Genomic DNA, 222,541 nt, shown 5'->3' on the forward strand with positions numbered 1-222,541 from the left:
GATTCAGTTGTTAAAGAGCGGGTGGTTGATCCTTTCGTCTCAACCGAGGCGCGCATTCTACAGCAGCCTCATCTTCCGTCAAGCTGTTTTTCGAAGTTCTTTTCCGAAGAAAACCTTTCTACTCAACCGCTTGCGCCTTCGATCACTTCTCAGCTCCTCGTCAGCGGGAGGCGAATTCTACAGCGTTTCAAACCACTGTCAACCGCCTCTTTCACCGCTTCCGATCACCTCGACCGAAGCACTAACAGGATCAAACCACCACCCTGTTAGCCCGGCGCATTCTACGCAACTTTCCCTGCTTTGCAACCCCTCTTTTAAATCTAACCTCTTGTTTTATAAGAAGTTTAAGGAGCCGCATACGCCTGAAGAGCTGCGCATTATAGGGACTACCAAACGAAGGTCAACCGATTGTTATGCTTTTTTAGCGTGACTGCGCAAGCACAGCTGACGGCATGGCACATAGAGTGCTTGACTGCTAAGCAGCCCGAACCGAGCCAAGTCGGATAAGCCGCCAGCCTCCCCAAAACATCTTCCATGCAAACAGATCGAGGCTTCTACTACCTTCTATATAGGTGCAATTTTACAAGCGCTCAGCCAAGTCCAGCCAGGGGGGCTAGCTAACCACATCCTCGTCAAGGAATAGATGCACTTGGAGAGCCTACGCAAGGGACTACACGCATACCTCTATCTATAAGAGCTTGGTCGCATTTCACATCGCAACGACTAGAGCGATTTGAAAATTGTCGTGATACGCTCCAGCACGTTACTCAGAAAAGTGTTCATGGGTTATGCGGCAGCCAAAGCGCTAGCGACCTATTGTCCATCAAACACTTTCTCGCTCGACTCTTCCTGATCAAGCGACCAAATCGTTCCATCGTATTAGAAGCGCGCGTCCTTCCTCCAATGGAAGAAGTCACTGCGCCCAGTTGCTTAAATCGCTGACGAGTGAGATCCATGGCGAATCGCGACGACTTGATCATCTGTGAACACTGCGACTGCGTGTTCATAAAAATTATCCTCGCCAAGCATCAAACATCGCTTTGCTCACGCTGCGGTGGCGTGCTTCAGCGCTTTAACGGCTTGTCGATCGAGCAGCGACTGGCGTTAACGATTACTGCAGCTGTGCTGTGGATATTCGCCAATTTCTACCCGGTTATGAGTATCAGCCTGCAGGGTTTGAAGAGCAGCGCCACCTTGTGGGATTCGGTCTTAGCACTCAGCCTCGGACCAATTACCTTCATCGCACTGGTGGCTGCTATTTCCATGATCATTGCGCCGATCATTCAACTGGTGCTGCTGGTCTGGGTGCTCGGCTTCGCTCTTTTCCAATGTCGCGCCCCGGGCTTTAGGTTGTGCATGCGTTGGCTCGAGTCGCTCAGGCCCTGGAGCATGCTTGAGGTATGTCTGTTAGGCGCCCTGGTAGCAGTGTTCAAACTGGCCGGCATGCTAGATGTATTGCCCGGCGTCGGCTTGTTTGCCCTGGCCGCGCTTAGCCTGTTGCTGATTCGCATCGCCGGGCGCGATGTTCGCGAGCTATGGGACATTCTATGAATACGCCCCCCGTTGCCCGCGATCTCAACCTTTGCCTTTGTCATGGCTGTGGCAAGACCTGCGATATCGCCCACCAACCTTCAGAGTGCGAGCGCTGCGGCGCTTCCTTGCACGCCCGAAAAATCAATTCACTGACCCGCACCTGGGCATTCCTGCTGGCGGCGCTGGTGCTTTACATTCCGGCCAACTTACTGCCGGTGATGAATACCAGCATGCTCGGTAGCGGCGCAGACAGCACCATCATGAGCGGCGTGCTGGAGTTCTGGCAGCACGGTGCATGGGACATCGCGCTGATCATCTTCATTGCCAGCATCGCGGTGCCAGGCGTCAAGTTCGTCGCATTAGCGCTATTGCTGGTTACCGCCCAACGCGGGAGTCTGTGGGCCCGCAGGGAACGCTCCAAACTGTACCGTTTAGTCGAACTCATCGGTTACTGGTCGATGCTCGACGTCATCGTGGTGGCCCTGGTGGCCGCTTTGGTGAAGTTCCACGCCCTGGCCGATATCGAGCCGCGATCAGGGATCCTGTTTTTTGGCTTGGTAGTAGTGTTTACGATGCTTTCGGCGATGAGTTTCGATCCACGCCTGATCTGGGATAAGCCAATAAACGAGGAGCACATGGATGCAGCCGCACGCCACTGAAGGAGCGCCAGCTCCCGGTCACGCCGTTATAAAGACCCGTCGATTCAGCGTTTCACTGGTCTGGATCGTGCCTATAGTGGCGGTATTGGTGGGTATTTCATTGGTCGTGCACAGCGTGATGCAGGAAGGTCCGACCATTACCGTGACCTTCAAAACCGGCAGCGGGTTAACCGCCAACAAGACCGAAGTCAAATACCGCAATGTGGTGATCGGACATGTATCCGACGTTGCACTGAGTCAGGATCAGAAGAGCGTCGATGCCACCATCAAACTGGCCAAGGAGGCTGAAAGCTTTACCCGTGAAGACTCACAGTTCTGGGTTGTACGCCCGCGAATCGGCGCGGGGGGAGTCTCGGGCATCGACACCCTGCTCTCTGGTGACTACATCGGTGCCGATATCGGTCAGGCCAGCACCCGCGTCAAACGATTTACGGGGCTGGAGAATCCACCGCCTATTACCTATGGCGAACCGGGTAAGCGCTTTACCTTGCGCAGCAAGGATTTAGGCTCGCTGGACATCGGCTCGCCCATCTACTTTCGCAGAATCCCGGTCGGACAGGTTGTCGCGTACGCGCTGGATGCTGAGGGTAAAGGCGTCAATATCGAAGTGTTTGTGCACGCGCCTAATGATGCGTATGTCACCGAGAACACCCGGTTCTGGAATGCCAGTGGCATCGACATAGATGTGGGGGCCAACGGGTTTGCGGTAAAGACCGAGTCCTTATCGTCCATTCTGGTGGGGGGCATCGCTTTTCGCGCGCCTGACTACAGCCCTGGTGATCAGCCCGCTGCCGAGAAAAAATCGTTCGAGTTATTTGACGATCAGCAGACCGCCCTCGCCCCACCCAACGGCAAGGCGCAGTACCTGAGCCTGCGCTTTGACCAGGCGTTGCGAGGGTTAAGGGTCGATGCGCCTGTCGAATTCCTGGGGGTAGAAATTGGCAAGGTGGTAGCAGTCAATCTGGATTTCGATCCCAAAGAGCGCAGCTTTCCGGTGGACGTGGGTATCTTGATTTACCCGCAGCGCCTTGGCGCAGCCCACACAAAAATGCTCAAAACCTTGAATCATGACCCAAATGATGAAGCCGCGGGCGTTCGGCTCATGGGCAGCTTTATTGAAAACGGCCTGCGTGCTCAGGCTCGCACCGGCAATCTGCTGACCGGCCAGCTGTACATCTCCCTCGACTTCTACCCGAAAGCACCAAAAGTCGTATTCGACCCCACTGCTCGCCCCGTGAGCATTCCCACTATTCCCGGCAGCTTCGAGCAGCTGCAAGAGCAACTGCAGGCCATGGTTGACAAGATCAGCAAACTGCCCGTGGACCGAATTGCCGGGAACCTGGACAGCAACCTGGTCGAACTGCGCAAAGTGCTGGGGCAATTCAATGCCAAGACCCTCCCTGGCGTTCAGACAACCTTGACCGATGTGAGCAAAACCCTGCAGTCCGCCAGTTCGACTCTTGCCGAGGACTCACCGCAACGGGAACAGCTGACGCAAACGCTGGAAGAGCTTGGGCGCATGTCACGCTCCCTGCGGGAGCTGTCGGACTACCTGGGACGGCACCCAGAGTCGTTGATTCGTGGCAGGCCAGACAACGCCGCCCCCTTACAGGCACCGGACAAATGAATACGGGAGCACCATTTATGCCCTTTGCGCACAAACTTATGCTGGCTACCGCGCTGCTACTCGGCGCGTGCCGCAGTGACCCGGTTCAGTTCCACACGCTGACCCCGGTCGAACCTGGCGGTGCCCGCTCGTCTGCCAGTGCCGAGGTGCAGATCGAGCTCATCAGCGTGCCGCCTCAAGTGGATCGGCAGCAGATCGTCATTCGGCAAAGCAACAGCAGCCTGGCAATTCTGGAAACTCAGTGGTGGGGGGCAAGCCTGGTAGATGAGTTGCGTAGCGCATTAGCGGATCGACTGCTGAATAGCAGCCCTGGGCGCAAAATGTCAGTGCGCCTGGATGTACAGCGCTTTGATTCGCTCCCAGGCCAATACGCACTGATCGACGTCAAATGGCGCCTGCGAGACCTTGGCGCAGGCGATGATGCCCTGCTCACCTGCCGCAGTATTCTGAAAACGCCAGCCGGCGCGAACATCGATGACATCGTCATCGCCCATCAAAACAACGTGAAACAACTGGCCGCTGACATTACCGAGGCCGCTAGCGATAACGCGGACAGCTGCCCAGCGAGCCCTTAAGCAGCTCGACGGCAAGGCAAGACCCTGGCCACTAAAAAACGATATTTACAAAGGAAGGTAATAGATCATGACGGCACAGCTCTCTAACGCACCAAAGTCCGCGAAATGGCGCTTCAAACTAGGTATCGCCATTCTTTGCTTGATGCCCACCTTGTGGTTGCTGGTGCCGATCGCGGCAGCGGCGGATGTGCCCGGCTCCACCATAGCGGCTATTACGGGCGCACTCTTCATCGTCAATAAGGTGCTGCTGCTGTTGGTCATCGCGGTAATGGGCAAGGCGGGGTTCCAAGAGCTCAAACAGCACCTGTTCGGCTACGTATTGAACCTTTCGCCCAGGGCCGAACTGGAGGTAAGCGTTACACGTCATCGCATCGGTTTGGTGATGTTCTGCCTACCGCTGCTGTCCTCCTTTCTTGAACCCTATATTGACGCCCTGGCACCCGGCTTGCGTCCCAATAGCTGGGCACTGCAACTCCTCGGCGATGTGCTGTTGATTGGCAGCTTCTTCGTGCTGGGCGGCAATTTCTGGGAAAAACTACGCGCGCTGTTTATTCGTACCGCGCGGGTCACTACCACCGATCCGGTCTGACCGCCCTTAGCCCGTCTGAGAAACCGCTGTAGTGCCGTTTGCCATGAATCGCATGCCACGCAGGTGCCGATATGCACGAACCACAAGACCCATCCGCTTCCCCTGAACCCGGCCTTAGCCCTGAACCGCCTTCTGAAAAACCTGCGCCGGCCAACCCACTAAGGCGCATTGCGCTCGGCGTGGCATTACTGATCGTCCTGTCGTTTGCGGTGTCCATCGTCATGGAGCGGCGTACGCCATCGACTTCGCAAGCCGTGGTGCAAGCCTATGTGGTGCAAATGGCTGCCGAGGTAGGTGGCCGAGTGACCGAAATAGCGGTACTTGACAACGCTCGGGTGAAGACTGGCCAAGTGCTGTTTCGCATCGACCCACAGCCTTACAAACTTGCCGTCAGCGAGGCTGAAGCGCGGCTCGAGGAAACCGGGCAGGCGTTAGGCGCCAACACGGCCTCAGTGGATGCTGCCCAGGCTCAGCTGGTTTCAGCCCGTGCCCAACGCGATAACGTGCGAGAGCAGGCCAGACGTATTAATCAGCTAGTCCAACGAGGCGTCTACGCCCGCGCGCGCCAGGACGAAGCCAAAGCTTCGCTAGACTCCGCCGAGGCCGCCGTGAGCAAAGCCCAGGCGGACTTGCAACGCGCCCGTCAACAGCTTGGACCCAAAGGCAACGACAACCCTCAATTCAAACAGGCACTGGCAGCGCTGGAGAAAGCACGTCTTGACCTGGTGCGGACCGAAGTTATCGCGCCGTCAGATGGGGTGGTCACTAATCTTCAGCTCGCCGTCGGTCAGGTAGTCAGTGCAGGTCAACCAGCGCTGACCTTTATTGACAGCGGTACCGTGTGGGTATCTGCCGCATTCAAGGAAAACAGCCTGGAACACGTGCACGCCGACAATCCTGCGGAACTGGTATTCGATCTGTTGCCGGGGCGCGTGTTTAAAGGTCGAGTGCAGAGCGTCGGCTGGGGCGTCGCGCAGGAAGGCAACAGCAACTCCGCACTGCCCTCGGTACGTAACCAGAGCGGCTGGGTGCGTGATCCGCAGCGCTTTCCGGTACGCCTGATTGTGGAAGAGCCCCATCCGGTGGGACCGCGTTATGGGTCACAGGTAACGGTGGTGATTTATACCGATGACAACCCTGTCACTAACTGGTTGGGAGCATTTAGCGCGCGCCTGGGGGCATGGCTGAACTATGTCAATTGACGGCCAGGCTCTACAGGAGCTGCGACGTGCCAAACGCCAGGGTCTGCGCGTTGCCCTCGCAGTAACTGCAGGCTTTTGCCTAGGCCTGACATTTGGCAGCCCTCTTCCGTTTCTAGCCCCTTTGTTCGCAACCCAGTTTCTGCTGGCTAGCCGCCGCCCACTGCCATTGCGCCAGGGACTGGTGACGATGCTGGTGATTATTCTGACTGGCGCGCTGTTGGTATTTTTCACCGGCTTGCTGGGCGAGCGGCCTTGGGTATTACTGCCCCTGCTATGGTTGTTTTATTTTGCCTGTTTCACCGCGCAAGGCCGGCAACAGGGAGGCGCCGGGCCGGCGCTGATGCTGGTGATCGCTATCGCGGTGCCAATGCTCGACATTGTCCAAAGCGACCTGGGCGAGTCCATCGTTCTGCTACTCGCCAAGGCTGTCAGTGGAGGATTGCTGCTGGCCTGGAGTGCGCATGCGTTATTGCCCGATTTCGCCGGTGACAACCCTGAGGATGTGAGACCACCCGCGTACGAGCTGGATCAGGTAACTCGCCAAGCCATGGCCAGCGCAGCGATTCTGCTGGCTATAGTAGCGCTGTGTTTAAGCGACCCTAGACTGGCGACAGCGATGGTAATCCCGGTCACGGTAGCTTCGCTGCTTAGCCAACTGGGGCCAGGTATGGGCAGCCGTGCGGCGCTTGGTTTGGTGATGGTCAACCTGCTCGGCGGAGTGGCGGCGTCCCTCGCATTTACCCTGTTCGAACTGCGCCCAACGTTATGGCTGGTGGCACTGATATTACTCTTTGCAAGCCTGCTGTTTGCTGGCAAAGCCGCCATGGGCAACACTGCAGGCAAGGTTTTTGGCGGTGGACTTATTACCTTCCTGATTCTCTTCGGGCTCGGTGTATCGCCATTGCCCACCAGTACCCCCGAACTTTTCACTACCCGAATTGCTTATGTGCTGTTCGCCATTGTTTACAGCATCGCCCTGGCTGCCTTGCTGTGGCCAAGGCCAAAGACATCCGAGCAAACAGTTCACACCTAGGGTTCAGATATTCAATGTCCAAGGATGAGGCGCGCCGATGAGCAGTTTTCCTTCGAGCACAGTACCTGGGTTGCTGGCCCTCATACTGAGCGCTACAAGCGGCTGCAGCCTGTTTGACGTGCACAACGAAATGCAGCAGGCCCGTCAGGATCTGGTGCTGATTGCCGGCCGATTGCACAGCAATGAATCCGGCCGCAGCGCGCTGGTGGCGCTACTTGATACGCGGGAAAAGCTCGTCACCTATCGCATTGCCGCGCCAGGCGAGGCGTTTTATTTCACTGAGGCACAAGGCGCCTATCAACTGCTTGCCTTCGATGACCGCAACGGCAACTTTGCTCTTGACCAGGAAGAGCCCCGCCAGTGGTTGCCAAACGCGCAAGGCGCTGCACTGCAGGTGCAACCCGATGACGCTGCTCGAGCCGATTTGAGTTTGGCCAATAGCATTCAATTGGCCTCCAACGATCTGGCACCGGCGCCAGCAATCGACTTGAGTCTGGAGGTGCTGCGCCATGAGCAGCCGCGCATTCGACGCAACTACCTACAACCAGTGACCTTTTCCGATCCGCGCTTCAACTTGGAAAACATTCAGCTTGGGGCCTGGCAGCCGCTGACCTTTTTGCGTGAAGTAGGCTACGGCCTTTACCTGCTCAAGCCGTGGGACAAAAGCAAGGAACCGATCTTTCTGGTGCATGGCATCAATGCATCACCGCAGGATTGGCAAGCCTTGGCAGAAGGTATCGATACCGAACGCTTTCAACTGGTACTGTTTCATTACCCCAGCGGCCTACCGTTGAACAACAGCGCCTACATGCTTAGTGTCAGCCTCCGTGATGTTCAGCGCCGTTATGCACCGGAGCGCATGCATGTGATGGCGCACAGCATGGGCGGCCTGGTTGCACGCCGCGCGCTGCAGATGTTGAGCGCGGATGAAGGCCAGGCACTCTGCCTCTTTATTACCCTCTCGACGCCGTGGGACGGCCACCCTTCTGCCACCTCTGGCCTGCAGAATGTGCCGCTGGAAGTACCAGTATGGAAGGATATGGCGCCAGGCAGCGCCTACTTGCAGCAGCTATTCACCAGCCCGCTTCCGGCCCACATCCACCAATGGTTGCTGGTTAGCTACGCGGGTAATAATCGGTTGTTGCCAGAGCCCAATGACGGCGTGGTACCGCTCTCCAGCGAACTACGCAGCGCCGCCCAAGACGAAGCCGACCAGCTCTACCTATTGAATGAAAACCACACCAGCATCCTCAGCAGCCGACGTACTGAAGAACTGCTTCAGCGCGCCCTGCAAAACTTGCCAGCTCAGGGATGTGAACGCTAAGAGTGCAGCTGGACTTTAAGCGCGCACTTAGAAAGTTTCGCTTGGTTCTGGCCTGAAGAGTCGGTCAGCTTAGAAATATAACGTTTTACCCACTCACCGTGATGTCGACGTAGCTTCCGCTGCAATAGTTATTGCGGCCAGAATGCGGAACGGCTGATTTAATTAATACAGCCACAGGTCAACCCGTAGTGAAGGTTTTAGTATTGGGAGCCGCGCAGGAGGGTAGTAGGTAAGCCATCATCAGTAACAACTCAGCTAGCGTTCAGGGACTTGGCTGCTAGCGTTGATGTCTTCATTCAATAGCCCTGGCGAAAAAAGCTCTCTGTACAGCTTTTCCAAGCCACCTCTTACTCCTCGTTTGCGATAACGCAAACTCCCATTACTCTAGAGCCAATGAGTCAATTTGAGGAGGCTGAATGCGCACACTATGGAGTAAGTATCGGGCGCTGCTTGAGAATGATTTGAACAGCAAGGTATTTGACAACATCAAAAACCTCCTGGTCTGCGCCCTGCTCTTTGCCGCTGGTACAAATGCAGTTCAGGGCAACCATCAAATTTTGCTGGGCCTATTTGCCATGAAGTTAACTGGATGGGGGATGATCGTCTTGTCGGCAATGCTGCTACTCCTGAATATCAGCGACGGTCTGCATAACTTGGCAAAACTGCGCTATCACGTACTTTTTCAGATTGCCCTGTTTGTCGCCTACCTTATTTTCTCCATTAGGGTAGTCGAAATCGTGTGGAGCTTTCGCGCAGCTTAACGTCCTTGGCAGCCATCAATCCCAATCTAATGATGTCAAATAATACGAACTTTAAAGTGCCGCACTGCCCACGTCCTACTCTGTTCACTCGCTTAGCAGAGTAGGATTTCGCTGATAAGAAATGTTGATCAGTTTTTGTGCAAAAAGCACAAACGAAAACGGCCCAAGCCGTCTAATGCTTGAGCCGTTTTTGAATTTGGTCGGGACGGAGTGATTCGAACACTCGACCCCTAGCACCCCATGCTAGTGCGCTACCGGACTGCGCTACGCCCCGACTGAGCTGAATCTGTTTCGGAACACCGAAAACGTCGCGAACTATACATTAAGCTTATGAAATATGGAAACTTTTTTGAGGTGCTCTACTTTCGAAGCACCAACAAAACATCCTCGAGTTCCGTGATCATCTGCCTAATGAGTTGCTTGTATTGAGTGGTGTCATCTTTGGCTTCATCGCCGGATAGTCGCTGCCTTGCCCCCCCGATCGTGAAACCCTGATCGTAGAGCAATGCACGAATCTGGCGAATCATCAACACATCTTGGCGCTGATAGTAACGACGATTTCCGCGGCGTTTTACCGGGTTTAGCTGAGGAAATTCCTGCTCCCAGTAGCGCAATACGTGGGGCTTGACAGCACATAGCTCGCTTACCTCACCGATCGTGAAGTAACGCTTACCGGGTATCGTCGGCAACTCGTCGTTATGACTTGGTTCCAGCATATGCCTCAACCCTGGCTTTTAGTTTTTGGCCTGGACGGAAAGTCACCACACGGCGAGCCGTAATCGGAATTTCCTCTCCTGTTTTTGGATTGCGACCGGGGCGCTGACGCTTATCGCGTAAATCAAAGTTGCCGAACCCCGAGAGCTTGACCTGTTCGTTGAGCTCCAGCGCTTGGCGGATCTCCTCGAAGAACAGTTCCACCAATTCCTTGGCTTCCCGTTTATTCAGGCCCAGCTCTTCATACAGACGTTCCGCCATTTCAGCTTTCGTCAGAGCCCCCATACGCTACTTCCTTAACGTGGCGTTGAACCTTTGTTCCAGGGAGGTGAGAATATTTTGTGTTGTGGTGCTCACCTCATCGTCATTAAGAGTGCGCGATGGATGCTGCCAGGTCAAGCCAACGGCCAGGCTTTTTCTATGCGGATCAATACCTTTACCGTGATACACGTCAAATAGCCTGAGGTCAGTGAGCCACTCCCCTGCCGTCTCTCGGATGTTGTCGAGCAAAGCTTCAGCTGCCACCTCACGATCAACCAGTAATGCCAAATCACGACGCACTTCGGGGAAGCGCGAAAGCTCAGTGAACTTGGGCATCTGACCCTGGGTAATCTCACTTAGCTGCAATTCGAACAGATAGACAGCTCGGTCCAAGCCCAGCGTCTTAGCCAGCTCTGGATGAAGAGCGCCAAGGAATCCGACCAACTGCCCCTCACGCTCAATTCGTGCGGTCTGCCCAGGGTGCAATGCAGCGTGTTCACCCGCCATGAAACAGAAACTACCCAATGCCCCGGCACTGGCCAATAGGGCCTCGACATCGGCCTTTACATCATAGAAATCAACATCATCTCGACCGTGGGCCCAGCTTTCCGGCAGCCGGTTACCACACACCACTCCAGCCAGCATCGCTTCCTGCTTCAACCCATCCAGCTGACCAACAAAGCGCAAACCGCTTTCGAACAGGCGAACGCGGGACTGCTGCCGATTGAGGTTGTGCTCTAAAGCACCTACTAACCCTGGCCATAGCGAAGAGCGCATGGCAGCCATTTCGGCCGAAATCGGATTGGCCAATAGCAACGGATCAACGCCCGGACTGAAAAGCTCGAACAGCTTGGGATCGATAAAACTGTAGGTAATGGCTTCCTGGTAACCACGCGCTACCAGCAGGCGTCGCAATGCAGGCAGCTCCACCGCTGCCTCGGCTTTCGCCTGAGGAGCCAGACGCGCCTGAGGATAACGAACAGGTAAACGGTTGTAGCCGTATAGCCGCGCCAGCTCTTCGATTAAATCGACCTCCAGGCTTATATCGAAGCGATGACTTGGCACCTCAACCTGCCACTGGCCGTCGCCAGCTGCCTTAACACCCAGGCCGAGAGCGATCAGCAAGCGTTCAATTTCTGCGCCATCCATTTTCAACCCGAGCACCTGCTCAATACGCTCGGCGCGCAATGAGATGGGAGCAATGCTCGGCAACGTATCTTGGTTAACCACCTCGATAATCGGACCTGCCTCGCCACCAACGATATCGAGCAGCAAGCCTGATGCACGCTCCATCGCCTGGCGCGCCAATTGCCAATCGACACCCCGCTCAAAACGATGCGATGCGTCGGTATGCAAGCCATAGGAGCGGGCCTTACCGGCAATCGCTATGGTGTCGAAGAAGGCACTCTCGAGAAACAGGTCGCGAGTTTTCTCATTTACGCCACTGCGTTCACCCCCCATGACGCCAGCGATAGCCAACGCACGCTGGTGGTCTGCGATAAGCAGTGTATCGGCGCGCAGACTGACTTCCTGGCCATCCAGAAGAACGAGCTTCTCGCCCTCCTCGGCCATGCGCACGCGAATTCCGCCGCTGATTTCAGCGAAATCGAATGCGTGCATCGGCTGACCGAGTTCAAGCATCACGTAATTGGTGATATCCACAACGGCATCAATGCTGCGGATATCGGCGCGACGAAGGCGCTCAACCATCCACAACGGCGTAGGTCTGGACAGATCGACGTTACGTACTACCCTGCCGAGATAACGGGGACAGGCCTGCCCAGCCAGCACTTCGACAGGCAGCCGATCATCATGAGTCGGCATGACGGAGGCGATGACCGGACGCTTCACCGGCGCCGCGTAAAGGGCGCCGACTTCACGGGCCAAACCTGCCAAAGACAGGCAATCGCCGCGATTCGGTGTTAAATCGACCTCAATGCTGGCATCGTCCAGATCGAGGTATTCCCTTATGTCCTGACCAACTGGGGCGTCCGACGGCAGCTCCATAAGCCCATCACTGTCGTCGTTGATCTGCAACTCAGCGGCCGAACACAGCATGCCGTTTGACTCGACACCACGCAGCTTGGCTTTCTTGATCTTGAAATCGCCTGGCAGCTCGGCTCCGATCATGGCAAATGGGATCCTCAGGCCGGGGCGCACATTCGGCGCGCCGCACACCACCTGGAAAGTCTCAGCACCATTGCTGACCTGACACACGCGCAACTTGTCGGCATCGGGGTGTTGCTCGGTGCTCAGCACCTCCCCGACTACAACCCCACTGAAAACTCCGGCGGCCGGGGTGACGCTGTCGACCTCAAGGCCTGCCATCGAAAGGCGCGCGACCAATTCGTCGCGGGAGACCGCTGGGTTTACCCAGCCACGCAGCCACTTTTCACTGAATTTCATTCCTGCTCTCCTAAACTGATCGGTTACGGTCGTGCGGCTCTAGCGAAATTGCGCCAGGAATCGCAGGTCGTTATCGAAGAACAGACGTAAGTCATTGACCCCGTAGCGCAGCATGGCCAAACGCTCGACACCCATACCAAAGGCAAAACCGGAATATTTCTCGGGGTCAATACCGGACATGCGTAGTACGTTCGGATGGACCATGCCGCAGCCCATCACTTCCAACCAGCCAGTCTGCTTGCACACACGGCAACCTTTACCGCTGCACATCACGCACTGCATATCGACTTCGGCCGAAGGCTCGGTGAAGGGAAAGAAGGATGGACGGAAGCGCACACCCAGTGGCTTCTCGAAGAACACCCGCAGGAACTCCTCAATGGTGCCCTTGAGGTCGGCAAAGCTGACGTTCTCGTCGACCAGCAGGCCTTCGACCTGGTGGAACATCGGCGAGTGGGTGATATCGGAATCGCAGCGGTACACACGCCCCGGGCAAACGATGCGGATCGGCGGCTGCTGGGATTCCATGGTGCGCACCTGTACCGGCGAGGTGTGGGTGCGCAGCAACATGTTGGCATTGAAGTAAAAGGTGTCATGCATCGCCCGGGCCGGATGGTGGCCAGGGATATTGAGCGCTTCGAAGTTGTGGTAGTCGTTTTCCACTTCGGGTCCTTCGGCGATGCCGTAGCCGATCCGGGTGAAAAACTGCTCAACGCGCTCCAGAGTCCGGGTAACCGGATGCAGGCCGCCAGAAGTCTGGCCGCGCCCAGGTAGGGTCACATCGATGCGCTCCGCCGCCAGCTTGGCACTCAATGCAGCCCCTTCAAGAGTCACCTTGCGGCTGTTCAGGGCTTCCTGAACCTTGTCCTTGGCGGCATTGATCAGGGCACCGGCTTGCGGACGCTCTTCCGCCGACAGATTGCCCAGGGTCTTCATCACCTGAGTCAATTCGCCTTTCTTGCCCAGATAGTGAACCCGCAACTGCTCCAGGGCACTCACATCGTCGGTGTGGCTAACGGCCTCAAGCGCTTGCGAGACCAGCACATCCAGATTTTCCATTTACAGACTCCAGATACGAAATAGGGGAAGAGCTTGAAGGCTCTTCCCCTATTGGTGACGTTCAACACCGGGCGAGCCCGGTGATTGTCGGGGACTTAAGCCAGAATGGCTTTCGCTTTCTCGACAATCGCAGCAAACGCCGCTTTTTCGTTCACTGCCAGATCAGCCAATACCTTACGGTCGATCTCGATGGACGCTTTTTTCAGGCCAGCAATGAAACGGCTGTAGGACAGACCATTAACACGAGCACCAGCATTGATACGAGCGATCCACAGGGCGCGGAACTGACGCTTCCTTTGACGGCGGTCGCGGTAGGCGTACTGGCCTGCCTTAATCACTGCCTGCTTGGCAACGCGGAATACGCGCGAACGCGCACCGTAGTAGCCTTTAGCGAGTTTCAGAATCTTTTTGTGACGCTTGCGAGCGATAACGCCGCGCTTTACACGAGCCATGAATAATTTCCTCTATCTTGACCGGATTATCGAACGCGCAGCATGCGCGCCACTTTTGCTACGTCGGACGGATGCACCATGGTGCTACCGCGCAGTTGACGCTTACGCTTAGTGGACATCTTGGTCAGGATGTGGCTCTTGAAAGCGTGCTTGTGCTTGAAGCCATTAGCGGTTTTGAGAAAACGCTTGGCTGCACCACTCTTAGTTTTCATCTTTGGCATGTTCGGATACTCCGCATTCAGTTGATAAACATAACCGCAAGGCCTGCCGTGCCCTGGTGGTTACTTCTTCTTTTTGGGGGCGATGACCATTATCAGCTGGCGTCCTTCCATCTTTGGATGCTGTTCAACGGTGCCGTATTCAGCAAGGTCACCTTCAACCCGCTTCAACAACTCCATGCCCAGCTCCTGATGCGCCATCTCACGGCCGCGGAATCGAAGCGATACCTTGGCCCTGTCCCCATCACTAAGGAAACGTACCAGGTTGCGTAGTTTTACCTGGTAATCCCCTTCCTCCGTCCCTGGACGAAACTTGATTTCTTTAACCTGAATCTGCTTCTGGTTTTTCTTTGCAGCAGCAATCTGCTTCTTCTTTTCGAAGATCGATTTGCCATAGTCCATCAGTTTGCAAACGGGGGGCACTGCATCGGCAGAAATCTCTACCAGATCCAGCTTGGCCTCTTCGGCCTTAAGAAGCGCGTCTTCAATTGACACAATCCCAAGCTGCTCACCCTCAGCGCCAATTAACCGAACCTCACGTGCCGAGATATTCTCGTTGATCGGGGCCTTCGGTGCAGCTCGTTTATCTTGTCTCATTTCACGCTTAATAATGATTACTCCAAATCTTGGCGACCACGCCGGGAAACCGCCTGCGCAAGAAATTCAGCGAATTGAGTGACGGGCATTGAGCCCAGATCAGCACCTTCACGGGTACGCATGGCGACAGTTTTCGTCTCAACCTCCCTATCTCCAATAACCAAGAGATAGGGAACCTTGAGCAAAGTATGCTCGCGGATTTTAAAGCCTATCTTCTCGTTCCTCAAGTCAGACTTGGCACGAAAACCGCTTTGATTGAGCGTTTTTTCCACCTCGAGGGCAAAATCGGCCTGTTTATCAGTGATATTCATCACCACGGCCTGGGTAGGAGCCAGCCAAGCTGGGAATGCACCCTCATAGTGCTCGATCAAAATACCGATGAACCGCTCGAACGAACCGAGAATTGCCCGGTGCAACATGACCGGCACTTTGCGGCTGTTATCTTCGGAAACGTAGCTCGCCTCCAGACGCTGCGGCATATTCGGATCGTACTGCAGCGTACCGCATTGCCAAGCGCGACCAAGACAATCAAGCAGGGTGAACTCGATCTTCGGACCGTAGAACGCACCCTCCCCCGGCAGATACTCCCAGGGCAGACCCGCTTCATTCAGCGCATTGGCCAGCGCCTCTTCGGCACGATCCCAGAACGCATCATCGCCCACACGCTTGGCCGGGCGCGTCGAGAGCTTCATCTTGACGTCGCTGAAACCGAAATCAGCGTAAACCTGCAAAGTCAGCTTGATAAAATCCGCCGCCTCTTTCTTAACCTGCTCTTCTGTACAGAAGATATGCGCGTCATCCTGAGTGAAGCCACGCACACGCATGATGCCGTGTAAGGCACCTGACGCCTCATTACGATGGCAGGAGCCAAACTCCGCCAGACGCAGCGGCAGCTCGCGGTAGCTCTTGAGCCCCTGATTGAATATCTGCACATGGCACGGGCAGTTCATCGGCTTGATTGCGTAATCGCGGCTTTCCGACTGAGTGGTGAACATGTTGTCGGCGTAGTTGCCCCAGTGCCCGGATTTCTCCCACAACACGCGGTCAACCACCTGCGGCGTGCGCACTTCCTGGTAACCGTTGTCGCGCTGCACGCCACGCATGTACTGCTCAAGCACCTGATAGATGGTCCAGCCATTGGGGTGCCAGAAGACCATGCCCGGCGCTTCTTCCTGGGTATGAAATAGATCGAGGCGCTTGCCGATCTTGCGATGATCGCGTTTCTCGGCTTCTTCAATACGCTGGATATAAGCCGCCAACTGCTTCTTGTCAGCCCAGGCCGTGCCATATACCCGCTGCAACTGCTCGTTCTTGGCATCGCCGCGCCAGTAGGCGCCGGACAACTTGGTCAGCTTGAACGCCTTGAGGAAGCGCGTATTCGGCACGTGCGGGCCGCGGCACATGTCGACGTATTCTTCGTGGTAGTACAGACCCATGGCCTGCTCATCCGGCATGTCTTCAACCAGACGCAGCTTGTACTCCTCGCCACGCGCGGTGAACACATCAATAACCTCGGCGCGCGGGGTTACTTTCTTGATGACGTCATAGTCCTTCTCGATCAGCTGCTGCATGCGCTGCTCGATTGCCGCGACGTCCTCCAGCGTGAAAGGACGCTCAGAGGCGATGTCGTAGTAGAAACCTTCTTCAATGACCGGACCGATCACCATCTTGGCAGTGGGAAACAGCTGCTTGACCGCATGACCAATCAAATGCGCACAGGAGTGGCGAATGATTTCGAGCCCTTCCTGATCTTTTGGCGTAATGATTTGCAGGGTTGCGTCGGCTTCAATCAGGTCACAGGCATCAACTAACTTGCCATCGACCTTGCCAGCTACCGTGGCCTTGGCCAGGCCAGCACCAATAGATTGCGCCACCTCGAGTACGGATACCGGGTGATCGAACGAACGCTGACTGCCGTCGGGAAGAGTAATGATGGGCATGGCGCCTCCTCTCCTAGTGGTGACCTCTACCAAAGGCCACATGGGTTGGGATGAGCCAGTAAGCGATTCGGCGGTATACCCGCCATACAGTGGCAGGAGCTTTTCAGCCAACCAAAACAGAACCGGGGTCACTGGAGGTTTTAAACAGCGATTAACCGCAGGGATGCTTGCAGAAAGCCAGGCTTGCTGGCAAGAACCCAATAAAAAAGGGCCGCCTAAGCGACCCTTTTTCTACCAAATCTGGTAGGCACGATTGGACTCGAACCAACGACCCCCACCATGTCAAGGTGGTGCTCTAACCAACTGAGCTACGTGCCTACGATGGGTGCGCATTCTACGGCCGCGCGAAAAACTGTCAATATGTTTTTTCCGCTAACTGCCTGAATAACTGAATTTTTTAGTGTTCTTTAGCGCGTTTAATATTTCGCACAGGCCACTAGCCGAGCATTTTCAACTCGGGTAGCATCCGCCCATTCGTAAAAAATAAAGAACAGAGGTTGCAAAATGGCGCACACGGCTTATCCACAATCCTATTACGCTGCTTCGGCCAACCTGACGCCGGCGCGCCCCGAGTTGGCAGGCGATGTCGAGTCCGACGTATGTATCGTTGGCGCAGGGTATACCGGCCTCTCCACAGCTATCGCCCTCCTGGAAAGCGGCTTCAGCGTCAGCATTGTCGAGGCGGCTAAGGTTGGATTTGGTGCGTCGGGTCGTAATGGCGGACAGATCGTCAACAGTTATAGTCGCGATATCGATGTGATCGAGCGCACCGTAGGTGCCAAGCAGGCGCACCTGTTGGGGCATATGGCGTTCGAGGGTGGACGTATCATCCGGGAGCGCATTGCCAAATATAATATTCAGTGCGATCTGAAAGATGGCGGCGTTTTCGCCGCCATCACGCCCAAGCAGATGGGGCATTTGGAAGCGCAAAAGAAGCTGTGGGAACGCTACGGCCATCGCCAGCTGGAGCTGATGGACACCACGCGGATTCGAGAAGTCGTGGCTAGCGACAGCTATATAGGCGGCATGCTGGACATGGGCGGCGGCCATATTCATCCGCTTAACCTTGCGCTTGGCGAGGCAGCAGCGGTCGAATCGTTGGGCGGGGTGATCTACGAGCAGTCCCCTGCGGTGCGCATCGAGCGTGGTACCAGTCCAGTTGTCCACACCCCGAAAGGCCGGGTGAAGGCCAAATTCGTGGTCGTTGCCGGCAATGCCTACCTTGGTAACCTGATCCCTGAGCTGTCGGCCAAGTCGATGCCCTGCGGCACCCAGGTGATAACCACCGAGCCGCTGTCCGACGAGCTTGCTAAGTCACTGTTGCCGCAGGACTACTGCGTCGAGGACTGCAACTACCTACTTGATTACTATCGCCTCAGTGGCGACAAGCGCCTGATCTTCGGTGGCGGCGTGGTTTACGGCGCACGTGACCCAGCCAATATCGAAGCGATTATCCGGCCGAACATGCTCAAGACGTTCCCGCAACTCAAGGACGTGAAGATTGATTACGCCTGGACCGGCAACTTCCTGCTGACCCTGTCGCGCCTGCCGCAAGTTGGCCGCCTGGGCGATAACATCTACTACTCGCAAGGTTGCAGCGGCCACGGCGTGACTTATACCCACCTGGCAGGCAAGGTGCTGGCGGAAGCTCTGCGTGGCCAGGCCGAACGTTTCGACGCGTTCGCCGGCCTGCCGCACTATCCCTTCCCTGGTGGTCAGCTGTTCCGCGTTCCGTTCACGGCGATGGGCGCCTGGTACTACTCACTGCGCGACAAGCTGGGCTTTTAACAGTAGCCAGATACGGCACCTAGACAGGTGCCGTATTGCCTGCCCATTTACAACTCAGCACTCGACCAGGTTTGCCTTGCCGTGCGCAACGCACGCTGCGCCGCCTCGGTGCGACCTTGAACCTGTAGCGCCTTAGCGGCCGCCAACCACCTGTCTTTTTCCGGATGAGCTGGCAACTGATCGGTTGATAGCAGCAACACCGACCAACGGCCCGCGTCCTCCCAGGCGCTATCAAAACTGGCAAAGCCCACTTCTCGGCGCCGCACGTTTCCTGAACGCAGCACCAGCGTTCGCTCTCGCTGGTCGTAGCCCACCAGTACGGCGAACTGCTCGCTCGAACCAAATGCCCCGCCCAACAAGACCAGCACCGGATTGCCAGCCGCAACCTGTTGCATAAGCGCATCCAGAGTCGCGTCCAGCGGATAGACCAACGTATCGTGAGATCGCGCAGCGCTTTCCACTCCCAGCCGAGCATCCTCTGTATCAGCCTGCCGGATACGTGACTCCAGTAGGCCGGGACTGCTGACGACGCGGCGCTGATTGAGCATCATCGCCAGCGCCGACGGAGCGCCGCGCTCGCCACTTGCCTGGAAAAACGGCACATCGCTTAGCTCCACCCGCTCAGCCAGCTTTCTGGTTTCAGGCAGCAACTGCGGGCTGCTCGCGCAGGCGCCGAGCATGCAGAGCAGCACGACAGACAACGGCCAAACAACAAACACGCGAAATGAACTGACCATCGATAATCTGCCATCCGAAATTTAGCCGCCAGCATATCGGGGTAACCGGTGTTAACCCAGTCGAACCTATAAAGACTGCCTAGCCAAAGCCGAACAAGCTGTCGCTTGAAATGAAACGGTCGCGGGCATTGCACCCTGAACGCTACTACTAAGGTTCACTCCGCTGCCGTCGGTCGGAAACACGTCATCCCTCTGTGATACCCCTCACCGAATGACAGCAGCGCGGGCAACCCAGCGACATATTCGACGGTCTGTTACCTGCGCATGGACTCCAGCCCTGCCTTCGCGCCCCCGGCGGCGCCTCGCTTTCTCCGCCTGAACCGATATGTCGACCTCGTTTCTGAGTCCGGCATCGACAACCTCCGTAACGATCGTGCAACACCGTACGAGCGATCAGCACAGCGCGACTGAAGGAACACTGATGAACACGCTTTTTCATCTTGCCTGTCCCGCTTTCCTAATAGGCGCCAGGCTTCCAGCGCATGCCGCGGGCTTGCGAATGTGCGTTTTCTCCGATGAGAACGCTGGCACATGCAGCCAAGTTAGTTGCTCACTGCGCGGTGGCAACGGCATCGTCAATTGCGACCTGGGCGCTTCGCGCACCCACCCCTGACCGCTTAGAGGAACTCACCATGTCAGCCAGATATCCTTGGACGCTGTTACTCGCAGCCGCCCTGGCCGCACCACTGACCGCCAACGCCCTGGACCTGCGGGTTACCACCCTTGCCGACGAAGACGATGGCAATTGCAGCACGGAGCACTGCTCGCTGCGTGAGGCAGTGTCTGCCGGCAACGCCGCCGGGCAAGCAAAGCTCTATCTGAAGGCCGGCGACTATCGACTTAGCCGTCAAAATGCGCTTGGTCCCGACGGTCGGATTATCGACGAGGACGCCAACCTGACGGGCGATCTGGATATCCGTGGTGAACTGACCATTGTCGGCAAGGGCCGCTTTCGCACCATCCTCTTCGGGGAAGCCCTTGACCGCGTGCTGGATGTACAGCCCGAGGGCCACCTGCAATTACGCGCACTGACCATTACCGGCGGTAGCACGCCGTTCCGCGGCGCTGGCATGAAAAATCAGGGCAGCACGAAACTGGTGGATGTGCTGATATCGGGCAACTTCACCGCCACCTCCGCCGTCGACGGCCAGGGTGGTGGTATCTACAATACCGGGAGCATGCTCATCCTGCGCTCTACGGTAGGTGCCAACCAAACTACCGGCAGCGAGTCCGGCACCGGTCGGGGTGGTGGTATCTACAACACTGGCGAGCTGTATATCCGCGAAAGCCAGATCACTACGAATCGGTGCAGTGACCCAAAGAACAGCGGCGAAGGCTGCGGGATTTTCAGCACCGGCCAGGCGGATATTGCGCGTAGCTACTTCTGGCGCAATGAAAGTTCTACCGGCAGCGGCGCTGCCATTCTAAACCATGGCCAGCTGCTTCTAAGCAACAGCACCCTGAGCGACAACAAGGGCACAGGCAGCAACAGTGCCGCCCTACAAAATGGCAGCGCGGGGGCAGACAACCGTGACGTCACGCTGAAACTCGTTCACACCACCATTGCCGGTAACAAGGCTCGCGGCCTCGCCAACGAAGCACGGGTGAACCTGCGCAACAGCGTGATAGCCGGCAACACGCTCGCCGGTCAACCAAGCAACTGCACCAACAGCGGCTCTGTTATCGGCTATCAGGCATACGGGCTGTTGATCGGCCTGGCCGCAGGCGACGGTTGCGCGGCTAGCCATTACATCCCTGACTCCAGCACCTTCATCAATCACCTGTATCCACTTTCCAGCGCGGGAGAAGGTACTGCCAGCACGCGCGTACACCGCCTGCGCCCAAGCAGCTTCGCCATTGATTCGGGTTGGGGCGCTTGCTCGAGCCACGACCAGCTTAGCGTGAGCCGTCCACGAGACGGCGATGGTGACGGTGTCGCGATTTGCGATCTCGGCGCCTACGAGTACTGATCCCTTGACGAGGAATGCCCATGTTCAGCTTTGACCGATACCACGTTTCACTGCTCATGCTCGTGTTGGCCGAACCTTTAACCGCTAACGCAGTGGATTTGTATGTCACCACCTTCGCGGACGACTACGATGAAGTCTGCAGTCTCGATCACTGCTCATTGCGCGAGGCAATCAATGCGGCCAACGGCTTGCCCGAGGCGCGGATCGCCTTGCAAGCCGGTGACTATATTTTGCAACGGCCACAGCTGCCGTCGCGCAACGAATGGCCAATACAGGAAAAAGACAACAAACATGGTGACCTCGATGTCACCGGGGACCTGCTGCTGATCGGCCAGGGTGCCGGCGTGACGCGGATCGATGCCAGGCAGATCGACCGGATAATGGAGCTTCATCCGGAAGGCCAGGCGCAATTACGCAATCTAACCGTTACCGGCGGAATGCAGATGCTCAACGGCGGCGGCATTCTCAATCACGGCGAATTGCGCCTTTATCAAGTCGAGGTACGTGGCAACCGTGTCAACGTCGAACTACCCTACCCGGCTGACTGGGCTGGTGCCGGCGGCGGTGTTGCCAACTTTGGCCAACTTAATGTGCAGCGTTCCACCTTTATCGGCAATCGGGTCTACACCGGCGAAAGCTGGCGTATGGGGACAGGCGGTGCGATTTATAACGAAGGCACGCTGCGGGTACGCGACAGCCTACTGAGCGGCAACATGGCCGCTGACTGGCACGAAGTAGGCCAAGGCGGCGGGATTTATAACGAAGGTACAGCCGACGTTGCGCGCACCAGTTTCCTGGGAAATTCGGTCTCGCGCAGCGGCATGGGGGCGGCGGTACATAACGTCGGTCAGTTCAAACTGGCCAACAGCACGCTGGGTAATAACCGCTCGACCGAGCGGGCCGCGTTTGAAAACGGTCACGCCTGGAGCAACAGCCTTAGCGGAAAATCACGGGCCGAGCTAATCCACGTCACGATCGCTGGAAATGATGGCTGGGGCCTCAGCAACCGCGGCGACGTTCTCATTCGCAACAGCGTCATCGCCGGCAATCGCTCCAGCGAATTCGGAGATGTGCGTAACTGCATCAATCAGCCCGGCATGATCGGCTTCTTAGCGCGCGGCTTGCTGATGGGCACAGATACCCGAAACTGCATCGCCGAAACCTACATCGCTGACCAAACCACCTTCACCCACCACCTGTTCGACCTGCAGGAAAATAACGGTAGCCAGCTATACCCGCTGCGCCGCACCAGCGCAGCGATAGACTTGGGCATAGGCAGTTGCTCCAGCCACGACCAGCGGGGCCTTGACCGCCCGCGTGACGGCAACGGCGACGGCGTCGCCAATTGCGATCTAGGAGCGTTCGAGCGCGCGCATCCCTAACGCCATCTTGCAGGTTGAGATGCATATGCGGGAGAGCTTGCCTGAAGCGGCCCGCCCCCATCTTCTGCTGGGATCGCCGCATTGAGTTGAGGCAAAACCGTCGGTTGTCGCGCCAAGCAATGCCTCCTGCGCATGCTTAGCGAAGCATGACTACTGCTGAATGCGGTCTCATGCCGTATATGCGGGCGCGGGCACTTGCAATCGAGCGGAAGGTTTCTTGGTAAACTCCACCGCCTTGGCTCCACCGAAAAATCTGCAGCCTGAATTGAATACGCTCAGTTCATGCGCCAGTCGTCCTTGTCCATCCTCGTTCATCAACAATCGACCTGAGCCAATGCCGCTTAAACCCCCATCAAGCCCAGCAAGCACGCCATTGTCCCGCCGCTTCTCCGTGGCGCCGATGATGGATTGGACCGACCGTCACTGCCGGTTCTTTCTCCGTCAGCTCTCGCGAAACGCCTTGCTCTACACCGAAATGGTTACCACGGGCGCGCTCTTGCACGGCGATACGGCGCGCTTTCTGCGCCATAGCGAAACCGAGCACCCACTGGCGCTGCAGTTGGGCGGTAGTGTGCCGAGCGACCTGGCGGCATGCGCCAGGCTTGCCGAACAGGCCGGCTATGACGAAGTCAATCTGAACGTCGGCTGCCCCAGCGACCGGGTGCAGAACAACCTGATCGGTGCGTGCCTGATGGCCCATCCGGGATTGGTGGCCGAGTGTGTCAAGGCCATGCGCGATGCGGTGAGCATTCCAGTGACGGTCAAGCATCGGATAGGTATTGACGGTCGCGACGGCTACGCAGAGCTCTGCGATTTCGTTGGTCAGGTGCGCGACGCCGGCTGCCAGAGTTTTACCGTGCATGCACGTATTGCGATTCTCTCCGGCCTGTCACCCAAGGAAAACCGCGAGGTTCCGCCACTCCGCTACGAGGTCGCGGCGCAAATCAAACGGGACTTTCCCGACCTCGAAATCATTTTGAACGGCGGTATCAAGACGCTGGAAGACTGCGCCCAGCATCTACAGACCTTCGATGGCGTGATGCTCGGGCGCGAGGCCTACCACAACCCCTACCTGCTTGCGCGCGTCGATCAGCAGCTGTTTGGCTCGACAGCCCCGGTAGCAAGCCGGCTGGAGGTCATGCAGTCGATGCGTGGCTACATCGCGGAGCACCTGAGCGAAGGCGGCAGCATGCACCATATCACTCGGCATATGCTTGGCCTGGGACAAGGGTTCCATGGTGCCAGGCGTTTTCGCCAGCTGCTGTCCGTCGACATTCACAAGACAGCTGAGCCGCTCGCCCTCTTCGACCAGGCGGCTCAGCTTCTCGACGGACGCTAAGACACCCTGCCAGTTCATGCGGGAGCGCACAGGCACGCGGCCACCAGTTGAGCCCCATCTAAGGCTCGGGTAAGGTCGGCTCATCTGCAACGACAAGGCTACGTCATGACCTCTTCCAAGCTGGATCAACTCAAGCAATTCACCACCGTGGTCGCCGACACTGGCGACCTTGATGCCATCAGTCGACTGAAGCCGGTCGACGCCACCACCAACCCCTCCCTTCTGCTTAAAGCGGCCGCCATGCCGCGCTATGCCGAGCTGCTGAAAAATGCAGTGGCCGCCAGCAAGGGCGACATGGATATGGCATGCGATCACTTTGGCGTGGCGGTTGGCCAGGAAATACTCAAGATCATTCCGGGGCGAATCTCCACCGAAGTGGATGCCCGCTTGTCTTTTGATACCCAGGCGACCTTGAATCGCGCCGAGCGCCTGATCGGTCTGTATGACCAGGCGGGCATTGGCCGCGAACGCGTGCTGATCAAGATCGCCTCGACCTGGGAAGGCATTCGCGCGGCCGAACAGCTGGAGAAGGCTGGCGTTCAGACCAACCTCACTCTACTGTTTTCCTTCGCCCAGGCCCAAGCCTGCGCCGATGCGGGTGCGTTCTTGATCTCGCCGTTCGTGGGCCGGATTTACGATTGGTACAAGAAAGCTGAAGGCCGCGATTTTGTCGGTGCAGAGGATCCTGGCGTGCAGTCGGTTACGCGGATCTACAACTACTACAAAGCCAACGCGTATCAAACCGTGGTCATGGGCGCCAGCTTTCGCAATATCGGCCAGATCGAGCAGTTGGCTGGTTGCGACCGTCTGACCATCAGCCCTGAGCTGTTGCAGCAACTGGCTGAGGACTCGTCCCCGCTTGCGCGCAAACTCGACGCTGGCAATCAGGCTGAAGCACGGCAGAGCCTGAGCGAAAGTCAGTTCCGCTGGGCTATGAACGAAGATGCCATGGCCACAGAAAAGCTGGCGGAAGGCATTCGTCAGTTCGCCCGCGACCAGGAAAAGCTGGAAAAGCTGCTCGCCACCAATGCCTGAATGCAAAACGGGGCGCCAACCAACGTTGAGCGCCCCGCTTCATCGCTAGCCGTAATCAGTGGTGTTCGAGTGCGTTAACCAGGTCGTGAAATGCTTCGCGATTGGATTCGTTGAGACCCATCAGGATGCGGTGCGCTTCCAGCACCTTGGCCCGCACCACTTCTTCTGACTGATCCTGCGATGGAAGGTCTGCCAGGCAATCTGGGCACGGCAATGGCGTGTCCACGATGTTGAATACCTGATCGAAGCCCATGGACTGAAGCAGGCGGGTGATATCGGCGTGCGTAGTGACCACGGTTGGCAGCAGACCAATCTTCTGCCGCGACAGAATGGATAATTTGGCCAGCAGGCCGAGCGTCGTGCTGTCGATGCTGCGGGTTTCCGTCAGGTCGATGACGATGGCGGAAAAATTCAGCGCGGTGAAAATCTTTTCGATCGTGGAATCCAGCGCGGAGCAAAGGGTCAGGCGCACTTCACCGACAAACTTCAGGACAAAGGTACCGTCCTGCTCAGCGAATTGGATTCGACCAGGGTTTGTCCCGAGGTTCATGCAAGGTTCCTGCTTAGCACCAGCAAGGCAATATCATCTGGCATATCGGTTAGGTTCGCCAGCCCGAATACATGCCGCAGACCATCTAGCGTGCCGCCTGCAGAGCTGACCAGTGTCGGTAGTATGGTCTCTTTTTCCTGCAAGGTGTCACCTGGCAGCAAATCGAGGATGCCATCGGACAACAAGGTCAGGCTGAACGACTCTGGCAGCGTAACGACGTGATCGGCGTATTCCGCCTCATTGAATAACCCAACCGGCAAGCCGCGCCCCTGGAGATACTGCGCCTGACCCTCGCTGTACAGAACCGGCAATGGCAGGTGGCCACCGATGCTGTAGGTCAGCTGCCCGCTCTGCTCATCGATAACGCCACCAAGCATGGTGACGTGCTTGCCGAGCTTGCAGTTGATCAGGCCACGGTTGATGTGGCCAAGGACTTCGGACGGTTTGAATTCCGGCAAGTTGCCGTTGCGTCGCGATTCGTAAAGCAGGCGCGTGGTCATGAATTTGAGCAGCACGGTGACAAAGGCCGACGACGCACCGTGACCTGATACATCGGCCAGGTAGAAAGCGACGCGACGCTCATCGACACGGAAGTAGTCGACAAAATCACCTGACAGGTAGAGCGACGGAATGATCTGGTGGGCGAACATCAGCCCGTCGACCTTCCAGGGCGTAACCGGCAGCATGTTCATCTGCACCTGCCGACCGGCGTTCTGGTCTTCCTGCAACAGGTGGAGGCTGGCTTGCAGTTCGCGGTTGGCGACTTCCAGCTTGTCCCGATAACGCTGATTTTCCTGACGCAGGTGCGAGCGATCAAGCGCGCGGCGCACCGAGTGCTCCAGCACCGCAAGGTCTTGCAACGGTTTGATCAGGTAGTCGGCCGCGCCAAGGCGCAAAGCCTCGACCGCATCGCTCATGACGCCAGCACCGGAGACCACGACCACCGGCGTCTGGGTGTCCAAGGCGTTTATTCGGCGAATGAGTTCGAGGCCATCGACCTGGGGCATACGCAGGTCGCAGATCACCAGATCGGGACGTTCCTGCTGGAACACTTCCAGACCCTGAGCGCCATTGCTGGCTTGTAGAACGTTGAAGCCGCTGTCTTCCAAATAGGCCGCAAGGCTTGCGCGCACTACTTCGTCATCGTCAATTATCAGCAGCGTGGCACTGGTTTTGTGCATGGGGTATCCAGGCAAACTGCGCCGGGTATTGGTTGACGTTAGCGCTAGGCCAACCACCTGAGCGCGCGTACTCGGTTCGCGTTAAGGCGCAGACGGTACTCCCATCCGCGCATCGATTCAAGCGTGCGCCGGTCGTCGCCAGGCGACTTTACACCTCAAACAGCGCAAGGTTATAAGGGCTGCAGGAGACACCCTATAACAAGAGGATAGCGTTCATGAGCCAAAGCGATCGCGCATACAGTGAAAAACGCGACTATATCCGCATGCGACTGGAAGCACCGGTCACCCTGCATCATGCCGGCAAGGAAATACCGGCGCTTTGCCTCGACCTTTCAAGTACCGGCATGCAGTTGGAAGCAGACTGCGCATTGCAGATGGGCGACAAGGTAAGGGTTCATATCGCCTCCGAACACAACGAGCTCAGCGGCCTCAATGCGGAAGCCGAAGTGGTGCGCGTGATCACGCTCGACGACGGCCGCCAATCGCTTGGGCTGGCAATCAGTTCGATGAGCTGATAACCCTGCCCACAGAAAAGGCGGCCCTGGGGCCGCCTTTTTTGTGGCTGATTTGCTTAGAAATCGTCTTCAACCTGCCCGTCCTGCACGCGGAACTCACGGTTCTGCAGGTACGCATTGCGGATGAAAATGTATTTGTCGCCACTGACCATCCGCTCGGCTGAGAGCAGATTGGCGCGGGCATCAACAATGTTTACCCCGCGGACAACATTGCGAGTCGGCACATGCTCCATGTGCGGGTACGGCGTCAGGTAGCTGTCCGGGATTCTCGCCCCGGCATCACGCACGGTGCTCGGCCCCATCAACGGCAGTACCAGATAAGGCCCGCTGCCCAGCCCCCAGGCGCCCAACGTCTGACCGAAGTCCTCATCGTTTCGCGACAGCCCCATCTGCTTGGCGACGTCGAAGAAGCCCAGCACGCCAAAGGTGGTGTTGAAAATCAGCCGACCTGAATCGACGCCGGCATTGTGAAACTTGCCCTGAAGCAGGTTGTTGGCCAGATTGCCGACGTCGCCGATGTTGGCGAAAACGTTATGCACGCCGTCTTCCAGAAACTGAGGGGTGACCGCCTGATAACCTTGCGCCAGAGGCTTCAGGCCATAGGTGTCGACGGTGTCATTGAAAGAAAAAATCGCACGATTGAAGCCTTCCCATGGGTCTTCCTCGGCAGCCTGCGCCGCCAGTGGCAATAGCGCCACATTGGCGCAGATAACCAATCGGCCCAGACGACTTAACCAGCTTGCTCCGATCACACGCATTGCGCTCTCCTTGAAATAATGTGGCAGCTCGAAGCAGCCCGACGGCTGCGCAGTATAAAGTCTGCGCCACTTAAAAAGGCAGCATAGCGGAGGAAGATGATGCAGGAAAAACGGTTACTCCATATTGCCCATGTTGCCGTGCGATGGGGCGACATGGACAGCTACGGGCATGTCAATAATGGCGTCTACATGCAGTACCTCGAAGAGGCGCGGGTTGGCTGGTTTGCCCGTATGGGCATCGAGATGAACAACGTGCCGCTCGGTCCGATCATTCTGCAGACCCTGCATACCTATCTGAAACCCGTGGTGTACCCGGCAACCGTGCAAATCGAGTTGTTCGCCGGCGCGCTGGGACACAGCAGCCTGGTCATTGAACACCGGCTTTCTACCCTTGAAGACCCCGAAGTCGCCTGTGGCGAGGGCTACTGCAAGCTAGTGTGGGTGGAGCACGCCCTGGGTCGCTCCGTTCCGTTGCCTTCTACACTGCGCAGCGCGTTGGCGCCTAATTAATGATCAGGCGTTGACTGGACGGAGCGCCAGACGCCGTGACACTGCATGCATCAGGCGACTGGCGAACTTATCACGGGACAAAACGCACCGGGGCCGAACAAGCAAAGCAGCGCTGCATGGATTACCCTGAGACTACGCGCGGACCTTTCGCCTCTGGCCAGGGTCCATGCAAATGCCTATCGAAAAAGGGAGTGTCGTATGCCTGCAAATCGTCTGCAGCAGCAATTGGATGAACTGCGCAATCAGTTGGCAGAGGATCAGCCCCTCAACGAAGAAGAGCGAGCCTCGCTGTTTGTGCTGACTCAGGAAATCGAATTGCAGCTGGCCCAACAAGCTGCATCAGCGCCAGATGCCACGCTGGTAGACGGTGTCAATCTGGCCGTCGAACGTTTCGAGGTCAGTCACCCGACCTTGGCAGGGACTTTGCGCAACATTGTCCAGAGTCTTGCCAATATGGGTATCTGATTCACCCGCATCGAAAAACCCCAGCAATTGCTGGGGTTTTTTATGTCACAGCCAACTGCGCGGGCGGCTACTGGCGCACCAGCCGGCGATTGTCCGGCAGGATCGCAGCCGTGCTGCGATAGGGATTGATGTCCAGCCCGCCGCGACGCACATAGCGCGCATACACAGTCAGGTATTCCGGTTTGAGCAACTCAAGCAGGTCAAGGAATATCCGCTCGACGCACTGCTCGTGAAAATCCGCATGCTGGCGAAAGCTCACCAGGTAAGCCAGCAAACTGGCGTGGTCCAGGGCTGCACCGCGGTACTGCACCACGACACTGCCCCAGTCCGGCTGGCCGGTAACCGGACAATTAGACTTCAACAGGTTGCTGTGCACGCTTTCCTCGATCCGCTGATCCGCATCGCAACGCAGTAACTCGGGCTGCGGTGTCGCGTAGTTGCTGATGGCCACGTCCAGCTCGTCGATACATACCCCTGGCGACGCAGCCACCCCCTCTGCCGCAACTTCAGTCAGGCTGCGCACCCTTACAGCCACAGGCTTGCCGGCCGCGGCGGAAAGATCACGCTCCAGCACGGCGACCAGCTCGGCCACCTCGGCGAATGCTGTCTGGTTGAGCGAGTTGAGGTACAGCTTGAAGGATTTCGATTCGATGATATTGGGCGAGTCCGCCGGGATGGCGAACTCGCCCATGGCTACTACCGGCTTGCCGGAGGGCAGCAGCCAGGACAATTCGAAGCAGTTCCAGAAATCTACGCCCTGGTAGGGCAACGTTTCGGCGCTAATTCCCAGCTCGGCCCATTTGGCCGCGCGCGGAATGGGGAACAACAGCGAAGGCGTGTAAGTGGCGATGTATTCACTGGATTTGCCCAGCGGGGAGTCTTCGGCAGCGGGATGCATGGAAATAACCTGATCGAGTCGAATAGAGGATGGCCGTTAAGCGAGCTCAGCCACCACTGCGGCAAGCGCCTGCGCCGGGTCGTTGGCCTGGCTGATCGGCCGACCGATCACCAGGTAATCGGCGCCCACATCCATCGCCTGACGCGGGGTCAGGATGCGCCGCTGGTCATCCTGTGCACTGCCGGCTGGACGAATCCCCGGGGTCACCAGTTGCAGCGTCGGGTATCCGACTTTTAGTGCCTGGGCTTCCTGGGCAGAACAGACCAGGCCATCCATGCCTGCCTGCTGGGCCAAACCGGCCAAACGCAGAACCTGTTCCTGCGGCTGGATATCCAGGCCAATTCCGGCCAGGTCGTCGCGCTCCATGCTGGTCAGTACGGTCACGCCAATCAGCAGCGGTTTCACCCCGGTCAGCTTGTCCAGGGTTTCCCGGCAGGCCGCCATCATGCGCAGGCCGCCCGAGCAATGCACGTTGACCATCCATACGCCCATCTCGGCGGCGGCCTTGACCGCCATCGCGGTGGTATTGGGGATATCGTGAAATTTTAGATCGAGAAACACCTCGAAGCCTTTACCGGCCAACGCCTCGACGATGTCCGGGCCGCAGCGAGTGAACAGCTCCTTGCCCACCTTCACCCGGCACAGCTTAGGGTCAAGCTGCTGCGCCAGTGCCAGAGCGCCAGCGCGGTTCGGAAAATCCAGGGCAACGATGAGTGGAGTCTGGCAGGCGGACATGGGCTGGGCTCTCGGCTAAACAAATTCGGCGCGCATTGTAGCGGAAGCCGTACACAATTGCCGGCTCGGCCGCCTAGCGCAGATACGCCTGCAAACGCGCCGCGCTGTCGCTGGCACAGTTGAACTGGACGTGCAGCAGCCCTAGCCAACCAGCCAGTTGCCGCAGATTCAACGCCAAGGCGGCGATGCCTGCTTCATCCAGCCCTGCAGCTTCCGTGTGCACGGCGTGTACGGCCAGACGCTGATGGGCGCGCTCGGCGCGCAGGTCTAGGCGCGCCGCCAGGCGCTCGTTGTGCAGGAACGGCAAAACATAGTAGCCATACACCCGCTTGTGCTGCGGCGTGTAGATTTCCAGGCGGTAATGGAAGTCGAACAACCGCTCGGTTCGCGCGCGTTCCCAAATCAACGAATCGAATGGCGACAGCAATGCGCTCGCGTCCACCTTGCGCGGCGTCTTAGGCTCGCCTGCGCAGTACGCTGGTTGCGCCCACCCTTGCACCATTACCGGCTGCAGCTCGCCGGCTTCCACCAGCTCGGCCAGGCGCGCCTTGCTCTCGCTGGCGTCCAGCCGGTAGTAATCGCGCAGGTCTTTTTCCGTCGCAACACCCAGTGCCTGCGCCGCGCGCAACAGTAACCGCCGCTGCGCATCGGCATCCTCAGGCACCGCGCTATTCAGGATGGCGCTTGGTAATACCCGCTCTGGCAGGTCGTAGAGGCGCTCGAAACCGCGGCGCCCCGCCACCGTCACCTCGCCCGCGGCGAACAGCCATTCCAGCGCGTGTTTCTCCGCACTCCATCCCCACCAGGCGCTGCTGCCCCCGGTTTTCTGGCCGAGGCTGCCTGCACCCAACGCACCCTGCTCGCGGACGGCCTGCAAGACACGCTGAATCAAGGCGTGCTGCTCGCGACCGAAGCGTGCCAGATGCCGGTAAATGCCCACGCCATCATGGGCCCGCTGCATGCGCCAACGCATCAGCGGATAAAGCGAAAGGGGCAGTAGCGAGGCCTCATGACCCCAATATTCGAACAACGCCCTGCGCCGCCCCTGACTCCAGGCCGCCTGTTCGAGCAGGGTGCGGTCGTAGGCTCCAAGGCGCGAAAACAGGGGAAGGTAGTGCGAACGCACCACGGCATTGACCGAGTCGATCTGCACTACGCCAAGCCGGTCTATTTGCGCAAGCAACTGGCGATGCGTGATCTCGCCGCGATCGGCACGGCCAAAGCCTTGCGCACGCAGCGCCAGGCGGCGTGCCTGGAGAAGGGATAAGGTCGTAGTCATGGTCACTATGCTAGCTGCACCCTACCGCCATGCCAGCCCGATTAGGCTTCAACTATCGGCTGTCATCGCAGCCAATGGGTGCGCATCAGCGGCTGGAAAGGTCTGGCGGAAGTTGAAGGCTCTGGCAGTAGGCCCCGCTGCACGCAGCAGTTCCAGGCGCTCAGCGGCTTCACCAACGCTGGGCAAGTGGCCTTGCGGCACCCACCAGAGCACCATGTGCGCCGCGCCCATTCGGTCGAACCATTCATTGCGGCGCTTGAGCATTTCGGCGTGGGCCGATCGGTAGACGTAGGCACGTAGCGCATCAAAGTCGCGCCACACCGACAGGTTGACCAGCATCTCGTCGCCAAACGGTCGTATTGCCGTCGCGTCCCCCGCCTCGTCCTGCAAGCGCCAGACAAACCCTGGGGCGGCATCGGCCAGTTCATTGATGCGCTGCAGATTGGCCACGAAGTCCGCCATACCCGGCGCTTCCAGCGGTTGTTTCATACTGGCGATATTCAGCTGCGCCAGGTGATAGTCCGACATGCCGCTGCTCCTTTCTGATAGCGGTTCAAGTAGTGCGCTAGCTGTCTAGCGCGATGCATAACGCCAGGCAAGCAGCTGGCGGCGAAACCAGGCGTGGTTGCTGACCAGCACGATGCCGAGCAATACCAGCAGCGCGCCGGCGACAAAATTGAGGCTCAGCGGCTCATCGAGTATCAGCACGCCGAAAGTCACGCCGAACAGCGGCGTCATGAATGAAAACACCGCCATGTTCGACGCCAGGTACCGGCGCAACAGCCAGAACCAGGCAAGGTAGCTGAGAAAGGACACCACAACGCCTTGCAGCAGCACGCTGGCGATACTTGTCGGCGTCCAGCGGATCGGCCCGAGCTGACCAATAGCCGCGGCGTACCCCAGCAACAGCAAGGATGCCACGGCGAGCTGGTAGAACAACGTCAGCGTCGGCGGCGCTTCGGACAACCGGGAAGCGCGCACCACCACAGTGGTCGCTCCCCATGCTATGCCGGCGAGAAGACCGAAGGCGTCGCCCAGCAGCATCTGCCGGTCCATGGTTGCCCAATCCACACCTGCGCCGAAGGCGATGGCAATGCCGGCAAAACATATGGCGATACCCAGCCATTGCAGCGGGCTCAACCGTTCAGTCCGCAACAGCAAGTGCAGGCCGAGTGCCGAGAATATCGGCGCGGTGTAGAGAAATACCGCCATGTGCGAAGCCGAGGTGGACTGCAGGCCACGGGCAATGAAAAAGAACTCCAGCGCGAACAGCACGCCTGCCAACACGCCGCCACGCCAGGTAGGTCCCAACCAGCCCTGCCAGTCGCGCTGCCAGAGCATCAAGGCGCCCACCAGCAGCGCGGCAATGCCTGAGCGCAGCGCCACTTGCAGCAACGGGGAGAATCTGGGGCAGCCAGCTTGATCGCCACCTGCTGGACACCCCAGATGGCGCACAGCAGCACCATCACCTGCAACAGATATACATCGGCGCCTTTGCGCATGACACTCATGCGACCACCGTTCGCTTAGCGACCATACTCTTTGCCGCCTCCTGTTTATCGTGCCAGCGGATCATCCCAGAATGGCCGCTCGCTTTCCTGCACTACATCGGCCCTACTCAGGCCGAGATCCTTCAGCGCTCCGTCACCGAGCATCGCCAGCTGCTGACGCTGCTCGTGCAACTGCCACCAACGCTTCAGTTGACGAGCCACCGCGCGCAACGCCGAGAGCGGCCGTACACCTTGGATACCCGGAGCACTGACCAGCACATAACCTTTTTGACCTTTCATCTCGCTGCCCTCCTTTAGGGATGGCAACAGTCTCTCGCCGGGCTTATGATCAATCCAACGAATGTTTCTTATGTCTTGCATCTCAGAGATTGATGAATGGCCAACTACCCGAATATCGACAGTGAGTTGCTGCGGACCTTTGTCGCAATTGCCGATTACGGTGGCTTCACCCGCGCCTCGGAGATGATCAACCGCACCCAGTCGGCGGTAAGCATGCAGATGAAGCGGCTTGAAGACGACGTTATGCAGCGTCCGCTGTTTCAGCGTGACGGCCGCCAGGTCAGCCTGACGCCCGAGGGTCAGATTCTGCTCGGTTACGCACGGCGCATCCTCAAATTGCATAGCGAGGTGCTGAACACCATGCGCGAGCCCCATATGGTTGGCTCGGTACGCATCGGCACTCCGGATGACTATGTCATGCGTTTTATGCAGGGCGTGCTCACGCGCTTCGCTCAGTCCTACCCCCTGGTGCAGGTGGAATTGCATTGCGAACCCTCGTTCGCCTTGCTGCAACGCCAGGACCTGGACCTGACTATCGTCACGCGCGAACCGGGCACTGAAATCGGCCAGTTGTTGCGCAAGGAGCAGCTGGTCTGGGCGCAGGCCCGTGACTCCAGTGTGCATACCCGGGAAACCCTGCCCCTGGCGATGTTCAATACCCACTGCTTTTGCCGCTCGTGGGCCTGCAACGCACTTGATGCGATGGACCGCGATTACCGAATCGCCTACACCAGCCCAAGCCTCTCGGCGATCATGGCGGCGGTCAGTGCGGGCCTGGCAGTCACCGCGCAATTGCGCAGCCTGATCACATCAGACATGAGCATCATCGGTGAAGCGGAAGGCTTGCCGACGATGCCGATGGCCAGCATCGTGCTCCTGCGCAACCCCAACAGTCAGTCCCAGGTGACCGAAACCCTCGCCGAGCATATCGTCGACGGCTTCAGACTCTAAGCCCAAGCAGTAGCGCGCACAACAATAGGAAGCCGGCAAACAGGGCGCGCAAGGTTCGCTCCGGCAAAGCATGGGCGAACCTGACGCCCAGGCTGATGCTCAGCAACCCGCCGATCGCCAGCGGTAACGCGAGCAGCCAGTCGACATGGCCGTGCACGCCATAGGTCACCAGGGTGACGGCTGTGCTGGGCGCCGCCAGCGCCAGCGACAAGCCCTGCGCAACCACCTGGGTTGCGCCGAATACGCTGGTCAGCACGGGGGTCGCCAGTACTGCCCCGCCAACGCCGAACAAACCGCCCAAAAGACCTGCACCGCTACCGAGAAGCGCCAGCCACGGCCACGGATGGCGCAGGTCGGTGCCTCCCGCTGCCGGGCGAAAGTACAGACGCGTCAGGTTGTACAACGCCAGCGCCACCAGGAATGCCACGAAGCCGATGCGCATGCGCTCGGCATCCAGGGTGACGGCCCAACCGGCCCCAAGGATGGCAAACAGAAAGCTGCTGGTCGCCAGCGTCAGTGCATAACGCAGGTCGATGCGGTTGCGCTGGTGGTAGCGCCATAGCGCCAACAGCACGTTCGGCACCACCATCACCAATGCGGTGCCTTGGGCCAATTGCTGATCAAGGCCGAACAAGACGCCCAGCGCCGGAATCGCGATCAGGCCGCCGCCTATGCCAAACAACCCGCCGAGGGTGCCGAGGATCACACCCAGGATCAGGTTGAGGGCAAAATCGATCAGGCTCATGGGCGGCTCCGCTGTCAGTAGCGGCATCCTAATCAGCTGTTAGTGACACGGAAACGCACAGCGACGCACAATCGCTATGCATATTTCGCACAGGCAACACACCATGAACCCCGATGCCCTGACTGACCAACTTAAGCTGTTTCTCGACGTGCTCGAGACTGGCAGCTTCTCTGCCGCAGCCCGCCGCCATCCGCTCACGCCTTCGGCCGTGGCCCGCAGAATAGATGCGCTGGAACGCTCCCTTGGCAGCAGCCTGTTCAGCCGCAGCACCCATGCGGTGCGTATTACCCCGGCGGGTCTGGCATTCGCCGAGCGGGCCAGACGAATAGTCGCGGAGCTCCACCTGGCCCGCGCAGAAGCAGTGTCCTTGAGCAGCGCGCCTGAAGGGCTGATTCGCATCGATGCGCCTGCCCCATTCGGCCGCCGTCATCTGGCACCGGTGATCGCGGAATTCCTCACCGCCTACCCAGGGCTGGATGTCCAGCTGCGCCTGATCGACAGTTTTGTCGACCTGCACGGCGCACATCTGGGTGAAGTCGATCTGGTCTTGCGCATCGGTCCGCTGGCGGACACGCGCCTGGTCGCGACCGCGCTCTCGCCAATGGTGCGGATACTCTGCGCCAGCCCGGATTATCTGACGCGGCGCGGCGTGCCCCGTTCGGTAAACGAGCTGAGTGAACACGACGGTCTGGATTGGGACAGCCTGGCGCCGCCCTATGCCTGGCGCTTTGAACAGGACGGCAAATTGCAGTTGTGCCGCCCCAAGCGTCTGCGCATGACCGCCAATAATGCCGAAGCGCTACTATTCAGTGCCTTGGCCGGCCTGGGTATCGCCCACCTGCCGACCTGGCTGATTAGCGAGTACCTGCTACGCGGCGAACTGCTGCCGCTGTTCTGCGAGAACGGTCTGCCGGCCCCCGAGCCCAGTGGCATCTACGCATTGCGCCTGGATCGGGAAACCGATTCGCGCAGCCGCCTGCTGCTGGAATTTCTCAAGACGCGCTTCGGTCCCGTGGCACCCTGGGATCTGGCCCTGCAGGCCGGTATGCAGCGGAGCTGATTTACGCCGGGCACAAAAAAGCCCGGCGCTTGGCCGGGCTTTCTATTCACGCTGAGCGCCAGTGTTAGACCGGGGCTTTAGCGCGCGATTTGTACTCGCCGGTACGGGTGTCGATTTCGATCCAGTCGTCGATGTTGCAGAAATCCGCAACCTTGACTTCAGTGCCGTTGCTCAGCTTGGCAGTCTTCATCACCTTGCCGGACGTGTCGCCACGAGCCGAGCCTTCGGTGTAAGTGATCTGGCGAACGATGGTGGTCGGCAGGTCGACCGAAACCACTTTGCCTTCGAAGAAGACGGCTTCGCAGATGTCGGTCATGCCGTCGACAATGTACGGCAGAACGCTTTCCAGGTCGTCCTTGTTCAACTCGTACTGGTTGAACTCTTCGTCCATGAAAACGAAGTTCGGCTCGCTGTAGTAGGAGTAGGTCACCGCTACGCGATCGAGGATCACCGGTTCCATTTTGTCGTCGGCTTTGTAAACAGTCTCGGTCGAGGAACCGGTCAACAGGTTGCGCAGCTTCATCTTGACGATGGCGCTGTTACGACCGGACTTGGTGAATTCGGCCTTCTGGATAAGCCAAGGTTGGCCGTCGATCAGAGCCACACTGTTGGGCTTCATTTCTTGTGCGGTTTTCATACTGGGATCCGGATTTGGATGGAGTTACAGAAATCTAGGCCGCGTATCATAGCCAATTTAGGTAAAACTGTGCCAGCGCCGCGGCAAGATCGCGCTGTGACGCCTGCTGCAGACACCAGCGTTCGGCGTGCAATGCGAGCGCTGGCCAGTGATCCTGCACCTTTCCCCAGCTGTCACCTGCCTCCTGCCCAGCGTTCCATGCATGCCAGAACCGGCCCAACGCATCGCTTGCCTCTGCCGGCATGTCCTGTTGATAAAGCTGCAGAAACGCGTCGAGTTTTTCCATGTGGGCGTTATCGGCCTGCTGGTAGATGTGCCAGACAAACGGCCGCCCCGCCCATTGCGCCCGTACGAACGAGTCCTCGCCACGCACCGCATTGAAGTCGCAACTCCAGAGCAGCCGGTCATACTCATCCTGGCTTACAAAAGGCAGCACCTGGATATGCAGGTTGCCGCGCCGGTGACGGTCGCGGACCTGCAGCTTGTCGGTTCCAAGCCACATCTGCAGGTCTGCCAGCACGCGCCCTTCCGGCACCAGTAACTGAATCACCCGACTATCACGCGTCAGTGCATCCAGCCAGCTCGCCAGCGCCTTGTTCTCGTAAGCGAATAAGGAAATCAGCCGCGCGCCCTCTAGCAGTTCAACGCCGAGGCTGTGCAGGAAGGCGTAACGTGCCAGCCGATCCGCTTGAAATGCCAGGCGCTGCGCAAGCAGGTCGCGCTCACGGAGCAAGCCGCCGCTGCCCGTGCTGAAACCGGGAAAGAAAAAGAATTTCTGCACGCCGTTTGACTGCAACGACGGTAGGCCATGACAACCCGCGACCCAGTCTTCAGCGCTGAGGTATTCAAGGTTGAGCCATAGCACCTTTTGCTTGCGCGCTGCCATGGCGGTGACATACAGCTCGGGCAGCTCGCACGCGAACGCCTCGATCACCACATCGGCAGGTTCAACCGGCTGCCAAGACTTCGGCCACTGACATACCCGAACGCCCTGCTGGATCTGCTGAGCGGCCTGCATATCCGCCTGGGGACACAAGCGAACAAATGCGGACAAATCGTCCACCCACAAACGAACCGCAACTTCATGTTCCGCCACCAGCTGCCGCGCCAGTCGCCAGGTCACACCGATGTCGCCGTAGTTATCGACAACGCTGCAGAAAATGTCCCAGGTCGAACGCATGCATATCTCCGATCTGATCGCGCGAGGGTCGCACAGACGCGCACGGCCCGTTCGAGCCTAGCAAAAGCCGGAAAGCAAAAAGCCCTGAAAACTTTTCAGTTATCAGGGCTTTAGCTGAATCTATCTGGCGGTGAAGGTGGGATTCGAACCCACGATACGATTTCTCGTATACACACTTTCCAGGCGTGCTCCTTCAACCGCTCGGACACTTCACCGGGTCTCGACGGACACTGCTGTCTGTCGAGGCGCGCTAATCTAGCCGAACAGCCCCCCAAAGGCAAAAGTTTTTTACAGAAGATTCATGTGCTTATGCCAAACGCTCGTCTTCGCTCGGCGGGCTTTCGGCAATCGGCCGGAAACGCTGCGACCGAACAGCAGGAAACCCACGGAAACGAACAGGCTAAAGCCAAACAGCCCTGCTACACCTTCTGGGCTCTGGCTTCGCGCGCTGACTGCGAGCAGCAACAAACCAAGCAACAATGCCAATACCGCGCCTGCTCGCCACAGGATCGCAAACCAACCAACAGGCTGCATGCCTTCGCTCCACCAATGTTATCGATGCGCAACCTTAGGTGGGGCCGCCCGCTGGTGGCCAATTACCAATGCCCATTACAGCGATAGCCATATTGAAGGCTGCGTGTCGGAGCCTAGCCTTGGCGGCTGACCCATCAGTCAGCCGCCGTGCTTTACCAAAGCCGTGCGGGTGAGTAACGTCTGCCCCACTTCAGCACAAGGAACCCCGCCATGAGCGAACTGATCGATTACCGGCTTGACGATGGCATTGCCACCCTGACCCTCAGCAACGGCAAGGTGAATGCCATTTCCCCCGATGTGATTGCTGCATTCAATGCCGCGCTGGATCGCGCTGAGCAGGACAAGGCCATCGTGATCATCACCGGCCAGCCAGGCATTCTGTCCGGTGGTTATGACCTTAAGGTAATGACCTCCGGCCCGCAGAACGCAATCGATCTGGTCGCTGCGGGCTCGACCCTGGCGCGGCGGATGCTTGCTCATCCGTTCCCGATCATCGTTGCCTGTCCGGGCCACGCCGTGGCCAAAGGTGCTTTCATCCTGCTGTCCGCGGATTACCGTATCGGTGTCGACGGCGCCTTCAGCATCGGTCTCAACGAAGTGCAGATCGGCATGACCATGCACCACGCAGGCATCGAGCTGGCCCGCGATCGTCTGCGCAAGTCGGCCTTTCACCGCTCGGTAATCAACGGTGAAATGTTCGACCCGCAGGGCGCTGTGGATGCTGGCTTCCTGGACAAGGTGGTGGCGGCCGATCAGCTTATGGCCACGGCGCTGACCGTTGCCCAGCAGATGAAGAAGATCAACATGAGCGCGCACAAGAACACCAAACTCAAGGTGCGCAAAAATCTGCTGGAAACCCTGGATCGGGCGGTCGAACTGGACAAGCAACACATGCTCTGACCACGCCTCGGCGCTCCATAGCCCGGCCCTCGCGCCGGGCTTTTTTGTCTGTGGATATCACACACTCCAGTCGCTCGGTGGCGATTGCCGTTCAGAGTGCACAGCCGTACACTGCGCGGCCTTTTTCCATGACGGTCGTGCCAGATGCTTTTCGTTCTGCGGATGTTGGCGATGGGTGTGCATTTCATTATCGCCGGCATTCTCGGCCTGCTACTGGGCCTGTGTCGCCCCTTCAACCCGGACAACAGCCGCTTGTGCGCGCGCATGTATTCGCTGCCAGCGCTGTGGCTGTTGCGGGTCAAGCTGATCACCGACGTCCAGCCGCTGCTCGACCATTCGCGTGCCTGCGTCATCGTCGCCAACCACCAGTCCAACTACGACCTTTATGTGCTGGGTCGGGTCGTGCCAAAACGCACTGTCAGCATTGGCAAGAAAAGCCTGAAATGGGTGCCGTTATTTGGCCAGTTGTATTGGCTGGCGGGCAATGTGCTGCTCGATCGCGGCAATGCCATCCGCGCCAAACGAGCGATGCTGACCACGACCGACACGCTCAGGCACAAAAACACCTCGATCTGGGTATTCCCCGAGGGCACCCGCAACCTCGGCGAGGGTTTGCTGCCGTTCAAGAAAGGCGCTTTCCAGATGGCCGTCGCAGCGGGTGTTCCGATCATCCCCGTGTGTGTCAGCAATTACGCCAAGTCGCTGGATGCAGGCCGCTGGAACAGCGGCCGCATCATGATTCGCTCGCTGCCAGCAATCCCGACCGAAGGGCTGAGCATGGCGGACCTGCCCGAGCTGATCGACACATGCAGAACGCGGATGGAGCATTGCATCGGCCAGCTGGATCAGCAGCTGGCCCAGCTTCCCTGATCAGCAAACCCGGCCCAGCGCCGGGTTTTCTTTGTCTGATCGGCTGCCGACGCAGCGCTCACCGTTACGCATGAGCCTGTACCAGCTAAGCTGCCGACAGACCGCAGCCACTGAAGGAGTACCCATGGGCCACGTCGTTGCCGCCGCCGTCTACAGCAAAGGCAGAAAAATCACCGACATTACCCTCGACGAAGGCATGCAATGGTCGAAGAGACCCGAGCATTTCGTCTGGATCGGCCTGCACGATCCTGGTGCCGAGGAGCTGACCAAGCTGCAACGCCAGTTCGACCTGCATGAACTGGCGCTGGAAGACGCCCTGCAGCGCCATACCCGGCCCAAGCTCGAAACGTTCGGCGATGCCTTGTTTCTGGTGCTCTACTCACCTTTCAAGGAGCACGGCGAATTAAAGTTCGCCGAAACCCAGCTGTTCGCCGGTTCCGGCTATGTCATCAGTGCCCGTTACGGCGACTCCGCGCCCTACTCCCAGGTGCGCCAGCGTTGCGAGGCGCGGCCTTTGCTGCTCGAGCACGGTGAGGATTTCGTGCTGTATGCGCTGCTGACGTTCGTCATCGAAAACTACCGACCCTTGATGGACGACTACTACGCCGAACTCGAAGAGGTCGAGCAGCATGTACTCAAGCGCCCGCTGACGCATGCCGATGTCGAACGCATTCAGGGCCTGCGCCGCGACCTGTTGCGCCTGCGTCGTTATATCGGGCCACTGGCGGAAATCTGCCAGGAACTGCAGCGCCTTGATTTCCCCTTCATCGACAAGAACATGCGGCCCTACTTCCGCGACGTCGCGATCCATGTCAATCGTCTGCTGGAGGACCTGACCGCATTGCGCGAGATGGCCGATCACGCCATCGAGATCGGCCTGCTGCTGGAGTCGTCGCGGCAAAGCGTCACCCAACGCAAATTTGCCGCCTGGGCCGCGATCCTGGCATTCCCCACCGCGGTGGCGGGCATCTACGGGATGAACTTCGAGAACATGCCGGAGCTGACCTGGCAGTTCGGCTACTTCGGCGTGCTGGGCGTGATCTTCAGCGGCTGCGTCGGGCTGTATGCCTGCTTCAAGCACTACGGCTGGCTATGACAAAATAGCCGTTCGATTCGCACCATAAAAAACCCGGCAGTTGCCGGGCTCTGCTCAGTCGACCAAGCCTGATCGACCGTGGGCAACGAAGCGCATCATCCACTCCGCAACGGTGTGGCCCTGATGGTCGTGCTCCAGGCTGCTGACACCCTTGTGGTACGCCGCCTCGCCAATATGCTGCTGGCGGATTTCCAGCAGCGCCTTGGAATAGGCATGGATGAACTCCGGATGCCCCTGGAAGCACAGCACCTGATCGCCGATGCAGTAGGCGGCAATCGGACAGAACTCGCTGGAGGCCAGCAGGGTGGCATTTTCCGGCAGGCGGGTGACCTGGTCCTGGTGGCTGATCAGCAGCGTCAGCTCTTCCAGCGCCGGCATCATCCACTCGGGGCGGTGATTGACGTTGTAACGATGAATGCCGACACCCCAGCCCTGGTGAGCTCGCTCGGCATGACCGCCAAACAGCAGTGCCAGCAATTGATGGCCGAAGCAGATACCGAGAATCTTGTCGCCGCGCTGGTAGCGCTCCAGCAGGTACAGTTTGAGCGTCTGGATCCAGGGTTCCGGGCCAAACGAATCAGCCTTGCTGCCGGTCACCAGATAGGCGTCGTAGCGCTCGCTATCAGGCGGGTAATCGCCCTGCATCACATTAAACACGGTGAAGGTGGCGGCGATTGGCTGACGGGCGAACAGCTCTTCGAACATGCGGCCGTAACCGTGGTATTGGTCAACCAGTTCGGGGCGGAGAACGTCAGTTTCCAGAATGCATATCTGCAACGGCATGGGGCGGATACCTGAAACGCGGCGGGTGAAGGGTTATAGGGCGCAAGCCTGCCTGCGCGCTGGCTATGTGGCAAGTGGCCCGCACACACCAGCGCACAATACCGACCAATTGCACCGCGCAGTGGCATGGTCGGCGCGACTATCAGCGCGCTCGATAATCACCATGACGGCCATTCACTTCTCGCGCTGCAGCCAGGCCGCGATCATCTGCTCACTGGCCAACGCCCACCGCCAAACTGGCGCAGATCGAATCGAGGACACCGCCATGAGTATCGCCCAATCAATTTCCAACCAGAACGTCTATGGCGTGACCTATGCCAGCATCGATGCCAACGGCATTCACTTCGAATCCGAGCTGGCCGTTCAGCTTGCCGACGGCAGCCTGACTACCCTGAAAATGCCGACCCAGCTCAGCGAGCGCCTGGCCATTCAAGACCTGCTGCGTAGCCATCAGGCGCGCTGAGTTGAGCCTGAAATACGAGGCGCGCCTGGCAGGCAGCAAGGTAGGGTGCGCTGTGCGCACCAGGCACCCGCATTAACGTTGATGTGGGTGCGCACGGCTCACCCTACGAAATCAGGCCCCTACACCTAGCACAGCTATGCGATGCCTGATCGCAACAGACTAGGGAAGCAGATCCAAAAAAGAACGGCCCCTGACGGAGCCGTTCTCATTGCGGCTATGGCGCTAGAACAATTCGCCCTTGGCTGCCTTGTCCAGCAGCAATGCCGGCGGCAGGAAACGCTCGCCGTACTGCTCAGCCAGGTACTGGGCGCGGGCGACAAAGTCCTTCACCCCGTACTGGTTGATAAACTGCAGCGCGCCGCCGCTCCAGGCGGCAAAGCCAATGCCGAAGATCGAGCCGATATTGGCGTCGGCAACCGATTTGAGCACGCCCTCTTCCACGCAGCGCACGGTTTCAATGGCTTGGATAAACAGGATGCGATCACGTACGTCGATCTGCGAGATCTGCGCGTCCGGCTTCTCGAAACGCGCTTTCAGCTCCGGCCACAGGCGCTTCTTGCCACCCGCCGGGTAATCGTAAAAGCCCGCACCAGCCGCCTTGCCCGGACGTTTGTACTCGTTGAGCATCAAGTCGATCACCGCAAACGCCGGATGCTCTGGGATGGATTTACCCTCTGCGGCGAGGTCCTTGATGGTCTGCTGACGGATATGGTTCATCAGGCTCATCGACACTTCATCGCTGATCGCCAGCGGCCCCACCGGCATGCCGGCCTTGCGCGCTTCGTTCTCGATCATCGCCGCGCTCACGCCTTCGCCCAGCATGGCCAGGCCTTCGTTGGTGAAGGTGCCAAACACCCGCGAGGTGAAGAAGCCGCGACTGTCGTTGACCACGATCGGGGTCTTCTTGATCTGCATCACGTAGTCAAAGCCGCGCGCCAAAGTCTCGTCGCTGGTGTGCTCGCCCTTGATGATTTCCACCAGCGGCATCTTGTCCACCGGGCTGAAGAAATGCAGGCCGATAAACTTGTCCTGCTTCTGCACCGCGTTGGCCAGGCCGGTGATCGGCAGAGTCGAGGTGTTGGAAGCGATCACCGCATCGCTCAGCGCCGCACGCGCGGCAGCGGCCGTGACATTGGCTTTGAGGTCACGATCCTCGAACACCGCTTCGATAATCAGATCGCAGCCGGCAAAGTCGGCATCGCTGACGGTGGGTTTGATCCGCGCCAGGATGCCATCGCGTTTATCGGCGCTCATCTGGCCCCGGCCGACTTTCTTCTCCAGCAGCTTGGCCGAGTAATCCTTGCCCTTCTCGGCGGCCTCGATGGAAATGTCCTTGAGCACCACCTCGATGCCGGCCACCGCCGACACATAGGCAATACCGGCGCCCATCATGCCGGCACCGAGCACGCCAACCTTCTTGGTCACGTAAGGCTCGAAACCTTGCGGGCGCGAGCCGCCGGCGTTGATTTCATTGAGTTGGAACCAGAAGGTGCCAATCATGTTCTTCGCCACCTGGCCGGAGGTTAGCTCGGTGAAGTAGCGCGCTTCGATGATCTGCGCGGTGTCGAAGTCGACCTGGGCACCCTCGACGGCGGCGCACATGATTTTCTCCGGCGCAGGGAAGCAGCCCTTGGTCTTGTCGCGCAGCACGCTCGGGGCGATGGCCAGCATCTGTGCCACGTTCGGGCTCGATGGCGTACCGCCGGGAATCTTGTAACCGGCGACATCCCAAGGCTGTTTCGCCGCCGGGTTGGCGGCGATCCAGGTGCGGGCCTTAGCCAGCAGGTCATCCTTGTCGGAGGCCAGTTCATGGATCAAGCCCGCCTTGAGCGCGGCATCGGGACGAACCTTCTTGCCTTCGGCCAGATACGGCAGAGCCTTTTCCAGACCGAGCAGGCGCACCATCCGCACCACCCCGCCACCGCCTGGCAGCAGGCCGAGGGTCACTTCCGGCAGGCCGAGCTGGATGCTGGAACTGTCCAGGGCGATACGGTGATGGCAGGCCAGGGCAATTTCCCAGCCGCCGCCCAGGGCCGCGCCATTGATTGCAGCCACCACGGGTTTACCCAAGCACTCCAGGCGGCGCAGTTGGCCCTTGATAGTGAGGATCATCTGGTAGAAGGCCGGCGCGTCGGCCTTGGTGACCTTGATCAGCTCATTGAGGTCGCCGCCGGCGAAGAAGGTCTTCTTCGCTGAGGTGACAATCACCCCGGCGATGGAATCCTTCTCGGCTTCCAGGCGCTCGACCGTCTTGCCCATGGCTTCGCGGTATACCGCGTTCATGGTGTTGGCGCTCTGGCCGGGCATGTCCATGGTCAGAACGACGATATTGTCCTGGCCTTTTTCGTAACGGATGGCGTCAGTCATTTCTATTCACTTCCCAAATGTCGGGGGAGCGCTTCAGGGGCGTCACGAGCGAAGGTCAGGCAAGGCGGAAATCATTCGGAAAGCGGAGTTTGCTGGTGCAAATGAGCATTTCCGGAGGATTTCCAACGCAGCATGGCCGAGCGCAGTAGCCCGTGATAGCTCCTTAAATACGTTCAATGATGGTGGCAATACCCATACCGCCACCCACGCAGAGAGTGGCCAGGCCGTAGCGCAGCTGGCGTTTCTCCAGCTCGTCAAGCAGGGTGCCGAGGATGGCGCAGCCGGTCGCACCCAGCGGGTGGCCCATGGCGATGGAGCCGCCGTTGACGTTGACCTTGTCCTCCGCGACGCCCATGTCCTTCATAAATTTCATCACCACCGAGGCAAACGCCTCGTTGACCTCAAACAGGTCGATGTCATTGACGTTCAACCCAGCCTTGGCCAGCGCCTTACGGGTGGCCGGCGCAGGGCCGGTGAGCATGATGGTCGGATCGGTACTGGTCACGGCGGTGGCGACGATACGCGCGCGCGGCTTCAAGCCCAGTTCCTTGCCCTTCTCAGCGCTGCCGATCAACATCAGGGCAGAACCGTCGACGATGCCGGAGCTGTTGCCCGGGGTGTGTACGTGGTTGATCTGCTCGACATGGCTGTAGACGCGCAGCGCGGTGCTGTCGAAGCCCATCTGGCCCATCATCTCGAAGCTCGGCTTGAGCTTGCCCAGGCCCTCGAGGGTGGACTCGCCACGGATAAATTCGTCGTGGTCGAGCAGCACGATGCCGTTTTGATCCGCCACCGGGATCAGCGACTTGTTGAACGAGCCGTCCTTGCTGGCGCGGGCGGCTTTCTGCTGCGAGCGCAGGGCGAAGCTGTCGACGTCCGTGCGGCTGAAACCTTCCAGGGTGGCGATCAGATCGGCGCCGATGCCCTGCGGGGTGAAATGGGTGTGCATATTGGTCGCCGGGTCCATCACCCAGGCGCCGCCGTCGGAACCCATGGGAATGCGCGACATCGACTCGACGCCGCCGACCACCACCAGGTCCTCGAAACCGGAACGCACCTTCATCGCGCCCATGTTTACCGCTTCCAGGCCCGAGGCGCAGAAACGGTTGAGCTGCACGCCCGACACGCTGACATCCCAATCGGCAACCATGGCCGCCGTCTTGGCGATGTCAGCGCCCTGATCGCCCACCGGCGTTACGCAGCCGAGCACGATGTCATCGACCTGGCTGGTGTCCAGGTTATTGCGCGCTTGCAGCGCCTTGAGCAGGCCGGCGATCAGGTCGACAGGCTTGACGCTGTAAAGCGCGCCATCTTTCTTGCCCTTGCCGCGGGGCGTGCGCACGGCATCGAAAATAAATGCTTCGGTCATGGCGTCCGGAACTCCAGGCTGGTGGCGCGCAGGCGCGCCTGTTGAGTTATACCCTTGCCACCATACGCCAGGGGTTTGCAGGCTCAATGACCGAAGTGCTCAGGCCCATTGACCACTCAGCTCAGACGAACGGTTCAGCACTGTGCAATCCGGATGCGGATGCTCTAGCTCAAGGTCCCTTTCATTCCCCCGTCTCGCTTTTCATAACTGTTGGTTCAGAAAACGGAGCCATTTAGAAACCAAGACTTCTATTACAGAGGTGGTCAGCGCCCTATGGTTAAAAAGCAGCCAAACAGTCACAGGCTTCAAAAGCGACCGTCGCCGGGTTTTGCCGGGACGGATTACAGCCCTATCCAGGCGATGCGGCCCCTATAGCAGTCTTCAGGGGCACTGCACGCCAATAAGAACAACAGGCAGGCAGCCATGTTCAACCGTCCGAAAGTTCGCCAAGCGAGCCTTATCGTATTTGCCACAGCGCTAATCCTGATTGTGCCGAACCTGAGCCGTCTGGTCAGTTAGCACTCTCCATGCCCCAGCGTGGACGGGAAATACTTGCTCTCGCACCTGATTCGTTGACCAGGCGCGGCTATGCTATGCGCCACCCAGCAAGCGCGACGCCAAAACCGCGCGGCCCATCAGGCGGAACCCTCTATGAAGATACCCGGACTGCTATCGATCCTGCTGCTCCTTGGCGGTGCAGCTCAAGCCGCAGAACTGAGGCTGACCAGCGGCTCGACCGAACGAACATGGCAAACCGAGGAGTTGCTCGGCCATCCCCAGGCGCAGCAAATCGAAATTGCCGAAGACGTCAGCTACCGCCGCACCATGAGCTACCGCGCGGTGCCCCTGGCGTCGCTGCTTGAGGGCGTCGAAGCGGGCGATCATCTGCAGGCGGTGGCGCTGGACGGTTTCGCTGCAGAGCTGCCAGCAGCGCTATTGCTTGGCAAGCGCGGTGCGCGGGCCTGGCTGGCGATTGAGGAGCCGACGCGGCCCTGGCCGCCACTGGCGCCAGGCAAACCTAGCGCGGGGCCGTTTTATCTGGTCTGGCAAAACCCCGAGGCCGGTCAGGTCGGCCCTGAGCAATGGCCCTATCAGCTGGCGCAAATCCGCACCCTGGCGCCGGTGGCCGAGCGTTTTCCCCAATTGCTGCCGGCAACGGACGCCGACGCACAGAGCCAGGCAGGCTTCGCCCAGTTCCAGAAGCATTGCATGGCCTGCCACCGCCTCAACGCCGCCGGGGACTCGGCGTTCGGTCCGGACCTGAACATTCCGCATAACCCCACCGAATATTTCGCCGGCGATTTTCTCCAGCGCTATATCCGCGACCCGCAGAGCCTACGACGTTGGCCCCAGGGCAGAATGCCGGGCTTCAGCGAAACGCAATTGAGCGACGTCGAGATGGCGCAATTACTGGCCTACCTCAGGCATATGGCGAAGCGCAAAACCACCGCCGAATAGCCCAAAAACGCGCGCTGCACGCACCGCAAGCAAAGCGGTCCGCCCGCTTCGGTAATGCGCCAATGGCCGTCGCCCCTGATCAGCCAAGCTGAACTATTGAAGCTGCAACCGACCGAAGAACTGGAACGTCATTTTTTGGCGAAGGTCATGTGGGCGTGAGCACGCCCCTCCAGCGGAGGTCGTTATACCAATGGAAAATTGGGAATTCTGGCTCAATCGAACCCTTTGGATAAACATCGCCATCGTGGTGGTCGCCACGCTGGTGATCTACACGGTGATGCGCACCCTGGTCGGTCGGCTGAGCACCCACATGGCCGCCTGGGCAGAAAAGCGTCGCAAGCTGGTGTACCGCCTGGTCGCCGAGATTTTCCGGCAGACCAGCCGCTTTCTGCTGTTCGCTTTCTCTCTAATGCTCGCGCTGAAACTGGTCGAGCTGTCTGACAAGTGGGAGTCCGCCCTCAGCCATGGCTGGTTCGTGGCGCTGTCGCTGCAGATTGCCCTGTGGTTCGACAGCGGCATCCGGCTGTGGGCCAACAGCCTGTTGATCCATCCAGACGGCAGCGTGCGCAACCCGGTGACGACCACCATCATCGCGATCATGGTGCGCCTACTGGTCTGGGCGATCATGCTGCTGTCGATCCTCGCCAACCTCGGCGTGAACATCACCGCGCTGGTCGCCAGCCTCGGCGTTGGCGGTATCGCGGTGGCCCTGGCGGTACAGACGCTGCTCAGCGACGTATTCGCGTCCTTGTCGATCGGCGTCGACAAACCATTCGAAATCGGCGACTTCATTGTGTTCGGCGCCGTGGCCGGGACCATCGAGCACATCGGCCTAAAGACCACGCGCATCCGCAGCCTGAGCGGCGAGCAGGTGGTTTGTTCCAATGCCGAGCTGCTGCGCCAGACGCTGCACAACTACAAGCGTATGAACACGCGACGCATCGTGTTCAAGTTCGGCATCACCTACGACACCCCGACCGAGAAAGTCCGCGAAGTCAGCCAACTGGTGGCCGATGTGGTCAAGGCCGTGCCGGACACCAGGTTCGATCGGGCCCATTTTCTGTCGTTCGGTGAATATGACCTGACCTTCGAGGTGGTCTACATCGTCCTGAGCTCGGACTTTAACAAGTACATGGATATCCAGCAGGAGATCAATCTCAAGTTGTTGGACGAGTTCCGCCAGCGAGACATCCAGTTCGCCTTCCCGACCCGCAGGCTGGAGTTTGTCGGCGGCAATTTCCCCGAGGTGCGTGTTGCCGGTTTACCCGAACAACAGCCCGAAGAAAACCGCCCGCAACGGCTGAGAACGAATTGAGCGCTGCCGGTTGCTCCATGATTGACAGGCCGCTTGAGCGCAGTGGACCCCAATGAAAGAATCCCACGATACAGCCGCTGCGCAGGCCCAGAGCGTGGTGGATTGCCTGATCATCGGCGGTGGTCCCGCAGGGCTGACGGCGGCGATCTACCTGGCGCGCTTTCATCGCAGCTGCGTGTTGATCGATACCGGCCCGAGCCGCGCATCCTGCATTCCGCGCTCGCACAATTACCCCGGCTTTCCGCCAGGTATTACCGGCGAGGATCTACTCGCCAGGCTGCGCGACCAGGCACTGCATTTCGGCGCCAGTCTGCAGCAAGGCTGGGTTGAGCGCATCGAGTCGCACACGCAGGGGTTTCTGGCGACTTACAGCGGCGGCAGCCTGATTGCCCGACGGCTGATCCTCGCCACGGGCATCGACGATACCCTGCCGGAGGTTGGCGACGTCCAGACCGGCATCAGTGACGGGCGAATCCGGCTATGCGCGATCTGCGATGGCTACGAACTGGATGGCGACAACGTCGCGGTGTACGGCGAAGCTGAATGCGCGATTGACCACGCCGTGTTTCTGCGCACGTTCACCGACCGGGTCACGGTGGTGGTGCATGGTGACGGCCGCGCCTGCGAAAAGGCGCTGGCTCACGCGCAGCGCTATGGCATTCGCATGATCGCCGACCGCGTCGCTGCCATGCGGCTGACTGAGAACCAGGTCGAGATAACCACCTGCGAGGGCGAGCGGCATCGGTTCGATATCGTTTATCCGAACCTGGGAAGTCGAGTCCGAGACGGCTTACCGCGTGCCCTGGGCGTCGAGTTTGACGACGATGGCAACCTGCGGGTCGATAGCCATCAACAGACGTCAGTTGAAGGGGTGTACGCAATAGGCGATCTGGTGCCGGGCCTCAAACAATTGAGTGTCGCGACCGGCCAGGCCACCCAGGCGGCTACGGCCGTGCACAACAGCCTGCCAATCAACCCCTGGACGCCGAACCGCGCTGGCCGAGACAAAGGCTCTAAACAAATCGACCAGTCGTAGACTGGTCGATTACTGTTGCAAGGTGAATCAGGGCCGCTGGCCTTTGACTTCCTGCGTCACGCCCCAGCCATCCAGAGTTCCGCCAAGCGGAATCACCACCGACTCCATGTTGTGCTCGAAGTCGCCGATGCCTGCGTGGGTTGCGTACATCACCTTGCTTACCTGCAAGTGCCAGGCGCCGTCGTCGCGCTCGGTCACCAGGGCGTGCAAGGATTCACCGCGAAAATTTCTGGTCGCCATGCGAGCCCGCTCCTCATCCGGGAATATGGCGTAGAACTCGATTGGATGGACACTGGCGAAATCGAAACCACCTTCCTTCATCCGCCGTAAAACTCCGTTGCCGACATCATCGTGCAAGGCTGTGCTCATGCTGAAACCCTCCTCAGGCGATGGATGAATTAACAGGTCGAAAGCCCCGGCCGATGCCGCTACCGATGTGCTCAACGCCCCGTGAACCGCGTTCCCATTGCAACCGCCAAAACCGCAGCGGTGTCACGGCGCCCGATTGCGACGCCGCCCGAGAGTCAAGCAAGTAACTGCTTGATGTGTCATAGCCGATCCTGCCAGGCAAGTCGGCTTGCCGGAGGGTTATTCAGGATGAATAACCCGTAGCCGTCATTAGCAGACTAGCGCGGTACTGGCCGTTTTGCCCGCTGAAACATCCACTTGTTACATCCGCTCGCACATTCTCCGAGGCGCATCCTTCGAAGCTCCGCCAGTGCGCGAAGGTTCTGCTACGCCCTGCTCGCGGAGAAAGCTCACCACTTCGTCCAGGGCGAAATCCGCCGCATTGAGCATGCCGGCATGTGCCTGAAATACATGCCACAACGCCGGATAACGTTGCAGCTGTACCGACACCCCTGCCGCAATAGCTTTTTCGGCGAAGCGCAAGCTGCCGTTGAGCAGCAATTCGTCCTCGCCGACCTGCAGCAGCAGAGGAGCCAGGCCATGCAAGTCGGCAAAAAGCGGCGAAATGGCCGGATTTTCGGCGCCTGTATCTGGCGGGCAATAGAGCCGCGCTGCTTGCTCGATCCACAAGGGGTGAAGCAGCGGGTCGCCCGCGGGCGGGCTATGCAGCTGCTGGCGAGTGAAGTCGGTCACGGGCGAGAAGCACACCAGCGCCGCCGGTTGAGGCAACCCGAGTTCGCGCAGGCCCAGGCTGGTGACCAGGCTGAGATTACCGCCCACCGAGTCGCCGCCGATGGCGATTCGTTCAGGCGCATAACCGGCATCGAGCAATGCTCGATACGCCCCCAGGGCATCGTCGCGCGCCGCCGGAAAGGGAAACTCCGGTGCCAGGCGGTAATCCAGCGCACAGACTTCGATCTGCCCGCGTTTGGCCAATTGGCCACAGATCCCCCGGTGGGTATGCGGTCCGCCAATCAGATAACCACCGCCGTGCAGATAGAGCAGTACGCCGCCGCTGGCGTGCTGCGGCCGATGCCACTCGCATGGCCGACCGCCCAGTGTGGTCGTGCTGCGGCTGACACCGGGTACACGCGGGGCGACGGCGGTCAGCAGGTTGATCACCGCGCGCTGCCCGCCAATCGGCATCGGCGGGCGTACCAGGCCACGAAACAGCAGGCGCAACGCGGCGCGCAAAACCCACCGTGTGACAGCCTGGTCGGCGACCGGGGCAACGAACTCAGCGGGTACATTCATAGTCGGCCAACTCCGGGGCGCGGGTGATATGTCGATAACTGAAGGTATAGCCAGGCCAGTTGTTGGTGTGTTTGCCGCTGTCATTGCGGTACCAGCTGTCGCACCCCTGGGCCCAGATGGTGCGCTGCACGGCGGTCTGAACCTGGCGGTTGAATCGCAGCTGGGCCTGCGGCTTCACATCGAGGTAACGCAGCGCTCGCTCGCGCAACGTCTCGATGCAGCTCAGCACGTAGCGAAACTGGCTTTCGAGCATGTAGATGATCGAGCTGTGGCCCAGGTTGGTATTGGGTCCATAGAGCAGAAACAGATTGGGAAAACCGCTGACGCTGATGCCCTTGTAGGCCTCGGCGCCCTCCTTCCAGCGCTGGTTCAGCTCGACCCCATCAAGGCCGGTGATCTGCATCGGCGCGAGAAACTCCGAGGCGGCGAAGCCGGTCGCGAAGATCAGTACATCGCATGCATGCTGATGGCCGTCCGCCGTGACTATGCCGCCTGCGTTGACTTCACGAATGGCCTCGCTGACCACCTGCACGTTTGCCTGCGCGAGCGCCGGGTAATAGTCGTTGCTGATCAGGATGCGCTTGCAGCCCATCGGGTAGTCCGGCTCCAGGCGCGTGCGCAGCTCGGGGTCGGCAATGTGGTCTGCAAGGTGGCGGATAAACCCCGACCGGAACAGGCCCATCAAGCCCGGAAAGTTGATGAACGCCAGTGCCCGTAATTCATGCTGAAGGTACTTCAGGCCACGATCGATTCGTTGCAGCCAGGGCCAGCGCCGCTTCAACGCCACTTCCCAGCGTCGGTACGCACGGTCCGGCTTGGGTAGTACATAGGCGGGCGAACGCTGGAACAGCTGCAAATTTGCGACCTTGGGCTGAATCTGCGGCACGAACTGGATCGCCGAGGCGCCCGTGCCGATGACCGCGACGCGCTTGCCGGAGAGGTCGAGGTCGTGGCGCCAGCGCGCGGAGTGAAATGCCTCACCGGCGAAGTGCTCGATACCGGCAAGCGGCGGATACGCCGGTCGATTGAGCTGACCACAGGCGCTGACCAGTACCTGGGCGCTCAGCTCCTCGCCATTGGCCAGCTTGATGCGCCAGAGCGCGGCGGGCGCGTCGAAACGGGCGGCCACCACCTCGCGGTTGCAGGCGATGTGCCGGCGCAGCGCGTAACGCTCGACGCAGTCCAGCAGGTACTGCTGGATTTCCGCCTGGGGCGCGTATTTGCGGCTCCAGTCGGCTTTCGGCGCGAAGGAAAACGAATACAGATGGGAAGGCACATCGCAGGCCGCGCCCGGGTAATCATTGTCGCGCCAGGTGCCGCCCACCTCGGCAGCTTTCTCTAGCAGCAGAAAATCCTCGATGCCGGCCTGTTTCAAGCGGATCGCCAGGCCCACGCCGGCGAAACCACTACCAATGATCACCACGCGCAACGGCGCTGTTGACTCGGAACCGCTCATTCTCTTCTCCAACCGCAGTGGTGCGGATGGAGGAATGCTACGTGCCGAACGCCGCAGCGTTTATGGGATAGCCGGCCAACTTATTGTGACTTTCGGACACTGGGTCGCCCAGCAGCGCCATGCAGTGGCAGCATTACCAGAACTTCCACCAACGCTTCGGCCGGGTCACCTTGTTGCCGGTGTAGGCCTTTTGCGAATACTTGGGGAATTCGCCGAATATCTGCGGCACCCGATAGTTCTCAGGGCTGTAGCCGGCGTCCAGCGCCTCCTGGTAATAGCTGTCGAACAAGGCTTGCAGGTCCTTGCGCGGATGCTCCATGACCTGCCCGTCGAACCAGTGCTGGCGGCCTTCCTGCTGCAAGCGCGGCAAAGCCAGGTAGTGGGAGAACTGGGTGCCCATGTCCGAATAATGCAGGATCTTGATGCGCTCAACGGGCGTGTTCTCGCCGTCGATATTGTTGTACTCGGTATCGAACGGCTGGATGACCTCGCCGTTGACCTTGTAGTACTTCTTCAGCTGCTGGTGGATTTCCGGTCGTCCTTTGAGCTCATCGATCGGCGGCAGATGCTTTTCAGCTGCAGCGCAATCCCACATGGACACGCAGAACCGCCACGACTGCTCGCCGCCCTTGGCCATCACCACCTTGCCCGGCTCGAACGACAGGCTCCACAGCTCGGCCAGGTCGCACAGCACCATGACGTCGGTGTCCATGTAGATCGCCTTGCCCTGGTACCCGCAAAACGCCGGAATACCCCAGCGGAATCCGGAAAACGGCGTCGTCCAGGCCTCGGTCCGCCAGCCTTGCTGCTGCTCGGGGTTGGAGTACCAGAAGGAATCCGGATTGCGCGACAGTTGCATCCAATGGATCTCGACCGGCATCGAGCAGTGCTTACGGATGCTGTAGTCCAGCACCATCATCTGTTCCAGGTCACAGTCGTTGGGGTCACAACCAACAAATACCTTGATCACTTCCTGCATGGCCGAAACCTTTCCTTGCCTGTACGTAGATTGGGTAAACGACGTCTGCGCCGACTTTGCAGCAGCCTTGAATTGCGCGGGTACGCTAAAGCTTTGATGGCGGCAGATCAAGCGCGGCCCGGCGTCACCGACGGGCGTCCCCCGCTCGCCTTGTTGCGCCGGATGCTCAACTTCAGGCGCTGTGGCATAGTCGCTCATCCATTGTGAGATTCGGTCATCGCATGACGCCTACCTGGCCCGCGCGCCGCAGCATCACCAGCGTGCAGCTACTCACGCAACTCGGCCTCGACCATGGTTTGAGTATCGAGCGGTGCCTGCGCGACACGGGGCTGGACGCGCTGCAACTGGCCGACCTGCAGTGCGAGATCGGCGCCAGCCAGGAGCTGCAGCTGGTGGCCAATCTGGTCACCGCCCTGCCTGACGTGGCCGATCTGGGCTTGCAGGCAGGCTTGCGCTATCAACTCACCACGTACGGTATCTGGGGTTACGCCCTGCTCAGCAGCCAGAGCTTTCGCCAGGCCGCCGAACTGGGCTTGCGCTACCTCGACCTGACCTTTGCCTTCAATCAGGTAAGCCTGAGCGAAGACGCCCATCATGCCCATCTGGACCTCGATGCCAGCGCCATCCCGCCGGCGCTTCAAGATTTTCTCGTGCAGCGCGATGCCATGGCGGTGCTGGTTATCCAGCGCGAGCTAATCGGCGCGGCCGTGCCGTTGCGCCAGGTGCAACTGCAGATGGCAGCGCCGGCGGACAGCACGCCGTTTATCGAGCGCTTCGGCGTACTGCCGGAGTTCGCCTGCGCCCGCAACCGCCTCAGCTTCGACCGTGACCTGCTTGACCGCCCTCTGCCGCGAGCCAACCCGAACAGCGCGCAGCTCTGCGAACTGCAATGCCAGACGCTGCTGGCCAAGCGCCGCGTACGCAGCGGCCTGGCCGGGCAGATTCGCGATCGCCTGCTCAGCCGCCCCGGGCGTCTGGCGGACATGGAAAGCATCGCCACTGAGCTGCACATGAGCTCGCGCACCTTGCGCCGCAAGCTGGAGGACGAAAACAGCAGCTTTCGCGCGCTGCAGGAGGAAGTCCGCCAGGCCCTGGCCGAGGAGCTGCTCGGCACCGGCGGCCTGACACTCGAAGAAATCGCCGAGCGCCTCGGCTATGGTGAGGTGTCCAACTTCATCCATGCCTTCAAGCGCTGGAAAGGCACCACCCCAGGCCTCTACCTCAAGCAGCGCCTGCGCTGAACTGGCGCTAGCGCCAAACTGCTGGCAGCTCAGGAATCACTGGTGGGGCTTGGCAAACGGCTGGCGCAGTTGTCTCAGCAGCTGCACCATCGAGTCGCCGAAGCGCGTTGATGGTGCTTGCGTCAGGCCCGCCCCGCCCCACCTGACACAGGCCATACGCCACCATCCAGTACTCCATACAGGCGTCGCCCTGGCGCCGCCTCAACCGCCATGCCGCCGGTGAAGCTGCCGAACGCCGGTAACAGGCTGACGTGCGAATCCAGGCAGAAGCACGGCAGGCGCACGCGCTGCCGGCCGCGTCCGCGGAGCTGGAACACCGGGTGGATATGGCCGGCCAGCACATGCCGGCTGGGGTGTGGATGGGGCTCGTGCTGCAACGCGAACGGCCCGAGCAGATAGGGCTCGGCCACCACCTCGATGCGCAACGAAGCAGGCGCATCACCCGCGCTGCGGTCATGGTTGCCGCGCACCAGGAGAATCTCCAGGTCGGCATGGCGATCACGCCAGGCCTGCAGCGCCGCCAATGTCGCGGGCGCGTGAGATTGCCGGGCATGCAGGAAGTCGCCGAGGAAAATCAGCTGCCGACAGTGATAGCGCTCCAGCAGCGCATCAAGCCGGCGCAGGTTTTCCGCGGTGGTGCCGCTGGGTACCGGCTGTCCCAGAGCGCGATAGGCCGCTGCCTTGCCGAAATGGATATCGGCGATCAGCAGCGCTTCGGCGCCCGGCCAGTACAGCGCCTTGTCGGCCAGAAGCCACAGTTCGGCATCGGCAATGGTTACCGCCAGTTCGGCTGGGTGCACGTCGATGGGTTACTCCTTGTTGATCGCGTCGAGCGCCTTCTGCGCTGCGGTCTGACGCGGGCGACCGGTCTTGCCCTGGCGCGGGCTGCGTTTGCGCGGTGCATCGCGCTCGACGCTGACGCCCGCACTCGGCTCAGCGCGGTAGGCGCCGGGCCCTGCGGCTTTTTCCAGATCGAGGACCATGCGCGCGATGCGGTCGGCGAGTTTCTCCGAACTGAGGCTTTCGCGAAAGCGTTCCACCAGCAACGGGAACGCCAGTGGCGTCGGCCGCTTCACCTGCTGCACCTGCAAACGCCGGCCTTGCAGGCGCAGCAAGGTGCGTTCGAGGTGCTCGACATCCAGCTCCTGACGCAGCACTTCTTCCTGGGCCTGGCTCAGCAACAGGTTATCCGGGTCGTATTTCTTGAACACCTCAAAAAACAGCCCGCTGGACGCCTGAACCTGCCGGGCGCTCTTGGCAGCGCCGGGGTACCCGCCGAACACCAGCCCGGCGATCCGCGCGATTTCGCGAAAGCGCCGCAACGCCAATTCGCCGGCATTCAGGCTGCCGAACACGTCCTGCAGGAGGTTGTCGCTGCGCAGCAGCTCGACGTTGAACCCGCGCGACCAGTCCACCTCGGTGGCCGACAGCAGCTCGAAGCCGTAGTCGTTCACCGCGATAGAGAAGGTCACCGGCTGCATCTGGCTCATGCGCCAGGCCAGCAGGCTGGCAAGCCCCAGGTGCACGTTGCGGCCGGCGAACGGGTAGACGAACAGGTGCCAGCCTTCGCGCGAGTGCAGCACCTCGGCAAGCAGGGTCGTCGGGCTGGGCAATGTCGACCAGCTCTGCTGCACCTGCAGCAACGGACGCAGCAGCTGCATTTCCGGGCCATCGAAATGCCCTTCGCCGGCGGCGCCAAAACGTGCGACCACCGCATCCGCCAGTTCGCTGGACAACGGCATGCGCCCGCCATTCCAGCGCGGCACCGCAGCCTTGCGGCCCTGACCACGGCGCACATAGGCGGTCATGTTTTCCACCCGCACCAGCTCCAGCAAACGGCCGGCGAACATGAAGCAGTCGCCGGGACGCAGCCGTGCAATAAAAGCCTCCTCGACATTGCCCAGGGAGCCGCCACCACCGCCCTTGCCCCAGAATTTCACGGCGATGCTGGCATCGCTGACGATGGTGCCGATGCTCATGCGATGGCGCCGCGCCAATGCCGCGTTTGGTACTCGCCATACGCCCTGCTCGTCCGGCTCGGCGCGTTGGTAATCGGGGTACGCGGTCAAGGAATGGCCGCCGTGGCGGACGAAGGCCAGCGCCCAGGCCCACTCCACCTCGTTGAGGTCGCGGTAGGCCCAGCTGCTGCGCACTTCGCTGAACAGTGCATCGGCCCGGAACCCGCCACCCAGGGCCATGCTGACCAGGTGCTGCACCAACACATCGAGGGGCTTTTCCGGCGACTGGCGGCCTTCGATCTGCCCCGCCGCGACTGCATCCTGGGCGGCAGCAGCTTCTATCAGCTCCAACGCATGGGTCGGCACCAGGGTGATCCGCGACGTACGGCCTGGCGCGTGGCCGGAACGGCCGGCGCGTTGCAACAGGCGTGCGATGCCCTTGGCCGAACCGATCTGCAGCACACGCTCCACCGGCAGGAAATCCACCCCCAGGTCCAGGCTGGAGGTGCACACCACGGCTTTCAGGCGGCCCTGTTTAAGGCTCAGCTCGACCCAGTCGCGCACCTCGCGCGACAGCGAGCCATGGTGCAGGGCGATCAGGCCGGCCCAGTCCGGGCGCGCGTCGAGCAGCGCCTGATACCAGACCTCCGCCTGCGAGCGGGTGTTGGTGAACACCAAGCTGGTGCCGCTGCCTTCGAGCTCGGTGAGCACCTGGGGCAGCATGCGCAAACCCAGATGCCCGGCCCAGGGAAAACGCTCGAGACCCGGCGGCAGCAAGGTGTCGATGCGCAGGTCCTTGGCCTGTTTGCCCTGCACCAGCCGGCCAGCACCGTCGGGCACCAGCACCTCCAGCGCATGGGGCTGATTGCCCAGGGTCGCCGACAAGCCCCAGACGATCAGCTGCGGATTCCATTGCCGCAGCCGTGCCAGGGCCAGCTGCAACTGCACGCCGCGTTTGTTGCCGAGCAGTTCGTGCCATTCGTCCACCACCAGCATGCGCAGACCGGCAAACTGCACCTCGGCATCGCTGCGAGTAAGCAACAGGGTCAGGCTCTCCGGCGTGGTGATCAGCGCGCTGGGCAGTTTGCGCGACTGCCGCGCGCGTTCGCCGCTGCTGGTATCGCCGGTGCGCAGGCCGACCGTCCAGGCGATGTTCAGATCATCCAGCGGCGCCTGCAGGGCACGCTGGGTATCGGCGGCCAGCGCGCGCATCGGGGTAATCCACAGCACGCTAAGCGGTGCGGCGGCCGGTTGGCGCTTGCGCGGCTGACCGCTGGCGGTGGTCGGTGCCACCGGCTTGGCGAATCGGTTAAGCGCCGCCAGCCACACCGCATAGGTTTTGCCGGAACCGGTGGTGGCGTGCAGCAGGCCGGATTCGCCCTTGCTGACGGCCGCCCAGACGGTTTTCTGGAAGGGAAAGGCTTTCCAGTTCTGCGCCGCGAACCAGCTGCTGGCGACACTCATGCCCGCAGCAGCTCCCCGGGGCTCATTGCAGCAAATCCTGCAGGATCGCCAGGGTGTCGGCGTCCTCGACGGTCTTGTCGTGGCGCCAGCGCAACATGCGCGGAAAGCGCACCGCAATGCCGCTCTTGTGCCGCTTTGACAACGCGATGCCTTCGAAGCCCAGCTCGAACACCAGGCTCGGTATGACGCTGCGCACGGGGCCGAACTTCTCGACCGTGGTCTTGCGCACGATCGCATCGACCTTGCGCATTTCCTCGTCGGTTAGCCCCGAATAGGCCTTGGCGAAAGGCACCAGGGTGCGCTCGCTGGCGCCGGGCGGACCGTCCCACACGGCGAACGTGAAGTCGGTGTAAAGGCTGGCCCGGCGGCCATGACCACGCTGGGCGTAAATCAGTACGGCATCGACGCTGAACGGATCGACCTTCCACTTCCACCACACGCCCATGTCCTTGGTTCGCCCAACCCCATACAGCGAATCGCGCGCCTTGAGCATCATGCCCTCCACACCCAGGCTGCGAGACGCACTGCGCTGCTCGGCGAGCGCCTGCCAGCTAGCGCCTTGCAAAAGCGGTGACGGCATCAACTGCGGGCTGGCGCAGGCGGCGATGACCTGTTCCAGTTGCTCGCGTCGCTGGTATTGCGGACGGCTGCGCCAATCCGCGCCCTGCCATTCCAGCAGGTCGTAGCCGAGCATGGCCACCGGTACATCTTCCAGCAGCTTCTTGCTCAGGGTCTTGCGACCGATCCGCTGTTGCAACAGGGCAAACGGCTGAATGCCAGGGCGCTGCGCTGCGTCCTCGCTGTCCGTGGCTGCGCTGTCAGGGGCCGTGCCAGCTTCGATCATCAACTGTGGCGGCTCGCCTTCAGCGTGCGGTGCATGGCGCCAGACCACCAGTTCACCGTCGATCACCGTGCCGTCCGGCAGCCGCTCGACCAATCCCTGCAGTTCGGGAAAGCGCTCGCTGATCAGCTCCTCGCCGCGCGACCAGATCCACAGCTGCCCGTCGCGCTTGACCAGCTGCGCGCGAATGCCGTCCCACTTCCACTCCACCTGCCAGGCGTCAACTGCGCCGAGCGTTTCTTCGAAGCGCTCCACCGGCAGTTGCAAGGCGTGGGCGAGAAAGAACGGATACGGCTGGCCGCCGCGCTGGGCGTGTTCATCACTGGATTCGGGGGCGATCAGCTTCAGGTAGCTGTTGGCGCCCGGCCGGTGCGACAGGTCGGTGTAGCCGACCAGGCGCTGCGCCACGCGCTTGGCGTCTAGCCCGGCCAGGCTGGCGAGCGCGCGGGTCACCAGCAGCTTGGACACACCGACGCGGAAGGCACCGGTGATCAGCTTGATGCAGACCATCAGCGCCTGCCGGTCGAGCTGCGCCCAGAATGCCGGCAGCCGCGCAGCCAGTTCTTCCGGCGGCAGCCCGCGCAGCGGCAACAGCTTGTCCTCGACCCAGGTCGCCAGGCCATCGCTGGATTCGTGGCTGGACTCGGGCAGCAATAGGGCAATGGTTTCAGCCAGATCGCCAACCGCCGAGTAGCTTTCCTCGAACAGCCACTCCGGTAGGTTGGCGGCGTCCATCGCCAGCTCGCGCAGCACGCGTGACGGCACCAGTTGGCGCGGCCGCCCACCGGCGAGAAAGAACACTGCCCAGGCGGCGTCGGAAGGGTTGGCGGCGCGAAAGTAATCCTGCATGGCGGCGAGCTTGGCGTTGCTCGAGGTGGTTTCATCGAGCCGCCCATAGAGTTCGGCAAACGCCTTCATTCGCCCACCTGCGCATCGGCCTCGGCGCTTGCCGACGCTTGCGTATTGGCGTCTTCCTCGTCGCCGTATTCGGTCTCAAAGCCCTGGGCATCCAGGCCCTTTTCCCGCAGGTGGCGCACCAGCACGCTGACCGAGCCGTGGGTGACGAAGACCCGCTCGGCGCCGGTTTCAGCGATGGCCCAGTTCAATCCTGGCCAGTCGGCGTGGTCGGACAGCACGAAGCCGCGGTCGACGCCGCGCCGCCTGCGCGTACCGCGCAGCATCATCCAGCCACTGGCGAAGGCGTCGCTGTAATCGCCGAAACGGCGCATCCAGGTGCTGCCGCCCGCCGAGGGCGGCGCCAGGATCAGCGCCTCGCGCAGCAACGGGTCGCCCTTCTTGAAGTCGCCGGCGTACTGGGTCTGCGGAATCCGCACGCCGCCGTCGCGGTACACCCGGTTGAGCGGCTCCATCGCGCCATGGGCGAGAATCGGCCCGATGCTGTCGTCGATGCCATGCAAAATCCGCTGCGCCTTACCGAAGGCATAACAGAACAGCACACTGGCACGGCCGGCCGCCTGGTTCTGCTGCCACCACTGATTGACCCCGGCGAAGATCTGCGCCTGCGGCTGCCAGCGATAGATCGGCAAACCAAAGGTCGATTCGGTGATAAAGGTGTGGCAGCGCACCGGTTCGAACGGCTCGCAGGTGCCGTCGGGCTCGACCTTGTAATCGCCGGATGCGACCCACACCTGCCCCTGGTATTCCAGGCGCACCTGGGCGGAGCCCAGCACGTGACCGGCAGGATGCAGGCTCAGGGTAACCCCGTGATGGTTGATGCGCTCGCCATAGGCCAGGGTCTGCAGGTTGATGTCCTGCCCCAGCCGTGCGCGCAGAATACCTTCACCAGGCGCGGCCGCCAGGTAATGCTGACTGCCCCAGCGGGCGTGGTCGCCATGGCCGTGGGTAATGACCGCACGCTCGACCGAGCGCCATGGGTCGATATAGAAATCACCGGGTGGGCAATACAGACCTTCGGGGCGGGCAATGACCAAATCCATAAACTGCCAATAGTCCTGTGCGGGATGACGGGCGTCTGTGTGCTTATGACTGGCGAAGCGGGGAAAAGGTTGGAGTATTCGCAGCGCCACGCGTGTGGCTGTCCCTGGGCAATCTGCCCGCCGCACCGCGCTGGAGCAAGCCTCAGCAAAATCCGGTAAAGAAAAAGGGGCCCGAGCGGCCCCTTGTCTTGAGCGAAATCCGCTCAGTCGTTGCTTGGCTTGTTGATCGCCTGCAGTACGTATTGCGGCAGGGCGAATGCGCCGATATGGACTTCCGGGTTGTAGTAGCGGGTGACGATGCCACTGCCGGCGAAACGCTGACGCAGGGTATCGAGCGGCAGCTTGCGGTAGTCGGCGTCGGTGGCACCCCAGGCGAACGTCATGGCGCCGCCGATGTAGGTGGGAATCGCGGCCTGGTAGAAGTGCCAGTCGGCGAACAGCCCGAGCATGCGCCCGGCAGTGGTCTGCACGCCCGACAGCTGCATGAACGGCGTGCCGTTCTGGGTCACCAGGATGCCGCCGTCATTCAGGCAGCGGCGGCAGGCCTGGTAGAAATTCTCGGAGAACAGCACTTCGCCCGGACCGATCGGGTCGGTGGAGTCGGAGATGATCACGTCGTACTTTTCTTCCGTGGTGGCGACGAAGCGCATGCCGTCGTCGATCACCAGGGTCAGACGCTCGTCTTCGAATGCGCCCTTGGAATGGTTCGGCAGAAACTCCTTGCACATCTCGACCACGGTGGCGTCGATCTCGACCATGGTGATGTGCTCGACGCTGTCGTGCTTGCACACCTCGCGCAGCATACCGCCGTCGCCGCCGCCGATGATCAGCACGCGCTTGGCCAGGCCGTGGGCCAGGATCGGCACATGGGTGAGCATCTCGTGGTAGATGAACTCGTCCGCTTCGGTGGTCTGGATCACCCCGTCCAGCGCCATTACCCGGCCCATGCGAGCATTCTCGAAAATCACCAGATGCTGATGGTCGGTGCGCACTTCGTGCAGCAGTTCGTCCATCCGAAAGCACTGGCCGTAGCCTTCATACAGCGTTTCTTGGTAATCGCTCATGGGTGGTTCCCCCTGATAGCCGAAATTCGGTAAGGACGCCGTATTGGAGCCCAGCCCTAAAGAAAGGTGCGCATTCTACGTTGCCCTCCCCAGCAGGTCGAACCCGAGGGCCGAAGCAAGTTCGAAAGCCAGTTTCGCGCTGACAAACTTGCCGGCGGCGGCTATCGTCGCGCCATGAACGATGCCCTTCCCCCTCCGGTTGTCCTCGCTTACCAGCCACCCTGGTCCTGGCAGCAGTTCCACGCCCATTACGCGCTGCGCGCGTTGCCCGGCATGGAGCGACTGAGCACCGACAGCTATTGCCGCAGCTTTCAGCTCGATGGCGTCAGCGGCTGGTTCTGCGTCCAGCCCATGCAGCAGCAAAACGCCTTGCTGTTGCACCACAGTTCCTCGGCCAGCGCCTGCCTGCCGGCGCTGATCCAGCGGGTGCGACGGATGTTCGACCTGGACGCCGAGCCTTTGCGGATCGCTGCGCACTTCGCCAACGACGCTCATCTCGCCCGCTCGTTTGCCAGCCACCCCGGCCTGCGTCTGCCGACCGCATTCGAGCCGTTCGAGCAGGCGGTGCGCGCCATCGTTGGTCAGCAGGTTACGGTCAAGGCCGCGGTCACCATCACCGGGCGGCTGCTCAACCGTTTCGGCGAGCCGTTACCGGCTGGCGCGTCCAGCGAGGCCGTGCAGCGCCTTTTTCCCAGCCCTCAGGCCATCGCGGCAGCGGACCTGACCGGGATCGGCATGCCGGGAAAACGGGTGCAGACCCTGCAACATTTTGCCGCGCAGATCGCCAGTGGCGAGCTGCTGCTCGATATGAGCCAGGGCAGCGCACAGCTGATCGAGCGGCTCTGCGCGCTCCCCGGCATCGGTCCCTGGACCGCCGAATACATCGCCCTGCGTGCGTTCGGCGAGCCGGATGCGTTTCCCACCAGCGACCTGGGCCTGCTCAAGGCGCCGCTGTGGGGCATGGGCGGCATCAGCGCCAAGCAATTGGCCGTGCACGCCGAAGCCTGGCGACCGTGGCGCGCCTATGCGGCCGTGCACCTGTGGCACAGCAGCACGGCGCAGGCGAATTCGGTGCCAAATCTCAGCGAACCCTGAAGCCGACTGAGGGGTCACAGCGATAGAGCCTCGCTGGCTCTGCGCCAACCCTTTCACCTCGAAGCCAAGGATTTTGCCCCATGTCCCAGGACCCTTCCGTTGCCATCAACGCCGAAGAAGTTGCGGCTTTTCGCGCCAGTGTGCTGTCGAAACTGACCTATTCCGTCGGCAAAGACCCCGAGCATGCATTCGATCACGACTGGTTCGAGGCGATCGCCCTGGCCACCCGCGACCGGCTGGTGGACAAGTGGATGGATCACACGCGCAGGGTCTACCGCGACGGGAAAAAGCGGGTCTATTACCTGTCTCTGGAATTTCTGATCGGCCGGCTGCTGTTCGACAGCATGAGCAACCTGGGCATCGTCGACGTGGCCCGAGCCGCGCTGGATGACCTGGGCGTCGACCTGGACCGCATCCGTCGTCTTGAGGCCGACGCCGCGCTGGGTAACGGTGGTTTGGGCCGTTTGGCCGCCTGTTTCATGGAAAGCATGGCGACCCTGGGCCTGGCCGCCCACGGTTACGGCATTCGTTACGAGCACGGCCTGTTCCGCCAGGCGGTGGTCGATGGCTGGCAGCTGGAGCAGACCGAAACCTGGCTGGATTTCGGCAACCCCTGGGAATTCGAGCGCCCCGAGGTGACCTACCTGATCGGCTTTGGCGGCGGCGTCTCGGCCAGCATCAACGCCCAGGGCGAACCCAAGCACTACTGGAACTGGGCCGAAGGCATCCGCGCAATCGCCTATGACACGCCGGTCGCCGGCTGGCGCGGTGCCGGGGTGAATACCCTGCGCCTGTGGCGTGCCCGCGCCGAAAGCGATTTTCACCTCGAGCGGTTCAATGCCGGCGACCATATCGGCGCCGTGGCCGAAGAGGCGCGCGCAGAAAGCATCTCGCGGGTGCTCTACCCGGCCGACAGCACCGAGGCCGGTCAGGAACTGCGCCTGCGCCAGGAATACTTCTTTGTCGCCGCCTCGCTGCAGGACCTGCTGCGGCGCCATATCAAGCAGCACGATGGCGTGCACAACCTGCCTGAATACGCGGCGATCCAGCTCAACGACACCCACCCGGCGATTGCCGTTGCCGAGCTGATGCGCCTGCTGGTCGACGTGCATGACATCCCCTGGCCTAGGGCCTGGGAGCTGACCGTCGCCACGCTGTCCTACACCAACCACACGCTGCTGCCGGAAGCCCTGGAAACCTGGCCGGTGGGCCTGATGGAGCGTCTGCTGCCGCGGCACATGCAGATCATCTACCTGATCAACGCGTACCACATCGATGCACTGCGCGCGCGCGACATCCACGACTTCGAGCTGTTGCGCGCAGTGTCGCTGATCGAGGAGGACAACGGCCGTCGCGTGCGCATGGGCAACCTGGCGTTCCTTGGCTCGCACAGCATCAACGGCGTGTCCGGGCTGCACACCCAACTGATGCGCAAGACCGTGTTCACTCATCTGCATTCGCTGTACCCGGAGCGCATCAACAACAAGACCAACGGCATCACCTTCCGCCGCTGGCTTTACCAGGCCAACCCTGAGCTCACTGCGCTGCTGGTCGAAGCGGCCGGCGAAGAGCTGCTGGACAACCCGGAAACCCTGCTGAGCAACGTCGAGGCCTTCGCCGACAAGCCCGTCTTCCGCAAACGTTTCGCCGATCAGCGGCGGCTGAAGAAGCTGGAGTTGGTGCGCGTCGTCGAAGAGCGGATGAACATTTCCCTCAACCCCGACGCGTTGTTCGACGTGCAAATCAAGCGCATCCACGAATACAAGCGCCAGCTGCTCAACCTGCTGCACACCGTGGCGCTGTACCAGGCGATGCGCGCCGAACCGGCCACCGACTGGGTACCGCGGGTGAAGATCTTCGCCGGCAAGGCGGCGGCCAGTTATCACCAAGCCAAACTGATCATCAAGCTGGCCAACGATATCGCCCGCACCGTCAACGACGACCCGACCCTGCGCGGTCAACTCAAGGTGGTGTTCCTGCCCAACTACAACGTCAGCCTGGCCGAGGTGATCATCCCCGCGGCGGACCTGTCCGAGCAGATCTCTACCGCCGGGCTGGAAGCGTCCGGCACCAGCAACATGAAGTTTGCCCTCAACGGTGCGCTGACCATCGGCACCCTGGATGGCGCCAACGTGGAAATGTCCGAGCTGATCGGCAAGGAGCACATGTTCATTTTCGGCATGACGGCCAATCAGGTGCAGGCGCGCAAGCTGGCCGGGGAGTACAACGCCGAGTCGATCGTGCAGGAATCGCCGCGCCTGAACGAAGTGCTGCAAGCCATCCGCAATGGCGTATTCTCGCCAGACGATCCAACCCGCTACACCGCGCTGGTCGACAACCTGATCGCCCACGATACCTTCTTCGTGTGTGCCGATTTTGATGCCTACTGGCATGCCCAGCGCCGCGTCGCCGATTACTGGCGCTCGCCCAAGCTGTGGTGGCGCTCGGCGGTGTTGAATACGGCGCGGGCCGGCTGGTTTTCCTCCGACCGCACCATTCGCGAATACGCCCGCGACATCTGGAAAGTGCTCGACTGAGATCGGCCGACCAGGCGCGGTAAACAGGAGAGCCGCGATGCATTACCGCTACCACGAGAGCCCACTTGGCCGTCTGTTGCTGGTGGGCAGCGGCGCCGGGCTGCACAAGGTGCTGATGGATATCCAGGACAGGCCCTGGACCATCGGCGACGACTGGCAGCCGGCGCAGGCCGAACTGGATGTCGCCTGCCGTCAGCTCGACGAATATTTCAGTGGCCGGCGTACCCGGTTCGAGCTGCGCCTGGCGCCAAAAGGCACGCCATTCCAGCAGGCAGTGTGGCAGGCCCTAGTCGACATTCCTTACGGCCAGACCACCAGCTACAGCGCGCTGGCCGCGAGGATCGGACGGCCCCAGGCGATTCGTGCGGTGGGCACCGCGAATGGCGCAAACCCAATTGCGGTGATTGTGCCTTGCCATCGGGTGATTGGCGCCAACGGCAGCCTGACCGGCTACGCGGGCGGACTCCCACGCAAAAGCCTGCTGCTGAAACTGGAAGGCCAGCGTCAGCATGAGCAGGTCGAGCTGGCGCTGTAACCTGGTGCTGCTACCTGATGCGGTAAGTGCAGCAAGCGCCGTGCTCAGGGCGCGGCGATGCGTCCGAGCAAAGTGGCCGGCGACGTCAGCGGCACCGCCAGAATCAGCCCTTCGCCAGATGCGGGATAAATTCCGGTGAGTGCAGTGATATTGACCTGATGCGAGACCAGCACCCGCGTCGCGTCCTGCTCCAATCCATTGATGTGCTCGAGCAGCTCCTCCGTCTGCTGGCTGGCCCGCGCCCGTGTGGCGAAGAACGAATCCAGCGCCGGTAGCGGCTGAACCGGGCCAAGGTCCATCTGCGTGGCGGTGTCGCGGGCGCGGCACCAGCGGCTGCTGTACAGCTGCAGTCGTTCGAAGCGCTGCGCCCGCAACAGCTCGCCCCAGCGCCGGGCTTGCTCGCGGCCACGGGCATCGAGGTTGCGTTGGCTGCTGCAGTCGTCCAGGCGAAAATCCGCCGGGTCGCCAAATCCGGGGGCGCTGGCGTGGCGCAACAACAGGATTGCCCGGCCATTGCGCAGTGCGTCCCAAGCTGCTGCCTCATCCGCAGCGTATACGCTGGAAAGCAGCCCGCCGCACAGGCTCAACGCGAGCCCGAGCAGCCCAGCTGCGAAGCGCTTCATTGCTTAGAACTTGACGTTGCCGCGCGGCCCCATCAGCGCCCAGATGATCAGACCAACCACCGGCAGGAACAGGATCAACAGCACCCAGAGCACCTTCTTGCCGGTATCCGAATTGCTTTTGACCACATTGATGATGGCCCAAATGTCCAGGGCGAAAATGATCAGACCGATCAAGCCATTGAAACCGCTGCCCATGGTGACACTCCTTTGAAAGTTGTTTTTAGAAACGGACCTTGATCCGCGCCCGGCAGGATGCGCCCTAATCGTTCAGGTTGCTACGGGGTCGAATTGCAAGGAATTGCACATCGCCAGTTGCCTCTAGCGCGGCGGCATGGCATGGGCCCGCGGGCCCATGATGAACCAGTTGAAAACGCCCAGTAGCGGGAACAGCAGAATCAGGCTCACCCAGAGCACTTTCATGTTGCGGCTGGTGTTGCTCTTGAGCACGTTGTAGGCGGCCCACAGGTGCAACGCGAGCAGCACCAGCGCCAGTGCGGCATACAGCAGATCCATGGGTGCTCCCGAAACAGACCGTTTAGCCTTCGATAGCGGCTGCGGCCGTCTGGTTCCGCCTATCCGGCGGCTCAGAGCCGGTCGAGGTCGATCACCGCGAAACTGGCAACGGTGTCATGGCCTGGCAGCTCGCCGCCCTCCCGGGCAACGCCGAGGGTACGCAGCCCGGCCTGCTGGGCGGCGTCGAGTTCTTCGACGATATCGGAGAGAAACACAATCTCGTCAGCCGGTACACCGATCGCCTGGGTGATGCTGCGGTAGGAACCAGCCTCGCGCTTGGCCCCGCTGCCGGTGTCGAAATAGCCGGAAAACAGCGGCGTCAGATCGCCGGCCTCGGAGCAGCCGAAGATCAGCTGCTGGGCCTGTATCGACCCCGAGGAATACACATAGAGCATATAGCCCTGCTGCTTCCAGCGCTTCAGCGCTTCGACGGCGTCCGGATAGACATGCCCCTTGAGCTGGCCGTTCTGATAACCCTGTGCCCAGACCATGCCCTGCAGCGCTTTCAGCGGCGTAGCTTTGCGGTCTTCGGCGATCCACTCCAGCAGAATCTCGACGACCCGCGCGGTATCGGCGGTTGCTTCGCCTGCCTGGCCGCGTACCGCTGCCAGTTGCTCGGCGACCTGAGGCTGATCGGCATGGGCCGCGACGAAGTCCGGCAAGTGCCGGGCGGCATAGGGAAACAGCACATCGAAGACGAAACTCACCGCGCTGGTGGTGCCTTCGATATCGGTGAGAATGGCTTTGATCGGCATGGGGTCCCCCGCAGATTAGGTCGGATCAATCGTCCAGACGCGGAAAGCGGCTGGCGACCTCTTCACCGGTGAACTGGGCGACCCAGCCTTCGGCATTGTTGAACAGGCGGATGGCCACGAAGTGCGGCTGCTCGCCCATGTCGAACCAGTGCCGCGTGCCGGCTGGTACCGAAATAAGGTCGTTCTTCTCGCACAGCACGGCGTAGACGTAGTCGTCGATATGCAGGGTAAACAGCCCGCGCCCGGCGACGAAGAAACGCACTTCGTCTTCAGCGTGGCGGTGCTCATCGAGAAACTTGGCACGCAGCTCGGCTTTCTGCGGGTGGTCGTGGGTCATGCTGACAACATCGACGGTGACGTAGCCGCGCTCGTTCATCAGCGTGTCGATCTGCGGGCGGTAGGCGGCAATCACCTCGTCCGGACTAGCACCCGGGGCAATGGGCGCGCTGGCCTGCCAGCGCTCGAAACGCACACCGACCTCGGCCAGGGTGCTGGCGATGTCTTCCAGGTGGGTCAGTACCTTGTTCGGCAGATCGGGAGAGGACTCGTGGTAAACGGTCAGGCTGCTCATGCTGGGCTCTCTTGGTCAGGTCATTGCAATGCGCGCAGTTTCAGCTCGCACTCGAATAGGAACTCGAAGGCTTCGATCTGGCGCAGCGCGTCGCTCATCTGCGCGCCCCAGGTGTACAGCCCGTGGCCACGAATCAGGTAGCCGACGCAGTCGGGATGGGCGTCCAGCCAGGGCTGCACCTTGCCAGCCAGGCGGGCGATATCCTGATCGTTGTCGAAAATCGGCACCACGACCCGAGATTCGTGGGTGGCGACGCCGCTGAAGGCCTTCTGCAATTCGTAGTCTTCGAACGTCAGCGCCTCGGCCTGGCTGAGGCGCGACAGCACCGTGGCATTCACCGAATGGGTGTGCAACACCGCGCCGATTTCCGCCTTCCAGTTGTACAGCTGCGTGTGCAGCAGGGTTTCCGCCGAGGGCTTCTTTCCAGGCTCGAGGCTCTGGCCGTGCATGTCGGTGGCGAGCACGTCATCCACACCGAGCTGGCCTTTGTGCTTGCCGGAAACCGTCAGCAACGCCTCGCTGGCGGACAGGCGCAGTGAGTAGTTGCTGCTGGTGGCTGGCGACCAGCCACGCTGATAAAGAAACTGCCCGGCCTCGACGATCTGTCGGGCCAGCTGTTCGCGGGTCGAGCTCATGGCCGCTCCTCTTGTATGCGGGTGGCGGTGATAACGGCAGCCGTCAGGGCTACCAGGCTGGCGATGGCAAACGTCCACGCCGGGCCGAGGGTGTTCCAACTGTAACCGGAATACAGCGCGCCCAAGGCACCGCCCACGCCAGCCAGGGCGGCATAAAGCGCCTGGCCCTGGCCCTGCTGGCGATCGGCAAAACTGCGCTGGACAAAATGAATAGCCGCCGCATGGAAACTGCCGAACGTCGCCGCATGCATCAACTGCGCGAACAGCAGCACCGTCAAGTGATCGGCGAGATTGCCCAGCAGCAGCCAGCGCACAGCGGTAATCAGAAAGCTGGCGAGCAGCACCGTGCGCAGCGAATACCGAGCGAGCAGCTTGGCCATCAGCATGAACAGCACGATTTCGGCCAGCACGCCGAGCGCCCATAACTGGCCGATCAGGCCGCGGGAATAGCCGAGCGCTTCCAGGTGCAGGGTGAGAAAGGTGTAGTACGGGCCGTTGCTCAGCTGCATCAGGCCAACGCTCAGGTAGAACGCGAGGATGCCAGGCCGGCGCAACTGGCGGATGAAGCCGCCCTGCCCCAGGGTATTCGGACGCATCTGGGGTTGTGCGCTGGGCACCCACCAGCTGCTGAGGACGATTCCGCCCATGATCAGGATCAGCGCCCAGGGGTAGGCGTCCAGGCTGAGCCGCTCGAACAGCTGGCCCAGGCCGACCACGGCGACGATGAAGCCGATGCTGCCCCACAGCCTTATCTGGCTGTAGCGGGTTGCCTGTTCCTTCAAGTGCGCCAGGGTGATGACTTCGAACTGTGGCAGTACCGCGTGCCAGAAAAACGCATGCAAGGCCATGATCAGCGCCAGCCAGGCGTAGCTCTGGCTGATGAAGATGCCGGCGAAGCACAGCAGCGTGCAGAACGCACCAAAGCGCACGATCGCCAGTCGCCGGCCACTGTAATCGCCCAGCCAGCCCCAGATGTTCGGCGCGATGCAGCGCATCAGCATGGGAATCGCCACCAGTTCGCCGATCCGCGCCGGCGAAAACCCCAGGTGGTCGAAATACAACGCCAGGAACGGCGCGGTGGCGCCGAGCAGCGAGAAATAGAAAAAGTAGAAGCCGGATAGGCGCCAATAGGGCAATGCCGTATTCATGCCGTAGCCTGGGTCGATAGCAGCGATACCCAGGAGATTGCTTGTTGGGTATCGCTGCGCTCAACCCAACCTACGCTGACCTTCACAGCTGCGGCAGCACCGGCGTTGCCACCCGCACATCGGCGTTCTGCGCGCGGTGGCGCAGCAGGTGGTCCATCAGCACGATGGCCATCATCGCCTCGGCGATGGGCGTTGCGCGAATGCCGACACAGGGGTCGTGACGACCTTTGGTGATGACGTCCGCCGGATTGCCGTCGACATCAATCGAACGCCCCGGGGTAGTAATGCTGGAGGTTGGCTTCAGGGCCAGGTGCGCCACGATCGGCTGGCCGGAAGAAATACCGCCCAGGATGCCGCCAGCGTTGTTGCTGAGGAAGCCGGCCGGGGTCATCTCGTCGCGGTGTTCGGTGCCGCGCTGGGCGACGCTGGCGAATCCGGCACCGATTTCCACGCCTTTGACCGCGTTGATGCTCATCAACGCATGGGCCAGTTCCGCGTCCAGGCGGTCGAAGATCGGCTCGCCCAGGCCAGGCATCACACCTTCGGCGACTACGGTGATCTTCGCGCCAACCGAATCCTGGTCGCGGCGCAGCTGGTCCATGTAGGCTTCCAGCTCGGGCACCTTGCTCGGGTCGGGGCTGAAAAAGGCATTCTCCTCGACGCTGCTCCAGCTCTTGAACGGAATCTCGATGGGCCCGAGCTGGCTCATGTAGCCACGCACGACGATGCCCTGGGTCGCCAGGTACTTCTTGGCAATGGCGCCCGCGGCCACGCGCATCGCGGTTTCGCGGGCGGAGCTGCGTCCGCCGCCGCGGTAGTCGCGGATGCCGTACTTGTGGTGATAGGTGTAATCGGCATGGGCCGGGCGGAACAGGTCCTTGATCGCCGAGTAATCCTTGGATTTCTGGTCGGTATTGCGGATCAGCAGGCCGATGGCGCAGCCGGTGGTCTTGCCTTCGAACACCCCGGCGAGGATTTCTACCACATCGTCTTCCTGACGCTGCGTGGTGTGGCGGCTGGTGCCGGGCTTGCGCCGGTCGAGGTCGCGCTGCATGTCTTCCAGGGACAGTTCGATGCCCGGCGGGCAACCGTCGACGATGGCGACCAGCGCCGGACCATGGCTTTCGCCGGCCGTGGTGACGGTAAACAACTTGCCGTAGGTATTGCCGGACATTGCAGGAACTCCGCGAAAATCAGCGCTGGGCGCAACTACGCTTGCCAGCGCAGCCCCACCCCGACTTAATGAAGGCCGCGAGTATACCCGCGGCGCCCGTGCAGTTCACCCCACGAACCTTGCGCCGCCGTGCGCGTCCAACCGACTCCCATTTAGAAGCTAACTGCTGAAGTGCCTGCCTATGTTGTCGCGTCTCCTGCCTGTTGTCCTGCTGCTGTGCGCCGAACTAACGCAGGCAGCTTCAAGTACCGTCCTGCAACGTCCGATGCAGTTGCACACCAGCCAGGGCGTGCTGCATGGCACCTTGCTCCAGCCGCGCAGCGACGAGCCGGTCCCGGTGGCCCTGCTGATCGCCGGTTCCGGGCCGACCGACCGCGACGGCAACAACCCGGCCGGCGGCCATAACGACAGCCTCAAGCGCCTGGCCCAGGCCCTGGCCAAGCATGGCATCGCCAGCCTGCGCTACGACAAGCGCGGAGTCGCGGCCAGCCGCGCCGCAACGCCGGACGAGCGCGACCTGAGCGTGGCCCGTTACGTCGACGACGCGGCGGCCTGGGGTCAGTTGCTCAAGGCCGATGCGGCGTTCGATCGGTTGATTCTGGTCGGCCACAGCGAAGGCGCACTGATCGCCAGCCTGGCGGCACCCGAGGCGCAGGCCGATGGCGTGGTCAGCATTGCCGGCAGCGCTCGGCCAATCGACCAGGTGCTGCGCGAACAACTGCATTACCGCCTGCCGCCTGCCCTGCTGGCGCACAGCTATCGAATCCTCGACAGCCTGGTGGCTGGGCAAGCTGACGCGGCCGTGCCCGATGAGTTAAAGGTGCTGTTCCGCTCAAGCGTACAGCCGTACCTGATCTCGCTGTTCCAGCACAATCCCAGCGAGGCCTTCGCCCGACTGCAGGTGCCGGCGCTGATCGTCCAGGGCAGCCACGACATCCAGGTCAGTGTCGGCGATGCCCAGGCGCTGAAAGCGGCCAAGCCCGATGCGCGCCTGGTGATCGTCGACGGCATGAATCACGTCCTGCGCATCGTGCCCCTCAATCTGCAGTCGCAGCTGGCGTCCTACGACAACCCCAAGTTGCCACTGGCAACGGGGCTGATCACGCCTATCGTCGAGTTCATTCAGCGTATTGGCACAGTGCCAGCCTCCAGCGGCGGATAAAGCGGCCGATAAACCGGCTGCTAGGTCGCGCACGCCTGGCATCGCGCACAGGACCGCTCCCATGACCGACACTCCCGCTCCTTCATCCGATGGTCTGGCCGAAGCCGACGACCAGGCCGTGGCCGAAAAACCGCACGCATGGGCGGAGCTCGCCCCCGAGCAGTTTCGGCTATTGCGCCTGGCGCCCTTGCAGGTGGACCGTGATACCGGTGCGCGCCCCCTGCGCTTCGTTCAACTGGGCCGCGTAGCGCGCCACAGCAGGGAGCTGAGCCTGCTGCGCCTGACCATCGACCTGCCGGGCCAGCGCGTGCGCAAGGAACAGAACGTCCTGGAGGTGTGGCTTGACCATCGCCTCAAGGAAGCCCGCTTCGGCCCCGAGAAGGGTCTGCAGATCGAGCCAGCCAACCGCGGCCTTGGCCGCTTCCTGCTGGCTCAGGGCATCGCCTGGGCACGGCAGAGCTGTGCGCATTACAGCGTTGAAGGCGGGGCGCTGCCGGCCAAGGATGCCCTCAGCGAAGGTGCGCGCATACGCCGCGACCAGTGCCTGCAGGCCCAGGGCTTCAGCGTGGAATACCTCGACCCGCTGCAGCTGAAAGCCCGCTACGGCGCCCCGCGCGTCGGTGCTCTGCACGCCGACTGGCACAGCGAGAAGGTCCAGGTCGTCAACCTGCTCGATGCCGCCAACATGCTGCAGCAGGCCGATCAGAACCTGCGCGAGCAGGATGTGACCATTCGCAAGCTGGAGGAGCGCATCAACCGCTTCAGGCGCGAGGATGGCAGCCTGCGCTTCACCATCACCTGCCTGATTGCGTTCTGTATTTTCCAGGCCGGCCTGCTGATCTGGATCGCAACGCGCTGAGCCAGCCGCCTAGCCGTTGACTCGCTGGCGGAACAGTGCCTGATGCTCGCGGCACTGCTGGGCCGCGAGCAGGAACACGCCGTGACCGCCGCGCTCGAACTCGAGCCAGGTGAAGTCGACCTCCGGGTACAACGCCTCGACGTGAACCTGGCTGTTGCCCACCTCGACGATCAGCGTGCCCTTCTCGCTCAGGTGATCCGCCGCTTCGGCCAGCATGCGCCGCACCAGGTCCAGACCATCGGCGCCGCAGGCGAGGCCCAGTTCCGGCTCGTGCTGGTATTCGGCCGGCATGTCGGCGAAATCCTCGGCGTCCACGTAAGGCGGATTGGAGACGATCAGATCGAAGCGCTGGCCCGGCAAGCCGGCAAAACCGTCACCCTGAACGGTGTAGACCCGCTCATCCAGACCGTGCCGTTCGATATTGCGGTTGGCCACTTCAAGCGCCTCGTACGACAGATCCCCCAGCACCACCTCGGCCTCGGCGAACTCGTAGGCACAGGCAATGCCGATACAGCCCGAACCGGTGCACAGGTCGAGAATTCGCGCAGGCTCCTGCGCCAGCCAGGGCTCGAAGCGCTGCTCGATCAGCTCGGCAATCGGCGAGCGCGGAATCAGCACGCGCTCATCGACGATGAAGGGCAAGCCGCAGAACAGCGCCTCACCGAGCAGATACGCGGTCGGCACGCGCGCCTCGATGCGGCGTTCGAGCAGCGCTTGCAGGTGCAGGTGCTCATCGTCCTGCAGACGGCAGTCGAGGTAGGCGTCGGCAATTTCCCAGGGCAGATGGAGCGCGCCCAGCACCAGCTGACGCGCCTCGTCCCAGGCATTGTCGGTGCCGTGGCCGAAGAACAGCTCCTCGCCATGGAAACGACTGACCGCCCAGCGAATGTAGTCACGGATGGTGTGCAGGCGATTGGTGGTTAGATCGGTCACTTAAGCGGCTCCAGGCAAGATTGGGCGCATTCTAGCCCATGCCCCTGGCGCGCTCACCCGCGATCCCCGCTTACCTGCGATCCCTATGCCTCGAATCGTCCACGCAACGCAACTTTGGTCACAGAGGTTCACAGGTGAGCGGCAGGGGCGGACAATGGCCCGAGTCGTCCGCCTACGCGAGGAGCCTTTCATGTCCCATCCGCACACCATGTTCCAGCTAACCGGCCGCGGTCACGCGCCTGCCAGCCTGAGCAATGCGACCTTGCTGATCATCGACGCGCAGGAGGAATACCGCAGCGGCGTTCTGCAACTGCCGGGCCTAGATGCGGCGCTGGAAGAAATCGCCAAACTGCTGGCAGGTGCGCGTGCCCTGGGCAGTTCGATCATCCATATCAGGCATATGGGCATCCCCGGCGGCCTGCTCGACCCCAGCGGCCCGCGCGGCGGCCACTTGCCGGAAGTGGCGCCACTGCCTGGCGAAGTCGTGGTGCAGAAACGCCTGCCGAATGCTTTCGCCGGCACCGAGCTGCATGACCGCCTACAGGCGATGGGTCACCTGGACCTGATCGTCTGCGGCTTCATGAGCCATTCCAGCGTCAGCTCCACCGTGCGCGCCTGCAAGGATTACGGTTATCGCTGCACCCTGGTGGACGCCGCCTGCGCGACCCGTGACTTGCCGACGGCGGAAGGCGGGGTAATTGCCGCTGCGGACATGCACCGGGCCGAAATGATCGCCCTCGCCGACAACTTTGCTACGCTGGTAGCGCGCGCCAGCTCGCTGCTTTGAGCATCCGGGCGGCGCCGGCTGCTCGCAACGCCGGGTTTAATCCGGGCAGCGCCAGGAACCCCACCGCGACCTGTGGGTCATACCGCCGATACCCACAGAGGAAATCGGAATGAAGTCATCCGATGGTTTTGATGCTCGCCGCCTGCGTCCACGCGGCCCCCGCAACTGGCGCATGCGCCTTGCAGCCGCGCTCGCGGCACTGTTTGCCTGCTTTGGAATTTTATTGGCGATGGCCGGTACAGCCACCCTGCTCGGCCGTCCCGCCTCACTCGGCGCCCTGAATGATTCGCCAGTCGCCGCCGTGGTTCTGGTGGCGCTGGGTGTGTTGCTGCTGTGGATTGGCATCATCGGCTGGCGCCTGTTCCGCCGTCGCATGCGCCGCACCAGCGACCTCAACATGGCCCCGCACCTGATGAAGAAACGCAACTGATCACACCCCACGGCAGTCAGCGCCTGCCGCCTTGGTTACACTAGCGGCCTTCGCGGAGGCCACTATGCAAGACGACCCTAAAGACGATGACGAAAGCGCACTGTTCAAAGCCGAGCTGCGCGGCGTCAAACCGATCAAGCACGACCGCGCCGACACCGGCAAACCCAAACCAAACCGTGCGCAACTGGCCACCCTGCGCCAGGCGGCCACGGCGCGGGTGGATTCGGTCAAGGTTGACGGCCTGTCTGATCAGTTCGTTATCGACGTTGGCGCCGAAGATCCGCTGTACTGGGCAGCCAACGGCGTGCAGGAAGGCCAGATGCGCAAGCTCAAGCTGGGCCAGATCAGCTTCGAGGGGAGCCTCGACCTGCACGGCATGACCGTGGAAAAAGCCCGCGACACGCTCTGGGAATTCATTGCCGAAGCCAACAAGCTGGAAGTGCGTTGCGTGCGCATCACCCATGGCAAGGCCGTGCGCATGGACGGGCGCAAACCGATGATCAAAAGCCACGTCAACACCTGGCTGCGCCAGCACCCGCAAGTGCTGGGCTTTACCTCATGCCTGGCCAAACATGGTGGCACCGGCGCGGTGTACGTGATGCTCAAGCGCACCATGATGGACGGCCGCGACGAATAAACTGCGTTTGTTAGCGGTGCGGGAAACGCGGCGTGTTGGCCTCGTGCTCGACGCGCAGGCCGTTCACCATGAACGCCACCGCATGATAGAACCCCACCAGCATCAGGCATTCGATCAGTTGGTCCTCGCGGAAATGCTCGCTGAGCCGCTGCCACAACCCGTCGTCCACTGTCGAACCAGCGTGCAGGCTGTCGGCCAGGGCCAAAAGCGCCTGTTCTTCAGCGCTCCATAGGCTTGCGTCAGGGCTGGCAGCGCAGGTATTGGCAAGTTGTTGCGCGCTGAAGCCGGCCTTGCCGTTGAACACCGCCACATGCACGCCCCATTCGTACTCCGCATCGCAGAGAGCCGTGGTGCGCAGGATCAGCAACTCGCGTTCACGCACGCTGATGCTGCCGGGGTCGAGCAAGCCGCCAGCGAGGAAACGCTGCAAAACCCGCGGGTTATGCGCCATGCTGCGAAACAGCTTTAGCGGCGGTACGCCGGGCGGCATTATGCGATCGAACGCTGCTTGAATCTCGGGCGCAAAAGGCGGTGGCGCGGGTTGAATGCGTGGGTTGTTCATAGGCAAATCTCCCATCGAACGTAAGCTACGGAAAAAGTAGCAAAGCCACTGTAGTTCGCTACTAAAAAAGAAGCAAGGAGATCGAATGAGTAGTGCAAAACCTGGCCAGCGGGTTCGTGGCTCCAGCAGCGGCAGGCCGATCATGGCCTTGCTCGACCTGCTCGGCAGGCGCTGGAGCCTGCGTGTCCTGTGGGAGCTGCACCAGGCGCCGGCGAACTTTCGCGAGCTGCAAAGCCGCTGCGAAGGCTTGTCGCCCTCGGTGCTCAACACCCGCCTGAGCGAATTACGTGACGCTCGATTGCTGGATAACGGCGAGCGTGGCTATCAGCTTTCGCCGCTGGGCGTCGAGCTGATCGACAAGTTCCTGCCACTGACACTCTGGGCCGAACACTGGGCCAGCAATCTCGAAGTACCGACGGAAAACTGAGGCGATCTCTTGCCAGCCCGACGGCAGCACCCTACCCTGCGCCTCTGTTTATATCCGTCAGTGCCTCAGGAAGATCATGTCCCTGGAACAGAACTACAGCGCGATTCTCGGTCAACTCGGCGAGGACGTGTCCCGCGAAGGCTTGCTCGATACCCCCAAACGCGCCGCCAAAGCCATGCAGTACCTGTGCCGCGGCTACCAGCAAACCCTGGAAGAAGTTACCAACGGTGCGCTGTTCAGCTCCGATGCCAGCGAGATGGTGGTGGTGAAGAACATCGAGCTGTATTCGCTGTGCGAACACCATCTGCTGCCTTTTATCGGCAAGGCGCATGTCGCCTACATTCCCAGCGGCAAGGTACTTGGCCTGTCGAAAGTCGCACGCATCGTCGACATGTATGCGCGCCGCCTGCAGATTCAGGAAAACCTCAGCCGGCAGATCGCCGAAGCGATTCAGCAGGTCACCGGTGCGCTCGGCGTCGCTGTGGTCATCGAAGCCCAGCACATGTGCATGATGATGCGCGGTGTCGAGAAGCAGAACTCCTCGATGGTCACCTCGGTGATGCTCGGCGAATTCCGTGAAAACGCGGCCACCCGCAGCGAGTTCCTCAGCCTGGTCAACAATTGACCGACTGATCAGCGATAAAGAACCGGCCTTGTGCCGGTTTTTTTCCGGCTGTAGAGCTGCCAGGCTACTTGAAAGGTGCGCGCGGCCTGGTTCGCAACGGGTCGAGCAAAGACGCCAGCCCGTTGTGATCGATTTCCTGCATCAACGCCAGGAGCCGGCCAATTTCCCCGGCGGGAAAGCCTTCGCGAGCGAACCAGTTGAGGTAATTGCCCGGCAGGTCTGCAAGCAGACGACCCTTGTATTTACCAAAGGGCATTTCTCGGGTCACCAGCAATTGCAGGTCTTCAGGTTTCATTCGCTACTCGATGGCGCGCCGTGGAAGGTATGAATTATGCCCAATCGAGGCGCCGAGCAGCAGGGTTGCCACCCACGCGCAGAGAGCAAAGTCGGGTAAGCTGCGCGCCCTCATTCGTTCACTCAAGGTTTGCTTCAGCATGATTATCAAGGCACTCAGGATCGGCCTAGGCCAGTTGATCGTCTTTCTCGACTGGATCAGCCGTCCGGCCAAACTCAAGCGCAGCCCCACCGCTCAGGCCGCAGTCGATCAAGCCGCCAGCGGGCTGGCGCTGTATCAATTTCATGGGTGTCCGTTCTGTGTAAAAACCCGGCGTACCTTGCACACACTTAATGTGCCGGTCGCATTGCGCGACGCCAAGAACGATGAGCAGCATCGACAAGCGCTGCTGGAGCAAGGCGGCAAGATCAAGGTGCCGTGCCTGCGGATCGAAGAAAATGGTCAGAGCACCTGGATGTACGATTCCAAGGTCATCATTGCTTACTTGAACGAGCGTTTCGCGTCCGTGTGAAAAGTCACTGCGCCAGGTGCCCTGGCGCAGTGAACTCAGGCCTTACTTGATGAAGTCATGGCCCCAACGGTTGACGTCACGTACCGACTGCTGCTGACGCAGGGTCGCGCGCGCCTCTGCGGTCGCGGCGATTTCGTCATCGATGATCTTGGTCGACATTGACAACCAGCTGGTTGCGAACGCAATCGCGTCACCGTGCAGCTCCAGCGCCTCGATATTGATGTTGGTCATGTCATCACAGGCACTGTGGTAGCACGGATCGTACGGTTGGTTGGCCGCTCCACCGTAGTTCTGCGCCTGCTCTTCGGTTTTGATACCTTCCGCGCCCGTGAACAGGCCACCGAACGGAATGCCTTCTTCGAAGAACTGTGCATAGTCGGAGCGGAAGTCGATTTCCGTACCTTCAGACGGCGCGCCGCGCAGATGGAAGTACGCCTGGAACAGACGCTCGATGGCGCCCGAGCCCGGAGGGCCCATCAGGTCGAAGCTCGAACCGTCACCGTCATAGATGAAGTTCGCGGAGTTAGGCGAACCGATCATGTCGATGTTGAGGTAGGCCTTGATCTTCGCCTTTTCGGCGTCAGGCAGCTCGCTGGCGTAGAAGGTCGAGCCGACCAGGCCGGACTCTTCGGCGCCCCACCAGGCGAACCGCACCTGATTGACCGGCCGCGCTTTGCTCATCAGCACCGCCATTTCCAGCAGCGCAGCGCTGCCCGAGCCGTTGTCGTTGATGCCGGCGCCTTCGGCAACCGAATCCAGATGCGCGCCGACCATGACCACATTGTCGGCGTTGCCGCGACGGGTTTGCGCGATCACGTTGTGGGTCTCGGTGCGCGAGCGCTCAACGTCCGCCACCATGCGAACCTGCACGCCCTCGGTGCCCACCCAGCCAGCGCCGATGTCGTAGGTGGTGAACAGCACTGGAATGCCGCCTGCGTAGGTGTCACCCAGGGTGGCGTTCATCAGGCCCTTACGGTCCTCGGTGTCGCCCTGGTTGAACACGATGACCCCTGACGCCCCAGCTGCCGCAGCGTTTTCGGCCTTGATCTGGAAGGCGCAGGTACCGCGCTGCAGCAAGGCAATCGAGCCACTCGGGAAGCCTTCGAAGTCTTCCACTTCGCAACCGCTGCTGGAGGTGTTGCCTGCACCCAGGGCGACATCCACGGCAACCACCGGGGCGGTCACGTCGCCGGCTTCGGTCTGCGACAGGTAGGTGAAGTCCTCTTCCCAGGTGAAGTCGACCGGCTGCGGCGTTAACGCGCTCAGCGTGCCTGGCCCTTTCGGCTCATAGGAGGTGAACGGGAATGCCTGGATGGTCACCTTGTATCCAGCGCGTTCAAGGGTGGAACGGACATAATCCACCGAGGCCTGGTAGCCCGGCTGCGCCGCGGCGCGGTTACCACCATTGGTGGTGGCGATGTCTTCAAGCTTCTGCAGGCGCGTCACCACATTGGTGGCGTGCATGCAACGCGGTAAGCCGATCGGCGTGCTCACCAGCAGCGGCGATTTGCAGGCCGAGGCATCGTATTTGCCTGGGGTCCAGAAATCGTTGTAGAGCTGACTTTCAGGTGATGCCAGTGCGGCTGAGGAAGCGGCCAATGCTAGAGATCCAACTACCCGACGAACATTGTTCTTTTTCTTCATGGGAAATCATCCTTGGACGAATATTTGTTGTAGGCAGGCCGTCTGTGGCGTTCGCCACTGTCCCCTACAGCGCTCAGCGGACGCGACCATGAGCACTTGACTCGTCATTTCCCGTTTCGGTTCTGGCTGTTTTTCAAAATATTGCTGCACTTGGTCGGATTTGTGGGCTTCGTCAAAAGATCGAGCAATTTGCAGCGAACTGCGCCGTATTGGTCTAAGCGGGCCGCTTCAGCAGCCCGGCAGAAACCGCTCTATTGCGCCACTTGTACCTCGGTAACGACAAATTTGCTGCCCTCTTGCTGAGCAACGAAGTTCACCTTGTCGCCTACCATCAAACCGTCCAGCAGTGCGTCGTCGGCAACCTGAAAGACCATCGTCATCGGCGGCATGCCGAGATTGACGAGGGGGCCATGGCGCAGCGTGAGCTTCTGATTGACCACATCGACTTTGCGCACTTCCCCCTGGCTCATGGCAGCGGCCCTATGGGCGGCTGACGGCATTTCATGCTGGCTGGCGAGCGCAGTGCAGGCCAGGGTGCCGCCCAGAACCAGCGCGATGAGTAACTTTTTCATGTCGTTCTCCTTTTGGTTGATTACTCGACTACACGAATCCGGCCGACCATGCCGGCCTGGTAGTGGCCGGCGATCAGACAGGCGAAATCGAAGTCGCCGGCACGGTTGAAGGTCCAGATGATCTCGCCACTCTGCCCCGGCCCGACATGGGCCATATAGGGCTCGTCATGCTGCATGCCCGGAAACTTGACCATCATCGCCGCGTGCGCATCCAGATCCGCCTGAGTCCCCAGGACGAACTCATGCAGCAACTTGCCCTGGTTGCGGTGTACAAAGCGGATTGTCTCGCCCTGCTTGACCTCAAGTTGGTCGGGGCTAAAGCGCATCTGGTCGCTCATGCCTATTTCGATGGTGCGGCTGACCTGCTCAAGGTCACCGGCAATACCCCAGGGTTTCTGCTCTTTGACTACGTCAGCGCTGTGCTGCGCAGTGTGTTGTTCGCTATGGGCCAGCACGGGGCCGCTAAGCAGCAAGCCCGCCAGGGCGAATGCCAACGGCAAATAAGCTGTCTGTTGCATGGGTCTACCTCCTCAATGGCCAGCATGGCCGCTAGGTTTACGCACTTGCACTTCGACCGGCTCGCCAGGCGGCTGCTTGAGCGGCATCGACTGCCCGCCGGCCTCGCTTGAACGCGCCGGCTTGGCCAACTCCCCTTGCCACTCATAGGCCACAGTGCCGGCCGGGTGCTTGAACCAGCCTGGGTTGCGGTAATCACCTGGCGCTTGGTCCTTACGTACCTTGAGCACAGTAAACATGCCGCCCATTTCCACCGACCCGAAGGGGCCGTCACCGGTCATCATCGGTGCGGTGTTGTCCGGCAGCGGCATCTGCATTTCCGCCATATCCGCCATGCCGCGTTCGCCCATGACCATGTAATCGGGGATCAGCTTGGCGACCTTGCGGGTCATCTCGCGGTGATCGACACCAATCAGCGTCGGCACGTCATGGCCCATGGCATTCATGGTGTGGTGGCTCTTGTGGCAGTGCAGGGCCCAGTCGCCCTCCTCATCGGCAAGGAACTCAACCTGACGCATCTGCCCCACCGCGATATCCGTGGTCACCTCCGGCCAACGCGAGCCCACTGGCGTCGGCCCTCCATCGGTACCGGTCACCTCGAACTCGTGGCCATGCAGGTGGATCGGGTGGTTGGTCATGGTCAGGTTGCCGACGCGCAGGCGCACCTTGTCGTTCTTACGCACCACCAGCGGGTCGATGCCAGGGAAGATGCGACTGTTAAAGGTCCACAGGTTGAAGTCGAGCATGGTCATGATCTTCGGCGTGGCCGCCCCGGGCTCGATGTCGTAGGCGTTAAGCAGAAAGCAGAAATCCCGATCCACTTCGCTAATCAGTGGGTGGTGCTCCTTAGGATGGGTGACCCAGAAGCCCATCATGCCCATCGCCATTTGCACCATCTCGTCAGCATGCGGGTGGTACATAAAGGTGCCGGGGCGGCGCGCGACGAACTCGTAGACAAAGGTCTTGCCCACCGGAATCGCCGGCTGGGTCAGCCCGGCGACGCCATCCATACCGTTGGGCAGACGCTGACCGTGCCAGTGGATGCTGGTGTGTTCAGGCAGCTTGTTAGTAACGAAGATGCGCACCCGGTCGCCCTCCACTACCTCGATGGTCGGCCCCGGCGACTGGCCGTTATAGCCCCACAAATGGGCCTTGTAGCCCGGCGCCAATTCGCGCACTACCGGCTCTGCGACCAGATGGAACTCCTTGACGCCGTTGTTCATCCGCCACGGCAGGGTCCAGCCGTTGAGGGTGACCACCGGGTTATAGGGCCGGCCGTTCTGCGGTTGCAGCGGCGGCTGGGTGTCGGCGCTGCCCTGGGACACCGCCTCAGGTATGCCGGCCAGGGATACCCGGCTGACCGCCGAGGTGGCGACAGCGGCAGTAATCGCGCTGGCACCGAGGAAGAAATCACGTCGTGAAACCATGGAAAATAGTCCTTGATCAGTGCCCGGCGGGCTCGTCGGTGGCCGCCATAGCCGGCGTACTTTGTGACAAGCGGGGCGATGACAGACTGGGCGCGCCCAACAGGGCCATATCCAGATCGGCTTTGGCGATCCAGAAGTCGCGCTGCGCCTGCAAATAGCCATCGACCGCGAGGATTTGTTTGCGCGCATCTGCCAGCAGCTCGAAGGTGCTGATAAACATGCCGTTGTATTGCAGGACATTTTCCTCGGCGATACGCGCGCGCAGCGGCAACACCTCATCGCGGTAATGCCGGGCAATGTCATGGCTGGCCTGGTAACCCAGATAGGCCTCACGCACCTGCGAGCGCGCGTTGATCGCCGTGGCGGCGGCGCGATTAAGCATCTGCCGGTACTGCGCCTCGGCCTTGGCCACCTTGGCCCCACTCCAGTCGAACAGCGGCAAGTCGACGCTGATCTCGTAGCCACGCTGGGTCGGTTCCTCATTGGAGCGGTTATTCACTACGCCCAGCTCCAGCACGTTGATGAAACGAGTGGTCTTGCTCAGTCCCAGGTTGCTGGCCAGCCGCTCGGCGTCCAGGCGCACGGCCTGGATATCCAGACGCTGAGCCATGGCCAGGCGCTCGACATCCGGCAACTGCTCAGGCTTAGCCGGTAACTCGGGCAAGCGCTCGGGCAAGCGGAAATCGATCTGCTCGCCCCACAAGCCGAGCAAGCGGGTCAGTTGCTCGCGGCTCTGCACCCGGGCCTGTTCAGCGCGGATCAGGTTCAGCCCCGCATCGGCATAGAAGCTTTGCTCCTGGGCGCGCTGCAAGGTGCTGTAGTTGCCCACTGCGGCCAGCCGCCTGGCCAGCTCGGCAGAGACTTCAGCCGACTCCATCACCTGGCCCATAAAGCCCAAACTCTCCTGCGCCGCCACCGCGCGGTACCAAGCTTTGCGCGTCTGGCTGGCCAGCTCGAACAACACCAGGCTGGTCTGCCGCTGCATCTGCTCGAAGCGCTTGGCCTCCATGCCGGAGGTCAGCGGCATGGCAATCAGCCGCGCCAGATTGATATGCAGGCCGCGCTCGTATTCCACCTCGCTGCCCTTCTCCAAACGCCCGAAGGAAAAGCCCGGATTGGGGATACGCCCGGCCTGCACGCGCTCGGCTTCACTGATGCCCAGCGCATCGAAGCTTGCCTGCAAATCGCGGTTATTCAGCAAGGCAACCTGCACCGCGGCATCCACCGTCAGCGGCTCGGCCAGCAACTCGGCAACCCGTTCGGCCACCTGGCTGCGCTGCTCCGGGGTTTTCACCCAGGTCACCTGTTTGTCCAACTGCGCCTGGCTGGCCTGCTCGACCTGAGTAAAACCACCATCCTGGCTAAAGCTGACGCAGCCGCTCAGTAGAACAGCCATTGCGCAAAGCCCGACGCGGCTCGTCATGCCACTCGATTTAGTGATGGCCATGGTGCGCCTCCATGGGCTTGGTCGGCGGCTGCGCCGGGATTGCCTGGGTGTCGGGCTCCTGGGCATACGGCTCTTGGGCATAGGTGCGCCAGCCACCGATCCGGCCGACCAGCTCATTGGCCTCGCGCCAGTCGTGCAGCGGCTGCTCGCTAAAACCCTGATAGGCCTTGAGTGGCGATTGATAGTGCAGAGCCGGCGTGGCGGCCTGGGCGTCCAGCGGGTCGGGCGACTCGGCCCAGCTGCCGACCGGCAGCAGCCATGCCAGGCAGATAAACGCCTGCCGGCGGGCAAACAGAAAATGCTTCATCGAAGAGTCTCGCGTGCAGCGGCGTTGCCTGCAGCGCGCAGACAAACACCGACCAATAGCTAAATACGCGTTACGCAGGCCTGGGCAGCAACTGCGCCAGGTGCGTCAACGCACGGTTTGGCTTAGGCGAGAAACAGGCGTGGGGGTCTTTCGGGGGTTTCGGCGATAAAGCCGACAAACTGATCCAATCGCGCCAAAGACGGCTCGACCGCTTGCAGCGGAGAATTGCTGGCAACCACCGTGCTCAGGGCCACCGCACCGACACAAAAGGCGCAGAGGCTGCACAAGCTGTTATCGGCGGCAGACACGGACTTGCTGGAAGTGTCGCTGGCGTGATGTTCGCCATGGGCAGATGCCTCAGCCGGCTGAGCCATGACCATCGCGCCGGGATGATGCGCCGCCATTTGCGGATCAACTTGGGCCATCGCCCCGCTCTGCTGGGTTACCGCGCATAACTGCATACTGATGGCCGCCATGCTCTGCGCCGGGAGGGCGAGCATTAGCATCCAGATCAGAGCGGTACGCAGGGTTTTACGCATGGTGCGCGTGTGTCTTCAGCACAGTTGATGGGTCGGATTATCCACCCAATAAACCATTTGTCCATGCCCGAGCATGGGCAAATGCGCCCATAGCTGGCTATGATCGGAGCCCATGACCAGCACACCACCCTTGCGTCAACCCTGCCCACCCGGCGTCTGCGACTGCGGGCGCGAGCAGTTGCTGGAGAGTGCCGCCAGCGATGTGCGCATCCTGCTGCTCACGCGCATGGAGGAAAAGCGCCTGCTGGAGCGGCTGGAGAACCTTGAAAGCCTGGCGGACCTGGAGAAGCTGCAGCGGCGCATCTATGAGCAGCTCGGCGTGCGCGTCGCCATCGCCCCAGGCTTCAACGAAGTGCGCAGCATGCGCGGCATCGCGATTCAGATCGATGAGCTGCCAGGACTGTGCCGCAAAACCCGTCAGGCCATCCCCACTGCCATCCGCCGTGGTTTGGAAAAACGCCCGGAAATCGCTTACAGCCTGCTCAACGCCCACGACTTGCTGCGCGATGCGTGATCGAATGCCGGCACCAGGCCGACCGGTGGCTGGGATGCTCACTGGCGTAACAGGCCATGTGCCCGGCGCCATGCACAAATCTTCTAAACCGCTGGCGCCGTGCTGTGTAGTGTCGGGGATCAATCCCCGTCCCGCAGGTAGGCCATGAGCGCGCAGAACTGGATCGATGTCGCCCACGACCACGACACGGGCATCGAAACCTTGCGGGCCCATTTCGTCGGGCACGCCTATGACCCGCATTGGCACGACAGCTACCTGGTCGGCGTCACCGAGCAAGGCGTGCAGCAGTTCAATTGCCGGCGGGCCAGGCACCAGAGCACGCCGGGGCAGGTCTTTCATCTGGAGCCAGGGGATATTCACGACGGCGAAGCACCCATTGCCGATGGCTTCACCTACCGGATGCTCTACCTTGATCCGCGCTGGCTGGAACGGGAAATCGGCGCGCTGTTCGCCGAAGCGCCAGCCAATAGCCAGCTGAGCTTCGCCAGCACCCTGACCCACGACGCGCGCCTGGCCCAGGCCACCAGCGCGGCGTTCCACTGCCTGCACCATCGCGAAATGCGCATGCTGCGCCAAAGCGCGCTGGATGCATTGCTGACTCAGTTGACCGGGCACCTGCACTGGCGCCAGCGCTACCGCGATGACCCGCGGTTGCCGCAAGTGGCGCTGCGCGCGCGTGAATACCTGCACGCCAATATGCAGCAGGATATTGGCCTGGACGTTTTGAGCCAGGTCTGCGGAGTTGACCGTTTTCGTCTCAGCCGCGCGTTCAAGGCCGCCTTTGGCCTGGCCCCGCATGCCTACCTCGTGCAATTGCGTCTGGCTCACGCCCGGCGTCTGCTGGCAGCGGGAAGCCAACCGGTGGAAGTCGCCATGACGCTCGGCTTTGCCGATCAGAGCCACCTCGGCCGCTGGTTTCTCCGCGCTTACGGACTGACGCCTGCACACTACCGCGCGCGCTGCACGAAGCTTCCAGACGCGTAAGCGGTGGCAGCTGAAGATCGTCGCACTCGATCTTCATTGGAACATGCCGCCATGCTGCACGCCGTATACGACCTGCTGCCCTTTATGCTGTTCGCCTTTGTCGCCTCCATCACGCCGGGGCCGACCAATATCCTGCTGCTCAGCACTGGCGCCCGCCACGGCTTCAAGGCCACCGTGCCGGCCATTCTCGGCGCCTGCCTGGCCGCAGCCAGCATCGTGCTCGTCGTGGGCAGCGGCCTGGGTTACTCGCTGACGCAAGTGCCAGCCGTGCAAACGGCCATGCAATGGCTCGGCATTCTCTGGCTCAACCACATGGCATGGCAGCTGTTTCGCAGCCCCGTCGGCGACGGGGCCTCTCCCGCCACCGATAGCGACATGCCGCGCCTGGGGATCTTCGGAGCGGCCGGCCTGCAGCTGGTCAATCCGAAAACCTGGATGATGGCTATGGCGGTTGCCAGCGTATTTGCCGGCGACGGCAGCGAGCGGCAAAGCCAGATGCTGCACCTGTCGCTGCTGTTTCTGCTGATCGCCCTGCCCTGTCTCGGCGCCTGGGCCTTGCTGGGGGCTGGCTCCAGCCGTTGGCTGCGCTCGGCACTCGCCATGCGCCGCTTCAATCGCGGCATGGCGCTGTTGCTGCTGGTTTCGGCGTGGCTGAGTCTGTGGGTTTAATGCGCTTTTTTTGGCGACCCTGCAGCCTGCGATCGGATTTGCAATACACCATTCGGCCGATGTCTGCTAAACCCATCGTGTCCTAAGGTGCCTCGCGTCGGCACAAGCCGACGGCGCTGGCGCCTCTAAAAATAATAAGACAGCAGGAGAAAGGCTCGATGCTCGGTAACGCCACCGACTCACGGGAAACACTCTCTGCGCGACGGTTCAACGTTCGTTACGACGAACAGGAAACGCCGCGCATCTGGGTGAACGACGATGTCTTCCTCACCCATTGGCTCAACGCCTACTCGATGACCATTCCCGACGGTGAAACCTTTATCGTGCAGACGATCAAGAAGTTTCTCGAGCGCATCGAAGACCCGACGCTGCTTCAGCAGGCGCGGGGGCTGATTGGCCAGGAACTCTCCCATTCCCGCGGCCACGAGCAATTTCTCGATGCGCTGGAGCGCCAGGGTTTCAAGTTACGAACCTTCCGCCGCGTCACTCGCTTTATCTCGTTCAAGCTTCTCACGCCGACCTCGACACCACGGCAACAGCTCGCCTTCGTGGTCGGGGTGGAGCGCATCAACGAGCTGTTCGCCGAAATTACCCTGGGCAGCGGCAAACTGGCCCGGTGCGATGCCCATGCCCGCGCGTTGTACGAGTGGCACTTCGCCGAGGAAATCGAGCACAAGGCCGTCGCCTTCGACGTTTACAAGGCGGTCGAGGGCAATCGATTCTGGCTGGGCTACGGAGTGGTCATGGCCTACCTGGTCAACATGAGTTACCTGGCACTGGCCTGCGCCACCTTCCTGCGCCAGGACGGGCAGCTGTTTCGCATCGCCACCTGGCGCCGGGCGTTTCGCTACTTCTTCCGCGACGAGCGCTTTCTGCCGCGCATGACCCGGGGCTGCCTGGAGGTGCTCAAGCGCGACTTCCATCCCGCTCACAGCGACAACTACGCGCTGGCCGAACACGTCCTGAGCAGGCGGGTGATTCGCGTCGACATGGCCGAAACCCAGGCATCCGGGGGCTGAGCAGATGCAGCGTGCCTCCTCAGCGCTGGTCCACGACTTCGCCGCCCCGGTGTCGCATGCGCAGCTGTGGCGTTTGCTCACCCGCCACGGCAGCAGCGCCATGGCCTACTCCTCGCTGCAGCCCGGCGCCGCGCACTTCCTCGACGAGCAACTGGGCTACCTGGCGTATATCCCGATCAGGCATCCGCTCTACGCGCCGCGCGGCATGAACGTGGTCATCGGCGACCCTATCGCGGCGCCAGCCGACGTCGAACGCCTGCTCGATGCCTATCTGGCCGAAACCCGCGCAGCGTTGACGGTGTTTCTCGACATCGGCAGCACCTTCGCCGATGTGCTGAGCGCCCGCGGCTATCCGGTGAACGAGTTCGGCGTCAATTCAATGATCGACCTGCGCGGCTTCGACCTCGCTCTGCGCGGCAAGCAGTACAGCCACCTGCGCCGCTGGCGCAACAAGGCCCACGCCGAAGGCATCGAGGTCCACGAGGGACGCCTTGGTGAACTGGGCCGCGAGGAGCTGGGCGAACTCAACCGGGAATGGCTCGCGCGCAAAGGCGGCCACGACCTTGCCGGCCTGACCCGGCCGCTGGTGCTCGAGGATGAAGACGACGTTCGCTACTTCTGGGCTCGGCAACAGGGTCGCCTGCTCGCCCTGGCCGTGTTCGACCCGATGTACCGTGACGGGCGCATCACCGGTTACCTGCACAACGCGTCGCGGGCACTCAAGGACGCGCCGAACGGTACCAACGACGCCATCGTGCTTCACGCCATCGGCCAGTTCCAGGCCGAAGGCAAGGACATCCTCTCGCTGGGGCTGTCGCCCCTGGCACTGAAGAACGGCGAGCGCTACCCGCACAACCCCGTGGTGGCCTGGGCGTTCGATTTCATCTATCGCCGGTGCCCGTTCATCTACCCCTGCCAAGGCAATGTGTTTCACAAGGAAAAATACTGCGGCCGCCAGGAGGCCTCCTTTATCGCCGGCATACCGGCACTCAACCTCTACCACTTGCTGGGAATCCTCAAGGCGCTGCGGGCGCTGTAATGCAGGTCCCGCTGCCAACAGGCACGACATCACGAGGCACGGCCTATGTCTGTACAGAATTCGCATGAACGAACCATCCGCGCGCAGCTGCACGAACTGGCGCAACGCTACGCGGTGCCCCACCCTCTGCGCACAACCTGGCAGCTTGCGTCCACGCTGATTCCGCATTTCGCGCTGACCTACCTGATCTACCAGAACTGGAGCGGGCCGATCTGGATTACGGCCGCGTTGCTGCTGCTCAACAGCCTGTTCCTGTCGCGCACCTTCGTGCTGTTTCACGACGTCATGCACGGTTCGGCGTTCCGCTCCAAACGGGTAAGCGACGTGGTCGGCTCGCTGATGGGCCTGCTGATCTTCATGCCGGCCCACCACTGGCAGTACGAGCACAACTTCCACCACGGCAGCACCAACGACCTCTCCCGCACCGGCATCGGCGACATGCCGCTGCTCACCGTCCGCCAGTACCAGGCGCTCAGCCCAAGACGGCAGTTCTATTACCGGGTCCTACGCCATCCCTCCTTCCTGTTCAGCCTTCATGCGTTCTACAAGTTGCTGATCTTTACCCGTGTCGTCGCCGACAAGCGCTGGCCGCGCCATGTTCATCTGTCCGTGCACCTCACCAACCTGGCGCTGCTCGCCGCGGCGCTCGGGCTCTGGGCCACGGGCCTTGGCCTGGTGGTGCTGATTCAGCTGCTGAGCTACGCGCTTGGCACGCCGATCATGCTGTTTCTGTTCTACATCAATCACCACTTCGAACAGTCGAGCTGGTATCGAGCGGACGCCTGGAACTTCGTCGACAGCGCGCTGCATGGCTCCTCCATCTTTCTGTTCCCGCCGGTGTTGCGCTGGTTTTCCGCCAACATCGGCATTCACAACGTTCATCACCTCATGCCGCACATACCCAACTACCACCTGGAACGCTGCTGGAAGGACAACGACCTCTTCGCCAACTCCCACGTGATCCCCTTCTTCGAGGGCTTGAAAGCGATGCGACTCAGGCTGTGGGATGAGAGAACGGAGCGCTATGTGGGCAAGGAAGGTTATCGCTTCCCATCCGCTAGCGAAGCTGCTGATCCTGCTTCTGAAGCGTCTCCCGCGTAAGAATCGACAACGCGCGCACGATGACTCGACCCTGTTTGGATCGGCTCAAACAATCGGTACCGCTCAATGTACGGCGATGCAGGCAGGTGAACGATACGGAGCTCGTCGCTGAAATCCTGCAACAGGTCAGTGAGTTGCCCAGTTACGGTTACCGTCGGGTCTGGGATTGCTGCGCCGCACCCGTGAAACCCAGCTGCTGCCTGCGGGTTTACCGGGTTGTGCGTGATCATCGCCTTCTGCTTGAGCGCCGAATCAAGCAGCCCGGAGTGCCACGTCGCACCAAGGCGGTATTGCCGTGCAACCAGCGATACGCGGTAGTGCTCGAGTGGTGTTGAATTTTGTTGGGATGGCGGGCGAACCTGAGCGTGACCTTCGCCTTGGACTGTTGTGATCGAGAGGCCATCTGCTGGGTGACCAGTCAAGCAGATACGCACCTGCTCGCCAATGCTGCATGTTAGCCACGAACGATTGCATCAGCGCTTAACGCCCCCAATAGATGCGTTAAAAGACCAAGTGTGGCGGCGGTTTCTTCCCGCCTGGCAACAGGGTGAGGTGGCTATAATGCGGCCTCGAACCCGCCACTGGCCCAATCCATGGACATTGATCTCGCCCGCACCTTCCTCGAAATCGTCCGTGGCGGCAGCTTTATTGCAGCGTCCCAGCGCATGCACGTAACCCAAACCGCGATTACCGCGCGCATCCAGAACCTGGAGAGTCAGCTTGGCTGCAAACTGTTTGTGCGAAACCGCGCGGGGGCCAAACTGACCGCCGACGGTGAGGTTTTCGTCGTGCATGCCAACCATATGGTACTGACCTGGGAAGCCGCGCAACGGGATCTGCCCCTGGTCAAGGGCTATCACAATATTCTCCACGTAGGCGGCGAGGTCAGCCTCTGCAACCCGTTGATGCTCAACTGGGTACGGGCCTTGCGCGAGGGCATTAGCACCCATGCCGTGCGAGCAGACGTTGGCGATGCTCAGCGCCTGTTGCACCAGTTGGAAGTGGGCACTCTGGATGCGGCTCTGGTTTACCAGCCGAGCTATTGGCCAAGCCTGCAAGTCGAACAGTTGCTGGAAGAAAAACTGATCCAGGTTTACCTACCCGCCAATCCAGAGCCGTATATCTACATTGACTGGGGCGAAGCGTTCCGCCGCCAGCACGATGCCGCAATGCCGGAAAAAGCCAAGGTATCCCTGGGTTTCAACCTTGGCCCATTAGCCTTGCAATACATCCTTGAACATGGCGGCAGCGGTTACTTTCGCACTCGCGTGGTGCAGAGCTACCTCGACAGTGGCGTCTTGGCGCGGGTGGAGAAAGCACCAGAGTTCAGCTATCCGACCTACCTGGTGTATTCCCGCGAACGGGATTCAGCGGTGCTGCAGCAAGCTTTTGCCCTGCTACGCGAAGTTGTCAGAAGCGATACGGACTGGTCCCAGCGCTGGGACCCAATGATCTGATCCACACACGCCGGGGATGACCGGCCGCAATAACCGGATTTCAGCCCAGATGGGCGATCAGGTCTCGGTGCAAGGCCGTAATCAGATCCGTCTGGGTCACGATGCCCACGAGTTCGCCCTCCTCCACTACCGGCAAACAATGCAGCCCCATGCTCGACAGCAGTGGGATCAGCTCGACCACATGGGTATCGCTGTCCGTCGAGATCGCCGGCTGGCTCATCACCCGGTTGACAGGCATGTTGCCACGCCCAGGAAACTTGAGCCGGCGAGCCCTGCGTGAATGACCGAGCAAGTCAGTCAGGCTGACCACGCCGACCAGTCGCCGCTGCTCGTCAAGCACCGGCAGGCTGCGTACATGGTGGTGCTCGAATAGACGCAGCGCCTGGCGCAATGTGGTGTGCGGCGTCACGCTGCGCACATCCAGGGACATGATCTGCCGGGCGCGGATATTACCCATGCTGCGCCGCAGCGCGTATTTCTCGGTGGTACGGATAAGCTGCTCTAAATCCTCGCGGGTCACGTCGATAAACTCACCCATATCTTCCAGGGCATGATCGAGGTCGCCGGCAGTAATACCGACGCGCTCCTGCGGCGTCAGGTCTTCGGTATTGTGCGGTTTGCCGGCAGGCACAGCGTGTGCCCGTGGATAGCGCACCCGGCTCAGATTGTTGTACAGCAAGGCACAGGCCAGCAAACAACAAGCGTTGAGCATCACCGGGTAGATGATTTGCCAATCCAGGCCGCGAATATGCCCATCACCGATGGCCACGCAAAACGCCACCGCGCCACCCGGCGGGTGCAGGCAGCGCAGCGGGCACATGAGGATCAGGGCCAAACCGACCGCAGCACTGGCACTAAGCAGAGAACTGCCAGTGAAATGCACAACTGATAGAGCCACCACCGTCGCCGTGAAGTAGCTGCCGATAATCGACCAGGGCTGCGCCAGCATCCCGGAGGACACCGCGAACAACAGCACCGCCGAGGCCCCCAGCGGGCCGACCAATTGCGCGGCCACCGTGGGGCCGAACAACTGATGACAGAGCCAGGTAGTCAACAACACGCCCAGCCCCGCACCCATCCCGCCACGTAGCCACTCGCGGGGATGCGTGTTCATCGACTGAGGGACGAAAGCGTGGAGACAGTTCAGCAGCGCAGAGCGGGGTTGTGTCATGGTTCTGTGCATCATGGGGTGAGAAAAAAGGGCTCACACGCGTAAGCCCTGAAGCGTGCCAAGGGGTCAGGCACGGGTCCCCTCCGTGGGTATGGAAACTCAGGATTCAGGCATCCCAGCTGCTCGCTCGCGGACACATCACTGGCTCTGCCAGCGGCTCCACTACCCGTTCGCAGACGCGTCCGGTGGCGGCAGTCATGTTGCGCGCCGCCAGTGCGTCATCGGCGAAAGGCAGCAGTGCGGCTTGCTCCAGCTCATCGCATGAGCTCAGACCGATGCAGTAATAAAGACCGCTGCAGAACACCACGAGTCCAAGAATAAACATCAGGCTTGCACTCCAATCGGCTCGTGTATGGCGCGTTCGCTGGAGCGGATGGTCATCCAGGTATTCCAGGCCATCAACAACATGCCACTGGCAAAGATCGCGCCGCCCACCAGCCGCACGATATAGCCTGGATGGCTGGCCTCAAGGGCCTCGACGAAGGAGTAAGTAAGGGTGCCGTCCTCATTGACCGCACGCCACATCAGGCCCTGGGTAATGCCGTTGACCCACATCGAGGCGATGTACAGCACGGTGCCCAGGGTTGCCAGCCAGAAGTGCGTGTTTATCAAGCCGATGCTGTACATCTGCTCGCGGTCATAGAGCTGGGGAATCATGTGATACAGCGTGCCGATGGAGATCATTGCCACCCAGCCCAAAGCCCCGGCGTGGACATGGCCAATGGTCCAGTCGGTGTAGTGCGACAGGGCGTTGACGGTCTTGATCGCCATCATCGGACCTTCGAAGGTCGACATGCCGTAGAACGCCAGCGAAACCACCAGAAAACGCAGGATCGGGTCGGTGCGCAACTTATGCCAGGCACCCGACAGCGTCATCATGCCGTTGATCATGCCGCCCCAGCTGGGTGCCAGGAGGATGATCGACATCGCCATACCCAGTGTCTGCGCCCAGTCCGGCAAGGCGGTGTAGTGCAGGTGGTGCGGGCCAGCCCAGATATACAGAGCAATGATGGCCCAGAAATGGACGATGGACAGCCGGTAGGAATAGATCGGCCGCGCCGCCTGTTTGGGCACGAAGTAATACATCATGCCGAGGAAACCCACAGACAGAATGAAGCCCACCACACTGTGCCCGTACCACCACTGGATCATTGCATCGGTGGCACCGGAATAGATCGAGTACGACTTCAGTAGGCTGACGGGAACCGACAGGTGATTGACCACATGCACCATGCCCGTGACGATGATGAATGCCCCGTAGAACCAGTTGCCGACATAGATGTGCTCAACCGTACGCCGCGCGATGGTGCCAAAGAACAGATAGGTATAAGCCAGCCAAACGATGGCCACCCACAGGGCTATCGGCCACTCCATCTCGGCATATTCCTTGGAGGTGGTGATGCCTAATGGATAACTCACCAGCATGGCCACGATTGCAGCTTGCCAGCCCCAGAACACGAAGCGCGCCAGGCCGTCGGAAACCAGCGAAGCCCGACTGGTGCGCTGCACCACATACAGCGAAGTAGCAAACAGCGCCCCGCCACCGAACGCAAAAATCACCAGATTGGTATGAATCGGTCGAATACGCCCGAAACTGGTCCAGGGCAGGCCGAAGTTCAGTTCCGGCCAGACCAGTTGCGCGGCGATAAACACGCCCATGGCCATGCCAAGAATGCCCCAGAGCAATGTCATCAGCGTGAACTGGCGGACAACTGCGTAGTTATAGGCAGGAGAAGGACGGGTATCGTCGGTAGCATTCATTATCAGAAGGTCCAAAGCACGGAATACGCGGCAAAGAAACCTGTCGACGCGATTTTGCAAAGCGATCACGTAGCCGCAGAGCGCTTACAAACAAGCTCGCTAGCGCGTGATACTGGCTTCTCGGTTAACAGGGGCGCGTAGTGTGCTGGGCCTTATATATAACAACAAACTAATAATATTAGGATTTTAGTTCACCATTAATGCACTAAAAGAATTCCATTTTCTGCCAACAGGCGTTCCTGCCACGCAATAAAGCCATGCCATGGGGCGATCTAGCTAATTTGCCAACGACATCGCAGCGCTGACATCGGGAGGTACTTCTATTTACCCCGTCCCGCCAGGATGCGCGTTGCTCCCTGGGTTTTCTGGCAATACCAGATCACGCGGCTGACCCCTCGGGTAATCGCGACGTAGGCCAGGCGCAGGCTCTCGTCCTGCATGGCCTGGTCGTAGCTGTTCTGGAAGAACCCCGAGTAAGCGTAGAGCGCATTGCGCAGCGGATGCGGCTCGGCCGGCATGCAGTCGTCGACGATGATCGCCACCTCGGCCTGCAGGCCCTTGGCGCGGTGAATGGTGTAGGCCTTGACCGGCAGTTTGGTGCCCCCCGGCCGTTCAGCCAGTTGTGCCTTGATCTGTTGCAGCGGCTCGTTGCGCCGACTGAGGATCAGCACCGCGGTCGGCTCGCGGCTGTTGCGGCTGGCGACATGCGCGCACTGGGCCTGTATTTCCCTGAGCAGCTCCGGCAACCGCGACTTGCAGTCGAAACCCGACACCAAGCGCACGCCATGATCGCCCACCTGCACAGCCTTGCAGGCCTGGCTGAGTTTCGCCTGTTTGTAGGCAACGCCTGCAAGCACCGCCTCGCCATCGCGGATGATCGGCTCGATGGAGCGGTAGTTAGTGGCCAGGGTCAGCACGGCACTGGCCTTCGCCCGACCCTTGCCCGGAAAGTGCTTGTCGAAGTCCATGAACAGCTCCGGCGAACTGCCGCGCCAGGCATAGATCGACTGCCAATCGTCGCCAATGGCCATCAGGCTGACCGCCTGGCCCTGGCGCACCTGGGCGCGGTGCACGGCCTGCAGCCACTGCACGATCTGCGGGGAGATATCCTGGAACTCATCGATCAGCACATGCTGCAGCGGCGCCAGCACTTCGCCCGCAATGCCCTGCGCGCCCGCATTCAGGCGCTCGGTCAGGGCGTGAAAGGCACCGTTGAAGGTCATCAGCCCCTCGGCGCGTAGGCAGCTTTCAAGGCTGCTCCAGAACAGCACCAGGGCTTCGATAAAGCAGCGTTCCTGGGCGGAGCAGGCCAATGCCTGGACCCGAATCTGATCGATGCGAATACCGATGCTTTCGATAAACCCGGCCTGGGCGTAGAACGCTTCGAATAGCGGCACGGCGTTGAACTCGCCCTGCAGTTTGAAACCATCCAGCGGCGCTTTGGGCACCCGCTTGGCGGGCGCATCAGACAGCGGTGGCGCAGGCAAACCCAGCAGACGGTGCACGCGCTCGCGAAACTCTGCCTGCTCGGCGTAACACTGCTGGTAGGCCTGTTGCAGCAAGCGCCGCTGCGCCGGGCGCAAACTCGCGGCGGTCAGCGGGTTATCCAGCTCGCCGGAGGCAGCCTGGCGGTCGTCAAGCTGCTCGAACCAACGAGGGCCACTCAACGCCTGACGGGCCATCACACCCATGGCCGAGTGGAAGGTGCGCACGCAGTGGCGAGCCTGGGCAGCATCGAAGGGATAGTGAAAAAACCGCAGCACCTTGAGCAACTGTTCGCGCAGCTGTGCGCAAGAAGCGTTGGTGAAGGAAATGACCGTCAACTGCTCGGGCTTGATGCCCAGATGGCAGAGCATGAACACCACCCGCAGCACCAGGGTGGTGGACTTGCCAGAGCCTGCGCCGGCGAAGATGCGGGTCAGTGGCTGGTCGGCGAGAATCATCGCCCACTGTTCGTCCGATGGCGCGCTGATCACCCTGGCCTTCGCCGCTTCGGCAACCTTGGCGCGCATGGCTTGCACCTGCGCTTCGGTAACCTTCAGCAGGCCTGAGCCGTAGATCGCGCCGGCGGTTTTCGTTCGGGGTTTGGCGGGTTTCTTGGCGCCGCCGGCCTTGGGCTTGCGCGCACCGGCCGCACCCTTGCTCTGGCGCGCACGGGGTTTGGCCTGGGCGGTGGCGGCTTCGCGTTCGGCTCGCAGGTAGGCGGTGGTCCGTGGAAAGTAGCGCGCCAGGGCTCCGGAAAGAAGCCGCTTGTAGCGCTCGACAGCAGATGACATGTAATCGCCCGAATGAGATAGGGCCTTGAATGATAAGTGCTTTTAGCCGTCGACAGGCAAGCGACCGACGAGACTGCTGACACCCTCAACAGGCGCCAGCAGCGGCGACGGGCGGCGCGCTGTCACTCCAGCATGCCGACGTGCTGCGGATGGCTGGCCACCCGCGCAAGCCAGGCGCGAATCGCCGGGTAGGCGCTGAGGTCGAAGCCACCTTCATCGGCCACGTGGGTGTAGGCATAAAGCGCGATATCGGCGATCGAATACTGCTCGCCAACCAGGTAAGACGTGCGCTGCAGCTGCTTCTCCATGACCTTCAAGGCCTTGTGTCCGCGTACGTGACAGGTGTGATATTCCTCGCGGCGCTCCTCGGGCATGCCCTGATACAGCTGGATAAACCGGGCCACCGCGACATAGGGTTCGTGGCTGTACTGCTCGAAAAACTGCCACTGCAATACTTGAGTGCGCAGGCGCGGCTCGCTCGGCAGGAACTCGCTGCCGTCGGCGAGGAAGTTGAGAATGGCATTGGACTCCCACAGGCAGGTGCCGTCTTCCAGCTCCAGCACCGGAATCTTGCCGTTGGGGTTTTTCGCCAGAAAGGCTTCGCTCTGGGTTTCGCTCTTGAGGATATCCACGGCCACCCACTCGTAGACGATGCCACGCAGGTGCAGCATCAGCTTGATCTTGTAGCAGTTGCCCGACCGGTAATCGCCGTAAACCTTGTACATATCACCCTCCTCCCGAATAGTTTGGAACCGGCAGCTAGCTCGCGTGCGCCTGACGAATCACCGCGGCCAGGCGCTTGAGGCCTTCGCTCAAGCGCTCCGGCGCCACGTGGCTGAAGTTAAGCCGCAAATGCCCGGGGTTGGCGTCCGGTTCGATAAAGAACGGTTCGCCCGGCATAAAGGCGACGTTCTGCGCCAGCGCCGGTTTGAGCAGCGTGCGGGTGTCCAGCGGCTGCTTAAGCGTCAGCCAGAAAAACAGCCCGCCCTGGGGAATCTGCCAATCGGCCAGGTCACTGAAATGCTCCTCCAGCACTGCCTGCATGGCATCGCGGCGGATACGGTAGAAGTCGCGCAGCTCGGCCAGATGGCCACGGTACTTTTCACTGCCCAGCCACTGCAGCGCCTGCCACTGGCCAATGCGGTTGGTGTGCAGGTCTGCCGACTGCTTGAGGCGCAGCAGGTAGGGGAACAGATCCGGGGTAGCGATCAGATAGCCGACCCGCAGGCCCGGCAGCAGGGTCTTGGACACGGTACCGGTGTAGATCCAGCTGGCTTTCTGCAGGCGGCTGACGATGGGCGTGGCGCTGCCGGCATCAAACACCAGCTCGCGGTAGGGTTCGTCTTCGATCAGGGTCACGCCGAACTCGTCCAGCAGCGCCGCCACGGCATCGCGCTTGGCTTCGCTGTAGCGCACCGCCGAAGGGTTCTGGAAGGTTGGAATCAGGTAGGCGAAGGCCGGCTTGTGGTTTTCCAGGCGCTGACGCAAGGCGTCGATCTGCGGGCCATCAGCCTCCTGCGGCACGGCGATGCAATCAGCACCGAACAGCTGGAACGCCTGCAATGCGGCCAGGTAGGTCGGCGCTTCGAGCAGCACTTCGGTGCCTGGGTCGATAAACAGCTTGCTGGCCAGGTCCAGGGTCTGCTGCGAACCGCTGACGATCAACACCTGACTGGCCTCGCACGGCACGCCGAGGGCACGGGCTTCAGCGGCAATCGCTTCGCGCAACGCCGGCTCGCCTTCGCTCATGCCGTACTGGCCCATGCTGGCCGGCATCTCGGCCCACTCGACCTTTGGCAGCATCGGTTCGGCCGGCAGGCCGCCGGCGAAGGACATCACCTCGGGGCGCTGCGCCGCGGCGAGGATTTCACGAATCAGGGAGCTTTTCAGGCGGGCAACGCGTTCGGAGAAGGCCATGCAGATCACCGGCAAATAAAAATAGGTCAAACTGTTTGACTGAAATACGCTTTCAGCGAAACTACGACACCGACAGCGAATACGTCAATAGGCTTGACCTTAATGCCTGATCTGAAAAACTTCACCACCCAGCAAACCGCCATGGAAGCCTTCTTTTTCGGCTACCAGGCGTTTACCGCCAAGGCCGACGAAATGCTCGCGCGCCGTGGCCTGTCGCGGGTGCACCACCGCATCCTATTCTTTATCGCCAAGTACCCGGGCCTGAGCATGAAGGAACTGCTCGGCTACCTAGGCGTGAGCAAGCAGGCGCTGAATACCCCGCTGCGCCAGCTGCTGGAAATGGGCCTGGTGGAAAGCCAGACCTCGGTGGACGACAAGCGTAAACGCCTGCTGGGTTTCACCGCGGAAGGCGCAAAGCTGGAATTGGCGCTGCGCCGCGAACAGGCCAAGTTGCTGCAGCGCGCGTTCGCCGAAGCGGGTGAGGATGCCGTCAGCGGCTGGCTGCAGGTCAATCAGGCACTCGGCAGCACCCGACAGCCCAGTGCCGATGCAGGCTAGGCGACCTGTCGCCGTTGCTCGGCGGCTGCCTGAAAAAACACCCATGCCGCTGCCACGCAGCCACCTATCAACGGCAGCATCGCCACCACCACCAGCACCACGGTCGCCAGCATGAAACCGCCGATCAGCTCCAGCCAGGCCATCAGCCTGAACGAGGGGTAGACGTTCTGCACCTGGCGCAGGCGAATGCCCATCCAGGTCACCAGTGCGCCGTTGATGGCAACTGCCGCAAAGTAGCCGAACGTCTGCCAGTTTAATTGCTCGAATACGTCCTCGCCCCAGAGCAGATCGAGCAGAACCAGCAGCAGGCTCGCTAGCACTACCGCCCAGACGGAGCGATGCAGGTTCTCGGCGGCAAACCGCTGCTCGGCAAAGCGCTTGAGTTGCAGCAGCAGGTAGCAGCCGAGCAGCGTCAGCAACGGCCCGAACCAGGTCGTGAACGTGTCCTCCAGCGCTGACTCGTCGCGGATGCTGGCGGTAAAGGCTAACCCCAGCACCAGCACGGAACCGAGCGCGTAGACCAGATTGAGGTACGCCATCAGTTGCAATCGCCCTGGGCTCCAGGCCTCGAGACGTTTGATGGCGTGCTCGTCCACCAGGCTGACTGTCGGGGCGGCGTAAGGGTTGTCGGGCTGAGCCATTGCGAATCCCTGCAGGTTGTCCATTGAAGTGGCGAGCCTAACCGCTCAAGCCTGCGGCGCCAATCGACTGTATCGCTCGATGCGCATCTGGCTGTACCGCGACGTCGGCCGGCGCTGCCCTTAAGGTGCATGCAACACCTGCGAGCGCCCGCCCATGACCACCGAACTGCTGATCGCCTTTATCGCCTTTGCTTTCGTCACCTCGGTGACGCCTGGGCCGAACAACATGATGCTGCTCGCTTCCGGGCTGAACTTCGGCCTGCGCCGCAGCCTGCCGCACATGCTCGGCATCAGCCTGGGCTTCATGGTGCTGGTGATGGCAGTCGGCTTGGGCCTTGGCCAGCTGTTCGAGCAGGTGCCGCTGCTCTACAGCATCCTGCGTTACGTGGGCGCGGCCTACCTGCTGTACCTGGCGTGGAAGATTGCCAACGCAGGCGCCCCCGATACCCAGGCCGGCGAGCGCGGCAAGCCGTTCAGCTTCCTTCAGGCCGCGGCCTTCCAGTGGGTCAACCCGAAGGCCTGGGTCATGGCCATCGGCGCGATCACCACCTACACGCCGCAGGAGAATTTCCTGGTCAACGTGCTGCTGATCGCCACGCTGTTCGCCCTGGTCAACTGCCCCAGCGTGGGCCTCTGGACGGTCGCCGGCAGCCTGTTGCGCAACTGGTTGAAAAACCCGCGGGTGCTGCGTGGCTTCAATATCGGCATGGCGCTGCTGCTGGTCAGCTCGCTCTACCCGATCTTCGCCGATGTGCGGGGAGTGCTGTAGATGGCCGACACCCGCCTGCGCCCGCTGGCCGACACCTCGACCTCGGCGGTGGTCGCCGGGTTTATCGCGATGCTCACCGGTTACACCAGCTCGCTGGTGCTGATGTTCCAGGCTGGTCAGGCCGCCGGGCTGAGCAGCGGGCAGATTTCCTCGTGGATCTGGGCACTGTCGATCGGCATGGCGCTGTGCTGCATTGGCCTGTCGCTGCGTTACCGCGCGCCAGTGATGATTGCCTGGTCGACGCCGGGTGCGGCGCTGCTGGTGACCAGCCTGCCCGGCGTGCCCTATGGTGAAGCGATTGGCGCCTACATCCTGGCCTCGGGGCTGATCGTCATCATTGGCCTGACGGGCACTTTCGACCGCCTGATGCGACGCATTCCCGGCTCAATTGCCGCAGCGCTGCTGGCCGGCGTGCTGTTCAAGATCGGCCTGGAAATCTGCGTGGCCGCCGAACAGCAGCCCTTGCTGGTGGTGGCAATGCTGCTCGCCTACCTGCTCGGCAAGCGCCTGCTGCCGCGCTATGCGGTGCTCGCCGCGCTGGTGGTGGGCTGCGTGCTGGCGGCGGTCATGGGCCTGCTTGATTTCACCCACTTCGAGCTGCAACTGGCCACTCCGGAATGGACCACGCCGAGCTTCTCCGTTGCCGCCGCAATCAGCATCGGCATTCCGCTGTTCATCGTCGCCATGGCTTCGCAGAACCTGCCGGGCATGGCCGTTCTGCGTGCCAATGGCTATGACGTGCCGGCCTCGCCGCTGCTCACCACCACCGGCCTGACCTCGATGCTGCTGGCGCCGTTCGGCGCCCATGGGATCCATATGGCCGCGATCAGCGCGGCGATCTGCGCCGGCCCGGAAGCCCATGAAGACCCGCGCAAGCGTTACACCGCAGCGGTCTGGTGCGGCCTGTTCTACGGCATTGCAGGAATCTTCGGCGCCACGCTTGCGGCGCTGTTTGCCGCCCTGCCCAAGGCGCTGATCCTGTCGATCGCGGCCCTGGCGCTGTTCGCCTCGATCATTGGCGGGTTGACCCAGGCCATGAGCGAACCCAAGGAGCGCGACGCGGCGCTGATCACCTTTCTGGTGACGGCCTCGGGCATGAGCCTGTTCTCGGTTGGCTCGGCGTTCTGGGGGATCGTTGCCGGCCTGGCGACACTGGCGATACTCAAATGGGGCAAGCGCGAGGCGTAAGCCGTACTCCCCTCTGCATCCCTGCAGATCTTAAAAAAAAGCGCCCTGGGCGCTTTTTTATTGCCGAACAAAACATTCAGCGCTCCGCAGCCAGCTGCTTACCGTGGGCAAGGTTCACCCACCAGCCAAATGCTGCCGCCGTGAAGAACATGATGATGCTGTAGATCGCCGCGGGAATCGCCATGGCCGGGTTGTTCAGCAGCATCGGGCTGAGCGCCAGGGCGATGGCCAGGGTGCCGTTGTGAATGCCGATCTCCATGCCGATGGCGATCGCCTGGCGCAGGCTCAGCTTGAGCAGCCGCGGCACGTAGTAGCCCACCGCCAGGCTGATCAGATTGAACGCCAGGGCAGCGCCACCCACGATTGGCGCGTAGTCGAGAAACGTCTGCCAGTCCTTGGCCACCGCAAGCAGAACGATGACCAGCAGGAACAGCGCCGAAACGATCTTCACCGGCTTCTGCATGCGCTCGGCAAAGCCCGTGAAGCGGCTGCGAATCCAGATGCCGATGGCAACCGGGCCGAGGACAATGGCGAACACCTGCATCACCTTGGCAAATTGCAGGGGGATCGCCTGGTCACCTTCCATGAAATGGGCCAGCGACAGGTTGACGATCAGCGGCATGGTCAGCACCGCGATCACCGAGTTCACCGCAGTCAGCGTAATGTTCAAGGCCACGTCGCCATGGGCCAGATGGCTGTAGAGATTGGCCGTGGTGCCACCTGGCGAGGCGGCCAGCAGCATCAGGCCCACCGCCAGCGCAGGCGCCAGACCGAACGCCTTGGCCAAAAAGAAACACACCACCGGCAACAGCAGCAGCTGGCAGACCAGGCCGATCAGCACCGGCTTGGGAAACTTCACCACCCGGGCGAAATCCGCCAGGGTCAGCGACAGGCCCAGGCCGAGCATGATGATGCCCAGGGCCGCAGGCAGAAAATAGATCAACAGGGGGTCGGCAGTCATGGCGGCGCTACTCCAGGTGAACGCGCAGGTCGGGCAAGAACGGCAGGCGATTCTTGCCCAGCGCAGCGGCGCGCCGCAGTGACTTTGGTGGCCAATCAGGTGAGCATGGAAACCACCTACAAAAAAGGCGCCCAGAGGACGCCTTTTTCGGTGCTAACCGTGTTTTAACGCCGGCCGACCGACGTTCAGCTTCCTAGATCGCCGTGGCACCGCCGTCGACGGCCAGCGCCTGGCCAGTGGTGAAGGCGGCGTTGTCGCAGCACAGGTAGAGCACCGCGGTGGCGATCTCCTCGACCTTGCCAATGCGCCCTACCGGGTGCATCGCGGCGGCAAACTCGGCCTTGCGCGGGTCCGCCTCGTAGGCGCGACGGAACATGTCGGTATCGATTACCGCCGGGCATACGGCGTTGACCCGCAGTTTCTTCTTCGCGTATTCCACCGCAGCGGATTTGGTCAGACCGATCACCGCATGCTTGGAGGCGGCGTAGATGCTCATCTTGGGCGCCGCGCCCAGGCCGGCGACCGACGCGGTGTTGACGATGGCGCCACCACCCTGGGCCAGGATCAATGGGATCTGGTGCTTCATGCACAGCCACACGCCCTTGACGTTGACGCCCATGATGGCGTCGTACTCCGCCTCGCTGCCCTCGGCAAGCTTGCCCTTTTCAATCTCGATGCCGGCGTTGTTGAAGGCGTAATCGAGGCGCCCGTAAGCCGCAAGAGTACGCTCCATGAGCACCTTCACTTCGGCATCGCGGGTTACGTCGCAGCGCACGAACAACGCCTCGCCACCCGCAGCGCGGATCAGCTCGACCGTACCCTCGCCCCCTTGCACATCCACGTCCGAGACCACCACCTTGAGGCCTTCATTGGCGAACGCCTGCGCAGTGGCGCGGCCGATGCCCGCAGCGCCGCCAGTTACCAGGGCAACCTGGCCGGAAAAGGTGAAACTCATGGGTATGTCCTCGCGAGGGTTGGGGTCGATACGAAGTCTAGCCACCCGCTTGCGGCTGAGGCAGCACTATCAGGCTGCCAGTGATGGCTTCATCCAAAATAATGATTAACCACCCCAGGGCGCTATCACCCCAATGGATTAACCTTCATTCGAATACCGGGCAACGCTTGCCCAGCGGCCGGCAAAGGTCTATCACCAGGCTTTCCATTTAACGAGTAGCCCGCCATGAACGCCCCAATCAACCGTCAATTCCTCCTCGCCCAGCGCCCGGTAGGCCTGCCTAGCCGGGAAACCTTCAGCTATGTCGAGACCGCCCTTGGCGAACCCGGCCCTAGTCAGGTACTGGTGAAAAACGCCTACCTGTCCCTCGACCCGGCGATGCGTGGCTGGATGAATGATGCCAAGTCCTACATTCCGCCGGTCGGTCTCGGCGAGGTGATGCGCGCCCTGGGCGTTGGCGAAGTGATTGCCTCGCAGCACCCCGACTTCGCCGTGGGCGACCACGTAAACGGCGCCCTCGGCGTGCAGGATTATTTCCTCGGCGAGCCCAAGGGCTTCTACAAGGTAGACCCCAAGCGCGCGCCGCTGCCGCTGTACCTGTCCGCCCTGGGCATGACCGGCATGACCGCTTATTTTGCCCTGCTCGATGTCGGCGCGCCGAAAGCCGGTGAAACCGTGGTGATTTCCGGCGCGGCCGGTGCGGTCGGCAGCATTGCCGGACAGATCGCCAAGCTCAAGGGTTGCCGCGTGGTCGGCATCGCGGGTGGCGCGGACAAGTGCAAGTTCCTGATCGACGAGCTGGGTTTCGACGGTGCCATCGATTACAAGAACGAAGACGTGATCGCCGGCCTCAAGCGCGAGTGCCCGAAAGGCGTGGACGTGTACTTCGATAACGTCGGCGGCGACATTCTCGATGCCGTGCTCACCCGCCTGGCCTTCAAGGCGCGGGTGATCATCTGCGGCGCGATCAGCCAGTACAACAACAAGCAGGCGGTCAAAGGCCCGGCCAACTACCTCAACCTGCTGGTCAACAGCGCGCGCATGGAAGGCATGGTGGTAATGACGTATGCCCCGCGCTTCGCCGAGGCGGCTGCGGAGATGGGCGGCTGGCTGGCTGCTGGCAAGCTGAAATCCAAGGAAGACATCGTCAGCGATCTGACCACCTTCCCGGAAACCCTGCTCAAGCTGTTCAGCGGCGAGAACTTCGGCAAGCTGGTGCTAAAGGTGCGCTAACGCGCCGCCAACCCGAAAAAATCATATGTTTATCGTAGGGCGGACATGCCGCAGGCTTGTCCGCCATCTGAGCTGCTGCTGGTGGACAAGGCATCGCCATGTCCACCCTACGCAAGCGTCTCGGGCGCTAGATCGCTAGCAACTCCTCATCCTTCTGCTTAAGCGGCCGCCAGCGGCGCAGCAGCATATACAGCGTCGGAATGACGAACAGGGTGAAGAAGGTACCGACCAGCAGGCCGCCAACGATCACCAGGCCGATCTGCTGGCGGCTTTCTGCACCGGCACCGGTGGCGATCGCCAGCGGCAACGAGCCGAGCACCATTGCCCCGGTCGTCATCAGAATCGGCCGCAAGCGCTGCACCGATGCCTCAATGACCGCCGCACGCACTTCATGGCCCTTGCGCAGCAGCACATTGGCGAATTCGACGATCAGAATGCCGTGCTTGGTGATCAAGCCAATCAGGGTGACCAAGCCGATCTGCGAATAGATATTCAAGGTGCCACCGAAGATCATTAACGCCATCAACGCCCCGGCCATCGACAGCGGCACGCTGAACAGAATGATCAGCGGGTCGGTGAAGCTTTCGAACTGCGCCGCCAGCACCAGAAAGATGAACGCCAGTGCCAAGGCAAATATCAGCGCAATGCCGGAACTGGACTCCTTGAAATCCCGGGAAATACCGGTGTAGTCGTACTGGGTCTCGGGTGGGAACACATCGCGGGCGGTGTTTTCCAGGTACGCCAGCGCTTCGCCCAGGGTATAGCCGCTGCCGACGTTGGCGCTCACCGTCACCGCACGCAGCTGGTTGAAGTGATTGAGCTCGCGCGGCGATACCGTTTCCCGCACGTCGATCAGGTTGGAGAGCTGCACCATGCTCTCGTCGCGGCCGCGCACATAGACCCGGTCCAGATCGCTCGGATTGCTCCGGTCGATGCCTTCAAGTTGCACCATCACGTCGTACTGCTCGCCGTTCTGCTTGAAGCGCGTCACCTGACGGCTGCCGAATAGGCTTTCCAGGCTGCGGCCGATGGTGGCGACATCGGTGCCGACCGAAGTGGCCTGCTCGCGGTTGATCGCCACCTTGAGCTGCGGTGCGTTGAGTTTCAGGTCGCTGTCGAGGCTTTCCAGGCCCGGGTATTCGCGCAGCGTATTCAACAGTTCGTCCACATAACCCTGCAGCTCGGCGTATTCCATCGACGAACGAATCACCAGGTTGACCGGCTGGTTGCGCGAACTCTGCCCCAGCGGCGGCCGGTTGACAGGGAAGGCCCGCACGCCGGCAATTTCCTGGAACTTGGGCAGCAACTGATTGCGTATCTCGAACTGGCTGCGCGTGCGCTCGGCCCAGTCTTCGAGCTTCATGAACGAGATGCCCTGGGCCACGGTCGGGAACCCGGCGATCACCATGTAGCGGTTGGTTTCCGGGATTTCCGCATAGGCGGCCTCGATTTCCTCGGCATAGCGACCGGTGTAATTGATCGTGGCGCCATCGGGGCCATTGAAGATACCCACGATGGTGCCGGTGTCCTCAGTAGGTGCAAGCTCCGACTTGAGGGTGGAAAACAGCAGCAGGCAGGCCACGATCGTCACCAGCAACACGCCCACCACCAGTACCCAGGCATTCAGGGCACGGGCCAGCAGATGCTTGTAGCGGTACGTCAAACCGTCGAGAAACCCTTCGATCAGGTTGTAGACCCGACTGTGCTGCTGGTTGGCCTGGTGCGGCTTGAGCAGCAGCGCGCACATCATCGGCGTCAGGGTCAGGGCGACGAAGCCCGACACCAGCACCGCGCCGGCCAGGGTCCAGGCAAACTCGGTGAACAGTTTGCCCGTGGTGCCCTGCATGAAGCCGATCGGGGCAAACACCGCGGCCAGGGTCATGGTCATGGCAATGACCGCAAAAGCGATTTCGCGGCTGCCGGTGAGCGCCGCCTGCAGCGGTTTCATGCCCTCCTCAATGTGCCGGTGGATGTTCTCCAGCATGACGATGGCGTCATCCACCACCAGGCCAATGGCCAGCACCATCGCCAGCAGGGTCAGGGTATTGATGGTGAAGCCCATCAGCGACATCAGGGCGAACGCGCCGATCAGCGAGACCGGAATGGTCACCAGCGGAATGAGGGTAGCGCGCAGCGAGCGCAGGAAGATGAAGATGATCAGGATGACCAGCGCCACCGCTTCCCAGATGGTGATGAAGACGTTGTCGATGGACTCGCGGATAAACAGCGAGCTGTCGTTGGCGACCGCCATCTGCATGCCTTCCGGGAGCAGTTCGCGTACATCGGCCATGGCTGCGTTCAGGCCATCGGAGATGTCCAGCGGGTTGGCCGTGGCCTGCTTGATCATGCCCATGGATACCGCGGGCTTGCCGTTGTAGCGGACGATGCTGCGCTCGTCTTCGGCGCCGATCTCGGCGTAGCCGACATCCGCCAGGCGCAGCAGGTAGCCACGGGAGTCATCGAGAATCAGCTGATTGAATTGCTCGGCGGTGTTCAGGTCGGTTTCCGAAAGCACGGTGAATTCGCGCTCTTCGGATTCGATGCGCCCCGCAGGAATCTCCACGTTCTGCCGCCGCAGCGCGTTCTCGACGTCCTGCACGGTGAGGTTGTGCGCCGCCAGTTTCTCCGGGTCCAGCCAGATGCGCATGGCGAACGTGCGCGCACCGCGGATCTGCACTTCGGATACGCCGGGAATGGTCTGCAGGCGGTCCTTGACCACCCGCTCCAGCACGTCGGTGATTTCCATCGCGCTGTAGCGCTCGCTGTAGAACGCCAGCCAGATGACCGGCTGGGCATCCGCTTCGACCTTCTGCACGATGGGCTCGTCGATTTCATCGGGCAATAGCCCGCGAACCCGCCCGAGACGATCGCGCACATCATTGGCGGCTTCATCCGGGTTGCTGCCCAGGCGGAACTGCGCAGTAATCTGGGTGTTTTCGGAGCGGCTGATGGAGCTGACGAAATCCAGACCATCAATCCCGGACAGCACGTCCTCAATCGGCTGGGCGACCTGCGACTCCATGATTTCCGGACTGGCGCCGGGGTAGATGACGTTGACCGTGACGATCGGCACGTCGATGTTCGGGTACTCGCGCACAGCGAGCCGGTCGTAGGCCATCAGCCCGAGCAGCACCACGATCAATGACAATACAGTGGCAAATACCGGCCGCCGGATGCAGATATCCGACAGCGTCATGGCGCGCTCTCCACCGCCTTAGTGCGCACCGCCATGCCTTCGCGGACTTTCTGCCAGCCGGCGCTGATGAGGGTTTCATTGCCCTGCAGACCCTCGCGAATTTCAACTACGCCGTCCATGCGCTTGCCGATCTTCACAGCCCGCAGTTCGACCTTGCCGTCCACCACACTGTTGACGAACAGCTGTTCGCCGACCGGCATGATCGCTTCCTCGGGGATCACCAGGGCATTGGGACGCTCGGCGAGAATCACCGACACCTTGACGAACTGGCCGGGGTTTAGCCGGCCTTCGGAGTTGTCGAGGGTGGCGCGAATCGCCTGGCTGCGCCCGGCTTCGTCAAGGCGCGGGTTGATCGCGGAAATCTCACCGTTGAAGCGCTCGCCCGGATAGGCATCCAGGCTGATCTCGATGACCTGGCCGACGTGTACCTGACTCACCGCTTTCTGCGGAATGCGAAAGTCGACCTTGAGCGGATCAAGCACCTCCAGGTTGACGATGTCCTGTCCTTCGCTGAGGTAATCACCGGGGCTGACCTGGCGAAGGCCGAGCACGCCGTCGTAGGGGGCGACGATCCGGGTCTTATCCAGGCGGGCCTGGGACAACGCCAGGCTGGCACGCGCCGCCTGCTGCTGCGCGCTGGCCTCGTCAAGCGCCTGGGCATTGCTGGCGCCGCGCTTGAATAGCATCTGTGAGCGCTGAAAGTTCTTCTCGGCCAGATTGAGGTTGGCGCGCGCCTGGGCGAACTCGGCACGGGCGATCGCGTCATCCAGGCTCACCAGCAACGCGCCGGCCTTGACGGCCTGGCCCTCGCGAAAATGCAGCTCGGCCAGGCGCCCGGCGATCTCCGGGCGAATCATCACCGACTCGTCCGAACGCAATGAACCGAAGGTCACCAGCTCATCGCGTACCAGGGTTTTCTCCGCTTGTACGACCTCGACCATCGGCCCTTCATTGGCCAGAACCTGGCTAGCCAAAACCTGAGTTCCAGCCAGGCAAAGCAGCCACAACGATGCGCCAAGCCATGCATGCGGACGGGAAAACATATACAACCCCTAATCGTTTGTAGAGGCCGAGTTTAACGGCGGCCCCGTGCTATCAGCCGTTAAAAATGTTTCCCGATATGAGCTTCAGATGCGCACTACTGACGCATACCGCGACCGCTGACCAACAAGCGTATGCACACGCCATAGAGCACCGCCGTGGCGACCAGCATGAAGGTGATGGCGACGCCGATGCGAATATCCGACACGCCGAGAATGCCGTAGCGGAAGGCGTTGACCATGTGCAGCACCGGGTTGGCCAGCGACACGGTCTGCCAGAACGCCGGCAGCAGGCTGATCGAATAGAACACCCCGCCCAGGTAGGTCAGCGGCGTCAGGACAAAGGTCGGGATGATTGAAATATCGTCGAAGTTGCGCGCGAACACCGCGTTGATGAAGCCGCCGAGGGAGAAGATAGTGGCGGTGAGCAACACCACCAGCACCGTCACACCCAGATGATGAACCTGCAGTTTGGTGAAAAACAGCGACAGCAACGTCACGATCAAGCCGACCGCCAGGCCACGCAGTACGCCGCCCACCACATAGCCGGTGAGGATGATGTGCGGCGACACCGGCGAGACCATCAGTTCTTCGATTGAACGCTGGAACTTGCTGCCGAAGAAGCTCGACACCACGTTGCCGTAGGAGTTGGTGATCACCGACATCATGATCAATCCTGGCACGATGTATTCCATGTAGCTGAAGCCGCCCATGTCGCCGATCTGCCGGCCGATCAGGTTTCCGAAGATGACGAAGTACAGAACCATGGTGATGGCTGGCGGCAGCAGGGTTTGCGGCCAGATGCGGGTGAATCGGCGGATTTCCCGGTAGACGATGGTGCGCAGCGCCACCAGGTTGGCGGCCCATTCGGAATTCAGATAAGCCGTGCTCATACCGCCACCTTGCCCAGGTTCTTTTCGACCAGGGAGACGAACAGCTCCTCCAGCCGGTTGGTTTTATTACGCAAGCTCTGCACCTCGATGTTCTGCAAGGCCAGCTGACGGAACAGCTCGGTAACGCCCTGGGCCTTGTCGACCTGGACTTCCAGGGTGTGGTGATCGAGCAGCTGAGCCGGATAGCCGATCAGTTGCGGCGGCACCAGCAGGGATTCTTTCAGGTCGAGCAGAAAGGTCTCCACGTGCAGCTTTTTCAGCAGCTCTTTCATGCTGGTGTTTTCGGCGATCCGACCGTGGTCGATGATGCCGATGTTGCGGCACAGTTGCTCCGCCTCTTCCAGGTAATGGGTGGTGAGAATGATGGTGATGCCCTGCTCGTTCAGCTCGCTGAGGAAGCTCCACATCGAACGGCGCAGTTCGATATCCACCCCTGCGGTCGGCTCATCGAGAATCAACAGACGCGGCTGGTGCACCAGGGCGCGGGCAATCATCAGGCGACGCTTCATGCCGCCGGACAGCTCGCGGGACGGTACGTCGTGCTTGCCCCACAACCCCAGCTGGTTGAGGTACTGCTCGGCGCGCTCCTTGGCGATTTTCGCCGGGATACCGTAGTAACCGGCCTGGGTCACGACGATGTCGAACGCCTTCTCGAACTGGTTGAAGTTGAACTCCTGGGGCACCACGCCCAGGCAGCGCTTGAGCGCCGACGGTTGCCGATCGAGGTCGTGACCGAACACGTTCACCGTGCCGCTGGTTTTGGTCACCAGGGTGGAAAGAATGCCGATGGTGGTGGATTTGCCGGCACCGTTGGGGCCGAGCAAGGCGAAGAAATCGCCCTCGGCCACATCCAGATCGATGCCATGCAGGGCCTGAAAGCCATTGTTGTAGGTTTTAGTCAACTGGCGGATGGACAGAGCAGTACTCATAAAAAGTGCACAGACCTAGGTAGGAAACAAAGAGGGTTGCGTCACATGCTCGGCTAAGCCGCGCAAGTCTAGCGTTTGAACCCTGACTGGCGCAGCCCGTTCCGGCATAAATCACGGCGAGTGGCAGAGGCGCAGCCTACCAGTGCAGTCGGCGGAAGAAACCCCGCGAGCCTTGATGATGTTAATCGAGCTCATCTATAAATCGCCTCCGCTTGCCAGCATGATCGCGGATTGTGGCGGGATATTTCAGCGAACTCCCCCAGCGCCAGGCGGTCACTATCGGGGAGCGGTTGGGCCGGAACCTCTGCAGCGGAATAATGCGCGGCACCGCTGCAGGCTAAACCCACTGCCTGATTCTCTTCGTTACGGCTCAGCCACACTTCACCGCCCTTGTCGCCCTGGCTGGCGACTACGCTTGTGACGGTGCTTTTCCGCACCGTCATCATGGAGGATTCCGCATGCTCGCTGTCTGGTTAATCGTATTGGTGCTCGGCACGGCCTACCTGGCCCATGTGCGCATGGCGCCGCTGCCCGCTGTCGGCATCGTCGCCGCCTACCTGCTGCTGATGGGCGCATTCGGCGATGCACCCGCCTGGTTGATGGTCATCCTGTGGCTGCTGGTGGTCGCGGTGGCCCTGCCGCTGGCCTTTCCCGAGCAACGCCGCAAGTTGTTCAGCGCGCCGATGTTCGCCTGGTTTCAGCGCGTGCTGCCGCCAATGTCGGAAACCGAGCGCGACGCAATCGAGGCCGGCACCGTCTGGTGGGATGGCGAGCTGTTTAGCGGCCGGCCGAACTGGGACACCCTGCTGGCCTACCCGCGAGCGCAGCTGACGGAAGAGGAACAGGCCTTTATCGACGGCCCCACCGAAGAACTCTGTGCCATGGTCAGCGACTGGCAGATCGGCCAGCAGATGGATCTGCCACCCGAAGCCTGGGCGCACATCAAGGCCCACGGCTTCTTCGCCCTGATCATCCCCAAGCAATACGGCGGCAAGGGGTTTTCTGCCTATGCCCATTCGCAGGTGGCGATGAAACTGGCCACCCGCAGCGGTGACCTGGCCTCCACCGTGATGGTGCCCAACTCCCTCGGCCCCGCGGAGCTGCTGCTGCACTACGGTACTGAGGAGCAGCGCAATCACTACCTGCCGCGCCTGGCCAGCGGCCAGGACATCCCCTGCTTCGCCCTTACCGGCCCGCTGGCCGGCTCCGATGCCGGCGCCATGCCGGACAGCGGGATCATCTGCAAGGGCCAATGGCAAGGCGAGGAAGTCATCGGCCTGCGCCTGACCTGGGAAAAGCGCTACATCACCCTGGGTCCGGTCGCTACCCTGCTTGGGCTGGCCTTCAAGGCCTACGACCCCGATCACCTGCTTGGCGACGAGGAAGACCTGGGCATCAGCCTGGCACTGATCCCGACTGAAACCCCTGGCGTGGAAATTGGCCGCCGTCACCTGCCACTTGGCGCGGCATTCATGAATGGTCCGAACTCGGGCAAGGACGTATTCATTCCGCTCGACTACCTGATTGGCGGGCAGGCGATGCTCGGCAAGGGCTGGATGATGCTGATGAACTGCCTGTCGGTCGGCCGTTCCATCTCCCTGCCCGCCGTGGGCACGGGCGCGGCCAAGTTCACCAGCCTGGTGACTGGCCAGTACAGTCAGGTACGCGAGCAGTTCAATGTGCCGCTGGCCGCCTTCGAAGGCATCCAGGAAGCCCTGGCGCGCATTGGCGGCAACGCGTGGCTGATGGACAGCGCACGCATACTGACCGCCAATGCGGTGGATCTGGGTGAAAAACCCTCGGTGTTGTCGGCCATCCTCAAATACCACCTGACCGAGCGCGGCCGCGAGTGCATCAGCCATGCGATGGACGTGCATGGCGGCAAGGGCATCATCATGGGGCCGAACAACTACCTCGCGCGGTCCTGGCAGGGCGCGCCCATCTTCATCACGGTGGAAGGCGCCAACATCCTGTCGCGCAACCTGATGATCTTCGGTCAGGGGGCGATTCGCTGCCATCCTTACGTACTCAAGGAAATGGCCCTGGCCGGACGCGAAGACCAGGATCAGGCGCTGCTCGAATTCGACGACCTGCTGCTGCAACACATCGGTTTTGCCGTCAGCAATGCCGCCAGCACCTTGATTCTCAGCCTCGGTTTCGGGGGGTTCAACAGCGTACCCGGCGATAGTTTGGCGCGCCCGTATTTCCGCGCCCTCAACCGTCTCGCTGCGGCCTTCGCTCTGCTCGCCGACACCAGCATGATGCTGCTAGGCGGCGAGTTGAAACGCCGCGAACGGCTGTCCGCCCGGCTGGGCGACGTGCTCAGCCATTTGTATCTGGCATCGGCGGCGCTCAAGCGTTATCACGACCTCGGCCATCCAGAACACTCCCGCGTGATGCTCTGCTGGGCCATGGAAGAAAGCCTCGGTCATGCGGAGCAGGCACTCGACGAGCTGCTCAGCAACTTTCCCTCCAGGCTGCTGGGCTGCGCCCTGCGGGTACTGGTATTCCCCTTCGGCCGTCGCCACAACGGGCCTAGCGATGAACTGGACGCGCAAGTGGCGGCGATCATCGGTCGCGACCGAGGCGATCCTGCCCTTGAAGAGTTGCTCACCGGTTGCTACCGGCCGCAAGCCGAACAAGACCCTGTGGGCGCATTGCAGCACGCCAAGGATCTGCTGCGTACCGCCCAACCGGCTCGCAAGAAGCTGCACCAGGCGCTGAAAGCTGGCCAGCTAAGCGAGCTGCCAGGGCAAAACCTGATCGATGCGGGCCTCGTCGCAGGGACGCTGAGTGCGGACGAGGCCAACAGCCTGCGTCAGGCCGAAGCTGCGCGGCGCGTAGTGATCGACGTGGATGATTTCGCCAAGGATGAAATCACCCTCACCCCGGGGCAGATTCGCTAACGCGGCGCGTTCGCGGGCTGGATAACCCATCGGGACAGCGGGCGCACGGAGCTTTATACTCCGGCGCCCGTTTTTCCTTGAGAGCATCGTCATGGCCAACGCCCACCTCGATCATCACATCGCCCTGCTTAATCACCTGCGCACCATCCTGGTTGCCCTGGGTGAGGCCGAACAGATTCTCGACGACAGCCATGCGATGTACCTGGAGCGTTACGACGAGCTGCTGGCCGAACTGCCGGACAACCCGGAAGCCAGCCTCTACCTCGGTCAGGATCTGATCAGCCAGTTGTTCCAGCGGTACCCGCAGATTGCCCACCTGGTACCGCGCGACCTGCTCTGGTTCTTTGGCGGCGACTGCCTGCACTTTATGCCGGATGAGGAGATCGAGCTGTACCAGGCCCTTGAAGACCGGCGCTTCTATGCACTGGAAAATGACGAACCGTTCGACTGGAACCAGGAAAAACAGCTCCTGGCGATGCCTGCACAAGGCAGCAAGCACTGAATCAGCAGCCCGCGGTGACACGTGCGGGCCTTGCTCCCATGATTTTTTCAGAAATCGCAGAAACGAAAACGCCGCTCAATGAGCGGCGTTTTCGTTACTTTCTATTGAAAGAAAAATGGAGCGGGAAACGAGACTCGAACTCGCGACCCCGACCTTGGCAAGGTCGTGCTCTACCAACTGAGCTATTCCCGCGTTTGCAACATGCTGCAGCCAACTGAGCTGCAACACTGTAATGGCGTCCCCTAGGGGACTCGAACCCCTGTTACCGCCGTGAAAGGGCGGTGTCCTAGGCCACTAGACGAAGGGGACCTGGAACTTTTACCAGCCTGCCGGCCGGTTGATCCAGACGCCGCTTCAAAGCGACGCCTGTAGAACTTGGAGCGGGAAACGAGACTCGAACTCGCGACCCCGACCTTGGCAAGGTCGTGCTCTACCAACTGAGCTATTCCCGCAATATTGCGCCACTGCTTTATAAAGTGGCGTCCCCTAGGGGACTCGAACCCCTGTTACCGCCGTGAAAGGGCGGTGTCCTAGGCCACTAGACGAAGGGGACGCAGCCCGGAACATGTGTCTACTTTCCGGCTTCCGACTCACCGCCATAGGCTGTGCGCTAGAAGTGGCGCGCATTCTATGTAGCCTTGCGGTGGTCGTCAACCTCTCTATGATTTTTTTCAAAATCAATAACTTCAGGCCAGATTAGGGCGTCGAGCTATCGGCTTGCCGGGTAACGCACTACACTCCGAGAAAACCAGCGCCGGAGAGATTGGTCGATGTCCCCACTCGTAATTACGTTGTTGATCGTAGGCGGCATCTTCATTCTGATCGCCATCGCATACATCAACAATATGGTCGAGAACAACAAACTCGAAAAGGCGCGCCTGAAAGCCGACCTGGCTGATCGGGTTCGCCGCTGCGCTGATGTGTCCGACGCATTGCCCGGTCAGTTGGTAAGCCCGCAACTCAAGCTGATGCTGAGCCGCCTGCAACTGCACTTCAACGAGCGCTTGCTGCTTCTGGACAAGAACAACGCCCAGTTCAAGGCCAAGGTTGGCGAGCTGCAGCGACTCATCGCCCTCGGCGAATCGATACCAGTCAGCAACCCGCCACAAAAGATCATGACCGAGGCCAAGGCCAAGGAAGTGCGCTTTCAGCTCGAAAACCTACACAACCTGATTACCCGCTCCGCTCGCGACGGCGTGCTTGCCGCCAAGGAAGCCCAGCATTGGGTGAAGGAAGTCCAGCACATGCTGGTTCAGTTACATATCGAATTTTTCAGCAACCTGGGACTGCAGGCGGTTCAGCAGAACCAGCCTGGTCAGGCACGCCTGGCATTAGAGCGCGGCGTGCAGTACCTGCGCAAGCAAGCCGACCCGGCTCGCTATCAGGCGGACCTGCAGCGCATGGACAGCCATCTGGCCCGGGCCAACGCCATGGTCCTGGACAAGAGCCAGCCCGCATCTGCCGGGGAAAGCGAGCTTACCCAGGGACTCAGCTCGCTGGAAACCGAAGAAGACTGGAAGAAAAAGACCCTCTACGACTGATCGCATGCCTTCGCCATATCCGCCCTGCCTGTCCTTCTATTGACTGGACCTTCTATTGATTGGAGAAACCGATGAGCGTAACGCTTTACGGCGCCCCGCTGTCGCCATTTGTACGGAAAGTACGGCTTGTCCTTGCCGAGAAAGGTATCGCGTACCAGCTGGAAGTTGTTCTGCCGTTTGGCCAGCAGCCCGACTGGTACCGCGAGCTCAATCCACTAGGACGCATCCCGGCGTTAAAAGATGGCGACCTATGCCTCGCGGACTCCAGCGTGATCTGCCAATACCTCGACGACCAATATCCCGATCAGGCGTCATTGCTTGGCCACAGCGCCGAACAGCGCGCCCAGGTGCGCTGGCTGGAGAAATACGCCGACTATGAGCTGGCGCCCCTGAGCACCTTCACCGTGTTCCGCAATCGCTTGCTGAAACCGAGCATGGGTCAGGAGTGCGATGAGCAGGCCGTACAACAGGCATTGACCGAAAAGCTGCCGCCACACTTCGATTACCTGGAACGGACCCTGGGTAATGCCGATTACTTTGTCGGAACCAGCATGACGCTCGCCGACCTGGCATTCGCTTGCCAGATGGTCAACATGGAGCATGGCGGTGAGACCCTCGATGCGCAGCGCTGGCCCAATCTGGCCGCGCTCTATCAGCGCATCAAGGCGCGGCCGACGATGCAGGACATCCTGCCGCGCGAGCAAAAGACTGTAGCCAAGATAAGCGTGCCGCGCTGAGCGCAACGGCTTGGCGGTATCAGCAGTCGCTCGACTGCAGAAAGATGGCCGCCAAACGCTCGATGCCCGCCTGATCCGCCGCTGTGAAGCGCGCGGTTTTCGGACTGTCCAGATCCAGCACCCCAAGCAAACGCCCCGCCTTGACCAGCGGCACAACCAGTTCGCTATTGGACGCGCTGTCGCAGGCGATATGGCCGGCGAACTGATGCACGTCGTCGACCCGCTGGGTTTCCCGCGTGGCCGCAGCCACGCCGCAGACGCCTCGCCCGAAGGGAATGCGGACGCAGGCCAATTTGCCCTGAAACGGCCCCAGCACCAGCTCTTCGCCGCGCGCCAGGTAGAAACCCGCCCAGTTCAGGTCCGCCAGTTCCTGAAACAGAAACGCCGAAAACTGCGCGGCGTTAGCGATGAAATCGCGCTCGCCGGCGAGCAGCGCTTCCAATTGCGCCGCCAGCAGCGAGTAACCGTCCAACCCGCGCCCCGTGTGTTGTAGATCAATCATGCTGAGGTTCCCAGTAGCTTTAGCCCAACCCATTGGCGGGCGAATTGATAGGCGCAGCGGCCGTTGCGATTGCCCCGCCCGAGTGCCCAGCGAATGGCAGATTTCTCCAGTTCCTCATCCCACGCCCAGATGAGCCCGACCTGCGCTGCCTGAACCTCGACCCAGTGGCGTACCACATCGAGAAAATGTTCCTGGGTGAAGGGGTAGAAGGACAGCCACAAACCAAAGCGATCAGACAGAGCGATCTTGTCCTCCACCGCTTCGTTGGGGTGCAGTTCGCCGTCAATCATCTGCCAATGCTCGTTATCGCTCTGCTTCTCAGGCACCAGGTGCCTGCGATTGGAGGTGGCGTACAGCAGCACATTTTCTGGCGCGCGCTCCAGCGAGCCATCCAGCACGCTCTTCAGTACCCGATAATCGCCCTCGCCTGCCTCGAACGACAGGTCGTCGCAGAACAGCACGAAGCGCTGCGGCGACGCGCTCACCAGCTCGACGATCCTCGGCAGGTCGGCCAGGTGATCGCGCTCGATCTCGATCAGGCGCAGGCCCGCCGCGGCATGCTCGCTCAACAGCGCACGTACCAAGGATGACTTTCCGGTGCCCCGCGCGCCCCACAGCAACGCGTGATTGGCCGGCATGCCCTGAACGAACTGCCGGGTATTGCGACTCAACTGCTCGCGTTGCTTATCCACCCCGATCAGATCATCAAGACCAATGTCCAGGCTGATCTGCAACGGTTGCAGAAACCCGCTGCGGCCCTCACGGTGCCAACGTGCAGCCAGGCTCTGCTGCCAGTCCACCACGGCCCTTGACGCCGGCAACAAGGGTTCGATGCGGTCGAGTACGCTCTCCACACGCTGCAAAAAGCTGTTCAAACGCGAATCCACGGTTTGCTCCTTGGGTTGCAAGCCTGTGACAGCCTATGCCGACAGGCGAAACAGATGGGCTATGCTTGGCGGGCGAATGAACACAGGAACGTTTGTCATCCATGGATATATCGCTTACCCAACGCCTGTCGTTCAAACAGGCCAGCCTTACCGTTCTGGTAGCGTTTATCCTCGGCACTGTACTCAGCCTGATCCAAGTCGGCATCGATTATGCCAGCGAAGACGCCTCGATTGACCGCGAGATTCACGCGCTGATCGCCATCAGCCACAACCCCGCCGCGCGTATTGCCTACAACATCGATGGTGAACTGGCCCAAGAGCTGGTGCTTGGCTTGCTGCGCTCGCCAGCGGTAATCAGCGCGCAGATCATCGACAACAGCGACCTGGTACTGGCCAGCGTCAGCCGTCCGCCGATGGAAAGCGGCTATCGGGTATTCAGCGATTACCTGTTCGGGGAACGCCGGCATTTCGAAGCGCCGCTGTTCGTCAGTCATTCGCCTGAAGAAGCGCTCGGCCGGCTAAGTCTCGAAGTCGACACCTTCGCCTTCGGCAGTCACTTTCTGCGTCGCTCCATGCTAACCCTGGCGACTGGCTTCGCGCGCACCTTAGCGCTGTCGCTGATTTTGCTGGTGCTGTTCTATTTCATGCTGACCAAGCCGCTGGTCACGGTTATCCGAGCGCTCAGCGAACGCGATCTGCGCACGCCCAACCATGCCAAACTGCCCTGCCCGAGTGGTCATGAGCGCGATGAGATCGGCATTCTGGTGAAGGTCGCAAACCAGCAGCTCACCAGCATCAACACGGAAATCGAGCAGCGCCGCGATGCCGAAGACCGCCTGACCCAGTACCTCGGCGAGTTGGAAAACATCGTCTCAACCCGCACCAACGAGCTGAAGAACGCCAATGCCCGCCTGACCGAAACCAACCTGGCCATCGAGCACGCCCGCCGCGATGCGGTTGAGGCCGCGCAGGCCCGCTCGGCCTTTCTCGCCAGCATGAGCCACGAGATCCGCACCCCGCTCAACGGCCTGCTCGGCATGCTGTCGCTGGCACTCGACAGCCAGTTGAACAGCGAACAGCGGCAGCAGCTGTCGATTGCCCATGACTCCGGCAAGATCCTGGTCGAGCTGCTCAACGACATCCTCGATCTGTCGAAATACGAAGCGGGCCAACTGGTGTTGGAAAGCATCCCGTTCGATCTCGGCAGCCTGGTTGAGGACACGGCAAGCCTGCTCTCCCAAAATGCGAGTTCTGCAGTCGAACTCACCTGCCTGATTGACCCGCGACTGCCCGACCATGTGCTCGGCGACCCGACCCGGGTCCGCCAGATCGTCAGCAACCTGTTGTCCAACGCGCTTAAATTTACTCGCTCAGGCCGCGTCGATGTGCGGGTGAACGCGATTCCGGGTGGCGCGCAGTTGATCGTCAGCGATACCGGCATCGGTATCGCCGAGGAAGCGCAAACCCGTATTTTCCAACCGTTCGCCCAGGCCGGAGCCGGCATAACCCGGCAATTCGGTGGCACGGGTCTCGGCCTGGCACTGAGTCGCCGGCTGTGCGAGGCGATGCAAGGGCAAATGAGCCTGACGTCCAGGGAAGGCGTCGGCAGTCAGTTCTGCGCCGAGCTGCCGTTGCCCGAGCATACGCCGGCACAACCGGTGCCGAAGCTGCGGGGACGTGTCGTCGCGCGCGTCGCCAGCCATTCGGGCCTGAGCGAGCTGCTGGACACCCTGCTGCCACGCTGGGGCCTCGCGTATCAGCCTCTGAATAGCGATGACGAACTGCCCGCTACGGCCGATCTGCTGATCTGTGACAGCACCGAAGGCCTCACCGAACTCCGCGCGCGGCATCCATTGCCGTTACTGGTCATCAGCTCCCACGGCGACTTCCTGCCAAGCGAGCAGGCCCAGGCGCTCGCGCCATTCGAGCAGATGGCCCGGCCACTTTCCCGCAAGTGCTTGCTTCAGGCGCTCCACCGCGCGCTCGACCTGCCCGAGGAAGGCGCCACAGCGCCCGCTCCGAGCGAGCCGCAGGTAAGGCCGCAGGCGCAGGTGTTGCTGGTCGAAGACAACCCGGTCAACCAGCTGGTCGCCAAGGGCATGCTGGTCAAGCTCGGCTGCGACGTGCTGATTGCCAACCATGGCGGCGAAGCACTCAGCCAGCTCGACCAGAAGGTATTCGACCTGGTGCTGATGGATTGCAATATGCCGGTGATGGATGGTTATGAAGCCACCCGCCGCATACGCCAGGATGCGCGCTTCGCCCTTATGCCCGTCATCGCCTTGACCGCCAACGCGCTGGCGGATGAACGCGAGCGCTGCAAGGCGGCCGGAATGAACGATTACCTGGCCAAGCCGTTTCGTCGCGAGGAACTGGCTGCCCTGCTCGATCAATGGCTACCGGTCAGCGCGGCGCCATAAACCGCTCGAGCAATTGGCCAACGCGGTCGCGCAACTCGCCCAATTCGTCCAGATTTACGCCGTGCTCGCAGAGTAACTGCTGCTTGAGCGGCAGTACCCGTTCGCGCAGTGCCTGCCCGGCGTCGGTCAGGGCCAGGTGCACTTCTCGCTCGTCCGCGCTGGAGCGCTTGCGCAAGAGCAGGCCCAACTGATCGAGACGCTTGAGCAGCGGGGTCAACGTGCCCGAGTCAAGCAACAGCCGCTCGCCCAGCGCCTTGACCGTCGGCAAGGCCGGCGGCTGGCGCTGCCATTCCCACAGCACCAGCATCGCCAGGTACTGCGGGTACGTCAGCCCCAGCTGATCGAGCATGGGCTTGTAGCCACGGATCACCGCACGCGAGGCGGCATACAGCTTGAAGCACAGCTGGTTGTCCAGCTGCAGCGCTTCATCCAGAGCTAACGAGGGCTTGCTCATTTCAGCAACGCTTCGATCTCGGCAGTCAGCTCTTCAGGCTTGGTGGTCGGAGCGAACCGCTTGATCACCGTGCCATCGGCGTTAACCAGAAACTTGGTGAAATTCCACTTGATGCCCTGGCTGCCAAGCAGGCCAGGCGCGCTTTTCTTCAGGTTGACGAACAGAGGGTGGGCGTCGCTGCCATTGACGTCGACCTTTTTGAACAGCGGAAAGGTCACGCCGAAATTCAACTCGCAGAACTCGCTGATCGCGCCCTCGTTGCCCGGCTCTTGCTTGCCAAACTGGTTGCAGGGGAAACCCAGCACCACCAGCCCCTTGTCCTTGTAGCTCTGCCACAGTGCTTCCAGGCCTTTGTACTGCGGGGTGAAACCGCACTTGCTGGCAGTGTTGACGACCAGGGTGACCTTGCCGCCGAAGTCGGCCAGGGTCTTTTGTTCGCCTTTGATGGTGGTGCAGGGAATGTCGAAAATCTGATTAGTCATGTTGGAACCCCAGCAGGAAAAGAGGAGCAACAAGATAGCCATCAATTAAATTGCATGCAATTTAATTGATGGCTATTTATCGGAAATGTGGCCCGTTCTGAAACGGGCCGCGGATTTTTATCGAATACAGAGTCGCAACCCGAGGGCTCAGGCTTTGGGAACCAGCTTCAACGATGCCGAATTGATGCAGTAACGCAAACCAGTCGGGGCCGGGCCATCCGGAAAAACATGGCCAAGGTGGGCATCGCACTTGGCGCACTTCACTTCGATGCGGTGCATGCCATGGCTGAAGTCATCCAGGCTGGCAATTGCCTCTTTGCTCACCGGCTGAAAGTAGCTGGGCCAGCCGCTGCCGGAATCGAACTTGGCGTCGGAGTCGAACAACTCGGCGCGGCAACACGCGCAGTGATAGATGCCGACGACCTTGCTGTCGTTGTACTCGCCGCTGAAGGCACGCTCGGTACCGCCCAGGCGGCAGATATGAAACTGCTCCTCAGATAGCTCTTCGCGCCAGGCTTCCAGGGGTTTTTCCAGCTTATCCATGGTCACAATCCTCAATAAAAACGCCAAAAGCGTTATTCAACATCACGTGGCAACACCCGACGAAGCACCGACGACCTGCAGGGTGGTGGCCATGGATGGCACGTCACAAGAACGCCGGGAGCGCTTTTGCGCGTAAGCCCCAACGGGGTGAAGCACATGGATGTGCTGAGCACAAAAAAGCCCGACCAGTACCTTTGCCGGGACCGGGCCGCCACGTATGATTCGACCCCAGTCTGTCACCGGCGTTACAACCTGCCAAGGCTTGGCTCGGCCAGCCTGCCAGGGTAAGCGGCGCTTTCTTCTTCGGGACCCTCTCCATGCAGTTCAGCAAATCGAACAAGCTCGCCAACGTCTGCTACGACATTCGCGGGCCGGTGCTCAAGCACGCCAAACGCCTGGAAGAGGAAGGCCACCGCATCCTCAAGCTGAACATCGGCAACCCGGCGCCGTTTGGGTTCGAGGCACCCGAGGAAATCCTTCAGGACGTGATCCGCAACCTGCCCACCGCCCAGGGTTACAGCGACTCCAAAGGCCTGTTCAGCGCGCGCAAGGCGGTGATGCAGTACTACCAGCAGAAGCAGGTGGAAGGTATTGGTATCGAGGACATCTACCTCGGCAACGGCGTCTCCGAGCTGATCGTGATGGCCATGCAGGCGCTGCTCAACAACGGCGACGAGGTGCTGATCCCGGCACCGGACTATCCGCTGTGGACCGCCGCCGTGGCGCTGTCCGGCGGCAAGCCGGTGCATTATCTGTGCGATGAACAGGCCGGCTGGTTTCCCGACATTGCCGACATGCGCGCCAAGATCACCCCGAATACCAAGGCCCTGGTGCTGATCAACCCGAACAACCCCACCGGCGCCGTGTATTCCAGAGAAGTGCTGATGGATATCGTCGAACTGGCGCGCCAGCACAATCTCGTGGTGTTCTCCGACGAGATCTACGACAAGATTCTGTACGACGAAGCGCAGCACATCTCCACCGCTTCGCTCGCCCCCGACGTGCTCTGCCTGACCTTCAACGGCCTGTCAAAGTCTTACCGCATCGCAGGCTTCCGTTCCGGCTGGGTGGCCATCTCTGGGCCCAAGCAGCGCGCCCAGAGCTATATCGAAGGCATCGACATCCTCGCCAACATGCGCCTGTGCGCCAACGTGCCGAGCCAGCATGCCATCCAGACTGCATTGGGCGGTTACCAGAGCATCAACGACCTGGTACTGCCAAACGGCCGCCTGCTGGAGCAGCGTAACCGCACCTGGGAGCTGCTCAACGACATTCCCGGGGTCAGCTGCGTCAAGCCGATGGGCGCGCTGTATGCATTCCCGAAGATCGACCCGAAGGTCTGCCCGATCCATAACGACGAGAAGTTCGTGCTGGACCTGCTGCTTTCGGAAAAACTGCTGATCGTTCAGGGCACCGCGTTCAACTGGCCGTGGCCAGACCACTTCCGCGTGGTCACCCTGCCGCGGGTGGACGAGCTGGAAATGGCCATCGGCCGAATCGGCAGTTTCCTCAAGACCTACCAACAGTAACCGGAGCTCCCATGAGCCAGGGCAAACGCTATCTGCTGACCGGCGCCAGTTCGGGGATTGGCGCAGCGCTGGCGCGCGAGCTGGCCAGCCGCGGGTACGACCTGGCGCTGGCAGCGAGGCGTGAAGACAGCTTGCAGACGCTCGCCGCCGAGCTACGCTCGCGCTTCGGCCATCAGGTTGCAGTGTTGCCGCTGGATGTAACCGACTATGCGGCCTGTCAGGACGTCGTAGGCCTGGCCGCCAATGCCCTGGGTGGGCTCGACGGACTAATCGCCAATGCCGGTATCGCCCTGGTTGGCAAAGCCGGCGGCGGGCACTTCGAGCGCGTCAGGCTGACCCTAGAAACCAACCTGATCGGCGCGATCGCCTGCCTGGATACAGCGGCCGCCTATTTTCGCCAGCAAGGCCACGGGCACCTGGTCGCCATCGCCTCGGTCGCCGGCAAACGCGGCCTGCCCCACAGCGCCGGATATTCGGCCAGCAAAGCCGGGCTGATCAGCTACATGGAGGCCACCCGCGCCGAGCTGCGCGGCAAGAACATCGACACCACCCTGCTGCTTCCGGGCTTTATCGACACGCCACTCAACAGCGATATGGCCAGTCGACCGTTCCTGATCGGTGTCGAACGCGGCGCTCGACTGATCGCCACCCATATCGACAAGCGCGCCAGCAGTGCCTATGTCCCCGGCTGGCCGTGGGCCGTACTGGGCCGCCTGCTGCCTTACCTACCCACCTGGATGATTGCCAAGTTCTGATGGACCTACAGATCGACGATTTCTACAAAGACGCCGCCGCTGGCCTGCTGACGCTGTACCAGGGCTTTCCGCGCAAGATGGCGCTGTACGTGGAAGACCTGATCGGGCGCGAGGAGCCGGATGAGTTCGGCCTGCCCACGCCGCGCCACCAAAGCTGCCTCGGCGCCTTGCTGTGGTTGGCCGAGGAAGGCTATATCCGCTTCGACTCGACCATCGGCTACGACGCACTGGACCAGGCCGTACTGAGCGAGAAAGGCTTCCTGCGCCTGACCCGCGGCGTGCCCCATGCCCTGCGCGAGGGCGAAGCGTTACCACCGAGTGTAAGACGAGTACATGCCACCCTCGCCTATCAACTGCGTGAGGCACTCGAGCAGCGGCATGGCGAGCGCGTCGCCCGTTTGACTCGTCTGCTGTTCGAGAGCCCTCTAAACGGGGCAAGCGACACAGTTTGAAATAGTCCCTCGGTTGAATAGCCAGGGGGCGCGCCCTTATATAGCCGCCATATCAAGCTAGTCCTATCCCTTGAGGAGTCGTTCCACACCATGATGCGCATTTTGCTGTTCCTGGCTACCAACGTAGCGGTGTTAATCATCGCCAGTATCACGCTGAAATTGCTTGGCGTAGACCGTTTCACCGGTCAGAACTACGGCAGCCTGCTGGTTTTCTGCGCAGTTTTCGGCTTTGCCGGCTCGCTGATTTCGCTGTTCATTTCCAAGTGGATGGCGAAGATGAGCACCGGCACCCAGATCATCACCCAGCCGCGCACCCGCCACGAGCAGTGGCTGTTGCAGACCGTCGAGGAGCTGTCCCGCGAAGCCGGTATCAAGATGCCGGAAGTGGGTATCTTCCCGGCTTACGAGTCCAACGCCTTTGCCACCGGCTGGAACAAGAACGACGCGCTGGTAGCGGTCAGCCAGGGTCTGCTCGAGCGTTTCTCGCCGGATGAAGTGAAAGCCGTACTGGCCCATGAAATCGGCCACGTTGCCAACGGTGACATGGTCACCCTGGCGTTGATCCAGGGCGTGGTGAATACCTTCGTAATGTTCTTTGCACGGATCTTCGGCAACTTCGTCGACAAGGTCCTGCTCAAGAACGAAGGCGGTCCCGGTATCGGTTACTTTGTCGCGACCATCTTTGCCGAGCTGGTCCTTGGCATCCTGGCCAGCATCATCGTCATGTGGTTCTCGCGTAAGCGTGAATTCCGCGCCGACGAAGCAGGTGCACGCCTGGCGGGTACCGGCGCGATGATCGCCGCGCTGCAGCGCCTGCGCGCCGAACAGGGCGTACCGGTGGAGATGCCATCCAGCCTGACCGCGTTCGGCATCAACGGCAGCCTGAAGAACGGCCTGGCCGGCCTGCTGATGACCCACCCGAAGCTGGAAGACCGCATCGAAGCGCTGCGTCAGTTGCGCTAAGCCCCGCGGCGATGAAAAAGGCGACCTTCGGGTCGCCTTTTTGATGCCTGAGAATCAGCCCTTGCGTAGTCGGTAGACCTGCTCCTGCAGGCGTTTCAGCCCGCGTTCGACGAACTTCCAGTTGTCGTCCAGCACGTCGCTGGATTCGACAGGCTCGATCTTCCAGGCGCTCGCCAACAGGTCCTGCACTTCGTCCGCTTCCACCGCGAACGGCGGTCCGTTCATCAACGCCTGATCGTATACCAGCGTCACCAACAGGCCCTGGCACCCGACCGGCAGTAACTCGTTCAGATGCGCGACATAGCGCCTGCGCATCTCCGGCGGCAGCGCGATCAGGGCAGCGCGGTCATACAGCGCCACGCACTCACCCAGCTGTTCCGCGCTAAGGGCAAAGAAGTCGCCGCAATAGATCTCCAGCGCGCCGGCACGATAGAGCGTCAGCTCACCCTGCTGGCTGATCTGCGGCTCAAGCGCATGCTCGCTGAAAAACGCCTCGACCGCGGCTTGCGCCAGCTCGACGCCAACGACGCGATAACCCTGGCCAAGTAGCCACACCATGTCCAGGCTCTTGCCGCATAACGGCAGCAGCACGCGCGCCTGTTCGGGCAGACCCAGGGTTGCCCAGTAGCGTTGTAGATAAGGATTGACCTCACTCGCGTGAAAACCGATTTCACCGCGCGCCCAGCGTCTTTGCCAAAATTCCGCGTGCATATCACCTCCTGAACGATTGCCCGGCCATGCTGGCGGAAAACCCCATGCAACACCACCGAGGTGGTGACCCATCGATTTGACTGATCATAGCTGTAGAGTATTTGCGCTATTTAGCTGCGGCTAATCGATCGAAAATGACGTATCACTTGGAGATCGCCATGCTGCCCAGCCTCTTTATTTCCCACGGTTCACCCATGCTGGTCCTGCAACCAGAAGCCAGCGGCCCAGCCCTGGCGCGTCTCGCAGCGCAGCTGGAAAGACCACGGGCGATTGTTGTCGTTTCAGCCCATTGGGAAAGCCATGACCTTCGGGTGGGTACCGCCGCGCGGCCGCCGACCTGGCATGACTTCAATGGCTTTCCCGCCGAATTGTACCAACTGCGCTACCCGGCAGCCGGTGACCCGGCGCTGGCCGCTGACATCCTGCATCTGCTGAATGATGCCGGCCTGCCGGCGCAAGCGGATCCGCAGCGCCCGCTCGATCACGGCGCCTGGGTACCGTTGAGCCTGATGTACCCACAGACCGATATCCCCGTGGTACAGGTATCGCTGCCCAGCCGACTGGGGCCAGCCATGCAGAGCCGCATCGGCCAGGCGCTGGCACCACTACGGGCGCGCGGCGTGCTGCTGATCGGCTCCGGCAGCATCACCCACAACCTGGCCGAGCTCGACTGGCAGGCTGGCCCCGACGTGATCGAACCCTGGGCCAAGGCGTTTCGTGACTGGATGGTGGACAAACTGCGCGAGGACGACGACGAAGCACTGCTGGACTACCGCCAGAGCGCGCCGCAAGCCAGACGCAACCACCCGAGCGATGAGCATTTGCTGCCGCTGTTTTTTGCCCGTGGCGCTGGCGGTCGTTTTCAGGTCGAGCACAGCGGCTTCACCCTTGGCGCACTGGGAATGGACATCTATCGCTTTGGCTGATGATTAGCAGCCCGCAGACCGAGCGCTGGCCTACCGTCGACGACCTGACGAGGCTAAGCTCGCGGCACCGACGACCGCGACGGAAACACCATGTCCCTCAACGCCAAGCCTTACCTGCAAAGTGTATCGATTCGCCCGGAGACCGATCTGTCGAGCCTGGCCTACCCCTATTGCATTCCGGCCGTCCGGCAGATGGGCCGGCTGGAGTTTCATCCCGACGTCACCTTTTTCGTCGGCGAGAACGGCAGCGGCAAATCGACGATCCTTGAGGCGATAGCCCTGGCACTTGGCTTCAGCCCCGAAGGCGGAACAAAGAACTTCCAGCTGCAGACGGTCCAGTCGGTGTCTGCCCTGCATCGCGACCTGCGCCTGACGCGCAGCTACGCCAAACCGAAAGACGGCTACTTCCTCAGAGCTGAAAGCTTCTTCAACGTGGCCACCTACATGGACGAGGTCGGTTATCTGGGTGGCTATGGCGATAAATCGCTGCATGCACGCTCGCACGGCGAAGCGTTCATGGCGTTGCTGACGCACAAGCTGCGTGGCAAAGGCCTTTACCTGCTCGACGAACCCGAGGCAGCACTGTCTCCCAGCCGCCAGCTTGCGGCGCTGTCGGCAATTCACCAGCTCGCCCGCGACGACTCCCAGTTCATCATCGCGACCCACTCACCGATCCTGCTGGCGTATCCCCACGCGAAGATCGTTCGCTTCGACGAGACCGGGCTCAGCGAAGTCGCCTATGAGGAGACCGAGCACTACCTGGTCACCCGCGATTTCCTCAACAACTATCCGCGGCGTCTGGAGCAGCTGCTCGACGATGACTGACCGCGCGCCAGACCGGCAAATCGCAGCCACAAAAAAGCCCCGCATCACGACAATGCGGGGCTTTTCAGTGACTCAGCGAATCAATCTTCGCGATAGCGACGCAGCTTCAGCGGCTTACCACCGACGCGGGTGTCTTTCAGCTTGGTCAGCAGACGCTCAAGCCCGTCTTCCGGCAGCTCGACCAGGCTGAAGCTCTCGCGCACCTGAATGCGACCGATGGCTTCGCGAACCAGACCGCCTTCGTTGAGAATCGCGCCCAGCAGGTTTTTCGCGGCGATACCGTCACGCGCGCCCAGCGCGGTGCGGCAACGGGCGCGGCCTTCAGCCAGCGGGATCGGTGCACGACGCTCGCGGCTGTCGCTACGCTCAGGGCGATCGGAACGCTCGCTGCGCTCACGCGGCGCGCTGCTCGGCACCAGCGGCTGCTCACGCTGCAGCTCGTCCAGGGTCAGGGCCTGACCATTGGTTGCCTTGCGCAGCAGTGCCGCAGCCAGGGCGCGCGGGGTGCAGCCGATTTCAGCGGTCAGGCGGTCAAGCAGATCGCCATGGCTGGCTTCGGCATCAGCCACCAGCGGCGCCAGGCTCGCGGTCAGCTTCTTGATGCGCGCGTCCAGAACCTGCTGAGCGTCAGGCAGACGAACCTCGCTGACCTTCTGCCCGGTAACGCGCTCGATCACCTGCAGCATGCGGCGTTCACGCGGAGTCACCAGCAACAGGGCGCGACCGGTACGACCCGCGCGGCCGGTACGACCGATACGGTGCACGTAGGATTCCGGATCGTAGGGCATGTCCACGTTCATTACGTGGGTGATGCGCGGTACGTCCAGGCCACGGGCGGCAACGTCGGTGGCGACCACGATGTCCAGGCGACCGTCCTTGAGCGACTCGATCACGCGCTCACGCTGGTTCTGGGCGATGTCGCCATTCAGCGGTGCAACCTTATAGCCCTTGGCTTCCAGCGCGGAGGCCAGGTCCAGGGTGGCTTGTTTGGTGCGGACGAAGGCGATCAGCGCATCGAATTCTTCGACTTCGAGCAGGCGCAATACAGCAGCGTGCTTCTGGTCGGCGTGCACCAGCAGGTGAGCCTGCTCGATGGCAGTCACAGTCTGGGTCTTGGTTTCGATCTTGACGTGCTTGGGGTCGCGCAGGTGCTTTTCGGCAATGGCGCGGATCGAATGCGGCAAGGTGGCCGAGAACAGCACGGTCTGGCGGGTTTCCGGCATGGCCTTGAAGATCAGCTCCAGGTCATCCATGAAGCCGAGTTTGAGCATTTCGTCAGCCTCATCCAGCACCAGGTGCTGGATGGTGGAGAGTACTTTCTCGTCGCGACGCAGGTGGTCGACCAGACGGCCCGGGGTGGCGACGACAATCTGTGCGCCATTGCGGATGGCTTTCAGCTGCGGGCCCATGGGCGCGCCGCCGTATACGGCGATAACGCTGACGCCGGGCATTTGCTTGGCGTAGGTTTCGAAGGCAGTGGCAACCTGCAGGGCCAGCTCGCGGGTCGGCGCCAGGATCAGCGCTTGCGGCTGACGCTTGGTCGGGTCGATGCGGCTGAGGATTGGCAGAGCAAACGCGGCGGTTTTGCCGGTGCCGGTCTGCGCCTGGCCGATCATGTCGTGACCGGCGAGGATCACCGGAATGGACTGGATCTGGATTGCCGATGGCTCTTCGTAGCCAGTCGCGATGACGGCAGCAAGAATATTCGGATGAAGGTCGAGTGCGGCGAAGCCGCCGATTACTTGGGTCATGGGTCTGCCTCTAGTGCATCCGCAAAGACCCATGTTCCAAAGCTGCGCATGCCGTGTAAGACCCTAGAGTCACCCTGGCAGCCCTGTCGGCGGGGATTTGCGAAAACGTATTGATAAATGAATCGTTAAGGTTAGTCCGCTGAGCGGACTAGCTGCCGAAGTTAGCCTTCGGGCGAGTTGCGCTTCCTGAACGTGGCCATGAATTGACCGGCGCGCACTATACCGGAAAAACCTGACTCATGTGCTGGTTTTTCCGGTAAATAAGCCCAGGCACTGTCAAATGGTTGGGCGCCGGACCTATTTTGACCGTGCCTCGACCTTGGACAAGCGCATGCCAAACCGCTATACCCGTGCGGACTTTCTCCATAACCGTCCAAGGATTTTTTGCCATGACTCAAAGCAGCAGCGCTCGCGTCAGCCGGGAAAAACGCGGCCACATCATGCTGATCGGCCTCGACCGTGTGGCCAAGCGCAACGCCTTCGATCTCGACCTGCTCAATGAGTTTTGCCTGGCCTACGGCGAATTCGAACGCGACAGCGATGCGCGCGTGGCGCTGGTGTTTGCCCACGGCGAGCATTTCACCGCAGGGCTGGACCTGGCCAACGTCGCGGCCAGCTTCGCCGCCGGCTGGAAAATCCCCGAGGGCGGTTGCGACCCCTGGGGCGTATTCGGCGGGCCCCGCGTCAGCAAGCCGGTGGTGGTTGCAGCACAGGGTTACTGTTTCACCATCGGCATCGAGCTGATGCTCGCCTCGGACATCAACCTGTGCGCCAGCAATACTCGTTTCGCCCAGATGGAAGTCCAGCGCGGTATCTTTCCGTTCGGCGGCGCAACCCTGCGTATGCACCAGACCGCAGGCTGGGGCAATGCAATGCGCTGGCTGCTCACGGGCGATGAGTTCGACGCTCACGAGGCCTATCGCCTGGGGCTAGTTCAGGAGGTCGTTGCGAGCGAAGAGTTGATGCCCAAAGCCTTGTGGCTGGCCGAGCGGATCGCCGCTCAGGCGCCCCTTGGCGTGCAAGCGACGCTGGCATCGGCACGCCAGACTGTCAGCGAAGGCGCCATTGCCGCGGCGAGCGGCCTGCATGGCACGGTCACCCGCCTGATGGCCAGCGAGGATGCACAGGAAGGCGTACGCGCCATGCTCGAACGCCGACCAGGAGATTTCAAAGGGCGTTAAGCGCAGTACGGCATGTTTTTGGCGGGTGGACATAGCGAAGCTTTATTTACCACTGGCAACCCGGTGGTGGACAAGCCTTCGGCATGTCCACCCTACGAAACTCGCAAGCACTCCAGAGGTGGAAAACAGCCTCAGCTTGCTGGCCGCAGCGCCTTGATTAGCGGCAGTAGGGAGTAGCCCAATTGCGGCGCCAGGCACTCGTCGCGACGTGTCAGCTCGTCGAAATCGAGCTGCTGATCGAGATCGGCCGGCACCAGCAACACGACGTTGCCCTCCTTCACCGGACACTCCCAGTAGTGCCGGTGGTAAAGACCGCGCAGCAATGGCGCGCCCAGCGGCTTACCGTCGTTACCGGCCCATTGATTGATGATCAGCCAGCCACCCGGGTTGAGCTGCTTCTGGCAATTTTCCAGAAACCGCCAGGCCAGATGCCCCGTCGCCGGGCCATGGTCGGTGTACAGATCGACGAACAGCAAGTCGGTCTTCTCGGCGCTTTCCAGCAGCTCCAGGGCATCGCCGATGCGGATGGTCAGCCGCGGGTCGTCTACCAGACCCATGTGTTCCATGGCCAGGCGAGGCACGTCGGGGCGCAGTTCGATGACTTCGACGTCATCCAGCGGTAGGAACTTCAGGCAGGCCTGGGTTAGGTTGCCGGCACCGAGCCCGAGAAACAGCGCGCTTTCGGGCGCCGCATGGCACAGCGCGCCAAGCAGCATGGCACGGGTGTAGTCGTACTCCAGCCAGCTCGGGTCGGCCATGAAGATGCAGCTTTGCTCGATCGCCTCGCCAAATTCGAGAAAGCGATACGCGCCCATCTCGACGACCTGAATCACGCCAAATGCATCGTGCACTTCGGCGATCAATAGCGGTTCCGGCATCTGATCCACCGGAGGTAAACCGGGCATCCATCATTCCCCACACTGAGTTCCAGGCCACTTCGGCTGGAGTTGAGGAAGCGATTGTCACGGAGGCGGCCGCCGGGCGTCACGCAAAAAATGCCCTTCGCGCTGCCAGCACCGCCCACCGGCGCCAAACGCTCGCCAGGTATGCAGTTTGCCTATCAAAGCTATCGGCTTGAAGCGAAGGGCGTATCGGTTACCATGCCCGTCCGCCCAAATTGCCTGAAGCCGAGAGCCGCGATGTCGCAACCCTGGAGCCCTGAAAGCTGGAGAAGCAAGCCGATCCAGCAGCAACCTCATTACCCCGATGCCGGCCACCTGGCAAAAGTCGAGCAAACCCTGGCCGGTTATCCGCCGCTGGTGTTCGCCGGCGAAGCCCGCGAGCTGCGTCGGCAGTTTGCCGAGGTGACCCAGGGCCGTGCCTTTCTGCTGCAGGGCGGCGACTGCGCCGAAAGCTTCGCCGAGTTCAGCGCCGCGAAGATTCGCGACACCTTCAAGGTGCTGCTGCAGATGGCCATCGTCATGACCTTCGCCGCGGGCTGCCCGGTGGTGAAGGTCGGGCGCATGGCCGGCCAGTTCGCCAAGCCGCGCTCGGCCAACGACGAAACCATCGACGGCACCACCCTACCGGCTTACCGCGGCGACATCGTCAACGGCATCGGCTTCGACGCGAAAAGCCGTGTGCCCGATCCCGAGCGGCTGTTGCAGGCCTATCACCAGTCCACCGCCTCGCTGAACCTGCTGCGCGCCTTTGCCCAGGGCGGTTTTGCCGACCTGCACCAGGTGCACCAGTGGAACCTGGATTTCATCGCCAACTCGGCGCTGGCGGAAAAATACAGCCACCTGGCCGACCGTATCGATGAAACCCTGGCCTTCATGCGCGCCTGCGGCATGGACACCTCGGCGCAGGTGCGTGAAACCAGCTTCTTCACCGCCCACGAAGCGCTGCTGCTCAATTACGAAGAGGCCTTTGTCCGTCGCGACAGCCTCACCGGCGGCAACTACGCCTGCTCGGCGCATATGTTGTGGATCGGCGACCGCACCCGCCAGGTCGATGGCGCCCATGTCGAATTCCTGCGTGGCGTCGGTAACCCGATCGGCGTGAAGGTCGGCCCGAGCATGACCGACGAGGACCTGATCCGGCTGATCGATATCCTCAACCCGGAGAACGATCCTGGCCGCCTCAACCTGATCGTGCGGATGGGCGCGGACAAGGTCGAAGCCGGCCTGCCGCGACTGATCCAGACCGTGCAACGCGAAGGTCGCCACGTGCTGTGGAGTTCCGACCCGATGCACGGCAACACGATCAAGGCCTCGAGCGGCTACAAGACCCGTGATTTCGCGCAAATCCTGGCCGAGGTGAAGCAGTTCTTCGCCGTGCACCAGGCCGAAGGCAGCTACGCCGGCGGCATCCACATCGAAATGACCGGGCAGAACGTCACCGAATGCATCGGCGGCGCGCGGCCAATCACCGAAGACGGCCTGTCGGATCGCTACCACACCCATTGCGACCCGCGCATGAATGCCGACCAGTCGCTGGAGCTGGCGTTTCTGATCGCCGAGACGCTGAAACAGGTACGGCGCTAAGCACCGCGCGACGCTCTTGCATAGTGCGTGCGCGTTGCGCAGTGAGCCCGCGCGTTACTTACAGACGCACAGCCGGCCTGACAAGCCCGGCCATGCGCGCTAAGGTGGTTAGCACATTCACCTATCGAGGAGCCGACCATGCCCTGGTATGCCTGGCTGATCATGATTCTGGCACTTGGATCCATCGTTGGCGGTTTGCTGCTGCTGCGCGACACCGCGAAAAAACTGCCCCTCAGCGAAGAACAGCTGGAGCGCATCAACAAGCGCAATGTCGAGCAGGAAGCCAAGGATGCGCGCGAGCGGTAACGGCTGGCTGTGGTTTGTACCCTTACTGATGGCCTGCTCCGCGCAGCCGGTCGAGCCGCCAGTCGGCAGCTGCGATGCGCTTTTCAGCAACTGGACAGACGCCAGCGCCGACCATCGCGACAGTCGCTACCGCCCTGTTGAAGGCGTTTACGGCTTGCGTACCGACCGCCTCAGCGCCGCCCTCGCCTCTGCGCCATCCACCGCTGAACAGCGCCAGCTCTGGTTACAGCGCCTGACCGACAATGATCGCCGTGCCAGGCGCGTCGAACTGAGCAACCTGCCAGTCTCGCAGCGTGCCCGCTGGAGCACAGCGGCCATACAGAACCGCCTGGATGCATGCCGTACTCAGCAAACCCGTCAGTTACTCGACCACCCACCCTCATTCGAACGGCTGCGCAGCGCCAGCCAGGTCACCTCTGACTACTCGTTCTGGGCTCGCGCATTCGGCGCGTACCCGTTGTTCAAACCCATCTACCAACGTGGCATCGCTGCCTGGCAGGCAGAGGCCGCACGCTACCAGGCCCCCGCCGATTCGCCTGGGTGGTTGAGCTATCAACCACAGCCTTATCCACCATCCGGGCAGGTACGGGTCGCGACAGATGCCCTGGGCCTGCCACAACCGGATAGCCAGCAACGAGCCGCACTGCTGGCACGCCACGCCCCGCACTTGCGGGTGGAACAAGCGAGCCAGGCTGATCGCATCGGCTCGCCGCGGTTCGACGGCCAGGGCCGCCGCGAATTTGCAGCGACCCAGCCGCAGCTCTATCAGCAGCTGGGCTGGAGCCGGATCGACGGGCGCTGGCGGCTGCAGCTGATTTACCAGCTGTGGTTCAGCGAACGGCCAAAAACCCACGCCCTGGACCTGCTCGGCGGCGAGCTGGACGGGCTGATCTGGCGCGTAACCCTGGACGAGCGCGGCAATGCCCTGCTCTACGACAGCATCCACCCCTGCGGTTGCTGGCATGGCTTCTACCTGCCGGCGGACTCTGCGCTGGCCTTCCAGCAGCCGGATGGCCAGGAGGCACGCTCGGTTCGCCGCCTGTCCATCAAGGGCACCGAGGGCGCAACCCTGTGGCTGAGCAGCAGCGCGCATCAATTGCTGTGGGTCGATGGCAGGCGCTCAACTTTCCCCTCGATGGTGTACGACCAGCAGCCGCTTGAGCAATTGAGCCAACTCCCTCACCCCCAGGGCAGCCGTAGCCTGTATGCCCAGGACGGACTGGTCGAAGGCAGCGAGCGCCTGGAGCGCTGGCTGCTGTGGCCGTCCGGCGTCCGCTCGCCGGGTGCAATGCGTCAGTGGGGCCGACACGCCACCGCCTTTGTCGGCGAGGCGCATTTCGACGACCCCGACCTGTTGGCGCGCTACTTTCATACGCCCTGACCAGGCAGTTGCAGCAGTTGCTTTGAATGACCTGACTCCTTGCTGCGCATGGCAAATCGCGAGGCCGGACACTAGACTGCGGCGCTTGCCTGGGAGCCGCCATGTCGCCGTATCTACGTCTGTTACCGCCAAGCCTGGCCTTAACCCTGGGGTTTACCCTGGGCTTTATTCAGCCGAACGGGCTGGCCTTTGGCGCGCTGTTTATCGCCCTGGTGCTGTTTGGCCGGCCCTGGCTGCATGACGCAATCTGGGGCGCGCTTGTGCTGGTGGCTGGCATCGCGTTTGCCGCGCACCTGGTGCCCGGCTTCAGCCCCTGGCCGCTGTGGCCCACGCGCCAGATCAGCGCCGATGCCCTGCCCTACGCCTTGCGCCTGTCGTGGGACAAACTGCTGGTCGGCGTGACGCTGCTGGCCTGGTGGCTGGGGCGGCCCCACGGCGCCACCAGGCGTCCCGTTTACGCTGCAGGCGTGGCCTTGCTGACGCTGCTCGGCGTGCCGCTGGTGGCACTCACCATAGGTGTGGTGGCCTGGCAGCCGAAGTGGCCGGAAGGATTGTGGCTGTGGTTGGCGGTCAATCTCGGGGTTGCGGTACTGGCTGAGGAGTTGCTGTTTCGCGCGGTGCTGCAAACGCGGCTGGTTGCCTGGCTGGGCCTGTGGCCGGGGTTACTGTTGACGGCGCTGCTGTTCGGCGCCGCCCATGTTCCCTTCAGCCCACTGTTCGCACTGGTCGCTGGCCTGGCCGGGCTCGGTTACGGCCTGGCCTTTCACTACAGTGGCCGATTGAGTGTGGCGATCGCCCTGCATGGCGCGGTCAATCTGCTGCATCTGCTGTTGCTGAGCTATCCACTGCGAGTGACCTGAGGCCATTACTCCGCCGCCGAAGTCCGCCGCACGTAATAGCGCGCAAGCAGCGCATCCAGGCGTCCATCCTGATTCAACTCGCGCAGCAAATTGGCGAAACGCGGGGTATCCAGCGGCGACGCGGGGCTGAACAACGCCTTGTGCCGGTAGACCTGATCCACCCGCTCGGACACCAGCAGCGCCGAGCGTTGGTCGGGGTGGCGATCCTGATAAATCTGCAGGTATGAGCGGGTGATCACCGCGATATCCGCGCGCCCGCGCAGCAGCATGATCAGGTTGCTGTCGTGGGAATAGGTCAGCACCGCCCCCAACTCATCGCGCAGGTACTGCTGGTTCGAATTGAAGTCGGCAAAGCCATAGTGATAGCCGTTGTACAGGGCGAGCCGCTTGCCGATGATCTGCTCGAAATAACGCTGATCACGACCTGGCTCGGCGCGGGCCACGTACACCTCGGCGTCTTCGATCTGCAGATCCAGGGCAACATGGGCGGTGTCTTTCCAGCCCCATTGCGGTGACTCAAACAGGATCAGATCGAATCGGCCACTCTGCATATCGCGATACCGACGCGTCACCGATGTCGGCACCAGGGCAAATTCGTAGCCGTCCTGCATGAGGTTGAGCGCCGCCAGCAGCTCCGGCACCAGCCCGCTCGGCCGCTCGCTCTCGGGTTTGACCACATAGGGCGGGAAGTTATAGGCGCCGACGCGGACTTCCTGCGCTGCCATAAGCGGCGTCGCGAGCGACAGACACAGCACCCACAGGCACGCCTTCATTACCATCTGCAACGATGCACCTCCTCACTAGCACAGAGCCGTCGTCGGTCCCTGTGACTGCCAAGCGAAAGATCCTATCCGCAGTAAAACCTTGATAGTGGCTGAGCGTAGCCCACTCTGCTCAAACTTCCTTTATCACCAGCGATAACGCCTGCTCGGCAAGCTCATCCAGGCTCATGGCGCCGTCGGCGCGGAACCAGGTATTGGTCCAGCTCAGCGCGCCAGTCAGGAAACGCCGCAGGATAAAGGGGTCAGCCTTGAAATATCCCGCGGCCTTGGCCTCGGCCAGAACGTCCAGCCAGAGCTGCTCGTAGACATCGCGCAGCTCCAGGATGAACTGCTGGCTGGGCTCGGACAGCGAGCGCCATTCATACACCAGCACCGCCATGGCCTCGCCCGTACCGCCCATGATCGACTGCAGCTCGCAGCGGATCAGCGCCAGTACCCGCTCGCGCAGGTTGCTCGCGTCGGCCAGAGAGGCTCTCATCAACGCCGTGTTGTAACGGATGGTTTCCTCCATCACCGAGCGCAGGATTTCATCCTTGCTCTTGAAGTGATGAAAGATGCTGCCGGACTGAATGCCCACGGCGCTGGCCAGGTCGCGCACCGTGGTACGTTCGTAGCCCTTGCTGCGAAACAGGTGCGCGGCGGTCTGCAGCAGCTTGCCGCGGGCGCTGTCCGGGTCGGTCACCTGGCCGCTGCTGACCAGCTCGCGCATCACCGCCTGGGCTTGTTGATCATCCACGCTTTGTTTCTCCATGTCGCATCGGCTGGGTGCTCGCGCAGTGCGCATTTACCCGCTGTTTATCGGCAGATTCGCCTAAGTGTTTGTCGTTATTGGTGAAATTTATGCTGCACAGGCAACCCAAGCAAGCGCTTGGCTGAATTTGCGAAAGAAAGATCTGCTCGGGGCTTTTAAACCAAGCGCTTGCTTGGTAGCCTTCAGATCACCTCACTCATGTGTTGCGGGCCTATCACAATGACTAAAGCCGTACGCATCGGCTGCGCTTCCGCCTTCTGGGGCGATACCAGCACCGCCGCCGCTCAGCTGGTTCAAGGCACCGAACTGGATTATCTGGTATTCGACTACCTGGCCGAAGTGACCATGTCGATCATGGCCGGCGCACGGATGAAGAAGCCGGACGCCGGCTACGCCACCGACTTTGTGGAAACCCTTGCGCCGCTGCTGGCCGATATCGCCGCCAAGAACATACGCATAATCAGCAACGCCGGCGGGGTCAATCCCAGTGCCTGCGCTGCCGCTTTGGCAGTTGCGTGCGAGCAGGCCGGGGTCAATCTGAAGATTGCCGTGCTGCACGGTGACAATCTGCAACCCAAGCTCGGTGAGCTGGCCAAGGCCGGCACCGTGGAAATGTTCAGCGGCTCGCCGTTGCCGCCCTTCTGCGTCTCGGTCAACGCCTACCTCGGCGCGCCAGGCATCGTCGAAGCCTTGAAGCTCGGCGCAGACATCGTCATCACCGGCCGCGTGGTTGACAGCGCCGTGGTCAGCGCCGCCCTGGTGCATGAATTCGGCTGGAGCTGGAGCGACTACGACCAGCTGGCCCAGGCCGCATTGGCCGGGCATATCATCGAGTGCGGCGCGCAGTGCACGGGTGGCAATTTCACCGACTGGGAAAGCGTGCCGGACTACGAACATATCGGCTTCCCGGTGGTAGAAGTAGCAGCCGATGGCAGCTTTGTCGTGGCCAAGCCGGAGGGTTCCGGCGGCTTGGTCACGCCTTTTACCGTAGGCGAGCAGATGCTCTACGAAATCGGCGATCCTCGAGCCTATCTGCTGCCTGATGTGATCTGCGACTTCACCCAGGTCGAGCTCAGCCAGGTGGGCGAAAATCGCGTGCTACTCAAAGGCGCCCGCGGCCTGGCGCCGACGAATCAATACAAAGTCAGCGCCACCTATCCGGACGGTTTTCGCTGCACGGCCAGCTGCTTGATGGCTGGCATCGACGCGGTGAAAAAAGCCCGACGGGTCAGCCAGGCGATCATCAACAAAACCGAGGAAATGTTCGCCGAACGTGGCTGGGGGGCTTACCAAGAGGTCAGTATTGAACTGCTCGGCAGCGAAGCCACATACGGCATGCACGGCCAGCGCACCGATACCCGCGAGATCGTGATCAAGATCGCCGTGCGCCATGCGAAGAAAGAAGCCTTGATTTTGTTCTCCCGCGAGATCGCCCAGGCCGCGACCGGCATGGCGCCGGGGCTGACCGGCATCGTCGGTGGTCGCCCCACGGTGTACCCGGTGATTCGCTTGTTTTCATTCCTTACTGACAAAGGTAATTGCGCGCTGGAGGTGGAGTTGCAGGGGCAACGCCACGCGGTTGTGCTGCCGCGCCCCCAGGCGTTGAACCTGGCGGATCTGGCCGCTGACGCCGAGCCGCCGGTGCCGCAAGGCGATGCCGACGCCAGCGTGCCGCTGATCAAGCTGGCGGTGGCGCGCTCCGGCGACAAGGGCAACCACAGCAATATCGGTGTTATGGCAAGAAAACCTGAATATCTGGCGTGGATCGCGGCTGCGCTGACTCGCGAAGCAGTGGTCGACTGGATGAGCCACGTGCTCGATCCGCAGGTCGGTCGCGTCGACCGCTGGTATCTGCCCGGCAGCCACAGCCTGAATTTTTTACTGGAGAACGCCCTGGGCGGCGGTGGCGTCGCCTCTCTGCGCATCGACCCGCAGGGCAAGGCCTTCGCCCAGCAGCTGTTGGAGTTCCCGGTGCCAGTACCCAGTGCCCTCGCGGCGACTTTGTAGGGTGGATCGGGGCGCGTAGCTGACGCTTCACCCATCCACCAGTTCTTGGCGGACAACGCTTCGCGGCTGTCCGCCCTACGACTAGGACGATAGCAACAATGGCATACGACTCAGTCTTTAAACCCGGCCTGTTTAGCGGCCAGACCATCATGGTCACCGGCGGCGGCAGCGGCATCGGCCGTTGCACCGCCCATGAGCTGGCGAACCTGGGTGCCCACGTGGTGCTGGTCGGGCGCAAGCTGGAAAAGCTCGAAGCCACCTGCAGCGAAATCATCGAAGACGGCGGCAGCGCCAGTTTTCACGCCTGCGATATCCGTGATGAAGAAGCGGTCAAGGCCATGGTCAAAACCGTGGTCGCCGAGCGCGGGCAGATTCACCATCTGGTCAACAACGCCGGCGGCCAGTTCCCCGCGCCGCTGATCGGCATCAACCAGAAAGGCTTCGAGACCGTGGTGCGCACCAACTTGGTCGGCGGTTTTCTGATCGCCAAGGAAGTCTTCCTGCAAAGCATGAGCAAACACGGCGGCAGCATCGTCAATATGCTCGCCGACATGTGGGGCGGCATGCCGGGCATGGGCCATTCGGGCGCGGCGCGCGCCGGTATGGAAAACTTCACCAAGACCGCCGCCTACGAGTGGGGCCACGCCGGGGTGCGGGTGAATGCCGTGGCACCGGGCTGGATCGCCTCCAGCGGCATGGACACCTACCCCGAATCGATGAAAACCATGATCCGCTCGCTCAAGGATCACGTGCCGCTGCAACGCATCGGCAGCGAATCGGAAGTGGCTGCGGCCATCGTCTTCCTGCTCACCCCGGGGGCTAATTTCATCAGCGGCAACACCATCCGCATCGACGGCGCTGCCAGCCAGGGCAGCCGCGCCTGGACCTTGGGCAAGGCGAAAAATAGCGAAACCTATAACGGCTTTCACCGGGCCTATGTGCCCGAAGTTCTGAAAGATCAGGAGTAACAGCCATGCCGGTTATCCAATCCGAGATCGACGTGCATGGCGAGGACTTCGCCAAGAACCGCGAGGCCATGCTGGCCGCCGTCGACAGCTTTCGCCAGATCGAACAGAACTGCCTGAACAAGGCTGCTGAAGCCAAGGCCAAGTTTGAAAAGCGCGGCCAGCTGCTGCCGCGTGAACGCCTTAATCTGCTGCTCGACCCTGGCGCGCCCTTTCTCGAACTTTCATCCCTGGCTGGCTACAAGCTGCACGACGACAAGGACGGCACCCAGGCCGGCGGCGGGATCATCTCCGGCATCGGTTATATCGCCGGGGTGCGCTGCCTGGTCAATGCCAGCAACAGCGCGATCAAGGGAGGCACCATCTCCCCGACCGGGCTGAAGAAAACCCTGCGTTTGCAGCAAATCGCCGTCGAAAACAAGTTGCCGGTGGTCACCCTGGCCGAGAGCGGCGGCGCCAACCTTAACTACGCCGCCGACATCTTCGTCGAAGGCGCGCGCGGCTTCGCCAACCAGGCGCGCATGTCCGCCATGGGCTTGCCGCAGATCACCGTGGTGCATGGTTCCTCCACTGCGGGCGGGGCTTACCAGCCGGGGCTGTCGGACTATGTGGTGGTGGTGCGCGGCAAGGCCAAGATGTTCCTCGCCGGACCGCCACTGCTAAAAGCTGCCACTGGCGAAATCGCCACCGATGAGCAACTGGGCGGCGCGGAGATGCATGCGCAGGTCGCTGGCACCGCCGAATATCTGGCTGAGAATGACGCCGACGGCGTACGCATCGCCCGGGAAATCCTCGCCATGCTGCCGTGGAACGCGCAACTGCCGGCGCGCCCGGCGAAGGCCTACAACGAGCCGCTGTATCCGGTCGAGGAACTGCTCGGCCTGGTTCCGGCCGACGCCAAGAAGCCCTACGACGTGCGCGAGATCATCGCGCGTATCGCCGATGGCTCGGCGTTTCTCGACTTCAAGAACGAGTTCGACAACCAGACCGTCTGCGGCCACTTGCAGATCGAAGGCGAGCCCTGCGGCTTTATCGGCAACAACGGCCCGATCACCCCGCAAGGCGCGGCCAAGGCGGCGCAATTTATCCAGCTGTGCGAACAGAGCAACACGCCGATCCTGTTCTTCCACAACACCACCGGTTTTATGGTCGGCACCGAGTCGGAGCAGCTCGGCGTGATCAAGCATGGCTCGAAGATGATCCAGGCGGTGGCCAACGCCACGGTGCCGAAACTCACCATCGTGGTTGGCGGCTCGTATGGCGCCGGCAACTACGCCATGTGCGGCCGTGGCCTCGACCCGCGCTTTATCTTCGCCTGGCCCAACAGCAAGACCGCGGTGATGGGCGGCGCCCAGGCCGGCAAGGTGCTGCGCATCGTCACCGAGGAAAAGCACCTGAAGGAAGGCAAGGAGGCCGACCCGAAGATGCTCGACATGCTGGAAACCGTCACCGCGCAGAAACTCGACAGCCAGTCCACCGCGCTCTACGGCACCGCCAGCCTGTGGGACGACGGCCTGATCGACCCACGCGATACGCGCAAGCTGCTCGGCTACCTGCTGGATATCTGTGCCGAGGCCGCTGTTCGTCCGCTTAAAACCACCACTTTCGGCGTAGCCCGCCTGTAACCCTTCGGAGAACAAGAAATGATCTTCACCCAAGAACACGAAGAGCTGCGCCGCACGGTCCGTAACTTTGTCGACAAGGAAATCAACCCCCACGTCGAGCAGTGGGAAAAGGACGGCCGCTTCCCGATCCACGAGATCTTCAAGAAAGCCGGCGACCTGGGTCTGTTGGGCATCTCCAAGCCGGAAAAATTCGGCGGCATGGGCCTGGACTACAGCTACTCGATCGTCGCAGCCGAAGAGTTCGGCACCATCATCTGCGGCGGTATCCCGATGTCCATCGGCGTGCAGACCGATATGTGCACCCCGGCCCTGGCGCGCTTCGGCTCCGATGAGCTGCGCGAAGAGTTCCTCAAACCGGCGATTGCCGGCGAGATGGTCGGCTGCATCGGCGTCTCCGAAGTGGGTGCCGGCTCGGATGTCGCCGGGCTGAAAACCACCGCCAAGAAAGACGGCAGCGACTATGTGATCAACGGCAGCAAGATGTGGATCACCAACTCGCCAAGCGCCGATTTTATCTGCCTGCTGGCCAATACCTCGGACGACAAGCCGCACGTCAACAAGTCACTGATCATGGTGCCGATGAACGCTCCAGGCATCAGCGTCAGCCCGCACCTGGACAAGCTCGGCATGCGCAGCTCGGAGACAGCCCAGGTGTTCTTCGACAACGTGCGCGTGCCGCAGCGCTACCGCATCGGCCACGAAGGCGCGGGCTTTATGATGCAGATGCTGCAGTTCCAGGAAGAACGCCTGTTCGGCGCGGCCAACATGATCAAAGGCCTGGAGCACTGCATCAACGCCACCATCGACTACTGCAAGGAGCGCAAGACCTTCGGCAATGCGCTGATCGACAACCAGGTCATCCACTTTCGCATGGCAGAACTGCAGACCGAAATCGAGTGCCTGCGCGCCCTGGTCTACCAGGCCACCGAGCAGTACGTGCGTGGCCGTGATGTCACCAACCTGGCCTCGATGGCCAAGCTCAAGGCAGGCCGCCTTGGCCGTGAAGTCACCGACAGCTGCCTGCAGTACTGGGGCGGCATGGGCTACATGTGGGAAAACCCGGTGGCCCGCGCCTACCGCGACGTGCGCCTGGTGAGCATTGGCGGCGGTGCCGACGAAATCATGCTGGGCATTATCTGCAAGCTGATGGGCATTCTGCCGGGTAAGAAGAAAGGCTAAGAACGGAAACCGTAGGGTGGACGTCGCTTTTTACGTCCACCGTGACGCCGCTCGGTGGGTCGGTAAAGCGTGACCCACCCTACGGCCTGCGTATTCAGCGCCATGTAAGAGGATTACCTGATGTCCGCTCTGCCCGATTGCCAAACCCTGCTGCTCAGCCTCGATGCCGGCGTGTTGCAAGTCACCCTTAACCGCCCGGACAGCCGCAACGCCATGAGCCTGGCCATGGTCAGCGAATTGCGCGCGGTACTGGAAAGCCTGCGCAATGATCTGAGCGTACGCGCCATCGTGCTGCGCGGTGCCGGTGGGCATTTCTGCGCCGGTGGCGATATCAAGGATATGGCCGGTGCCAGAGCGGCCGGTGGCGACGCCTACCGCAGCCTTAACCGCGCCTTCGGCAGCTTGCTGGAAGAAGCGCAGAACACGCCGCAGGTGCTGATCGCCGTGCTCGAAGGCGCGGTACTGGGCGGCGGGTTTGGCCTGGCCTGCGTGTCGGATATCGCCATCTGCCAGCAGGACGCCAAGTTCGGCCTGCCGGAAACCACCCTGGGCATTCTGCCGGCGCAGATTGCACCCTTTGTGGTGCGGCGCATTGGCCTGACCCAGACCCGTCGCCTGGCCCTTACCGCCGCCCGCTTTAACGGCAGCGAAGCCGAACGCCTGGGCCTGGTGCATTTCAGCGAAGCCGATAGCGAAGCCGTCGACGCCCGTTTGCACCAGGTACTGAGCCAGGTGCGCCAATGCGCGCCGCAGGCCAATGCCCAGACCAAAGCCCTGTTGCTGGCCGCAGAAAACGAAGCACTCGGACCTCTGCTGGACCGCGCCGCCGAGCAGTTTGCCGCGGCGGTAACCGGTACCGAAGGCGTCGAGGGCACCATGGCCTTTATGCAAAAACGTGCGCCGAAGTGGGCTGCTGAATAAGCCCCCTACAACATGACCTGATCGCCAGGTTTACGACCCCAGCAGGAGCACACAGATGCCCGCCTTTAACAAAATTCTGATCGCCAACCGCGGGGAAATCGCCTGCCGGGTGATGCGCACCGCCCAGGACCTCGGCTACCGCACCGTGGCCGTCTACTCGGAGGCCGACGCCAGCGCGCGCCATGTGCAGCAAGCCGATGAAGCCGTGTGCATCGGTCCGGCCCAGGTCAACCAGTCCTATCTCGTCATCGAAAACATTATCAAGGCAGCGCAGAAAACCGGGGCCGACGCGATCCACCCTGGCTATGGCTTTCTCTCGGAAAACGCAGACTTCGCCCGCGCCTGTGAGGCCGCCGGCATCGTGTTTATCGGCCCGACCGTGGAAGCCATCCACCTGATGGGCAGCAAACGCCTGTCGAAGATCGCCATGCTTGAAGCCGGCGTGCCGTGCATTCCCGGTTTTGAGGGCGCAGCCCAAGACGACGAAACCCTGAGCCGCGAAGCCGAGCGCATCGGCTATCCACTGATGATCAAGGCCAGTGCCGGTGGTGGTGGCCGTGGCATGCGCCTGGTCCACGAATCCTGTGAACTGCTGGCGCAGATCCGCACGGCCCGTTCGGAGGCGCAAAATGCCTTCGGCTCAGGCGAGCTGATTCTCGAACGTGCGGTCATCCAGCCGCGCCATGTGGAAATCCAGGTATTCGGCGACCAGCACGGCAGCATCGTTTACCTCGGTGAGCGCGACTGCTCGGTGCAGCGCCGCCACCAGAAAGTGGTCGAGGAAGCGCCCTGCCCAGTAATGACGGCCGAGCTGCGCCAAGCCATGGGCGAGGCAGCCGTTAAAGCGGCCGCCTCAGTCAACTATGTCGGCGCCGGCACCGTGGAGTTTCTCCTCGATCAGAGCGGCGAATTCTTCTTTCTGGAAATGAACACCCGCCTGCAGGTGGAGCACCCGGTCACCGAACTGATCACCGGCCAGGACCTGGTCGCCTGGCAGATTCGCGTCGCCGAAGGCCAGCCGCTGCCGCTTAAGCAGGATGAGATTCGCCTCACCGGCCACGCCATGGAAGTGCGCCTGTACGCCGAAGACGCCACGCAGAATTTCCTGCCGCAAACCGGCACCGCCCTGCGCTGGGAGCCGGCGCTACGCGACGGTATTCGCATCGACCATGGCCTGATCGAAGGCCAGGCCATTACGCCGTTCTATGACCCGATGCTGGCCAAGGTGATCGCCTATGGCGCGACCCGCGATGAAGCGCGGCGCAAGCTGGTGCGTGCGGTTGAGGATTGCGTGCTGCTCGGCGTCAACGGCAACCAGCGCTTTCTCGCCAACCTGCTCAGCCACCCCGAGTTTGCCGCCGGCAACGCCACCACGGCCTTTATCGCCGAGCATTTCGCCAGTGACCCGAGCCTAAGCCCGCAGCCACCCAAGGCCTGCGAACTGGCCGCCGCCGCCGCCCTGCTGTTCCAACAATCAGCCAATGCCCGCGCCCACCAACCGGGCCTCTCCGGCTGGCGCAATGCCGGCAGCGCACCCTGGCGTTTCCTGCTCAAGCAGGGCGAACAGGTATTTGCCGTGGAGCTGCAAGTACTGGCGGACGGCCCACAACCCAGCCTACTGGCCACTATTGGCGAGCAACAGGTCAGCCTCAAACTGCTGGCCAGCAACGGCCGCTGGGCCACCCTGGAGCTGGACGGCATTCGCCAGCGCCTGGCCTATCACCTGGCCGGCGAAAACCTCTGGCTGTATGGCCATAACGGCAATCTGCAGCTGACCGACATCACCCAACTGCCCGTCAGCAGCGCCGCCGGCGCCGGTTCGGGCAGCGTGAAAGCACCGATGGATGGGGCGATTGTCGAAGTGCTGGTCGAGGAAGGCGCCAGTGTCAGCAAGGGCCAGCTGCTGGTGGTCCTAGAAGCAATGAAGATAGAACACCCGCTCAAGGCCAGCATCGACGGCGTGGTACGCCGGATTGGTGTAAGCCGCGGTGATCAGGTGAAGAACCGTCAGCTGCTGGTAGAAATCGAAGCCAGAGAAGCCTGACTCCGTAGGGTGGATGGCGCCTTATCCATCCACCATCACGCCGCCAAGGTGGATGAGAAATACGTCATCCACCCTACATAACAACAATATTGGAGCACGCATATGTCACTGCAAGGCAAAACCCTGTTTATCACCGGCGCCAGCCGTGGCATCGGCCGTGAAATCGCCCTCAAGGCTGCGGCAGACGGCGCCAATATCGTGATTGCCGCGAAAAGCGCCGAGCCTCACGCCAAGCTGCCCGGCACCATCCACTCGGTGGCCGCTGAAGTTGAAGAAGTCGGCGGCAAGGCCCTGGCGCTGCAACTGGATGTGCGTGACGAAAACGCAGTCAAAGCCGCCATGGCCCAGGCGGCCAAGCACTTCGGCGGCATTGACGTGCTGATCAACAACGCCGGCGCAATCAAGCTGGTCGGTGTGGAGAAGCTCGAACCCAAGCGCTTCGACCTGATGTTCCAGATCAACACTCGCGCGGTGATGGTCTGCAGCCAGGCCGCCCTGCCCTATTTGAAAGAAAGCGGCTCCGCCGCGGGCAAGCAAAGCGCTGGTGGCCACATCCTCAATCTGTCGCCGCCGCTGAACATGGACAGCAAATGGTTTGCCCAGCACGGCCCCTACACCGTGACCAAATACGGCATGAGCATGCTCACCATGGGCATGAGCGAGGAGTTCAAAAAGTACGGCATCAGCGTCAACTCGCTGTGGCCGAAAACCATGATCGCCACCGCCGCCATCGAATTCGAGCTGGGCAGCCGCGACGCCTTCAAGCGCGCCCGCACGCCAGCGATCATGGCCGACGCCGCCCACGCCATTCTCAGCAGCAGCGGGCGCAGCATTAGCGGGCGCTTATTGATCGATGAAGATATTTTGCGTGAGCAGGGCCAGAGCGACTTCGAGCACTACCGTTTCGATCCCGCCGGCGGTGCGTTGATCCCAGACCTGTTTGTCGAGTGAGCCGAACGGGCGGCGAATCACCGCCCGCCCGATCAGCTACCCATTGGCGAGCACAGCTCTACCAGCGTGCCATCCGGGCAGCGCACATAGGCGACCGTCTGGCCCCAGGGTTTGGTCACCGGTGCGGCGATTTCCGTCGCGCCGGCTGCAAGCGCCCGTCCGTGGGCTGCGGCAACGTCCGTGGTAACAAAACCGACTTCCATGCCCAAGGGTTTGACCGAACTGTGGGCCGCTACATGGCCATCGGGAAAATTCATCTCGCCAAGTTCGTGGGCGGCGAACGCCAACGCCGTCGCACCGGTTTCCAGTTCGCCGTAGCTGCCGCTCTCGTGAAGAAAGCGCCGCGCGAAGCCGAAGGCCTGCTCGAAAAAACTCAGGGACGCAGCCACGTCCGGGACATAGACGATGGTGTAGGCAAAGTTCATGGAAGCTCCTTTTCTAGGGGGTAGACAAGTCAGGTTGCCCAAGCAAATGGCTAACGCTTGAATTCGAACTGCAGCTGCGCGCCCTCCACCGAATCGATGTAGTTCTTCTTGCTGTGCTCGTCGGTAATCAGGCTGCCATTCAATTGAAAGTTGTCGTCGGGTTCACCGCCAAACAGCGGGGGCAGCAGCGAGTCCGAAGGAATGTCGTCCGAGTCGACCAGCGCAGGCGGCTCAAGCATCTCGGCCGGTACACTCAGGTCCAGTTCGATATCCGGAATCGGCTCGGCAACCGGCGGCGCTTTAACGGTGGCGACCGGTTTCTTCACCGCGGGCTTGGGGCTCGGTGTGGCGACCGGGGCGGTAGCGACGGGTGCCTTGACGGCAGGTTTGGCCGCCGCCGGGGCTGCGACCTGGGGTTTGCGCTCAGGCGCTGGCGCAGGTCGGGCAGCTTGCGGTTGACGGGTCTCAACCTTGGCGGGCTTGGGCTCGGGTTTCGGCTCGCTGTCGCATGCGCTAAGGGCGAGCGCTAAAACCAAGAGAGAAGCGCGATAGATCATCATGGCAACACACTAATTGGCAATGAAGTTAAGGCTCGTCCGTTATCCGGCATCTAGCAAGGCTTTCGCGCGTCGACAGCACCTTGATCAGCCTGGCGCCCAATGAATACCGCACGCAACAGCAACAGGTAGGCCGCTGCGGTCACCAGATTGCCAACCCCGTTGATCACGCCATGCATCAGCGCCGGATGGAACGGCTCACTCCAGTCGACACTCAGCGACACCAGCAGGTTCAGCCCCACTGCCACCAATTGCCAGGCCAGCAGAATCAGCATGCTGGTCAGGCACAACTGACTGGCGCGGGGCGCAACTCGCCAATAGGTCAGCGCCATGGCACCACCAGCCAGCCACACCAGAATCAGCGGCAACAAGCCGATGTAGCTGATCAGCGGCAGCCAGGCCGCGGTTTCACTTGCCGTCATAAGGGTTCTCCTGCGGGTTTCCAAGGTGACAGTTGCTGGCGATCAAGGCGCTGCCATTGTCCGGCGCGGGGCAGTTCTGACCCTGGCATCCACAAGCCGCCGGTCGCGTGCAGGGGCTCCAGCGACAAGGCGAGCAGGTGCTCGAAGGCAATCGTATGGAGTTCGCCAGGGTCATCTTCCACCTGGTAGTCATGGGCGAACAGGCGCACCCGCAGTCCATCGCTGTCGAAGCCCTCGAAACACGGCATAAGCCCGATGGAAACCTGATCGCTGCGCAGCGTTTTCTTCTGCACATCGAGCAGCAACAGCAACCAGCTGTCGTTTCGATCATTACCGCTGCGGGCATCGAATCGATCCAGATGGCGGGTGAGCGCGAGATAACGGCCGTCGTCCGACCAGATCAGCGATGGCCCCAGGTCGGCCACTGCGCACCCGGATGCGGTAAGCAGGCAAGCGCCCTGGCGCGGCTGACCCTCGCGCAGATAGTTGTCCTGATAGCTGCTGTCGCTGCCGAACAACCAGGCCGCGTCCTGCGTGGAAGGTGCGGGCAGGATGAAATCGCCTACCGCATTGCCCGCCTGCGGCCGATCGACCAGGCGCCAGCTCGGTAGCAGGCGCAGACGGTCGGCCTCGATTCGAACCTCTGCCACCTGGTAATACAGCCGCGAGCCGCCTCGGGGCTTATTGAAACCGGCCGCGCTGCGGGCATCGGGCGCTGGCTGGGAAAACCGCCGCAGCGGCGTGCTGGTTTCCCCTTCCCCCAGGCGGCCTTGCACGTGGGCGAGGCTGATCACGCCGTCACGCACGTCATAGAGCCGCGCCACCTGCAACGGCTGCTCGAGCGCCAGCAGCTGCCGCGCCTGCACATCGGCGACCACCAGCCGGTGCGGCACCGCGGGAGCCTCGGCGAAGGCGATCAACACCAGGTATCGCCCGCAATCGGACACGCGATGGTCGAGGCACCACTCACCGTCCAAACACCATTCGCCGATACGGACGGCATAGGCGCCACGCAGCCCGTCGGAACTGTCGCGCAACCAGTGCAGGCAGGCGGCCTGTTGGCCTTGCAGCGGTTGCGAATGCACCGCGCTGATGCCCCGCCCGGCGATTGGCTCGAGGGCCGTCGCCAACTGCAGCGTGGTCAAGCGATGCTCGCCAGGCACTGCACGGCCCAGGTGATCATGGCCAAGCAGCACTTCGCTGTCGCTGTGGATGCTTTGCAGGCCATAGCCATAACCGAGGCGGTCGGTGGCGGCATAATCGAAATAGGCTTCGCGCCAGACCCGCAGGTTATCCAGCCGGGTCGGCGCGCCCCAGTTCGGTGTAGGCTCGCCGTGCAGCGCCTGCCAGGGCTGCGGCAGCACGCGCCAACCTGCGCCGCTTTGCCAGAGCCAGCAATCGTTGCTCCAGGTATTTTCCAGGTGATCTTCGGCGCGGGCGCGGCACACCAGCGCCTGGCCGTCGTCGCGCCACACCACTGCCTCGTCGGCATGGGCGAGCAAACCGCTCGGTTGCCCGTCCAGCAGCAGGCGGTAACTGGGATGGCTCAGGGGCGTCAACGGATTGTCCAGGCCGCGCAGGTTTGCCGGCACGTTCAATTCCGCGCTCAGCACATGCTCACCGGTGGGCGCGGTAAAGCTCAGCCGGCTGTCGTTCAAGCGATCGGCCCAGGCGGGCGCCAGCCAGAGGTCGGCAATGGCGATGAAGTCCTCGCTCTGTGCCTGGCACAGCAGATCCTCCAACTTGATTCGATAGCGCTGGTTGGCCACCAACGGGCTGTTGCGGCCCTGGATTTCACCGTCGCCAAACGCATCCAGCTCCCAGAACTCGCTGCATTCTGGGCAGCGATACAGCCGCCGTAACTGCCGGTCGAAAATCGCCAGACCCCACTGCTGACGGGACGGAACCGGCGCGGCGAAATAGCGCCCATCGCTGGAGAACCGCGCCGAGCTGCCCAGCCCCTCTAGCACCACGCCGTCGGGCAGCAGGTAATCGCAATAAGCAGGCCCGCCCATGGCGATTTCGCCCCAGTTGAAGGTATGGATCGGCTCGCCCTCGGGCGTCAGGGCCAGCACCTGATTGCCCCACGCGCTGAGGCCCTCAGGCTCTTCGTCGTCAACCGTCTGCGGCTTGGCAACGACCAGGCCCAGACGCAGCTCCAGCGTGGCCGCAGCCGCCAGCCCGAGCACGATCGTCAGCAGCGCGGCTATCAGGTTCCAGTATTCCGGCAGCGCCCGACCGAGCGAAAAGCCCAGGCCGATCAGGGCGGCCGTGAGCAAGCGGCTCGTGCCATTGGCAAAACCGGGGTAGCCCAGCTTGGCCGCCGCGCTCGTCACCGCGACCAGCACGATCACCACGGCGAGGGCCAGCAGCGGTGGCAGCATGGCGACCACGACAATCGGCACGATGAGAATGGCCAGCTGCCAGAGCAGTTCCAGCAGCAGGCGCGGCAGGCTTCTGCCGTCGGCGTCGAGGTTATTGGCGGGCATCACGCGCTCCCTGCGGCAAAAAAAAGCCATGCTAGCGGTTTGTCCGCGGGCGTGGCGTAAGCGGTTGGCAGACCGGTGAAAAACCTGTCACCCGCGCCGTGGGTCATTGCGGTATCGGATTGGCGCGCTCTATTCGCTCAAGGTTCGCGTCGATGTCCAGCTGCGGATACGCCTTCTGCAGACGCTGCCGGGCGCTGAGCGCCTCCTCGACCTTGCCCGCGCGACGGAGCTCAAGCAGTTGCAGCAGCCGTTTCTCCGCCTCGGGCTCAACCACCCTGTCGGCCTGCGCAGTGGCAGATAAGGACCGCTCTGCGCTATCCGCCAACGCCTCGGGCGCCGGTTTGGAGGCCTGCTCCATCAGCACGGGCGCAGCCTGCTGATCTTCGGCTTTTCGTGCGGAGGAATACGCCTGCATCCTGGGCGCGGGAGCCTGTTCGCGGGCCATGTCGTAGGCGGCGTCAGCCTCGCTTGTCGCTGGCGCGGCTGCCGGGGCCATTGCCGCGTGCGGGATCGGCTCATCGTAGCGCTCGGGTGTTTGTTCCAGGGTGCGCCAGGTCAGGCTCGCGCCAATGCCGACGCAGGCCAAGCCGGCCATCGCCACGGACCAGCGCTGGCGCCCGCTGTGGCCGAACAGGCAGCCATGCAGCCGTTGCGTCCAGCCTCGCTTGTCAGCCGCCTGCGCGGCGCGGGCCGCCGCCAGAATGCGCGCATCAAGCTCGGCGCCGGGTTCGCCCAGGCTGTGGTTGCGGAAGTGTTCGAGCATTGCCTGCTCGCGGGACGCGTCCTGCGATTCGTGTGGGTCGCGGTTCATGCGGATAACTCCTCGGCGGCCGGGTCAGCCAGCAGCCGACGTAATTTCTGCAACGCATAGCGCAAACGGCTTTTCACCGTTTCCGCCGGCGTGCGGGTCAGCTCGGCGATCTCGTGCAACTCCAGATCGCCGTGGGCGCGCAGCAGGAAGACTTCGCGCTGCTCGGCCGGCAGATCGGCCAGCGCGGCCTGCAGACGTTCCTGATCGCGGGTCAGGCTGAACTGTCGCTCGGGGTCGGCGTCGCTGCATGGCTGGTCATGCAGCTGCTCGTCGAACGCCTCATGCTTTCCCTCTTGGCGGCCGCTTTTGCGCCAGTGATCGATCAGCCGATTGCGCGCGATCTGGTACAGCCAGGTCTTGAACAGCACCGCCTCGCTTTGTAGCGACTGGCTGCGGATCAGGCTCATCCAGGTGTCCTGGAACACCTCTTCGGCCAGCGTCGGGTCGCCGCACAGGCCGCAGAGAAAACGGAACAGGCCGAGGCGATGGCGCTGATAAAGCAGCGCAAAGGCCTCGGCATCGCCCTGGCGATAACGCCGCAACAAGGCGGCGTCCTCTTCGTCGGGCAGTGGAGCAACAGGATGGGCAGTCACGCTAGTCGACCTTGGCAGCGCTGGGTGCGGGAAGTGAAGACGGAGTTTGCAGGCTTTGCGCCAGTTCGACCAGTTGCACGAACTCGCCACGCAGGCCGAAGCGGTCCTCGCCCTTGCCACTGCGCGCCAGGTCGGCGCTGGCGGCCAGGTCAAAGTCGCCGGTGTAGTGCGCGCCTTTCAGCTGCTGGGCGAAGGCCGCAACGGCGGTGGCGAAACGCAGATCCTCGCTGGCTTGGGCAATCGCCGGGGCGTTGCGCTGCGCCTCAATGGGGATTTCCACCAGCTTGCTGCTGCTCTGCTGCGGCGCCTTGTAGCGGATGCGCAGCAGCGCCAGCTCGCCCTGCTTGCCAGCGGTATTTTCCGCCTGCTGATAGCGCAGCGGCTCTAGCCAACCCTTATTGCCAGCGGGGACTATTTCATACAGCGCGGTGACGGTATGACCGGCACCGATCTCCCCGGCATCGACCTTGTCGTTGCTGAAGTCTTCACGCTTCAGCGCGCGGTTTTCATAGCCGAGCAGGCGGTACTCGCTGACCTGGGCCGGGTTGAACTCGACCTGGATCTTCACGTCCTTGGCCACGGTCGCCAGGGTCGAGCCGAGCTGATCGACCAGCACCTTGCGCGCCTCGCGCAGGTTGTCGATATAGGCGTAGTTGCCATCGCCGGCATCGGCCAACTGCTCCATCAACTGCTCGTTGTAGTTGTCGGTGCCGAAGCCCAGGGTGGTCAGGGAAATCCCGGTCTTGCGCTTGTCGGCCGCCAGTTGCTTGAGTGTCTCGAAATCGCTGATGCCGACATTGAAGTCGCCATCGGTGGCCAGCAGGATGCGGTTGATACCGTTCTTGATAAAACCCTGCTGGGCCTGCTGGTAGGCCAGCTGAATGCCCGACTCGCCTGCGGTCGAACCGCCTGCGGTGAGCTGATCGATAGCCGCACGGATCTTCGCCTTGTCGCTGCCCGCGGTCGGCTCCAGCACCACGCTGGATGAACCGGCATAGACCACCAGGGACACCTTGTCCTCGGCGCGCAACTGCTCGACCAGCAACTTCAGGGTGCTCTGCACCATCGGCAGCCCTTCGCGGCGGTCCATCGAACCGGAGACATCCACCAGAAATACCAGATTGGCCGGCGGCAACTCTGCAACCTGCATATCCGACGCCTTGATCGCGATACGCAGCAGCCGGCTCTGCGGATTCCACGGCGTCACCGCCAACTCAGTGCCGACGCCAAAGGGCGTATCGCCGGTCGGCAACGGGTAGGCATAGGGGAAGTAATTGACCAACTCTTCCAGCCGCACCGCCTCGGCCGGCGGCAACTGACCCTGGTTGAGAAAACGGCGCACGTTGGCGTAGCTGCCGGTATCGACATCGATACTGAAGGTCGACACCGGGGTTTCGGCCACCGCATGCACCGGATTGTCGGCCAGCTTCTGGTACTGCTCACGGCCCTCATCACGGTAACCCGGCGGCAAAGCATCGGGCATCGCCACAGGTGCGGGCGCATAGGCCACGCTCGGCATGATGAGGCTGTCTGTCGCCGCAGCTTTGCGCTGCACATGCACCTGCGCGGGCGCGGCTTCTAGCTCGTGCAACTCTGTACGCGGTGCCTGGCTTGCGTGATCGGCCACTATCACAGCACTGGCCGGCTTGGCCGCGGTGCGAGCCTCATCGGGACTGGACGCACTGCACGCGCCCAGGGCAATCAACACTCCAGCAGCAAAACCGGCAGCAAGGGGACGGCTGAGCAGAACGGAATAAGCGGTCATGGGGGTCTCTCCTGAGCAATCGAACGAACCATTCGCTCAGGTAGACGGGGCCCGTTGCCAATCCGGGTTAACCGCCTGAAAAATCCCTACCCCGCGCTGACTTCCTGACACAACTGACTGGACAACATGCCCAGGGTGATCAGCGCCCGCTCCGCTTCGCGGTTCCACGGGATGCCGCAGTTGAGCCGGAAGCAGTGATTGAACTGCTCGGTATTGCTGAAGATCAACCCTGGCGCGATGCTGATGCCTTGCTGCAGCGCGCGTACGTGCAAGTCCTTGGTGTTAACCCGTGCCGGCAGGCTGACCCAGAGAATGAAGCCGCCATTGGGCCGGGTGATCTGCGTGCCTTCGGGGAAGTGCTGCTGCACGGCCAACTGGAAGGCGCTGAGGTTCTTGCGGTATTCCTGGCGGATATAGCGCAGGTGACGATCGTACCCGCCGTTCTCCAGGTAGGCTGCCACGGCCATCTGCGTGACGCTGCAAGCCGAGTGGGTGCTGAAGGTCTGCAGGCGCTGGACCTCCTCCTGATACTTGCCCGCGACTATCCAACCGATGCGCACGCCGGGCGAAAGGGTTTTCGAGAAGCTCGAGCAATACACCACGCGCCCTTCCCGATCATGGGACTTGAGCGCCTTGGTCGGCCCCTGCTCGAACATCAGCTCGCCGTAGATATCGTCCTCGACGATCTGGATGTCGTAGTCCTCGGCCAAACGCAGCAGCTGCTTTTGCCGGTTTTCCGGCATGGTGCCGCCGAGCGGATTGCTCAAACGCGCAGTCAGTACCAAGGCCTTGATCGGCCACTGGTTGGCGGCCAGTTGCAGGGCTTCCAGGCTGATACCGGTGGTGGGGTCGCTGGGGATCTCGATGACTTTAAGACCCAGCAGATCCGCCAGCTGCAGCAGGCCGTAGTAGGTGGGCGACTCGGCGGCGATCAGATCGCCCGGCTTGGTCAGTACCCGCAGCGACATCTGCAGCGCATCGACGCAGCCGTGGGTGATCACCACCTCGGAGGGGTCCACTAGCACGCCGGCATCGCGCATGCGAATCGCCACCTGACGGCGCAGCGGCTCGAAACCGGGGCTGAACATGTAACTGAAGGCCCGCGCACTGTGGAAGCGCGTGACCTTGGCCAACTGCTGGTGCAGCGCGCGCACCGGCAGATATTCGACATGGGGCACGGCGGCGCCTAAAGGGAATACCCCTTCGCGCCGGGACTCGGTGAGGACCTGATTGATGATGCTGCTGCGGGTGACCAATCCAGGCCGTTCGACTCGCGCAATGTCCGGCGTAGGCGCCGTCAGGGCCGGGGTTTGATGCACGTAGAAACCGGATTGCGGGCGTGCGCGAATCAGCCCCAGGTCTTCCAGGTTGGCATAGGCCTGCAACACCGTGGCATGGCTGACGTTGAGCTGCGAGCTCATCTTACGCACCGAAGGCACCCGTTCGCCCGGCTGATAGACGCCGCGCCTGATGTCCTCAGCCAGCTGTTGGGCGATGCGCTGATAAAGCAACAGATTGGTCATTGCCGCTGTCTCCGGTTATTGAACCGTAACAGTAGCGCAAACCTGCTAAATTGCACCGGCACAGTTACATTCAACCTAGGGCGTACAGCTTTTCCCTGACCATAAAAAAACCCGGTTGCCCGGGTCTTTTAATAGCTGCCGTTAGCGCCTAGCGCCCAAACGCCCTTGCTCGTCGGAAAAAACGATCTCCACCCGACGATTCTGCGCCCTGCCACGGGCGGACGCGTTTTCCGCAACCGGAAAACTGGCGCCGTGCCCTACCACCTCGACCCGACTGCTATCGATACCGAGATCGACCAGCACGTCGGCAACGGTCTGCGCCCGTGCCTTGGACAGCTGCAGATTGGTCTGCGGGTCGCCACGACTGTCGCTATAACCTTCGATGCGCACTACTCGCTTCGGGTTCAGCTGCAGAAACTGCACGAGCTTGAGCACCGTCAGGTTTGCCGAGGCCTTGAGCTCGGCACGACCAGCATCGAAGAGGACGTCTCCCAAGGTCATCACCAAGCCGCGCTCGGATTCGCTGGTTACCAGGCTGAGCATCTGCTCTTCCAACCAATTGCCTTGCTCCTGCACGCTCAACAGCTTGGCTTCGCGCAACGCGAGTTGCAGACGCTGACGCTCCAGTTCGAGCTTAGCCGCGCGCTCCTGATTCAGGCTGAGGGCGCTGTGCTGCTCCGCGATCTCGCTGTAGCGCTGGCTCAGATAGGCGTAATGACTGACATCGTCGGCACTGCCCCAATAGCTCGATAACCTATCGGCGCGGGCCAGCGACTCACCAGCGCGAATCACATCTTTCGGCGCACTGCGCAAAACGTCCGGGTCTTCCTTGACCGCCTGGAAGCTGCTGCGCGCCGCCTCCAGCGCCTGGATGCTTTGCTCCGAAGTTGCGCAACCGGCGAGCAACGATGCCACGGCAGCGGTGAACAGCTGCTTGATCGTACTCATTGCAGCTCTCCCAACTGTCGCCGCAAGCGATTGATTCGCTCACTCAGCTGGCTTAGCTGAGCCTCGCTTTTCTGCGTCAGCACCTGCGCTTCGGCCAGCCGTGCGTCCAGCTCCGCTTGCTCGGCAAGCACCCGCGCCTGCTTGTAGTCGCCGTTCTGCATAGCCATTTGCGCCTGGGCCTGTTTTGCTTCAGCGGTTTTCAAGGCGGGCGATTGTTCGGTATCGGCGCCCAGCGCCTTGGCTTGGGACAGCGCTTGGTCGCTTAGGCGTAATTGTTCGGTAGGCGCCGGATCGCTGGCGCATGCGCTAAGGGCAAGCGCCAGCGTGACGGCACAAAGGCGTCGTGTGAACACAAGTAATTCCTACTGAGTAAGGGGAGTCGCAGGTGGCACCTGCTGCTCTTTCCACCGAGCAAGGTTGCGCTGCAACCACAGCTCGGGCATGCCGTCGGCGGCCAATTCTGCCATTTTCCTGGCGAGCTGTCCGCGCAGCCAGGGATCGTTACAGGCGGAGTTATGCGACAGCGTCAGGTACAGACCTTCGCTCGAAATAGGCGGCTCGAGCACTTCAAGCTGGCCTTCGAGACCCAGGGTTTCGGCCAACGCCAAGCCAGGGTAACGCTCGTAAAGCACATAATCGGTGCGTTTGAGGATCAACTTCTGAAACGCCTGACTCAGGCTGGATACGCCTTCCAGAGTCAGATTGGCTTTAGCGAACGCATCGAAATGCTGGCCAAAACTGTTGTTTACCAGGGTATCGCCGGTGCGGTTGCGCAGGTCATCCCAGCCTGAATAGGGAAATGCCTCGCCCTGGCGGACCCAGACCACATTGGGTGTGTAGAAAAATGCCGGGTGCACATAGTCCATGGACTCCAGGCGCGGCAAGGTCAGGAAAGCGCCGGCAATCAAATCAACCCGACCGGTGCGCACTTCTTCCTGAGCACGTGACCAGGGGCCGGTGTAGATCACGTCGATGACTACACCCAGCTCCTTGGCTACGTGCGCCAGCAAATCGGCATTGGCACCGATCAGCTGCTGAGGATTTGCCGGGTCGCGCCATAGATAGGGAGGGTATTCAGGGTTACCTGTCGCAACCAGGCGCTCACATTTGCCTGCGGCATTGGCCCAACCCATCACCAGGAAAAGGCTGGCGAACAGCAGCAAACATTTCAATGGATAACGCTCATACATTGGCGCTTCTCGCGAATGGTTGAAAGGCGTTCAACGCGTGCAAATTGTGCTCGATAGTCATGTTAGCTTAACCACCGCTCAATCAAGATTGCGATAAGGATGCGCTGTGAAAAAACTGATTTTCGCCCTGCTACTCATAGTCCTCGGTGCAGCGGCCACGCTCTACTACTCCCCCGCCACCCTACTCGCCAGCATGCAATTCATCGAACGCCAGCGAGCCGGGCTGTCGTCGGAACAGCTGACTGTCGGCGATCTTAGCATTCATTATTACCAGGGCGGGCCGACAGCTGCGCAAACCATTCTGATGGTTCATGGTTTTGGCGCAAACAAAGACAACTGGCTACGCTTCGCGCGCCATTTTACCGAGCGCTACAACGTCATCGCGGTGGATCTGCCGGGCTTTGGCGACAGCAGCAAACCGGCTGCCAGCTATGATGTCGGCACGCAGGCCGAACGCATCGCGGCGTTCACTGAAGCGCTGGGTATCGAGCAGTTGCACCTGATCGGCAACTCCATGGGCGGGCATATCAGCGCGCTGTATGCCGCACGCTACCCGAAGCAGGTTCTGTCCCTCGCGCTACTCGACAACGCCGGCATCACAGCGCCCGAAAAGAGCGAGCTGATACAAATCCTCGAACGTGGCGACCCCAACCCGCTGGTGGTGAAGACACCCGAAGAATTCGACCGGCTGATGAAATTCATTTTCGTCGAGCCACCAACCTTGCCCGCCAAAGTCACCCAGCACCTGGCTGAAAAAAGCATCACCAACAGCGCGCACAATGAGCAGGTATTCAGTCAGCTGATCAGCCGCTATATACCGCTGGAACCGGAGCTGGGCAACATCGAGGCACCCACCTTGGTGCTCTGGGGTGATCAGGACAAGGTGCTGCATGTCTTCAGCATTGAGGTGATGCGACCGCTGCTACGCAGACCAACAGTGGTCATCATGCAGGTGTGTGGCCATGCACCGATGATCGAGCGCCCAACGGAAACGGCATCGCACTATCAGGCATTTCTCGACAGCAACGCGAACTAGGCCCATAAAAAACCCGCTCGAAAGCGGGTTTTTTGTAGTCGGGAGGCTGGTTAAACCAGCTTTTCCAACTCAGGTACGGCTTCGAACAGGTCAGCAACCAGACCGTAATCAGCCACCTGGAAGATAGGCGCCTCTTCGTCCTTGTTGATCGCAACGATCACTTTGGAGTCCTTCATACCGGCCAGATGCTGGATCGCGCCGGAAATACCGACGGCGATGTACAGCTGCGGGGCAACGATCTTGCCGGTCTGACCGACCTGCATATCGTTCGGTACGAAACCTGCGTCGACAGCGGCGCGCGAGGCACCTACAGCAGCGCCCAGCTTGTCGGCCAGAGCGTACAGGTGCTTGAAGTTGTCGCCGTTCTGCATGCCACGACCACCGGAAACGACGATCTTGGCAGCGGTCAGTTCAGGACGATCGGACTTGGCCAGCTCTTCGCCGACGAAAGCCGACTTACCCGCATCGCTGCCAGTGGAAACAGCTTCAACAGATGCGGAACCGCCTTCGGCAGCAACCGGATCAAAACCGGTGGCGCGCACGGTGATCACTTTCACGGCAGCCGAGGACTGCACGGTAGCGATGGCGTTGCCGGCATAGATCGGACGCTTGAAGGTGTCGGCGCTTTCAACGGAGATGATCTCGGAGATCTGATCAACGTCAAGCGCAGCGGCAACGCGCGGTAGAATGTTCTTACCGTTGCTGGTAGCGGCAGCCAGAATGTGGCTGTAGCTCTTACCCAGCTCAGCTACCAGCGGCGCGACGTTTTCCGGCAGCTGGTGCGCGAAAGCAGCGTTGTCAGCAACCAGCACCTTGGCCACGCCGGCAATCTTGCCTGCGGCTTCGGCAGCTGCGCCGCACGCGGCACCTGCAACCAGAACGTGGATGTCGCCACCGATCTTCGCGGCAGCAGCCACGGTGTTCAGCGTTGCAGGGGCCAGGGCGGCATTGGTGTGTTCAGCGATAACCAGGATAGTCATTTAGATTACCTTCGCCTCGTTCTTCAGTTTCTCGACCAGTTCAGCCACGGACTTAACCTTGATACCGGCGCTGCGAGTAGCAGGCGCTTCGACTTTCAGGGTCTTGACGGTGGAGCCAGTGGAAACACCCAGGTCGCCCGGGGTAACGGTTTCCAGCGGCTTCTTCTTGGCCTTCATGATGTTCGGCAGCGACGCGTAGCGCGGCTCGTTCAGACGAAGGTCGGTGGTCACGATAGCCGGCAGGTTCAACGCAACGGTCTGCAGACCGCCGTCGATTTCACGGGTGACGTTGACCTTGTCACCAGCGACTTCAACCTTGGAAGCGAAGGTGCCCTGGCCGAAACCAGTCAGCGCGCCCAGCATCTGGCCGGTCTGGTTGTTATCGCTGTCGATGGCCTGTTTGCCCATGATCACCAGCTGCGGCTGTTCTTTATCGACCACTGCCTTGAGCAGTTTGGCCACAGCCAGAGAGTTCAGCTCGTCACCGGACTCAACCAGGATTGCACGGTCAGCACCCAGCGCCAGCGCGGTTCGCAGCTGCTCTTGAGCAGTGGCCGGGCCGATGGTTACGACAACGATTTCGCTCGCCACGCCCTTCTCTTTAAGGCGTACCGCTTCTTCCACGGCGATTTCGCAGAAAGGGTTCATCGACATCTTGACGTTGGCAAGATCAACGCCGCTGTTGTCCGCTTTGACGCGAACTTTGACGTTGTAGTCGACCACTCGTTTGACAGCTACAAGAACCTTCATGGATTCCTCGTTACTCTCCGGTGAATAAGAATGTCGCCAGAAGCGAACATGGCGGGAACTGCAGACCGGCGGAACCGGGAGCCAACCAATAACGGCAGACACAAAACCGCCCGTATCTTGACCGCACGACCTAGGCTGGTCAATACAGCGGACCAGCCAATCGTCAGCGATGTAGTAGGATTCTAACAGCCCTACAGAAATTCAAACAAACGTTTGTATTGGCCCATGCGTAGGGTCTGGATATAATGCGCCAGCATCGCTTAGGGAATGAGCCTGCCCGCCAAATAAAATTAGAGTGCCTTGAGTAGGAGATAGCCTGTGGAACGCGAATTTATGGAATTCGACGTCGTCATCGTCGGCGCCGGCCCTGCTGGTTTGTCCGCCGCCTGCCGACTGAAACAGAAAGCCGCCGAAGCGGGTAAAGAGATCAGCGTCTGCGTGGTCGAGAAAGGTTCCGAAGTCGGTGCTCACATTTTGTCCGGCGCGGTCTTCGAGCCGCGTGCCCTGAACGAGCTGTTCCCGGACTGGAAAGAACTCGGCGCGCCCTTGAATACCCCGGTCAAGCGCGACGACATCTACCTGCTCAAGAACGCCGAGAAAGCCAGCCGAATCCCTGATCTGTTCGTGCCCAAGACGATGCACAACCAGGGCAACTACATCATCTCCCTGGGCAATCTGTGCCGCTGGCTGGCACAACAGGCCGAGAACCTCGGCGTGGAAATCTACCCAGGTTTTGCTGCCCAGGAAGCGCTGATCGATGAGAACGGCGCGGTCTACGGCATCCTTACCGGCGACCTGGGGGTCGACCGCGAAGGTCACCCGAAGGAAGGTTATTACACCCCCGGCATGGAACTGCGCGCCAAGTACACGCTATTCGCCGAAGGCTGCCGTGGCCATATCGGCAAGCAGCTGATCAAGCAATTCAACCTCGACTCCGAAGCCGACGCTCAGCATTACGGCATTGGCATCAAGGAGATCTGGGATATCGACCCAGCCAAGCACGAGCAGGGTCTGGTCGTGCACACCGCTGGCTGGCCATTGTCGCTGATGGACAGCGAAAACACCGGCGGCTCGTTCCTCTATCACCTGGAAAACAACCAGGTGGTAGTCGGCCTGATCATCGACCTGTCCTACAGCAACCCGCACCTGTCGCCGTTCGACGAGTTCCAGCGCTACAAGCACCACCCGGTGATTGCCCAGTACCTCGAAGGCGGCAAGCGCGTTTCCTACGGTGCACGCGCCATTGCCAAGGGCGGTTTGAACTCCCTGCCGAAAATGATTTTCAACGGCGGCGCGTTGATCGGTTGCGACCTCGGCACTCTCAACTTCGCCAAGATCAAAGGCAGCCATACCGCCATGAAGTCCGGCATGCTCGCAGCCGATGCAGTAGCAGATGCTCTGTTCGCGGGCCGTGAAGGTCGCGATCAGCTGACCGGTTATGTCGACGCATTCAAGGCCAGCTGGCTGTACGACGAGTTGTTCCGCAGCCGTAACTTCGGCGCCGCGATCCACAAGTTCGGCACCCTGGCAGGCGGCGCGTTCAACTACCTCGATCAGAACATCTTCGGCGGCAAGATCCCGTTTACCCTGCACGACACCAAGCCCGATTACGCTTGCCTGAAGCCTGCCGCCGAGGCGCAGAAAATTGCCTACCCGAAGCCGGACGGCAAACTCAGCTTCGACAAACTGAGCTCGGTATTCCTCTCCAACACCAACCATGAAGAGGAGCAGCCCTGCCACCTGAAGCTCACCGACCCGAGCATTCCGCTGACGAAGAACCTGCCGCTATACGACGAGCCGGCGCAGCGTTATTGCCCGGCCGGCGTATACGAAATCGTCACCAAGGAAGACGGCGAGAAGAAGTTCCAGATCAACGCGCAGAACTGCGTGCATTGCAAAACCTGTGACATCAAGGACCCCGCCCAGAACATCAACTGGGTGGCGCCGGAAGGCACTGGCGGGCCGAACTACCCCAACATGTAATGCAGAAAAGGCTCCCTCGGGAGCCTTTTTCTTATCAGGGGTAATAACGCCTAAGCGTCAATCCGGTAACGGACCGATAGGGAAAAACGCCCCACTGCTCCAGACCCCTAACCAGCTTCTGCCCTCGATTTGCCGCGGCACAGCCAGCTCGACCAGTTGGTAGAACACATTGCGGTGAATCAGCGCTTCCAGGTTGCTGCGCACCAATATGTAAGGCGCCGGCTCCTCGGTGTTCGCATCCAGCTCAACCCTGAGCGGGTGCTCGGTGCCCGCCACGACCTCATCTTCAACATTGGTGATGAACCGCAGCAGCTGGGCCTCGCCCTCGCCTTCAACCTGCAACTCGACAGCCACGAACGGTGCGTCATCAACCTTGATCCCAACCTTCTCGACTGGGGTGACCAGCACATAATCATCGCCATCACGGCGGATAATCGTTGAGAACAGCTTGACCATCGGTTTACGCCCGATGGGTGTGCCCATGTAGAACCAGGTGCCGTCTCGGGCAATGCGCATATCGATATGACCGCAAAACTCCGGATTCCAGAGATGCACAGGCGGCAAACCTTTCTTGTCGCTCTTGGGGATCTGCGCCAACAGATCGTTGGCTTTACCGGTTTCAGTCATCAGGTTTTTCCTTAGCGGCTCACCCCGAGCAATTTGCGGGCGTAATCCTGCAACGGTGGGCCGAGCAAATCTTCCGGTTGAGTGTCGTAGGCCGTCAGAAAACCGCCGCGACTACGAATACGCGCAGTGTCGACGAGATAACGGGTATTGGTTTCGATCAGCATTAGCTGGATCACACTGCGATCGATGCCGAGTCGATCCAGTGCTTCTTGATCCTCCCATTCCTCGACAGTTCCAATTCGATCATCGGCATAGGCGAACCGGCTGTACAGCAGGTAATGCGCGCCGGCCGCATGGGCCTCGCTCATCGCCTCGTCGAGGCCCAATGGTGCACGGGCTCGCCTTACCAGCGGAAAATACTCGACGAAGCCTTTGAACGCCTCTTCGGCCACCACATTGGGTCGGGGATAGGCATTGCCCGGCGGAACGAAATGCCCCTGAGCAATGTAGATAAACGAGTCGGGCTGCAGACGCCAGCCGTTGGACCGGCGAGTCTGGCTGTGATCGAGAATACCGACGTCCCGCAGCTGGTCGGCGGCGCCGCCGGCCAGATCACTGACTTTCATGCAGCCGCTTAGGGCAATCAGCGTTATCAATACGATCAGGCTACGCATTACATTCCTCCCGGTGCCGGTGACGATAAACCGGCGGATCGCTCAGCAATGCAGGTTCCACGCCATCAAAGGCCGCGCTGCCACTCCTGACGCAACCCAGCACCTTGCGGCCGCTCTATGGCTTCACGCACCTGGGCGAGCAAGCGCGCTTTGTCTGCACCCAAGGTGCCCTTGAGGACCAGGTAGTTGGAGGCGTGATCGCTGCGAAACACCGTGTCGCGCAGCTGCAAGCCCTGTAACAGCCGCTCGACTTCGGCAAAAAGCTGAGCCTGACTTAGCGGCTGATAGTCGGCAAAGGCCTGACGAAAACGCGCCTCGCCCTGCGGAAAGCTGACCACCAGGGCGGAAAGAAATTCGGGCTGAGATTCATTCATCAACCGAGCCGAATTGTCGGCGTGCTGCATGCTTAGTTGTGTACCGCCGAGGCCGTTGAGAATCATCACGGAACGGTCGATACCGGCTTGCCCTAGCTTATCCAGGGCGCTGAGGCTGGAGGCAAAGGTTTCGCCTTTATTGACCCGCGCCAGCACCTCGTCGTCCCCCGACTCGCACCCCACGTACGCCATGCGCAGGCCGGCATCGGCCAGCTCTTTCAGCTCGTCCACCGACTTCTTGCGCAAATTGCGCGGCAGGCAATAGCTGGAGACACGCTCGACGGCCGGCATGAATTCGCGAATGGCAGACAAGATGGTCAATAAACGCCGGGTTGGCAGCACCAGCGCATCGCCATCGGCGAGAAATACGCGCTGCACGATCAATTGCTCGCCCGCCCGGCGGATCTCGTCCAGCACCTGGACTTCATCGCGGGCGCGGAATTTCTTCTGTGCCTGGGTATACATTTCGCAGAACGTGCAATTGTTCCACGAGCAGCCATTGGTAACCGGCAAGATCAGCGAATGGGCTTCGCTTGGGGGGCGGAACACCGGCTCGATATAGGCGATGGGAAAGGCGGTCACTGACACTCCGGCGTGGCTCCAGGCTGGCCAGCTCAGCTGGCTGGCGGCTCACCGTCGCGCTTGCGCTTGTTGCCCATGCGCACGCCGATATCCATCAGGAACTGAAAGAAACCTTCCTGATCTTCCAGCACGTTGCTCCAGAACGGCGAGTGATAGAGCGCGACAGCACCATGCACCAGCGCCCATGCCGCACAGTAATGGAAATAAGGCGGAACATCCTCGAGTTTGCCCTCGGCGATGCGACCCTTGATCAGTTGGGTCAGGCGCTCGAAGTTGGACGCGCGGATCTTGTGCAGTTGCTCGACCATCTCCGGCACTTGATTGCCCTTGACCACCTTCTCTTCCAAGCGGTCGAACAGCCGGTAACGTTGCGGATCGCGCATACGGAACTCGAAATAGGCGCGCGACAGAGCTTCCTTGTCGCGGTCGACATCGGCCGAATGCAGCAGCTCGTTCAGATCGCGCTCATAGTCGAGCATCAGGCGCAGGTAGATTTCCGCCTTGGATTTGAAGTGCTTGTAGATCGTGCCTTTGCCTATACCCACGGCGTCGGCGATCATCTCGACGGTTACGCTGTCTTCGCCCTGTTCAAGGAAAAGCTTGAGCGCTGTGTCGAGAATTTCCTGTTCGCGGCGGCGAAACTCACGGACCTTGCGGGGTTCTTTATGCATAAAAGGACTACGGGGTCGAAAATCGAAGGCGCGTATTATGCCTAACTACCGGCAAATTGCACGGATCATCCGACCATGTACGGTGTTAATGACGAGTTTCCGCAACTTTCTGAAATACGTTATCTGAATCACGCCGCTGTCGCGCCCTGGCCGCAGCGTGCCGTGGATGCAGTAACCCGGTTCGCGCAACAGAACGCCCGCACTGGTGCGCGCGACTATACGGACTGGTTATTGATCGAGCGCCGCCTACGGGATCGCCTGGCGCGGCTGCTCAATGCGCCTTCCAGCGCCGACATCGCTTTGGTCAAAAACACTTCACAAGCGCTGTCGTATGTTGCCTTTGGGCTCGACTGGCGCGCCGGCGATCAGATCGTGATCAGCAGCGAAGAATTCCCTTCCAATCGCGTCGTCTGGGAGGCGCTCCGGCCGTTAGGGGTAAAGGTTGTTCAGGTTGATTTGCACAACGGGGTTCCGGAAATCAGCCTGCTGGACGCCTGCGGTCCTCGCACCCGCCTTATGTCGATCAGCGCCGTGCAATTTGCCAGCGGTCTGCGCCTGGATCTGGAACGCTTGGGCCAAGGTTGCCGAGATCGCGGCGTGCTGTTCTGCATCGATGCGATCCAGCATCTCGGCGCCCTGCCCTTCGATGTTCAAGCCTACCAGTGCGACTTCGCGATGGCGGACGGACATAAATGGATGCTCGGTCCTGAAGGCCTTGCAGTGTTCTATTGCCGGGGCGAATTGCGCGAGCGCCTGACGCTCCATGAGTACGGCTGGCACATGCTTGAGCACGCTGGCGACTATCAGCGTCAGGACTGGCAACCAGCCCGCAGCGCTAGACGCTTCGAATGCGGTAGCCCGAACATGCTCGGAGCAACGGCGCTGGAGGCCAGCCTGTCGCTCCTTGAAGAAGTGGGTATGAATGAGGTGGCCCAAGCCCTGCAGGCGCGCGTGCAGGGGTTGATCGATGGCTTGCAGCAGATTGCTGGCGTCACGCTACTCAGCCCCGTCGCCCTGGATAGGCGCGCCGGTATTGTCACGTTCAGCCTGAGCGGCTGGGATAATCAGCGCCTGCATAAGCGCTTGAACAGTGAGCAGGTGGTGTGCGCGCAGCGAGGCGGCGGAATCCGGCTTTCACCGCACTTTTACACCGAGGAGCGGGTGATCGACGAAACCGTTCGGCTGCTAGACCAGTTGGCGTCTGGCTGAGAACTCAACAGTAGTTTGGGTATTCCAAATACGTTTAAGAACGGCCGGTTTTGCTCTGGACGATTAACAAACTTGACCAATACTCATACGTACTGGCGCGCGGCATCCCCCCAAGTGTCCCGCCAGGCAGGGTACCGTGGACCGCGTACCTTGATTACTCCTAATGGTCTTAACCCGGATTCGCCCCCAGAACCCGGGTTTTTTTATCTGCTATTCAACCGGGCAAGCGGAAACAGGCGCTGGAAGTTCGCACCCGTCTGCTCGGCAAGCTCGGCGTAGCTGACACCTCGCAAGACCGCCAGATACTCCGCCACATCGCGCACGTATTCCGGCAGATTCGGCTTGCCTCGATGAGGTACGGGAGCCAGATAGGGCGAATCGGTTTCAACCAGCAACCGGTCCGCCGGCACCTGGCGAGCCACCTCGCGCAGGGCCTCGGCATTGCGGAAGGTAACGATGCCGGACAGCGAAATATAAAAACCGATATCCAGCGCAGCCTTGGCCATCTCCCAGTCTTCGGTAAAACAATGCAGCACGCCGGCCTGCGGCAACGCCGCCTCGCGTAACAACGCCAGGGTATCGGCGCGGGCTTCGCGGGTATGCACAATTACCGGCTTGCCGGTTATATGTGCGGCCTGCAGGTGCAGGCGGAAAGCCTGGCGCTGCAATTCGGCTGCTTCGGGTTGGTAGTGGTAGTCGAGGCCCGTTTCGCCAATGGCAACGACGTTCGGATGATTAAGCTCGGTGAGCAGCCAGTCCAGAGCCGGTGCGGCGCCAGGCTCAAGGTCAAGCGGATGGACGCCGACCGAACAGTCGACATCGACGTATCGCTCGGCCAAGCCCTTGACCGCCGCCGCATTGTCAGCGCTGACGCCAATACAGAGAAAATGCCCGACGCCACGTGCACGCGCGGCATCTAGCGCCCTATCGAGCGAACCAGCGTGGGCTGCCAGATCGAGACGGTCCAGGTGACAGTGGGAATCAACCAACATGGGCAGCGATCACTTGAAGTCGGTGCCGCAGCGGACACCTTTATTGCCAGGGAAACCATGTAGAAGGTCCGCGTGTTACATGGTGTGCGTCGGGCGATCCGATGTCAGTGCACCGGCCAGGTAGGTCTCAATTTTATTGCGTGCAGTGTTGTCGCCATCGTTGAACTGCACGCCGACCCCCGCAGCGCGGTTGCCCTGAGCGCCCTTGGGGGTGATCCATACAACCTTGCCAGCCACCGGGATCTTCTCCGGCTCGTCCATGAGATTGAGCAACATGAACACTTCATCGCCGAGCTTGTAGCTCTTGTTGGTGGGGATAAACAATCCACCGTTTTTGACGAAGGGCATGTAAGCGGCATAGAGCACGGATTTGTCCTTGATGGTCAAAGACAAGATTCCGTTACGCGGACCCAAATTAGGTGGCAAGCTCATGCGGCATTCCTGATTTTTTATAGTACGGGATGGGGCGATTCTAGCGTGGTCCGGGCAGGCTTGCCCACTGCACCAGCAGGGCTTCGAGAAGCAAGACACGGTTAAGGTTGGCCTTGCCCAGCACTTTCTGGCGCTGCACCAGCAACCACTCCTGGATGTTCAGCACCTTTGCCTGGGGCGACTTCTCTGCCAGGTACTGCACGACCTTGCGCATATCGGGCTGACCAAGACCCGCCTCGTCACGCGTCAGTTGATAGCGCAACAGCAACTGCGACCAGTCGCAGAACCAGTCGAACAGCAATTGCAGAGACACGGCATTCCAGCTTTCGGCCAATTGGCTGGGCGCTATCTGTTGCTTGATCAGCTTCTTAACGCCATCCACCACCTGGGCGCGCTGCTCACGAACGCCTTGGGCATGCATGCGCGTCGCGATCAATGGCGAGCCTGCCGCCAAGTAGAGCAGCTCCGCGCGCTCATCATCGGCACAATCCGGCAGCGCCTCGGCCAGCCACTGCATGCTCAGCGCCTCGCTGGGCAATGGGCAGGCCTGCTGCACACAGCGGCTCTTGACCGTTGGCAGCAGACGGCTGGGCTGGTGGCTGATCAGCAGCAGAACCGTATCGCCGGAGGGCTCTTCAAGGCTTTTCAGCAACGCATTGGCGGCGTTCAGGTTCATCGCCTCGGCCGGCTCAACGAGCACCACCTTGCGTCCGGCGAGCTGCGCGGTCTGCACCACGAAGCCCACCAACTCACGCACCTGATCGACCTTGATCGCTTTGTCGGCTTCTTCCGGTTCCAAAATGAAGTTGTCGGGGTGGCTACCGGCCGCTAACAGGTAGCAAGACTTACACTGGCCACACGCGTTCAGGCCGTCTGGTTTCTGGCACAGCAATCGCGCCATCAGCCGCTCAGCCAGCGCCCGCTTGCCGATACCGGCAGGACCGTGCAGCAGGTAGGCATGTGCATGTTGGGTGCGACCAGCCAGTTGCTGCCAAAGCGCGTTTTGCCAGGGGTAAACGTCAGCCACGGCGCAATTCCAGAATGTGCGGCAACAGCGTATCCAGGGCTTGCTGCACCTCAGTCAACGGCTGTGCAGCATCGACGATCCGGTAGCGCGATGGTTCAGCGGCCGCGCGCTCCAGGTAGGTTCGCCGCACCGAATCGAAGAAGCCGCGACCTTCCTGCTCGAAACGATCAAGGCGACCACGGGCAGCGGCGCGGGCGAGACCAACCTCTACCGGCAAATCAAAAACCAGAGTCAGGTCCGGTCGTAATGCATCCTGAACAAACGTTTCCAAGGTCGCGATGCGCGCAACCGAAAGGCCACGGCCGCCGCCCTGATAAGCGTAGGTCGCGTCGGTAAAACGATCACACAGCACCACGCAACCACGAGCCAGTGCCGGGCGAATGACGTGGGCCAGATGCTGGGCGCGGGCGGCAAATACCAGCAGCAGTTCGGTATCCGCTGCCATAGGCTCTGCATTGGGAGTCAACAGCAGTTCGCGGATCTGCTCGGCCAATGGCGTTCCGCCGGGCTCGCGGGTCAACAGGACCTCGACCCCGCGCTCCGCCAGGCGCCTGGCCAGGTAATCCCGATTGGTGCTTTTACCGGCGCCCTCGGGGCCTTCCAGGGTGATAAACAAACCGCTCACGGGCTGTCCTTATTGATTGCTGGGCTTGGCGGGCGCCGGGCTAGAACGATAATCCGCACGGCGCTTGAGCTGATACTCACGCACTGCACGGTTGTGTTCATCAAGACTGTCGGAAAATACGTGACTGCCATCGCCACGCGCGACGAAATACAGGCTGCTGCCCGGTGCTGGGTGCAATGCCGCGTGAATGGCTTCGCGGCCGACCAGTGCGATGGGCGTGGGCGGCATACCGTCGATGGTGTAGGTGTTGTAGGGCGTTGGTTCGCGCAGGTCGGCACGCGTGATCTTGCCGGTATAACGCTCACCCATGCCGTAGATGACGGTCGGGTCGGTTTGCAGGCGCATGCCGTTGCGCAGGCGCCGCACGAACACGCCGGCAATTTCGCCACGCTCCTGGGGTACGCCGGTTTCCTTTTCGATCATCGATGCCATGATCAAGGCGTCATAAGGCTCCTTGTAGGGCAAACCCTCGGCGCGTCCTTGCCATTCTTCAGCCAACACGTCTTGCAAGCGCGCATATGCCTGCTTGAGCAAATCAAGATCACTCATGCCGCGAACGAAGCTGTAGGTGTCGGGGAAAAAACGACCTTCCGGGTTCACGCCCGGCTGCCCCAGGCGTTTCATCAGTTCAGCATCGCTCAACTCACCCAGAGTGAGCTTGAGCTTGTCCTGGCGCGCCAGTGCCGCGCGCACCTGGCGAAAACTCCAGCCCTCGACCAAGGTCAGGCTGTATTGCACGACCTCGCCGCGGCGCCAGAGAGCGAGCATGTCGACGACCTTGAGACCTGGCGTCAGACGATATTCACCGCTGTGCAGCGGCTGGTTTGCGAGGTTGAAACGCCAGTACTGACGTAGCCAGAACGCGCCATGCAGCAGCCCTTCGCTTTCCAGGCGGTTAAGCACGCCACCAGGCGTAGCGCCTGCTGGCACCTCGATCAGGCGCTCTTCGCTAAGGTTGAGCGGTTGCTGCAGCGCTGAATGCTGTTGCCAGGCAACGAACACCACCAATACGGCGGCCAGCAGAACACCGCCTTCGAGCAGCAGTAAGAGTTTGCGTATCACGAATCAGCAGTCCAATAGATCGCGGGCAATGGCCTGCAGTTTACGGGTGAGCGGGCCAACCGACCAGTCGTGTGCTTGCAACGCCCGCACCGGCCAAACGCCATACAGGCTGTTGCAGACAAACACCTCATCTGCGGTCAGCAATTCATCGAGACTGCAATCACGTACTTCACACGCGATACCGAGAACCCTCGCCTGCGCCAACAACTCTGCGCGCATGACGCCGGCCACGCCGCAGCGGCTCAGATCCGGCGTCAGCAACACGCCATCCTTGCTCCAAAAGAGATTGCTGTAGACGCACTCGATTACCCGGCCGGTGGTGTCCCGCATCAAACCTTCGGCATGCTCGGCATCCTGCCATTCGGCGCGTGCCAATACCTGTTCCAGACGATTGAGGTGCTTCATACCCGCCAGCAAAGGCTGCTCAGCCAGGCGCGTGGTGCAGGGAAACAGACGCACGCCCTGCTCGGCATTGTCCGTTGGATAGGTGGGCTTTGGGCTGCCCTGCAGGATACGTCGTGCCTGAGATGCAGCCGGCAGCATATAGCCACGCATGCCGTCGCCTCGCGTCAGTATCAGCTTGGCGACGCCCTCATTCAGGGCTTGAGCAAAGGCAACCAGCTCCGCGCTCAGTAGCGCTAGATCGACTGAAAACTGCAGGCGCTGGCATCCCTCGGCTACACGCGCCAGATGCCGCTCCAATAACCTGGGTTTGCCCGCACTGACCGCGATGGTTTCGAACAGCCCGTCGCCATAGGCCAAGCCGCGGTCTTTGACGGACAGCAGCTCGGCCGGGATGCCGTCGACCCAACTCAGCATCAGTCGACGAACCGGCGAAACACCAGTGAGCCGTTGGTGCCACCAAATCCGAAGGAGTTGGAAAGCGCAACGTCGATCGGCATGGCCTTGGCCTGGTGCGCCACGAAATCGAGGTCACAACCTTGATCAGGCGTGTCCAGATTGATGGTGGGCGGAGCTACCTGATCGCGAATCGCCAAGATGCTAAAGATGGCCTCAACCGCCCCTGCGGCGCCGAGCAGGTGGCCGGTCATCGACTTGGTCGAGCTGACTGCGAGCTTATATGCCTGCTCGCCGAATACCGATTTCACAGCGGCGACCTCCGCTTTGTCACCGGCCGAAGTCGAGGTGCCATGGGCATTGATGTAGTGCACCTGAGCGGCGTTCACACCGGCATCACGCAGCGCATTGGTCATGCAGCGTGCCGCGCCTGCGCCATCCTCCGGCGGTGAGGTCATGTGATAGGCGTCGCCACTCATGCCGAAGCCAATCAGCTCCGCATGAATATGCGCACCGCGCGCCTTGGCGTGCTCCAGCTCCTCTAGGACCAGCGCACCCGCGCCATCGGAGAGCACGAAGCCGTCACGGTCCTTGTCCCAAGGACGGCTGGCCTTGGTTGGATCGTCGTTTCGGGTCGACAATGCACGTGCGGCAGCGAAACCGCCCAAACCGAGTCCGCAGGCCGCCATTTCGGCGCCGCCTGCAACCATGACATCCGCTTCGCCGTACATGATGTTGCGTGCGGCCATGCCGATGCAGTGGGTACCGGTGGTACAGGCGGTGGCGATGGCATAATTAGGCCCCTGTAAACCCAGGTGGATCGACAGGAAGCCGGAAATCATATTGATGATCGAGCCCGGTACGAAGAACGGCGAAATGCGCCGTGGTCCTTGCTCGATAAGCGACTTGCAGTTGTTCTCGATATTGGTCAACCCACCAATACCCGAGCCCATCGCCACGCCAATGCGCTCGCGATTGGCATCGGTCACTTCCAGCCCGGAATCCCGAACCGCCTGGAAGCTTGCGGCCAGGCCATATTGAATAAAAAGATCGAGCTTGCGCGCCTCTTTAGCGGACAAATACTCCTCGACATTGAAGCCTTTGACCGAACCACCAAATCGGGTGGAAAAAGCGGAAAGGTCCATATGTTCAAGCAGGCCGATACCGCTGCGCCCGGCCAAAATGCCCTGCCAGCTGCTCGGCACATCGTTACCCAGTGGCGACAACATCCCCATACCGGTAACCACGACGCGTCTACGCGACACAGCAATCTCCTCTAGTGTTCCACGCATGCAATGCGCTTAAAGAAAAGCCGCACCCCCTTACAGGCGTGCGGCTTTTCCGAATCGAGAAACTACGATTTAGCTATTACGCGTGAGCAGTAACGTAATCGATAGCTTCCTGAACGGTGGTGATCTTCTCAGCTTGCTCGTCCGGGATCTCGGTCTCGAATTCCTCTTCGAGAGCCATCACCAGCTCAACGGTGTCAAGAGAGTCGGCACCCAGGTCTTCGACGAAGGAAGCGCTGTTGGTGACTTCCTCTTCCTTAACGCCCAGTTGCTCAGCAACGATTTTCTTGACGCGTTCTTCGATGGTGCTCATACCTTGTTTTCACTCCTGTTGGAAAAATCCGGCAGCTAGTCTGCGGCCAAGTGTATATAAAGGGTTTTTAGCATTTCAAGCTGAATGCCGAGGAGCCGGAACCGCTTCAACGAACTGCCCATAAACCTGTTGCAGCTTTATAACGGATTTTAGACAGCGTCTATGACAGTTTTCCGAAGCCATCCGTCACATTTAGCTCATGTACATTCCGCCATTCACAGGGATAGTAGCCCCTGTAACGTAAGCCGCGCCATCAGAAGCGAGGAAAGCGACCACTTTTGCGATCTCTTCGGCCTGCCCCAGACGACCCAGCGGAATCTGCACTAACAGCGCGTCGCGCTGAGCTTCCGGCAACTCACGGGTCATATCGGTATCAATAAAGCCTGGCGCAACCGCGTTCACGGTAATAGCTCTGGAACCGACCTCGCGCGCCAGCGCACGCCCAAAACCTTCGAGCCCGGCCTTGGCCGCAGCATAATTCACTTGACCGGCATTGCCCATCGCCCCAACCACCGAGCCGATGTTGATGATGCGCCCGTAGCGCGCCTTGGTCATTCCGCGCAATACAGCCTTGGTCAGCCGATACAAGCTGCTTAGGTTGGTATTGATGACATCGAACCACTCATCGTCTTTCATCCGCAGCATCAGGTTATCGCGGGTGATACCGGCATTATTAACCAAGACCGACGGCTGGCCGATGTGTTGCTGGATGTGCTCAAGGGTACTGGTGACCGACTCGCTGTTGCTGACATCGAGTACCAGACCAGTACCTTCGATGCCGTGCTCCTTCAAGGTCGCGGCGATACGCTCGGCACCCGATTCGGTAGTTGCCGTACCGACCACCACAGCGCCTTGGCGCCCCAACTCCAGTGCGATGGCCTGGCCAATACCACGGCTCGCCCCAGTGACTAATGCGACCTTACCTTGCAAGCTCATTACGCTCTCCTTATTCAAGCCAGGGCCGCACAAGTGGCGGCGAAGGCATCAGGGGTATCCAGGTTATGGGTATTGATGCCTTTGACGCAGCGCTTGTTCAACCCTGAAAGAACCCGACCAGGGCCGCATTCAACCAGATCGGTTACACCCTGGCCTGCTAGGCATACGATGGATTCTACCCAGCGCACTGGACTGTATAGCTGCGCCAGCAAATTACTTTTCAGGTTATCCAGGTCCGCTACCAGAGCTGCGCTGACGTTCTGCACCAAAGGAATTTGTGGCGCCTGCCAGGCAATCGAAGCGACAGACTCCGCGAAGCGTTGCGCAGCCGGACGCATCAGTTCGCAATGCGACGGTACGCTGACCGGAAGCGGCATGGCACGCTTGGCACCACGCGCCTTGCAAGCGTCGACAGCGCGCGCCACCGCCGCAGCGCCGCCAGCGATGACGACCTGACCCGGAGCATTAAAATTCACCGCGCTGACTACCTCGCCCTGCGCCGCCTCGGTACAGGCGGCCAATACGTCGGCATCGTCCAGCCCCAGAATGGCGGCCATCGCCCCCTGCCCCGCCGGTACGGCCTGCTGCATCAACTGACCACGCAGGGCAACCAGCTTTACCGCTTCGCCAAAAGCCAGGCTGCCCGCTGCTACCAGTGCGGAATATTCGCCAAGACTATGACCTGCGACGAATGCCGGACGCGCACTACCTTCCGCCAGCCACAAGCGCCACAGGGCGATAGACGCCGTAAGGATCGCTGGCTGGGTTTTATCAGTTTGATTGAGGCGCTCTTCCGGTCCGTTCTGGACCAACGCCCAGAGGTCGTAACCGAGCGCGTCGGACGCTTCAGCGAAGCTCGAAACAATTATCGGGTACTGCGCGCCATGCTCAGCCAGCATCGTAAGCGACTGTGAGCCCTGGCCGGGGAAGACGAATGCGAGGGATGCAGACATAAAACGGGTCCCTAATGGTCTTAGTCGTCGGAGATATGCACGCCAGGCAAAGCCTGACGCACCAAACTGACAGTTGGATGGCAAGCCAACTGCTGCGGTCACATCACAGCAGCAGATCTTCCAAGCGTCCGTGCAGGCGCTGAGGAAGGTTCTCTTCGATTTCCGTAATTGCGCGGCCGATGGCGCTTTTGAACCCTTCGGGGCCGGCGGCGCCATGGCTTTTGATCACAATGCCCTGCAATCCGAGAAAACTTGCTCCATTGTGCTGAGCCGGTGCCAGGTCATCCCGCAAGCGGCTGAGGATGGGCAATGCCAGCGCACCAACCATGCGCGCGGCAAAATTCTGGGTAAACAGCGTTTCGATTCGGTCGGCGATCATCGAGGCAAGCCCCTCGCTCGATTTAAGCAAGATATTGCCAACGAAGCCATCGCACACCACTACGTCAGCCTCGCCTCGATACAGCCCATCACCTTCAACAAAGCCGATGTAATTGAGCCCCTTGGCCTGCTGCAACAAACTAGCGGCCAACTTCACCTGCTGGTTGCCCTTCACGTCTTCGGTACCGATATTGAGCAACGCGACCCGCGGCCTAGGTACGCCTAGCACCTCAACCGCAACGGAGCCCATGACCGCGAACTGATATAGATGCTCGGCGCTACAGTCGACGTTGGCGCCCAAATCCAGCAAATGGCAGGCCCCCTGCTGCGTGGGTATCGCCGTAACCATCGCCGGGCGATCGATGCCAGGCAGCGTCTTCAGGACATAACGCGACAACGCCATCAGCGCACCGGTATTGCCCGCGCTGACACACGCCTGCGCTCGGCCGCTGCGCAGCAATTCCAGCGCGACGCGCATCGAAGAGTCAGGCTTGGCGCGCAAAGCCTGAGCAGGACGCTCGTCCATGGCAATCACTTCGCTGGCATGCTCGATCTGCAGGCGCGATTGATCGATACCGGAAGCATGTTTAGCCAACAGATCTTTGATGAGGGGAGCTTGGCCGACAAGGACCAGATGAAGCGAGGGGTTATCAACCAAACAGGCGATGCTGGCTGGAACAATGCAGTGGGGACCGAAGTCCCCACCCATTGCATCAATCGCGATAACAGGGGCGGGCAAGATTTACTCGTCAGCGCCCTTGTCGATCACCTTGCGGCCACGGTAAACGCCTTCCGGCGAAACGTGGTGACGCAGGTGAACTTCACCCGTGCTTTTCTCGACGGACAATGCATTGCCTTCGAGAGCATCGTGCGAACGACGCATGTCACGGGCGGAACGGGATTTTTTGTTCTGCTGAACAGCCATAACTAATTAACTCCTAAACGTTTGGGTCACGCTTTAACTGCGCCAATACATTGAACGGGTTGGACCGCGTTACCTCGTCCTCGCTCGACTCGGGCTCATCGAGCCCAGCCGGTTGCTGGCAATCTTTAGGGTCATGAGCCGGGACAATGGGCAAGGCGAGCAACAGCTCTTCCTCAACCAGCGCCAGCAGATCCAATGGGTCTTCACCCAGCTCCAGCACGTCATAGCCTTCCGGCACGGACTGGGTATTCGCTCCTTCCTTCACCACGGCGTAATCACACTCGCTATGGATCGGCAGAGCGACCAGTTCCAGACAACGCTGGCATACCATTTTCACTTCAACATCGAGCTCGCTACGAATAACCACAGCGTTACGCTCGTCGCGCTCGAAGACGAACTTCGCGCGCACCTCACCTTGATTATCGGCAAGTGGATCGCAGAGTCGCGACAAATTGGCCAGCAGCAAATCACCTTCAAGGGTGGCGCCACGATCAGCTAACTTGCGCGGATCAACGTGAGGTGGAATCGGTGCATTCGACATAGGCGCCGCATTCTAGGGATGCGCCCCTCCCCTGTCAAAGGAAATTCAGCCTGTCCCGCGACTCGGCCAACAGCTAAAATCCCGCCTCCATATAAAAGGAGAAGCACATGCTGCCTCTGGTGCTTGCATCCAGCTCACCCTACCGTCGCGAGCTGCTCAGCCGCTTATGCTTACCTTTCATCTGGAGCGCACCGGACATAGATGAAAGTTGCCAGCCCCACGAACAAGCCGAAGCGCTGGTACGGCGCCTTGCCCACGCAAAAGCGACGGCGCTGTGCTCGAGCCATGACAATCATCTGATCATCGGCTCCGACCAGGTTGCGGTTCTCGACCAACAAATCCTTGGCAAACCCCACGAATTCGAGCGCGCTCGCGAGCAGCTGATGGCCGCCAGTGGCAGGACCGTCACTTTTCTAACCGGAATTGCCCTGCTGAATAGCGCCAATGGCACATGTGAAGTCGATTGCATTCCCTTCAGCGTGCATTTTCGCGCTCTTAGTGAGGCGCAAATCGTCCGCTACCTGCATGCCGAGCAGCCCTATGACTGCGCGGGCAGCTTTAAAGCCGAGGGACTGGGAGTCAGCTTGTTTCGCGGTACGGAAGGCACAGACGCGACCAGTCTGGTCGGCCTGCCTTTGATTCGCCTGGTGGAAATGCTCAACGCGGCCGGCGCCGAGATTCCCTGAGAAAAATGTCCGATACCTCGTTCGAGGCATCGGGCATAGTTTGCGGCTGTTAACGCAGTGTCGGTCCTTGGAACCCCATCCACAGGGCGATTTGCTCGCCTACGCTGGCGCCCAGCTTTTTCGCAAATCGGTCGATTGGGCTGTCCTGCACGGTGAAATCGACCATTTCCTTTTCACCAATGACTTCTCTTGCTACATAGCTTGCATTACCAAGGGCGTCGACCAAGCCTAACTGCAGCGCCTGCTCCCCGGACCAAACCAGCCCGGAGAACAACTCCGGATGCTCGTCGGCTTTCAAGCGGTCGCCCCGCCCCTTCTTGACGCTGTCGATGAACTGGCGATGGGTGGTTTCCAGCACCGTTTTCCAGAATTGCGCTTCTTCTTCCTTCGGCGGCTGGAATGGGTCAAGAAATGCCTTGTGCTCGCCAGAGGTGTAGACACGGCGCTCGACACCCAGCTTTTCCATGGTCCCCACAAAGCCGAAACCCGCCGCCGTCACACCAATCGAACCAACCAGGCTAGCTTTGTCGGCATAGATCTGATCCGCCGCGCTGGCAATGTAGTAAGCCCCTGAAGCCCCTAGATCACTGATTACCGCGTAAACCTTGATCGCAGGATACTCAGTGCGAAGGCGGCGTATCTCATCGTAGATATAACCCGACTGCACCGGACTGCCACCAGGGCTGTTGATGCGCAGAATCACGCCTTTGGTGTTGGTGTCCTCGAACGCCGCACGCAGGCTACCGACGATTCGGTCGGCACTAGCCGCCTCTTGGTCCGCAATCATCCCGCGCACCTCAATCAAGGCAGTATGAGCGGAGCTGCCGCCGCTGCCTTTCTGCAGACTCAGCATTGGCGAGAACAATGCCAACGCGCCAAACAGATAGATGAAGGTCAACAGCTTGAAGAAAATCCCCCAGCGTCGAGCCCTACGCTGTTCTTGCACGCCAGCCAGCAGCGTTGTTTCCAGCAACTTCCAGCTCTTGGCATCGCCCTCACCCGCAGCCGATGCCTTCCATTCATCCGACATATTCATCCGCCTCAACCCGTGGAATCTCTACGCACCGCTCTAGCCAGGCACGCAATTCATTGAAATGTTCGATCGCCAGAACCGGCGAGTGTGCGCGCAACGCTTTCAGCGGCTGGGCACCGTAGCCTACCGCAACGCAGTCGATACCCGCGCGGCGCGCCATCAGTAAATCGAAGGACGAATCACCGACCATCAGCGCATCCCGAGGCTCCACGCCAAATTGCCCGAGAATCTCTTCGAGCATCAGCGGATCAGGCTTGCTGGCCGTCTCGTCGGCACATCGCGTTGCGTCGAAATAGTCGAGCCAACCAAGCCCCTGCAAGACACGGTTCAGGCCGTGACGACTTTTTCCGGTCGCGACCGTCAGAACGTAACCCTGACTTCGAAATGCGGCCAGCGAGTCCTGCACACCCTCGAAGAAAGCCGAGGGCTGAGCCTCCAGTGCCAGATAATGAGCACTGTAATGAACCCGAAACTGCTCGACTCTGCGCGGATCGGAAAGCTCGGGGTGCAAGCTGCGGATAGCTTCTGGCAATCCCAGACCGATGATGCCTTTGACTTGCTCATCCGTGCGCCGCCGCAACCCGCAAGCGTCAGCTGCCGCATGCATGGACTCAACGATACGGCCTATCGAGTCAACCAGGGTGCCGTCCCAATCAAAAATCAGCAGCCGGTAGTCACGCACCGAGTCGCTCCACCGTTCGCCGCCACATTTCGTCAACCGGTGCTTCAAGTCTCAGCTCGCCACCTTCTGGCAGCGGCACCACCAGCTCATAGGCATGGAGAAACAAGCGTTTGCCACCCAACCCTCGAACCTCGCGGGTAAAGTCATCGTCACCGTACTTGCTGTCCCCAGCGATGCAATGCCCGGCGTGCTGAGCATGCACCCGAATCTGATGGGTACGCCCCGTTACAGGCTTGGCCTCGACCAAAGTGGCGAACTCGCCAAAACGGCGGAGCACCCGAAAGACCGTCAACGCTTCCTTACCTTCGGGATTGACCTCAACCATGCGCTCGCCAGAGCGCAAATTGCTTTTAAGCAACGGCGCACTGACCTGCTTCTTGGCAGTCGGCCAACTGCCACGAACCAGTGCCATATAACGCTTGTCCACGCCGTCGCCGCGCAAGGCCTCATGCAGGTGACGCAGCATGCTGCGCTTCTTGGCAATCATCAGCAGCCCCGACGTATCACGGTCGAGCCGATGCACCAGCTCCAGATCCTTGGCATCGGGACGCAACTGGCGGAACGCTTCTATCACCCCGTAATTCAAGCCGCTGCCGCCATGTACTGCTATACCGGCCGGTTTGTTCAGCACGATCAGGGCCTTGTCTTCATAGACAATTGCCGCTTCAAGCCGCTGCAACAGCCCCTGAGCCAACGGCTCAGGTTCGTCACGCTCGGCCAGACGCAGCGGCGGAACGCGAACGATGTCCCCGGCCTGCAATTTGTATTCGGGCTTGATCCGGCCCTTGTTCACCCGCACCTCTCCCTTGCGCAGAATGCGATAGATCAAGGTCTTGGGCACACCCTTTAATTGCGTGCGAAGAAAGTTGTCAATGCGCTGGCCGGCAAGTTCCGGCGCAACCTCAAGTAGCTGAACGCCAGAGGTCGTAGAGGTAGGATTCGTCATCGCGCAATCATAACAATTTTTTATGGAATTGAAGCACTTAATCATTACTGCTATAGTCGAAAACGCCGCCAAAAGCGGCCTGGTTTGCGGATGATCGCCAAAACTGCCATCCCCAACCAACGCAACCCTTTTAGGACGTGAGGCCGTCCGACGGGACTTTCGCCGCAACGCCGCGAATAACTCGGAAATAAAGCCTTATTCATAGACGCGTGACCATCCCCTTTGGATGGCTGCGATATTAGTCAACCCGCTGCGGATTTTCGCGAGCGGTACCCGATTTTCAGCGATACGTGTAGGGTGGAGATGTACAACTGTCGGTCCGCGTAGCAATCGCTTTACCAAGACGCTTTATCTCGTCCGCTACCGTTAGTTGATTCCTCCTCCTGACTTAGTGCTTTCTGTTTCAACAGCGAGCAGGAGACGTCTGTCGCGACCCAGCCCAACTGGCTGACTGTCGCTTGACCCTGAAACGATTTACGACCGTTTCTGACGCGCCTGACACCGACCCCTGAGAGTCGTGTGTACCGAACGCCGCTTCCAGCAGCACCGGAAACCGACGGTACTACATGAAAAGAATGCTAATTAACGCAACTCAGCCCGAAGAGTTGCGTGTCGCTCTAGTCGACGGCCAACGCCTGTACGATCTGGACATCGAATCGGGTGCCCGCGAGCAGAAAAAGGCCAACATCTATAAAGGCCGTATCACCCGCGTCGAGCCGAGCCTCGAAGCCGCTTTCGTCGACTTCGGTTCAGAGCGCCACGGCTTCCTCCCGCTTAAAGAAATCTCCCGCGAATACTTCAGCAAGGCGCCGGAAGGCCGCGTCAATATCAAAGACGTGCTCAAGGAAGGCCAGGAAGTCATCGTTCAGGTCGAGAAGGAAGAGCGCGGCAACAAAGGCGCAGCGCTTACCACCTTTATCAGCCTGGCCGGTCGTTACCTGGTACTGATGCCGAACAACCCGCGCGCCGGTGGTATCTCCCGTCGCATCGAAGGTGAAGAGCGCAACGAATTGCGGGAAGCGCTGAACGGGCTGGTCGCACCGAGCGACATGGGCCTGATCGTACGCACCGCGGGCCTGGGTCGCTCCAGCGAAGAGATGCAGTGGGACCTGGATTACCTGCTGCAACTCTGGACCGCCATCAAAGAAGCCTCGCTGGATCGCGCCGCGCCCTTCCTGATCTACCAGGAAAGTAACGTCATCATCCGCGCCATCCGCGACTACCTGCGCCAGGACATCGGCGAAGTACTGGTCGACAGCGTCGAAGCCCAGGAAGAAGCGCTGAGTTTCATCCGCCAGGTGATGCCGCAGTACGCCAGCAAGATCAAGCTGTACGAAGACAGCGTGCCGCTGTTCAACCGCTTCCAGATCGAAAGCCAGATCGAAACCGCCTTCCAGCGCGAAGTGAAGTTGCCGTCCGGCGGCTCCATTGTCATCGATCCAACCGAAGCGCTGGTGTCCATCGACATCAACTCGGCGCGGGCAACCAAAGGCAGCGACATCGAAGAAACCGCGCTGCAGACCAACCTGGAAGCAGCCGAAGAGATCGCTCGCCAACTGCGTCTGCGCGACATCGGCGGCCTGATCGTGATTGACTTCATCGACATGACCCCGGCCAAGAACCAGCGCGCCGTGGAAGAAAAAGTTCGCGAAAGCCTGGAAGCCGACCGTGCCCGCGTACAAGTCGGGCGCATCTCGCGCTTCGGCCTGCTGGAAATGTCCCGCCAGCGTCTGCGCCCTTCCTTGGCTGAAGGCAGCGGCATCGTCTGCCCACGCTGCAACGGCCAAGGCATCATTCGTGACGTCGAATCGTTGTCGCTGGCCATCCTGCGCCTGATCGAAGAAGAAGCCCTGAAAGACCGCACCGCCGAAGTTCGCGCCCAAGTGCCGATTCCGGTTGCAGCTTTCCTGCTCAATGAAAAACGCAATTCGATCACCAAGATCGAGCTGCGCAGCCGCGCACGTATCGTCATCCTGCCGAACGACCACCTGGAAACGCCGCATTTCGAAGTGCAGCGCATCCGTGACGACAGCCCTGAAGCCCAATCCACTCAGTCCAGCTATGAAATGGCTGCCACCGAAGTGGAAGAAGTGCAGCCAGCTGCCGCTACCCGCACACTGGTTCGTCAAGAAGCGGCAATCAAGGCGGCGCCACAGCGTCCTGCGCCGGTGCCTAGCGCTCCTGTCGTTGAACAGTCTGTCGCAGCCGAGCCGAGCCTGTTCAAGGGCCTGGTCAAGTCTCTGGTCAGTCTGTTTGCCGGCAAGGAAGAAGAAAAACCGGCCGTCATCGAGAAGAAATCCAGCGAACGTCAGCCGCGTAGCGACGAACGTCGTAACGGCCGTCAGCAGAACCGCAACCGTGGTGGTCGTCGCGATGAAGAGCGCAAGCCACGTGAAGAACGTGCGCCGCGCGAAGAGCGAGCCCCTCGCGAAGAGCGTCAGCCACGTGCACCTCGTGAAGAACGCACCCCGCGCGATGTCGTGGAAGTGCGCGAGCCGCAGGAAGTTCGTCAGTCCCGCCCGCCCCGTGAAGAGCGTCAGCCACGTGAGCGCAAGCCACGGGAAGAACGCCAGCCGCGCGAATTGCGCGAGCCGCTGGACGCCGCTCCAACAGCCGTAACTGCGCCCGCCGTTGCCAGCGAAGAAACACGCGGCGAACGTCCGCAACGCGAACCTCGTCAGCCACGTGCGCCGCGTGAAGAGCGTCAACCGCGTGCCGAGCAGGCTGTCACCGACGAAGAAGCGCTGAACAGTGAAGAACAGTTGCAGGACGACGAGCAGGACAGCAGCGAAGGTGGCGATCGCCCACGTCGCCGCTCCCGCGGCCAGCGGCGCCGTAGCAACCGTCGCGAACGTCAGAGCGATGCCAACGGCAACCCGATTGAAGGCAGCGAAGACAGCAGCGAAGAAAACGAAGGCAGCTCAAGCGAAGTGACAGCAGCCGTCAGCGCTGCAGCCATTGTGGTAGCGGCCGATGCGGCAGCTCAGGTCGAGCCTGCGGTCAGCGAACAGCCGGAAGCTGTCGCCGAACCTGCCCAGCCAGTCGGGTCATTCGCTGCCACACAGCCGGTTGAGCCAGCTGTTGAAGCAGTCGAGCCTCAAGCAGCCATCGATTTCAGCACACCCGCTGTGACTGAAGCCGAGCCAGTTATTGCTGAACCCGCGGTTGTTGCAACCGTTGAGGCACCCCAGGAGCAAGTGCAAGAGGACAAACTACAGACCGAGGTGGCAGAGCCCAAAGCTGAAGCCTTCGTTGCGGAGCCCGAACCCGAGCAAGCGCCTGCGGTAGCAGTTAGCAGCAGTGGCCGCGCACCTAACGATCCGCGGGAAGTTCGCCGCCGTCAGCGTGAAGAGGAGCGTCTGGCTCGCGAGGCTGCAAACGCCCCTGCTCAGGTGACCCCTGCGGTGGCTGAGGTTGCAGTGGAGTCGGTTGCTGAGAGCAATAACTTCAGCGAGTCTGACGCCAACCTCGACACTCCGGCGCCGGTAGCTGAAAGCTCATCTTTGGAAGAACTGCCAGCCAGCACCGCAGATAGCGAAACGCACAAGCAGCAAGACGACGAAGTGGTTAAGCCGTAAGGCAATACTGCTCGGCAATAAAAAGGGGATGCTTCGGCATCCCCTTTTTTATGGTTGAACGTTCAAGCGCGTTTTGGCCAGGGTTCAGCATTGACCGCAACGCGTAGCAGACGCTAAAGCACGTTGGGCTCTATCTCCAGGCTCACTGCGAAACGCTCGGCAATGTCGGCCTGTATGCGTTGCGCCAGCGCCAGTAACTCCAGGCCAGACGCTCCTCCATAATTGACCAGCACCAGCGCCTGCAGGCGGTGCACGCCCGCATCCCCCTCGCGGTAGCCCTTCCAGCCTGCACGTTCGATCAACCAGCCCGCTGCCAGCTTCACCTGCCCATTCGCCTGCGGATACGCCACCAGGTCCGGGTATGCCGCACGCAGACGTTGAGCCAGTTTTGCAGGGACCAGCGGGTTCTTGAAAAAGCTGCCTGCGTTACCCAATTGCGTGGGGTCCGGCAGCTTCTCCCGGCGAATCGAACAGATCGCTTCGCTGACATCCACAGCCGTCGGCGTCGCAATCCCCTGTTCCGCAAGACGCTGGCGTACCGGACCATAGTCCAGATGCAATTCAGCAGTTCGAGTCAGGGCAAAACGCACCCGCAGAATTATCCAACGCCCCGCTTCGCGCTTGAACAGGCTATCGCGATAGGCAAAGTCGCAGTCCGCCAAGGCGAACTCGCGCAGCTCACCGCTATGGCGGTCCAGGGCGGTCAACCCTGCAAAAACGTCTTTCAGCTCGACGCCATAGGCGCCAATGTTCTGCATGGGTGCCGCGCCGACCGTGCCGGGGATCAGGCTGAGGTTTTCCAGGCCGGCAAACCCCTGGTTCAAGGTGGTTTGCACGAAGGGATGCCAGGGTTCGCCTGCTTGCGCCTCGATCAGCACACGCTCGCCGTCATCCTGCAGGATGCGCACACCCCGGCTAGTGATACGCAACACCAGCGCCTCGACATTGCGTGTCAACAGCAGGTTGCTGCCGCCACCCAGCACGAGCAACGGCAGCTGCTGGTCGTTGGCGTAAGCGACTGCCTGGCGCACCTGATCATCCGTGCCCGCCTCGGCAAACCGCTGGGCCAAGACGTCTACGCCGAAGCTGTTGAAGGGTTGGAGCGAAACGTTGCTGCGTACCGCCAGTTTCATAGACGACCTTTGAGCTCGATAAGCAGGGCATCGCAGGCTTGCTCGATCAGGTCTAGAACCTGCTCGAAACCTTCCGCGCCTCCGTAATAAGGGTCTGGTACATCGTCCAGAGCCAGCTGATAACGCCGCAATAACAAGTCGAGCTCGACCGTTCCAGTGCCTGGATGCAAGCGTCTGAGGTGGCTCAGGTTGCTGCCATCCATGGCCAGGATCAGGTCGAAGCGGGAGAAATCCTCTGCGCTGACTTGCCGACCGCGCAGCATGGACAGCTCGTAACCGCGTTGGCGCGCCGCCATTTGAGTGCGGTGGTCCGGCGGCTTGCCGACATGCCAATCGCCGGTGCCTGCCGAGTCCACCTCGATGCGCCCCGCCAGCCCCGCTTCATTGAGCTTATGCCGCAGGACCGCTTCGGCGGTTGGCGAGCGGCAGATGTTGCCCAGGCAGACGAAGAGAATGCGCATCAGCCTTCCAGCAAACGGCGAACGCGATAGAGATCTTCCTGGGTATCGACACCTGCCGGCGGCGCCTGCAAGGCATCGGCGACATGGATACGCACCCCATGCCACAAGGCACGCAGCTGCTCCAGGCATTCGGTGTCTTCCAGCCAGCACGGCCCCCACGCCACGAAGTCATGCAGAAATTGCGCTCGGTAGGCGTAGATACCGATGTGCCGACGATAAGGCACGTTGGCCGGTAGCTGCTCGCGGCTTGCGGTGAAGGCGTCGCGTGCCCAGGGCAGCGGCGCGCGACTGAAGGTCATGGCCAGCCCCTGCAGATCGGTTGCTACCTTGACGACGTTGGGATTGAACAGCGCGGCGACGTCCTCGATCGGTTCAGCCAGCGTCGCAATCGCCGCTTGCGGATTGGCCGCCAGGTTGGCCGCCACCTGATCGATGATGGCCGGTGGAATCAGCGGCTCGTCACCCTGCACGTTGACCACTATGGCATCCGCCGCCAGCCCGAGGGCGGCGGCCACTTCGGCCAGACGATCGGTGCCGGAGTTGTGATCTACGCGGGTCAACAGCACTTCGGCGCCGAAGCCACGGCACGCCTCGACAATGCGCGCATCGTCGGTCGCCACCACGACTCGCTGCGCGCTGCTCTTGCTGGCCTGCTCCCACACGTGCTGCACCATGGGCTTGCCGGCGATAGTCTGCAACGGCTTGCCGGGCAACCGGCTGGACGCGTAGCGGGCGGGAATCACAACGGTGAAGGCTGTGCTCATTTATTTATCCAGACGCTCGTCGACATTGAGGGTACGGGCTTCGCTTTCCAGCATCACCGGAATGCCATCGCGCACCGGAAAAGCCAGGCCATCGGCCTTGCAGGTCAGCTCGCTCTTGTCGGCAGCAAGCTTGAGTGGCCCCTTGCACAGCGGGCAGGCCAAGATATCGAGTAGTTTCGGGTCCATGGAGAGTCCTTGAATAGAACAGTTGCAAGAGGCGAACGCGTGCCGGTGCCGGAACTGGCGCAGCGATTTTAGCGCGGCACGGCCTGCAGACGCTGCAGTTGCTGATCGAACCAGCCGACAAACGCCGGTGAAGGCTCAGCGTCGACCGCCAGGTACCACCAGTTCGCTGCAGCAAATGCTCGGCATTTCACCGCATCCTTTTCGGTCATCAGCACGGGTAGCGACGGGCTGAAGTCGAACGACTCGGCGCTGTAGTGTGCGTGGTCGGCAAAGGCATGGGCGACAGGCCGCCAGTGTAGCCGTTCAAGGGTACTGAAGAAACGCTGGGGGTTACCGATACCGGCCACCGCATGCAGCGCCTGGCCCTCAGGGAAATAGCTGAGCGAGCGTCGCTCGCCGCTGCGCAGATTGACCAGTGCGCTTGGTTGCAGGACGAATCCATAACCCCCATGCGGAGGGTGCAAAACGCCGTTGTGGAGCACTGCATCGACACTTTCCAGGCGCTCGGCCGGTTCACGCAGCGGCCCGGCAGGCAGGCAGCGGCGATTACCCAGGCCACGCGCGGCGTCGATCAGCACCAGCTCCAGATCACGGGCCAAACGGTAGTGTTGCAGGCCGTCGTCGCTGAGGATCAGGTCGAGCGCTTCGCTCTCCAACAAGGCGGCCGCCGCGCGTGCCCGGTCAGGGTCGATCATCAAGGGCACGCCGCTGCGTTGCACGATCAGCAGCGGCTCGTCACCGGCGACTTCAGCCGATTGGTCGGCCTGAACGCGCCACGGAAAACGTGGCGGCTTGGCACCATAACCGCGGCTGATCACCCCTACCCGCAGGCCGCGGCGACGGCAATGCTCGATCAGCCAAAGAATCAGAGGGGTTTTGCCGGTGCCGCCGACGGTGATATTGCCCACCACCACAACCGGGACCGGCGCGCGGTAGATATCCCCCTCACCGGCCAGAAAACGCTCTCGCTTACGCTGCACCACCACGCGGTACAGCCATTCCAGCGGGCGCAACAGGCCGAGCGCCGGATGACCGGCGTACCAGGCGGCGGTAAAACGCTCGGCCAGGCTCATCGGCTGGCGATCATCAAGGCGCGGCCTGCGCCTCGACCGTGGTGATGCGCAGATGGGCGAAGCCCAGCTTACCGGCGGCATCCATCGCCGTAATCACAGCCTGGTGAGGCGTCTTGGCGTCCGCACTGATGATCAGCGGCAGGCTGTTGTCGCCTGCCGACTCTTTCTGCAAAGCCGCCATTAGGCCTTCCAGGTCGCTTTTCAACAACGCCTTGGTGTTCAGCGAGTAGCTGCCATCGGCGGCGATCAACACCTCCAACTGCTTGAGCTCGGTTTGTTCCGGCGGAGTGCCGGTCGCCGCCTCGGGCAGGTCGACCTTGAGCTGGGTTTCACGGGTAAAGGTGGTGGTGACCACAAAGAACAGCAGCAGGATAAACACCACATCGATCAACGAGGCCAGGTTGATTTCGACGTTCTCCCGCGGTTTGCGCCGGAACTTCACGCCTTATCCTCACCCAGGTCGACGTCACGATCACCCTGCACCACTTCCACCAGCTTGATCGCCTCCTGCTCCATGCCCACCACCAACTCGTCGACCCGGCGTTGCAGGTAACGGTGGAAGAACAATGCGGGAATCGCCACCATCAGACCGGCCGCAGTGGTGATCAGCGCCTTGGAGATACCGCCAGCGAGCAGCGCCGCGTTGGCCATGCCCGAGCCCATGAACGAACTGAAAATCTCGATCATGCCGAGCACCGTGCCGAGCAGGCCAAGCAGCGGTGCAATGCCCGCGATGGTGCCGAGCGCGTTGAGGTAGCGTTCCAGCTCATGCACGACCCGCGCGGCAGCTTCCTCAATACACTCCTTCATGATCTCGCGACCATGCTTGGAATTGGCCAGGCCGGCCGCGAGAATCTGCCCCAGCGGCGAGTCGGCGCGCAGTTCCTTGAGTTTCTGATTGTTGAGCTTCTTGTCTTTGATCCAGCGCCAGACCTGGCCAAGCAGGTGCGGCGGCGTGACACGGCTGGGCCGTAGGGTCCACAGGCGCTCGGCAACGATGCCGGCAGCGGCGATTGAACAACAAATGATTGGCAGCATTATCCAGCCGCCTGCTTTGACCAGTTCCCACACGGTGGCAGATCCCCTTTGAAAAGTGGCGCCACTCTAGCATAGGGTCCGGCACTCGCCGACCGCTGCCGTTCTCATTTTTCTCGCCAAAACCGCGACTGCGCCCGCAAACCTTGCGCGGGGAGAAAAGCCCCCAGACTGATGCGCACCGCGCCCTGCTCGGCCGTATCGTGAAGCTGCGCGGGCAACCACTGATAACGCGCGACTACCTCGGCATGGGGATGCCCGAAGGCATTGTGGCGCCCACGGGAGATCAGCGCCGAGTGCGGTGCGACGGCCTGGAGGAATTGCTGCGAGGAAGAACTGCGGCTGCCGTGGTGAGGCGCAACCAACCAGTGCGCGCGGGTATCAAAACCGCTGTCGAGCAAGGCCCGCTCGGCATGACTGTCGATGTCTCCGGTCAGCAGCAGCCTTTCGCCATTGGCTTCGACGAGCAGCACACAGGACGCCTGATTGCTGTCGCTGGCCGAGCGCCAACGCCATGTCGTGAAGTGCACGTCATCCCAGGTCCAACGCTGGCCTGATTCGCAGGATTGGGCACCGAGCGGCACGGGTAAAGCCGGCGCATCGCCACTGAGCACCCGCGCAATCGGCATGCCTTGCTGAATGGCCAGCGCGCCGCCCGCGTGATCATTGTCAGCATGACTGATCAACATCAGGTCCAGTGCGTCGACGCCCAGGCTGCGAAGCGAAGGCAGCACCACCCGCTCACCCATGTCGAAGTCACCGAAGCGAGGTCCGGCGTCATACAAAAGACTGTGCTCCCGGGTGCGCACCAGCACCGCCAAGCCCTGCCCCACGTCCAGCATCCATACCTCGGCATGGCCAGAAGCCGGGCGCGGCGTGGCGCTGTAGAACAACGGCAACAGCAGAACCAGGCCAAGACCGCGCAGCGGAACACCCGCGGGAAGCAGGAGCAGCAATGCGGCCAAGGCAATCGACGCCCAGGCCCAGATCGGCAGCGCGGTGGGTAACCAGGCCGGCATCCCGGCGGCCAGGTGCTGCAGCAACACGAATAGCAGATCGAGCAAACCGCCCGCGATCCACAACAGCCCTTCGCCAACCCAGGGCACCGGCAGGAGGGCCGTACCAAGCAAAGCTAGCGGCACCACCGCCAAACCTACCCAGGGTACGGCGATCAGATTGGCCAGGGGCCCGCTGGCGCTGATTGGCAAACCCAGCGCTAGCAGCAGCGGCAACAATCCGATGGCCATTGCCCACTGGGCTCTTCCCAGCGTGCGCCACCAGGGCCAGGCACCAAGGCGGCCGCTGAAGATCAGAATCAGCAAGGCGACTGCGCCAAAAGACAGCCAGAAGCCCGGCTGCAAACTGGCCAGAGGCTCAAGCAGCAGGACCACGCTCAGCGCCATCAGAAATGGCAACCAGACCCCAAGGTGACGAAAGCGCCAACGCCAGAGGAACACCAGCCCGAGCATGACGCAGGCGCGCTGCACCGGTACGTCGAAACCCGCCAACCAGCCGTAGGCAAGTGCTCCACTGACGGCGGCCCCGCACGCCCAGGGCAACCAGGGCCAGTTCCGCGGCCAGCAGCCGATGCGCGCGAGCCCTGCCACCACGCCGTACAACAGCGCCGCCAGAAGGCCGATGTGCTGGCCGGAAATCACCATCAGGTGCACTGTGCCAGTGGCCTGCAAGGTTCGCCAATCTGCCGTCGATAACCCCGAACTGTCGCCCAGCACCAACGCTGCCAGCGCACCCTCCCGGCCATGGGCAGAAACGGCCAACAGGCGTTGGCGCAGTGAATCGCGCCAGGCAGCCGAGCCGTGTAGCGATGAGAGCAGCTGGCCATTTTTCACCGTGCCGGTTGCGCCGATCCGCTGCGCCAGCAGCCACGCCTCGTAGTCGAATGACTGCGGATTGACCAGCCCGTGAGGCCGCTTCAAACGCACTGCAAGACGCCAGATCTCGCCCGCGCGCAACGGCGGCCCGCCGTACCAGGACAGACGCACGCGGGCAGGTAACTGCGCGCGCCGTGATTGAGGATTGACCAGTTCGAAGCGGACAACACCAGCCTCCGCTTCCGGCAGACCCACTACCTGGCCTTGCAGCCAAAGGGTTCGGCCATCGAGCTCAGGTGCGAGGCGATCATCTAGCGCCGCCTGTGCGGAAATACAGGCCCAACTGAAACCGAATAGAAACAGCGCGGCTGGGTAGCTACGAAACGGCAATGCCATCAGACCGACAACAGCCAGCAGGATCAGCAGCCACGTCGGCGGCAAAGCCGGCAACCAGCGCAGCGTCAACATACCCAACACCAGCGCAAACATCCCTATGCGCATTCGCACGCTCCAGATCCAGTCCCGTGGATCAGTTACTCAGCAAAGCCAAATCGGTACGACAAGAGTAAAAGCAGCTCGCACCGAACCTGTGCATAATACGGGCGCCCCAGGCCAACCGAGCCCCTCATGCCGCGTCGCTTATTTAAACGCTACATGCCCAGCCCAGAACGCATCAAGGACACCAAATCCCTGCGTTTCCTTGGCGCATTGATCCATGATCCCAATCTGTGGCACCTCAACCGCCACTCGGTCTCCAGAGCCATGGCCATCGGCCTGTTCTGGGCGATGATCCCAATGCCCATGCAGATGTTAGCAGCCGCGCTGATAGCCGTCCCGGCGCGGGCCAACCTGCCCATATCCATAGGCCTGGTGTGGCTGACCAACCCGATCACCATGCCGCCGGTTTTCTACTGCAGCTATACGTTCGGTGCCTGGATGATCGGTACACCGCCGCTGCAGATGCCCGACCATATGTCGCTGGCCTGGGTCGGTCAGATCCTGCAAACGCATTGGCAACCGCTGTATCTGGGCTCGTTCGTGCTTGGCGTGATGTTCGCTGCTATCGGCTATTTCGGCACCAATGCCTACTGGCACTGGTGGGTGCGGCGCAGCTGGCGCAGGCGCCGGGAAAAACGCCTCGAGCGGGAAAAACAAGCATAAAAAAGCCGTTACTGAGTAACGGCTTTTTTGCAGGCGAAGCCGGCTATTCGTAGCGCAATGCCTCGGCAGGCTGGATACGCGCCGCGCGCCAGGAAGGATAGAGCGTCGCCAGAAAGCTCAAGCTGAACGCCGCGCCGCAGATCAGCAGAACATCGGAAAGCAGCAGCTGAGACGGCAGATTGCTGATGAAGTAGATGTCCGAGCTGAACACCTGCTGACCACTGAGGCGCTCGATCCAGCCCACCAACTGGCTGACATTCAACGCCACCAGCACGCCCAGCACGGCACCGATCAGGGTTCCGATCAGACCGATCACGGTGCCCTGGACCATAAAGATGCCCATGATCTGCCTGGGAGTGGCGCCCAGGGTACGCAAAATGGCGATATCCGCACCCTTGTCGGCCACCACCATGATCAGCGTTGCGATGATGTTGAACGCGGCGACCGCGACTATCAGCAACAGCAGCAGACCGATCATGGTCTTTTCCATTTTCATGGCACTGAACAGACTGCCCTGGGTAAGGGTCCAGTCGCTGGCACGATAACCGGCACCCATATCGGCAGCGACCGCGGCGGACACCAGCGGCGCCTGATACAGGTCAGCCACCTTCAAGCGCACGCTGGGTACCTGTCCCGGCTGCAGGCGCTGGATATGCGCGGCATCGGCGATATGGATCAGTGCGAGCGAGCTGTCCAGCTCCGCACCGACCTTGAATACCCCGACCACATTCAGCCGCTGCATACGCGGCGTAATGCCACCTGGCACCGAGCTGACCTCGGGAACGATCAGCGCAAGCTTGTCGCCGATCTGCAGCTGGAACCGTCGCGCGGTGATTTCACCGATGATCACGCCGAACTCACCAGGTTGCAGGTCAGTGAGCTGACCTTGCACCATGTGCTCGCCGATGATCGAGACTTTGGTTTCCTGCTGCGGGTCCACGCCCTGCAGCTGAATCGGCTGCATCGCTCCGCGAAAGGACAGCATGCCTTCCAGCTCGGCGAAGGGCGCTGCCGCAAGCACCTGTGGGTTTCTGCCGGCGCGCTCCGCCACCGCCTGCCAGTTTTCCAGCGGTTGCTCAGCACTGATGGTCGCGTGGGGCACGGTGCCGAGAATGCGCGTGCTCATTTCCTGCTGGAAACCGTTCATCACCGACAGCACCACGATCATCGCCAGCACACCCAGGGCGAGGCCGATCATCGACGTCAGAGAAATGAACGAAATGAAATGGTTGCGCCGCTTGGCGCCTGTGTAGCGCAGGCCGATAAAGACGCTTAACGGGCGAAACATCAGGCAGCCACCAGCTTGCCGTCTTCCAGACGGAGGATGCGATCCATCTGCTGGGCCAGCTCCAGGTCGTGGGTCACAACCAGGAATGCCGTCTGCGAGGCACTGCTCAGCTCCTTCATCAGGTCCTGGATGCCTTGCGCGGTGTGATGATCGAGGTTGCCGGTCGGCTCATCGAGCAGCACCAATCCCGGCTGATTGACCAGCGCGCGGGCAATGGCCACCCGCTGCCGCTCGCCGCCGGACAGCTCCGAAGGTTTATGTGCCAGACGATGACCAAGCCCTACCCGCTCAAGCAGCGCGGTTGCTCGCTGCCGCGCTTCGCTGATCGGTGTACGACCTATTAGCAGTGGCATGCAGACGTTTTCCAGGGCGGTGAACTCGGGCAACAGGTGATGGAACTGATAGACGAAACCGAGGGAGCGGTTGCGCAACAAGCCGCGCTCCTTCTCGTTCAGCGCGGACAACTCTTCGCCTGCCAGCCAGACGCTGCCGGTGCTGGGTGTATCCAGGCCGCCAAGCATGTTGAGCAACGTACTCTTGCCCGAACCCGAACTGCCGACGATCGCGACACGCTCGCCGGGGTGCAATTCGAGCTGCAAGTCCTGCAACACCACCACCGACTGTGGGCCCTCGTCGTAGCTCTTGCCGAGGTTACGACAACTCAAAACTGCTCGATCCATAACCTGATCACTCATAGCGCAAGGCCTCCGCGGGCTGGGTACGTGCCGCGCGCCAGGCTGGGTAAAGGGTGGCGAGAAAACTAAGAACCAACGCGGCACTGCAGACCAGCAGCACATCCGCGAGCATCAACTGCGACGGCAGGTAGTCGATGAAGTACACATCGGCATTGAGGAACTTGATCCCCAGCAGTGACTCGAGCGCCGCAATACCGGCGCTGATATTCAGCGCCGCGAGAATGCCCAGCACCGCACCGATGGCGGTGCCGACCACGCCGATCACGGTGCCCTGAACCATGAAAATAGCCATGATCTGCCCAGGCGTCGCACCCAGGGTGCGCAGAATGGCGATGTCGCCTTTCTTGTCGGTCACCACCATGACCAGGGTGGAGATGATGTTGAACGCGGCCACCGCAACGATCAGCAGCAGCAACAAGCCGATCATCGCCTTCTCCATGCGGATCGCCTGGTACAGGTTGCCATGGGTGCGCGTCCAGTCGCGGGCGTAGAACTGTTTGTCGCCCAGGCTCTGCGCCAGCTGCCAGGCTGTGCGCGGGGCTTCGAACAGGTCGGCGAACTTCAGCCGGATGCCCTGAACTTCATCGGCCTTCCAGCGCTGCAACCGCGCCAGATCCTGAACGTGGGTCATGGCGATAAAACCATCGACCTCGCCGGCACCGACATGAAAGATGCCGACCACGGTGAAGCGCTTGAGCCGCGGAAACATACCGGCGGGCGTTACCGTCACTTCCGGCGCGACGAAGGTGATTTTATCGCCCAGGCCGACACCGAGTTTGGCAGCCGCCTTGTCGCCGATGACGATGCCGAAATCGCCGGCCTTGAGGTCCTGCAGGCGGCCCTCTTCAAAGAAATCGCCAATGATCGAGACCTTGGTCTCTTCCAGCGGATCGATCGCATTGATCAGAACTTTCTGCACCTTGCCCTCGTGGGTGAGCAGGCCCTGCATCTGACTGAACGGAGCAACCGCTACCACCTGGGGATTTTTTGCCGCGAGCGCGCCGAGGCGTTGCCAGTCGGCGAGCGGTTTCGCGCTTTCGATGGTGGCGTGCGGCACCATGCCGAGCACGCGGGTGCGCATCTCATGATCGAAGCCATTCATCACTGACAACACCAGAATCATCACCAGCACACCCAGTGCCAGCCCGATCATCGAAGTCAGGGAAATAAAGGAAACGAAGTGATTGCGACGCTTGGCTCGCGTGTAGCGCGTGCCAATAAATACAAACAGAGGTCTGAACATGTCGGGAGTGGGTTCGAAGAAAAGAGGAACGTCCTTGTGGCGGGGCTTGGCAAGCAGCTTTACACTCGGACCACCACTGCTGCCATGGGTTCGCCATGTCGACTCAAGATGAAGATGACCGCCGCGAATACTATCGTATCGACGACACGATCGCACTGGATTTCACCCTGCTGTCCGGCGCCGACGCACTGGCCGGCGAAGAACTGCAAGACAGTTCACCGCTGTTCAATCTGCTCAGCGAACTGCACCTGATGGACTTCGAATCGCAGCATCTGCTGCGGCACATCAGCGAGCGTGACCGGACGCTGGCCAACTACTTCAAGGTGATGAACAAGCGCATCGATCTGCTCGGTCAGGCGGTTGCCCAGAGCCTGCTGCGCGACATCGGCGCGCCTCGGCAGGTCAGCCTGTCCGAAGGCGGCATCAGCTTCAATAACGCCCAAAGCGTACCGGAAGGCAGCCATCTGGCGCTCAAGCTGGTGTTGATGCCCCAGGCTCTAGGCTTGCTGCTGCGCGCCAAGGTCATCCACTGCCATTCTCGCGCCGACAAACAGTTCGAAATTGGCACCGAATTCGAAGCCCTGACCGACGCCCAGCGCCAGTTGCTGGCCCGCCACATCCTGCAGCGTCAGGCGCTGGAACGGCGTCTGGCCCGCGAACAGGAAAGCCCGCAATCGCTCATATGAGACCAACCATGCCTCGCCTCTTGTTAATCCTGCCGCTGCTGTTCGCATTTAACGCCCAGGCGGAAACCCTAGAGATACCGATCGGCCAGCAAGGTGCCGTGCTGGGGTCATTGCCACAGCTCGGCGAATCCCGCACCTCGGTGCTGGAACGCTTTGGCCTGGCTGATGAAGAACATCCGGCTGTAGGCCAGCCGCCCATCACGCGCTGGGACTACCGGGAGTTCAGCGTGTATTTCGAACATGAGCATGTCATCAACAGCGTGCGCCATCACCAACCGCGCGCCGCTACACCCGCCAAGGAGTAAACGTGACCCTGATTTACGGCCACCGCGGTGCCAAGGGCGAAGCACCTGAAAATACCCTGGCCAGCTTCCAGAAATGCCTGGAGCATGGCGTTCGCCGCTGCGAACTCGACCTGCATCTGTCGCGCGACGGCGAATTGATGGTGATTCACGACCCCACGCTGAAGCGCACCACTGGGCAGCGCGGCAAGGTCGTCGAGCACGATGCGGAGGAACTGGTGCGCTACGACGCGCGCAAGGGCGGGCCGGGCTGGTTGCACGCCTGCCCTATCCCGCGCCTTGCCGAACTGTTCGAGCAGTGCGCGTTCGAGCACTGGCAACTGGAAGTGAAAAGCGCCTCCAAGGTGCGCGCGGCACGCACCGTCGAAGCGATTGCGACGCTCGCCGAACGCTTTGCCATCAGCGACAAGGTCACCGTCACGTCCAGTTCGCGGGAAGTTCTGGCAGCGCTGAAAAACCGCGCGCCAACGCTGTCCCGTGGCCTGGTCGCGGAATATGCTTGGCTCGACCCGCTCAAGGTGGCCAAGCACTACGGCTGCGACATGCTGGCGCTGAACTGGACGCTGTGCACCCCGGAGCGCCTGCTCAAGGCCCAGAAGGCCGGGTTGCATGTCTCGGTGTGGACGGTCAACGAACCGGCGCTGATGCGCAGGCTCGCCGACTTTGGCGTGGACAGCCTGATTACCGATTTTCCAGGCCTGGCGGTCGAAACGCTGAAGAGCGCCTAGATACTTGTAGATACCAGCGCATTAAAAAACCGGCCTGATGGCCGGTTTTTTAATGGGGTAACGCCCTGCTCAGAAACTCTCCCGGTTTGGCCAGCGCCACTGCTGGGAGTCACTGAAGATGTCCTCCCCAACCGGCTCAGGCCACCGGCTGGAGCCGGTCAAAAAAGCCGGTTGAGTCCATCGAACGCCGCCACCCGATAGGCTTCCGCCATGGTCGGGTAGTTGAAGGTGGTGTTGACGAAGTACTTGATGCTGTTCGCCTCACCCTTCTGGTTCATGATCGCCTGGCCGATGTGGACGATCTCCGAGGCCTGGTAGCCGAAGCAATGCACGCCAAGGATCTCCAGGGTCTCACGGTGGAACAGGATTTTCAGCATGCCCACCGGTTCGTGGGAAATCTGCGCCCGCGCCATGCTCTTGAAAAATGCCTTGCCCACTTCATAAGGGATTTTCGCCTGGGTCAGCTCACGCTCGTTCTTGCCGATCGAGCTGATCTCGGGAATGGTGTAGATCCCCGTCGGAACATCGTCGACAAAGCGCCAGCTGCCGTTGTCGATGATGTTGCCAGCCGCCGAACGGCCCTGATCGTAGGCGGCGCTGGCCAGGCTTGGCCAACCGATAACGTCGCCGGCCGCGAAAATGTTCGAGACCTGGCTGCGGTAGTTCTGATCGACTTCGATCTGGCCCCGGGTGTTGACCTTGATGCCGATGTTTTCCAGGCCAAGCTTGTCGGTGTTGCCGGTACGGCCGTTGCACCAGAGCAAGGCGTCGGCCTTGATTTTCTTGCCGGACTTGAGGTGCAGAATCACCCCGTTTTCCAGCCCTTCGATGCTTTCGTACTCTTCGTTGTGGCGAATCAGCACGTTGTTGTTGCGCAGGTGATAGCTCAACGCATCGGAAATTTCCGCATCAAGGAAGCTCAGCAACTGCTCGCGGTTGTCGATCAGGTCGACCAGCACACCCAGGCCACTGAAGATCGATGCATATTCACAGCCGATGACTCCGGCACCGTAGATGATCAGGCGACGCGGCGTGTGGCTGAGCTCAAGGATGGTGTCGCTGTCGTAGACCCGCGGGTGATGAAAATCGACGTCCGCTGGACGGTAAGGCCGCGAGCCGGTGGCCACCACGATCTGCTTGGCGACCAGTTTCTCGACCACCCCATTGGGGCAGACCACTTCGACGGTCTGCTCGTCGGCAAAACTGCCGGTACCGAAAAACAGATCGATGCGGTTGCGCGCGTAATAACCGGTGCGCGAGGTAACCTGCTTGGCGATGACCCGCTCCGCGCTCTTCAGCACATCGGGAAAGGAGAACCAGCGCGGCTCGCCGATCTGGCGAAACATCGGGTTGGTGTTGAACTGCATGATCTGCCGTACCGAATGGCGCAGCGCCTTAGACGGAATGGTACCCAGGTGGGTGCAGTTGCCGCCGACTTCACGGCGGCTGTCCACCACGGCGACCTTGCGGCCCGCCTTGGCAGCATTCATCGCCGCGCCCTCGCCCGCCGGGCCGGAACCCAATACCACTACGTCGTAGTTGTAGACCGCCATGTTTACTCCTTGAGATCACGCCTGGCGCTTGTGGCGCCATTGGCTGGGTCAGTGCCGCGATGCAGCCTGACAGTCGGTACTTTTCGCAGCGCCTCGATCAGCGCCGGGTCGCGTCGTAGGCCAGCGCACTGGCGTCAACCGGGTTCGATTCACGGTTGACCTCTTCGCACTTCTCGCGGCTGCCACCACAGATCGAGCATTCTTTTTCGATGCCAAGGTTGGCGATACCGCCGCAGGAACCAGCAATCGGCTTGCGCCCCATGATGACGCCAACGGCCATCAGGGAAACAACCAGAAGCATGGTGAGAAATACAACCAACCAAATCATTGTTCATCTCCAAATAGCTGCTCGAATGCCGCGGTGCCGTGGGTGACGAATTCCTCGCCTTCACGACTTACGAAAAACGCCGCAATGCCGGCACGCTCGGCGTAGGCCAGGCCTTTTTCCGGCCCTAGGACCATCAGCAATGTCGACAAGCCGTCGGCACGTAGGGTCGATTTATCGGCGACCGTGACTGCTGCCAGTGTATGGGTAATGGGTGCACCGGTCTGCGGGTCGAGGGTATGGGAGTAACGCACGCCCCCTTCCTCGAAATAATTACGGTAGTCGCCCGAAGTCGAAATCCCGTAACCGTCGAGTTGCAGGATTCGCTGGGCAACCCGCTCGTCATCGCGCGGCGCTTCGATCGCAATGCGCCAGGGCTGACCATCCGGTTTTTTGCCGGCAGCCTTGAGTTCTCCGGTGACGTCGATCAGGTAGCTGCGAACACCCAGCTCGGCGAGGCGTTCGACAATCCGCTCGACCGTGTAACCCGCCGCAATGCCGTTGAGATCGAGCTGCAGATCGACATCCTTGCACAGGCGCTGACCGTCGATACGCAAATGCTGATAGCCCGTACGATGACGCGCCTCAGCGAGTTGCTCGGCAGTGGGCACCCGCTCCACCCGCGCCTGCGGGCCGAAGCCCCACAGGTTTAGCAGCGGTTCCAGCGTCAGGTCGAAGGCACCATCACTCTCCTTTGCCAGCGTCTCGCCGGCTCGCACCAAGTCAAGCATGCCCGCAGGCAGCTGCATGCAACTGCCTGCAGGCGCGAGGTTGAAGCGCGAGATCAGCGAATCGGCCCGATAGGTGGACATCTGCTGATCAACCTCGGCAAGTATCGCCTCGGTTTCGCGTTTGAGCTGCGCGGCATCAGCGACGCCATCGCCGCGAACATACTTCACCGAATAGGTGCTGCCCATGGTCGGGCCACCGAATTCCTCGACCTTCTCGGAATGCAAACAGCCCGTCAGAGCGACCGCCAACGCGGCCGCAATGAGGGGCTGGAATACCGCTGGCTTCACGCTTAGCCGCCGAAGTCATCAAGCAGGATGTTTTCTTGCTCAACGCCCAGATCGGTCAGCATCTTGATCACGGCGGCGTTCATCATCGGTGGGCCGCACATGTAGAACTCGCAATCCTCGGGGGCCGGATGGTCCTTGAGGTAGTTCTCGTACAGCACGTTGTGGATGAAGCCCTTCAAGCCGTCCCAGTTGTCTTCCGGCTGCGGATCGGACAATGCCAGATGCCACTGGAAGTTCGGGTTCTCGGCCTGCAGCTGATCGTACTCCTCGACGTAGAAGGCTTCGCGCATGGAGCGCGCGCCGTACCAGAAGCTGATCTTGCGCGTGGACTTCAAACGCTTGAGCTGATCGAAGATGTGCGAGCGCATGGGCGCCATACCAGCACCGCCGCCAACGAAGACCATTTCCGCATCGGTGTCCTTGGCGAAGAACTCACCGAACGGACCGTACACGGTGACCTTGTCGCCCGGCTTGAGGCTGAACACCCAGGACGACATCTTGCCTGGCGGCAAATCATCCTTGCCCGGTGGTGGCGAGGCGATACGGATGTTGAACTTCACCAGGCCGACTTCTTCCGGGTAGTTGGCCATGGAGTAGGCACGGATCACGGTCTCGTCGACCTTGGACACGTACTTCCACTGGTTGAACTTGTCCCAGTCGCCGCGATACTCCTCCTGGATGTCGAAGTCCTTGTAGTTCACGGTGTGCGGCGGGCACTCCAGCTGGACGTAGCCGCCAGCACGGAAATCGACGTTTTCACCCTCGGGCAGTTTGAGCGTCAGCTCCTTGATGAAGGTGGCGACGTTGGGGTTCGACTCGACGGTGCATTCCCACTTCTTCACGCCGAAGACTTCTTCCGGCACCTCGATCTTCATGTCCTGCTTGACCGATGCCTGGCAGGACAGGCGCCAGCCTTCCTTGGCCTCGCGCCGGGTGAAGTGCGACTCTTCAGTGGACAGCATTTCGCCGCCACCGGACTCGATGATGCACTTGCACTGGGCGCAGGTACCGCCACCACCACAGGCAGACGACAGGAAGATGTTATTGGCGGCCAGCGTCTGCAGCAGCTTGCCGCCGGCCGGCACTACGATGGTTTTTTCGCCGTTGATCTCGATGCTCACGTCACCGCTGGAAACCAGCTTGGCGCGCGCCGCGATAATGATCAGCACCAGCGCCAGCACAATGCCGGTGAACATGCCGATCGCGAGAAAGATTTCGTAATTGATCATCTATTCATCCCTTCCTTACAACTGCACGCCGGAAAAGGACATAAAGCCCAAGGACATCAGGCCGATGGTGATGAAGGTGATACCCAGTCCCTGCAGCCCCTCCGGTACATCGCTGTATTTGAGCTTCTCGCGGATACCCGCCAGCGCGGCAATTGCCAGCGCCCAGGACACACCCGCGCCGACGCCGTAAACGGTGCTTTCCGCCAGGTTGTAGTCGCGCTCGACCATGAACAGCGAACCACCCATGATTGCGCAGTTCACCGTAATCAGCGGCAGGAACACACCCAGGGCGTTGTAGAGCGAAGGCACATATTTATCCAAGGTCATCTCAAGGATCTGCACAATCGCGGCGATAACCCCGATGAACGTCAGCAGACCCAGGAAGCTGAGGTCGACCTCAGGGTAACCGGCCCAGGCCAGCGCACCGTCTTTCAGCAGGTTGGCATAGATCAGGTTGTTGACCGGCATCGTGATCCCCAGGACCACCACAACGGCGATGCCAAGACCGATCGCCGTCTCGACCTTCTTCGAGATCGCGATGAACGTACACATGCCCAGAAAGAAGGCCAGCGCCATGTTCTCGACGAACACCGCACGGACGAACAGGCTGATGTAGTGCTCCATTAGTAGGCCTCCTTGTTGGACACCTGAGGCGCCATCTTGAAGCTCGGCTTCTCAATCTGCTCTTTCTTCCAGACGCGGATGCCCCAGATGAACAGGCCGATCAGGAAGAACGCCGAAGGCGGCAGCAGCAGCAGGCCGTTGGGCTGGTACCAGCCGCCGTCATTGACCACCGGAATGATCTCGTAGCCCATCAGTTTGCCCGCACCGAACAGCTCGCGAATGATGCCCAGCGCAACCAGCATGGCGCTGTAGCCAAGACCGTTACCGATACCGTCGAAGAACGACACGATCGGCGGGTTCTGCATGGCGAAAGCTTCTGCGCGGCCCATCACGATGCAGTTGGTGATGATAAGGCCAACAAACACCGACAACTGTTTGGACAGGCTGAAGGCATAGGCCTTGAGCACTTGATCCACAACGATTACCAGCGAGGCAATGATCACCATCTGCACGATCATGCGGATCGATGCCGGGATCTGGCTGCGGATCATCGAGATGAACAGGTTGGAGAACCCGGTCACCAGGGTCAGCGCGGCGGACATCACCAATGCGGTTTTCAGGTTCGAGGTCACCGCCAGCGCGGAACAGATACCCAGAATCTGCAAACCAATCGGGTTGTTGTTGAAAATCGGGTTGAGCAGAACGTCTCTAATAGTCGGCTGCGACATGATCAAGCCTCCCCTGCGCGCAGGTTCGCGATAAACGGACCGAAGCCATTCTGGCCAAGCCAGAACTTCAGCAGGTTATCAACCCCGACACTTGTCAGCGTTGCACCCGCCAGGCCATCAACCTGATGCACGGCCTCTGGGCTCTGCGCATCGACGCCACCCTTGACGACTTGCACGGCTAGATCGCCATCCTCGTCATACAGGGTTTTGCCTGGCCACTGACCTTTCCACTTCGGGTTGTCGACTTCACCGCCCAGCCCAGGCGTCTCGCCGTGCTGATAGAAGCCCATGCCGACCACGGTGTTCAGATCGCCCTTCACCGCAATGAAGCCATGCAGCGTCGACCACAGGCCATAGCCGCGCACCGGCAGAATCAGGGTCTCGAGCTGACCGTCCTTCTCGACCACATAGACCGTGGAGTAGTCCTCCTGACGCTTGATACCGGCAATGTCCTCACTCGCCGGCAGCACGTCGGACAACTGGGGGTCCTTCGAAGCTTTTAGCGGGTCGAACGTGACCGGGTCATGGGCATCGGAAAACTTTCCGGTTTCCAGGTCGACCAGCTTGGCGGTGATGGTGCCGTTGAACATTTCTTTGACTTGCGCACTGGACATGCTTGCGTCGCCCAGACCAGCAATCGCCAGAATGCTGCGCTGCTTGTCCAGCAGGCGGTTGTCTACCTGGGTCGGCTTCAGCGCTACAGCGGCGCCGGCGACGAATACCGAACAGACCAGGCAAACCAGCAGGGCCACCATCAACGTACGTGCGGTGGATTCTCTTTGACTAGACATTACGTGCCAGCCTCCGCTTGATATTGGCTTGAACGACGAAGTGGTCGATCAGCGGTGCGAACAGGTTGGCGAACAGGATCGCCAGCATCATGCCCTCGGGGAACGCCGGGTTGACCACGCGGATCAGCACGACCATCACGCCGATCAATGCGCCGAAAATCCATTTGCCGGTATTGGTCATGGACGCCGACACCGGGTCGGTGGCCATGAAGAACAGGCCGAAAGCGAAACCGCCAGCAACCAGGTGCCAATACCAGGGCATGGCGAACATCGGGTTGCTCGTCGAGCCCAGCGCATTGAACAGCAGGGTCAGACCGATCATGCCGATCATCACCCCCGAAACGATGCGCCAGGACGCGATACGGGTCAGCACCAGTACGCCGCCACCGATCATGATGGCCAGGGTGCTGGTCTCGCCGAGCGATCCGTGAATGGTGCCGACAAACGCATCCATCCAGCTGATGCCGTTATTCACCACATTCTCGATGCCGCCTGCTGCGGCAAGGCTCAGGGTGGTCGCCGCGGCGTAACCGTCTACTGCGGTCCAGACCGCGTCACCGGACATCTGCGCGGGATAGGCGAAGAACAGGAATGCACGACCGGTAAGCGCCGGATTGAGGAAGTTCTTGCCCGTGCCGCCAAACACTTCCTTGCCGATTACCACACCGAAGCTGATGCCCAGGGCGACCTGCCACAGCGGAATGCTCGGCGGCAGAATCAGGGCGAACAGTACCGAGGTGACGAAGAAGCCTTCATTGACCTCGTGCTTGCGGATCGAGGCAAACAATACCTCCCAAAAGCCGCCGACGATAAACGTCACCGCATAGACCGGCAGAAAATACGCCGCGCCCTGGATGAAGTTATCCCACAGGCTGTTCGGATCGAAGCCGGCCAACGAACCGATCAGCGCGAAGCGCCAGCCTTCCTGGGCCGACAGCAGCTCAGGGTTCTGAGCGAAGATCAGGTTGGCCTGGTAGCCGGTGTTCCACATGCCGAAGAACATCGCCGGGAACGTACATACCCAGACGGTGATCATCATGCGCTTGAGGTCGATGCCATCGCGCACATGCGCAGTGGTTTTGGTCACGCTACCGGGACGATAGAAGAAGGTGTCGAAGGCTTCGTACAAGGCGTAGAACTTCTCGTACTTACCGCCCTTCTCGAAGTTGTGCTCGATCTTGTCGAGGAATCCACGAATGCCCATTGCTTATCCCTCCTTCTCGATGCGGGCGAGGTTATCGCGCAGGATCGGGCCGTATTCATATTTGCCGGCGCACACGTAGGTACAGAGCGCCAGGTCTTCTTCGTCGAGTTCCAGACAGCCGAGCTTCTGCGCCATTTCGGTATCGCCAACGATCAGGTAACGCAGCAATTGGGTCGGCAGGATGTCCAGGGGCATCACCGCCTCGTAATTACCAACAGGCACCATGGCGCGCGGGCTGCCATTGGTGGTGGTGGAAAATGCGAATTTCTTGGCCGACATCAGCTTGGAAACGAAGATATTCAATACCGAATGCTTGTTAACACCGGCACGCAGGTAGTGGAGCATCTCGCGGTCGTTGCCCTCTGCAAGGCATGACACCTGCAAGTGATAACGCCCCAGGAATGCCACGGCGCCTCGCGCAGTACGCCCGCCCAGCACCGACCCTGAGATCACCCGGTTGTTGCCAGGCTGCAACTGGCCCGCTGTCAGTTCTTCCAGATTCGCGCCAAGCCGTGTGCGCACCAGGCGCGGCTGTTCGACAACGGGGCCGGCGAGGGAAACCACGCGCTCGACCCACAATTGACCGCTGGCGAACAGTTTGCCGACCGCAATCACGTCCTGATAGTTGATCGACCAGACGCATTTGTTGACGTTGACCGGGTCAAGAAAATGGATGTGGGTACCGGCCAGGCCTGCCGGATGAGGGCCTGAAAATGCCTCGGTCTGCACCTTGCCTGACTGTTCGCCGGGCAGCGTGACGCCCTCGGCCTTGCACAGGAAAACCTTGCCCAGATTGCCGAGGACCTGCAGACCGTTCTCGAAATCAGCGGCGTACTCGGTGATCACCACAGCGGGGTCGGCAGCCAGGGGATGGGTGTCGATCGCGGTTACAAATATCGAACTGGGCACCGCGTCGACAGCCGGCACCTTGCTGTAGGGACGGGTACGCAATGCAGTCCACAAACCGGACTGCTGCAGATTCTCGCGAACCTTGGCATCACCGATTGCGCCAAGCTGGTCCACAGGGTAGTGGGCGAAGGTGACGCGTTCGTCACCGTCCAGATCGATCACTACCGACTGCAGCACGCGCTGCTCGCCGCGATGAATCGCACTGACCACCCCGGCACCCGGCGCGGTAAAAACCACCCCGGGGGTTTTCTTATCCGAGAACAGCACCTGACCGAGCTTGACCCGATCGCCGACCTGCACATCCATGGTCGGCTTCATACCGTGATAATCGAAGCCTATGACGGCGACGCTTCGTACCGGCCTAGCGGCCTCGATACGTTGCACCGGCGCGCCTGTTATGGGCAAATCAAGCCCATCCTTTATTTTGATCATAGGTTTGCCTAACCACTGATTTATAAAACTTTTTAAGGTACGTCCGGGCTTGTTCAATCAATAGAAATGCCAGGCCAAAAAAGTTATTGGTCTGAGGTTCTGTGCCGGCCGTGAGTAAAAATCCTTCCGAGTATAAGGAGGTGCCCCTCCCCTGGCCACCCAAGCGCTTGCTTTTTTGGCCATCCAGAAACAGCCAGCAACAGACCTGTACTTGACCTGGTATTGCGCGCGAGCGAAACAGGACGCCTCCCCATTGCGGACACGAATTCATGTACAAGTCGCTGGTTCTGCTTTCCCTGATGCTCATTAGCAGCGGCCTAATGGCCAACAGCAGCGAACGTCTTCAGGAGGCTGCTTTCACCGATCAAACGGAGCTCATGCAGGTAACGCTTGAGCGCAAGAACCAGAGCGTGCTGACCTACCTGTGGGTCGATGTCTACGCCGCGGCGCTTTATGCCGAACCTGGGGTCAGCGCTCGTCGAGCGCTGGATGATCAGAGAAGCAAACGCCTGGAGCTATACTACTTTCGCGATATCGATCGCACTGACGTAGTCAAGGCGGCGTGGGTCACGCTGGAGCGGCAACACGACAGCGCTGCACTGGATCGACTGCGTGGAGACATCGACGCGCTGCACGCACAGTTCCGCGACATTCGCGCGCAAGACCGTTATGCATTGAATTACACGGACGACGGCACCCTGAGCCTGGAGCGCAACGGCGAGGTGGTATTCAAAAGCACCAACCGGGAACTCGCTCAGGCCTACCTGGGCATATGGCTGGCTGCCGATGGTCTGTCGGAAGAGTTGCGCGGCCGCCTGCTGGCTGACTGAGCGACCCAGCGGCCGGGCATGACTGACATAAAAAACGGGAGCGCTAGGCTCCCGTTTTTATTTACTCAGCGCTTAGCCAGGAAAGGCTGGCGGGTGTACCCCGGCCATGTCTTCCATCACACGTACAACCTGACAGCTGTAGCCGAACTCGTTGTCGTACCACACGTACAGGACAACGCGGTTGTCGTTGGCGATGGTCGCCTCGGCATCAACCACACCGGCATGGCGCGAACCGACGAAGTCGGTGGAAACCACTTCCTGGGAATTGACGAAATCGATCTGCTTGTGCAGATCCGAGTGCAGCGCCATGTAGCGCAGGTACTCGTTGATTTCTTCGCGCGTGGTGGCCTTTTCCAGGTTCAGGTTGAGAATGGCCATGGACACGTTGGGCGTAGGCACGCGAATCGCGTTGCCGGTCAACTTGCCTTTCAACACCGGCAATGCCTTGGCAGCAGCGGTGGCGGCCCCGGTTTCGGTGATCACCATGTTCAACGCCGCACTGCGACCACGACGACTGCCTTTATGGAAGTTGTCGATCAGGTTCTGGTCGTTGGTGTAGGAGTGAACGGTTTCAACGTGACCGTTGACGATGCCGTACTTGTCGTTGACCGCCTTGAGCACCGGCACGATGGCATTGGTGGTACAGGAGGCCGCGGAAATGATCTGGTCTTCAGCGGTAATTTCGCCATGGTTGATGCCATGCACGATGTTCTTCAGCGCGCCCTTGCCCGGCGCGGTCAGCACCACGCGGTCGATACCCGGGCAGGTCAGGTGCTGGCCGAGGCCTTCGGCGTCACGCCATACACCGGTGTTATCCACCAGCAGGGCGTTCTCGATACCGTACTGGGTGTAATCGACTTCCTTCGGGTCCTTGGCGTAGATCACCTGGATCAGGTTGCCGTTGGCAGTCAGGGTGTTGTTTTCTTCATCAATGGTGATGGTGCCATCGAACTTGCCATGTACCGAGTCGCGGCGCAGCAGGCTGGCGCGTTTGACCAGGTCGTTGGAAGCGCCCTTGCGTACGACGATGGCGCGCAGGCGCAGGCCGTCGCCACCACCGGTTTTCTCGATCAGGATACGGGCCAGCAGACGACCGATCCGACCGAAGCCATACAGCACCACGTCGGTACCTTTGCGGGCAACCGCGTTTTGCTGACCAACCACCGAGGCCAGCTCGTCACGCACGAACTGTTCGAGACCGCGGCCGTTGCCGTCCTTGTTGAACTTCGCCACCAGACGGCCCAGGTCCACCGAAGCGGCGCCCAGCTTGAGCTCGCTCATGGTTTTAAGGATCTGGAACGTGTCGTGAACCGACAGCTCGGTGTCGCCATCCACACGGTGGCGGGCATAACGGTGCGCTTTGAGAATCTGAATGACCGAACGGTTGATCAAGCTACGACCGTAAATCGAAGTCACCACATTGTTGTTGCGGTAGAGCTGGCCAATCATCGGAATCATCGCTTCCGCAAGGGCTTCTCGATCGATCCACTCACCAAGACACTGGTCGGGCTTCTGGGTCACGGGCAGTACCTTCCACATGTAGGGGCTAAAAAAGGGGGCTACATTATGCCGCTGCGCACCTTAACCGGCAATCTGCAGCGGACGAAACACTGACAGCGACAAGCCTGGATAGTTACAATCGCCAGCCCTGTCAAAATGACCGTGAGCCGCCCGTGCCTTTACCGCCCGTGTCCGTACTGCGCCTACCGTCCCTGCCAGCCACCGCTGGAAAACAGCACTGGGGCAACCTGCCCGGCGCCGCGCTGAGCCTGGCTATCGCAGAAGCCGCCAGCGCTGCCAAACGCTTCACCCTGCTGCTGACCGCAGACAGCCAGAGCGCTGAGCGTCTGCAGGAAGAGTTGAGTTTCTTCGCCCCGAACCTCCCGGTGCTGCACTTTCCTGACTGGGAAACCCTGCCATACGACCTGTTTTCGCCGCATCAGGACATCATTTCCCAGCGAATTTCAGCACTTTATCGCCTGCCCGAGTTGAAGCACGGTGTGTTGGTAGTGCCGATCACCACAGCCCTACATCGTCTCGCGCCCACGCGTTTCCTGCTCGGCAGCAGCCTGGTGCTAGACGTAGGCCAGAAACTCGACGTGGAGCAGATGCGCACCCGGCTGGAAGCCTCCGGCTATCGCTGCGTCGATACGGTTTATGAGCATGGCGAATTCGCGGTCCGTGGCGCGTTGATCGACCTGTTCCCGATGGGCAGCAAACAGCCGCTGCGCATTGATTTATTCGATGACGAAATTGAGACGCTGCGCACATTCGATCCCGAGACCCAGCGCTCGATTGACAAGGTCGACTCGATCAAGCTGCTGCCGGCCCGCGAGTTCCCCCTGGAAAAGAAAGCCGTCACCGATTTTCGCGGGCGTTTTCGCGAGCGCTTCGACGTGGATTTTCGCCGCTGCCCGATCTACCAAGACCTTTCCACCGGGATCACGCCCGCCGGCATCGAGTATTACCTGCCGCTGTTTTTCGAAGAAACCGCCACTCTGTTCGACTACCTGCCACAGGACACCCAGGTGTTTTCCCTGCCGGGGGTGGAAAAGGCCGCCGAGCAATTCTGGAACGATGCGCGCAACCGCTATGAAGAGCGCAGGGTCGACCCCGAGCGACCGCTGCTGCCGCCGGCCGATATCTTTCTGCCCGTCGAGGACTGCTTTGCCCGGCTGAAGGACTGGCCCCGCGTGGTCGTCAGCCAGGACGATATCGAACCCGGCGTCGGCCGCCAGCGCTTCGACGCGCAACCGCTCCCGGACCTGGCCATTCAGGCAAAGGCCAGCGAACCCCTGGCCGCGCTGCGCCGCTTTATCGAAGAGTACTCGGGCCGCGTGCTGTTCTGCGCCGAGTCCGCCGGACGTCGCGAAGTGCTTTTCGAGCTGCTTGCACGCCTCAAGCTCAAGCCGCTGGAAGTCAGCGGCTGGCCGGAATTCACCAGCAGCACGGAACGGCTGGGTATCTGCATTGCGCCTCTTGATGAGGGCCTGCTGCTGGAAGATCTGGCGCTGGTCGCGGAAAGCCCGCTGTTCGGCCAGCGCGTCATGCAGCGCCGTCGCCGCGAGAAATCCCGTGACGGTGGCGATAACGTCATCAAGAACCTCGCCGAGCTGCGCGAGGGCGCTCCGGTGGTGCACATCGACCACGGCGTCGGCCGCTATCTGGGCCTCGTCACCCTTGAAATCGAAGGTCAGGCCGCCGAGTTCCTCGCGTTGATGTACGCCGAGGAAGCCAAACTCTACGTGCCCGTGGCCAGCCTGCACCTCATCGCCCGTTACACCGGCAGTGACGACGCCCTCGCCCCGCTGCACCGCCTCGGCTCCGAAACCTGGCAGAAAGCCAAGCGCAAGGCCGCGGAACAGGTGCGCGACGTCGCTGCCGAACTGCTCGACATCTACGCCCGCCGCGCCGCCCGTGAAGGCTATGCATTCGCCGACCCCAAGGTCGATTACGCCACGTTCAGCGCCGGCTTCCCGTTCGAGGAAACCCCGGATCAGCAGACCGCCATCGAAGCCGTGCGCGAGGACATGCTCGCGGCCAAACCAATGGATCGCCTGGTCTGCGGCGACGTGGGTTTCGGCAAGACCGAGGTGGCCATGCGCGCCGCCTTTATTGCCGTACATGGCGGTAAGCAGGTCGCGGTACTGGTGCCCACCACCCTGCTCGCCCAGCAGCACTACAACAGCTTCCGCGACCGCTTCGCCGACTGGCCGGTGAAAGTTGAAGTGATGAGCCGCTTCAAGAGCACCAAGGAAGTCAGCGAGGCCATGCAGCAACTGGCCGAGGGCAAAGTCGATATCGTCATCGGCACCCACAAGCTGCTGCAGGGCGACGTCAAGTTCAGCAACCTGGGCCTGGTGATCATCGACGAAGAACACCGCTTTGGCGTGCGCCAGAAAGAGCAGCTGAAAGCGCTGCGCAGCGAAGTCGACATTCTCACGCTTACCGCGACGCCGATTCCACGCACCCTGAACATGGCCGTCTCCGGCATGCGCGACCTATCGATCATCGCCACCCCGCCGGCGCGACGGCTGTCGGTGCGCACCTTCGTCATGGAGCAGAACAACCCGACGATCAAGGAAGCGCTGCTGCGCGAGCTGCTGCGCGGTGGCCAGGTGTACTACCTGCACAACGATGTAAAAACCATCGAGAAGTGCGCCGCCGACCTGGCTGAGCTGGTGCCTGAAGCACGCATCGGCATCGGCCACGGGCAGATGCGCGAGCGCGAGCTGGAACAGGTGATGGGCGACTTCTATCACAAGCGTTTCAACGTGCTGATCGCCTCGACCATCATTGAAACCGGCATCGACGTACCGAGCGCCAACACCATCATCATCGAACGCGCCGACAAATTCGGCCTGGCCCAGTTGCACCAGTTGCGTGGCCGCGTCGGCCGCAGCCACCACCAGGCCTACGCCTACCTGCTGACGCCACCGCGCAAGCAGATGACCGATGACGCACAGAAACGCCTGGAGGCGATTTCCGGCGCCCAGGACCTCGGCGCCGGCTTCCTGCTGGCGACCCACGACCTGGAAATCCGCGGCGCTGGTGAACTGCTCGGCGATGGCCAGAGCGGGCAGATTCAGGCGGTGGGCTTCACGCTGTATATGGAAATGCTCGAGCGGGCAGTGAAATCCATTCGCAAGGGCGAGCAGCCGAACCTCGATCAACCGCTGAGCGGTGGTCCGGAGATCAACCTGCGGGTGCCCGCACTGATTCCCGAAGACTACCTGCCCGATGTGCATGCACGGCTGATCCTCTACAAACGCATCGCCTCCGCCGCTGACGAAGAGGGTCTGAAGGAGCTGCAGGTGGAGATGATCGATCGCTTCGGCTTGCTCCCCGAACCGACCAAGAACCTGGTGCGCCTGACCCTGCTCAAGCTGCAGGCGGAAAAGCTCGGGATCAAGAAGGTCGATGCCGGGCCCCAGGGCGGTCGTCTGGAATTCGCCGCCGATACCTGCGTCGATCCCTTGACGCTGATCAAGCTGATCCAGAGCCAACCCAACCGCTATAAATTCGAAGGCGCTACGCTGTTTAAATTCCAGGTGCCCATGGAACGACCGGAGGAGCGCTTCAATACCCTCGAAGCGTTATTCGAACGCCTGACCCCTTCGTTCAAGGACTGATCGATGCACCCATTCCGCAGATTCGCTCTGGCATTCGGCCTGCTGGTACTTACGACCGGATCGGCTTTTGCCGAGGCACTTCATCACGTCGAACTGATCGTCTTCCGACAGTCTGCTGACCACTTGCTGGCCGCCTACCCTGCCCCAGAGGACTGGGCGCACGGAGCGCCCATGCTGGCGCCAGCGCAGGAGCGCGAAACGACGCTGAACGACGAAGCGGCCAGGCTAGACGCAAACGGCGGCTATCAGGTACTTCTGCACAGGGCCTGGTCGCAACCGATAGGTAGCAACGCCAGCAGCATTGCGGTGAGCACCGGTGACCAGCGATTCGGCCACTTTCCGACTGAAGGCGTCATTACGCTTGGTCAGGGGCGGCGGATCGACCTCAGCGTTGAGCTATGGGTAAATCATTTCGAGAGCAACGGGCTGCTCAGCAGCAGTGAACTGATCAGGCGCAGCGTTCGCCTGAAAAGCGCTGAGCTCACGTTCCTCGATCACGGCAACCTGGGCGTACTGGTTCGCGTCAGGCCGATCTAACATGCTTGTTCAGCTAGCAAAAAGGGCCGCTTGATGCGGCCCTTTTTTGTTTTACGTGCCGAATTAGCTTATGCAGTGAAGGCTCAGCCTTCCAGTACATGGGCCAGCACGGCCTTGACCTGGCCCATACCCTCTTCCAGCGCGCACTCGATCTCCGCCATGGTAATCAGCCCTTTGCTCTTGCCCGCCGCCGGATTGACCACCAACGCCAGGCACGCGTAGGGCAACGCCAGCTCACGGGCCAAAACGGCTTCCGGCATGCCAGTCATGCCAACGATATCGCAGCCATCGCGTTCCATACGGGCAATTTCGGCGACCGTTTCCAGGCGCGGTCCCTGGGTACAGCCGTACACACCGTGGGAGCTGTAGCCGCAGCGTTCCTGATCCAGCGCAGCGGTGAGCTTGTTGCGCAACTGCGCGTCGTAAGGATGGCTGAAGTCAACATGGGTAACGTGCTCCAGCTCATCCTCGTAAAAGGTATGGGCGCGGCCCGAGGTGTAATCGATGATCTGGTGTGGCACGCAGAAATGCCCCGTACCCATCGCGGGATGAATACCACCCACCGCGTTGACGGCGATGATCGCCTGAGCCCCAGCCTCTCGCAGCGCCCAGAGATTGGCGCGGTAGTTGACCTGGTGCGGCGGGATACGGTGGGGGTGTCCGTGGCGGGCAAGAAACAATACTTCGCGACCCGCGTAGTCCCCATGCAGCACAGGGGCAGAAGGTGCGCCATAGGGCGTATCGAAATGCCGTGCGGTGTTGATGGTCAGCCCGTCCAGACGGGTCAACCCGGTGCCGCCGATGATGGCGCAAACAGTCATTGCTGGGTCCTTATTCAATCAGTTGCGCGGCGCGCAAGGCGCTGATCGCCTGCTGCCAACGCGGATGTTGGCGGTACTCGATACCGGGGAAAGCGTGTCGACGCATCCGAGCCAAGCCATGAGGCGCGGTCACCTTGAGTCGCTGCAAGGCGCTCAGGGCCAATTCCGCGGCAGCGCGATCATTGCAGACCAGGCCCATGTCGCAACCAGCCGCAAGCGCCGCCTCGATGCGGCATGCCGCATCGCCGACCACATGGGCGCCCGCCATCGACAGGTCATCACTGAAAATAACGCCGGTAAAAGCAAGCTCGCCACGCAAGATGTCCTGTAGCCAACGCCGCGAAAAGCCCGCTGGCTGGGCATCAACTTGCGGATAAATCACATGCGCGGGCATTACTGCAGCCAGTTGCGACCCCAACTGAGCGAAGGGTTTAAGGTCGCACTGGCGAATCTGCTCGAGGCTGCGCTCATCCACCGGAATCGCCACGTGGGAATCGGCCTCGGCCCAGCCATGTCCGGGAAAATGCTTGCCGGTCGCGGCCATGCCCGCCGCCTGCATCCCGCGGATAAACGCGCCAGCCAACTGGGTGGCACGCTGCGCATCACCTTCGAACGCGCGACTACCGACCACCGCACTGCGCTGGTGGTCCAGATCCAGCACCGGGGCGAAGCTCAGGTCCAGGCCCGCCGCCAGCACCTCGGTCGCCATCAGCCAGCCACAGTGATCGGCCAAGACTTCGGCATTGATGTTGTCAGCAAGCGCACGCATCGCCGGCAAACGCACGAAACCCTGGCGCAGGCGCTGCACCCGACCGCCCTCCTGATCCACCGCCAGGAGCAGATCGGGCCGTATGGCCCGGATCGCCATCGACAGCTCACGGACTTGACGAGGCGTTTCGATGTTACGGGCAAACAGAATCAGCCCGCCGACTTCCGGCTGCCTGAGAATCTGCCGATCCTCGGCGGTCAGCCAGGTACCGGCGATATCCAGCATCAACGAGCCTTGCATGAGTGAACTCACAATAATCCTTAACTTAGCGGTGCTGCCGCCCAGACCGGGCACGCAGCCTCATCGATCTGCACGCGGCATCTGACCGGAACGCGGGGAAACAACTGAAGAAGGTCGGCATTACGCAAGCGCACACAGCCGTGGGAGCGCGGTACACCCATGGGTTCGCTGTCAGGCGTGCCGTGCAGGTAGATGTAGCGGCGAAAAGTGTCGACCGCACCAAGGCGGTTGCGCCCCAGCTCACAGCCGCTGAGCCAGATGATGCGGCTGAGAATCCAGTCGCGACCGGGAAACTGCTGCGCCAATTCGGCCGTCCAGACCTCGCCGGTCCAGCGGCGCCCTCGCAACACCGCAGCGCTTGGCAATCCCTCGCCAATCTTGGCCCGCACATAATGCAGGCCGCGCGGCGTACAGCCGGAACCATTAAGTTCGCCAACGCCATTCAAGGCCGTGGAAACCGGCAGACGAAGCTGCAGCGCACCGTCGGCGAAGCCGTAGAGGCGCTGGTCGGCAATGGAGATATGGATAAGGTCGAGGGTGCACATGGGCGGCTAGCTTAGCGGATCACACCGACCAAGCCCACCCGTGGGCATCAAACCTTGGCGGGTGCCGCAGGGCTCTTGATGCGTGGTTTGAGCTGCGCGCTGGCAAGGGCTTCGTCATGCACACCGCTCTCCGAGCGCATACCTGCAGCCAGGAACGGCACCATCAAGCGCATCACTTGCTCGATTGAGGTATTCACCCCGAAGTCCGTTTCGGCCATGGCGCGCAGCGCCTTGATTCCCGACATGCTGAACGCAGCCGCGCCGAGCATGAAATGAACGCGCCAGAACAACTCCAGGGGGGGAATACGGGGCGCTGCTTCATGAACCAGGAGCATGTAACGGCGGAAAATCTTGCCGTACACCTCTTGCAGATACTTTCGCAGGTGCCCCTGGCTTTGGCTGAACGCTAAGCCAAGCAGACGCATGAAAATGGACAGATCGTTGCCGCTACGCGGCTTAACCTCCAATGCCAGTTCTACCAGCAATTCGAGCAGCTCTTCAAGGCTGAACTTGGTGCCAGGCTTGGCCTGCCTGCGGTCAAGCTCACGCTCGAGGCTGCTGCAGAACGGACCGAGAAAGCGGGAGAAAACCGCCTGGATGAGCGCTTTCTTGGAGCCGAAGTGGTAATTCACCGCCGCCAGGTTGACCCCGGCTTTGCCAGTGATCAAACGCAACGAGGTTTCAGCGAAACCTTTTTCGGCAAACAACTGCTCTGCCGCATCAAGAATGCGTTCAACAGTTTCCGACTGGGCCATGAATTCTCACCTAGCAAACACTCGTTTGAAACATACGTTTTAGCTGATCAACTTGTCAAGCCAAGCGATGCATCTTACCCAGGCCTCGGTTGCCCGACAAAAGCATTTAACGTTCTGCCTGGCACCTGCTCTGTGAATAGCCTGATCAACCTCTGCTAGCGATGGGACGGTGAAATCCCAACGAACCTGTTGCCAAGCAACCTTCACTGTATATAATCCCAGTCACTGTATAAAAAGACAGAGTTCCCATGATCAAACTGACGCCACGCCAAGCTGAAATTCTCGCATTCATCAAGCAATGCCTAGAAGACAATGGTTATCCGCCAACGCGCGCGGAGATCGCTCAGGCGCTGGGCTTCAAATCCCCCAATGCAGCCGAAGAACATCTCAAAGCCTTGGCGCGCAAAGGCGCAATAGAAATGACACCGGGCGCTTCTCGCGGCATTCGCATTCCGGGTTTCGAACCCAGCTCCGAGGAAGAAGGCTTGCCGGTCATTGGCCGAGTAGCAGCCGGTGCACCGATTCTGGCGCAGCAGCATGTCGAGGAATCCTGCCGCATCAATCCCGAGTTCTTTCATCCAAGGGCCGACTATCTGCTGCGGGTACGCGGCATGAGCATGAAGGACATCGGGATTTTTGACGGCGATCTGCTTGCCGTGCACACGACCCGCGAAGCCCGCAATGGCCAGGTTGTGGTCGCACGCATCGATGACGAAGTAACGGTAAAACGCTTCAAGCGCGAAGGTAATCTGGTGTGGCTGCTCGCCGAAAACGACGACTTCGCCCCTATCGAAATCAACTTGGAAGAGCAGGATTTCGTTATTGAAGGTTTGAGTGTCGGCGTAATCCGCCGCTGAGAGGAGGTTCTATGCAGTTCCAGCAGCCACTGAAACGTACCCAACTGCCGCTGTTCGATGGATTTCTTGCGAATACTGTCGCACCACTGCTTGATGAAGAGGCGATGCCGCTCTGGCAAGAGGAAGCCGTGGCCTTCAGCGAACTATCGCTGCGCGGCGCCGCTGGGCACTGCCTTACCCTTCTCGCACCCATTCTGCGCGAGCTGAGTCAGAACGACGATGCGCGGTGGCTTACCTTGATCGCACCGCCCGGCAGCCTGACTCAAACTTGGTTACGCGAAGCAGGGTTGAACCGCGAACGAATTCTACTGCTGCACCCGCGCGGCGAACAAAGCGCGCTGGATTTGGCGCAACAAGCGCTGCGGCTGGGAAAAAGTCATACCGTGGTGAGCTGGCTGCACCCGCTTGAGCGGCAGGCCCGCTTGCAGCTTGAGGCTGCAGCGCGACATGGCAAGGCGCAAAGTTTGAACATCAGCCTGGGCTGAAACTGAAAACGCACAAGGACCGTGCTATCGGTAGGACTGTATAGCTTTCACGCTTAATGCAGAACGTGCGGTTCATCGTCGTGTTCGAAATTGCCTTCCGCCAAACGCCCCGCCATCTGCACCCCAACATTGAGCATGGCCTTCGCCACCTCCACATGCTGGCCTTGCAAAAACGCTTTGGCGCCTTCGGAGAAATCCAGCACCACCAGCGACTCTTCATCTTCTGCACGACGCAGAGCGATGCGGCCATCAGGCAGTTCGACGATTTCCAGAAAGGACGTTGGCATAGTTGGCTCTCCACAAAGGGCCGGCATTGTAACAGCCGACCCGCTCTCACCCTAGTCCGCTGATCAAGCGGCCATTACCACTCGCTTAGGGTTTCGCGAAAGCGCTTGGCCAGAGCCTTCAGCTGCTGCCGCCAGTCTTCCAGGGTTTGCCTAGACAGAGGCTCTGCCGGTTCATCCAGATTTACTGCGCTGATCAATGGCGTTGCAGGGTCAGTCTTGCTGCTCTTGGCTGCTTGTGGCGGCTGGAACAACAACTGGTATGCCTCAAGCAGCTGAGCGAGCCATGTGTGTGGATGTTGCACCAGCTCGACCAATTCGCCCAGTTCCTGGCTCGGCGCAGCAGCCAACACCGCCTTGTCGAGAAAAGCCTCGGCACGCGATGCATCGCTACCAGGCAAACGGTAGTAGCCCGCTATTTCATGGCACAGCCCTAACAACGCGCCATACAAATGAAACAACGTCGCCTCGCGCTCGGCCTGAATCAGCGCTTGCGCATTCATCGCTCGAATCTCCTCAGCCTTGCGCCAGGACTCGAGGGACAAGCCCGCATAAAAGATCTTCTGATTGGTACGGGTATAGAGTTCGTTGGCCATAACGGTGCGCTCCACTTGAACAAAGCGACTAAAGGCGCCTACTGAGGTAGGCGCGGTGCACTCGATCAACGTTTGTCTTCGACCTTCCACTTGCCGCCATCGTAAAACGCGCGCCAACCGGTTGGTTTACCGTCTACTTCAGTCTGCACGTACTGCTCTTTGGTTTTGCGGCTGTAGCGAATCACCGCAGGAAGCCCGTCCGGGTCTTTCTTCGGGGCGTCGACCAGGAAGTGATACTTAGGATCGATCTCGGCCTTGTGCGGAATCAGCTCCATCACCAGAGGCGCGCGGGTTTCGCGGTTCTTCGGGAACTGACTGGCTGCAAGAAACAGACCGGATGCTCCATCGCGCAGAATGTAGGTGTCGTTGACCTTTTCGCACTTGAGCTCCGGCATCTTCACCGGGTCCATTTTCGGCGGCGCCGCTTCACCGCTTTTCAGCAGTTTGCGGGTGTTCTTGCACTCACTGTTGGTGCAGCCGAAGAACTTGCCGAAACGACCGGTCTTAAGCTGCATCTGGCTGCCGCACTTGTCACATTCCAGGCTCGGGCCTTCATAACCCTTGATCCGGTACTGCCCCTGCTCGATCTCATACCCCGTGCAGTCCGGGTTATTGCCGCAGATATGCAACTTGCGGGTTTCATCCAGCAGATAGGCATCCATGGCGGTCGCACAGATAGGGCAGCGATGCTTGCCGAGCAGAACACGGGATTCCGACTCACCCTCGTCGTCTGCGGCAATCTCATCGCCCGGGACCAGATTGAGCGTCGACTTGCAGCGCTCTTTGGGTGGCAACGCGTAACCGGAACAACCGAGGAATACGCCGGTTGAAGCGGTACGGATCATCATCGGCCGCCCACATTCGCGACAGGCGATATCGGTCGGCGTTGGGAGATTGGCACGCATGCCGCTATCGGACGCCTCAGCCACTTCAAGTTTTTTCTTGAAATCGCCATAGAACTCGTCGAGCACGTGCTTCCATTCGCGCTCACCCTGGGCCACATCGTCCAGGTGCTCTTCCATGCCGGCGGTAAAGCCATAGTCCATCAGGTTGGAGAAGCTTTCCGCGAGGCGCTCGGTGACGATATCGCCCATCTTTTCCGAGTAGAAACGGCGGTTGTGCAAGGCAACGTAGCCGCGATCCTGAATGGTCGAAATGATCGCCGCATAGGTCGACGGACGACCGATACCGCGCTTCTCCATCTCCTTCACCAGGCTGGCTTCGGAATAGCGCGCAGGTGGCTTGGTGAAGTGCTGGCTCGGATCCAGCTTGATCAGCTTGAGCACCTCACCTTGATTCATTTCCGGCAGGACGTCGTCATCGCCCGGCTTGCTCAATTGCGGCAGAACGCGGGTGTAACCATCGAACTTGAGGATGCGGCCTTTTGCGCGCAACTCAAACTGCGCAGCGGTCACCGTCACGGTGGTCGAGAGATACTCGGCTGGTGGCATCTGGCACGCCACGAACTGGCGCCAGATCAATTCGTACAAGCGCTCGGCATCGCGCTCCATGCCGCTCAGCTGAGTCGGCTTGAGGTTGACGTCGGAAGGACGGATCGCTTCGTGCGCTTCCTGCGCACCCTCCTTGCTGCTGTAGGCAATTGGATTGGCAGGCAGGTACTTCTTGCCGAACTCGCCCTCAATGAAGTCGCGCACCATGCTTACGGCGTCGGCGGACAGGTTGGTCGAGTCGGTACGCATATAGGTGATGTAACCGGCCTCATACAGACGCTGGGCCATCATCATGGTCTTCTTTACGCCGAAGCCAAGACGGTTGCTCGCGGCCTGCTGCAAGGTCGACGTGATAAACGGGGCCGATGGCTTGCTGCTGGTCGGCTTGTCTTCACGCTTGGCGATGCTGTAGCTGGACGCCTTGAGCGTCGCCAGGGCCGCCATGGCCTGGGCTTCGTTCAGCGGTTTGAAAGCGGCGCCGTTCTCACGGGCCACTTCGAAGCGCACGTTGGCGCCTTTGGCGGTACCGAGGTCAGCATGCACTTCCCAGTATTCTTCAGGAACGAAGGCGCGAATCTCTTTTTCACGCTCGACTACCAGTTTCACCGCGACCGACTGCACGCGACCGGCGGACAGGCCACGAGCGATCTTGGCCCACAGCAGCGGCGAAACCATGTAACCCACTACGCGATCGAGGAAACGCCGCGCCTGCTGGGCATTGACCCGGTTGATATCCAGTTCGCCTGGTTTGGAGAAGGCTTCCTGAATGGCTTTCTTGGTAATTTCGTTGAACACCACACGCTTGTAGCGGCTGTCGTCACCGCCGATGGATTCGCGCAGGTGCCAGGCAATGGCTTCCCCTTCGCGGTCCAAGTCGGTTGCGAGATAGATGGTGTCAGCATCTTTGGCCAACCGGCGCAGCTCTTCGACCACCTTTTCCTTGCCAGGCAGGATCTCGTACTTGGCCTTCCAGCCGTGATCGGGATCGACGCCCATACGCGCGACCAGCTGACGCTTGGCTTTTTCCTTGGGAGTAAGCGCTGGCACTTCGCCTGCGGCCGCCTTGCCGCGTTTGACCGGCTCCTTGGCGGCGCTTGCCGAGCCACTGGTAGGCAGGTCACGGATGTGGCCGATGCTCGACTTCACCACGTACTGGCTGCCCAAGTACTTGTTGATGGTCTTGGCCTTGGCCGGGGATTCCACGATGACCAGCGATTTGCCCATGGATTGGAAAATTCCTGAATTCGGTAAATTGAAAGGCGGATAGCCTTGGAGCGTTAAACCTAGCGGGTGTAGTCAAGACAAGCTGAAGCAGGCCGTGACGGCGGTGTTTATAGGTGCCTCAGGGTCGAGTTCAACAGAGCTGGGCCGCGCAGTCGCTCAAAAGCCAGCCGGCGCGGCACCGCTATATATAGTGGCGGTTAAGCCGAGGTCAAGCGCGGCTACGGAGCGACCTCGACTCAGGGCCGCGAAAAAATCGGGGTTTCAGCATGAATCAAGGCGAAGCGCGGAACACTTTCACCGTCCACTTCGACACTTTCACAAAACATCTGCAGCGGTCGCACCCACAAGCCGTAATCGCCGTACAGCGCCTGATAGACCACCATGCACTCCTCGGTCTCGGAATGCTGGGCCACACCAAACACACGGTACTCAGGCCCTTTGTAGTGGCGATAAAGTCCGGGCTGTAGCTGCATGACTTAATTCCTTGGAAATTTTTTGCCGATAAACAAAAACCGGGGCACAAGGCCCCGGTTTCGCACCTTCGACGCTTAAACGCGTTCGAAGACGGTAGTGATGCCCTGGCCGAGGCCCACACACATGGTGGACACGCCAAACGTACCACCGTTCTGCTTCATGACGTTCAGCAGGGTACCGGAGATACGCGCACCGGAACAACCGAACGGGTGACCCAGCGCAATCGCGCCGCCGTGCAGGTTGACCTTCTCTTCCATCTTGTCGAGCACTTTCAGGTCCTTCAGCACAGGCAAGGCCTGGGCAGCGAAGGCTTCGTTGAGCTCGAAG

At 61.0% G+C, this 222,541-nt stretch carries 223 protein-coding genes, 7 tRNA genes and 2 pseudogenes (1 of these 232 cut by a window edge); 87 read left to right on the plus strand and 145 right to left on the minus strand.

Annotation, left to right across the window (positions count from 1 at the left end; translation table 11 throughout):
• The 10 genes and pseudogenes from ACX0MV_RS09950 to ACX0MV_RS09995 form a co-directional block, all read left to right on the plus strand.
• A pseudogene (locus ACX0MV_RS09950) lies at positions 1–270 on the plus strand (hypothetical protein); the annotation flags it as partial.
• Positions 271–954: 684 nt separating this feature from the next.
• Positions 955–1,551 (plus strand): paraquat-inducible protein A, encoded by a 597-nt coding sequence (locus tag ACX0MV_RS09955; protein ID WP_458982356.1) that lies wholly within the window; start codon positions 955–957, stop codon positions 1,549–1,551.
• Complete coding sequence (locus tag ACX0MV_RS09960; RefSeq protein WP_458982357.1) at positions 1,548–2,192, plus strand: paraquat-inducible protein A; 645 nt, start codon at positions 1,548–1,550, stop codon at positions 2,190–2,192. Before ACX0MV_RS09955 ends, ACX0MV_RS09960 begins: the two co-directional genes overlap by 4 nt.
• On the plus strand, positions 2,173–3,819 hold the full coding sequence (locus ACX0MV_RS09965) for a PqiB family protein (protein WP_458982358.1): 1,647 nt from the start codon (positions 2,173–2,175) through the stop codon (positions 3,817–3,819). Before ACX0MV_RS09960 ends, ACX0MV_RS09965 begins: the two co-directional genes overlap by 20 nt.
• A 17-nt stretch (positions 3,820–3,836) precedes the next feature.
• Positions 3,837–4,394, plus strand: coding sequence for a PqiC family protein (locus tag ACX0MV_RS09970; RefSeq protein ID WP_458982359.1), 558 nt, complete (start codon positions 3,837–3,839; stop codon positions 4,392–4,394).
• 67 nt (positions 4,395–4,461) lie between these two features.
• A complete protein-coding gene (locus ACX0MV_RS09975) occupies positions 4,462–4,983 on the plus strand; it encodes a transporter suffix domain-containing protein (RefSeq protein WP_458982360.1) in 522 nt (173 codons plus the stop codon).
• Between the two features lie 71 nt (positions 4,984–5,054).
• The gene (locus ACX0MV_RS09980) at positions 5,055–6,185 is read left to right on the plus strand and encodes an HlyD family secretion protein (protein WP_458982361.1); all 1,131 of its coding nucleotides are present in this window, start codon (positions 5,055–5,057) and stop codon (positions 6,183–6,185) included.
• On the plus strand, positions 6,175–7,218 hold the full coding sequence (locus ACX0MV_RS09985) for a DUF2955 domain-containing protein (protein ID WP_458982362.1): 1,044 nt from the start codon (positions 6,175–6,177) through the stop codon (positions 7,216–7,218). Before ACX0MV_RS09980 ends, ACX0MV_RS09985 begins: the two co-directional genes overlap by 11 nt.
• Positions 7,219–7,255: 37 nt before the next feature.
• The gene (locus ACX0MV_RS09990; RefSeq protein WP_458982363.1) at positions 7,256–8,542 is read left to right on the plus strand and encodes a lipase family alpha/beta hydrolase; all 1,287 of its coding nucleotides are present in this window, start codon (positions 7,256–7,258) and stop codon (positions 8,540–8,542) included.
• Positions 8,543–8,958: 416 nt separating this feature from the next.
• Positions 8,959–9,303 (plus strand): hypothetical protein, encoded by a 345-nt coding sequence (locus ACX0MV_RS09995; RefSeq protein WP_458982364.1) that lies wholly within the window; start codon positions 8,959–8,961, stop codon positions 9,301–9,303.
• Between the two features lie 197 nt (positions 9,304–9,500).
• Here the strand turns inward: ACX0MV_RS09995 and ACX0MV_RS10000 are convergent.
• From ACX0MV_RS10000 to ACX0MV_RS10045, 10 genes are all read right to left on the minus strand, one after another.
• A tRNA-Pro gene (locus ACX0MV_RS10000) sits at positions 9,501–9,577 on the minus strand.
• 85 nt (positions 9,578–9,662) lie between these two features.
• Positions 9,663–10,019 (minus strand): MerR family transcriptional regulator, encoded by a 357-nt coding sequence (locus ACX0MV_RS10005; RefSeq protein ID WP_458982365.1) that lies wholly within the window; start codon positions 10,017–10,019, stop codon positions 9,663–9,665.
• The gene (gene ihfA / locus ACX0MV_RS10010; protein WP_003243414.1) at positions 10,000–10,302 is read right to left on the minus strand and encodes an integration host factor subunit alpha; all 303 of its coding nucleotides are present in this window, start codon (positions 10,300–10,302) and stop codon (positions 10,000–10,002) included. The genes ACX0MV_RS10005 and ihfA overlap by 20 nt, the downstream gene beginning before the upstream one ends.
• Positions 10,303–10,305: 3 nt before the next feature.
• A complete protein-coding gene (gene pheT / locus ACX0MV_RS10015) occupies positions 10,306–12,684 on the minus strand; it encodes a phenylalanine--tRNA ligase subunit beta (RefSeq protein ID WP_458982366.1) in 2,379 nt (792 codons plus the stop codon).
• Between the two features lie 39 nt (positions 12,685–12,723).
• On the minus strand, positions 12,724–13,740 hold the full coding sequence (gene pheS / locus ACX0MV_RS10020; protein ID WP_458982367.1) for a phenylalanine--tRNA ligase subunit alpha: 1,017 nt from the start codon (positions 13,738–13,740) through the stop codon (positions 12,724–12,726).
• Positions 13,741–13,835: 95 nt separating this feature from the next.
• The gene (gene rplT, locus ACX0MV_RS10025; protein ID WP_090446917.1) at positions 13,836–14,192 is read right to left on the minus strand and encodes a 50S ribosomal protein L20; all 357 of its coding nucleotides are present in this window, start codon (positions 14,190–14,192) and stop codon (positions 13,836–13,838) included.
• 26 nt (positions 14,193–14,218) lie between these two features.
• Positions 14,219–14,413 carry a 50S ribosomal protein L35 gene (gene rpmI / locus ACX0MV_RS10030; protein ID WP_079202156.1) on the minus strand — a complete coding sequence of 65 codons (195 nt, stop codon included), beginning with the start codon at positions 14,411–14,413 and terminating at the stop codon, positions 14,219–14,221.
• Positions 14,414–14,473: 60 nt separating this feature from the next.
• Positions 14,474–15,025, minus strand: coding sequence for a translation initiation factor IF-3 (gene infC, locus ACX0MV_RS10035; RefSeq protein WP_169852835.1), 552 nt, complete (start codon positions 15,023–15,025; stop codon positions 14,474–14,476).
• Positions 15,025–16,947, minus strand: a complete 1,923-nt coding sequence (thrS, locus tag ACX0MV_RS10040; RefSeq protein ID WP_458982368.1) for a threonine--tRNA ligase — start codon at positions 16,945–16,947, stop codon at positions 15,025–15,027. The genes infC and thrS overlap by 1 nt, the downstream gene beginning before the upstream one ends.
• Positions 16,948–17,188: 241 nt before the next feature.
• Positions 17,189–17,265: transfer RNA gene (locus ACX0MV_RS10045), tRNA-Val, on the minus strand.
• A gap of 186 nt (positions 17,266–17,451) precedes the next feature.
• Here ACX0MV_RS10045 and ACX0MV_RS10050 point away from each other — a divergent pair.
• Positions 17,452–18,735 carry an NAD(P)/FAD-dependent oxidoreductase gene (locus ACX0MV_RS10050; protein WP_458982369.1) on the plus strand — a complete coding sequence of 428 codons (1,284 nt, stop codon included), beginning with the start codon at positions 17,452–17,454 and terminating at the stop codon, positions 18,733–18,735.
• 47 nt (positions 18,736–18,782) lie between these two features.
• On the opposite strand, the gene ACX0MV_RS10055 is transcribed toward ACX0MV_RS10050, so the two are convergent.
• Entirely contained in the window at positions 18,783–19,472 is a 690-nt protein-coding gene (locus ACX0MV_RS10055; RefSeq protein ID WP_458982370.1) for a peptidase C39 family protein, read from the minus strand.
• Positions 19,473–20,104: 632 nt separating this feature from the next.
• On the opposite strand from ACX0MV_RS10055, the gene ACX0MV_RS10060 reads away from it, so the two are divergent.
• The 4 genes from ACX0MV_RS10060 (at position 20,105) to tal (ending at position 25,198) form a co-directional block, all read left to right on the plus strand.
• The gene (locus ACX0MV_RS10060; RefSeq protein ID WP_458982371.1) at positions 20,105–21,442 is read left to right on the plus strand and encodes a CSLREA domain-containing protein; all 1,338 of its coding nucleotides are present in this window, start codon (positions 20,105–20,107) and stop codon (positions 21,440–21,442) included.
• Between the two features lie 20 nt (positions 21,443–21,462).
• Positions 21,463–22,824: a CSLREA domain-containing protein gene (locus ACX0MV_RS10065; protein WP_458982372.1), complete on the plus strand. Its 1,362-nt coding sequence runs from the start codon at positions 21,463–21,465 to the stop codon at positions 22,822–22,824.
• Positions 22,825–23,158: 334 nt separating this feature from the next.
• Positions 23,159–24,163: a tRNA dihydrouridine(20/20a) synthase DusA gene (gene dusA / locus ACX0MV_RS10070; protein ID WP_458982373.1), complete on the plus strand. Its 1,005-nt coding sequence runs from the start codon at positions 23,159–23,161 to the stop codon at positions 24,161–24,163.
• A 105-nt stretch (positions 24,164–24,268) separates the two neighbouring features.
• Positions 24,269–25,198: a transaldolase gene (gene tal / locus ACX0MV_RS10075; RefSeq protein WP_458982374.1), complete on the plus strand. Its 930-nt coding sequence runs from the start codon at positions 24,269–24,271 to the stop codon at positions 25,196–25,198.
• Between the two features lie 55 nt (positions 25,199–25,253).
• On the opposite strand, the gene rssC is transcribed toward tal, so the two are convergent.
• Both rssC and rssB read right to left on the minus strand, forming a co-directional pair.
• A complete protein-coding gene (gene rssC / locus ACX0MV_RS10080; RefSeq protein ID WP_458982375.1) occupies positions 25,254–25,748 on the minus strand; it encodes an anti-sigma factor antagonist RssC in 495 nt (164 codons plus the stop codon).
• The gene (rssB, locus tag ACX0MV_RS10085) at positions 25,745–26,929 is read right to left on the minus strand and encodes a two-component system response regulator RssB (RefSeq protein ID WP_458982376.1); all 1,185 of its coding nucleotides are present in this window, start codon (positions 26,927–26,929) and stop codon (positions 25,745–25,747) included. Before rssB ends, rssC begins: the two co-directional genes overlap by 4 nt.
• 215 nt (positions 26,930–27,144) lie before the next feature.
• Between rssB and ACX0MV_RS10090 the strand changes: the two genes are divergently transcribed.
• Positions 27,145–27,444 (plus strand): PilZ domain-containing protein, encoded by a 300-nt coding sequence (locus ACX0MV_RS10090; RefSeq protein WP_458982377.1) that lies wholly within the window; start codon positions 27,145–27,147, stop codon positions 27,442–27,444.
• Between the two features lie 56 nt (positions 27,445–27,500).
• On the opposite strand, the gene ACX0MV_RS10095 is transcribed toward ACX0MV_RS10090, so the two are convergent.
• The gene (locus ACX0MV_RS10095) at positions 27,501–28,202 is read right to left on the minus strand and encodes an MlaA family lipoprotein (protein WP_458982378.1); all 702 of its coding nucleotides are present in this window, start codon (positions 28,200–28,202) and stop codon (positions 27,501–27,503) included.
• Between the two features lie 99 nt (positions 28,203–28,301).
• On the opposite strand from ACX0MV_RS10095, the gene ACX0MV_RS10100 reads away from it, so the two are divergent.
• Positions 28,302–28,712, plus strand: coding sequence for an acyl-CoA thioesterase (locus ACX0MV_RS10100; protein ID WP_458982799.1), 411 nt, complete (start codon positions 28,302–28,304; stop codon positions 28,710–28,712).
• Between the two features lie 198 nt (positions 28,713–28,910).
• The gene (locus tag ACX0MV_RS10105) at positions 28,911–29,177 is read left to right on the plus strand and encodes a DUF4404 family protein (RefSeq protein WP_458982379.1); all 267 of its coding nucleotides are present in this window, start codon (positions 28,911–28,913) and stop codon (positions 29,175–29,177) included.
• Between the two features lie 67 nt (positions 29,178–29,244).
• Here the strand turns inward: ACX0MV_RS10105 and queF are convergent, their stop codons facing one another.
• The 6 genes and pseudogenes from queF to ACX0MV_RS10135 form a co-directional block, all read right to left on the minus strand.
• The gene (gene queF, locus ACX0MV_RS10110) at positions 29,245–30,075 is read right to left on the minus strand and encodes an NADPH-dependent 7-cyano-7-deazaguanine reductase QueF (protein WP_458982380.1); all 831 of its coding nucleotides are present in this window, start codon (positions 30,073–30,075) and stop codon (positions 29,245–29,247) included.
• A gap of 36 nt (positions 30,076–30,111) precedes the next feature.
• Complete coding sequence (pyrF, locus tag ACX0MV_RS10115) at positions 30,112–30,810, minus strand: orotidine-5'-phosphate decarboxylase (RefSeq protein WP_458982381.1); 699 nt, start codon at positions 30,808–30,810, stop codon at positions 30,112–30,114.
• 73 nt (positions 30,811–30,883) lie between these two features.
• Complete coding sequence (locus tag ACX0MV_RS10120) at positions 30,884–32,089, minus strand: winged helix-turn-helix domain-containing protein (protein ID WP_458982382.1); 1,206 nt, start codon at positions 32,087–32,089, stop codon at positions 30,884–30,886.
• Between the two features lie 48 nt (positions 32,090–32,137).
• Positions 32,138–32,617 carry a DUF3291 domain-containing protein gene (locus tag ACX0MV_RS10125; protein WP_458982383.1) on the minus strand — a complete coding sequence of 160 codons (480 nt, stop codon included), beginning with the start codon at positions 32,615–32,617 and terminating at the stop codon, positions 32,138–32,140.
• A gap of 45 nt (positions 32,618–32,662) precedes the next feature.
• Positions 32,663–33,600: pseudogene (locus tag ACX0MV_RS10130) on the minus strand (DMT family transporter).
• A 45-nt stretch (positions 33,601–33,645) separates the two neighbouring features.
• Positions 33,646–33,879: a DUF1127 domain-containing protein gene (locus ACX0MV_RS10135; protein ID WP_458982384.1), complete on the minus strand. Its 234-nt coding sequence runs from the start codon at positions 33,877–33,879 to the stop codon at positions 33,646–33,648.
• A 96-nt stretch (positions 33,880–33,975) separates the two neighbouring features.
• On the opposite strand from ACX0MV_RS10135, the gene ACX0MV_RS10140 reads away from it, so the two are divergent.
• Complete coding sequence (locus ACX0MV_RS10140; protein ID WP_458982385.1) at positions 33,976–34,830, plus strand: LysR family transcriptional regulator; 855 nt, start codon at positions 33,976–33,978, stop codon at positions 34,828–34,830.
• On the opposite strand, the gene ACX0MV_RS10145 is transcribed toward ACX0MV_RS10140, so the two are convergent.
• Positions 34,820–35,575: a sulfite exporter TauE/SafE family protein gene (locus ACX0MV_RS10145; protein ID WP_458982386.1), complete on the minus strand. Its 756-nt coding sequence runs from the start codon at positions 35,573–35,575 to the stop codon at positions 34,820–34,822. The two genes, ACX0MV_RS10140 and ACX0MV_RS10145, sit on opposite strands and share 11 nt — an antisense overlap.
• 103 nt (positions 35,576–35,678) lie before the next feature.
• Here ACX0MV_RS10145 and ACX0MV_RS10150 point away from each other — a divergent pair, with 103 nt between their 5' ends.
• Positions 35,679–36,635 carry a LysR family transcriptional regulator gene (locus ACX0MV_RS10150; protein WP_458982387.1) on the plus strand — a complete coding sequence of 319 codons (957 nt, stop codon included), beginning with the start codon at positions 35,679–35,681 and terminating at the stop codon, positions 36,633–36,635.
• 64 nt (positions 36,636–36,699) lie between these two features.
• Here the strand turns inward: ACX0MV_RS10150 and efp are convergent, their stop codons facing one another.
• From efp to ACX0MV_RS10170, 4 genes are all read right to left on the minus strand, one after another.
• On the minus strand, positions 36,700–37,272 hold the full coding sequence (efp, locus tag ACX0MV_RS10155; protein WP_458982388.1) for an elongation factor P: 573 nt from the start codon (positions 37,270–37,272) through the stop codon (positions 36,700–36,702).
• Between the two features lie 46 nt (positions 37,273–37,318).
• Positions 37,319–38,452, minus strand: coding sequence for an elongation factor P maturation arginine rhamnosyltransferase EarP (gene earP, locus ACX0MV_RS10160; protein WP_458982389.1), 1,134 nt, complete (start codon positions 38,450–38,452; stop codon positions 37,319–37,321).
• Positions 38,453–38,577: 125 nt separating this feature from the next.
• Positions 38,578–38,667, minus strand: a tRNA-Ser gene (locus ACX0MV_RS10165).
• Positions 38,668–38,740: 73 nt separating this feature from the next.
• On the minus strand, positions 38,741–38,986 hold the full coding sequence (locus ACX0MV_RS10170) for a hypothetical protein (protein ID WP_458982390.1): 246 nt from the start codon (positions 38,984–38,986) through the stop codon (positions 38,741–38,743).
• 210 nt (positions 38,987–39,196) lie between these two features.
• On the opposite strand from ACX0MV_RS10170, the gene ACX0MV_RS10175 reads away from it, so the two are divergent.
• The 3 genes from ACX0MV_RS10175 (at position 39,197) to ACX0MV_RS10185 (ending at position 41,852) form a co-directional block, all read left to right on the plus strand.
• Positions 39,197–39,886: a crotonase/enoyl-CoA hydratase family protein gene (locus tag ACX0MV_RS10175; protein ID WP_458982391.1), complete on the plus strand. Its 690-nt coding sequence runs from the start codon at positions 39,197–39,199 to the stop codon at positions 39,884–39,886.
• Positions 39,887–40,030: 144 nt separating this feature from the next.
• Entirely contained in the window at positions 40,031–40,756 is a 726-nt protein-coding gene (locus ACX0MV_RS10180) for a lysophospholipid acyltransferase family protein (RefSeq protein ID WP_458982392.1), read from the plus strand.
• 124 nt (positions 40,757–40,880) lie between these two features.
• On the plus strand, positions 40,881–41,852 hold the full coding sequence (locus tag ACX0MV_RS10185; RefSeq protein WP_458982393.1) for a magnesium and cobalt transport protein CorA: 972 nt from the start codon (positions 40,881–40,883) through the stop codon (positions 41,850–41,852).
• Positions 41,853–41,906: 54 nt separating this feature from the next.
• Here the strand turns inward: ACX0MV_RS10185 and ACX0MV_RS10190 are convergent, their stop codons facing one another.
• Positions 41,907–42,635 (minus strand): amidotransferase, encoded by a 729-nt coding sequence (locus ACX0MV_RS10190; protein ID WP_458982394.1) that lies wholly within the window; start codon positions 42,633–42,635, stop codon positions 41,907–41,909.
• Positions 42,636–42,798: 163 nt separating this feature from the next.
• Between ACX0MV_RS10190 and ptrC the strand changes: the two genes are divergently transcribed.
• Positions 42,799–43,098, plus strand: a complete 300-nt coding sequence (gene ptrC, locus ACX0MV_RS10195; protein WP_458982395.1) for a type III secretion system co-regulatory protein PtrC — start codon at positions 42,799–42,801, stop codon at positions 43,096–43,098.
• A gap of 222 nt (positions 43,099–43,320) precedes the next feature.
• On the opposite strand, the gene ACX0MV_RS10200 is transcribed toward ptrC, so the two are convergent.
• The gene (locus tag ACX0MV_RS10200) at positions 43,321–45,465 is read right to left on the minus strand and encodes a 3-hydroxyacyl-CoA dehydrogenase NAD-binding domain-containing protein (RefSeq protein WP_458982396.1); all 2,145 of its coding nucleotides are present in this window, start codon (positions 45,463–45,465) and stop codon (positions 43,321–43,323) included.
• A 163-nt stretch (positions 45,466–45,628) separates the two neighbouring features.
• A complete protein-coding gene (locus ACX0MV_RS10205; protein WP_458982397.1) occupies positions 45,629–46,834 on the minus strand; it encodes an acetyl-CoA C-acetyltransferase in 1,206 nt (401 codons plus the stop codon).
• A 651-nt stretch (positions 46,835–47,485) separates the two neighbouring features.
• Here ACX0MV_RS10205 and ACX0MV_RS10210 point away from each other — a divergent pair.
• The 3 genes from ACX0MV_RS10210 to ACX0MV_RS10220 all read left to right on the plus strand — a co-directional run bounded on the left by ACX0MV_RS10210 (position 47,486) and on the right by ACX0MV_RS10220 (position 50,643).
• Positions 47,486–48,292, plus strand: a complete 807-nt coding sequence (locus ACX0MV_RS10210) for a c-type cytochrome (protein WP_458982398.1) — start codon at positions 47,486–47,488, stop codon at positions 48,290–48,292.
• A gap of 190 nt (positions 48,293–48,482) precedes the next feature.
• Complete coding sequence (locus ACX0MV_RS10215) at positions 48,483–49,607, plus strand: mechanosensitive ion channel family protein (protein ID WP_458982399.1); 1,125 nt, start codon at positions 48,483–48,485, stop codon at positions 49,605–49,607.
• Between the two features lie 52 nt (positions 49,608–49,659).
• The gene (locus ACX0MV_RS10220) at positions 49,660–50,643 is read left to right on the plus strand and encodes an NAD(P)/FAD-dependent oxidoreductase (RefSeq protein ID WP_458982400.1); all 984 of its coding nucleotides are present in this window, start codon (positions 49,660–49,662) and stop codon (positions 50,641–50,643) included.
• A 27-nt stretch (positions 50,644–50,670) separates the two neighbouring features.
• On the opposite strand, the gene ACX0MV_RS10225 is transcribed toward ACX0MV_RS10220, so the two are convergent.
• From ACX0MV_RS10225 to ACX0MV_RS10240, 4 genes are all read right to left on the minus strand, one after another.
• On the minus strand, positions 50,671–51,012 hold the full coding sequence (locus ACX0MV_RS10225; protein ID WP_458982401.1) for a ribonuclease E inhibitor RraB: 342 nt from the start codon (positions 51,010–51,012) through the stop codon (positions 50,671–50,673).
• Positions 51,013–51,312: 300 nt separating this feature from the next.
• Positions 51,313–52,305 (minus strand): alpha/beta hydrolase, encoded by a 993-nt coding sequence (locus ACX0MV_RS10230; RefSeq protein ID WP_458982402.1) that lies wholly within the window; start codon positions 52,303–52,305, stop codon positions 51,313–51,315.
• The gene (locus ACX0MV_RS10235) at positions 52,289–53,761 is read right to left on the minus strand and encodes a flavin-containing monooxygenase (protein WP_458982403.1); all 1,473 of its coding nucleotides are present in this window, start codon (positions 53,759–53,761) and stop codon (positions 52,289–52,291) included. The genes ACX0MV_RS10230 and ACX0MV_RS10235 overlap by 17 nt, the downstream gene beginning before the upstream one ends.
• Before the next feature lie 133 nt (positions 53,762–53,894).
• Positions 53,895–54,740: a glycosyltransferase family protein gene (locus tag ACX0MV_RS10240; RefSeq protein WP_458982404.1), complete on the minus strand. Its 846-nt coding sequence runs from the start codon at positions 54,738–54,740 to the stop codon at positions 53,895–53,897.
• Positions 54,741–54,961: 221 nt separating this feature from the next.
• On the opposite strand from ACX0MV_RS10240, the gene ACX0MV_RS10245 reads away from it, so the two are divergent.
• Positions 54,962–55,981, plus strand: coding sequence for an AraC family transcriptional regulator (locus tag ACX0MV_RS10245; protein WP_458982405.1), 1,020 nt, complete (start codon positions 54,962–54,964; stop codon positions 55,979–55,981).
• 122 nt (positions 55,982–56,103) lie between these two features.
• On the opposite strand, the gene pdeM is transcribed toward ACX0MV_RS10245, so the two are convergent.
• From pdeM to speE, 5 genes are all read right to left on the minus strand, one after another.
• Positions 56,104–56,781: a ligase-associated DNA damage response endonuclease PdeM gene (gene pdeM, locus ACX0MV_RS10250; RefSeq protein WP_458982406.1), complete on the minus strand. Its 678-nt coding sequence runs from the start codon at positions 56,779–56,781 to the stop codon at positions 56,104–56,106.
• A 9-nt stretch (positions 56,782–56,790) separates the two neighbouring features.
• On the minus strand, positions 56,791–59,403 hold the full coding sequence (locus tag ACX0MV_RS10255; protein ID WP_458982407.1) for a ligase-associated DNA damage response DEXH box helicase: 2,613 nt from the start codon (positions 59,401–59,403) through the stop codon (positions 56,791–56,793).
• 22 nt (positions 59,404–59,425) lie between these two features.
• Positions 59,426–61,162, minus strand: coding sequence for an ATP-dependent DNA ligase (locus ACX0MV_RS10260; RefSeq protein WP_458982408.1), 1,737 nt, complete (start codon positions 61,160–61,162; stop codon positions 59,426–59,428).
• Positions 61,159–62,202 (minus strand): ligase-associated DNA damage response exonuclease, encoded by a 1,044-nt coding sequence (locus ACX0MV_RS10265; RefSeq protein WP_458982409.1) that lies wholly within the window; start codon positions 62,200–62,202, stop codon positions 61,159–61,161. The genes ACX0MV_RS10260 and ACX0MV_RS10265 overlap by 4 nt, the downstream gene beginning before the upstream one ends.
• A 203-nt stretch (positions 62,203–62,405) precedes the next feature.
• Positions 62,406–63,266: a polyamine aminopropyltransferase gene (speE, locus tag ACX0MV_RS10270; protein WP_458982410.1), complete on the minus strand. Its 861-nt coding sequence runs from the start codon at positions 63,264–63,266 to the stop codon at positions 62,406–62,408.
• 174 nt (positions 63,267–63,440) lie between these two features.
• Here speE and ACX0MV_RS10275 point away from each other — a divergent pair, with 174 nt between their 5' ends.
• The 3 genes from ACX0MV_RS10275 to ACX0MV_RS10285 all read left to right on the plus strand — a co-directional run bounded on the left by ACX0MV_RS10275 (position 63,441) and on the right by ACX0MV_RS10285 (position 67,433).
• Positions 63,441–64,361, plus strand: coding sequence for a DNA-3-methyladenine glycosylase family protein (locus ACX0MV_RS10275; protein WP_458982411.1), 921 nt, complete (start codon positions 63,441–63,443; stop codon positions 64,359–64,361).
• A gap of 80 nt (positions 64,362–64,441) precedes the next feature.
• Complete coding sequence (locus ACX0MV_RS10280; RefSeq protein ID WP_458982412.1) at positions 64,442–66,898, plus strand: glycogen/starch/alpha-glucan phosphorylase; 2,457 nt, start codon at positions 64,442–64,444, stop codon at positions 66,896–66,898.
• Positions 66,899–66,935: 37 nt separating this feature from the next.
• Entirely contained in the window at positions 66,936–67,433 is a 498-nt protein-coding gene (locus ACX0MV_RS10285) for a methylated-DNA--[protein]-cysteine S-methyltransferase (RefSeq protein WP_458982413.1), read from the plus strand.
• Positions 67,434–67,477: 44 nt separating this feature from the next.
• Here ACX0MV_RS10285 and ACX0MV_RS10290 read toward each other — a convergent pair whose 3' ends face one another.
• From ACX0MV_RS10290 to aroC, 8 genes are all read right to left on the minus strand, one after another.
• On the minus strand, positions 67,478–68,056 hold the full coding sequence (locus ACX0MV_RS10290) for a histidine phosphatase family protein (RefSeq protein ID WP_458982414.1): 579 nt from the start codon (positions 68,054–68,056) through the stop codon (positions 67,478–67,480).
• A gap of 3 nt (positions 68,057–68,059) precedes the next feature.
• Entirely contained in the window at positions 68,060–68,251 is a 192-nt protein-coding gene (locus ACX0MV_RS10295) for a PLDc N-terminal domain-containing protein (protein WP_458982415.1), read from the minus strand.
• A gap of 123 nt (positions 68,252–68,374) precedes the next feature.
• Positions 68,375–68,569, minus strand: a complete 195-nt coding sequence (locus ACX0MV_RS10300) for a PLD nuclease N-terminal domain-containing protein (protein ID WP_458982416.1) — start codon at positions 68,567–68,569, stop codon at positions 68,375–68,377.
• A gap of 71 nt (positions 68,570–68,640) precedes the next feature.
• Positions 68,641–69,324 (minus strand): acireductone synthase, encoded by a 684-nt coding sequence (gene mtnC, locus ACX0MV_RS10305; RefSeq protein ID WP_458982417.1) that lies wholly within the window; start codon positions 69,322–69,324, stop codon positions 68,641–68,643.
• A gap of 25 nt (positions 69,325–69,349) precedes the next feature.
• On the minus strand, positions 69,350–69,895 hold the full coding sequence (locus ACX0MV_RS10310) for a 1,2-dihydroxy-3-keto-5-methylthiopentene dioxygenase (protein WP_458982418.1): 546 nt from the start codon (positions 69,893–69,895) through the stop codon (positions 69,350–69,352).
• 20 nt (positions 69,896–69,915) lie between these two features.
• Positions 69,916–70,530 carry a methylthioribulose 1-phosphate dehydratase gene (locus tag ACX0MV_RS10315; RefSeq protein ID WP_458982419.1) on the minus strand — a complete coding sequence of 205 codons (615 nt, stop codon included), beginning with the start codon at positions 70,528–70,530 and terminating at the stop codon, positions 69,916–69,918.
• Positions 70,527–71,678: an MFS transporter gene (locus tag ACX0MV_RS10320; protein WP_458982420.1), complete on the minus strand. Its 1,152-nt coding sequence runs from the start codon at positions 71,676–71,678 to the stop codon at positions 70,527–70,529. The genes ACX0MV_RS10315 and ACX0MV_RS10320 overlap by 4 nt, the downstream gene beginning before the upstream one ends.
• Before the next feature lie 82 nt (positions 71,679–71,760).
• Complete coding sequence (gene aroC / locus ACX0MV_RS10325) at positions 71,761–72,852, minus strand: chorismate synthase (RefSeq protein ID WP_458982421.1); 1,092 nt, start codon at positions 72,850–72,852, stop codon at positions 71,761–71,763.
• Positions 72,853–73,033: 181 nt separating this feature from the next.
• Between aroC and ACX0MV_RS10330 the strand changes: the two genes are divergently transcribed.
• Entirely contained in the window at positions 73,034–74,014 is a 981-nt protein-coding gene (locus ACX0MV_RS10330; RefSeq protein ID WP_458982422.1) for an alpha/beta hydrolase, read from the plus strand.
• A 61-nt stretch (positions 74,015–74,075) separates the two neighbouring features.
• Complete coding sequence (locus ACX0MV_RS10335; RefSeq protein ID WP_458982423.1) at positions 74,076–74,873, plus strand: hypothetical protein; 798 nt, start codon at positions 74,076–74,078, stop codon at positions 74,871–74,873.
• A gap of 9 nt (positions 74,874–74,882) precedes the next feature.
• Here ACX0MV_RS10335 and prmB read toward each other — a convergent pair whose 3' ends face one another.
• A complete protein-coding gene (gene prmB / locus ACX0MV_RS10340; protein ID WP_458982424.1) occupies positions 74,883–75,806 on the minus strand; it encodes a 50S ribosomal protein L3 N(5)-glutamine methyltransferase in 924 nt (307 codons plus the stop codon).
• Between the two features lie 190 nt (positions 75,807–75,996).
• On the opposite strand from prmB, the gene ACX0MV_RS10345 reads away from it, so the two are divergent.
• The 3 genes from ACX0MV_RS10345 (at position 75,997) to ACX0MV_RS10355 (ending at position 77,660) form a co-directional block, all read left to right on the plus strand.
• Entirely contained in the window at positions 75,997–76,593 is a 597-nt protein-coding gene (locus tag ACX0MV_RS10345) for a cysteine hydrolase family protein (protein ID WP_458982425.1), read from the plus strand.
• 109 nt (positions 76,594–76,702) lie between these two features.
• On the plus strand, positions 76,703–77,023 hold the full coding sequence (locus ACX0MV_RS10350) for a hypothetical protein (protein WP_458982426.1): 321 nt from the start codon (positions 76,703–76,705) through the stop codon (positions 77,021–77,023).
• Positions 77,024–77,087: 64 nt separating this feature from the next.
• Positions 77,088–77,660, plus strand: coding sequence for a Smr/MutS family protein (locus ACX0MV_RS10355; RefSeq protein WP_458982427.1), 573 nt, complete (start codon positions 77,088–77,090; stop codon positions 77,658–77,660).
• 10 nt (positions 77,661–77,670) lie between these two features.
• Here the strand turns inward: ACX0MV_RS10355 and ACX0MV_RS10360 are convergent, their stop codons facing one another.
• Positions 77,671–78,222, minus strand: coding sequence for a carboxymuconolactone decarboxylase family protein (locus ACX0MV_RS10360; protein ID WP_458982428.1), 552 nt, complete (start codon positions 78,220–78,222; stop codon positions 77,671–77,673).
• Between the two features lie 85 nt (positions 78,223–78,307).
• On the opposite strand from ACX0MV_RS10360, the gene ACX0MV_RS10365 reads away from it, so the two are divergent.
• Both ACX0MV_RS10365 and folE read left to right on the plus strand, forming a co-directional pair.
• Entirely contained in the window at positions 78,308–78,649 is a 342-nt protein-coding gene (locus tag ACX0MV_RS10365; RefSeq protein WP_458982429.1) for a winged helix-turn-helix transcriptional regulator, read from the plus strand.
• 76 nt (positions 78,650–78,725) lie between these two features.
• Positions 78,726–79,274 carry a GTP cyclohydrolase I FolE gene (folE, locus tag ACX0MV_RS10370; protein ID WP_458982430.1) on the plus strand — a complete coding sequence of 183 codons (549 nt, stop codon included), beginning with the start codon at positions 78,726–78,728 and terminating at the stop codon, positions 79,272–79,274.
• A 64-nt stretch (positions 79,275–79,338) separates the two neighbouring features.
• Here folE and ACX0MV_RS10375 read toward each other — a convergent pair whose 3' ends face one another.
• Complete coding sequence (locus tag ACX0MV_RS10375) at positions 79,339–79,569, minus strand: DUF3820 family protein (RefSeq protein ID WP_458982431.1); 231 nt, start codon at positions 79,567–79,569, stop codon at positions 79,339–79,341.
• Positions 79,570–79,708: 139 nt separating this feature from the next.
• Here ACX0MV_RS10375 and ACX0MV_RS10380 point away from each other — a divergent pair, with 139 nt between their 5' ends.
• Entirely contained in the window at positions 79,709–80,080 is a 372-nt protein-coding gene (locus tag ACX0MV_RS10380) for a glutathione S-transferase N-terminal domain-containing protein (RefSeq protein ID WP_458982432.1), read from the plus strand.
• A gap of 42 nt (positions 80,081–80,122) precedes the next feature.
• On the opposite strand, the gene ACX0MV_RS10385 is transcribed toward ACX0MV_RS10380, so the two are convergent.
• The 7 genes from ACX0MV_RS10385 to ACX0MV_RS10415 form a co-directional block, all read right to left on the minus strand.
• Positions 80,123–81,724 (minus strand): M28 family metallopeptidase, encoded by a 1,602-nt coding sequence (locus ACX0MV_RS10385; protein WP_458982433.1) that lies wholly within the window; start codon positions 81,722–81,724, stop codon positions 80,123–80,125.
• Between the two features lie 251 nt (positions 81,725–81,975).
• Complete coding sequence (locus tag ACX0MV_RS10390) at positions 81,976–82,296, minus strand: copper-binding protein (protein ID WP_458982434.1); 321 nt, start codon at positions 82,294–82,296, stop codon at positions 81,976–81,978.
• 20 nt (positions 82,297–82,316) lie between these two features.
• A complete protein-coding gene (locus ACX0MV_RS10395) occupies positions 82,317–82,814 on the minus strand; it encodes a cupredoxin domain-containing protein (protein ID WP_458982435.1) in 498 nt (165 codons plus the stop codon).
• 12 nt (positions 82,815–82,826) lie between these two features.
• Entirely contained in the window at positions 82,827–84,239 is a 1,413-nt protein-coding gene (locus tag ACX0MV_RS10400) for a multicopper oxidase family protein (RefSeq protein ID WP_458982436.1), read from the minus strand.
• 16 nt (positions 84,240–84,255) lie between these two features.
• Positions 84,256–85,635 carry a TolC family protein gene (locus tag ACX0MV_RS10405; protein WP_458982437.1) on the minus strand — a complete coding sequence of 460 codons (1,380 nt, stop codon included), beginning with the start codon at positions 85,633–85,635 and terminating at the stop codon, positions 84,256–84,258.
• A gap of 37 nt (positions 85,636–85,672) precedes the next feature.
• Positions 85,673–85,993 (minus strand): hypothetical protein, encoded by a 321-nt coding sequence (locus tag ACX0MV_RS10410; protein WP_458982438.1) that lies wholly within the window; start codon positions 85,991–85,993, stop codon positions 85,673–85,675.
• A 122-nt stretch (positions 85,994–86,115) separates the two neighbouring features.
• The gene (locus tag ACX0MV_RS10415) at positions 86,116–86,532 is read right to left on the minus strand and encodes a hypothetical protein (protein WP_458982439.1); all 417 of its coding nucleotides are present in this window, start codon (positions 86,530–86,532) and stop codon (positions 86,116–86,118) included.
• Positions 86,533–86,644: 112 nt separating this feature from the next.
• On the opposite strand from ACX0MV_RS10415, the gene ACX0MV_RS10420 reads away from it, so the two are divergent.
• The 7 genes from ACX0MV_RS10420 (at position 86,645) to ACX0MV_RS10450 (ending at position 93,315) form a co-directional block, all read left to right on the plus strand.
• Complete coding sequence (locus ACX0MV_RS10420) at positions 86,645–87,046, plus strand: hypothetical protein (RefSeq protein WP_458982440.1); 402 nt, start codon at positions 86,645–86,647, stop codon at positions 87,044–87,046.
• A 144-nt stretch (positions 87,047–87,190) separates the two neighbouring features.
• On the plus strand, positions 87,191–88,030 hold the full coding sequence (locus tag ACX0MV_RS10425; RefSeq protein WP_458982441.1) for an AraC family ligand binding domain-containing protein: 840 nt from the start codon (positions 87,191–87,193) through the stop codon (positions 88,028–88,030).
• A gap of 51 nt (positions 88,031–88,081) precedes the next feature.
• Complete coding sequence (locus ACX0MV_RS10430) at positions 88,082–88,699, plus strand: LysE family translocator (protein WP_458982442.1); 618 nt, start codon at positions 88,082–88,084, stop codon at positions 88,697–88,699.
• 158 nt (positions 88,700–88,857) lie between these two features.
• The gene (locus ACX0MV_RS10435) at positions 88,858–89,718 is read left to right on the plus strand and encodes a metal-dependent hydrolase (protein ID WP_458982443.1); all 861 of its coding nucleotides are present in this window, start codon (positions 88,858–88,860) and stop codon (positions 89,716–89,718) included.
• Between the two features lie 4 nt (positions 89,719–89,722).
• Entirely contained in the window at positions 89,723–90,757 is a 1,035-nt protein-coding gene (locus ACX0MV_RS10440) for a phosphatidylglycerol lysyltransferase domain-containing protein (protein WP_458982444.1), read from the plus strand.
• A 45-nt stretch (positions 90,758–90,802) separates the two neighbouring features.
• Positions 90,803–91,858, plus strand: coding sequence for a fatty acid desaturase (locus ACX0MV_RS10445; RefSeq protein ID WP_458982445.1), 1,056 nt, complete (start codon positions 90,803–90,805; stop codon positions 91,856–91,858).
• Between the two features lie 593 nt (positions 91,859–92,451).
• Positions 92,452–93,315 carry a LysR family transcriptional regulator gene (locus ACX0MV_RS10450; RefSeq protein WP_458982446.1) on the plus strand — a complete coding sequence of 288 codons (864 nt, stop codon included), beginning with the start codon at positions 92,452–92,454 and terminating at the stop codon, positions 93,313–93,315.
• A gap of 40 nt (positions 93,316–93,355) precedes the next feature.
• Here the strand turns inward: ACX0MV_RS10450 and ACX0MV_RS10455 are convergent, their stop codons facing one another.
• The 6 genes from ACX0MV_RS10455 to ACX0MV_RS10480 form a co-directional block, all read right to left on the minus strand.
• Positions 93,356–94,429: an HPP family protein gene (locus tag ACX0MV_RS10455; protein ID WP_458982447.1), complete on the minus strand. Its 1,074-nt coding sequence runs from the start codon at positions 94,427–94,429 to the stop codon at positions 93,356–93,358.
• A 163-nt stretch (positions 94,430–94,592) separates the two neighbouring features.
• Positions 94,593–94,811, minus strand: coding sequence for a hypothetical protein (locus ACX0MV_RS10460; protein WP_458982448.1), 219 nt, complete (start codon positions 94,809–94,811; stop codon positions 94,593–94,595).
• On the minus strand, positions 94,811–96,247 hold the full coding sequence (gene ccoN / locus ACX0MV_RS10465; RefSeq protein ID WP_458982449.1) for a cytochrome-c oxidase, cbb3-type subunit I: 1,437 nt from the start codon (positions 96,245–96,247) through the stop codon (positions 94,811–94,813). The genes ACX0MV_RS10460 and ccoN overlap by 1 nt, the downstream gene beginning before the upstream one ends.
• 320 nt (positions 96,248–96,567) lie before the next feature.
• Positions 96,568–98,523, minus strand: a complete 1,956-nt coding sequence (locus ACX0MV_RS10470) for a UvrD-helicase domain-containing protein (RefSeq protein ID WP_458982450.1) — start codon at positions 98,521–98,523, stop codon at positions 96,568–96,570.
• A 122-nt stretch (positions 98,524–98,645) separates the two neighbouring features.
• Positions 98,646–99,248, minus strand: a complete 603-nt coding sequence (locus ACX0MV_RS10475) for a glutathione S-transferase family protein (protein ID WP_458982451.1) — start codon at positions 99,246–99,248, stop codon at positions 98,646–98,648.
• A 34-nt stretch (positions 99,249–99,282) separates the two neighbouring features.
• Positions 99,283–100,440 carry an aminotransferase-like domain-containing protein gene (locus ACX0MV_RS10480; protein ID WP_458982452.1) on the minus strand — a complete coding sequence of 386 codons (1,158 nt, stop codon included), beginning with the start codon at positions 100,438–100,440 and terminating at the stop codon, positions 99,283–99,285.
• A gap of 102 nt (positions 100,441–100,542) precedes the next feature.
• Here ACX0MV_RS10480 and ACX0MV_RS10485 point away from each other — a divergent pair, with 102 nt between their 5' ends.
• The gene (locus ACX0MV_RS10485) at positions 100,543–100,998 is read left to right on the plus strand and encodes a MarR family winged helix-turn-helix transcriptional regulator (protein WP_458982453.1); all 456 of its coding nucleotides are present in this window, start codon (positions 100,543–100,545) and stop codon (positions 100,996–100,998) included.
• Here ACX0MV_RS10485 and ACX0MV_RS10490 read toward each other — a convergent pair.
• Positions 100,995–101,639, minus strand: coding sequence for a hypothetical protein (locus ACX0MV_RS10490; protein ID WP_458982454.1), 645 nt, complete (start codon positions 101,637–101,639; stop codon positions 100,995–100,997). The genes ACX0MV_RS10485 and ACX0MV_RS10490 overlap by 4 nt on opposite strands.
• A gap of 154 nt (positions 101,640–101,793) precedes the next feature.
• Between ACX0MV_RS10490 and ACX0MV_RS10495 the strand changes: the two genes are divergently transcribed.
• Together ACX0MV_RS10495 and ACX0MV_RS10500 are read left to right on the plus strand one after the other, a co-directional pair.
• Positions 101,794–102,408 carry a LysE family translocator gene (locus tag ACX0MV_RS10495; protein WP_458982455.1) on the plus strand — a complete coding sequence of 205 codons (615 nt, stop codon included), beginning with the start codon at positions 101,794–101,796 and terminating at the stop codon, positions 102,406–102,408.
• The gene (locus tag ACX0MV_RS10500) at positions 102,409–103,596 is read left to right on the plus strand and encodes a benzoate/H(+) symporter BenE family transporter (RefSeq protein WP_458982456.1); all 1,188 of its coding nucleotides are present in this window, start codon (positions 102,409–102,411) and stop codon (positions 103,594–103,596) included. It begins immediately after the preceding gene.
• Positions 103,597–103,672: 76 nt separating this feature from the next.
• Here the strand turns inward: ACX0MV_RS10500 and ACX0MV_RS10505 are convergent, their stop codons facing one another.
• Both ACX0MV_RS10505 and ACX0MV_RS10510 read right to left on the minus strand, forming a co-directional pair.
• Positions 103,673–104,557 carry a bile acid:sodium symporter family protein gene (locus ACX0MV_RS10505; RefSeq protein WP_458982457.1) on the minus strand — a complete coding sequence of 295 codons (885 nt, stop codon included), beginning with the start codon at positions 104,555–104,557 and terminating at the stop codon, positions 103,673–103,675.
• A gap of 193 nt (positions 104,558–104,750) precedes the next feature.
• On the minus strand, positions 104,751–105,512 hold the full coding sequence (locus ACX0MV_RS10510) for an SDR family oxidoreductase (RefSeq protein WP_458982458.1): 762 nt from the start codon (positions 105,510–105,512) through the stop codon (positions 104,751–104,753).
• A 225-nt stretch (positions 105,513–105,737) separates the two neighbouring features.
• Here ACX0MV_RS10510 and ACX0MV_RS10515 point away from each other — a divergent pair, with 225 nt between their 5' ends.
• Positions 105,738–106,745 carry an NADP-dependent oxidoreductase gene (locus ACX0MV_RS10515; RefSeq protein WP_458982459.1) on the plus strand — a complete coding sequence of 336 codons (1,008 nt, stop codon included), beginning with the start codon at positions 105,738–105,740 and terminating at the stop codon, positions 106,743–106,745.
• 127 nt (positions 106,746–106,872) lie between these two features.
• On the opposite strand, the gene ACX0MV_RS10520 is transcribed toward ACX0MV_RS10515, so the two are convergent.
• The 4 genes from ACX0MV_RS10520 to ACX0MV_RS10535 form a co-directional block, all read right to left on the minus strand.
• A complete protein-coding gene (locus ACX0MV_RS10520; protein WP_458982460.1) occupies positions 106,873–109,941 on the minus strand; it encodes an efflux RND transporter permease subunit in 3,069 nt (1,022 codons plus the stop codon).
• Positions 109,938–110,882 (minus strand): efflux RND transporter periplasmic adaptor subunit, encoded by a 945-nt coding sequence (locus ACX0MV_RS10525; protein WP_458982800.1) that lies wholly within the window; start codon positions 110,880–110,882, stop codon positions 109,938–109,940. The genes ACX0MV_RS10520 and ACX0MV_RS10525 overlap by 4 nt, the downstream gene beginning before the upstream one ends.
• A gap of 197 nt (positions 110,883–111,079) precedes the next feature.
• Positions 111,080–111,859 (minus strand): ABC transporter permease, encoded by a 780-nt coding sequence (locus ACX0MV_RS10530; RefSeq protein WP_458982801.1) that lies wholly within the window; start codon positions 111,857–111,859, stop codon positions 111,080–111,082.
• Positions 111,860–111,870: 11 nt separating this feature from the next.
• The gene (locus ACX0MV_RS10535; protein WP_458982461.1) at positions 111,871–112,803 is read right to left on the minus strand and encodes an ABC transporter ATP-binding protein; all 933 of its coding nucleotides are present in this window, start codon (positions 112,801–112,803) and stop codon (positions 111,871–111,873) included.
• Between the two features lie 458 nt (positions 112,804–113,261).
• Between ACX0MV_RS10535 and ACX0MV_RS10540 the strand changes: the two genes are divergently transcribed.
• Both ACX0MV_RS10540 and ACX0MV_RS10545 read left to right on the plus strand, forming a co-directional pair.
• On the plus strand, positions 113,262–115,709 hold the full coding sequence (locus ACX0MV_RS10540) for an acyl-CoA dehydrogenase (RefSeq protein WP_458982462.1): 2,448 nt from the start codon (positions 113,262–113,264) through the stop codon (positions 115,707–115,709).
• A 91-nt stretch (positions 115,710–115,800) separates the two neighbouring features.
• A complete protein-coding gene (locus tag ACX0MV_RS10545) occupies positions 115,801–116,211 on the plus strand; it encodes a PA2817 family protein (RefSeq protein WP_458982463.1) in 411 nt (136 codons plus the stop codon).
• 116 nt (positions 116,212–116,327) lie between these two features.
• On the opposite strand, the gene ACX0MV_RS10550 is transcribed toward ACX0MV_RS10545, so the two are convergent.
• From ACX0MV_RS10550 to ACX0MV_RS10565, 4 genes are all read right to left on the minus strand, one after another.
• A tRNA-Gly gene (locus ACX0MV_RS10550) sits at positions 116,328–116,403 on the minus strand.
• A 41-nt stretch (positions 116,404–116,444) separates the two neighbouring features.
• A tRNA-Glu gene (locus ACX0MV_RS10555) sits at positions 116,445–116,520 on the minus strand.
• Between the two features lie 67 nt (positions 116,521–116,587).
• Positions 116,588–116,663: transfer RNA gene (locus ACX0MV_RS10560), tRNA-Gly, on the minus strand.
• Between the two features lie 25 nt (positions 116,664–116,688).
• Positions 116,689–116,764, minus strand: a tRNA-Glu gene (locus ACX0MV_RS10565).
• A gap of 217 nt (positions 116,765–116,981) precedes the next feature.
• Between ACX0MV_RS10565 and ACX0MV_RS10570 the strand changes: the two genes are divergently transcribed.
• Positions 116,982–117,752 (plus strand): hypothetical protein, encoded by a 771-nt coding sequence (locus ACX0MV_RS10570; protein WP_458982464.1) that lies wholly within the window; start codon positions 116,982–116,984, stop codon positions 117,750–117,752.
• A gap of 71 nt (positions 117,753–117,823) precedes the next feature.
• On the plus strand, positions 117,824–118,489 hold the full coding sequence (locus ACX0MV_RS10575) for a glutathione S-transferase family protein (RefSeq protein ID WP_458982465.1): 666 nt from the start codon (positions 117,824–117,826) through the stop codon (positions 118,487–118,489).
• A gap of 19 nt (positions 118,490–118,508) precedes the next feature.
• Here ACX0MV_RS10575 and ACX0MV_RS10580 read toward each other — a convergent pair whose 3' ends face one another.
• Both ACX0MV_RS10580 and ACX0MV_RS10585 read right to left on the minus strand, forming a co-directional pair.
• Positions 118,509–118,991 carry a GAF domain-containing protein gene (locus ACX0MV_RS10580; RefSeq protein WP_458982466.1) on the minus strand — a complete coding sequence of 161 codons (483 nt, stop codon included), beginning with the start codon at positions 118,989–118,991 and terminating at the stop codon, positions 118,509–118,511.
• Positions 118,988–119,878, minus strand: a complete 891-nt coding sequence (locus ACX0MV_RS10585; protein ID WP_458982467.1) for an ATP-binding protein — start codon at positions 119,876–119,878, stop codon at positions 118,988–118,990. Before ACX0MV_RS10585 ends, ACX0MV_RS10580 begins: the two co-directional genes overlap by 4 nt.
• Positions 119,879–119,979: 101 nt before the next feature.
• Here ACX0MV_RS10585 and ACX0MV_RS10590 point away from each other — a divergent pair, with 101 nt between their 5' ends.
• Positions 119,980–122,298: a hybrid sensor histidine kinase/response regulator gene (locus tag ACX0MV_RS10590; protein ID WP_458982468.1), complete on the plus strand. Its 2,319-nt coding sequence runs from the start codon at positions 119,980–119,982 to the stop codon at positions 122,296–122,298.
• On the opposite strand, the gene ACX0MV_RS10595 is transcribed toward ACX0MV_RS10590, so the two are convergent.
• The 3 genes from ACX0MV_RS10595 to msrB form a co-directional block, all read right to left on the minus strand.
• Positions 122,282–122,752, minus strand: coding sequence for a MarR family winged helix-turn-helix transcriptional regulator (locus ACX0MV_RS10595; protein ID WP_458982469.1), 471 nt, complete (start codon positions 122,750–122,752; stop codon positions 122,282–122,284). The two genes, ACX0MV_RS10590 and ACX0MV_RS10595, sit on opposite strands and share 17 nt — an antisense overlap.
• The gene (locus ACX0MV_RS10600; RefSeq protein ID WP_458982470.1) at positions 122,749–123,234 is read right to left on the minus strand and encodes a glutathione peroxidase; all 486 of its coding nucleotides are present in this window, start codon (positions 123,232–123,234) and stop codon (positions 122,749–122,751) included. Before ACX0MV_RS10600 ends, ACX0MV_RS10595 begins: the two co-directional genes overlap by 4 nt.
• A 147-nt stretch (positions 123,235–123,381) precedes the next feature.
• Positions 123,382–123,777 (minus strand): peptide-methionine (R)-S-oxide reductase MsrB, encoded by a 396-nt coding sequence (gene msrB / locus ACX0MV_RS10605; protein WP_458982471.1) that lies wholly within the window; start codon positions 123,775–123,777, stop codon positions 123,382–123,384.
• A 317-nt stretch (positions 123,778–124,094) separates the two neighbouring features.
• Here msrB and ACX0MV_RS10610 point away from each other — a divergent pair, with 317 nt between their 5' ends.
• The 4 genes from ACX0MV_RS10610 (at position 124,095) to htpX (ending at position 127,476) form a co-directional block, all read left to right on the plus strand.
• The gene (locus ACX0MV_RS10610) at positions 124,095–125,306 is read left to right on the plus strand and encodes a pyridoxal phosphate-dependent aminotransferase (RefSeq protein WP_458982472.1); all 1,212 of its coding nucleotides are present in this window, start codon (positions 124,095–124,097) and stop codon (positions 125,304–125,306) included.
• An 11-nt stretch (positions 125,307–125,317) separates the two neighbouring features.
• On the plus strand, positions 125,318–126,061 hold the full coding sequence (locus ACX0MV_RS10615) for an SDR family NAD(P)-dependent oxidoreductase (RefSeq protein WP_458982473.1): 744 nt from the start codon (positions 125,318–125,320) through the stop codon (positions 126,059–126,061).
• The gene (locus tag ACX0MV_RS10620; RefSeq protein ID WP_458982474.1) at positions 126,061–126,513 is read left to right on the plus strand and encodes a hypothetical protein; all 453 of its coding nucleotides are present in this window, start codon (positions 126,061–126,063) and stop codon (positions 126,511–126,513) included. The genes ACX0MV_RS10615 and ACX0MV_RS10620 overlap by 1 nt, the downstream gene beginning before the upstream one ends.
• Before the next feature lie 90 nt (positions 126,514–126,603).
• Complete coding sequence (gene htpX, locus ACX0MV_RS10625) at positions 126,604–127,476, plus strand: protease HtpX (protein WP_458982475.1); 873 nt, start codon at positions 126,604–126,606, stop codon at positions 127,474–127,476.
• A gap of 54 nt (positions 127,477–127,530) precedes the next feature.
• Here htpX and ACX0MV_RS10630 read toward each other — a convergent pair whose 3' ends face one another.
• On the minus strand, positions 127,531–128,187 hold the full coding sequence (locus tag ACX0MV_RS10630; RefSeq protein WP_458982476.1) for a thiopurine S-methyltransferase: 657 nt from the start codon (positions 128,185–128,187) through the stop codon (positions 127,531–127,533).
• A 158-nt stretch (positions 128,188–128,345) separates the two neighbouring features.
• Between ACX0MV_RS10630 and ACX0MV_RS10635 the strand changes: the two genes are divergently transcribed.
• Both ACX0MV_RS10635 and ACX0MV_RS10640 read left to right on the plus strand, forming a co-directional pair.
• Complete coding sequence (locus ACX0MV_RS10635) at positions 128,346–129,113, plus strand: DODA-type extradiol aromatic ring-opening family dioxygenase (protein WP_458982477.1); 768 nt, start codon at positions 128,346–128,348, stop codon at positions 129,111–129,113.
• Between the two features lie 90 nt (positions 129,114–129,203).
• The gene (locus ACX0MV_RS10640; protein WP_458982478.1) at positions 129,204–129,938 is read left to right on the plus strand and encodes an AAA family ATPase; all 735 of its coding nucleotides are present in this window, start codon (positions 129,204–129,206) and stop codon (positions 129,936–129,938) included.
• 80 nt (positions 129,939–130,018) lie between these two features.
• On the opposite strand, the gene ACX0MV_RS10645 is transcribed toward ACX0MV_RS10640, so the two are convergent.
• Positions 130,019–131,689 carry a DEAD/DEAH box helicase gene (locus ACX0MV_RS10645; protein WP_487247654.1) on the minus strand — a complete coding sequence of 557 codons (1,671 nt, stop codon included), beginning with the start codon at positions 131,687–131,689 and terminating at the stop codon, positions 130,019–130,021.
• Between the two features lie 389 nt (positions 131,690–132,078).
• Between ACX0MV_RS10645 and ACX0MV_RS10650 the strand changes: the two genes are divergently transcribed.
• Positions 132,079–132,870, plus strand: coding sequence for a crotonase/enoyl-CoA hydratase family protein (locus ACX0MV_RS10650; protein ID WP_458982480.1), 792 nt, complete (start codon positions 132,079–132,081; stop codon positions 132,868–132,870).
• A 131-nt stretch (positions 132,871–133,001) separates the two neighbouring features.
• Here the strand turns inward: ACX0MV_RS10650 and ACX0MV_RS10655 are convergent, their stop codons facing one another.
• Positions 133,002–133,775 (minus strand): spermidine synthase, encoded by a 774-nt coding sequence (locus tag ACX0MV_RS10655; protein WP_458982481.1) that lies wholly within the window; start codon positions 133,773–133,775, stop codon positions 133,002–133,004.
• A gap of 234 nt (positions 133,776–134,009) precedes the next feature.
• Here ACX0MV_RS10655 and ACX0MV_RS10660 point away from each other — a divergent pair, with 234 nt between their 5' ends.
• From ACX0MV_RS10660 to ACX0MV_RS10675, 4 genes are all read left to right on the plus strand, one after another.
• Positions 134,010–135,356, plus strand: coding sequence for a class II 3-deoxy-7-phosphoheptulonate synthase (locus tag ACX0MV_RS10660; protein WP_458982482.1), 1,347 nt, complete (start codon positions 134,010–134,012; stop codon positions 135,354–135,356).
• Positions 135,357–135,494: 138 nt separating this feature from the next.
• On the plus strand, positions 135,495–135,662 hold the full coding sequence (locus ACX0MV_RS10665; protein WP_458982483.1) for a DUF2897 family protein: 168 nt from the start codon (positions 135,495–135,497) through the stop codon (positions 135,660–135,662).
• Positions 135,646–137,043, plus strand: a complete 1,398-nt coding sequence (locus ACX0MV_RS10670; protein WP_458982484.1) for a hypothetical protein — start codon at positions 135,646–135,648, stop codon at positions 137,041–137,043. Before ACX0MV_RS10665 ends, ACX0MV_RS10670 begins: the two co-directional genes overlap by 17 nt.
• Positions 137,044–137,144: 101 nt before the next feature.
• A complete protein-coding gene (locus ACX0MV_RS10675; RefSeq protein WP_458982485.1) occupies positions 137,145–137,903 on the plus strand; it encodes a CPBP family intramembrane glutamic endopeptidase in 759 nt (252 codons plus the stop codon).
• A gap of 5 nt (positions 137,904–137,908) precedes the next feature.
• On the opposite strand, the gene ACX0MV_RS10680 is transcribed toward ACX0MV_RS10675, so the two are convergent.
• On the minus strand, positions 137,909–138,682 hold the full coding sequence (locus tag ACX0MV_RS10680) for a substrate-binding periplasmic protein (protein WP_458982802.1): 774 nt from the start codon (positions 138,680–138,682) through the stop codon (positions 137,909–137,911).
• Between the two features lie 115 nt (positions 138,683–138,797).
• A complete protein-coding gene (locus ACX0MV_RS10685) occupies positions 138,798–139,421 on the minus strand; it encodes a TetR/AcrR family transcriptional regulator (RefSeq protein ID WP_458982486.1) in 624 nt (207 codons plus the stop codon).
• 234 nt (positions 139,422–139,655) lie between these two features.
• On the opposite strand from ACX0MV_RS10685, the gene ACX0MV_RS10690 reads away from it, so the two are divergent.
• From ACX0MV_RS10690 to ACX0MV_RS10720, 7 genes are all read left to right on the plus strand, one after another.
• A complete protein-coding gene (locus ACX0MV_RS10690; RefSeq protein WP_458982487.1) occupies positions 139,656–141,443 on the plus strand; it encodes an acyclic terpene utilization AtuA family protein in 1,788 nt (595 codons plus the stop codon).
• Positions 141,444–141,541: 98 nt separating this feature from the next.
• The gene (locus tag ACX0MV_RS10695) at positions 141,542–142,411 is read left to right on the plus strand and encodes an SDR family oxidoreductase (RefSeq protein ID WP_458982488.1); all 870 of its coding nucleotides are present in this window, start codon (positions 141,542–141,544) and stop codon (positions 142,409–142,411) included.
• A gap of 5 nt (positions 142,412–142,416) precedes the next feature.
• Positions 142,417–144,033, plus strand: a complete 1,617-nt coding sequence (gene atuC, locus ACX0MV_RS10700; protein WP_458982489.1) for a geranyl-CoA carboxylase subunit beta — start codon at positions 142,417–142,419, stop codon at positions 144,031–144,033.
• Between the two features lie 18 nt (positions 144,034–144,051).
• Positions 144,052–145,212, plus strand: coding sequence for a citronellyl-CoA dehydrogenase (gene atuD / locus ACX0MV_RS10705; RefSeq protein WP_458982490.1), 1,161 nt, complete (start codon positions 144,052–144,054; stop codon positions 145,210–145,212).
• Positions 145,213–145,332: 120 nt separating this feature from the next.
• Complete coding sequence (locus ACX0MV_RS10710; RefSeq protein ID WP_458982491.1) at positions 145,333–146,133, plus strand: enoyl-CoA hydratase/isomerase family protein; 801 nt, start codon at positions 145,333–145,335, stop codon at positions 146,131–146,133.
• Positions 146,134–146,188: 55 nt separating this feature from the next.
• Positions 146,189–148,177 carry an acetyl/propionyl/methylcrotonyl-CoA carboxylase subunit alpha gene (locus ACX0MV_RS10715; RefSeq protein ID WP_458982492.1) on the plus strand — a complete coding sequence of 663 codons (1,989 nt, stop codon included), beginning with the start codon at positions 146,189–146,191 and terminating at the stop codon, positions 148,175–148,177.
• A gap of 102 nt (positions 148,178–148,279) precedes the next feature.
• The gene (locus ACX0MV_RS10720) at positions 148,280–149,128 is read left to right on the plus strand and encodes an SDR family oxidoreductase (RefSeq protein WP_458982493.1); all 849 of its coding nucleotides are present in this window, start codon (positions 148,280–148,282) and stop codon (positions 149,126–149,128) included.
• Between the two features lie 32 nt (positions 149,129–149,160).
• Here the strand turns inward: ACX0MV_RS10720 and ACX0MV_RS10725 are convergent, their stop codons facing one another.
• From ACX0MV_RS10725 to ACX0MV_RS10775, 11 genes are all read right to left on the minus strand, one after another.
• Positions 149,161–149,553: a VOC family protein gene (locus ACX0MV_RS10725; RefSeq protein WP_458982494.1), complete on the minus strand. Its 393-nt coding sequence runs from the start codon at positions 149,551–149,553 to the stop codon at positions 149,161–149,163.
• 50 nt (positions 149,554–149,603) lie between these two features.
• The gene (locus ACX0MV_RS10730; protein ID WP_458982495.1) at positions 149,604–150,113 is read right to left on the minus strand and encodes a hypothetical protein; all 510 of its coding nucleotides are present in this window, start codon (positions 150,111–150,113) and stop codon (positions 149,604–149,606) included.
• Positions 150,114–150,163: 50 nt separating this feature from the next.
• Positions 150,164–150,532, minus strand: a complete 369-nt coding sequence (locus tag ACX0MV_RS10735) for a hypothetical protein (protein WP_458982496.1) — start codon at positions 150,530–150,532, stop codon at positions 150,164–150,166.
• Entirely contained in the window at positions 150,529–153,021 is a 2,493-nt protein-coding gene (locus tag ACX0MV_RS10740) for a hypothetical protein (RefSeq protein WP_458982497.1), read from the minus strand. Before ACX0MV_RS10740 ends, ACX0MV_RS10735 begins: the two co-directional genes overlap by 4 nt.
• Positions 153,022–153,124: 103 nt before the next feature.
• On the minus strand, positions 153,125–153,832 hold the full coding sequence (locus ACX0MV_RS10745) for a hypothetical protein (protein WP_458982498.1): 708 nt from the start codon (positions 153,830–153,832) through the stop codon (positions 153,125–153,127).
• The gene (locus tag ACX0MV_RS10750; RefSeq protein WP_458982499.1) at positions 153,829–154,425 is read right to left on the minus strand and encodes an RNA polymerase sigma factor; all 597 of its coding nucleotides are present in this window, start codon (positions 154,423–154,425) and stop codon (positions 153,829–153,831) included. The genes ACX0MV_RS10745 and ACX0MV_RS10750 overlap by 4 nt, the downstream gene beginning before the upstream one ends.
• A gap of 1 nt (position 154,426) precedes the next feature.
• Positions 154,427–156,190, minus strand: a complete 1,764-nt coding sequence (locus tag ACX0MV_RS10755; protein ID WP_458982500.1) for a vWA domain-containing protein — start codon at positions 156,188–156,190, stop codon at positions 154,427–154,429.
• Between the two features lie 86 nt (positions 156,191–156,276).
• A complete protein-coding gene (locus tag ACX0MV_RS10760) occupies positions 156,277–157,713 on the minus strand; it encodes an aminotransferase-like domain-containing protein (RefSeq protein ID WP_458982501.1) in 1,437 nt (478 codons plus the stop codon).
• A 141-nt stretch (positions 157,714–157,854) separates the two neighbouring features.
• A complete protein-coding gene (locus tag ACX0MV_RS10765) occupies positions 157,855–158,661 on the minus strand; it encodes an OmpA family protein (RefSeq protein WP_458982502.1) in 807 nt (268 codons plus the stop codon).
• The gene (locus ACX0MV_RS10770) at positions 158,658–159,014 is read right to left on the minus strand and encodes a DUF4398 domain-containing protein (RefSeq protein WP_458982503.1); all 357 of its coding nucleotides are present in this window, start codon (positions 159,012–159,014) and stop codon (positions 158,658–158,660) included. Before ACX0MV_RS10770 ends, ACX0MV_RS10765 begins: the two co-directional genes overlap by 4 nt.
• 9 nt (positions 159,015–159,023) lie before the next feature.
• Complete coding sequence (locus ACX0MV_RS10775; protein WP_458982504.1) at positions 159,024–159,851, minus strand: substrate-binding periplasmic protein; 828 nt, start codon at positions 159,849–159,851, stop codon at positions 159,024–159,026.
• A 106-nt stretch (positions 159,852–159,957) separates the two neighbouring features.
• Between ACX0MV_RS10775 and ACX0MV_RS10780 the strand changes: the two genes are divergently transcribed.
• Complete coding sequence (locus ACX0MV_RS10780) at positions 159,958–160,887, plus strand: alpha/beta fold hydrolase (protein ID WP_458982505.1); 930 nt, start codon at positions 159,958–159,960, stop codon at positions 160,885–160,887.
• Between the two features lie 50 nt (positions 160,888–160,937).
• Here the strand turns inward: ACX0MV_RS10780 and ACX0MV_RS10785 are convergent, their stop codons facing one another.
• Together ACX0MV_RS10785 and ACX0MV_RS10790 are read right to left on the minus strand one after the other, a co-directional pair.
• Positions 160,938–161,867 (minus strand): electron transfer flavoprotein subunit alpha/FixB family protein, encoded by a 930-nt coding sequence (locus tag ACX0MV_RS10785; RefSeq protein ID WP_458982506.1) that lies wholly within the window; start codon positions 161,865–161,867, stop codon positions 160,938–160,940.
• Entirely contained in the window at positions 161,868–162,617 is a 750-nt protein-coding gene (locus tag ACX0MV_RS10790; RefSeq protein WP_458982507.1) for an electron transfer flavoprotein subunit beta/FixA family protein, read from the minus strand.
• A 318-nt stretch (positions 162,618–162,935) separates the two neighbouring features.
• On the opposite strand from ACX0MV_RS10790, the gene ACX0MV_RS10795 reads away from it, so the two are divergent.
• Positions 162,936–164,600: an electron transfer flavoprotein-ubiquinone oxidoreductase gene (locus ACX0MV_RS10795; protein WP_458982508.1), complete on the plus strand. Its 1,665-nt coding sequence runs from the start codon at positions 162,936–162,938 to the stop codon at positions 164,598–164,600.
• Between the two features lie 57 nt (positions 164,601–164,657).
• Here the strand turns inward: ACX0MV_RS10795 and ACX0MV_RS10800 are convergent, their stop codons facing one another.
• The 4 genes from ACX0MV_RS10800 to ACX0MV_RS10815 all read right to left on the minus strand — a co-directional run bounded on the left by ACX0MV_RS10800 (position 164,658) and on the right by ACX0MV_RS10815 (position 167,468).
• Entirely contained in the window at positions 164,658–165,227 is a 570-nt protein-coding gene (locus ACX0MV_RS10800; protein ID WP_458982509.1) for a DUF1285 domain-containing protein, read from the minus strand.
• A gap of 11 nt (positions 165,228–165,238) precedes the next feature.
• Positions 165,239–165,841, minus strand: a complete 603-nt coding sequence (locus ACX0MV_RS10805) for a DUF4823 domain-containing protein (protein ID WP_458982510.1) — start codon at positions 165,839–165,841, stop codon at positions 165,239–165,241.
• Positions 165,842–165,906: 65 nt separating this feature from the next.
• A complete protein-coding gene (locus ACX0MV_RS10810) occupies positions 165,907–166,803 on the minus strand; it encodes a radical SAM protein (protein WP_458982511.1) in 897 nt (298 codons plus the stop codon).
• Positions 166,804–166,829: 26 nt separating this feature from the next.
• Positions 166,830–167,468 (minus strand): TetR/AcrR family transcriptional regulator, encoded by a 639-nt coding sequence (locus tag ACX0MV_RS10815; protein ID WP_458982512.1) that lies wholly within the window; start codon positions 167,466–167,468, stop codon positions 166,830–166,832.
• Between the two features lie 75 nt (positions 167,469–167,543).
• On the opposite strand from ACX0MV_RS10815, the gene ACX0MV_RS10820 reads away from it, so the two are divergent.
• Positions 167,544–168,677, plus strand: coding sequence for an aminotransferase class V-fold PLP-dependent enzyme (locus tag ACX0MV_RS10820; protein WP_458982513.1), 1,134 nt, complete (start codon positions 167,544–167,546; stop codon positions 168,675–168,677).
• Positions 168,678–168,880: 203 nt separating this feature from the next.
• Here ACX0MV_RS10820 and ACX0MV_RS10825 read toward each other — a convergent pair whose 3' ends face one another.
• From ACX0MV_RS10825 to ACX0MV_RS10885, 13 genes are all read right to left on the minus strand, one after another.
• Entirely contained in the window at positions 168,881–169,669 is a 789-nt protein-coding gene (locus tag ACX0MV_RS10825; RefSeq protein ID WP_458982514.1) for a TatD family hydrolase, read from the minus strand.
• A gap of 75 nt (positions 169,670–169,744) precedes the next feature.
• Entirely contained in the window at positions 169,745–170,101 is a 357-nt protein-coding gene (locus ACX0MV_RS10830) for a PilZ domain-containing protein (RefSeq protein WP_458982515.1), read from the minus strand.
• Between the two features lie 40 nt (positions 170,102–170,141).
• The gene (locus ACX0MV_RS10835) at positions 170,142–171,128 is read right to left on the minus strand and encodes a DNA polymerase III subunit delta' (RefSeq protein ID WP_458982516.1); all 987 of its coding nucleotides are present in this window, start codon (positions 171,126–171,128) and stop codon (positions 170,142–170,144) included.
• Positions 171,121–171,753, minus strand: a complete 633-nt coding sequence (tmk, locus tag ACX0MV_RS10840; RefSeq protein WP_458982517.1) for a dTMP kinase — start codon at positions 171,751–171,753, stop codon at positions 171,121–171,123. Before tmk ends, ACX0MV_RS10835 begins: the two co-directional genes overlap by 8 nt.
• A gap of 9 nt (positions 171,754–171,762) precedes the next feature.
• Positions 171,763–172,815: an endolytic transglycosylase MltG gene (mltG, locus tag ACX0MV_RS10845; protein WP_458982518.1), complete on the minus strand. Its 1,053-nt coding sequence runs from the start codon at positions 172,813–172,815 to the stop codon at positions 171,763–171,765.
• A 3-nt stretch (positions 172,816–172,818) separates the two neighbouring features.
• Positions 172,819–173,634, minus strand: coding sequence for an aminodeoxychorismate lyase (gene pabC / locus ACX0MV_RS10850; RefSeq protein WP_458982519.1), 816 nt, complete (start codon positions 173,632–173,634; stop codon positions 172,819–172,821).
• Positions 173,634–174,878, minus strand: coding sequence for a beta-ketoacyl-ACP synthase II (gene fabF / locus ACX0MV_RS10855; protein ID WP_458982520.1), 1,245 nt, complete (start codon positions 174,876–174,878; stop codon positions 173,634–173,636). The genes pabC and fabF overlap by 1 nt, the downstream gene beginning before the upstream one ends.
• Positions 174,879–174,981: 103 nt before the next feature.
• Positions 174,982–175,215: an acyl carrier protein gene (gene acpP / locus ACX0MV_RS10860; RefSeq protein WP_058066290.1), complete on the minus strand. Its 234-nt coding sequence runs from the start codon at positions 175,213–175,215 to the stop codon at positions 174,982–174,984.
• 192 nt (positions 175,216–175,407) lie between these two features.
• The gene (fabG, locus tag ACX0MV_RS10865) at positions 175,408–176,151 is read right to left on the minus strand and encodes a 3-oxoacyl-ACP reductase FabG (protein ID WP_458982521.1); all 744 of its coding nucleotides are present in this window, start codon (positions 176,149–176,151) and stop codon (positions 175,408–175,410) included.
• A 14-nt stretch (positions 176,152–176,165) separates the two neighbouring features.
• A complete protein-coding gene (gene fabD, locus ACX0MV_RS10870) occupies positions 176,166–177,104 on the minus strand; it encodes an ACP S-malonyltransferase (RefSeq protein WP_458982522.1) in 939 nt (312 codons plus the stop codon).
• A 103-nt stretch (positions 177,105–177,207) separates the two neighbouring features.
• The gene (plsX, locus tag ACX0MV_RS10875) at positions 177,208–178,221 is read right to left on the minus strand and encodes a phosphate acyltransferase PlsX (protein WP_458982523.1); all 1,014 of its coding nucleotides are present in this window, start codon (positions 178,219–178,221) and stop codon (positions 177,208–177,210) included.
• Positions 178,222–178,224: 3 nt separating this feature from the next.
• The gene (rpmF, locus tag ACX0MV_RS10880; RefSeq protein WP_025167420.1) at positions 178,225–178,407 is read right to left on the minus strand and encodes a 50S ribosomal protein L32; all 183 of its coding nucleotides are present in this window, start codon (positions 178,405–178,407) and stop codon (positions 178,225–178,227) included.
• Positions 178,408–178,420: 13 nt separating this feature from the next.
• Complete coding sequence (locus tag ACX0MV_RS10885; protein WP_458982524.1) at positions 178,421–178,948, minus strand: YceD family protein; 528 nt, start codon at positions 178,946–178,948, stop codon at positions 178,421–178,423.
• A 107-nt stretch (positions 178,949–179,055) separates the two neighbouring features.
• Here ACX0MV_RS10885 and ACX0MV_RS10890 point away from each other — a divergent pair, with 107 nt between their 5' ends.
• Entirely contained in the window at positions 179,056–179,634 is a 579-nt protein-coding gene (locus ACX0MV_RS10890) for a Maf family protein (RefSeq protein WP_458982525.1), read from the plus strand.
• 49 nt (positions 179,635–179,683) lie between these two features.
• On the opposite strand, the gene sppA is transcribed toward ACX0MV_RS10890, so the two are convergent.
• The 3 genes from sppA to rluC are packed head-to-tail and all read right to left on the minus strand — an operon-like array spanning position 179,684 to position 182,295.
• On the minus strand, positions 179,684–180,664 hold the full coding sequence (sppA, locus tag ACX0MV_RS10895; RefSeq protein WP_458982526.1) for a signal peptide peptidase SppA: 981 nt from the start codon (positions 180,662–180,664) through the stop codon (positions 179,684–179,686).
• Positions 180,654–181,349 (minus strand): HAD-IA family hydrolase, encoded by a 696-nt coding sequence (locus ACX0MV_RS10900; protein ID WP_458982527.1) that lies wholly within the window; start codon positions 181,347–181,349, stop codon positions 180,654–180,656. The genes sppA and ACX0MV_RS10900 overlap by 11 nt, the downstream gene beginning before the upstream one ends.
• Positions 181,342–182,295, minus strand: a complete 954-nt coding sequence (rluC, locus tag ACX0MV_RS10905; protein ID WP_458982528.1) for a 23S rRNA pseudouridine(955/2504/2580) synthase RluC — start codon at positions 182,293–182,295, stop codon at positions 181,342–181,344. The genes ACX0MV_RS10900 and rluC overlap by 8 nt, the downstream gene beginning before the upstream one ends.
• Before the next feature lie 566 nt (positions 182,296–182,861).
• Between rluC and rne the strand changes: the two genes are divergently transcribed.
• Entirely contained in the window at positions 182,862–185,873 is a 3,012-nt protein-coding gene (gene rne, locus ACX0MV_RS10910) for a ribonuclease E (RefSeq protein ID WP_458982529.1), read from the plus strand.
• Between the two features lie 113 nt (positions 185,874–185,986).
• Here rne and murB read toward each other — a convergent pair whose 3' ends face one another.
• The 8 genes from murB to ACX0MV_RS10950 all read right to left on the minus strand — a co-directional run bounded on the left by murB (position 185,987) and on the right by ACX0MV_RS10950 (position 192,858).
• Positions 185,987–187,006 carry a UDP-N-acetylmuramate dehydrogenase gene (gene murB, locus ACX0MV_RS10915; RefSeq protein ID WP_458982530.1) on the minus strand — a complete coding sequence of 340 codons (1,020 nt, stop codon included), beginning with the start codon at positions 187,004–187,006 and terminating at the stop codon, positions 185,987–185,989.
• Positions 187,003–187,467 (minus strand): low molecular weight protein-tyrosine-phosphatase, encoded by a 465-nt coding sequence (locus tag ACX0MV_RS10920; RefSeq protein ID WP_458982531.1) that lies wholly within the window; start codon positions 187,465–187,467, stop codon positions 187,003–187,005. The genes murB and ACX0MV_RS10920 overlap by 4 nt, the downstream gene beginning before the upstream one ends.
• Entirely contained in the window at positions 187,467–188,231 is a 765-nt protein-coding gene (kdsB, locus tag ACX0MV_RS10925) for a 3-deoxy-manno-octulosonate cytidylyltransferase (protein WP_458982532.1), read from the minus strand. Before kdsB ends, ACX0MV_RS10920 begins: the two co-directional genes overlap by 1 nt.
• A complete protein-coding gene (locus tag ACX0MV_RS10930; RefSeq protein WP_458982533.1) occupies positions 188,232–188,417 on the minus strand; it encodes a Trm112 family protein in 186 nt (61 codons plus the stop codon). It abuts the gene before it with no gap.
• A gap of 68 nt (positions 188,418–188,485) precedes the next feature.
• Positions 188,486–189,490: a tetraacyldisaccharide 4'-kinase gene (lpxK, locus tag ACX0MV_RS10935; RefSeq protein WP_458982534.1), complete on the minus strand. Its 1,005-nt coding sequence runs from the start codon at positions 189,488–189,490 to the stop codon at positions 188,486–188,488.
• A 13-nt stretch (positions 189,491–189,503) separates the two neighbouring features.
• Positions 189,504–189,932 carry an ExbD/TolR family protein gene (locus tag ACX0MV_RS10940; protein WP_458982535.1) on the minus strand — a complete coding sequence of 143 codons (429 nt, stop codon included), beginning with the start codon at positions 189,930–189,932 and terminating at the stop codon, positions 189,504–189,506.
• Complete coding sequence (locus tag ACX0MV_RS10945) at positions 189,929–190,561, minus strand: MotA/TolQ/ExbB proton channel family protein (RefSeq protein WP_458982536.1); 633 nt, start codon at positions 190,559–190,561, stop codon at positions 189,929–189,931. Before ACX0MV_RS10945 ends, ACX0MV_RS10940 begins: the two co-directional genes overlap by 4 nt.
• Before the next feature lie 71 nt (positions 190,562–190,632).
• Positions 190,633–192,858 carry a DNA internalization-related competence protein ComEC/Rec2 gene (locus ACX0MV_RS10950; RefSeq protein WP_458982537.1) on the minus strand — a complete coding sequence of 742 codons (2,226 nt, stop codon included), beginning with the start codon at positions 192,856–192,858 and terminating at the stop codon, positions 190,633–190,635.
• 126 nt (positions 192,859–192,984) lie between these two features.
• On the opposite strand from ACX0MV_RS10950, the gene ACX0MV_RS10955 reads away from it, so the two are divergent.
• Entirely contained in the window at positions 192,985–193,518 is a 534-nt protein-coding gene (locus ACX0MV_RS10955) for a DUF2062 domain-containing protein (RefSeq protein ID WP_458982538.1), read from the plus strand.
• 43 nt (positions 193,519–193,561) lie between these two features.
• On the opposite strand, the gene ACX0MV_RS10960 is transcribed toward ACX0MV_RS10955, so the two are convergent.
• The 3 genes from ACX0MV_RS10960 to ACX0MV_RS10970 are packed head-to-tail and all read right to left on the minus strand — an operon-like array spanning position 193,562 to position 196,744.
• Positions 193,562–194,806: a lipoprotein-releasing ABC transporter permease subunit gene (locus ACX0MV_RS10960; protein ID WP_458982539.1), complete on the minus strand. Its 1,245-nt coding sequence runs from the start codon at positions 194,804–194,806 to the stop codon at positions 193,562–193,564.
• Positions 194,806–195,486 (minus strand): lipoprotein-releasing ABC transporter ATP-binding protein LolD, encoded by a 681-nt coding sequence (gene lolD, locus ACX0MV_RS10965; protein ID WP_458982803.1) that lies wholly within the window; start codon positions 195,484–195,486, stop codon positions 194,806–194,808. Before lolD ends, ACX0MV_RS10960 begins: the two co-directional genes overlap by 1 nt.
• A gap of 7 nt (positions 195,487–195,493) precedes the next feature.
• Positions 195,494–196,744 (minus strand): lipoprotein-releasing ABC transporter permease subunit, encoded by a 1,251-nt coding sequence (locus ACX0MV_RS10970; RefSeq protein WP_458982540.1) that lies wholly within the window; start codon positions 196,742–196,744, stop codon positions 195,494–195,496.
• 95 nt (positions 196,745–196,839) lie between these two features.
• Between ACX0MV_RS10970 and ACX0MV_RS10975 the strand changes: the two genes are divergently transcribed.
• The 3 genes from ACX0MV_RS10975 to ACX0MV_RS10985 are packed head-to-tail and all read left to right on the plus strand — an operon-like array spanning position 196,840 to position 198,460.
• On the plus strand, positions 196,840–197,430 hold the full coding sequence (locus ACX0MV_RS10975; RefSeq protein ID WP_458982541.1) for a PilZ domain-containing protein: 591 nt from the start codon (positions 196,840–196,842) through the stop codon (positions 197,428–197,430).
• A gap of 8 nt (positions 197,431–197,438) precedes the next feature.
• Positions 197,439–197,735 (plus strand): phosphodiesterase, encoded by a 297-nt coding sequence (locus ACX0MV_RS10980; protein ID WP_458982542.1) that lies wholly within the window; start codon positions 197,439–197,441, stop codon positions 197,733–197,735.
• A 2-nt stretch (positions 197,736–197,737) separates the two neighbouring features.
• Positions 197,738–198,460 (plus strand): glycerophosphodiester phosphodiesterase, encoded by a 723-nt coding sequence (locus ACX0MV_RS10985; RefSeq protein WP_458982543.1) that lies wholly within the window; start codon positions 197,738–197,740, stop codon positions 198,458–198,460.
• Positions 198,461–198,618: 158 nt separating this feature from the next.
• Here the strand turns inward: ACX0MV_RS10985 and sthA are convergent, their stop codons facing one another.
• The 9 genes from sthA to ACX0MV_RS11030 all read right to left on the minus strand — a co-directional run bounded on the left by sthA (position 198,619) and on the right by ACX0MV_RS11030 (position 207,214).
• The gene (gene sthA / locus ACX0MV_RS10990; RefSeq protein WP_458982544.1) at positions 198,619–200,013 is read right to left on the minus strand and encodes a Si-specific NAD(P)(+) transhydrogenase; all 1,395 of its coding nucleotides are present in this window, start codon (positions 200,011–200,013) and stop codon (positions 198,619–198,621) included.
• Positions 200,014–200,110: 97 nt separating this feature from the next.
• Positions 200,111–200,341, minus strand: coding sequence for a (Na+)-NQR maturation NqrM (gene nqrM / locus ACX0MV_RS10995; RefSeq protein WP_458982545.1), 231 nt, complete (start codon positions 200,339–200,341; stop codon positions 200,111–200,113).
• The gene (locus ACX0MV_RS11000; RefSeq protein ID WP_458982546.1) at positions 200,338–201,357 is read right to left on the minus strand and encodes an FAD:protein FMN transferase; all 1,020 of its coding nucleotides are present in this window, start codon (positions 201,355–201,357) and stop codon (positions 200,338–200,340) included. The genes nqrM and ACX0MV_RS11000 overlap by 4 nt, the downstream gene beginning before the upstream one ends.
• A gap of 2 nt (positions 201,358–201,359) precedes the next feature.
• Positions 201,360–202,586, minus strand: a complete 1,227-nt coding sequence (gene nqrF / locus ACX0MV_RS11005) for an NADH:ubiquinone reductase (Na(+)-transporting) subunit F (RefSeq protein ID WP_458982547.1) — start codon at positions 202,584–202,586, stop codon at positions 201,360–201,362.
• A 15-nt stretch (positions 202,587–202,601) separates the two neighbouring features.
• On the minus strand, positions 202,602–203,210 hold the full coding sequence (gene nqrE / locus ACX0MV_RS11010) for an NADH:ubiquinone reductase (Na(+)-transporting) subunit E (RefSeq protein ID WP_458982548.1): 609 nt from the start codon (positions 203,208–203,210) through the stop codon (positions 202,602–202,604).
• The gene (locus ACX0MV_RS11015; RefSeq protein ID WP_458982549.1) at positions 203,210–203,884 is read right to left on the minus strand and encodes an NADH:ubiquinone reductase (Na(+)-transporting) subunit D; all 675 of its coding nucleotides are present in this window, start codon (positions 203,882–203,884) and stop codon (positions 203,210–203,212) included. The genes nqrE and ACX0MV_RS11015 overlap by 1 nt, the downstream gene beginning before the upstream one ends.
• Complete coding sequence (locus ACX0MV_RS11020; RefSeq protein ID WP_458982550.1) at positions 203,881–204,669, minus strand: Na(+)-translocating NADH-quinone reductase subunit C; 789 nt, start codon at positions 204,667–204,669, stop codon at positions 203,881–203,883. The genes ACX0MV_RS11015 and ACX0MV_RS11020 overlap by 4 nt, the downstream gene beginning before the upstream one ends.
• Complete coding sequence (locus tag ACX0MV_RS11025) at positions 204,662–205,873, minus strand: NADH:ubiquinone reductase (Na(+)-transporting) subunit B (protein WP_458982551.1); 1,212 nt, start codon at positions 205,871–205,873, stop codon at positions 204,662–204,664. The genes ACX0MV_RS11020 and ACX0MV_RS11025 overlap by 8 nt, the downstream gene beginning before the upstream one ends.
• A 3-nt stretch (positions 205,874–205,876) precedes the next feature.
• Complete coding sequence (locus ACX0MV_RS11030) at positions 205,877–207,214, minus strand: Na(+)-translocating NADH-quinone reductase subunit A (protein WP_458982552.1); 1,338 nt, start codon at positions 207,212–207,214, stop codon at positions 205,877–205,879.
• Positions 207,215–207,483: 269 nt separating this feature from the next.
• On the opposite strand from ACX0MV_RS11030, the gene ACX0MV_RS11035 reads away from it, so the two are divergent.
• The gene (locus tag ACX0MV_RS11035; RefSeq protein WP_458982553.1) at positions 207,484–208,044 is read left to right on the plus strand and encodes a chalcone isomerase family protein; all 561 of its coding nucleotides are present in this window, start codon (positions 207,484–207,486) and stop codon (positions 208,042–208,044) included.
• A 72-nt stretch (positions 208,045–208,116) separates the two neighbouring features.
• Here ACX0MV_RS11035 and ACX0MV_RS11040 read toward each other — a convergent pair whose 3' ends face one another.
• Positions 208,117–209,583, minus strand: a complete 1,467-nt coding sequence (locus ACX0MV_RS11040) for a glyceraldehyde-3-phosphate dehydrogenase (protein ID WP_458982554.1) — start codon at positions 209,581–209,583, stop codon at positions 208,117–208,119.
• Between the two features lie 149 nt (positions 209,584–209,732).
• Between ACX0MV_RS11040 and mfd the strand changes: the two genes are divergently transcribed.
• Together mfd and ACX0MV_RS11050 are read left to right on the plus strand one after the other, a co-directional pair.
• A complete protein-coding gene (gene mfd, locus ACX0MV_RS11045) occupies positions 209,733–213,176 on the plus strand; it encodes a transcription-repair coupling factor (protein WP_458982804.1) in 3,444 nt (1,147 codons plus the stop codon).
• Positions 213,177–213,179: 3 nt separating this feature from the next.
• Positions 213,180–213,713: a CsiV family protein gene (locus ACX0MV_RS11050; RefSeq protein WP_458982555.1), complete on the plus strand. Its 534-nt coding sequence runs from the start codon at positions 213,180–213,182 to the stop codon at positions 213,711–213,713.
• Between the two features lie 83 nt (positions 213,714–213,796).
• Here ACX0MV_RS11050 and ACX0MV_RS11055 read toward each other — a convergent pair whose 3' ends face one another.
• Genes ACX0MV_RS11055 through ACX0MV_RS11070 form a run of 4 tightly spaced genes read right to left on the minus strand, consistent with a single transcriptional unit; the run spans position 213,797 to position 216,843 of the window.
• Positions 213,797–214,534 carry an S-methyl-5'-thioinosine phosphorylase gene (locus ACX0MV_RS11055; RefSeq protein ID WP_458982556.1) on the minus strand — a complete coding sequence of 246 codons (738 nt, stop codon included), beginning with the start codon at positions 214,532–214,534 and terminating at the stop codon, positions 213,797–213,799.
• A 10-nt stretch (positions 214,535–214,544) separates the two neighbouring features.
• The gene (nagZ, locus tag ACX0MV_RS11060) at positions 214,545–215,543 is read right to left on the minus strand and encodes a beta-N-acetylhexosaminidase (protein WP_458982805.1); all 999 of its coding nucleotides are present in this window, start codon (positions 215,541–215,543) and stop codon (positions 214,545–214,547) included.
• Positions 215,544–215,563: 20 nt separating this feature from the next.
• A complete protein-coding gene (locus ACX0MV_RS11065; RefSeq protein ID WP_458982557.1) occupies positions 215,564–216,088 on the minus strand; it encodes a L,D-transpeptidase in 525 nt (174 codons plus the stop codon).
• Between the two features lie 47 nt (positions 216,089–216,135).
• Positions 216,136–216,843 carry a TetR/AcrR family transcriptional regulator gene (locus tag ACX0MV_RS11070; protein WP_458982558.1) on the minus strand — a complete coding sequence of 236 codons (708 nt, stop codon included), beginning with the start codon at positions 216,841–216,843 and terminating at the stop codon, positions 216,136–216,138.
• A gap of 248 nt (positions 216,844–217,091) precedes the next feature.
• Between ACX0MV_RS11070 and lexA the strand changes: the two genes are divergently transcribed.
• Positions 217,092–217,700, plus strand: coding sequence for a transcriptional repressor LexA (gene lexA, locus ACX0MV_RS11075; protein WP_458982559.1), 609 nt, complete (start codon positions 217,092–217,094; stop codon positions 217,698–217,700).
• An 11-nt stretch (positions 217,701–217,711) separates the two neighbouring features.
• Complete coding sequence (gene sulA, locus ACX0MV_RS11080) at positions 217,712–218,185, plus strand: SOS-induced cell division inhibitor SulA (protein WP_458982560.1); 474 nt, start codon at positions 217,712–217,714, stop codon at positions 218,183–218,185.
• A 53-nt stretch (positions 218,186–218,238) separates the two neighbouring features.
• On the opposite strand, the gene ACX0MV_RS11085 is transcribed toward sulA, so the two are convergent.
• The 5 genes from ACX0MV_RS11085 to fadA form a co-directional block, all read right to left on the minus strand.
• On the minus strand, positions 218,239–218,472 hold the full coding sequence (locus ACX0MV_RS11085; RefSeq protein WP_458982561.1) for a hypothetical protein: 234 nt from the start codon (positions 218,470–218,472) through the stop codon (positions 218,239–218,241).
• Positions 218,473–218,546: 74 nt separating this feature from the next.
• A complete protein-coding gene (locus ACX0MV_RS11090) occupies positions 218,547–219,065 on the minus strand; it encodes a DUF6586 family protein (RefSeq protein WP_458982562.1) in 519 nt (172 codons plus the stop codon).
• 65 nt (positions 219,066–219,130) lie between these two features.
• A complete protein-coding gene (topA, locus tag ACX0MV_RS11095; RefSeq protein ID WP_458982563.1) occupies positions 219,131–221,740 on the minus strand; it encodes a type I DNA topoisomerase in 2,610 nt (869 codons plus the stop codon).
• A gap of 236 nt (positions 221,741–221,976) precedes the next feature.
• A complete protein-coding gene (locus ACX0MV_RS11100) occupies positions 221,977–222,213 on the minus strand; it encodes a DUF1653 domain-containing protein (protein ID WP_458982564.1) in 237 nt (78 codons plus the stop codon).
• 75 nt (positions 222,214–222,288) lie between these two features.
• A protein-coding gene (gene fadA / locus ACX0MV_RS11105; RefSeq protein ID WP_458982565.1) for an acetyl-CoA C-acyltransferase FadA crosses the window boundary here: on the minus strand, positions 222,289–222,541 show its 3' end. 923 nt of this gene lie beyond the right edge of the window; only the last 253 of its 1,176 coding nucleotides appear in the window; its start codon lies off the right edge, out of view; the stop codon is at positions 222,289–222,291.

The sequence above is a fragment of the Pseudomonas cistanchae genome, from assembly GCF_054483635.1.

Coding starts and splice junctions, on each gene's coding strand:
- ACX0MV_RS10335 (WP_458982423.1), top strand. CDS start 74,076: ATGACCGACACTCCCGCTCCTTCATCCGATGGTCTGGCCGAAGCCGAC.
- ACX0MV_RS11050 (WP_458982555.1), top strand. CDS start 213,180: ATGCACCCATTCCGCAGATTCGCTCTGGCATTCGGCCTGCTGGTACTT.
- ACX0MV_RS10960 (WP_458982539.1), bottom strand. CDS start 194,806: ATGTTTCGCCCGTTAAGCGTCTTTATCGGCCTGCGCTACACAGGCGCC.
- ACX0MV_RS10970 (WP_458982540.1), bottom strand. CDS start 196,744: ATGTTCAGACCTCTGTTTGTATTTATTGGCACGCGCTACACGCGAGCC.
- ACX0MV_RS10730 (WP_458982495.1), bottom strand. CDS start 150,113: ATGATGATCTATCGCGCTTCTCTCTTGGTTTTAGCGCTCGCCCTTAGC.
- ACX0MV_RS10645 (WP_487247654.1), bottom strand. CDS start 131,689: ATGACCCAAGTAATCGGCGGCTTCGCCGCACTCGACCTTCATCCGAAT.
- ACX0MV_RS10825 (WP_458982514.1), bottom strand. CDS start 169,669: ATGTTGGTTGATTCCCACTGTCACCTGGACCGTCTCGATCTGGCAGCC.
- ACX0MV_RS10120 (WP_458982382.1), bottom strand. CDS start 32,089: ATGACTACGACCTTATCCCTTCTCCAGGCACGCCGCCTGGCGCTGCGT.
- ACX0MV_RS10225 (WP_458982401.1), bottom strand. CDS start 51,012: ATGAGCACAGCCTTGCACGATGATGTCGGCAACGGAGTTTTACGGCGG.
- sppA (WP_458982526.1), bottom strand. CDS start 180,664: ATGTCGGATGAATGGAAGGCATCGGCTGCGGGTGAGGGCGATGCCAAG.
- ACX0MV_RS10405 (WP_458982437.1), bottom strand. CDS start 85,635: ATGGCTGTTCTACTGAGCGGCTGCGTCAGCTTTAGCCAGGATGGTGGT.
- ACX0MV_RS10760 (WP_458982501.1), bottom strand. CDS start 157,713: ATGACCAATCTGTTGCTTTATCAGCGCATCGCCCAACAGCTGGCTGAG.
- ACX0MV_RS10805 (WP_458982510.1), bottom strand. CDS start 165,841: ATGCGTAGCCTGATCGTATTGATAACGCTGATTGCCCTAAGCGGCTGC.
- ACX0MV_RS10280 (WP_458982412.1), top strand. CDS start 64,442: ATGTCCCAGGACCCTTCCGTTGCCATCAACGCCGAAGAAGTTGCGGCT.
- ACX0MV_RS10220 (WP_458982400.1), top strand. CDS start 49,660: ATGAAAGAATCCCACGATACAGCCGCTGCGCAGGCCCAGAGCGTGGTG.
- mtnC (WP_458982417.1), bottom strand. CDS start 69,324: ATGCCGATCAAAGCCATTCTCACCGATATCGAAGGCACCACCAGCGCG.
- ACX0MV_RS10920 (WP_458982531.1), bottom strand. CDS start 187,467: ATGCGCATTCTCTTCGTCTGCCTGGGCAACATCTGCCGCTCGCCAACC.
- ACX0MV_RS10665 (WP_458982483.1), top strand. CDS start 135,495: ATGCCCTGGTATGCCTGGCTGATCATGATTCTGGCACTTGGATCCATC.
- ACX0MV_RS10185 (WP_458982393.1), top strand. CDS start 40,881: ATGGGCCACGTCGTTGCCGCCGCCGTCTACAGCAAAGGCAGAAAAATC.
- ACX0MV_RS10520 (WP_458982460.1), bottom strand. CDS start 109,941: ATGACGCTGTCGGATATCTGCATCCGGCGGCCGGTATTTGCCACTGTA.
- nagZ (WP_458982805.1), bottom strand. CDS start 215,543: ATGCAAGGCTCGTTGATGCTGGATATCGCCGGTACCTGGCTGACCGCC.
- ACX0MV_RS10105 (WP_458982379.1), top strand. CDS start 28,911: ATGCCTGCAAATCGTCTGCAGCAGCAATTGGATGAACTGCGCAATCAG.
- ACX0MV_RS10545 (WP_458982463.1), top strand. CDS start 115,801: ATGGCCAACGCCCACCTCGATCATCACATCGCCCTGCTTAATCACCTG.
- ACX0MV_RS10975 (WP_458982541.1), top strand. CDS start 196,840: ATGTCGACTCAAGATGAAGATGACCGCCGCGAATACTATCGTATCGAC.
- dusA (WP_458982373.1), top strand. CDS start 23,159: ATGCCGCTTAAACCCCCATCAAGCCCAGCAAGCACGCCATTGTCCCGC.
- ACX0MV_RS09980 (WP_458982361.1), top strand. CDS start 5,055: ATGCACGAACCACAAGACCCATCCGCTTCCCCTGAACCCGGCCTTAGC.
- ACX0MV_RS10375 (WP_458982431.1), bottom strand. CDS start 79,569: ATGAAACCTGAAGACCTGCAATTGCTGGTGACCCGAGAAATGCCCTTT.
- ACX0MV_RS10885 (WP_458982524.1), bottom strand. CDS start 178,948: ATGTCGAATGCACCGATTCCACCTCACGTTGATCCGCGCAAGTTAGCT.
- ACX0MV_RS10690 (WP_458982487.1), top strand. CDS start 139,656: ATGACTAAAGCCGTACGCATCGGCTGCGCTTCCGCCTTCTGGGGCGAT.
- ACX0MV_RS10295 (WP_458982415.1), bottom strand. CDS start 68,251: ATGGGCAGCGGTTTCAATGGCTTGATCGGTCTGATCATTTTCGCCCTG.
- ACX0MV_RS10410 (WP_458982438.1), bottom strand. CDS start 85,993: ATGAAGCATTTTCTGTTTGCCCGCCGGCAGGCGTTTATCTGCCTGGCA.
- ACX0MV_RS10310 (WP_458982418.1), bottom strand. CDS start 69,895: ATGAGCAGCCTGACCGTTTACCACGAGTCCTCTCCCGATCTGCCGAAC.
- ACX0MV_RS10055 (WP_458982370.1), bottom strand. CDS start 19,472: ATGGTCAGTTCATTTCGCGTGTTTGTTGTTTGGCCGTTGTCTGTCGTG.
- ACX0MV_RS10395 (WP_458982435.1), bottom strand. CDS start 82,814: ATGCAACAGACAGCTTATTTGCCGTTGGCATTCGCCCTGGCGGGCTTG.
- ACX0MV_RS10450 (WP_458982446.1), top strand. CDS start 92,452: ATGGACATTGATCTCGCCCGCACCTTCCTCGAAATCGTCCGTGGCGGC.
- ACX0MV_RS10440 (WP_458982444.1), top strand. CDS start 89,723: ATGCAGCGTGCCTCCTCAGCGCTGGTCCACGACTTCGCCGCCCCGGTG.
- ACX0MV_RS10620 (WP_458982474.1), top strand. CDS start 126,061: ATGGACCTACAGATCGACGATTTCTACAAAGACGCCGCCGCTGGCCTG.
- rssB (WP_458982376.1), bottom strand. CDS start 26,929: ATGCACAAAACCAGTGCCACGCTGCTGATAATTGACGATGACGAAGTA.
- ACX0MV_RS10745 (WP_458982498.1), bottom strand. CDS start 153,832: ATGAACCGCGACCCACACGAATCGCAGGACGCGTCCCGCGAGCAGGCA.
- ACX0MV_RS10715 (WP_458982492.1), top strand. CDS start 146,189: ATGCCCGCCTTTAACAAAATTCTGATCGCCAACCGCGGGGAAATCGCC.
- ACX0MV_RS10050 (WP_458982369.1), top strand. CDS start 17,452: ATGGCGCACACGGCTTATCCACAATCCTATTACGCTGCTTCGGCCAAC.
- ACX0MV_RS10100 (WP_458982799.1), top strand. CDS start 28,302: ATGCAGGAAAAACGGTTACTCCATATTGCCCATGTTGCCGTGCGATGG.
- ACX0MV_RS10090 (WP_458982377.1), top strand. CDS start 27,145: ATGAGCCAAAGCGATCGCGCATACAGTGAAAAACGCGACTATATCCGC.
- ACX0MV_RS10495 (WP_458982455.1), top strand. CDS start 101,794: ATGACCACCGAACTGCTGATCGCCTTTATCGCCTTTGCTTTCGTCACC.
- ACX0MV_RS10725 (WP_458982494.1), bottom strand. CDS start 149,553: ATGAACTTTGCCTACACCATCGTCTATGTCCCGGACGTGGCTGCGTCC.
- ACX0MV_RS10345 (WP_458982425.1), top strand. CDS start 75,997: ATGTCCCATCCGCACACCATGTTCCAGCTAACCGGCCGCGGTCACGCG.
- ACX0MV_RS10480 (WP_458982452.1), bottom strand. CDS start 100,440: ATGGCCTTCTCCGAACGCGTTGCCCGCCTGAAAAGCTCCCTGATTCGT.
- ACX0MV_RS10190 (WP_458982394.1), bottom strand. CDS start 42,635: ATGCCGTTGCAGATATGCATTCTGGAAACTGACGTTCTCCGCCCCGAA.
- kdsB (WP_458982532.1), bottom strand. CDS start 188,231: ATGAGCACAGCCTTCACCGTTGTGATTCCCGCCCGCTACGCGTCCAGC.
- ACX0MV_RS10350 (WP_458982426.1), top strand. CDS start 76,703: ATGAAGTCATCCGATGGTTTTGATGCTCGCCGCCTGCGTCCACGCGGC.
- ACX0MV_RS10125 (WP_458982383.1), bottom strand. CDS start 32,617: ATGTCGGACTATCACCTGGCGCAGCTGAATATCGCCAGTATGAAACAA.
- murB (WP_458982530.1), bottom strand. CDS start 187,006: ATGAAACTGGCGGTACGCAGCAACGTTTCGCTCCAACCCTTCAACAGC.
- ACX0MV_RS10170 (WP_458982390.1), bottom strand. CDS start 38,986: ATGCAGCCTGTTGGTTGGTTTGCGATCCTGTGGCGAGCAGGCGCGGTA.
- ACX0MV_RS10320 (WP_458982420.1), bottom strand. CDS start 71,678: ATGAATACGGCATTGCCCTATTGGCGCCTATCCGGCTTCTACTTTTTC.
- ACX0MV_RS10290 (WP_458982414.1), bottom strand. CDS start 68,056: ATGAAGCGCTTCGCAGCTGGGCTGCTCGGGCTCGCGTTGAGCCTGTGC.
- ACX0MV_RS10590 (WP_458982468.1), top strand. CDS start 119,980: ATGGATATATCGCTTACCCAACGCCTGTCGTTCAAACAGGCCAGCCTT.
- ACX0MV_RS10600 (WP_458982470.1), bottom strand. CDS start 123,234: ATGACTAATCAGATTTTCGACATTCCCTGCACCACCATCAAAGGCGAA.
- pheS (WP_458982367.1), bottom strand. CDS start 13,740: ATGGAAAATCTGGATGTGCTGGTCTCGCAAGCGCTTGAGGCCGTTAGC.
- fabG (WP_458982521.1), bottom strand. CDS start 176,151: ATGAGCTTGCAAGGTAAGGTCGCATTAGTCACTGGGGCGAGCCGTGGT.
- ACX0MV_RS10245 (WP_458982405.1), top strand. CDS start 54,962: ATGACGCCTACCTGGCCCGCGCGCCGCAGCATCACCAGCGTGCAGCTA.
- ACX0MV_RS10430 (WP_458982442.1), top strand. CDS start 88,082: ATGCTGCACGCCGTATACGACCTGCTGCCCTTTATGCTGTTCGCCTTT.
- ACX0MV_RS10740 (WP_458982497.1), bottom strand. CDS start 153,021: ATGCCCGCCAATAACCTCGACGCCGACGGCAGAAGCCTGCCGCGCCTG.
- ACX0MV_RS10720 (WP_458982493.1), top strand. CDS start 148,280: ATGTCACTGCAAGGCAAAACCCTGTTTATCACCGGCGCCAGCCGTGGC.
- fabD (WP_458982522.1), bottom strand. CDS start 177,104: ATGTCTGCATCCCTCGCATTCGTCTTCCCCGGCCAGGGCTCACAGTCG.
- ACX0MV_RS11040 (WP_458982554.1), bottom strand. CDS start 209,583: ATGTGGAAGGTACTGCCCGTGACCCAGAAGCCCGACCAGTGTCTTGGT.
- ACX0MV_RS10200 (WP_458982396.1), bottom strand. CDS start 45,465: ATGACTGACGCCATCCGTTACGAAAAAGGCCAGGACAATATCGTCGTT.
- pheT (WP_458982366.1), bottom strand. CDS start 12,684: ATGAAATTCAGTGAAAAGTGGCTGCGTGGCTGGGTAAACCCAGCGGTC.
- ACX0MV_RS10315 (WP_458982419.1), bottom strand. CDS start 70,530: ATGAGCTCGACCCGCGAACAGCTGGCCCGACAGATCGTCGAGGCCGGG.
- rpmI (WP_079202156.1), bottom strand. CDS start 14,413: ATGCCAAAGATGAAAACTAAGAGTGGTGCAGCCAAGCGTTTTCTCAAA.
- ACX0MV_RS10285 (WP_458982413.1), top strand. CDS start 66,936: ATGCATTACCGCTACCACGAGAGCCCACTTGGCCGTCTGTTGCTGGTG.
- rplT (WP_090446917.1), bottom strand. CDS start 14,192: ATGGCTCGTGTAAAGCGCGGCGTTATCGCTCGCAAGCGTCACAAAAAG.
- pyrF (WP_458982381.1), bottom strand. CDS start 30,810: ATGTCCGCCTGCCAGACTCCACTCATCGTTGCCCTGGATTTTCCGAAC.
- rne (WP_458982529.1), top strand. CDS start 182,862: ATGAAAAGAATGCTAATTAACGCAACTCAGCCCGAAGAGTTGCGTGTC.
- ACX0MV_RS10390 (WP_458982434.1), bottom strand. CDS start 82,296: ATGAAAAAGTTACTCATCGCGCTGGTTCTGGGCGGCACCCTGGCCTGC.
- ACX0MV_RS09995 (WP_458982364.1), top strand. CDS start 8,959: ATGCGCACACTATGGAGTAAGTATCGGGCGCTGCTTGAGAATGATTTG.
- aroC (WP_458982421.1), bottom strand. CDS start 72,852: ATGTCCGGCAATACCTACGGCAAGTTGTTTACCGTCACCACGGCCGGC.
- ACX0MV_RS10815 (WP_458982512.1), bottom strand. CDS start 167,468: ATGCATAAAGAACCCCGCAAGGTCCGTGAGTTTCGCCGCCGCGAACAG.
- ACX0MV_RS10820 (WP_458982513.1), top strand. CDS start 167,544: ATGTACGGTGTTAATGACGAGTTTCCGCAACTTTCTGAAATACGTTAT.
- ACX0MV_RS11085 (WP_458982561.1), bottom strand. CDS start 218,472: ATGCCAACGTCCTTTCTGGAAATCGTCGAACTGCCTGATGGCCGCATC.
- ACX0MV_RS10675 (WP_458982485.1), top strand. CDS start 137,145: ATGTCGCCGTATCTACGTCTGTTACCGCCAAGCCTGGCCTTAACCCTG.
- ACX0MV_RS10630 (WP_458982476.1), bottom strand. CDS start 128,187: ATGCACGCGGAATTTTGGCAAAGACGCTGGGCGCGCGGTGAAATCGGT.
- ACX0MV_RS10775 (WP_458982504.1), bottom strand. CDS start 159,851: ATGTATGAGCGTTATCCATTGAAATGTTTGCTGCTGTTCGCCAGCCTT.
- ACX0MV_RS10735 (WP_458982496.1), bottom strand. CDS start 150,532: ATGACGGCAAGTGAAACCGCGGCCTGGCTGCCGCTGATCAGCTACATC.
- ACX0MV_RS09990 (WP_458982363.1), top strand. CDS start 7,256: ATGAGCAGTTTTCCTTCGAGCACAGTACCTGGGTTGCTGGCCCTCATA.
- ACX0MV_RS10175 (WP_458982391.1), top strand. CDS start 39,197: ATGAGCGAACTGATCGATTACCGGCTTGACGATGGCATTGCCACCCTG.
- ACX0MV_RS10380 (WP_458982432.1), top strand. CDS start 79,709: ATGATTATCAAGGCACTCAGGATCGGCCTAGGCCAGTTGATCGTCTTT.
- ACX0MV_RS10060 (WP_458982371.1), top strand. CDS start 20,105: ATGTCAGCCAGATATCCTTGGACGCTGTTACTCGCAGCCGCCCTGGCC.
- ACX0MV_RS10240 (WP_458982404.1), bottom strand. CDS start 54,740: ATGCAGGAAGTGATCAAGGTATTTGTTGGTTGTGACCCCAACGACTGT.
- ACX0MV_RS10400 (WP_458982436.1), bottom strand. CDS start 84,239: ATGGTTTCACGACGTGATTTCTTCCTCGGTGCCAGCGCGATTACTGCC.
- ACX0MV_RS10470 (WP_458982450.1), bottom strand. CDS start 98,523: ATGTCATCTGCTGTCGAGCGCTACAAGCGGCTTCTTTCCGGAGCCCTG.
- ACX0MV_RS11070 (WP_458982558.1), bottom strand. CDS start 216,843: ATGGCCCAGTCGGAAACTGTTGAACGCATTCTTGATGCGGCAGAGCAG.
- ACX0MV_RS10205 (WP_458982397.1), bottom strand. CDS start 46,834: ATGACCGAAGCATTTATTTTCGATGCCGTGCGCACGCCCCGCGGCAAG.
- ihfA (WP_003243414.1), bottom strand. CDS start 10,302: ATGGGGGCTCTGACGAAAGCTGAAATGGCGGAACGTCTGTATGAAGAG.
- ACX0MV_RS10215 (WP_458982399.1), top strand. CDS start 48,483: ATGGAAAATTGGGAATTCTGGCTCAATCGAACCCTTTGGATAAACATC.
- ACX0MV_RS10415 (WP_458982439.1), bottom strand. CDS start 86,532: ATGCGTAAAACCCTGCGTACCGCTCTGATCTGGATGCTAATGCTCGCC.
- ACX0MV_RS10505 (WP_458982457.1), bottom strand. CDS start 104,557: ATGACTGCCGACCCCCTGTTGATCTATTTTCTGCCTGCGGCCCTGGGC.
- ACX0MV_RS10005 (WP_458982365.1), bottom strand. CDS start 10,019: ATGCTGGAACCAAGTCATAACGACGAGTTGCCGACGATACCCGGTAAG.
- ACX0MV_RS10580 (WP_458982466.1), bottom strand. CDS start 118,991: ATGATTGATCTACAACACACGGGGCGCGGGTTGGACGGTTACTCGCTG.
- ACX0MV_RS10210 (WP_458982398.1), top strand. CDS start 47,486: ATGAAGATACCCGGACTGCTATCGATCCTGCTGCTCCTTGGCGGTGCA.
- ACX0MV_RS10950 (WP_458982537.1), bottom strand. CDS start 192,858: ATGCGCATAGGGATGTTTGCGCTGGTGTTGGGTATGTTGACGCTGCGC.
- ACX0MV_RS10790 (WP_458982507.1), bottom strand. CDS start 162,617: ATGAAGGTTCTTGTAGCTGTCAAACGAGTGGTCGACTACAACGTCAAA.
- ACX0MV_RS10300 (WP_458982416.1), bottom strand. CDS start 68,569: ATGGATCTGCTGTATGCCGCACTGGCGCTGGTGCTGCTCGCGTTGCAC.
- ACX0MV_RS09955 (WP_458982356.1), top strand. CDS start 955: ATGGCGAATCGCGACGACTTGATCATCTGTGAACACTGCGACTGCGTG.
- ACX0MV_RS10455 (WP_458982447.1), bottom strand. CDS start 94,429: ATGAACACGCATCCCCGCGAGTGGCTACGTGGCGGGATGGGTGCGGGG.
- ACX0MV_RS10145 (WP_458982386.1), bottom strand. CDS start 35,575: ATGAGCCTGATCGATTTTGCCCTCAACCTGATCCTGGGTGTGATCCTC.
- rpmF (WP_025167420.1), bottom strand. CDS start 178,407: ATGGCTGTTCAGCAGAACAAAAAATCCCGTTCCGCCCGTGACATGCGT.
- ACX0MV_RS10420 (WP_458982440.1), top strand. CDS start 86,645: ATGACCAGCACACCACCCTTGCGTCAACCCTGCCCACCCGGCGTCTGC.
- ACX0MV_RS10095 (WP_458982378.1), bottom strand. CDS start 28,202: ATGCGTGTGATCGGAGCAAGCTGGTTAAGTCGTCTGGGCCGATTGGTT.
- ptrC (WP_458982395.1), top strand. CDS start 42,799: ATGACGGCCATTCACTTCTCGCGCTGCAGCCAGGCCGCGATCATCTGC.
- rluC (WP_458982528.1), bottom strand. CDS start 182,295: ATGACGAATCCTACCTCTACGACCTCTGGCGTTCAGCTACTTGAGGTT.
- ACX0MV_RS09970 (WP_458982359.1), top strand. CDS start 3,837: ATGCCCTTTGCGCACAAACTTATGCTGGCTACCGCGCTGCTACTCGGC.
- msrB (WP_458982471.1), bottom strand. CDS start 123,777: ATGGATAAGCTGGAAAAACCCCTGGAAGCCTGGCGCGAAGAGCTATCT.
- ACX0MV_RS11090 (WP_458982562.1), bottom strand. CDS start 219,065: ATGGCCAACGAACTCTATACCCGTACCAATCAGAAGATCTTTTATGCG.
- ACX0MV_RS09960 (WP_458982357.1), top strand. CDS start 1,548: ATGAATACGCCCCCCGTTGCCCGCGATCTCAACCTTTGCCTTTGTCAT.
- ACX0MV_RS10640 (WP_458982478.1), top strand. CDS start 129,204: ATGTCCCTCAACGCCAAGCCTTACCTGCAAAGTGTATCGATTCGCCCG.
- nqrE (WP_458982548.1), bottom strand. CDS start 203,210: ATGGAGCACTACATCAGCCTGTTCGTCCGTGCGGTGTTCGTCGAGAAC.
- ACX0MV_RS10535 (WP_458982461.1), bottom strand. CDS start 112,803: ATGAGTACTGCTCTGTCCATCCGCCAGTTGACTAAAACCTACAACAAT.
- ACX0MV_RS10330 (WP_458982422.1), top strand. CDS start 73,034: ATGTTGTCGCGTCTCCTGCCTGTTGTCCTGCTGCTGTGCGCCGAACTA.
- ACX0MV_RS10355 (WP_458982427.1), top strand. CDS start 77,088: ATGCAAGACGACCCTAAAGACGATGACGAAAGCGCACTGTTCAAAGCC.
- ACX0MV_RS10890 (WP_458982525.1), top strand. CDS start 179,056: ATGCTGCCTCTGGTGCTTGCATCCAGCTCACCCTACCGTCGCGAGCTG.
- ACX0MV_RS10955 (WP_458982538.1), top strand. CDS start 192,985: ATGCCGCGTCGCTTATTTAAACGCTACATGCCCAGCCCAGAACGCATC.
- ACX0MV_RS10435 (WP_458982443.1), top strand. CDS start 88,858: ATGCTCGGTAACGCCACCGACTCACGGGAAACACTCTCTGCGCGACGG.
- atuC (WP_458982489.1), top strand. CDS start 142,417: ATGCCGGTTATCCAATCCGAGATCGACGTGCATGGCGAGGACTTCGCC.
- ACX0MV_RS10930 (WP_458982533.1), bottom strand. CDS start 188,417: ATGGACCCGAAACTACTCGATATCTTGGCCTGCCCGCTGTGCAAGGGG.
- ACX0MV_RS10710 (WP_458982491.1), top strand. CDS start 145,333: ATGTCCGCTCTGCCCGATTGCCAAACCCTGCTGCTCAGCCTCGATGCC.
- ACX0MV_RS11055 (WP_458982556.1), bottom strand. CDS start 214,534: ATGACTGTTTGCGCCATCATCGGCGGCACCGGGTTGACCCGTCTGGAC.
- acpP (WP_058066290.1), bottom strand. CDS start 175,215: ATGAGCACCATCGAAGAACGCGTCAAGAAAATCGTTGCTGAGCAACTG.
- ACX0MV_RS10460 (WP_458982448.1), bottom strand. CDS start 94,811: ATGTTTATTCTTGGACTCGTGGTGTTCTGCAGCGGTCTTTATTACTGC.
- tal (WP_458982374.1), top strand. CDS start 24,269: ATGACCTCTTCCAAGCTGGATCAACTCAAGCAATTCACCACCGTGGTC.
- nqrF (WP_458982547.1), bottom strand. CDS start 202,586: ATGATCAATTACGAAATCTTTCTCGCGATCGGCATGTTCACCGGCATT.
- ACX0MV_RS10830 (WP_458982515.1), bottom strand. CDS start 170,101: ATGAGCTTGCCACCTAATTTGGGTCCGCGTAACGGAATCTTGTCTTTG.
- ACX0MV_RS10695 (WP_458982488.1), top strand. CDS start 141,542: ATGGCATACGACTCAGTCTTTAAACCCGGCCTGTTTAGCGGCCAGACC.
- ACX0MV_RS11100 (WP_458982564.1), bottom strand. CDS start 222,213: ATGCAGCTACAGCCCGGACTTTATCGCCACTACAAAGGGCCTGAGTAC.
- ACX0MV_RS10425 (WP_458982441.1), top strand. CDS start 87,191: ATGAGCGCGCAGAACTGGATCGATGTCGCCCACGACCACGACACGGGC.
- ACX0MV_RS10445 (WP_458982445.1), top strand. CDS start 90,803: ATGTCTGTACAGAATTCGCATGAACGAACCATCCGCGCGCAGCTGCAC.
- ACX0MV_RS10525 (WP_458982800.1), bottom strand. CDS start 110,882: ATGGTCGAGGTCGTACAAGCGGAGAAAACCCTGGTACGCGATGAGCTG.
- ACX0MV_RS10615 (WP_458982473.1), top strand. CDS start 125,318: ATGAGCCAGGGCAAACGCTATCTGCTGACCGGCGCCAGTTCGGGGATT.
- ACX0MV_RS11025 (WP_458982551.1), bottom strand. CDS start 205,873: ATGGGCATTCGTGGATTCCTCGACAAGATCGAGCACAACTTCGAGAAG.
- ACX0MV_RS10680 (WP_458982802.1), bottom strand. CDS start 138,682: ATGGTAATGAAGGCGTGCCTGTGGGTGCTGTGTCTGTCGCTCGCGACG.
- nqrM (WP_458982545.1), bottom strand. CDS start 200,341: ATGATTTGGTTGGTTGTATTTCTCACCATGCTTCTGGTTGTTTCCCTG.
- sulA (WP_458982560.1), top strand. CDS start 217,712: ATGCAGTTCCAGCAGCCACTGAAACGTACCCAACTGCCGCTGTTCGAT.
- ACX0MV_RS10255 (WP_458982407.1), bottom strand. CDS start 59,403: ATGAGTGTCGCCAGCAGCTGGTTCGCGGCGCAGAACTGGAAAGCCTTT.
- ACX0MV_RS11030 (WP_458982552.1), bottom strand. CDS start 207,214: ATGATCAAAATAAAGGATGGGCTTGATTTGCCCATAACAGGCGCGCCG.
- htpX (WP_458982475.1), top strand. CDS start 126,604: ATGATGCGCATTTTGCTGTTCCTGGCTACCAACGTAGCGGTGTTAATC.
- ACX0MV_RS10670 (WP_458982484.1), top strand. CDS start 135,646: ATGCGCGCGAGCGGTAACGGCTGGCTGTGGTTTGTACCCTTACTGATG.
- ACX0MV_RS10660 (WP_458982482.1), top strand. CDS start 134,010: ATGTCGCAACCCTGGAGCCCTGAAAGCTGGAGAAGCAAGCCGATCCAG.
- ACX0MV_RS10360 (WP_458982428.1), bottom strand. CDS start 78,222: ATGAACAACCCACGCATTCAACCCGCGCCACCGCCTTTTGCGCCCGAG.
- ACX0MV_RS10540 (WP_458982462.1), top strand. CDS start 113,262: ATGCTCGCTGTCTGGTTAATCGTATTGGTGCTCGGCACGGCCTACCTG.
- ACX0MV_RS09985 (WP_458982362.1), top strand. CDS start 6,175: ATGTCAATTGACGGCCAGGCTCTACAGGAGCTGCGACGTGCCAAACGC.
- ACX0MV_RS11065 (WP_458982557.1), bottom strand. CDS start 216,088: ATGTGCACCCTCGACCTTATCCATATCTCCATTGCCGACCAGCGCCTC.
- ACX0MV_RS10570 (WP_458982464.1), top strand. CDS start 116,982: ATGTCCCCACTCGTAATTACGTTGTTGATCGTAGGCGGCATCTTCATT.
- ACX0MV_RS10065 (WP_458982372.1), top strand. CDS start 21,463: ATGTTCAGCTTTGACCGATACCACGTTTCACTGCTCATGCTCGTGTTG.
- ACX0MV_RS10575 (WP_458982465.1), top strand. CDS start 117,824: ATGAGCGTAACGCTTTACGGCGCCCCGCTGTCGCCATTTGTACGGAAA.
- ACX0MV_RS10135 (WP_458982384.1), bottom strand. CDS start 33,879: ATGAAAGGTCAAAAAGGTTATGTGCTGGTCAGTGCTCCGGGTATCCAA.
- ACX0MV_RS10510 (WP_458982458.1), bottom strand. CDS start 105,512: ATGAGTTTCACCTTTTCCGGCCAGGTTGCCCTGGTAACTGGCGGCGCT.
- ACX0MV_RS10265 (WP_458982409.1), bottom strand. CDS start 62,202: ATGGATTTGGTCATTGCCCGCCCCGAAGGTCTGTATTGCCCACCCGGT.
- ACX0MV_RS10635 (WP_458982477.1), top strand. CDS start 128,346: ATGCTGCCCAGCCTCTTTATTTCCCACGGTTCACCCATGCTGGTCCTG.
- ACX0MV_RS10490 (WP_458982454.1), bottom strand. CDS start 101,639: ATGGCTCAGCCCGACAACCCTTACGCCGCCCCGACAGTCAGCCTGGTG.
- atuD (WP_458982490.1), top strand. CDS start 144,052: ATGATCTTCACCCAAGAACACGAAGAGCTGCGCCGCACGGTCCGTAAC.
- ACX0MV_RS10500 (WP_458982456.1), top strand. CDS start 102,409: ATGGCCGACACCCGCCTGCGCCCGCTGGCCGACACCTCGACCTCGGCG.
- ACX0MV_RS10485 (WP_458982453.1), top strand. CDS start 100,543: ATGCCTGATCTGAAAAACTTCACCACCCAGCAAACCGCCATGGAAGCC.
- ACX0MV_RS10610 (WP_458982472.1), top strand. CDS start 124,095: ATGCAGTTCAGCAAATCGAACAAGCTCGCCAACGTCTGCTACGACATT.
- ACX0MV_RS10140 (WP_458982385.1), top strand. CDS start 33,976: ATGGCCAACTACCCGAATATCGACAGTGAGTTGCTGCGGACCTTTGTC.
- ccoN (WP_458982449.1), bottom strand. CDS start 96,247: ATGAATGCTACCGACGATACCCGTCCTTCTCCTGCCTATAACTACGCA.
- ACX0MV_RS10980 (WP_458982542.1), top strand. CDS start 197,439: ATGCCTCGCCTCTTGTTAATCCTGCCGCTGCTGTTCGCATTTAACGCC.
- ACX0MV_RS09975 (WP_458982360.1), top strand. CDS start 4,462: ATGACGGCACAGCTCTCTAACGCACCAAAGTCCGCGAAATGGCGCTTC.
- ACX0MV_RS11020 (WP_458982550.1), bottom strand. CDS start 204,669: ATGTCTAGTCAAAGAGAATCCACCGCACGTACGTTGATGGTGGCCCTG.
- rssC (WP_458982375.1), bottom strand. CDS start 25,748: ATGAACCTCGGGACAAACCCTGGTCGAATCCAATTCGCTGAGCAGGAC.
- ACX0MV_RS10595 (WP_458982469.1), bottom strand. CDS start 122,752: ATGAGCAAGCCCTCGTTAGCTCTGGATGAAGCGCTGCAGCTGGACAAC.
- ACX0MV_RS10150 (WP_458982387.1), top strand. CDS start 35,679: ATGAACCCCGATGCCCTGACTGACCAACTTAAGCTGTTTCTCGACGTG.
- ACX0MV_RS09965 (WP_458982358.1), top strand. CDS start 2,173: ATGCAGCCGCACGCCACTGAAGGAGCGCCAGCTCCCGGTCACGCCGTT.
- ACX0MV_RS10385 (WP_458982433.1), bottom strand. CDS start 81,724: ATGAAGAAAAAGAACAATGTTCGTCGGGTAGTTGGATCTCTAGCATTG.
- thrS (WP_458982368.1), bottom strand. CDS start 16,947: ATGCCCATCATTACTCTTCCCGACGGCAGTCAGCGTTCGTTCGATCAC.
- ACX0MV_RS10655 (WP_458982481.1), bottom strand. CDS start 133,775: ATGCCCGGTTTACCTCCGGTGGATCAGATGCCGGAACCGCTATTGATC.
- lexA (WP_458982559.1), top strand. CDS start 217,092: ATGATCAAACTGACGCCACGCCAAGCTGAAATTCTCGCATTCATCAAG.
- ACX0MV_RS10235 (WP_458982403.1), bottom strand. CDS start 53,761: ATGAGCGGTTCCGAGTCAACAGCGCCGTTGCGCGTGGTGATCATTGGT.
- ACX0MV_RS10475 (WP_458982451.1), bottom strand. CDS start 99,248: ATGTACAAGGTTTACGGCGATTACCGGTCGGGCAACTGCTACAAGATC.
- ACX0MV_RS10515 (WP_458982459.1), top strand. CDS start 105,738: ATGAACGCCCCAATCAACCGTCAATTCCTCCTCGCCCAGCGCCCGGTA.
- speE (WP_458982410.1), bottom strand. CDS start 63,266: ATGAGCGATTACCAAGAAACGCTGTATGAAGGCTACGGCCAGTGCTTT.
- ACX0MV_RS10230 (WP_458982402.1), bottom strand. CDS start 52,305: ATGAATGTACCCGCTGAGTTCGTTGCCCCGGTCGCCGACCAGGCTGTC.
- ACX0MV_RS10800 (WP_458982509.1), bottom strand. CDS start 165,227: ATGACTGAAACCGGTAAAGCCAACGATCTGTTGGCGCAGATCCCCAAG.
- ACX0MV_RS10755 (WP_458982500.1), bottom strand. CDS start 156,190: ATGACCGCTTATTCCGTTCTGCTCAGCCGTCCCCTTGCTGCCGGTTTT.
- efp (WP_458982388.1), bottom strand. CDS start 37,272: ATGAAAACCGCACAAGAAATGAAGCCCAACAGTGTGGCTCTGATCGAC.
- sthA (WP_458982544.1), bottom strand. CDS start 200,013: ATGGCGGTCTACAACTACGACGTAGTGGTATTGGGTTCCGGCCCGGCG.
- lolD (WP_458982803.1), bottom strand. CDS start 195,486: ATGGATCGAGCAGTTTTGAGTTGTCGTAACCTCGGCAAGAGCTACGAC.
- earP (WP_458982389.1), bottom strand. CDS start 38,452: ATGCGTTCGACCTGGGACATTTTCTGCAGCGTTGTCGATAACTACGGC.
- ACX0MV_RS10650 (WP_458982480.1), top strand. CDS start 132,079: ATGACTCAAAGCAGCAGCGCTCGCGTCAGCCGGGAAAAACGCGGCCAC.
- ACX0MV_RS10785 (WP_458982506.1), bottom strand. CDS start 161,867: ATGACTATCCTGGTTATCGCTGAACACACCAATGCCGCCCTGGCCCCT.
- folE (WP_458982430.1), top strand. CDS start 78,726: ATGTCCCTGGAACAGAACTACAGCGCGATTCTCGGTCAACTCGGCGAG.
- ACX0MV_RS10365 (WP_458982429.1), top strand. CDS start 78,308: ATGAGTAGTGCAAAACCTGGCCAGCGGGTTCGTGGCTCCAGCAGCGGC.
- ACX0MV_RS10765 (WP_458982502.1), bottom strand. CDS start 158,661: ATGAGTACGATCAAGCAGCTGTTCACCGCTGCCGTGGCATCGTTGCTC.
- pabC (WP_458982519.1), bottom strand. CDS start 173,634: ATGCTGAGTTGGGTCGACGGCATCCCGGCCGAGCTGCTGTCCGTCAAA.
- ACX0MV_RS10260 (WP_458982408.1), bottom strand. CDS start 61,162: ATGAAGGCGTTTGCCGAACTCTATGGGCGGCTCGATGAAACCACCTCG.
- queF (WP_458982380.1), bottom strand. CDS start 30,075: ATGCATCCCGCTGCCGAAGACTCCCCGCTGGGCAAATCCAGTGAATAC.
- ACX0MV_RS10180 (WP_458982392.1), top strand. CDS start 40,031: ATGCTTTTCGTTCTGCGGATGTTGGCGATGGGTGTGCATTTCATTATC.
- lpxK (WP_458982534.1), bottom strand. CDS start 189,490: ATGAGCCTGGCCGAGCGTTTTACCGCCGCCTGGTACGCCGGTCATCCG.
- ACX0MV_RS10275 (WP_458982411.1), top strand. CDS start 63,441: ATGAACGATGCCCTTCCCCCTCCGGTTGTCCTCGCTTACCAGCCACCC.
- topA (WP_458982563.1), bottom strand. CDS start 221,740: ATGGGCAAATCGCTGGTCATCGTGGAATCCCCGGCCAAGGCCAAGACC.
- ACX0MV_RS11035 (WP_458982553.1), top strand. CDS start 207,484: ATGTACAAGTCGCTGGTTCTGCTTTCCCTGATGCTCATTAGCAGCGGC.